Raw genomic sequence first — 224089 nt, forward strand, 5'->3', positions numbered from 1 at the left:
TCAGTGCGGAACCACGGACTACCGGCAGGTCATCACCCGGGAAGTCGTACTCGGACAGCAGTTCGCGAACTTCCATCTCGACCAGTTCCAGCAGCTCTTCGTCATCTACCATGTCACACTTGTTCATGAACACGATGATGTACGGAACGCCTACCTGACGACCCAGCAGGATGTGCTCACGAGTCTGCGGCATCGGGCCGTCAGTCGCGGCTACTACCAGGATCGCGCCGTCCATCTGGGCAGCACCGGTGATCATGTTTTTAACGTAGTCGGCGTGACCCGGGCAGTCTACGTGGGCGTAGTGGCGGGTAGCGGTGTCGTATTCTACGTGGGAGGTGTTGATGGTGATACCACGCTCACGCTCTTCCGGTGCCTTGTCGATCTGGTCGAAGGCGAAAGCCTTACCACCGAAGTGCTTGGCCAGCACGTTGGTGATAGCGGCAGTCAGGGTGGTTTTACCGTGGTCAACGTGGCCGATGGTGCCGACGTTTACGTGCGGTTTATTACGCTCAAATTTTTCTTTAGACACGACGTAGTCCTTCTAGGTTAAACCCGCCTACCGTCGTAGGCGGGGAATCTTAAATTACTTGGATTTGCGCTCTTCGATCACGGCCTGGGCGACGTTGGTCGGGGCATCGTGATACTTGGCGAATTCCATGGCGTAGGAAGCACGACCCTGGGTAGCAGAACGCAGGGCGGTAGCGTAACCGAACATCTCGGCCAGCGGCACCAGGGCACGAACGATCTTGCCGGACGGGCCATCTTCCATACCTTCGATCAGGCCACGACGACGGTTCAGGTCACCGATCACGTCGCCCATGTAGTCTTCCGGAGTCTCGACTTCTACTTTCATGATCGGTTCGAGCAGAACCGGGTTGGCCTTCATGAAGCCAGCCTTAAAGGCCATGGAAGCAGCGATCTTGAACGCCAGTTCGGAAGAGTCGACATCGTGGTAGGAACCGAAGTGCAGACGCACGCCCAGATCCATTACCGGATAACCTGCCAGCGGGCCGGACTTCAGCTGCTCGCGGATACCCTTGTCAACACCCGGGATGAACTCACCAGGAATGACGCCGCCCTTGATGTCGTTGACGAATTCGTAGGCTTTGCCTTCTTCCAGCGGGTACATGTCGATCACAACGTGACCGTACTGACCACGACCACCGGACTGCTTGGCGTGCTTACCTTCGATATCCTTGACGGTGTTACGAATGGTTTCACGGTAGGCAACCTGCGGCTTACCTACGTTCGCTTCTACCTTGAACTCGCGACGCATACGGTCAACGATGATGTCCAAGTGCAGCTCACCCATACCGGCGATGATGGTTTGGCCAGACTCTTCGTCGGTCCATACGCGGAAGGACGGGTCTTCCTGAGCCAAACGACCCAGAGCCAGGCCCATCTTCTCTTGGTCAGCCTTGGTTTTCGGCTCAACTGCGATGGAGATTACCGGTTCCGGGAATTCCATACGCTCGAGGATAATCGGCGCTTTTTCGTCACACAGGGTGTCACCAGTGGTCACGTCTTTCAGACCGATGGCGGCAGCGATATCGCCTGCGCGAACTTCTTTGATCTCTTCACGCTTGTTGGCGTGCATCTGAACGATACGGCCAAAACGCTCGCGCTTCTCTTTAACGGAGTTCAGCACGGAGTCACCGGAGTTAACCACACCGGAGTAAACGCGGAAGAAGGTCAGGTTGCCTACGAACGGGTCGGTAGCGATCTTGAATGCCAGAGCAGCAAACGGCTCGTCATCAGAAGCATGGCGCTCGTCTTTGGTCTCGCCATCCAGCTTCAGACCGTCGATGGCTGCTACGTCGGTCGGCGCCGGCAGATAGTCAACCACGGCATCCAGCATGGCCTGTACGCCCTTGTTCTTGAACGCGGAGCCACAGGTAACCAGGATGATTTCGTTGTTCAGAACGCGCTGACGAAGAGCTTTCTTGATCTCTTCCTCGGTCAGTTCTTCACCACCCAGGTATTTTTCCATCAGGTCTTCAGACGCTTCAGCAGCGGCTTCAACCAGGGTCATGCGCATTTCTTGCGCTTTTTCCAGCAGCTCAGCCGGGACGTCTTCGTAATCGAAGGATACGCCCTGGTCAGCTTCGCTCCAGTTGATGGCCTTCATCTTGACCAGGTCGATAACGCCCTTGAAGTTCTCTTCTGAACCGATGTTCAGTTGCAGCGGAACCGGGTTACCTTTCAGACGGGTCTTGATGTGCTCAACGCAGCGCAGGAAGTTGGCACCGGTACGGTCCATCTTGTTGACGAACGCGATACGGGGAACCTTGTACTTGTTAGCCTGACGCCATACGGTTTCAGACTGTGGCTGTACGCCACCTACGGCACAGTACACCATCACGGCGCCGTCCAGAACACGCATGGAACGCTCTACTTCGATAGTAAAGTCAACGTGGCCCGGGGTATCGATGATGTTGATACGGTGCGGTTGGAACTGTTTGCCCATACCGGACCAGAAAGCGGTGGTCGCGGCGGAGGTGATGGTGATACCACGCTCTTGTTCCTGTTCCATCCAGTCCATGGTGGCAGCGCCATCGTGAACTTCACCGATCTTGTGACTTACACCGGTGTAAAACAGAACGCGCTCGGTAGTAGTAGTCTTACCGGCGTCGATGTGAGCGGAGATACCGATATTACGATAACGCTCAATGGGGGTTGTACGAGCCATTGTCATCCTCTTACTAGGGCACTTGTCCCCAGATAATTAAAGGTGCGCAGAGCCAAAAGACCCTGCGCAAGCGGATTACCAGCGGAAGTGAGCGAAAGCCTTGTTCGCTTCAGCCATACGGTGTACGTCTTCACGTTTCTTGACAGACGAACCCTTATTGTCAGCGGCATCCAGCAGCTCGCCAGCCAAACGCTGAGCCATTGATTTTTCACCACGTTTACGAGCGGCATCAACCAACCAGCGCATTGCCAGGGCATTGCGGCGAACCGGACGAACTTCTACCGGTACCTGATAGGTTGCACCACCGACACGACGAGATTTAACCTCGACGGCCGGACGAATGTTGTCCAGGGCTTCTTCGAATACGGCCAGGTGCTCTTTGCCAGTCTTGGTGGCAATGATGTCCAGCGCGCCATATACGATGGCTTCGGAAACAGATTTCTTACCGTCAACCATTACTACGTTGACAAATTTAGCCAGCAGCTCTGATCCGAACTTGGGATCCGGCAGGATTTTACGCTGACCAACAACACGACGTCTTGGCATTTCAAATTCTCCGTAACTTCAGGGGTTACCCAAAACTAGAAAGTTATCTAACTAGAAACGAATTAACGTTTGGCCTTACTTAACGGAGAACCATTAAGCTTTCGGACGCTTCACGCCATACTTGGAGCGAGCCTGCTTACGGTCTTTAACACCGGCACAGTCCAACGCACCACGAACGGTGTGATAACGAACACCTGGCAAGTCTTTTACACGACCGCCACGGATCAGAACAACAGAGTGCTCTTGCAGGTTGTGACCTTCACCGCCGATGTAGGAGGTGACTTCGAAGCCGTTGGTCAGACGTACACGGCATACTTTACGCAGTGCAGAGTTAGGCTTCTTCGGGGTGGTGGTGTATACACGGGTGCACACGCCACGCTTCTGAGGGCACGCTTCCAGCGCCGGCACGTTGCTTTTCACAACGAGCTTGATGCGTGGCTTGCGAACCAACTGGTTAATAGTTGCCATCAAAAGGCTCCTGATAATGACTTCATAAACATGTGAAAAATCCTCCCCGCAGATACGGGGACGCGAAATTTTATGCCCTGTTGTCAAGGGAGTCAAGATTTATACAATCCGAGCCAGGAAAGGCAGTGAAGAGACCTTGGGAAATGTCGCTAACCGGCTGAAATAGTTATATAAAACTGGCGGTCAGCCAGCCCAGGTCTGCGGCGAGCCTTTTTCCGCGATCAGGGCCACCAGGCCGGCCATGTCCAGATCCAACCCGATCCGTTGTTGCAACCCCCTCGCCTGCAGGTCTTCCCGCATGACATAGAGCGGCACTCCAGCCAACCGCGCACACCACTGAGGGGCCGTGGCAGCGACGACGGCATCCTGCATCAGCACCAACACATCCTCCGGCTGGCGGTAGGTCAGCGCCTGTTCCAGGTCCTGGCTCTGGAAGGGAGAGGTCAATATCAGCTGTATCATGGTCACCTCAAAAGCAGATGTGGGTAGCACAGGCATCCCACTGGTGCCGGATGTCGGTGCGGGACAGACCGGTCACGGGGATCAGCAGATCCGCCACCGTCAGACCACGCTCTGCCAGCGAGTCGGTGCACACATAGACCTCCTCGATGTCGTAGAGCTCAAGCAGTTTGAAGGTCGGCGCATAGTGGCGCTGCAAGATGGCCTGCGGCTGCTGCTCCCTGAGCAGCTGCAGCACGCCATCCCCGATGAGGAACAGGGCCAGCGACTCGGTCATGGCCGAAGTGGCCAGCAGGGCATCCAGACCTTCCCGCCCGGCGGCGGTACCGTGCGGCCCGCGCCGGCAAATAAACGCTATCTTGTGCATGGCTGCCTCCTAAAACTGGACGAATCGATCGGCGGTCAGGCTGGCCTCCGCCAGCTGACCCAGGCCGCTCAGGCAAAATGGCGGCTCCAGGTTGAAGTGTGCCCTGCCCAGCCCCTTGGCTTCCTGCTCATCCAGCACACCGCGCCGCATGGCGGCAGCGACGCACACATCGATACGGATCCCTTGCTGGTTGGCCAGTTCACACCACAGGGCGACCAGGTTGATCTCATCGGAGGCGGGAGCATGCAGCCCGTTGCCGTTGCAGACCCCGTCCTGGTAGAAGAACAGGTGAGACAAGCGATGGCCCTGCTCGATGAGGCTCAAGGCAAAACGATAGGCGGTGCTGGCCGACTGGGTACCATAGGCGGGCCCCGTTACCAGCAGGGCAAAATTCAGACTCATATCCGGACTCCTGCTCATGTATTCGTCCATTCTACGCCAAACACAAAAAAGCCCCTCCTGGGAGGGGCTCTTCGTGCAGCCTTGGATCAGACGTAAGCGATGGCTTCGACTTCAACCAGCACATCCTTCGGCAGGCGCGCCACTTCCACGCAGGAGCGGGCAGGAGCAGCTTCACCGAAGTAACGGGCATAAACCTGGTTGAAGGCAACAAAGTTGTTCATGTCGCTGAGGAAGCAGGTAGTCTTCAGTACCTTGCCGGTATCGGCTCCCGCTTCCTTCAATACTGCAACCAGGTTCTTCATCACCTGCTCGGCCTGCACTTCGATACCGCCAGCCACTATCTCCATGGTGGCCGGATCGAGCGGGATCTGCCCGGAAGTGAAGACCAGCTCGCCCAGTTTGGTGGCCTGAACATACGGGCCGATTGCGGCAGGAGCCTTGTCGGTTGCAATAACTTCTTTAGCCATTCTTGTCTATCCCCTTCTATGGCGCTTACTCGTTTTCGTCTTCACCCTGCTTGCGCTGCCGGATGTACAGATAAACGGTATGTTTGGAAATGTTCAGCTTGTCGGCGACCAGGTTGATCGAGTCCTTGATATCAAATATGCCCTTCTCGAACAGCTGGGTCACGATAAACCTGTTTTTAGCATTGTTGGCAACGGTCGGATCGCGGTTGATCTCGTCGATGGTGTTGTCCACCGTCTGGGCAACCAGCTCTTCCACACTGTTGGCAAAGGTCTCCGGCGACTGACGCTCGACTTGTTGCGGCGTCGGGAAAAATTCGGCGACGAACTCGTGAAAAGGCGCGTTGATGTGCAGGTTGATACAGATGAGGCCGATCACCTGCTTGTCGCTGTTCCTGATGGCGATGGTACTCGACTTCATCAGGGCACCGGTACGGCTGCGAGCAAAATAGCTCTGGGTGTAATCCTGGCCGGTATTCTCGATGTCCTTGAGCATACGCAGCGCGAGATCGGTAATGGGGGCCCCCTCATTCCGTCCCGTATTGAACCCGTTGGCAATCTTGATCACGGACTCGTGCAGATTTTCCAGGGAGTGAAGCACCACTTCACAGTGCTTGCCGAACAACTCGGCCAAGCCATCGATCAGCCCATCGTATGAGCGCAACAATTCCCTGTCTTCGTCTGTAAAAGTGCGACCGATCAGTTGCTCTTCGGGAAGCATCACTTCCTCGATACCGACAGTCATGTTCTACCCCTGTAATACCCATTCAACTTTCCCGAGTTTTCAGTTGCGAGGGGTCAATGTCAACTTTTTTTGATTTTTTACTCTGCAACCTTGCTCTGGATCATCCGAATATCCGCGTGGCGTCTGGCTTTGACGAGAAAATCGACAATAAAAAAGGGCCCCATGAAGGGGCCCTTTTCATTCGCTACAGCGGAAGATTACTCTTCGTCAAAACTGCCGGCTGCATTGAGCAGATCCGCCAGGTTTTGCTGAGCTTCATCGGCAGTCACCTGCGGTACGCCAACAGCACGGGCTGCGGCGGCACGCTGGTTGATCCGGCCGTGGTGGTAGGCAAAGCCGGTACCAGCCGGGATCAGACGACCCACGATCACGTTCTCTTTCAGGCCACGCAGTTCGTCACGCTTGCCGCCAACGGCCGCTTCGGTCAGAACACGGGTGGTTTCCTGGAAGGAAGCCGCGGAGATGAAGGACTCGGTGCTCAGAGATGCCTTGGTAATACCCATCAGGATGTGACGGAAGGTGGCCGGGGTCTTGCCCTCAGCAACCAGCTTACGGTTGGCAATCTTCACGCGAGCCACTTCAACCTGTTCGCCTTCGATCAGGTCTGTGTCACCAGCGCTCAGGATCTCGCACTTGCGCAGCATCTGACGCACGATGACTTCGATGTGCTTGTCGTTGATCTTAACGCCTTGCAGACGGTAAACGTCCTGCACTTCGTTGGCGATGTAGTTGGCGACCGGGCTGATACCGCGCAGACGCAGAATGTCGTGAGCAGACTCAGGACCGTCCGCCAGCACTTCACCCTTCTCAACTTTTTCACCTTCGAACACGTTCAGGTTACGCCACTTCGGAATCATCTCCTCGTAGACATCGCCACCATCGGTCGGGGTGATGACCAGACGGCGTTTGCCCTTGGTCTCTTTCCCGAAGGAGATGGTACCGGAGATCTCGGCCAGAATTGCCGGTTCCTTCGGTTGACGTGCTTCGAACAGATCCGCAACGCGCGGCAGACCACCGGTGATGTCCTTGGTACCGCCGGACTCTTGCGGGATACGCGCTACCGCGTCACCCACGCCCACGTTGGCACCATCTTCCAGGTTCACGATCGCCTTGCCCGGCAGGAAGTACTGGGCGGCTACATCGGTACCCGGGATCATCACGTCCTTGCCGTTCAGGTCGACCAGTTTCACGGTCGGACGCATCTCTTTACCGGCGCTCGGACGCTCGTTGACATCCAGCACGACAATGGAGGAGAGACCGGTCAGCTCGTCGGTCTGACGAGTAATGGTCACGCCATCGATCATGTGTTCGAAGTGCAGGCGACCCGCCACTTCGGTGATGATCGGGTGAGTGTGCGGATCCCAGTTGGCGACGGTTTCACCGGCGTTCACGGCCTGGCCATCTTTCACTTCCAGCACGGAACCGTAAGGCAGCTTGTGGCTTTCCTTGGTACGGCCCATCTCGTCCATGATGGTCAGTTCGGTAGAACGGGAGGTGATAACCAGTTTGTCATCGCTGTTGTGAACGAACTTGGCGTTCTGCAGCTTGATGCTACCGGTGTTCTTGACCTGGATGCTGCTCTCGGCAGCGGCACGGGATGCGGCACCACCGATGTGGAAGGTACGCATCGTCAGCTGGGTACCCGGTTCACCGATGGACTGGGCGGCGATAACACCGACAGCCTCACCCTTGTTAACCAGGTGACCACGGGCCAGATCACGGCCGTAGCAGTGAGCACAGTTACCGAAGTCGGTCTCACAGGTGATGGCAGAACGTACCTTCACGCGGTCAACGGAGTTGCGCTCCAGCAGGTCACACAGCTGCTCGTCGAGCAGGGTGTTGCGTGCTACCAGCACTTCGTCTTCAGTACCCGGCTTGATCACGTCATCGGCAACCACACGGCCCAGCACGCGCTCACGCAGCGGTTCGACCACGTCGCCACCTTCGATCAGCGGAGTCATCCACAGACCTTCGGTAGTGCCGCAATCGTCCTCGGTGATCACCATGTCCTGTGCCACGTCAACCAGACGACGAGTCAGGTAACCGGAGTTCGCAGTCTTCAGTGCGGTATCCGCAAGACCCTTACGAGCACCGTGAGTGGAGATGAAGTACTGCAGTACGTTCAGACCTTCGCGGAAGTTCGCGACGATCGGGGTCTCGATGATGGAGCCATCCGGCTTGGCCATCAGGCCACGCATACCGGCCAGCTGACGGATCTGGGCTGCGGAACCCCGCGCACCAGAGTCGGCCATCATGAAGATGCTGTTGAACGAGGCTTGCTCTTCTTCTTCACCCAGCGAGTTGACGTTACGCTCTTTGGACAAGTTCTCCATCATGGCCTTGGAGACGCGCTCGTTGGCGCTGGCCCAGATATCGATAACCTTGTTGTAGCGTTCGCCCGCGGTCACCAGACCGGACAGGAACTGGTCCTGGATCTCGGCGACTTCGGCTTCTGCAGCGGCGATGATGTCTTTCTTGGCATCCGGGATGACCATGTCATCGATACCAACGGAAGCACCGGACAGGGCCGCATAGTGGAAACCGGTATACATCAGCTGGTCAGCGAAGATGACGGTGTCCTTCAGGCCCTGCTTGCGATAGCAGGTGTTCAGCAGACGGGAGATGAGCTTTTTGCCCAGCGCCTTGTTGGATACGGATTTGATCCAGTTCTGCGGGTTGGCGTCCAGGTCAGCCTGCTCTGCAGCAGTCAGCACCTTCGGCTCGTCGATCAGCGCGTATTCCATGCCTTTCGGCAGGATCAGGCTCAGGATCGCACGACCAACGGTGGTGTTCTTCATCTCGGTGTGAGCACGCAGCGAACCGTCTTCCTGACGCAGGTATTCGGTGATGCGAACTTTCACGCGAGCATGCAGATCGGCCAGACCGGCGCGGTATACCTTCTCGGCTTCTTTCGGGCCGGACAGCACCATACCTTCGCCCTTGGCGTTGATACGGGCACGGGTCATGTAGTACAGACCCAAGACCACGTCCTGAGACGGAACGATGATCGGCTCACCGGAGGCAGGCGACAGGATGTTGTTGGTGGACATCATCAGCGCGCGCGCTTCCAGCTGGGCTTCCAGGGTCAGCGGTACGTGGACCGCCATCTGGTCACCATCGAAGTCCGCGTTATAGGCGGCACAGACGAGCGGGTGCAGCTGGATGGCCTTGCCTTCGATCAGGGTCGGTTCAAACGCCTGGATACCCAGACGGTGCAGGGTCGGTGCACGGTTCAGCAGCACCGGGTGTTCGCGGATCACTTCGTCCAGGATGTCCCAAACGACAGCTTCTTCGCGCTCCACCATCTTCTTGGCGGCCTTGATGGTGGTCGCCAGACCGCGGGATTCCAGCTTGCCATAGATGAACGGCTTGAACAGCTCCAGCGCCATCTTCTTCGGCAGACCGCACTGATGCAGACGCAGAGTCGGACCTACGGTGATAACGGAACGACCGGAGTAGTCGACACGCTTACCGAGCAGGTTCTGACGGAAACGACCTTGCTTACCCTTGATCATGTCGGCCAAGGATTTCAGCGGGCGCTTGTTGGAGCCGGTGATGGCACGACCACGACGGCCGTTGTCCAGCAGGGCATCGACGGACTCTTGCAGCATGCGCTTTTCGTTGCGCACGATGATGTCCGGAGCAGCCAGGTCCAGCAGGCGCTTCAAGCGGTTGTTACGGTTGATCACGCGACGGTACAGATCGTTCAGATCGGAAGTCGCGAAACGGCCGCCGTCCAGCGGTACCAGCGGACGCAGGTCCGGCGGCAGCACAGGCAGCACTGTCATGATCATCCACTCCGGCTTGTTGCCGGACTGCAGGAAGGCTTCCATCAGCTTCAGGCGCTTGGTGGTCTTCTTGCGCTTGGTCTCGGAGTTGGTCTGATCCAGCTCTTCGCGCATGGTGCGCACTTCGCCTTCCAGATCGATGGCGCGCAGCAATGCCAGGATTGCTTCGGCCCCCATCTTGGCGTCGAATTCGTCGCCCCACTCTTCCAGTGCGTCCAGGTACTGCTCTTCGGACAGCATCTGGCTGCGCTCGAGGTTGGTCATGCCGGGTTCGATCACTACATAGGATTCGAAATACAGCACGCGCTCGATGTCACGCAGGGTCATGTCCAGCAGCAGACCGATACGGGACGGCAGGGACTTCAGGAACCAGATGTGGGCAGTCGGGCTGGCCAGCTCGATGTGGCCCATACGCTCACGACGGACCTTGGTCTGGGTCACTTCTACGCCGCACTTCTCACAGATCACACCACGGTGTTTCAGGCGCTTGTACTTGCCGCACAGACACTCGTAGTCCTTCACCGGTCCAAAGATACGGGCGCAGAACAGACCATCACGTTCCGGCTTGAAAGTCCGGTAGTTGATGGTCTCAGGCTTTTTGACCTCACCGAATGACCAGGAGCGGATCATGTCAGGAGAGGCCAGACCGATCTTGATACTGTCAAACTCTTCGGTCTTGGTCTGAGCCTTCAAAAACTTGAGTAAGTCTTTCACGTGTTTCCCCTGTCAGGAGTCTAACCTCGGCGCCCCTACTGCCGAAACAGCGGGGCGCCCACGTCAATTCTCGAACAATAAGAGCGAGCTCTTACTCTTCGTCCAGCTCGATGTTGATACCCAGAGAGCGGATTTCCTTCAGCAATACGTTGAAGGATTCGGGCATGCCCGGCTCCATACGGTGGTCGCCATCCACGATGTTCTTGTACATCTTGGTACGGCCGTTCACATCGTCAGACTTGACGGTCAGCATCTCCTGCAGGGTATATGCCGCACCGTAAGCCTCCAGGGCCCACACTTCCATCTCACCGAAACGCTGACCACCGAACTGTGCCTTACCACCCAGCGGCTGCTGGGTAACCAGGCTGTAAGAACCGGTAGAACGCGCGTGCATCTTGTCGTCTACCAGGTGGTTCAGCTTCAGCATGTACATGTAACCCACGGTGACCTTACGCTCGAAGGCGTTACCGGTACGACCGTCGAACAGGGCGATCTGACCGGATTCCGGCAGGTCGGCCAGCTTCAGCAGGGCCTTGATTTCACGCTCTTTGGCGCCATCAAAGACCGGCGTAGCGACCGGCAGACCCTTGCGCAGGTTACCGACCAGGGTACGTACGTCGTCGTCGGACAGCTCGGCCACGTTCACTTGCTGGGTGTCTTTCTCGCCCAGGTCATAGACCTGTTGCAGGAAGTCACGCATCTCGTGCAGTTCGCGCTGTTCCTTGACCATGCGGTCGATCTTCTCGCCGATACCCTTGGCCGCGAGGCCCAGGTGCACTTCGAGGATCTGACCGATGTTCATACGGGACGGTACACCCAACGGGTTCAGAACGATGTCGACCGGACGGCCGTACTCGTCATGGGGCATATCCTCGACCGGACAGATCTTGGAGATAACACCCTTGTTACCGTGACGACCCGCCATCTTGTCACCCGGCTGGATGCGACGCTTGACGGCCAGATAGACCTTGACGATCTTCAGTACGCCCGGCGCCAGGTCATCGCCCTGGATGATCTTGCGACGTTTGTTCTCGAATTTCTTGTCGAACTCGGCCTTCAGCTCAACGTGCTGTTCAGCGATCTGTTCCAGCTCGATTTGCTTGGCTTCATCTTCGATGGCCAGTTCAAACCACTTGGAGCGATCGAGCTTGTTCAGACGGTCTTCGCTGTAACCGGCGGCCAGCAGCAGGTTGCGGGAGCGGCCGAAAATGCCGTCTTCCAGGATCTTGAACTCTTCGGTCAAGTCCTTCTTCGCTTCCTTCAGCTGCATCTCTTCGATTTCTTTGGCGCGCTTGTCTTTTTCCACGCCATCGCGGGTAAAGACCTGCACGTCAACCACGGTACCGTACACACCGTTCGGCACTCGCAGGGAGGAGTCCTTCACATCGGACGCCTTCTCACCGAAGATGGCGCGCAGCAGCTTCTCTTCCGGCGTCAGCTGGGTTTCACCTTTCGGCGTTACCTTACCGACCAGAATGTCGCCGCCCTTCACTTCGGCACCCACGTAGACGATACCGGACTCGTCCAGCTTGGACAGAGCGGCTTCACCCACGTTCGGGATGTCAGCAGTGATCTCTTCCGGACCCAGCTTGGTGTCACGGGAGATACAGGCCAGTTCCTGGATGTGAATGGTGGTCAGGCGATCTTCCTGAACAACACGCTCGTTCACCAGGATCGAGTCTTCGAAGTTGTAACCGTTCCACGGCATGAACGCGACGCGCAGGTTCTGACCCAGCGCCAGTTCACCCAGGTCGGTGGACGGGCCGTCAGCCAGCACGTCGCCCGCCATCACCGGCTCACCCAACATCACGCACGGACGCTGGTTGATACAGGTGTTCTGGTTGGAACGGGTGTATTTGGTCAGGCTGTAGATGTCGATGCCGGCTTCGCCAGGCAGCAGCTCATCTTCGTTGACCTTGATAACGATACGGGAGGCATCGACGTAGTCGATCATGCCGCCACGCTTGGCCACTACGGTAACACCGGAGTCAACGGCCACAGCGCGTTCCATACCGGTACCAACCAGCGGCTTGTCGGCGCGCAGAGTCGGTACAGCCTGACGTTGCATGTTTGAACCCATCAATGCGCGGTTCGCGTCATCGTGTTCCAGGAACGGGATCAGGGCCGCTGCCACAGATACGATCTGCTGCGGGCTCACGTCCATATACTGGATCTGGTCGGCGTTCATAAAGGTGGATTCACCTTTGTGACGGCACGGGATCAATTCATCTTTCAGACGGCCATCTTCGGTGGTCGCGGCGTTAGCCTGTGCGATCACGTACTTGCCTTCTTCAATAGCAGACAGATAGTCCACTTCGTCGGTGATCACACCGTCAATGACCTTGCGGTACGGAGTCTCGAGGAAACCGTACTCGTTGGTACGAGAGTACACGGACAGAGAGTTGATCAGACCGATGTTCGGACCTTCAGGAGTTTCGATAGGGCACAGACGACCGTAGTGGGTCGGGTGTACGTCTCGAACTTCAAAACCGGCACGCTCACGAGTCAAACCGCCCGGGCCCAGCGCAGAGATACGGCGCTTGTGGGTCACTTCGGACAGCGGGTTGTTCTGGTCCATGAACTGGGACAGCTGGCTGGAACCAAAGAACTCTTTGACTGCGGCGGAGATCGGCTTGGCGTTGATCAGATCCTGCGGCATCAGGGTGTCCAGGTCGCCCAGGGAGAGACGCTCCTTGACCGCACGCTCGACACGCACCAGACCGACGCGGAACTGGTTTTCAGCCATTTCACCGACAGAACGGATACGACGGTTGCCCAGGTGGTCGATATCGTCCACCTCGTCATTGCCGTTACGGATGTCGATCAGGCGCTTCATCACATCGACGATGTCGTCTTTGGTCAGAGTACCCACGCCGGTCTCGTCTTCACGAGCCAGACGGCGGTTGAACTTCATCCGACCTACGGTAGACAGGTCGTAACGCTCGGAAGAGAAGAATAGGTTCTCGAACAGCTGTTCTGCAGCTTCGCGAGTCGGCGGCTCACCCGGACGCATCATGCGATAGATTTCGACCAGCGCTTCCAGGCGGCTGGAGCTGGAGTCGATACGCAGGGTCTCGGACATGTAGGCACCGTGATCCAGTTCATTGGTGAACAGAACCTCGAAGTGCTTGAAGCCGGCTTGGGAGAGGTTGGCTACCGCTTCCAGGCTCAGCGCCTGGTTGGCAGTCACTACCATCTCGCCAGTTTGCGGATGTGCGTAGTCCTTGGCAGCAACTTTGCCAACAACATACTCAACCGGTACCTCAATCTGGGTAACGGAATCTTTTTCCAACTGACGGATGTGACGCGCAGTCACTCGACGACCGGTCTCAACCACCACGGCGCCATTGGCCACGATGTCAAAGGTCGCAGTTTCACCACGCAGGCGCTCCGGCACCAGATCCATCATCAACTTGCCATCTTTGACTTCGAAACCGATGGTCTCGAAGAAGGTGGCCAGAATCTGTTCGGAACTGAAATCCAGGGCACGCAGAATAATGGACGCCGGCAGTTTACGACGACGGTCGATACGGACAAACAGGTTGTCTTTCGCATCGAACTCGAAGTCCAGCCAGGAGCCACGGTAGGGAATAACGCGCGCGTTATACAGCACCTTACCGGATGAATGTGTTTTGCCTTTATCGTGGTCGAAGAAGACGCCCGGGCTACGATGCAGCTGGGAGACGATTACCCGCTCGGTACCATTGATAACAAAGGTGCCGTTCTCGGTCATGAGCGGAATTTCGCCCATGTATACTTCTTGTTCCTTGATGTCTTTGACGGTGCCGGCAGCTGCTTCACGGTCGTACAGAACCATACGAAGCTTGACACGCAGCGGCGCGGAGTAGGTCACTCCACGGATCTGGCATTCTTTTACGTCAAATACCGGCTCACCCAGGCGATAGCTGACATACTGAAGCTCAGCACTACCGGAGTAACTGGTGATCGGGAAAACGCTACGGAAAGCGGCCTCTAGGCCATATTCACCTTCCGGGTCAGCCTCGATGAACTGCTTGAAGGAGTCCAGCTGAATGGACAACAGATAAGGCGTGTCCAGTACCTGGTCTCGCTTACCGAAGTCCTTACGAATGCGTTTTTTTTCGGTATAAGAGTAAACCATAGGGTTCCTCAGCTCGCTGATAAGTGACCCACTCTGTCCCACGGGACAGCTCTGTCTCAACACCGTTTTGTGTTGGCCCGGACGAATGAAAACAGTCCGGATTGCTGGTGCACCGAGAGTCGTAAACGGTGTGAAATGCTCTCAGTCTACAGCGCAAAAAGGCTGGTGAACAAAAATTCACCAGCCCTAGCCTGTTTTATCAGGCTAATCTACATAAATGCAGATTATTTGATCTCAACAGAAGCACCGGCAGCTTCCAGCTCTTTCTTCAGAGCTTCAGCTTCGTCTTTGGAGACGGCTTCTTTCAGGTTAGCCGGAGCAGCTTCTACCAGGTCTTTGGCTTCTTTCAGGCCCAGACCGGTGGCGCCACGAACGGCTTTGATGACGGCAACTTTGTTGGCACCGGCAGCAGTCAGAACTACGTCGAACTCGGTCTTCTCTTCTACTGCTTCAGCGGCCGGACCGGCAGCAACAGCAACAGCGGCAGAAACACCGAACTTCTCTTCCATAGCTTCGATCAGCTCAACAACTTCCATTACGGACATGGAAGCAACGGCTTCGATAATTTGGTCTTTAGTGATAGACATGACAAAAATTCCTGATGTTGAATAAACTCAAACAGCCTAAATAGGCGAGAATCAAGCAGCAGCTTGCTTCTGATCACGCACAGCAGCGATGGTACGAACCAGCTTGCCAGCAGAGGCTTCCTTCATGGTAGCCATCAACTTCGCAATTGCTTCGTCGTAGGTCGGCAGCGTGGCCAGACGATCAATTTGTGCTGCGGCGATAAACTCACCGTTAAAAGCGCCAGCCTTGATTTCGAACTTTTGGTTCGCTTTGGCAAACTCTTTGAACAGACGAGCGGCAGCGCCCGGGTGTTCGTTAGAGAAAGCAATCAAGGTAGGACCAGACAATACGTCGTTCAGGCAACCGAATTCGGTACCTTCAACTGCGCGACGCAGCAGGGTGTTACGCACAACGCGCATGTACACACCGGCTTCGCGAGCAGATTTACGCAGGCTGGTCATCTTCTCTACAGTCACACCGCGAGAATCGGCTACAACTGCAGAAAGAGCGCCTTTGGCAGCTTCGTTGACTTCAGCAACAATTGCCTTTTTGTCTTCGAGTCCCAATGCCATTGGCTTAACTCCTGGATTGAATCCGGGTCTAGTTTGACCCAGTACTGACACATCCCCCCTACCTTTACAACAGAGGGGAACGATGCGGTAGCAGGATTCCAGAAGAGAAAGAAATCTTTCTCGCTGGGTTTCCGGCACCGTCTACGCAGGAAGGATTAAGGCCTTGCAGCCACCTGCGGTCTTGGACGGAGGTCGAAACCCCCAACCAATCAAGGCGCAAAATTATAGATTAAATTTTGCACCTTGTAAAATCCATCAATTAGGCCTGAGCTTCCAGAGAAGCTTGGTCTACGGCAACACCGGCACCCATGGTGGTGGAGATGCTGACTTTCTTGATGAATACACCCTTGGCGGAAGACGGCTTGGCCTTTTTCAGGGCAACCAGCAGAGCTTCCAAGTTTTCTTTCAGCTGAACTTCGTTGAAAGAAACCTTGCCCAGGGTGGTGTGAATGATACCGTTCTTGTCATTACGGTAACGAACCTGACCAGCCTTGGCGTTCTTGACAGCTTCGGCAACGTTAGGAGTTACAGTACCAACTTTCGGGTTCGGCATCAGGCCGCGCGGGCCCAGGATTTGACCCAGCTGACCAACAACGCGCATGGCATCCGGGGATGCGATAACTACGTCGAAGTTCATCTCGCCTTTCTTGACCAGATCGGCCAGCTCGTCCATACCAACCAGTTCAGCACCGGCAGCTTTGGCAGCTTCGGCGTTGGCACCTTGGGTGAATACGGCTACGCGTACTTCACGACCGGTACCGTGCGGCAGTACAGTTGCACCACGTACGTTTTGGTCGGATTTACGAGCATCGATACCCAGGTTAACGGCAACGTCAACGCTTTCAACGAACTTGGCAGTAGCCAGTTCTTTCAGCAGGGCAATGGCTTCGTTGATGGAGTACTCTTTGGTACCGTCAACTTTTTCGCGAATAACGCGCATACGCTTGGAAAGTTTTGCCATTGTCTTAATCCTCCACTACCAGGCCCATGGAACGAGCGGAGCCGGCGATGCAACGTACTTTTGCATCCAGATCGGCACCGGTCATATCCGGCTCTTTGGTCTTGGCGATTTCTTGCAGCTGAGCCACAGTCACCTTACCAACCTTGTCTTTGTTCGGCTTGGCAGAACCAGACTGGATACCAGCAGCTTTCTTCAGCAGGAAGGAAGCGGGCGGAGTCTTGGTTTCGAAGGTGAAGGAACGGTCGCTGTAAACGGTGATCACGACCGGAGTCGGTGAGCCTTTTTCCAGCTTTTCTGTACGGGCGTTGAATGCCTTACAGAATTCCATGATGTTCACACCGTGCTGACCCAGAGCAGGACCAACGGGAGGGCTGGGGTTAGCACTGCCAGCCTTAACTTGCAGCTTGATATAAGCTGTGACTTTCTTAGCCATTACAAAAATACCTCAGAAATGGGTTCTAACGCCTCGGAGACATGCTCCTGCAAACGGCTCCCCAACTAATAAAGGGGCAGCGAATTATAATGACATTCGCTGCCCCTGACAACCGTTAACGAACAGAGTTTAATCAGCCCTTTTCGACCTGACCAAAATCCAGCTCTACCGGTGTAGAACGACCGAAGATCAAAACGGAGACCTTCACGCGGCTCTTTTCATAGTCAACCTCTTCAACGGTACCGTTGAAGTCGGCGAACGGACCATCAGCAACCCGCACCATTTCACCCGGTTCAAACAGGGTTTTCGGACGCGGCTTGTCGTGGGCATCTTGCAGACGATTGAGGATGGCATCCGCTTCTTTATCAGAGATAGGAGCAGGACGATCAGAGGTGCCACCAATGAAGCCCATGACGCGCGGTACGTTGCGTACCAGGTGCCATGTGGTCTCATCCATGATCATCTGAACCAGGACGTAGCCCGGGAAAAACTTGCGCTCACTCTTGCGCTTCTGGCCAGCGCGCATCTCGACCACTTCTTCGGTCGGGACCAGCACTTCACCGAACATGTCTTCCATGCCATGCATCTTGATATGTTCACGCAGGGATTTGGCAACACGGCCTTCATAGCCGGAAAACGCCTGCACCACATACCATCTCATACGTTGTTCACGTTGTTCAGTCATGGCTTATCCTTACACACCGGTAATCAGGTTGACCAACCAGACCAAGGCACCGTCCAGAATGAACAGCAACAGCCCCATCACGGCAGTCACCGCCAGCACAATCAGGGTTGTCTGAATGGCTTCCTGGCGGGTCGGCCATACGACCTTGCGGACTTCCAGGCGAGACTCACGGGCAAATGCCAGTGTCGCCTTTCCCTTGGTGGTTTGCAGGGCTACTGCACCGGCAGCAGCAATGACAACGACCACACCCAGGGCGCGGACGGCAGCGACGACATCGTTGAGCAGGTAATTACCCACTACAGCGGCCGCCAGGATAATGAAAACCAGGCCCCAAAGCAGGGTATCCTTGCTTCCGCCCTGGCTCTCAGAACTAACACTCATACAACCCACCTGTATCTGACGTAACCAAAGACACAAAAGCCCCGTACGAGACGAGGTATATGGCAGGGGCGGCAGGACTCGAACCCGCAACCATCGGTTTTGGAGACCGCTGTTCTACCAATTCGAACTACGCCCCTGCATAAGAAAGCCCCTATTATAGGGGCTTTGCTTTATTTATGTAAGCCAAAGATTAAGCGATAACTTTAGCTACAACACCAGCACCTACGGTACGGCCACCTTCACGGATGGCGAAACGCAGGCCGTCGTCCATCGCGATCGGCGCAATCAGGGTAACAACCATCTTGATGTTGTCGCCCGGCATTACCATCTCTACGCCTTCCGGCAGTTCGATGGTACCGGTCACGTCGGTAGTACGGAAGTAGAACTGCGGACGGTAGCCTTTGAAGAACGGGGTATGACGACCACCTTCTTCTTTGGACAGCACGTACACTTCAGATTCAAACTTGGTGTGCGGCTTGATGGTGCCCGGCTTGGCCAGTACCTGACCACGCTCTACGTCTTCACGCTTCACGCCACGCAGCAGTGCACCGATGTTCTCGCCTGCACGACCTTCGTCCAGCAGCTTACGGAACATTTCAACACCGGTACAGGTGGTCTTGGTGGTATCTTTGATACCCACGATTTCCACTTCTTCACCAACTTTGACGATACCGCGCTCTACACGACCGGTTACTACGGTACCACGGCCAGCGATGGAGAATACGTCTTCGATAGGCATCAGGAACGGCAGGTCGATGGCACGCTCCGGCTCCGGAATGTAGGTGTCCAGGTGGCCAGCCAGTTCCAGGATCTTCTCTTCCCACTGAGCTTCACCTTCCAGCGCTTTCAGTGCAGAACCACGGACTACCGGCAGGTCATCACCCGGGAAGTCGTACTCGGACAGCAGTTCGCGAACTTCCATCTCGACCAGTTCCAGCAGCTCTTCGTCATCTACCATGTCACACTTGTTCATGAACACGATGATGTACGGAACGCCTACCTGACGACCCAGCAGGATGTGCTCACGAGTCTGCGGCATCGGGCCGTCAGTCGCTGCTACTACCAGGATCGCGCCGTCCATCTGGGCAGCACCGGTGATCATGTTTTTAACGTAGTCGGCGTGACCCGGGCAGTCTACGTGGGCGTAGTGACGGGTAGCGGTGTCGTATTCTACGTGGGAGGTGTTGATGGTGATACCACGCTCACGCTCTTCCGGTGCCTTGTCGATCTGGTCGAAGGCGAAAGCCTTACCACCGAAGTGCTTGGCCAGCACGTTGGTGATAGCGGCAGTCAGGGTGGTTTTACCGTGGTCAACGTGGCCGATGGTACCCACGTTAACGTGCGGTTTATTACGCTCAAATTTTTCTTTAGACATGATCGTCCCTCTAAACTAACGCTGAGTACGCGGTGGCAAGCTAACCACAGAACAGTTTATATGATGGATTTGAATCTGGTGGGGAAGAGAGGCTGGTGCTGACAGGCAGGTTCGATTGCCGAACTCACCCTAAGGTGTGGCTCTGCTATCGCCTGAGCCGTATCAGCATCTTGGAGCGGGCAGCGGGAATCGAACCCGCATCATCAGCTTGGAAGGCTGAGGTAATAGCCATTATACGATGCCCGCATTTCTCTAACCCAAAGAACTCAAACCGCAGAGAAATATGGTGGAGGGAGAAGGATTCGAACCTTCGAAGGCAGAGCCGTCAGATTTACAGTCTGATCCCTTTGGCCGCTCGGGAACCCCTCCAGTTGCATAAATGCCACAACGGTAATTCTGCTTGCACCCGTTGTTTTATCGCTTTTGCCGAGCAAATAGACGACAGACATCTAAGCGTCGCGCATTTTATGGTAAGCATTTTGGGGATGCAACCATTGCGCCTTGCAAAATGTGCATTATTGCCGGGAACCAGGCAAAAAAGGACTCACTCTCCGCTCGAAACCGTCGCTTCTCTTGTCGCTCCCCACCCCTTGGTGTATGGTCGCCCTGCCCAAGAAACAGTGATGACACCATGACGACAGAGCATAACCCCTATCTGCAATTCACCCGCGAACAATGGGCGTTATTGCGCGACTCGGTCCCTTTGACCCTGACCGAGCACGATCTGCAGACCCTGCGCGGGATCAATGAAAAGGTGTCATTGCAGGAGGTGGAAGAGATCTACCTGCCCCTCTCCCGCCTGCTCAACCTCTACGTCAAGGCCAAGCAGCGCCGCAGCCGGGTACTGGAACAGTTTCTCGGCCAGTCCCGCGGCAAGGGTACCTACATCATCAGCATCGCCGGCAGCGTGGCGGGGGGCAAGAGCACCACGGCGCGCATCATGCAGGCGTTGCTGGAGCGCTGGCCGGAGCACCCGCGGGTGGAGCTGGTCACCACCGACGGCTTTCTCTATCCCAACAAGGTGCTGGAAGAGCGCGGCCTGATGCGCCGCAAGGGCTTCCCGGAATCCTACGACATCCGTCATCTGGTGGAATTTGTCGCCAACATCCGCGCCGGCCACGAAAAGGTCGAGGCGCCCGTCTACTCCCACCTTATCTACGACATCATCCCTGACGAGAAGAAGGTGGTGGAGCAGCCGGACATCCTGATCCTCGAAGGGCTCAATGTACTGCAGAGCGGCATGGATTATCCGCAGGAGCCTCACCGGGTCTTCGTCTCCGATTTCGTCGACTTCTCCATCTATGTGGATGCCGAGGCCGAGCTGCTGCGCACCTGGTATATCGAGCGCTTCCTCAAGTTTCGCAGCGGTGCCTTCTCGGATCCGGACTCCTACTTCCACCACTACGCCAAACTGGCGGAGAGCGAAGCGACCAAGATTGCCAACAACATCTGGCAAGATATCAACTATCTGAATTTGAAAGAGAACATACTGCCGACCCGGGAACGGGCCAACCTGATCCTGACCAAGGGCAACGAGCACGCCATCGAGCAAATCAAGCTGCGCAAATAGCGCCTACCAACACGAATCGACATGAAGAGGGGGCCCGCAGGCCCCTCTTCTATTCATGACGATCGCCACCGCCTTCAGTCGCCCCGGCGCAGGGAGATCTCGCCGCCTAGGTAGAACTTGATCCCCTCTGCGGTCTCCAGCCGCAGGGCGCCGCGATCATCGATGCCGCGCGCCACGCCGCGGATCTCCTGCTCGCCCATCAGCAGCCGCACCGGCCGGCCGGCGAAGTGATCAAGCCGATTCCAGTCCGCCACGAAGCTGGCGAGACCACTCTGTTCGAAGGTGAGCATGGCCTGCTGCAGGTGGTCGAGCACCCGGCCGGCCAGCAGATTGCGATCCACCAGTTCCGGCTGGATGTGGCGCAGTTCGGACCAGGCCTGATCGATCCGCTCCCCCTCCCGGCTCGGCATCGCCAGATTGAGGCCGACCCCGATCACCAGATGACAGCTGGCACCGGCACTGCCGCTCATCTCCACCAGAATGCCCGCCAGTTTGCGACCCTGATAATAGAGGTCATTGGGCCATTTCAGCTCCACCCCCGGATAACCGAGGGATTCCAGCGCCTGCACCACGGCCACGCCGACCGCCAGACTCAGTCCCATGGCGGCCGCCATGCCCTGCTCGAGCCGCCAGTACATGCTGAGGATCAGCTGGCAACCGAAGGGAGAGACCCAGGGCTTGCCGCGCCGGCCACGACCGGCGGTCTGGCACTCGGCCAGGCAGCTCTCGCCCGAGCTCAGCTGATTGACCCGCTCCAGCAGGTACTGGTTGGTGGAGTCGATGACCGGAAAGCAGTGTACCGGCGCCATGGGCGCCAACGCCTGCAGTTGCGCCTCGTCATAGAGCGCCATCGGCACCGCCAGCCGATAACCCTTGCCGGTCAGGCTGAACAAGTCCAGCCCCAGCTCCTTGAGCGCGGCCATGTGCTTGCTGACCGCAGCCCGACTGATGCCGAGCTGCTCACCCAGCTGTTCACCGGAGTGAAACTGGCCGTCGCTGAGCAGGGTGATCAGGGTCTGTCTGATGGGGGTCAGGGTCATGAGAGCACCTCGTCGAGCCAAGTTTCACCGCGGCGCCCCATGAAGCGCACCTCGTGCTCCAGCAGCACGCCGAACTTCTGCTCCACGCTGTCGCGTACGTGAGCCGCCAGGGCGATCAGCTCCATGGCGCTGGCACCGCCCAGGTTGACCAGCACCAAGGCCTGCTCCTGATGCACGGCGGCGCGGCCGATGGCAAACCCCTTGAGGCCGCACTGATCGATGAGCCAGCCCGCGGCCAGCTTGGCCTGCCCGTCAGCGGTCGGGTAACAGGGCATGTGCGGATATTGCTGCTTGAGCTGGTCGGCCTGCGCCGCCGTCACCACGGGGTTCTTGAAGAAGCTGCCGGCATTGCCGAGCACGGCCGGATCCGGCAGCTTGGCCATGCGGGTGGCACAGACGGTGTCGAAGATGGCCTGCGCCGTGGGCTGCTCACCGAGCGCGGCCAGTGGACCATAACCCGCCACCGGCTGCCAGGCCTTGGCGAGGCGCAGCCCGACGGCGGTGATGAAGTGGCTGTCCTGACAGCCGTGCTTGAAGATGCTGTCGCGATAGCCGAACCCGCAGGCGGCCGCCTCGATGCGCTCCAGCTGGCCGCTCTGCCAGTTGAACGCCTCCACATAGGCGCAGACGCTGGCCAGCTCGACCCCGTAGGCACCGATATTCTGCACCGGGGCGGCCCCGACCGTGCCCGGGATCAGTGCCAGGTTCTCGAGCCCGAACCAACCCTGCTGCAGGCTATGGCACACCAGCTCATGCCAGTTCTCGCCGGCCGCCACGTGCAGCAACCAGTGATCCCCCTCGTCGTGCAGCGTTATCCCCTTCAGACGGTTGAGCACTACGACACCGGCGAAGTCATCACAAAACAGCACGTTGCTGCCACCGCCCAGCACCAGCCGCGGCAAGTCGGCCAGCTCGGGGTTGGCTACCAGTTGCGGCAGATCGTCGATCCGTTCCACTTCGGCCAGCCAGCGGCAATGGGCATCAAGGGCGAGGGTGTTGAGCGTCAACAAGGAGGCGTAAGGGGTGAGTTTCATCTGCGTGTCCCGACAATGGCAAGCGGGCAGTCTACCTTATATTGCCGCCGGACGAAAAATCCGCCCCCCTTTTCGGACTCATGCCGCAGGAGTAGAGTATCCGGCTCCGACGCTTGAGGAAGTACTCATGAACAACCAATTTGCCGTCATCGGCCTGGGGCTGTTTGGCAGCGCCCTGTGTGAAGAGCTGCAACGGCAGGATGCCGAGGTGCTGGCGATAGACATCGACGAGAGCAAGACCCGCCAAATCGCTACCCTCTGCAACCACGTCATCGTCGCCGATGCGACCGACGAGGCCACGGTGGCCGAGCTGGGGCTGGCCGACTTCGACATCGTCTTCGTTGCCATCGGTGACAACCTCGAGACCAGCATCCTCACCACCCTCGTCCTCAAGGAAGCCGGCGTGAAGAAGGTGTGGGTCAAGGCGCGCGACAAGTTCCACGCCAAGATCCTGCAGAAGGTGGGGGCCGACAAGGTGATCAATCCGGAGTGGGACATGGGCCGCCGGGTCGCCCAGAGCATGCTGGACAACCGGCTGTTCGACTATCTGGAGCTGGGCCACGACATGGTGCTGACCGAATTCGTCATCGGTTTGCCGCAAAATGGCCGCACCCTCGCCGACCTGCATCTGCTGCAGCAGACCGAACTGCAACTGCTGGCCATCAAGCGCGGCCAGGTGCTGCACAACGTGCTGACCGGCAAGATGGAACTGCAACTGGGTGACATCCTGATCCTGGCGGGCAACAAGCACGCCATCGACCACTGGCTGGAAACCCTATGACCCGCTGGCGTAGCAACTACGCCTTCGCCCTGCACCGGGACGACGAGTCGCGCTGGAGCGAAGCCAAGCTGATCCTCGGCAGCTTCCTGATCATCCTGCTGATCGGCACCCTGTTTCTGGTGCAGCCCTCCAGCCATAACGGTGAAGTGAGCTTCATCAACGCCCTGTTCACTGCCACCTCGGCCATCAGCGTGACCGGGCTCGGGGTGGTGGATACCGGCACCGCCTTCACCCTGCAGGGGCAGATTTTTTTGCTGATGCTGATGGAGATTGGCGGCCTCGGCCAGATGACAATGACCCTGCTGCTGATTGCCATGTTCAGCAAGCGGGTCGGTCTGCGCCAGCAGGTGCTGGCCAAGGAGGCGCTGGGCCAGGAGGGGTCGGTCAACATAATCCAGCTGGTGAAACGGATCGTGCTGTTCGCCTTCATCGCCCAGCTCATCGGCACCGGTCTGATGGCCATCCGCTGGGTACCCGAGCTCGGCTGGGAGCGCGGTCTCTACGTCAGCTTCTTCCACGCGGTCTCGGCCTTCAACAACGCCGGCTTCTCGCTGTTCGCCAACAACTTGATGGACTACCGGGATGACCCCATCATCAGCCTGACCATAGCCGCGCTGATCATTCTGGGGGGGATCGGCTTCACCGTCATCGTCGACCTGGTGCGCAACCGCCGCTGGCGCAAGCTCAAGCTGCACAGCAAGCTGATGCTGATCATGACCCCGGGCCTGCTGCTGCTGGGTACCCTGATGTTCTGGCTGCTGGAGCACAACAACCCGGGCACCCTCGGCAAGGCCTCCTTCGGCGGTCAGTGGCTGGCGGCCTTCTTCCAGTCCACCAGCGCCCGTACCGCCGGCTTCAACTCCATCGACATCGGCCAGATGGTGCCCGCCTCCCTGCTGTTCATGATGATGCTGATGTTTGTCGGGGCCGGCGCCACCTCCACCGGTGGCGGTATCAAGGTGACCACCTTCGCGGTGGTGCTGCTGGCGACCAAGGCGTTTCTGACCAAGCGCCCCCATGTCACCGCCTTCGGCCGCACCCTGTCACCCCAGATCGTGACCCGATCGCTCGCCATCATCATCGTCAGCACCATGGTGCTGATGCTGGCCATGTTCCTGCTGATGCTCACCGAGCAGCAATCCTTCGACAAGATCATGTTCGAGACCATCTCGGCGTTTGCCACCGTGGGGCTCTCCACCGGCATCACCGCCGGTCTGAGCGAACCGGGCAAGCTGATCCTGGTGCTGGTGATGATCTGCGGCCGTCTCGGTCCGCTGACCCTGGCCTTCATGCTGGCCCGCCCAAGCGAGACCCGCATCAAGTATCCAGAAGAAGCCGTCTACACCGGCTGATGACACCGGGGCCCGCCGCGGCCCCGGTCATTCGCGCTGCCGCGTCTTGAGCCAGCGTCCCGGGCTCATGCCGAACTCCCGTTCAAACGCCCGCCCAAAGGCAGTTCCGCCGCTGTACCCCGCCCCCAGCGCAACCTGAGTGATGGACTCCCCTGCCAGCAGCTGCTGACTGGCCAGCATCATGCGCCAGCGCGTCAGATAACCCAGTGGCGTCTGCCCGGTCAGCGCCTGGAAATGGGCGGCGAAGCGGGCGCGCGACATGCCCGCCTCCCGTGCCAGCGTCTCGACCGTCCAGGGCTCGTCTCCCCGCTGATGCATGGCCGTGACGGCCCGCGCCAGACGCGGGTCGGAAAGCGCAGCCAGCATCCCCTGCCGGCAGTGCCCCTGTTCCACCAGATGGCGCAACAGCAGGATCAGCAGCACCTCCAGCAGGCGGGAGAGGATCGGTGGCTGGCCATAGCGGTCGGCGAAGGCCTCCTCGAACAGCAGGGTCAGCACCGGCGCCATGGCCGGAATCGTCTGCAGCGGCAGTACCAGGGTATCCGGCAGCGCCAGCTGCAATGGTGAGTCACCGGTCGGTCCGAACGACACGCTGGCGCACACCAGATCGCAGCCCGCCAGCTGACGCGGCTCGAGCCTGTGTCCCCGCCCACGGGGAAACAGGATCAGGGTCGGTTCGGTCAGCAGCAGGGGCTCGCCCCCCTCCTCGCGCAGCAGCAGTTCGCCACGGCGCAGCAAGTGCAGGTGGCCACCAGCCGGATAGTCATGGCTGTGGGAGTGCTGGCACAGGTTGCCGGCAAAGAAGAGATTGGCCCGGGGTGCGGCATGGGCCAGCAGTATCGAGAGTGGATCCATGTTTGAGATGATAAGTCGCCAATAGTGGACTATGGGTGATAAACCGTACCATTAAAACCGGCATAGTGTCTCCCGTACCCAACCCCTACAGGAGCACATCATGAGTCGCATTCACCCCGTGAGCCAGCCCAAACCGGCTGCCGCCCCCACCTTCGCCGCCCTCAAAAGCAGCCTTGGCAAGGTTCCCAACCTCTACGCCACCCTGGCCCATTCACCCGCGGTGCTCAACGGCCTGCTCGGTTTTGCCGATGCGCTGGGCAAAGGGCGGCTCAGTGCCCGCCAGCGGGAGCTGCTGGCACTGGCCATCGGCCAGGCCAACGCCTGCCAATACTGCCTGTCGGCCCACACCCTGCTGGCTGGCCGGGCCGGTTTCGATGACGACGCCATCCGGGCTGCCCGTCTGGCCCAGGCGGCGGATCCACTCGATCACGCCCTGCTGCAGCTGGCGGTCGCCCTGGTTACCCAGCGCGGAGTCATCAGCGATCAACAGCTGGCCGCAGCCCGTGCCGCAGGCGTGGATGATGAGCTGGCAGTGGAGGTACTGGGGCAGGTGGTCATCAATACCCTGACCAACTACGGCAATCATCTGGCGGCAACCGACATCGACTTCCCGCCGGTCACTCTCACCCCCTGACAAAGGAGCATGAATGGAACGCCATGACCGAGGTTTTCTGATCGCCCTCGCCGGGGTGGTACTAACCCTGCTCTGGATCGGCGTGTTCAAGTTCACGCCGACCGAGGCGGCGGCCATCCGGCCGCTGGTGACAAGCCATCCGCTGATGAGCTGGCTCTATGCCGTGCTCTCGGAGCAAGCCGTCTCCAATCTGATCGGACTGGTCGAGATCCTGATCGCCGGCGGTCTGATTGCCGGCCTGTGGCGACCACGGCTGGGCTACTGGAGCAGCCTGGGGGCCATCCTGACCTTCCTCGTGACCCTCAGCTTTCTACTGACCCTGCCGGGCGTCTGGAAGCTGGTCGACGGAGTGCCGGTCACCGAGTTCTTCATCTTCAAGGATCTGGTACTGCTCGGCGTTGCCTGGCACTACCTCAATTTGAGTCGCGCCAGACTGGCCGACGCCTGACGACAATGCCTTTTTGCGCCCCGACAGGGGCGCTTTTTTTGTCAGGTAGCCTTGGCCGGCCGCTTGCTCCCACGCTTGGCTGTCCCGCTCGTGCCACCAGCCGCCGTGCTGCGCTTGCGCTTGGTGAAGCGGCGCTTGTCGGCCCCGGGCGCCGCCTTGGGCAGGGCGCTGAAGCTGGCCCCCGAATCCTGTCTGGCGCCGTCGATCAGGCCGTTCAACTGCTCGGTCAGCGGCCCCATGAATTGCTGATAGCTCGTCTGCCGCTCGGCAATCCGGCCGAGATGCTGCTCCCACAGCGCCGTCATGTCAGGGGTGGTCGCCGTGGCAGGCAGCGCCTGAATGAGAGCCCGCCCGGTCGGGGTCGCCTTGATGCTCTTGCCCTGGCGCACCAGAAAGCGGCGCTTGAACAGCAGATCGATGATACCCGCCCGGGTCGCCTCGGTGCCGAGGCCGTCGGTTTCGCGCAGGGTCTTGCGGATCTCGGGATCCTGCACGTAGCGGGCGATGCCGGTCATGGCCGCCAGCAGGGTGGCATCGGTGAACGACTTGGGCGGCTGGGTCATCTTCTCCTGCAGCTCCCCCCGCTCGCACAACAGTTGCTCGCCCTTGCGCAGGGCCGGCAGGGTCCCCGCCTCCTCCTCATCATCCTCCTCCACCCCGAGCAGCGCCTTCCAGCCCGCCTTGAGGATCCGCCGCGCCTTGGCCTGGAACAGCCCGCCGGCGATGCGCAGCAGCACTTTGCTGTCGTTGTACTCGAACGGCGGGTAGAACTGCAGCAGGTACTGACGGGCAATCAGGCCGTAAAGCTTCGCCTCGTCAGCCCCCAGCGTGGCCGGGTTGCCCTGCTTCTCGGTGGGGATGATGGCGTGATGGGCATCCACCTTGCTGTCGTTCCACGCCTTGCTGCGGATCTTGCCGTCCGCCTCGCTCACCGCCTTGGCCAGCGCCGGCGCCGTGCTGGCGATGGCATCCCGCACCTGGCCGGCCCGGTTGAAGTGATCGCTCGGCAGATGACGGCTGTCGGATCTGGGGTAAGTGATGAGCTTGTGGCGCTCGTAGAGCCCCTGGCAGATATCCAGCACCCGCTTGGCGTCCATGCCGAACCGCTTGGCGGCATCGATCTGCAGGCTGGAGAGGTTGTAGGGCAGCGGCGCCGCCTGCTTGCGGGCCTGCTCCTCCACCTCTTCCACCAGTGCTGGCTGGCCCTGGATCCGCTCCACCACCTTGGCGGCCAGCGCCCGGTTGAGCACTCGCCCCTCCTCGTCCTGCCAGGGCAGACAGGCCTCGGAGGGCAACCACTTGGCGCTGAAACGCTCGTTGCCTTCGGTCTGTAGATGGGCCAGCACCTCGAAGAAGGGCTTGGGCACGAAGGCTTCTATCTCGAGATCCCGCCGTACCACCAGCCCCAGCAGCGGCGTCTGCACCCGGCCGACCGACAGCAGCTCGCTGCAACCCCCCTTGCGGCCAAGCAGGGTATAGGCGCGGGTCATGTTGATGCCGTAGAGCCAGTCGGCCCGGCTGCGGGCCAGCGCCGACACCGCCAGCGGCACGAACTCCTTGTTGTCTCTGAGCTTGTCGAGGGCACGCCGCACCGCCGGCGGGTTGAGATCGCTGATGAGACAGCGCAGCACCGGCCTGGTTTTGCCGTAGCCGAGGAAATCGATCACCTCGTCCACCAGCAGCTGCCCCTCCCGGTCCGGGTCACCGGCGTTGACCACGCAGTCGGCCTGCTTGATCAGCCGCTTGATAACGGTGAGCTGGGTCTTGGTCTTCGGCTTGGCCACCAGCTGCCACTGAGCCGGGACGATAGGCAGCGACTCCATGCGCCACTGCTTGTAGGCGGCGTCATAGGCATCGGGCTCGGCCTGCTCCAGCAGATGGCCGATGCACCAGGTCACCACATCCCCCTGCGCGGTTTCGATAAAACCGTCCCCCTTCTTGTGGGGCTTGGGCAGCACGTCGGCAATGGCACGTCCCAGACTGGGCTTCTCGGCGATGAAGAGTCGCATGGCAAACACCTGAACACTGTATATGTGAACAGTATATAACGGGCCCCGGGCAAAGCCCAAGCCCTCCCCGGGCGCGAGGCGACAGGCCCTTGCCGAGGCAGGAGCGATTGAGAGGGGGTGGCGGGCGGGTGCACAGCACCGCCGGGGCGTGGATGGCAGGCCCAGGCTGGCCATGCTTCAAACGAGGACGAAAGAGACGGTAAAATCGAGGAAGTTAAATTAAATTCAATTAAATGATAAATTACAAAATAATAAATGCATTTAAAATAACAATACAAAATATAAATCATGATAAAGGTCAATCAACTACCTCTCCATGGATACTACTATATTGGTAATATTTGATCGTAGGAAAACGCCGTCATGCTTGGAAAATTGTTGAGAAAAACCTGGTTCTGGCTACTGCTGCTCGGAGCCCTCTTGGGTGTTGCAGCGCTGGGGGTCACGGTGACCGTCATGCACAAGACCAGCTCCACCGAGTTCTGCGTCTCCTGTCACTCCATGCAGACCCCGCTGGCCGAGTATCAGGGCAGCGTCCACTTCCAGAACGTGAAGGGCATCCGCGCCGAGTGCGCAGACTGCCACATTCCGGGTGATCCCACCTCCTATCTGTGGACCAAGATCCGCGCCGTGAAGGACATCTATCACGAGGCGATCGGCACCCTCGACACCCCTGAGAAATACGAGGCTCACAAGCTGCGCATGGCGCAGTCGGTGTGGGACGAGCTGAAGGCCAACGACTCCGCCACCTGCCGCAGCTGCCACAGCTACGCGGCGATGGACATCCTGGCCCAGCGCCCCAACGCCCGTACCGAGCACCCGGTCGCCATCAAGGAGGGCCAGACCTGCATCGACTGCCATCGCGGCGTCGCCCACATCATGCCCGACATGAGCGGCCTGGCCGCCGCCGGTGCCAGCGAGCTGGCGCAAGCCGCCGCCCAGACCCCGGCCAGCGTCACCACCCGTTACGCCATCGCCACCACCCCGCTCTATCTGGATGCCGGCGCCAAGACCGACGAAGGTACCCTGATGCCCTCCACTCAGGTGGAAGTGCTGGCCAACGACAACGGCCGCGCCCAGGTGCGCATCGACGGCTGGCAGCAGGACGGGGTGAGCGAGGTGTTCTACGCCGCCCCCGGCAAGCGCATCCTGAGCACCCTGCTCGGCGACAAGGCCAAGGCGCAGCTCACCACCGGCAAGAGCGAAACCGACAGCGCCACCAACCTCACCTGGCATCAGGTCAGCCTGACCGCCTGGGTGGATCAGAGCCAGCTCATCGGCGATCAGGGCAAGCTGTGGCAGTACGCCTCCACCCTGATGTCCAACAACTGTACCGGCTGCCACGGCCTAACCGCACTGGATCACTTCAACGCCAACCAGTGGATCGGCGTCATCAAGGGGATGGAATCACGCACCTCCCTGACCCCGGAACAGGCACGCATGTTGACCCAATACGTCCAGAAACATGCCAGTGACATGAACGCGGCGCACTAAGGCTGGCACAGAGGAAATCGTCATGACTTTTTTTACCGATAAGCAAACCAATCTCTCCCGCCGCAACCTGCTCAAGGGGCTGGGCGCCTGCGCCGCCCTGCCGCTGCTGGCCGGCGTCTTCCCGAAGAGCGCGCTGGCCCAGGCCATCAGCACAGCGCTTGAACAGTTCCCGACCCTGGTGCCGGCCCAGAAAGGCATCCTGACTGGCGCCCACTGGGGAGCTTTCGAGGCCATCGTCGAAGATGGCCGCATGGTGCGGGTCCAGCCGGTGGCCGATGATCCGGCCCCCAACGATCTCATCGACATGGCGCCGTTCCAGGTCCACGCCAAGAACCGCATCAAGTACCCCATGGTGCGCAAGAGCTGGCTGGAACAGGGCCCGGGAGCCAAGCCCGAACTGCGTGGCGCCGACGAGTGGGTGCGGGTGAGCTGGGAGAAGGCCATCGCCCTGGTGGCCGGCGAGATAGGCCGGGTGCAGAGCGACTTCGGCCCGCAGGCGATCCACGCCGGTTCCTACGGCTGGAAGAGCGTCGGCATGTTCCACAACAGCCGTACCCTGCTGCACCGCCTGATGAACCTGGCGGGCGGCTTCACCGGCTATGCCGGCGACTACTCCGCCGGCGCCGCCCAGGTGATCATGTCCCACGTGATGGGTTCCATCGAGGTGTATGAGCAGCAGACCGCCTGGCCCAACGTCATCGAGCACGCCGAACTGGTGGTGCTGTGGGGGGTCAACGCCCAGGTCACCCTGAAGAACAGCTGGAACATGCCGGATCACGAAGGTCAGGCCGGTTTCAAGGCACTCAAGGAGAAGGGCACTCGCATCATCAGCATCGACCCGGTCTACAACGAAACCGCCAAGCTGGCGGGGGCCGAGTGGATTGCACCGAACGCCTACACCGACGTGGCCATGATGCTGGGGGTGGCCCACACCCTCTACAGCGAGCAGAAGCACGATCAGGCCTTCCTCGACCGCTACACCACCGGCTTCGACAAGTTCCTCGCCTATCTGCTCGGCCAGGAAGACGGCCAGCCGAAGAGCGCCGAGTGGGCGAGCACCATCTGCGGCGTCGATGCCAAGGTGATCCGCCAGCTGGCCCTCGACATGGCGTCCAAGCGCACCATGATCATGGCGGGCTGGGGCATGCAGCGGCAGCAGCACGGCGAACAGCCCAACTGGATGCTGGTCACCCTGGCCGCCATGCTGGGCCAGATCGGCCTGCCGGGCGGCGGTTACGGCTTCAGCTACCACTACTCTTCCGGTGGCAGCCCCACCGCCAAGGGCGGCATCCTGGCGGGCATCTCCGCCGGCAATGCACCGAAGAACGGGCCGGCGCCGATCCCGGTGGCCCGCATCGCCGACTGTCTGGCCAACCCCGGCAAGACCATCGACTTCAACGGCCGCAAGGTGACCTACCCGGACATCAAGCTGGTCTATGTGGCGGGCGGCAACCCCTTCCACCACCACCAGGACACCAACAACCTGGTCAAGGCCTGGCGCAAGCCGCAGACCGTGATCGTGCACGAGCCCTACTGGACCGCCACCGCCAAGCACGCCGACATCGTCCTGCCGGCCACCACCAGCTACGAGCGCAACGATCTGGAGATGGGCGGCGACTACTCCCAGCGCTACGTCTTCCCGATGCACCAGTGCGTGCAGCCCCAGTTCGAGGCGCGCAACGACTTCGACATCTTCCGCGACGTGGCCGCCAAGCTGGGCCTGCAGGAGCAGTACACCGAAGGCAAGGACGAGATGCTGTGGCTCAAGCAGATGTACGACGGCATGGCCGCCCAGGCCCGCGGTGCGCGGGTGGCGCTGCCGCCGTTCAACATGTTCTGGGAGTCCAACAACTACATCCGCTTCCCGGTGCCCGAGGCGAACCGCCAGTGGATCCGTCACGCCGATTTTCGCGAGAACCCGCTGCTCAACCCGCTCGGTACCCCGTCCGGCAAGATCGAGATCTTCTCCAGCACGGTGGCCGGCATGGGTTATGCCGACTGCGCCGGCCATCCCAAGTGGTATGAGCCCAAGGAGTGGATCAAGAGCAAGGAGGCGACCCGCTATCCGCTGTCGCTCAACACCTCCCACCCGACCCAGCGGCTGCACTCCCAGCTCGACAACACCCCGCTGCGGGACAAGTTCGCCGTTGCCGATCGCGAGGCGATCCTGATCCACCCGGACGACGCCAAGGTACGCGGCATCCAGGATGGCGATCTGGTGCGGGCCTTCAACGACCGCGGCCAGATCCTGGTGGGGGCCCTGCTCTCGACCGACATCCGCCCCGGGGTGGTGCGGGTGTGCGAAGGGGCCTGGTTCGATCCGGCCAAACCGGGCGAGGCGGGGAGCCTGTGCAAGAACGGCAACGTCAACTGCCTCACCTTCGACGAAGGCACCTCCAGCCTGGCGCAGGGCAACTGCGGTCACATGGCCCAGCTGCAGATCGAGAAGTACCAGGGCCCGGCCCCGGTCAACACCGCTCACGCGGTGCCGGCCAACGCCTGAGCAGAGGACTGAGCAACAAAAACGGCGCCATCAAGGCGCCGTTTTCTTATCTCGGTTTGTGGTGTGACTCAGAAGTCACCTTCAACCATCTACTCTTCCGGACACTCCACCCGCTTTGCAGCCAGAGCGCGGACAAGGTGGCTTAGAAGTCCCCTTCCACCCTGTACTCTTGTGCACACTCCACCCGCCTTGCAGCCAGAGCGCGGACAAGGGCTCAGAATCAGAAGTCCCCTTCCACCATGTACTCTTCCGCACACTCCACCAGCTGGGGCCAGAGTTCTTCCGGCACCCAGGCATCCGGGTCATCTTCATCCCCGTCGTACTGGCTCCAGAAATAGCGGCGCAGGCCGGAGGCGAAGTCATCACTCAGCTCGGCCAGCTCGGAGAGCGGCCCCAGCCAGGCGATGCGGCGCAGGCCGGAGGCGAGATCGTTGATGGCGTCCATCAGGCCGCGATCGTCGAAGCTCTGCTCCACCAGCAGGGTGAAGCGCTCGCGCGCCCGCTCGGTCTGCTCCTCATCCAGCTCGCCCACGTCGGCCAGCAGGTCGACGAAATCTTCCAGCAGGAAGGCAATCAGGCTGTCGCGATCCTCAAACCACTGGATCTGGGCCCCCTTGGTGCCCAGCACGGAGGCATCGAACGAATCGTCGAGGTGACACAGTGCCCATGGATCATCGGTCATGGTTCTCTTCCTCAGGCTAAAACAGGTGCCATATCTTATGCCTAGCTCTCTACTCTTGCCACCTTGGGCAACGAGAGAGAAGCCGCCAGCCCGCCCAGTTCGGCGCGCCCCATGATGAGGCTGCCGCGATAGGCTTCCGCCAGATCGGAGACGATGTTGAGGCCCAGACCCGAACCCGGCACCTTCTCATCGAGCCGCACCCCGCGCAGCACCGCCTTGGCGATCTGATCCTCGCTCATGCCGGGACCATCATCCTCGATGCGCAGGGTGATCCAACCCCCCAGCTCGGCGCTGGAGATGCGCAGCCGGCCGGCCGACCACTTGAAGGCGTTCTCCAGCAGGTTGCCCACCATCTCGTCGAAGTCCTGCTCCTCCACCCCGACCGCCAGGGTGGCCGGCACCTGCAGGTCCACTTCCCGGCCCGGATAGAGGCGGGAGAAAGCGCGGCAGATGTATTCCACCCGCGCCCGCACCGGGGTCGACACCCCGAGGATCTTGGCGGCGCCGGTCACCCGCGCCTTGCCGAGGTGGTAGTCGATGTGGCGCTGGATCTGATCGAGCTGCTCGCCGAGGGCGGCCTGATCTTCCGGCGGCAGCTGGGCCACCTGGTTGCGCATGATGCTGAGCGGCGTCTTGAGGGCGTGGGCCAGGTTGCCGGTGTGGGAACGGGCCCGCTGCAGCAGCTCACCGTAGTGGTGCAGCAGTCGGTTGATGTCCTCCACCAGCGGCTGGATCTCCAGCGGGTAGCGCAGCCGGAACCCCTCCTGATGGCCCTGATGAACCCGGCTCAGCTCGCGGCGCAACAGGTGCAGCGGCCGCAGGCCGTAGACGATCTGGAACATGAAGCCGAGCACCAGCCCGGTCGCGGCAAAGCCGAGGCCGAGGAACAGGCTGATGCGGGTCTTCTTCAGGGTCTGGGTCAGGGCGCTGCTATCTTTGGCCATCACCAGGGTGAACACCCGATCCGAACCGGGCAGCAGCACGGTACGGGTCATGATCAACAGCGGCTCCTTGTTGGGCCCCTTGCCGACGAACAGATCCGGATCGCCGAAAGCCGACTTCAGGCCGTGCACGTCGAGGTGCACATCCCACAGGGAGCGGGAGCGGCTGACCACGCTCTCCCCCAGCTCCAGCTGCCAGTAGTAACCGGAGTAGGGCTGGCGAAAGGGGGGATCGGCCATGGGCTCGGTGACCACCGGCAGGCCATCCGGCTGGATCTCGAGGCGGGAGAGCAGATCGTAGAGCTGCAGGCGCAGGCCATCGGCCTCCGCCTCCTGCCAGTAGTTGCGCATCATGGTCTGCAAGCTGAAGCCGGTGGCGAACAGGAACAGCCCGCACCAGACCATGGCGATGACCACCAACCGCCCCCGCAGGGTACGCACCAGCCTCATTCAGCCGCTCCGGCACAAGAGGGCATCAAGATCCGGCTCATTCGTTGATCCGGTAGCCAAGGCCGCGCACCGTCTCGATGAGATCGGAGTGGGTCTTCTTGCGGATCCGGCCGATGAACACTTCCACCGTGTTGGAGTCGCGGTCGAAATCCTGGGCGTAGATGTGGTCGATCAGCTCGCTGCGCGACACCACCTTGCCCCTGTGCTGCATCAGATAGCCAAGCACCCGGAATTCGTGGGCGGTCAGCTTGATGGGGGTGCCTTCGTACCACACCTGGGACGCCGCCATGTCGAGCCGCACCCCGCCGATCTCCAGGATCGAGCTGGCGTTGCCCGCGGCGCGGCGCACCAGGGCATGGACCCGGGCCACCAGCTCGGCCACCTGAAACGGCTTGGTGAGGTAGTCGTCGGCCCCGGCGTTGAGCCCCTCGATCTTCTCGTGCAGCTGGCCACGAGCGGTCAGCACCAGTACCGGGGTGTCGATCCCCTTGCTGCGCCACTCCTTCAGCACGCTCAGGCCGTCGCGGCCCGGCAGACCGAGATCCAGAATGATGGCGTCGTAGGGCTCGGTCTCGCCGAGAAAGCCGGCCTCGTTGCCGTCGTGGCAGAGGTCGGTCACGAAACCGGACAGGCGCAGCTGTTCCGCCAGCTGGCCCGCCAGGGTTTTCTCATCTTCAACTATCAGAATTCGCATAAATGGGTATCCAAAGCAGGGTTGTGCCGGTACCGGCGACGGTTGGGGAACGAACCGGATGGCGGCGCGTTCGCGGACTCACTCCATCACTCCTCTTCCGGGGGCGGACGCGGTTCGAACAGCCGCTCCAGATGATGGCCCTTGAGCCACACCATCTCCAGGTTGTCGGCCCGATAGCCCACCTTGATGACGCTGTTCTCGCTGTCGATCAGCTTGAGTTCGTACAGCCAGATGCCGTCCTCCTCCCCCAGATCGACCCGCAGCACCCGTACCGGCAGGCGGGAAGCCACCTCCATCACCTCATGAAAGGGGCGCACCCGTCCCTCGCTGACCGCCTGCTGCAGCAAGGCCTCGTTCGGCGTGGCCGCCTGTGCCAGTGCCGGCAGCAGCAACCCAAGCAGAGACAGGGCTCTATTCATGGATGATTCATCTCCCAAAACCTAACATAATGCCGTTTATAGTCTGCCAGCCATGAATCCGGAATGAATATGATCCGACGCAGTTTCCTGCTGATCCTTTGCCTCTTCTCCACCCTCGGCTGGGCGGCCGAGAGCCGTCTCGACATGGCCGGGCTGGTCAAACTGCTGGTGGCCCAAGGGTATCACGACATTCGGGAAGTGGAGCTGGAAGGGGACAAATTCGAGGTGGAAACCCTGGATGCCCAGGGGCAGCGGGTACGACTTCTGGTGGACGCCCATACGGGTGACATCAAAAAAGAGGCCGACTAGGCCTCTTTTTTATTTCGGGTTGTCGGGGCGGCACACTGCCTGCCTCATGCCTCCCTCAATTTCTGCGGTCGAAGTCGGCGCCAGGGGCGCAGCAGCTTGTCGCGGCGCGGCACCAGCAGAGCGCAGGCCAGCAGCAGGTAGATGAGCGGCTCCTGCCAGCCGCTTTTAAGCGACCACCAGTAGTGCACCGGCACCAGCAGGGCCACCGCGTAGATCCAGTTGTGCAGCTTCTGCCAGGCCGGCCCCATGCGCCGCAGCAGGGCCGGGATCGAGGTGAGGCTGAGCGCCAGCAGCAACAGCAGCGCCACCATCCCCACCACTATGTAGCTGCGCTTGACCAGCTCGCCGCCAATCAGCCCCCAGTCAAACTGCAGATCCAGCCCCAGCCAGACCATAAAGTGCAAACCGGCCCACGCGGCGCACCAGAGTCCGAGCGGGCGGCGCAGCTTGATGAGCTGCCCCTGCCGCCAGCGTTTGGCCAGCGGCGATACCAGCAGGGTGAGCAGCAGCAGGTTGAGCGCCCCCTTGCCCAGATAGTGGGTCAACCCCTGTACCGGATCCCCTCCCAGCAGGCCGCCGGGCACGGCCACCAGCAGCCAGAGCAGAAACCCCAGCGAGGCTAGGTGTACCAGCACCCGCAGCAGGGTGATGTGACGCGCCGTCAGTCGCAGAGTCATAGTGTCAGCTCCTCTCGTCTCAATACCACTTGCGCAGATCCATGCCCTGATAGAGGGACGCCACCTCGTCGGCATAGCCATTGAATGGCAGGGTCGGCTGGCGCTTGGCTCCGAAGATGCCCCCCTCGCCGATGAAACGCTCGCTGGCCTGACTCCAGCGCGGGTGATCCACCGCCGGATTGACGTTGGCGTAGAAGCCGTATTCGTTGGGGGCCAGCAGGTTCCAGGTGGTGGGCGGCATCTCCTCCACCAGCCGGATGGAGACAATGCTCTTGATGCTCTTGAAGCCGTACTTCCAGGGCACTACCAGCCGGATCGGCGCACCGTTCTGGGCCGGCAGCGCCTTGCCATAGAGCCCCATCGCCAGGAAGGAGAGCGGGTGCATCGCCTCGTCGAGGCGCAGCCCCTCGACATAGGGGTAGTCGATACCGCCACCGAGGGAGCGCGACGCCTGTCCCGGCAGTTGCTCCGGATCATACAGAGTCTCGAAGGCCACGAACTTGGCGCGGCTGGTGGGCTCCGCCCGGCGGATAAGATCCGCCAGCGCGATACCACTCCAGGGCAGCACCATGGACCAGGCCTCCACGCAGCGCAGCCGGTAGATGCGCTCCTCCAGCGTGCTCTTGTTGATCAGATCCCACACGTCCAGGGTAAACGGCTTGGCCACCTCCCCTTCCACCTTCAGGGTCCAGGGCTCGGGCTTGAGGTAGTGGCCGTTGCGGGCCGGATCCCCCTTGTCGGTGCCGAGCTCGTAGAAGTTGTTGTGGGTGGTGGCCTTCTCCTCCGGCGTGAGGATCAGCCCCTCCGGCCGGGTAGCGGCGTGGATGTTGAGCGCCCGGGTGGCGACCGGCGCCGCCTTGTCGCCAGAGAAGAGATCGAGCACCCCGGCCTGGGTCGGAAACGCCAGGGTGGCGGCGCCGAGCCCCAGCCCTTTCAGGATCAGGCGGCGATCCTGATAGACGGCTTCCGGCGTGACGTCCTGTTCGGTGAGGTGGTGGGCAGAGCGGCGCTTGAGCAACATGGAAAAACTCCCGGGGCGATGAGGGTAACAATCATAAGACCCGCCCCGGCCGAGTTTTATTTCACGGAAAATTACATGAATTGATAGAGGGGCAGTGCCTTGGCCATGGTTCCGACCATAAACAGCACTACGAACACCAGCAGGGGAACGATCACATTTGGCACCATCAGACTCACTCCATGAGCAGGACAGGGCCTCTAACTATGGAGCAGGGGCCAGCGCCTCACCATGAAATATTTTCGCGAGCGCAAGCGTATTCCTGAGTTGAAATGAGTGATGCAGATCACACACAATCCCGCCCCTGCTTGCCGCCCCTCTTGCGCGGGGTAGGCTCCCTTTTTTCCGAATTTCACTACTGAAGAGTCACGCCATGAGCCCATTGATCGCCATCGCCATCACGACCGGGATCCTCTCCGCCGTCTGGGGCTGGGTCGCCGTTACCCTCGGCCTCATCTCCTGGGTCGGCTTCCTCGGCTGCACCAGCTATTTTGCCTCCAGCGGCGGCTACAAGGCGCTGCTGCAGACCCTGCTGTGCAATGCCAGCGGCATGCTGTGGGCCCTGCTGCTGATCCATGGTGACGCCTGGTGGGGCGCCGGCGTGGCGGGCTACCTGATGACCGGGGTGGTGGCCACCCTGATGTGCGTGCAGGCCAAGCAGCAGTGGCTCGGCTACATTCCCGGCACCTTCGCCGGTTGCTGCGCCACCTTCGGCGCGGCGGGCGAGTGGCGGCTGATCCTGCCGTCGCTGGTGATTGGTGCGCTGTTTGGCTACCTGATGAAGGCGAGCGGCCTCTGGCTCTCCCACAAAACCCAGAAAACCCAGGCCACCGCTGGCGTCACCGATCCGGCCTGATCCCGACGATGTGACCGATCCGGTCTGAAACAAGAGGGGCGGCCCGTCATCGACGGGCCGCCCCTCTGTCATTTATCCCTTCGACTTGAAGTTCGCAGCTTCGATGCCGTGCCGATTCAACAGCTTGTAGAAATCGGTGCGGTTTCTGCCCGCCATGTTGGCCGCCAGGGTCACATTGCCTTCGGTGGTACGCAGCAGCCGGATCAGATACTCCTTCTCGAACTCGGCCCGTGCCTCGTTGAACGAAGGGATGCCACCACTGCCGCCGCTCAGCGCCGACTCCACCATGGCGGCGCCGATCACCGGGCTGCAGCAGAGGCTGGCCAGCTGCTCCACCACGCTGCAGAGCTGGCGCACGTTGCCGGGCCAACCCGCCGCCGCCAGCAGGGCCAGCGCCTCCGGCGAGAAGCCGAGGGCGGCGCAGTCGCCGTGGCGGCTGCGATAATCATCCAGCGCCTGCCTGGCCAGCAGCGGAATGTCTTCGCTGCGGGCGCTGAGGGGGGGCAAGGTGATGTTGGCCACGTTGAGCCGATAGAAGAGATCTTCCCGAAAGCGCCCCTCCTCCATCGCCGCCACCAGATCCTGATGGCTGGAGCTGATGACCCGCACCTCGGGCGTGCCCTGGCCGTACTCCTGCAGCACCTGCAGCAGCTTGGCCTGCAGCGATTCCGACAGGTCCCCTATCTCGTCGAGAAACAGGGTCGCTCCCTTGGCCTGTTCAAACAGGCCGGACTGGCCATCCTCGCCGAACAACTGCAGATCCAGCACCGCCCACGGCAGCGCGGCACAGTTGATGACGTGCAGCGGCTTGTCACGCCGGCTGCTGGCCTGGTGCAGCGCCTGGGTCATGACGCCCTTGCCGGAACCGGAAGGGCCCATGATCAGCACGGGCACCTCCATGGCGGCGATGCTGCCAGCCTGGATCAGCAACTGCTCCATCTGCGGGTTGCGGGTCAGGATCAGCGACTGCCAATCCTGTCGCTGCTTTGGGCGCGTCAGGCTCAACGCGTGCTCTATGGTGGCGAACAGCTCATCCTTGTCGATGGGCTTGGTGAGAAAGCTGAACACCCCGGAGCGGGTGGCCTGAATGGCATCGGGAATGGTGCCGTGGGCGGTCATGATGATGACCGGCAGCCCCAGCCACTGGGACTGGATCCGCTCGAACAGCGCCAGCCCGTCCATGCCGGCCATGCGCAGATCGCTCAGCACCAGATCGGCCCGTTGCTGGCGCAGCCGGTCCAGCGCCCCTTCGGCACTGTCGGCGGTATCCACCTCATAGCCCTGGCTGCGCAGGCGCATGCTCATCAGCTTGAGCAGGCTGGTATCGTCATCGACCAGCAGGATGCGACTCATTTCAGCGCCTCGCCATTGCCGTTCAGCTTGCGCTGATTGAGTTGATCATCGATGGCGGAGAGTTGCTCGATCTGGCGGCGCAGACGCTGCACCTCCTGACTCTGATCATCGCGCCGGCTGTCGCGGGCCAGCAGCTCCTCGCCGAGGGCTATCCAGCTGCGCAGGAAGGCCTGGGCATCCAGCCCGAGCTCCGGCAGCAGACTCTTGAGCTTGTCCAGCCCGGCCCGCCGGCTGGCCACCGACTCGGACGGGTGGGTGTTGACCATGGCCAGGCTGACCCGGCTCTCGATATCGGTCGCCCCCTTGAGGCGCTGGCGCTCCTGGGCCCGCTGCTGGGCATGGCTGGCCAGCAGCCAGTCCGAGTATTGCAGGCGCACCTGCATCTCCTTGTTGGCAAACTCCATCCGTTTGGCGAGGGCTAGATCCGGCGACGCCGCCGGGTCACGCGCTGGCAGCAGGGAACAGCCTGTGAGCAGGCTCATCATCAATACCGGAACAACACATTGTTTCATCTTGGGCTTCACTTCAACGTCAACCGGAAACAGACATCCGCCTGTTCATCTTCAACCAATACCAACTCGCCGCCAAGGCTCATCGCCGATTCCCGGGCGATGGAGAGCCCCATTCCGGAGCCTTTCAGCAACCCCTGGCGCACAATACTGCCCTGCTCGAAGGGCTCGAAGATCCGCTCCCGCTCGGCCAGCGGAATCGCGGGCCCTTCGTTGGCCACCTCCAGCCAGCTGCCGTTGCCATCCTGCCCGGCACGGATCCAGATCTGCCCGCCGCTGGCACCGTAGCTGACCGCATTGGAGAACAGATTATCGAGGATCAGCCGCAAGCGATATGGCTCGGCCTGCAGGGTGATCGGATCGGTCGGCAAGTGTACACTGATTTGTTTGGATTCCAGCGCCAGCCGGTACTCTGCAGACAATTCTGACAGCAGGGGCGCCAGCGCCACCGGGGTCAGGGTGAACACCTCCTGCTGACTGAGCCGGTTGAAGTCGAGCAGCCGTTCGATCAGGGTCTGCAGCCGGCGGCTGTTCTCCTCCAGCATCTGGCAGATCTCCTGCTGATCCGGGGTGAGCGGCCCTACAAGCTGCTCGGAGAGCAGATCCGCCCCTTCCCGCAGCACCGCCAGCGGGGTCTTCAGCTCGTGGGAGACGTGGCGCAGGAACTGGTATTTCTGTTGCTCCAGCTCCTTCAATTTATCGTGCAACCAGACGATCCGTTCCCCCAGCAATACCAGTTCGGCCGGCCCGTCCACCGGGCGTTTGTCCGGTTCCACACCGGCACCCAGACTCAAGATCCGCGACTCAATCTGACGCACCGGGTGGATGATCAGATAGGTAAACAGCAGCACCAGCAGCAGGCTGAGCACCGCCACGAAACCGCTGACCCACCAGATCTCCGTCATCAGGGCGGCAATGGTCGCCCGCACCCGGCTGACATGCTCGTCTACCTGGCTGCGGGTGATAATCTCAAGCTGCTGATTAACCTGATTAAATTCATCAAATTTGGGGCTGTTTGACTCGGCCTTGGCGCGGGCGAGATCCTGCAGGCTGTCGAGCCAGGCGAGTGCCTGCTCGAGACCCGTGTAAGCCTCGGCATCCGGGATGGAACTCTGGTGAGCGGCCAGCAGGCTGCGATAACTCGCCAGCTGCTGCTGATAACTGGCCAGGATGCGCTCATCCCCCAGCACCGCATAGCGACGAAGAGTACGTTCAAGATCAATAGCTTGGGTGGTAAGCAGTGTCGCTCGACGGGTGTCGCGCACCGCCCGTTCCAGCTCGTCGCTGGTCAACTGGCTGAGGTGTTCGAGGGACTGGCTGTCGTGCCAGATCATGCCGCCCAGAGGCATCAACACCAGAACGAACCCCATCAATACCACTTGCAGCAGGGAGCGTGGGCGTACCTTGGTCATCTTGGACTATCTCAATTCAGCAGGGGTGGGTCAGCATATCTGCACTCCCCCAAAAAGCAAAACCGGCCAGGGGGCCGGTTCATGCTGCAGCTTGGGCATCACGCCAGACCGACGGATGCCACACAGATAATCAGGATCATGGCCAACGCGCCAGATGCGGTCAGCAGTGCCCATTTCAGTTCCACGCTCATGCAAACCTCCTTTCTTGCCAAGATGATAGAGCCTGATCACAACAGACAAACCGATGTTAATGCATAGTTAACCCGATAACCGTGAGCTGTGTATGAATTTCAGATGAGCCCCATCCAAGGACCGGTGACATGTTCTATCTGTGTAGCATTGGATCGAATCTTGATCCCCATCAGCACGTCAGTCAGGCGGTCGGCGAGCTGCTCGTTCACTTTGGCCGCCTGCAACTGAGCTCGGTGATCCAGACCAAGCCGGTCGGGATGCACTCCAGCCATGATTTCCTCAACTGCCTGTTCGTCGCCGAGAGCGAGCTGGCACCGCACCAGCTCAAGGCACACTTCGTCGCCATGGAGCTGGCCCACGGCCGGGATCGCAGCGATCCGCGCTGCAAGGTGCTGGACCGGCCGCTGGACATCGACATCCTGGCCAGCAGCCAGAGCGATGACTTCTCCACCGCCCGGGTCGACGCCTATCTCGACGAGCTGCTGGCGGAGCTCTATGGCCGTGGCCAGGTGCATGATCGCAAGGTGACCCTGCCGCTGCACACCCGCTTGATGGCGGGCAAGGTGATCGAAGAGCGCCAGGTCGGCCTCGCACCCATCGCCCTGCAGCAGGAGATGGCGACCCCCGCCGCGCTCCTGCGCTGACCCTAGATGACGGCCAGACCGCGGCCGCCATCCACCCGGATGCTGGCCCCGGTCATGTAGTCGTTCTGCATCAACAGCTGAACCGCCTGCCAGATGGGCGCCAGCCCCCCTTCCCGCGCCAGCGGCGTCTTCGCCAGCACCTGCTGGCGCCATGCATCGCCATGCTCGTCGAGAAACAGGATGGGGCCCGGCTCTATGGTGTTGACCCGGACGGCCGGTGCCAGCTCGCGGGCAAAGCTCATGGCCAGCGAGTGGGCCCCCGCCTTGGTGGCCACATAGCTGGCGAACTGGGGTGCCGGCGCGTGGATGTAGATGTCGGTGATATGGATGATGCCGGCATTGGCGTTGCGCGCCAGCTGGGGCGCCAGCGCCCGGTTGAGCTGGAAGGGGGCCGCCATGTGCACCCGGTAGAACTGATCAAACTGGGCCAGCTGCGCCGCCGGATCCGCCGCCTGCGGCTCAAACGCCGAGGCGTTGTGGATCACCAGCGCCAGATCCTGATGGACCGCCAGCGCCTCGATCAGCGTGCCGACCTCCTCCTCGCGCGCGAAATCCGCCTGCACCAACTCGACCCCGATCGATCGCAGTCGCGCCAGCTCGGGCCGCTCGCTGCGATAGCTGCCCGTCACCTGCCAACCCGCCGCCACCAGCTGTTCGCACAGATAGAAACCAAGCCGGCGGCCACACCCCGTCACCAATGCACGCATACCCTCTCCTTGATTGTCCGGCCGGGGGATACCTATCGATCCCCACGGCACAAGCCATTGGCCGTTGCCGTCACCCGGCGGGCATAGTGGCGCCATTGCCACCTTAACGGAGCCACTTCCATGTTACAGATCCGCGATCACATGAGCCGTTCGACCCACTCCCTCACCCCGCAACTCGGCCTGGCCGAGGCGCTGGACCGGCTGCATGACTCAGGCCTGAGCGGCCTGCCGGTGCTGGACCCGCAGCAGCGGCTGATCGGTTTTCTCTCCGAGCAGGATTGCATTCCGAGCCTGCTCACCGGCAGCTATCACTGCGATACCCGCACCCGGGTCGAGGATCTGATGAGCCGGACACCGCTCTCGGTCAGCCCGGATGACAGCATACTTGACCTGGCTCGCCAGATGACCGAGGCCAGACCCAAGGTCTATCCGGTGCTGGAGGGGAACCGGGTAGTCGGCATCATCAGCCGCCGACAGGTCATGCAGGCTCTCAACGCCCAGATGAAGGGTTGCCTGCCCACCTAAATCTGGTAGCGCCCCTTGTCGCCGATATCGAAGTGCAGCGGCATGCGCCACTTGGCCAGGGAGAGCAGACAGAGCAGCAACCCGCACACCAGCGCCACCAGGGCGGCGGCCCAGCCGATACCGGCCAGCTCCAGCAGCCACAACAGGGGCAGCAACAGAGGGACCGCCCTGATCCCCGGAATGGCGAAGCAGAACTGCTCCTTGAAGGCCAGCCCCGCCAACGTGGCCAACGCCGCCCCCAGCACCAGCACATCCGGCGCCCCGCTCGCACTGAGCAGCAGGGCGCCCCAGCCCAGCCCCTGCAGCACAAAGCGAATGCGCTTGTCATAGACATGCAAGCATAACCCGCATACCCCGCTGGCCACGGCCAGCGCCACCAGCCAGCTCGCCGGCGCCAAAAAATCCTGCCCGAGCAGCAGACTTGCCCCTCGACACAGCAGCAGCAAGGCTGCCAGACTCAAGCCAAGGCGATAGAGGCAGACCGACACTCTGTCGATGCCGTCCAGCTCGCTTTCTATTTCAGGGTTTGCCATCGGCGGTCGCCTCTGTTGCAGGTAGGGGCCAATATACTTGAATTATGCCCGCGAGCGATTCCCTATTCCGTGCAGGAGATGTGGTTTGCGAAGATTCATTCTGCTCTGCCTGTTGTTCCCCCTCTGGCTGCAGGCCAAAGAGTTGATCATCGGTGGCACCCTGGAGCCGCCGCTGAAGTTTCTGGATGCACAGGGCGTTCCCCATGGTCTGGACGTGGACGTGGTCAGTACCATCTTCGGCAAGCTGCGCATTCCCATTCGCATCGAGCTGACCGACTCCGGCGCCCGGCTGACCCGCAACGCCGAAACAGGGGTCTACGACCTGGTGATGACCCACTCCTACAAGCCGGAGCGGGAGCGCTATCTGCTCTACCCCCAGCAGGCCCACCTGCGCCACAGCTGGCACTTCTTCGTGCGCAAGGCCGACCTGCTGAAGATCCGCTACGACACCCTGAGCGATCTGAAACCCTGGCGCATCGGCATCACCAAGGATTTCTCCTATACCCCGGAGCTGACCGCCGCCCTCGCCGACCCGGCCTATCACTTCCAGGAGATCCCCATCAACCAGCTGCAACTGCGCAAGCTGATCGCCGGGCGTATCGATGTGGTGCCCATGCCGCTGGTCACCGCCTTCGCCCAGATCAAGGAGGAGGGGCTGGAGGGCAAGCTCGATTACCTGCCCAAGCCGCTCAAGGCCAGCCCTTACTACACCGTCTGGACCAAGGCCAGGGCCGATGCCACTACCCCGGCCCTGATGGCGGCCTACGACGCCGAACTGCTGCGCATGAAGCGCGACGGCCGGCTCAAGGCCATCTACGACCACTACGGCATCCCCTATATCGAGCCCTGAGCCCGACCGTCAGGGCTGCACATCCCGCAAGATCGGGCACTGCAGTGAAATCAGGGTTTCGCCTGTGAAATGGATCTCCCGCGTCCCTCAGCCCTTAAGGCTTCACATCCCGCAAGATCGGGTTTTGCAGCGAGATTAACGTCTCGGTGGACTGGATCTCGTCGATGGTCTGAATCTTGTGGATCAGTACCGTCTGCAACTCGTCGATGGAACGGGTCATCACCTTCATGAAGATGCTGTAGTGGCCAGTGGTGTAGTAGGCCTCCACCACTTCGTCCAGCGCCTGCAGCTTGGCCAGCGCCGAGGGGTAATCCTTGGCGCTCTTCAGATTGATGCCGATGAAGCAGCAGACGTCGTAGCCCAGCTTCTTGGGGTTCACCTGTACCCGCGTACCCTCGATGATGCCCGCCTGCTTCATCTTCTCCACCCGCACATGGATGGTGCCCGGGCTGACCAGCAGTTGCTTGGCAAGCTCGGCATAGGGAATGCGCGCATTCTCCATCAGGGCGGTGAGGATGGCCTGATCGAGATTATCGATCCGATAATTTTCCGGCACTTTTTTGCACTTCCTTTGATGATTCATCATTAATTACCGGTGTATTTTGAATAAAAAAATACACAAAGCCTATTTCTATTATCGAATATTGAATTTAGTTGGCAATCTGTTGAAGAATCCTCACATCCAACGGGTTCAAGACAGGTATTCAGCATGAAACAGCACTACATTCGCAGCCAGCAACAGATCAGCTTCGTCAAAGAGATGTTCTCCCGCCAACTCGCCCAGCAACTGGGTCTGATGGAGGTGCAAGCCCCCATCCTGAGCCGGGTCGGTGATGGCACTCAAGACAACCTCTCTGGCCACGAGAATGCGGTGCAGGTCAAGGTGAAGACCCTGCCTGAGCACAGCTACGAAGTGGTGCACTCACTGGCCAAATGGAAGCGTCAGACTCTCGGTCGCTTCGGTTTCGGCCCGGGCGAAGGCATCTACACCCACATGAAGGCGCTGCGTCCGGACGAGGATCGCCTCACCCCCATCCACTCCGTCTACGTGGATCAGTGGGACTGGGAGAAGGTGATGCCGAGCGAGCGCCGTGACCTGGCCTACCTGCAGGAGACCGTGCGCGGCATCTGGGCTGCCATCAAGGCCACCGAGCGCGCGGTCTGTGCCGAGCACGAGCTGACTCCCTTCCTGCCGGCCGAGATCCAGTTTCTGCACAGCGAAGAGCTGCTGACCCGCTACCCGGACCTCGATGCCAAGGGGCGCGAGCGCGCCATCGCCAAGGAGCTGGGGGCCGTGTTCCTGATCGGCATCGGCGGTGCCCTTTCCCACGGCGAGCGCCACGACGTGCGTGCCCCGGACTACGACGACTGGAGCAGCCACAGCGAGCTGGGGCTGGCCGGTCTGAACGGTGACATCCTGGTGTGGAACCCGGTGCTGCAGGACAGCTTCGAGATCTCCTCCATGGGGATCCGGGTCGACGCCGAGGCGCTGCGCCGTCAGCTGGCCATCACCGGCGACGAGGATCGCCTGCAGTACGACTGGCACCAGGATCTGCTGGCCGCGCGCATGCCGCAAACCATCGGCGGCGGCATCGGCCAATCCCGTCTGGCCATGCTGCTGCTGCAAAAAGAGCACATCGGCCAGGTCCAGGTCGGCGTCTGGCCGGCCGAGATGAAAGCCGCCGTGCAAGGCATGCTGTAACGAATGAAAGCCATGCCGGCGCGATTGCCGCCGGCAGGATAACAGGCAGGTGGCCGTCGGGGTTGAGCGAGCGCATCCCCGGCAGGCTGTAAGAGGCGAGGCCAGCAGTGGTCGCGCTTCGCAATCGGGGGCTTGCCCCTGCGACCCGCTCAACCCACGTCAGGTCGCTTCACTACATTCCTCCCGGCAATCTTCGGATTGCCGTTTTTTTACGCCGAAAAACTGTGCTCAAAACCTGCCCCGATCTGGCGCTGGCGCGGCAACCCCGCCTTTCTGCTGCCGGTGCAGTGGCAGGCAAACAACTGCTCTACCGCCTCTTCACGCAGATAGGCAGCGAGCGCCACCGCCCGCTCTGGGCCGGAAAACTTCAGGTGCAGGCCGCCGATGACGGCGTGGATCCGCTCGTCGCCACACACCTCCTTGGCCCGCTCGACGATGTTCTCGACCCCGGCGTGACCGCAGCCGATAAAGACGATGAGCCCCTGCTCGCTCTTGTAGGCCAGCGCCGAATCGTCGCTGATGAGGTCTTTCTCCACCCGCCCGCCCCGCACTATGTAGCCGAGCAGCGAAGGCGCAGCCCGGTCGCGCCGCACAATGCTGCCGAGGAACACCAGACGATCCGAGAGCCACACCGGCTCGGCCGAGCAGTGGGGAAGCAAGCCTCTGGCCGGCAGCGACTCCCGAGCCAGCTCCCCCGACAGGCGATAGAGGTTGCGCCGCCAGAAGGGCAGCGACAGGAAGTAGCCCCGCTCGCAGAACACGTCCGGACAGGCGATGAGCGGGATGGGTCTTGGATAGACGGGCAGCGAGCCGACCCCGCCCACATGGTCGTAATGACCGTGGGAGAGCACCACATGGGTGAGCGAGGCGAGATCGATCCCCATCACGGCGGCGTTGTGGCGCAGCGCCCGGCCACGGCCGCTGTCGAACAGCACCCTGAGGCCGTCACACTCCAGCAGCAACGCCAACCCTCGCTCGGGCAGACAGCCAGGCAGATGAACCTCATCATCCACCAGCACGGAAAATTTCAGCATCTCGCTTCCCCTGAAAACAAAACGCAGGCACGAGGCCTGCGTTTTTCATCGACAATCCCGTTACTGGGTCATGGTGAGGCCATTGCTGTCGGCCCCCAGCACCAGCTTTTTGCCCGGCACGATGCGGCCGGAGAGCAGCGCCTGTGCCAGCGGGTTCTCCACCTTGTGCTGGATCGCCCGCTTGAGGGGACGCGCCCCGTAGACGGGATCGAACCCGGCGTGCACCAGCTTCTCGAGCAGCGCCTCGCTCACTTCCACCTCGTAACCCTGGGCCTCGAGACGACCCATCAGGCTCTTGAGCTGGATGCGGGCGATGGACTTGATGTGCTCCTCGCCGAGGGGGTGGAACACCACGGTCTCGTCGATCCGGTTGATGAACTCCGGCCGGAAGCTGCGGGTCAGCACCTCCATCAGCATGCCCTTCATCTCGTCGTAATCCTTCTCGGAGTGGTGCTCCTGAATGAGATCCGACCCGAGGTTGGAGGTCATGATCACCACCGAGTTGCGAAAATCGACGGTACGACCCTGACCATCGGTCAGGCGGCCATCGTCCAGCACCTGCAGCAGGATGTTGAACACATCCGGGTGTGCCTTCTCCACTTCATCCAGCAGGATCACCGAGTAGGGGCGACGGCGTACCGCCTCGGTCAGATAACCGCCCTCCTCGTAACCCACGTATCCCGGAGGCGCCCCCACCAGACGGGCCACGCTGTGTTTCTCCATGAACTCCGACATGTCGATCCGCACCATGGCGTCCTGGGTATCGAACAGGAACTCGGCCAGCGCCTTGCACAGCTCGGTCTTGCCCACCCCGGTGGGCCCCAGGAACAGGAAGGAGCCGATGGGGCGGTTCGGGTCGGAAAGCCCGGCGCGGGAGCGGCGAATGGCGTTGGAAACCGCCTCGACCGCCTCCTCCTGGCCGATCACCCGGCTGTGCAGCTGATCTTCCATCCGCAGCAGCTTGTCGCGCTCCCCTTCCAGCATGCGGGCCACCGGAATGCCGGTCCAGCGGGCCAAGACATCGGCGATCTCCACGTCGGTGACCCGGTTGCGCAGCAGGCTGGTCTCCTGCATCTCCGCCTGGGTGGCGAGATCCAGCTGTTTCTCCAGCTCCGGAATGCGGCCGTACTGCAGCTCGGACATGCGACCCAGGTCGCCTGCGCGGCGCGCCACGTCGAGATCCTGGCGGGCCTGCTCGAGGGCCGCCTTGATGTGCTGGGTGCCGGCGAGGGCGGCTTTCTCGGCCTTCCACACCTCATCCAGCTCGTTGTATTCACGATCTTTTTCGCTGATTTCCTGATTGATCAGCTCGAGCCGCTTGCGGCTGGCGTCATCGTCCTCCTTCATCAGCGCCTGCTGCTCCAGCTTGAGCTGGATGATGCGCCGCTCGAGCCGGTCGAGGGACTCGGGCTTGGAGTCGATCTGCAGCCGGATGCTGGCCGCCGCCTCGTCGATGAGGTCGATGGCCTTGTCCGGCAGCTGGCGATCCGCGATATAGCGGTGCGACAGCTGGGCCGCCGCCACGATGGCCGGGTCGGTGATCTGCACATGGTGGTGCAGCTCATAACGCTCCTTCAGGCCGCGCAGGATGGCGATGGTGTCCTCCACGCTCGGCTCCTCCACCAGCACCTTCTGGAAACGGCGCTCCAGCGCGGCATCCTTCTCGATGTACTGACGGTACTCGTCCAGGGTGGTGGCGCCGACGCAGTGCAGGTCGCCACGGGCCAGCGCCGGTTTGAGCATGTTGCCCGCATCCATGGCGCCTTCACCCTTGCCGGCGCCGACCATGGTGTGCAGCTCGTCGATGAAGAGGATGACGTTGCCCTCCTCCTTGGCCAGATCGTTGAGCACGGCCTTGAGCCGCTCCTCGAACTCACCGCGATACTTGGCACCGGCCACCAGCGCCCCCATGTCCAGCGACAGCACCCGCTTGTTCTTGAGCCCCTCCGGCACCTCGCCATTGATGATGCGCTGGGCCAGCCCTTCGACGATGGCGGTCTTGCCGACGCCGGGGGCACCGATCAGCACCGGGTTGTTCTTGGTACGGCGTTGCAGCACCTGAATGGTACGGCGGATCTCGTCATCCCGGCCGATCACCGGGTCGAGCTTGCCGATCTCGGCCCGCTCGGTCAGATCGATGGTGTATTTCTCCAGCGCCTGACGATTCTCCTCGGCGTTGGCATCCTCCACCTTCTTGCCGCCACGCACCTTGTCGATGGCCGCTTCGAGTTTTTCCTTGGTCAGCCCCTGAGCACGCAGCAGCTCGCCCAGCGTCCCCTTCTCGTCGAGGGCCGCCAGCACGAACAGTTCGGAGGAGATGAACTGATCCTTGCGCTGCTGAGCCAGCTTGTCGCAGACGTTGAGCAGCCGGCCGAGGCCGTTGGAGAGCTGCACGTCCCCTTCCACGCCGCTGACGCGCGGCAGGCGATCCAGCTCCTCGCCGAGGCGCGAGCGCAGAGAATTGATGTCCATCCCGGTCAGGGTGAGCAGCGGACGGATGGAGCCGCCATCCTGATTGACCAGGGCGGTCATCAGGTGAACGGGTTCGATGAATTGGTGGTCACGACCCAGCGCCAAAGACTGGGCATCGGAAATAGCAATCTGGAATTTGCTGGTCAGGCGATCGAGGCGCATTGCACTCCCCCTTTCAAGACAGACGCCGCTTGCGCGGCAAACAACATAACTTTCTGAGATGAAAGATGAGGCCCGTACGGACTATTTCAAGGGGCGGAGCTGGTTATTTTTTCTGCAAAGCGGGAAGCAGGCAGGATCCCCGCCCGGCAAGATGCAGGGCGGGGAGCGTCGTCAGGGCGCCAGCCAGATTATCGAAGCCATGCGGCCGGTCTGGCCGTTGCGACGATAAGAGTAGAACTGTTCGCTGTCGCTGAAGGTGCAATGTTCGCCGCCATAGACGGCGGTGACACCGGCGCGGGCGAGGCGTAGCCGGGCCAGCTGGTAGATATCCGCCAGCCATTTCCCTTCGTTAGGCGAAGAGGCGAACGCAGCCGCCGCCTCGGCCTGCTCGGCCATAAAGGCTTCGCGCACCTCGCCACCCACTTCAAACGCAGTGGGGCCGATGGCCGGACCCAGCCAGGCCAGGATCTCGCTCGGCTCGCAGCCCATGGCGGCGATGCTCGCCTCCAGCACGCCACCCTGTAGCCCGCGCCAGCCGGCGTGAGCGGCGGCCACCACGGTACCGGCCCGATCGCAGAACAGCACCGGCAGGCAGTCGGCGGTCATCACGATGCAGGCCTGACCCGCCTCACGGGCGCAGGCGGCATCCGCATCCGGCACACAGCCATAGTCGCGACTGACGGGATGCACCGCGGTACCGTGCACCTGATTGAGCCAGTTGAGAGTGCCGGGGATCCCCGCCGCCTGTTGCAACCGGGTCCGGTTGGTCTCGACCCTGGCCGGCTCGTCCCCCACGTGGGCCCCCAGATTGAGGCCGGCAAAGACCCCCTCGCTGATACCGCCGTCACGGGTGGTCGACAGGGCGCTGACCTTGGCCGGTGCCGGCCAGTCGGGTTCGATCCATTTCATCTGTGGCTCCTTTCCTTCATATAAAACGGGGCCCCTTGGCTGCAACCAGTCAAGGGGCCCCATATCAGGTCATGCAGGGCGGGTTACGGCAGGAATCGTCGCAGAGCCGCCCTCTTCATCAGTTCCAGACCAGATCATCTGTATTGGCCAGGGTGATCTTGGTGTGCAGCACTTCCATCAGTTCATCAATTCCAGACTAAATCGTCCGGATTGGCCAGGGTATCAGCTCGCAGCACTTCCATCAGGTCCAGCATGTCCTGCGGCGTAGGGGAGTGCCATTCCATCACTTCACCCGTGATGGGATGTGCCAGCTTCAGCATGGTGGCATGCAGTGCCTGACGATGGAAGCCACGCAGGGCCTCGGTCAGCTCGGGGGTGGCGTTGCGCAGCAGACGCAGACGGCCACCGTAGGCGGGATCCCCCACCAGCGGGTGCTTGATGTGGGCCATGTGGACACGGATCTGGTGGGTACGACCGGTTTCCAGTCGCAGTCGCAGACGGGTGTGGCCACGGAACTTCTCGTGCACCCGGTAGTGGGTGACGGACTCGCGTCCATTGGGCACCACGGCCATGTGGGTACGCTGGGTCGGGTGACGGCCGATGGGGGCATCGACGGTGCCGCCGGCGGTCATGTGACCGATGGCGATGGCTTCGTACTCACGGGTGATCTGGCGCGCCTGCAGCGCTTCCACCAGGTGGGTCTGGGCCGGAATGGTCTTGGCGACCACCATCAGACCCGTGGTGTCTTTATCCAGACGGTGCACGATACCGGCGCGGGGCACTTCGGCGATGGCGGGGTAGCGGTGCAGCAGGGCGTTGAGAATGGTGCCATCCGGCGTGCCGGCGCCCGGGTGAACCACCAGACCGGCCGGCTTGTCGATCACCAGAATGTGTTCATCTTCATAGACGATGTTGAGCTCGATGTTCTGGGCATCCCAACGGGTATCATCCGCCAGCTCGACATCCACATGTACCTTCTGCCCGGCCAGCACTTTCTCGCGCGGGGTATTGGCAACCTGACCATCCAGGGTCACTCTGTCCTGTAAAATCCACTCCTTGATGCGGGTACGGGAGTAGTCTGGAAACAATTCGGCCAGGGCCTGGTCGAGTCGCTGCCCGAATTGGTGATCCTGGAATTCGCCTGTCAGTTCAATATGCTGGCTCATGTATGGTCTCTTGAGCGGGGGGTATCAATTCGAAATAATCCGGGTATTCTAGCTTTTCTTTTAGCCAAGCATAACGGATACTTTGCCAATTTCGTGGAAATGGACCGGATGTTGTTGATGGGAAAGAAGTCTCACCTGCTGATGTCGCTCGCCTTGGTCGCTACCTTGATCACAGGCTGTTCCAGCACCAAACCCAAGGTACCGGACGAACCGCCGGAGACCCTGTACCAGAAAGCACGCCTCAAGCTGGATGCCGGTAACTACCTGAATGCTATCGAGTTACTGGAAGCTTTGGACTCGCGCTATCCTTTCGGCGCCTACTCCAACCAGGTTCAGCTCGACCTCATTTACGCCTACTACAAGCAGGATGATACTGCCCAGGCGATCGCCAATATCGACCGTTTTATCCGCCTCAATCCGGCGCATAAAAATATCGACTACGTCTTCTACATGCGCGGTCTGACCAACATGGCCGGCGATTACAACTTCTTCCAGGACTTCCTGGGCATCAATCGGGACGACAAAGACCCCTCCTATGCCCGTCAGGCCTTCCAGGACTTCAAGACCCTGTTGCAGAACTACCCCAACAGCGTCTATGCCGCCGACGCACGTGCCCGCATGATCGGTCTGAAGAACCGGCTTGCCCGTTACGACCTGAGCGTGGCCGAGTACTACGTGAAGCGCGATGCGCTGATCGCCGCCGCCAACCGCGCCAAGCTGATCGTCGAGACCTATCCCGACACGGCCGAAACCGAGAAAGCGCTGGAGATCATGGTTGAATCCTACGACAGCCTGAAGATGCCGACCCTGGCCCAGCATGCCCGCGAAGTGCTGGCCAAGAACTACCCGGACAATCGTCTCGGCCGCGGCTGACTCGCAGCAACGCAATGAAAAACCGGAGCCACTGGCTCCGGTTTTTTTATGGGCGCTGTTCATGGACGACATGCCCCTTCCCCTCGTGCCGGCGGCATGGGGAAAGACGGCGCACATCAGTCACGCCTTCATGCCGTGCGTTACTTGGCGACGTTGCCCGCCACGTTGAGCACATCCCAGGTGCGGGAGAAGGGCGGCGCATAGGCAAAGTCCAGCATGCCGAGCTGCTCGGTGGTCACCCCCATGGTGATGGCGACCGCCAGCGCATCGATGCGGTGTACCGCCCCCTTGCGACCGAGGATCTGCCCCCCCAGCAGCCACTTGCTGCCTGCCTCGTAGACCAGCTTGACGTGAATGTCGGACTGACCCGGGCAGTAGTTGGTGTGGCACTTGTCCTTGATCACCACGGTGCGGTAATCGATGCCCATCGCCTTGGCCTCCTGCTCGGAGAGACCGGTACGGCCTGCCTCCAGCCCCAGCACCTTGAGTGCGGCAGAACCCAGAGTGCCCGGGAACTCCTGCTCGGCCCCCGCCAGGTTCTCGCCCACCATGCGGCCCAGCTTGTTGGCGATGGTGGCGAGCGGCACATAGACCTGCTGCTGCTTCACGGCGTGCCAGACGCTGGCACAGTCACCGGCCGACCAGACGTTGGCCAGCGAACTGCGCCCCTGCCGGTCCACCTTGATGGCGCCGTTGCCGAGCCGCTCGATACCGGTATCGGCCAGGAACTCGGTATTGGGTTTGACCCCGGTGCAGACCACCACGATGTCGGCCTCGTACTCGCCATGGCTGGTACGCACACCGGTCACCCGGCCCTCCCCCAGCAGCACTTCAACTCGCTCGCCGAGATGAAGGGAGACCCCCTGCTCGCGCAGTTCGGTTTCGATGTGCTGGGTGATCTCGCCATCAAACGCGTCGGGGATGACCCGCTCCGCCAGCTCGATCAGACGCACCTCTTTGCCCTGATGCACCAGCGCCTCCACCACCTCCAGCCCGATAAAGCCGGAACCGATCACCAGGGCACGGGTGTTGGCCTTGTCCTGCACCGCGGCCTTCAGCGCCAGTCCGTCGGCCATCCGGCGCAGGCCGAATACCCCCTCCTGCTGCAGGCCGGGGATGGGGGGCATCACTTCGCGGGCGCCGGTGGCGATCATCAGCCGATCGTAGCGATCGGTGAAGGTGTCGCCCTTGTGCTCCACTGTCAGCGTCTGCGCGGCGGCATCCAGGCCCAGCACCCGGTGGCCGGTCTTGACCTCGATCCCCTTGGCGGCGAACTGCTCCGGGGTGAACTCGGCCATGTAGCCGGGCTCCTGAAACTCGTCGCCAACGAAGTAGGGCAGACCGCAGGCACCGAAGGAGATCACCTCGGATGCCTCATACACCACTATCTCAGCCTCTTTGGCCAGTCGGCGCGCCTTGGCGGCCGCACTCATGCCGGCGGCTTCGCCACCGATGATCACGATTCTCATACTCGCTCCTTTCCATGCAACGGGGAGGGCATGCCCTCCCCGCTCTCTTCATTGGTTGCTCGCCGGGGCAAGAGTCGACTCCCCCGGACTGGCGGATCAGATGGTGGACTCCTCGCCGTCCAGACACACCTCGTGCTCGCTGTTGAACACCGCCATGTCGGTCTCCCCCAGCAGACGGCTGGTAACGGTACCGGCGGTGATGGAGCCCGAGACGTTGAGGGCGGTACGGCCCATGTCGATCAGCGGCTCGATGGAGATGAGCAGACCGGCCAGCGCCACCGGGAAGTCCAGCGCGGAGAGCACGATCAAGGCGGCGAAGGTGGCACCGCCGCCAATGCCGGCCACCCCGAACGAGCTGACGGTGATGATGGCGATCAGGGTCATGATGAAGGCCGGATCCATGGGGTTGACCCCCACGGTCGGCGCAATCATCACCGCCAGCATGGCCGGATAGATGCCGGCGCAGCCGTTCTGGCCGATGGTCGAACCGAACGAGGCGGCGAAGTTGGCAATCCCCTCAGGAATGCCGAGCGCCTTGGTCTGGGTCTGCACGTTCATCGGGATGGAGCCCGCACTGGTGCGGGAGGTGAAGGCAAAGGCCAGCACCGGCATGATCTTCTTCAGATAGCGGGCCGGGTTGATGCCCACCAGGCTCACCAGCAGCAGGTGCACCGCAAACATGATGGCGATGGCGCCGTAGGAGGCCATGACGAAGCTGAGCAGATTGATGATATCGGCATAGTTGGAGCCGGACACCACCTTGGTCATCAGCGCCAGCACGCCGTAGGGGGTGAGGCGCAGCACCAGGGTCACCATCCGCATCACGATGACGTGGGCAACCTGCATGAAGTGACCGAAACTCGCGAAGATCTCCGGCTTCTTGCGGGCGATACCGGTGGCGGAGAGGCCGATGAAGATGGAGAAGATCACCACGGCGATGGTGGAAGTCTTGCGCGCGCCCGTCATGTCGAGGAAGGGGTTGGCCGGGATGAACTCCAGCACCATCTTGGCAAAGGACATGCTCTCGACGCTGCCGAGGGTGGTCTGCAGGGCCGCGCCGCGGGCGGTCTCGGCGGCGCCGGCGGTGAGCCCCTCGGCGGTCAGGCCGAACAGGTTGGACATCAGGATGCCCGCCCCGGCGGCAATCATGGTGGTGAAGATCAGCACGCCTATGGTCATGGCGCTGATCTTGCCGAGCGCGGTGCCGCCGTTGAGCTTGAGGATGGCCCCGATGATGGAGACCATGATGAGCGGCGTGATGATCATCTGCAGCAGCTTCACATAGCCGCTGCCGACGATGTCCAGGTAGTCGCCGGTCTGTACCAGCACGTCGGAACCGGCGCCGTAGAGCAGCTGCAGGGCGGCGCCGAACAGGATGCCCAACCCCAGCCCCGAGAAGACCCGGCGGGTGAAGCTGACGTGGGTTTGCTGCAACCGATAGAGAAACAGCAGCAACATGACCAGGATGGCCAGATTACCTATAACGCTAAGAGTCATGACGATATTCCCCAAATGATCGGGCCGGGCCCGAGGTGTACGGGCGAGTGCCCAGTGCGCACTCTCCCCTGAAACGCGCCGCATCGTGGCGGCCCGCCCCCCGGTGTGACCAGGGTGGCGTCAACAGGCAGAAAAACGGAGGGTGGCCTGCGCCACCCTCTTGCATCACTCGGCCTTGCCTTGTTGCTTGGCCCGCATGATGTTGATGATCTCGATATCGGTATCCAGCATCCCCTGTTTGGAGAGGCGACCCAGGTTGGCGATGGTCTGATCCACATCGTCGGAGACGATGCCTTCGCTCTGGGGCACGTGCAGGTTGTTGATGGCCATCAGCGACGATTTGACCGCCGCCGAGGTGGAGGTAGAGACCTTCATGGAACAGGCGCTGCCCGCGCCGTCGCAGATGATACCGGAAACGTCGCCGATCATGTTGTTGATACAGTGACTAATTTGCTCGAACTGGCCGCCCAGCAGCCAGGTGATGGCAGCCCCCGCCCCCATGGCGGCGGTACTGGCGGCACAGAGGGCCGACAGCTTGTTCTGGTAAGTCTTGATGTAGATGGCCACCAGGTGGCTCATCACCAGCGCCCGGGTCAGCTGCTCGTCGCTCGCCTGAAGGAAACGGGCGGCCGCCACCACCGGCATGGTGGCGGCAATGCCCTGGTTGCCGGAGCCCGAGTTGGACATGGCGGGCAGCATGGCGCCGTCCATCCGCGCATCGGAGGCGGCGGACGACAAACGCATGGCCAGGGTCATCAGATCATCGGAGAGCAGCTTGCGCTCCACCTGCTCGGTGAGGATCTTGCCGATACGCAGGCCATACCCCTGCAGCCCTTCATCTGCCAGCGCCTGGTTCATGGTGGCCGCCTCGCGGATGAAGTCGATCTCGGCCAGCGGCACCTGCAGGGCGAACTCGACAATCTCGCGCAGGGTCATGGCTGGTTTGCTGGAAGGGGCGGCCTGGATCTGCACGCCGGGGGCGCTGTCCTGCGCCATCAGCACCTCGCCGTCGCGCTCCATCAGGATGATGCGGGTATGATCGGTGCAGATCACCACCCGGGCACTGTGCCCCTCCACCTGTGCCAGCACCTCGGCGTAGAGCACGTCCGGCACGTCCTTCACATCCACCTTGATGGCAGGCAGTAGCGCCTTGGCGGCGTCGACCTGATCCGGCGTGAGAGTCTTGAGCACCTCCAGCCCGGCATCCGGGTTGCCACCGGTGATGCCGACGGCGGCCGCCACCGGCAGACCTATCATGCCGGTACCCGGCACACCGACCCCCATGCCGTTCTTGAACAGATTGCCGCTGACCCAGACGCTGACGCGAGTCGGCACCTGCCCCAGCAGCTTGCGGCAGTTGGCCGCCGCCAGCGCCACCGACATGGGTTCGGTGCAGCCAAGGGCCGGCACCACTTCACGCTTGAGCAGGGTAATAAAGTCGGTCCATTGTGCTTTCATTGCGATGTGTCTCATGTTCACGGTGCCCGATGCGGGCTTGTCATTGTGCTGTCCGCTCCACAATGGCGGAGCGACATATAACCAGTATGGCGGGAGATGCCGGGTCGGCTGCAGCCGGTCGAGGGCCGAGCCGATGATCGGGGCCGCCTGAGTCGTTGGGCAATCCGATCAACTTTTGTTAACTCTAAAGCAATAGGACTCAAATAAATTTGAGCCACTTCGCTTTTTGCGCAGGCATTATGCCCAACTGGCGGTGAAGTGCCACAAAATGTGAACAAGCGCACGGCAGGTCGCGGCCGACCTGGTTAAGCCGGCAGCGGGAGGCGTCAGAGCCCGTAACGGGTCAGCAGGGATTGATATTCGGGGGTCTGCTTGAAGGCCTTGAGGGCGAGGGAGAACTGATAGGCCAGCCGCTCGTTGCCGGGCCTGTGGGTAAAGGCGAGAAAATTGCGGTTGCTCTCGCTCACCAGTTTTTCGCTGTGGCCAACCTGATCCTGCAGCCCCTGTCCCTTGAGCAGGTAACGGCCCACCATCTGGTTCATCACGACCCCATCGAGCCGCCCCGCCATCATCAGGTGCAACTGCTTGATCATGTTGCTTTCCCCGGTCATGGCCACCCGGGTAAACAGGGCCGAGGTGAGGAACTCCTCACCGTAGGCGTAGTCGGTCTGGGTGCCGATACGCAGCCCCTTGAGGCTGGCCAGCCCCTGGAAGTCGACGGGTCTGGCGAGCGGGAAGAAGAGCACTTCCCCGCTCTGGGAGAGGGGTTCATCCGGATAGTGCAACCACTCCAGCCGGCGCTCCTCGAAGAAGGCATCGACGATGGCATCGCCGCGCTGGAGCCTGGCCTCCTGCAGCACCCGCTTCCAAGGCAGTACCTTGACCGTGGTCTGGTAACCCATCCGCTTGAGCACGGTGCGGGCCAGCTCCAGATCGGCACCGCCCAGGCTGCCGTCATCGAGCCGCATCACATAGGGCGGCCACAGCTCAGTCAGCAGGGTCAGGGTCGGTGGCTCGCTTGCCTGTGCCGCCCACCCCCACCAGAGGCAAAGCAGGATCCATCCTTTACGCCACACCATGCAGTGATCTCCTCTGTGTATTGGCTGAGGATATACCAAAAAGTGAGTAATAAAAAAGGAGGCCGGAGCCTCCTTTTTTGCTTTCCTCTCCGGCGCTTACAGCGCTTTCAGGATAGCCTCGACGCTGGCCTTGGCATCGCCAAACAGCATCTGGGTGTTCTCCTTGAAGAACAGCGGGTTCTGCACACCGGCATAGCCAGTGTTCATGGAGCGCTTGAAGCCGATGACGTTCTGCGCCTTCCACACTTCCAGCACCGGCATGCCGGCGATGGGGCTGCCCGGATCTTCCATGGCGGCCGGGTTGACGGTGTCGTTGGCACCGATCACCAATACGGTGTCGGTATCGCTGAAGTCTTCGTTGATCTCGTCCATTTCCAGAACTATGTCATACGGGACTTTCGCTTCCGCCAGCAGCACGTTCATGTGGCCTGGCAGACGACCGGCCACCGGGTGGATACCGAAGCGCACCTTGACGCCGCGATCACGCAGCTTCTGGGTGATCTCGGCCACCGGATACTGAGCCTGTGCCACCGCCATGCCGTAGCCCGGGGTGATGATGACGGAGCTGGAGTTCTTCAGCAGGTCAGCCACGTCTTCAGCGCTGGTTTCGCGGTATTCGCCCATCTCCTGGTCGGCCGTGGAGGCCACGCCGTCGGAGCCGAAGCCACCGGCGATCACCGAGATGAAGGAGCGGTTCATCGCCTTGCACATGATGTAGGAGAGGATCGCACCGGAGGAACCCACCAGCGCACCCACCACGATCAGCAGGTCATTGGAGAGCATGAAGCCCGCCGCCGCTGCCGCCCAACCGGAGTAGGAGTTCAGCATGGAAACCACCACCGGCATGTCGGCGCCACCGATGGAGGCCACCAGGTGCCAGCCGAAGGCGAAGGCGATCAGGGTCATCACCAGCAGGGCGAAGGTAGAACCGCCCGCGTTGACGAAATAGACCATCAGCGCCAGCGAGGCGACCACGGCCAACAGGTTCAGCTTGTGGCGATGCGGCAGCATCAGCGGCTTGGAGGAGATGAGACCACGCAGCTTGCCAAACGCCACCACGGAACCGGTGAAGGTCACCGCACCGATGAAGACGCCGAGGAAGATCTCGACCAGGTGGATGTTCAGCATGGCGCCGGAGAGGTGCTCGACCTGGGCTATGCTTGCCGCCTGCTCGAACGCCGCGCGGGCGGCTGCCAGGGTGGCATCCAGGTTCGAGCCAACAGACACGACCACTTCAGCGGGCGCGGAGGGGTGCAGATCGATGAAGCTGTTGAAGCCCACCAGCACGGCCGCCATACCCACGAAGCTGTGCAGCACGGCCACCAGCTCGGGCATCTCGGTCATCTCAACCTTGAGCGCCAGACGCACGCCGATGGCACCACCGATCACCATGGCCAGAATGATCCAGTGCACGCCACTGGTTTCCGGGTTGAACACGGTCGCGAGCAGGGCGATGGCCATCCCCGCGATACCGAACAGGTTGCCATGCTTGGCCGTCTCTTGCTTCGACAGTCCCGCGAGACTGAGGATGAAGAGCACGGCGGCAACGATATAGGATGCTGTTACCAGTCCTTGAGACACGTTAAACCCCCTTAATCCTTACGGAACATCTTCAGCATGCGCTGAGTGACGGTGAAGCCACCGAAGATGTTGATACTGGCAATCAGCACGGCGACGAAGGCCAATGCGGTGACCAGGGTCGACCCTTGCCCAATCTGCAGCAGGGCACCGACCACGATAATGCCGGAGATGGCATTGGTGACCGACATCAGCGGCGTGTGCAGGGCGTGAGAGACGTTCCACACCACGTAGTAACCGACCACGCAGGCCAGGATGAATACGGTGAAGTGGGAGAGGAACGCCGCAGGCGCCACGGCAGCAACCCAACCGAAGGCAGCGATGCCGAGGGCACCGAACACAAACTTCTTGTTGGAAGGCTTGGCCGCTTCCTTCTTGGCGGCCGGTTTGGCGGCAGCCGGTTTTTGCGGGGCGGCAGAGACCGAGATGGCGGGCGGCGGGAAGGTCACTTCACCGGCCTGGATCACCGTCATGTTGCGCTGCACCACGTCTTCGAAGTTGATGGCAACGTTGCCGTCCTTCTCCTTGCACATCAGCTTCATCAGGTTGACCAGGTTGGTACCGTAGAGCTGGGAGGATTGGGCAGGCAGGCGGCCCGGCAGGTCGGTGTAACCGATCACCTTGACGCCGTTGCCGGTGACATGCAGTTCACCCGGCACTGTGTATTCGCAGTTGCCGCCAGCCTGGGCAGCCATGTCCACGATCACCGAGCCTGGCTTCATGCTGTCCACCATCTCTTTGGTGATCAGCTTGGGGGCCGGCTTGCCCGGGATCAGGGCGGTAGTGATGATGATGTCCACTTCCTTGGCTTGCTGGGCAAACAGCGCCATCTCGGCCGCGATGAACTCTTCGCTCATCACCTTGGCGTAACCGTCGGAGGAGGAGCCATCCTCGCCACCGAAGTCCAGCTTGAGGAACTCGCCACCCATGGACTCGATCTGCTCGGCCACTTCCAGACGGGTATCGAATGCCCGCACGATGGCACCGAGGGAACCGGCAGTACCGATGGCGGCCAGACCGGCTACGCCGGCACCGATCACCAGTACCTTGGCGGGCGGCACCTTGCCGGCTGCGGTGATTTGGCCGGTGAAGAAGCGACCAAACTGGTGCGCGGCTTCCACCACGGCGCGATAGCCACCGATGTTGGCCATGGAGGAGAGGGCATCGAGGGACTGGGCACGGGAGATCCGCGGCACCATGTCCATCGCCATCACATTGATGTTGCGCGCGGACAGCTTCTTGACCAGCTCAGGGTTCTGGGCAGGCCAGATGAAGCTCACCAGGGTGGCACCATCTTTAATTTGTGCGATCTCGGCATCGGTCGGCGCATTGACCTTGAAGATGAGGTCGGCTTGCCAGACGCTCGGCACCACGCTGGCACCGGCAGCCTCGAAGGCGGCATCATCGAAGCTGGCCAGCAGGCCGGCACCGGCCTCGATGGCGACCTCGAAGCCGAGCTTTTTCAGCTGCTCAACGGTGGCCGGGGTCGCTGCGACCCGGGTCTCACCGGCGAGACTCTCTCTCGGTATTCCAATCTGCATGACTATTCCCTGATGGTTAATAAACAATCGCTGCCCAGTGTCGCATTTCTGGCGAAACAAGACATGACCAAAGTGCAGGTCACGGGCCCTTTGTTATGAAAATCAGTAGGCTTTACCTCAACCTCCTGTCATGGCCAGGCCCCCGCTTTTCAGGCGCGAAGGTGATTAGTATCAAATTTTGGAGTTTTATTACAACCGCAGTCCCGGCGGGGCGCGTACAGAATTCAGCCCGTCCCGGACCATGATTTAAAAAAACAAACCAAATTAGCGACTTATACCAGTAAAAAGCGCTGGAAAAAGTGATCCAACCAGTCAAAAAAAATGTTTTACCGGCCCTCTATCTTAGCGCTTTTTGTTCTTACGAAATCCGCACCGATCACAGATATCGGGCCGAAAACGAAAAAAGTAACTGTTTTGTAACAGACAAGGGGCCGGCTACCCGCCAAACGAGCGGATCCGGCCCCTGCTATTTAATCGTTTCGATGGTGGCGGGCCAGTGCGCCCCGCTTACCAGGCCGCCTCATAAATATGCTGGCTCTGCACCAGGTCAATATCGCCGTGCTCGCCGATGGCGGTCATGCCGTGTTCCGCCAGCTTGCCGAGCAGGGTATCAATTCCTGCGTCCGCCACACCGTAATCCCGCAACCGGGTCTTGACCCCCATCCGCTCGAAGAAGTCGCGGGTGGCGGCGATGGCGCCATCGATGCGCTCCGCTTCACTGCCGCTGCGCAGATCCCACACCCGCTCGGCGTATTGCAGCAGCTTGGCGTGTTTCTGCTGGCGCTTGGCCTGCAGCAGGGCCGGCAGCACCACCGCCAGGGTCTGGGCGTGGTCAAGGCCGTGCAGGGCGGTGATCTCGTGGCCCAGCATGTGGGTCGCCCAGTCCTGCGGTACGCCGGCCCCGATCAGGCCGTTCAGCGCCAGGGTGGCGCTCCACATGATGTTGGCGCGCACCTCGTAGTTTTCCGGTTCTACCAGCGCCTTGGGGCCCTCTTCCAGCAGGGTCAGCAGCAGACCTTCGGCGAAGCGATCCTGCACCTTGGCGTTGACCGGATAGGTGAGGTACTGCTCCAGGATGTGGATGAAGGCATCCACCACCCCGTTGGCCACCTGACGGGCCGGCAGGGTGTAGGTCAACACAGGATCGAGCACGGCGAAGCGCGGCATCACGAACGGCGAGAAGAAGTGCACCTTGTCGCCGCTGCTGCGACGGGTCACCACGGCGCCCATGTTCATCTCGGAGCCGGTGGCCGGCAGGGTCAGCACGGCACCGAGCGGGATGGCGGAGCGCACTTCGTTGCCCACGGTCTCGAGGATGTGCCAGGGATCCCGGGCTGGATCATAGTGGGCGGCCGCGGCGATGAACTTGGTGCCGTCGAGCACGGAGCCGCCGCCAACGGCCAGCAGGAAGTCGACCCGCTCGGCGCGGGCCAGCTCGACCGCTCCCATCAGGGTTTCATAGGTGGGGTTGGGCTCGATGCCACCGAATTCAAACAGGGTCATGCCGGCCAGCTCGCTGCGGATCTGGGCCAGCAGGCCGCTGCGCACCACACTGCCGCCGCCGTAGGTGATGAGGATGCGGGCATCGCGCGGCAGCTGTTCACGCAGCTGAGCGACCTGGCCCTTGCCGAACAGGATCTTGGTCGGGGTATGCAGGGTAAAGTTGTTCATCGACATTGCCTTTGTGAGTATCTGGCGGCTTGGCCGCAAAAATGTGATTGCATTTTTCTCCAGACAACCAATACCATCAAGGCAACATCCTGCTTTATTTTTGCCTATTCCTACAAAGCAACCAAAACAGAACCCAAGAGTATCCCATGCAGACCCGCTACACCGATCTCGCCGCCAAGCTGGCCCGCCACGTCACCGCCCCCGGCATCACCCCCTCGCCGGTGGGTCAGGTGAGCCTCATCTACACCACCGAATACCACGGCCGCACCCCGGTGCTCTATCAACCGCGGATGATAGTGATCCTGCAGGGGCACAAGGTGGGCTATCTGGCGGACCAGGTGTTTCGCTACGACCCCAATCACTACCTGCTGATGACCCTGCCGCTGCCCTGCGAGTGCGAGTGCTTCGCCTCCCCTGAGCAGCCCCTCATCGGCTTCTCCCTCGAGATCAACCTGGTGACCCTGCAGGAGTTGCTGTTGGAGCTGGGGGATGCCCTGCCCGCCCCCGCCCCGCAAAAAAGCGGTGTGCACTCGGTGCCGCTGTCGGAGGACATGTTCTGCGCCGCCGAGCGGCTGATCGATCTGATGGACAAACCCCATCACGCCCGTGTACTGGGGCCGCAGACGGTGCGGGTGAGGGGGTGATCTAGATATGAACCTATGAGATCAATATGGTGAACCTCTCTTGAAGCCCCGTTGAATAAGGGTTTAAGTGAGGTTTGAGAGGGGATGGATCCTTTTCTCGTGATCCATGAAATTCAGGTTGTGCATGGAGCAGCTATGAACCTGAATCAGATAAAGATAATGGGGCTGGGCCCCACTTCCGCTACACCATTCTATTCCTGCTGGCCTCGTTATCTCTCACCATCAGCTCTAGGCGCTCCAGAGCGCATCTTTACTGAATAGGCGGTGTTGGTTTGGCTGGCTGGCCGAATACACGCACGACTTCACCTATGACGTACAGGCGCTGGGTCAGCTCTGCTGCCGGAACGAACTCTGGCGGGTACAGTTCGTTATCACTTATGACTCTATAGCCGATTGGGGACAGCGTGAACTCCAGGCGCTTTACCCTCAGGTGGCCATCCAGATTGATGACGTATACGCCATTGAGGGCGAGCTCTCTATCAATGTTGGTTTTGACCAGCAGGCGATCGCCGTTGTTGATATGCGGGGCCATGCTGTCACCAACGGTGTTGATGATGCATAGCTCGGCGTGCTCCAGACGCTCCAGGCGCAGCCAGGTTCTTGGCACATACCAGTAATCACAGATGTTCTCTGCATTGATCCACGCTCCTGCCCCCGCTGATGCCTCTACGTTGAATGTTGGCACCTTGGCCAGGTGATCCATGTCGTTGGCGTTATATGGCTGCTCTGGCTCGCTTGCACACTGTGTTTGAGTCTGTGTAGTGCTTGCACCTTTCCCATAAGCGATCCATTCCAGGCTGACGCCCTCTTTTTTCGATATCTCAGCAATCGTGTCTAAGGCTGGCATTGCTCCCTTTAGCCAGTTGTTCACTGTTGCGAATGGCAGACCCCAGTCACTGGCCGCTTGTCTTATGCTTCTTTTTCCAATCACCTCTTTGATTCGATCACTCACATTCCATTCCTCACTCCCTGAATGCAATGTTTTTTGATCACTTTTGTGTTCGGGTTGCATTTTCTATATCTCGTTGATTTGAAAAGGAAAAAAATCAGTGAGTCTAAAAAGATGCACTTTTTCGAATGCAATGCTCTTTTTATGCTTTACGTGAGTCATAAACAGATCAATACTTAGCTCAAGAGTTAAAGGCGGTTAGTTAACTGCACGACTAAGTAAAAGTGTTATGCGCCGAGGGTACAACAAAATGAGCAGAAAAGGATCAGACCTAGATTGGTCGAGGCAGAAAATTTTAGCGGAAGTGAAGGCTAGAGGCATGAGCCTTGCGGAGTTGTCTGCCTATGTGGGACTCGGAAGAACAACTCTCAGGAATGCTCTTAATCAAGATTGCTACCCACGAGGTGAACGCATTATCGCTGAATTCATTGGCGTTAATCCGGAAATCATCTGGCCGACAAGGTATGAGCAAAGAGCAAAACGCTTAGAAGAAAAGCAGATGGCAATTGAGTTGGCTGAAAAAATAAAAACATCTTTGGTGGCTTAAATGTTTTTCAAAGTATCCGATTTAGTTGGCAAACCAGGAATGCCAAGTACAAGGCAGAACACTCGGTTAGTCCTGGAACGTTGCAGCTCGGCCAACCCTTCTTGGCGTCAGGACAGGGCCAAAGGCAAAGGCTTCGAGTACCACATCGATTGCCTGCCACCGGAGACCCGTGCCCACTTGCTCCACCAGCAGGTGAAGGATCTCAAGAAAGGTGAAGTGAAGACCCGTATCGAGATCGGCAGTGAGGAGTTGTGGCTCACCTATCAGGAATCGAGCGAGAAGAAGCGACAGGAGGCCAGTCGTCGGTTTGAGGTGTGCCTGATGGTGGCGGATCTGGTTGAACGTCACGGCATGGGCATCAAAAAGGCCATGGCTGAAGTGGCCGAAAAGACCGGCGTTGCGGCCTCTAACCTGACCCGCTGGTTCTATGTCAAACCGGGGCTGAAGCGGATTGATAAAAAGGATTGGCTGGCGGCCCTGGTCGATGAGAACGGCCTCAATACCAAACGGCGTGCCGAGTTAAGCCCGGAGGCATGGTCCTTCTTTCAAGGGGATTGGCTGCGCAGTGATGCTCCCAGCGTTCAGGCCTGTTATGAGCGACTGACTCGGGCGGCAGCCCTTAACGGTTGGGCAGTACCCAGTATCGACACCATCAAGAATCGCATTAAAACCCATATCCCGCTGGAGTTGAGGGTGGCGATGCGCGGCGGGGTGTTCAAGGCCAAGCAGACTCTGGTGCCTGCCCAGCGCCGGACCCGCGTGGGATTGCACGCCCTGGCTCACGTCAACGGCGACGGTTACACCCACAACCTGTGGGTGGCACTACCCAACGGTGAGATCGTGCGCCCCACCACCTGGTTCTTCCAGGACGTTTACAGCTCGATGCTGCTCTCTTACTGCGTCGATGTGAGTGAAAACACCGACATGCTGGGGCTCGCCCTGCACCAGATGGTCAGCCGTTACGGCGTGCCTGATGCCTGCACCCTTGACCGAGGCAGTGCGGCACTGAGTCAGGCGATGACTGGCCGGATGCACCGCCCCAGTGGTCGGGATCGCAAGCACAAGAAGTTCGACTCGGCAGAGGTCGAAGGGGCGATGAAGGCGCTGGGGGTAGAGGTGACCTGGACCCGCGTGGAGGCGGATACCGCTGGTAACAAGGGTAACGCGCGGGCCAAACCGATTGAACGGGCCTTTAACGGTAAGAGTGGCCTGGGTGAATACGTGGACAGGCATCCGGCATTCAGCCTGGCGACCGTTGGCGACTCGGTGGAGAAGAAACCCGCCCACTACGCGGACTCACAGAAGAATGCCATCCCGCTGGAAACCTTTTTAGCGGTGTTGGCGGAAGAAATTGAAGCCTGGAACAGTCGCACCGGACGGCGCAGTGAAATGGCCAAGGCTCGCGGACTCAGTTATCGCCAGGTGTTCGAAGAGAGTTACAGCCAGGTCAGCGTGCGCAAGGCCACCGAACAGCAACTGTTGCTCTGTCTGATGCGCACCGAGCAGTGCAGGGTTAACGAGGGCGGATTGATTGCGCTCAAAGCAGGCCAAACGCCCTTGGGCGATTGCAACCGCTATCACAGCGCTCTGCTCTACCCACACATCGGCACTCAGGTGTCCTTACGGTTCGACCCCTTCAACCTGCACTCGGGGGTGTATGCCTACGACGAGAAGGGATCGCTTATCGGCCTTATCCCCATTCTGGAGGACGTTGGCTACAACGACCAGCGCGGGGCCCGCCTGCAACGGCTGGCACAAGAAGAGGTGATGGGCAGAGTCGAGCTGATGCAAAGCACCGCCGAGATGATGACACCAGCAGAGGTTGCCGACCAACTGCGCAATGCCGCCTTGAAGCGGCAAGAGAATGAAGACGAGAGCGCCGCGCAAGGCGTGGCCCCTGGCTTGGTGCAGATGATGCCAGAGCTACCGAGGTTGCCCGAACAGATGGCCTTCAAGCGGGCGGCAGGGTGTGACACCACACCGATGAGCCCAGCAGACAGCATCGATTTTACCGACACATTGATTGACCTATTTGGAAAGAAGGACTGACGCCATGACCACTGTGATTGACCGAGTAAATGCCGCATTGGCAGCAGATAGCGAATTGACCCAGGTGCAGGTTTCCAAACAGGCCGGGATGAGCGAAGCGGTACTGAGCGCCCTGATGGCGGGCACCTACAAGGGCAATGTCGAGCGCAATCTAGCCAAGCTGGAGAAGTGGCTCAAGACCCGTGAAGAGAGCGCCAAAACCCAAGACCTGGTGCGTGGCCCCAAGGATGAATGGTTGCCGTTGCCGACATCGGTACGCATCCAGAACGTGATGAAGACCGCGCAGGCTCTGCGTGCCTGGGGGTTGGTCTACAAGGGTGCCGGTGTCGGCAAGACCACCACCGCCCGCCACTACCAGTCCGAGAACAGCAATGTGTGGATCTTCACGGCAGACCCGTTTCGCAACAACGAGATGGCCGTGCTGCAAGGGCTGTGTGACCAGCTGAAGATCGCCTGCCACGGCATGACCCGCGCCCGGATGAGTGAGGCCATTGCCCAGCGCATCAGCGGCACCAACGGCCTGCTGCTTATCGATGAAGCGCAATACCTGTCCGAACGCATCCTCAACGGCATTCGGGTACTGACGGATGACCGTATCGGGGTGGTGCTGCTGGGCAATGACGTGGTGAAAACCCGGATGAGTGCCCCCCGTACCGCAGTGGACATGAACCCAGTGTGGTCACGGGTCATCAGCTGCCTGGAACTGCCAACGGTGAGCCGTGAAGACATCGCCAGTTATCTGAGTGTCTGGGGGATCGAAGACAAGGAGGTCGTCCGCTTTGCCTACGACAAGATCCCGCAATCTGTAGGGGCTCTGCGCTCGCTCTATCGCTTGCTGCAAGTCGCTACCTCTATCGCCACCAGCGCCAGCCAAACGCTCTCTCTGGAGCACATCAAGGCAGCCTGGAACCACATAGGAGTTGTCGCGAGATGAAGATGGAACTGAGTGACAAGGTGCGCCTGGCCGAGCAGGTCAGCCGCCAGATGGCGAGCCGCCAATGCACGGTACTGAGCGCCAAGCTGGGGTTTGCCACCCCGATGCTTGAAGTCGATAAACCGCCGCTGGGCCTGCGGGACAAGGCCTTCGAAATCAAAGAGATCATCGGTGGCCAGGTGAACATGGCCTATGTAGCGAATGTGGATGGCTGCCGGGTTATCTGGCGCACCATCAGCCTGAACAAACAGTAACAACCAAGTAAGAGGACAACCCCATGACCGTACAACAAGAGATGACCATTCCCGCTGGCTACCTGAAAGACCGTAAGGGCCGTCTGGTGCCCCAAAGCATGGTCGATGCCTACGACCTGGAGATGGATGCCTTCGTGAAAGAGCAGTGCCAGGGAGCCCGCGAACTGCGCGACCTGATGAAGCGCTTCAAGAAGACCACCTTTGGCAACTGCCACGCCTGGCTGGATCTGGTGGCAGAGAAGTATGACCGCCAGCCTGGTGGCCAGAAGGGCAACGTGACGTTTGGCACCTTTGACGGGTCTGAGCAGATCCGTATTCAGATGGCTGACCAGCTGCGTTTTGGCCCGGAGCTGCAAGTGGCCAAGGACATCATCGATGAGTGCCTGAAGGAGTGGTCTGCCGGTGCCAACCAGAATCTGGTGGCCATCATTCAGGACGCCTTTGAGGTTGACCGGGAAGGCAAGGTCAACACAGGCCGCATCCTCTCCCTGCGCAAGCTCAAGATCGATGACGAACGGTGGACCCGTGCCATGCAGGCCATTGCTGACTCGATCATCGTTTCCGGCACCAAGGCTTACGTCCGGTTCCTGGTCAAGGACGAAGAAGGGCGGATGGTCTCTATCCCGCTGGATCTCGCAGCCCTGTAACCCATGCGAAACCGCGCCCCAGTCATGGGGCCGGTCTGCCCGATGTGGTGATCGGGTACTGATGAGCAGCCAGGAGGAGTGATGAGTGACCAAGGCGGTAGCGCCTCGTTAGTCACCTACGTGATGAAGTTCGCGACACGGGTGAGCAAGGGTAAGAAACCTGTCCCGCTCACGCGGGAAGAGGCAGAGGCGTGGCTGGATAAGCATTGCCCTCAGTGGCGGCGATCAGTGGTCAGGAATGGATGAGCAAGCCAATAGGAGAAGAGATGAGCAACAAACGCATTCTCGACAAGATCAAGAAACTGCTGGCCCTGGCGGCCAGCGGCAACCAGCACGAAGCGGCCAATGCCATGGCCAAGGTGCAGGCGCTGATGGCGGCGAACGGCCTCACAGAAACCGATATCGAACTGAGCTGCATCGGGCAGCAGTGGGCCAAGTGTGCTAACCAAAGCAGAACACAACCCCAGTGGAGCCACATGCTGATCTCCCTGGTTGGGGATGCCTTCGGGGTTGAGGTGATGTACCAGCGTGAGATCTTCGGTGCTGTCAGGGTGTCGTTCATTGGCCCGGCAGAACGTGCCGAGATCGCCGGGTGTGTCTATGAAGTGCTGGCTCGCCGGTTGGGCAAGGCCCGCCGTGAGTACCTGGCCGGTTTGAACAAGCGGATGAAGACAACCACCAAGACCACCAGAGCGGATCTGTTTTGTGAAGGGTGGTGCCGGGCAGTGTGGGCCAAGGTGCAGCAGCTCGTACCCAGCGAGAAAGAATCCGCCCTGGTCAAGCAGTTCATGGAGCAGAACCACCCCAAGCTCAAACAGGCAACTGCGCGTGAGGCTGGCGGTAATCGCCGGGATCACAACTCCATGTTTGATGGATACCGCGCTGGGCAGGATGTGGAGCTCAATGCCGGGGTGGCAGGTCAAGAGCAAGGGAAGCTGGAGGTGTTATGAGAGTTGGGCTAGGCAATGAGTTAGACGCTCTGGTTAAGCGATGGGAATGTTGGCGAATCGCCTCTTTTTGGATAGGTCTTAATCTTCTTGCCTTGGCAATTGGCATAAATCTGCTGGCTTGATGAAGGGGGAATGATGAAAAACACAAAGGCTTTTGTCACTGAAGTAGAGGCCGAATTACTGGCAAAAAAACATCTGGAAGCATTCGTGGCCGAATGCAGGTGCCAGAACAAACAGGACATATTACGTGCATTGAAAAAATGGTTGGGGTGGGGATGCACGCCCATGACGTGGTTGAAAATGGTTATTGCGTAACAGTGCAATAACAAGCGAAACCACCCCGCCACCTGGCGGGATGGTCTACCCGATGTGGTGATCGGGTACTGATGAGCAGCCTGGATCCCGGTTGTCATCTCCCACAACAAGGAGAGGACAATGACCTATCACAACCTGTCTATGCAGCTGACCAAGCTGTTTGAAGCCTACTGTATCGCCTTGTCCTTGCGGGACATGGTGCGGGTTCGCGTGCGCCTGGTGCGTTTTGCCCATCGGGCCCGCCGTCTCAACCAGCATCGGCTGGCCCGTGAAGCCTTTATGGCCGCTGGCCAACTGGGCCGCGACATTCAAAAGGTGTCGCCATGAGGGCCGAACTGCTGGCCTGGATGGCGCAGCGCCCCCCGATGACCGCCAGCCAGATGATCGAGGCGGGCGTGCTTGAGGAGCTGGCTATCTCGGGGCGCGAGAATCTGGTGACCTGCCTGTGCGAGATGTGCAAAAGCGACACCTGTCCGGTGAGTGCCGTCAAAGCCCCTGAAACCCATCTGTATCAAGGCCGCAGCCCGCGTCGTGGTTGGGTCAATATCTATCGTATTCGCGGAGTCCATCATGACTGAGCAAGAGAGAGAAGTAAGCGAGATCGTGACCTGGCTGGGCAAGCGGGAGTTTCCCGCCCTTGCTGGCTACACCACCCCGCTTGGGCAGCAGCTGTATGAGGTGATCACCGATGTGTTGTCGTTCGCCTCGATGGCGGCCCGCAAGGCCAGTATCGCCGAACGCAAGCTGGATGACCTGATGATGAGTCTGCCCAACAATGCCCACGCCTATCACGAGTTGAAGCGACTCCAGGAGGAGATCCATGCGCAAGGCACCCCAGCACAGAGCCCGCTTGTAGTTCTGGTTAAACAGGCGATCGAGCACTCTGGCCGCCATGACATCGAGCAATGCTGCGGCAGCAGTTGCAATAAGCAACGCAATCTCGAACACCTGACCGCGTTGGAGGTAGGCACCGAGCTGTTTTACCAGGAGATCGTCAATCTGGGGTCACAGGTGGTGACACTGGAGCAGGAGAATCGCCAGTTAACATCCCGTTTGAATGCCCTTAAAGGAGGCACCCAATGATGTTTTACCGCTGTGATGATGTGCCAGTTTGGCAAGCCTGGTGCCAGTACCATCAAGAGCTGAAGGCGATGCAGCAGGCCGCCCGCGCCTTTGCCGAGTCGCTGGATGCTGAACCGGTCTATGGTGCCTCTGTTTATGGTCAGATCCTGGTGGGGATAGCCCCCCGCCATTTTGATGACCGGAGTGATAAAGCGCTATGGAGTGAGCCCGGCTATGGTGGGGTCAGGGTGCCCAGGCAGTATGTGCCCAAGGGCCAGTTAAAAACAGGTGCCCAGCTGCGTGAGCGCTTCCCTGATGGTCGTCCAGCCGTGACGGTAGACCGTGCCAGGCTGGCCCCGCTGTGGGAGGCGTTGGGGGTTGATATGCCAGCGGTGGCCAAGGCCGGTTCAACCTTCTTTGGCTATGATGGCCAGTTTTACTTTACCACCCTGCTGCGTGCCCCGAACGCGACGGTGATTGATGAACATGAGTTCAAGCAAGCGCTGCAACTGAGTCAAGCCGCGCAGGCTACCCGATAGGCCACTTCCTGTTTTACCCCCTTTCATGAGGCACCGTTTGGTGCCTTTTTTGTTGGTGTTTTGTTCGCAAATTCGCCGCCACTTTCGTATAATTAATTTATGTGGCGGAGGAACGAAAATTGATTGAAACAAAACGCCGACCTGGCCGCCCCCGTAAAGAGAAGACCCTGGACGGTGCAACCCGTAGCAAGCGCCTGCGAGCCAAGCGAACGGAAGATGGCACCAAGGAACTGCGCCTGGTGGTCGATGCTGCGACGGCTGATTTGTTTCATGCCTTGCGTGAGCAGAGCGGGTTCGGCCAGCGAGAGCAGTCAGACTTCTTTGCAGCCATGCTGCTCAAGGTGGCCGGTCGTGACTGGCTTGGTCCCGCGTTTACGCTCCCTATCGAGAAGGAGGCATCATGACAGCACGCAAGACCCTGTATGGCCTGGTGCACAAAGGGGCCGAGGTGAAGTTCGGTTGCCTGCCTACCGACGAACGGGACGCGGCCTATCGCGATTGGCTGGCGATGCGCACCGGTCAACGCTCTTGCAAGGGGCTGACCGAGTTACAACTGGCCGCCCTGGTACGCGAGCTGAAACGGGATGGCAGCCTGGCGGACTATCGCCCTGGTGGAAAAGCACCGGACCGGCCAACCGATGCCCAATGGCGCAAGCTGGCCGCGCTGTGCAAGGAGTTGAACTGGCAAGGTGGACTGGATGACCCGGCATTAGACCGGTTCTGCCAGCGTACCGCACACGTCAGTAAAGCCAGGTTCCTGACCAAGGGCCTTATCAGCCAGGTCATCACCGGATTGGAAAAATGGATTGCAGGAGGGGCCCAGTGAGCCGTATTGACCCCCGTTATGAAGTGGTATCTCCCCGCACTCAAGAAGAGTTGCAGGCGCTACTTGAGGAGCAATGGCCGGATCGTCGCGTTCCGGCCCATGAGTTCCACCAGCTTATCCAGATGAACACCCTGGATATGAGTATTTTGAAAAGCCATCTGGGCTGTAATCGTGCCTGGTACAACACCCATGAGCTGGCCGAGTGGCTATGGAAGAGGAGCAATTATCATGATGACGACCAATGAGCCGCGTCTGTGCATCAAGCCGTGTCGGGATGTGCTGACCTTGAAAAAGCGGGCCACCCATGGGGCCATCAAGGGCACCGAGTTCTTTGCCTTTCGTCTGTCAGGCTGGTTTATGTTTGTGCGGGAGGTGCCAGATAATGGCCCTCGCACTGGTGAGCAGTTGAGTCTTTTCTAAGGCAGACGTATGGTAGTACATTTCCGAATGAATATGAGGGCAATATGATCCGAGTTGTATTGGGGTTTCTGGCGTTATGTGCGGTGGTTTGGTTTGGAATACCGTTCTTCATCAAAGAGGCTGTACGCCCCCAAGAGATGTTCACCAGAAACGTACTATGTATGACCGATAGCCAAATAGGGTCGATCACTTATCAGATGCAAGAGCCGTGTAAGGAGATATTCACCACGGATATCGTCTCTCGGGTCGAGCAAAGTGATTCGGCATATTTGGATTACTACCCCATGACCATGGAAAAATATGACCTAAATAAAATTTATACCGCGTTGCTTATTTCAGACCCCAGTTTCCGAAGCACGATCCCTGATTTTGAAGTGTGGTGGAATGCACGACCGATAAGACAAAAGCGCAATAAACAAGGCCCGCAATAGCGGGCCTTGTTGCATCTATCACGCTTACAACTTCGCGTGGATCTTGATAGCAAACTGCCTGGCAGCGGCAGGAATATCACTCGGGGTGCCGAGCATGGCAGGCAGAGCCTCCACTCGCCGGATGATCACCTGTTCCAGCTCTTCCACGCTCGGGCTCACCGAGAGCTGTTTGAGCTGTCTCATGGCTAGGCTGAACTGCTTCTGATCTGATGGGTGAGAGCTGAACCAGGTTGGCTTTGACAGCCACGGCTCCAGTGCTTCTTCAATCGACATATTCGTCTCCTGTTGGGGCAACGCAGTCTCAGTTGCGCAACCATACTACCCCCGCACTTGGCCAGTGGACAATCTTGGTTGGCAAATTCACTGTTTTTATATACAGTGAATAACTGTATGGATATACAGCAACAGGAGCGCCAAATCATGATCCTTCGCATCATCATCGACAAGAAGCAAAAGCTGCCCAACGGCACCACCGAAGCATTGCAAAAGGAGGCTGCCCGCCGTCTTCTCACTCGCTGGCCAGAGCTGGCCATCGACGTGATACGGGGTCAGCGCAATGACGTTGAGGTCAAACGCACCACCGCAGAGGAGCGGGATGCCATTCTGGAAGTTGTGCAAGAGGTCTGGGAAGACCCTGATTCCTGGATGCCCGCCACCTGACCCTAATCAAACAAAAGGCCCGCAACTGCGGGCCTTGTTCATTCTGTATGGGTGGCATCATGCAGCCATCATCCCCCGCTCGATTGCCTGCTGGCCCGTCATCCCGCGAAACAGCGCTTCTTCAGCGGCTCTGCGGCGTATCAAGCCACGCATCACCTTGCCGTCGTTCTTGTTCCATTTCTTGAACTCCTGAGCGGCCCCCTCGTAGTCACCGGCATTGAGTTTGCGCAGCAAGGTGGAATCTCCCAGTCCTTCGGCAATGGTATCCGCATCGATGTCGGAGCCGACGTTATAGGCAAACGACACCAGCGCATCGAACTGGCCCTGGGTCAGTGGCACCTTGACCAGTGACGCCACATCCCGCTCAAAGCGGCGTAGGTCTTCCAGGAAGGCGGCATCAGCCTGGGCCTGAGTCCAGACCAGACCGGGTTTTACTTCAGGACCAGTGTGCCCCCAGCCAATGGTCCAAGGCTCGCCGTTCTTGCTGCCAGGGTCTGGGTAAGCCTTGAGCTTGCAGTTCTCGAAATGGTGCATGACGGTGACACCGCCTTGTTGTGAAGTCTTCATCGTTTATTCCTTCTGGCTATCTGCCCACTGGCGCAGCGCGGTCATGCGAATATCGCAGGCTCGCAGTGCCGCTATCATGGCGGGCATGTCTTCTTCCACCACCGCACCCCAGGTTGTGAGGTTCAGCGGTGGTACTGGGCAAGGGGCGCTCAAGCTGGCCGGAGGGACCAGCCTGACCACCTCAGTTTTTATCAAGGGGGGTGGTGGCGAGCTGGCGCAGGCGCACAGCAGCAGCGCCAGGCAACTCAGTAGTGCGGCACGGTTCATGGATGATGGTTTCCTTGATGTCTTTCTGGGCCTGCCCCTGCTCGGTGAGCAACCGGCCTGCCTGGCTCTGTACCTGCAAGGTGAGCTGGTTATTGCGGGCCACCTCCTCCTGCAGGCGGTTGATACTGGTGGCCTGGACCTTCATGGTCTCGCTTTGCTGGGACAGGGTGAGGGACAGGCGCTGTGCGGCCTCTGCCTGCGTTACCCTCTGCTGGTGCCATAGCCAGACCATCAGCAGGCACCCCAGCCACGGCAGGACCCGCCATAGCAGCGCGTTCATGCCTCCCTCCGCTTGCCCATCTCAAACCAGATCGCCACCAGCATGGCCAGGTCATAGGCCAGCCAGAAAAAGAACTCCGGTTTGAACTCGGTTTGACCGACGGTGTAAGGGGCTTTGAGCAGGACGTAAGCCAGCATCAAGCCGGTCACCCCCCAGTTGCGATAGCGCACAGCCCGCCCCATCACGACCAACCCTGCCACCACATCGAGGGCGGCAAACAACAGGTTCAAGTGCTCCATCATGATGGTTTCCTCCAAAGCGACTTGAGTTTCATCAAGGTGCCCAGCGGGTCTTCCGAAAACCCGCGCAGCACCGTGTTCATGCCGCGCAGGATCCACTGCGCCCCGAACGCGGCAACACCCGACCAAAACACCCGCATCGGCTCTGACAAGTCCCAGTAACTGAGACCCAGCCAGGCCATCCAGATAACAAACCCGCTCATCGGTGCCCCAATCAGGAAGTCCCTGACCGACAGGCGATCCGAACTGGCCGCCTGTGCCAGTGCGGCAAACAGCGCCAGACCTGCCAGGGCAGCCGTCATGCCCATGCTGTCCACGGCATCCTTGAAGGCGATAAACCACTCCCGCATCACCGCCCCCCTTCCGAGTTCTCGGCGACCACCACCACGTTGATGGCCGTAACGCTCACCACCGGATTCTGGTTACGCGCCAGGGTGCGCATCGCAAGCGACGTGGTGCAGCGATAGACGCCCTGGATCTTCTGGCCAAGCCCGGTCAACGCTTCCGGCACGATGTCGCGCCCCAGTTGTTCTTTCCAGCGAGCCAGGGTGCTGACCAGGGCACTGGTAAACTGGGCCTCTATGGCACTGGCTTGTGCCTTGTAGTCATTGAAGATTTCAAGCGTGAAGGTGCCGTCGCTGTGTACCTGCTCGGCGTCTTCGACGGTGATGCGATCCCCCAGGGGACGCACCTTGTCATCGCGAAGGACGTCTTCGATCTCCTGCTTGATGGCGTCGGTCGATGACTCCCCCCCGGCCATCATGGCGCAAATGGCGATATCGTTGGGGGCTGGCGACCAGACCTTGACGTTCTTGATGGCCCCGTTGGCGGTCAGGGCGAAATACTCATAGGCGTCATAGGGCCCGGCCACCGAGAACTTGCTGGGGGCCAGGTAGATGCGCTGGCGATAGCGGTCATCATCCTCAATCTCACTGCCGCCCTGGCTTACCTCGGTATTGGTTGCGGCGCTCACCTCGGGGTGACCGGTCACCACCTCGGTGATCTCCCCTGGCAAGAACCCGTTGGCCTGGGTGCCGGGGGTCTGGCATTGGGCAATTACCGTGATGGTGATCGCCGTGGCGGCAACCGGGAACGGGTCGGTGGTGGCAAACAGGCTTTGCCCATCCACGGCTCGCACGCTGAAGCCGGGTTCCAGCACGAACGCCGGGTGGCCAGGCTTGAGGGTCAGTTGCAAGGAGGTCAATGCGTGGCTTGCGGGCAGCCGCTCGCAGTCCACACTGGCCCCCTGGTGATCGAGCATTGCCCCCTCACCAAACGCCAGCAGGTTCTGCTTGCCCTCCCGGTTGATGTCGTCCACCAGCAGCTCCCGCTCGTAGGCAACCTGCTCCAGGACAAAGGTCTCCGGGTCGGACACCAGCGGATAATGGCCGGTACTGGCCTCGTAGTTCTTTTTGAGCCGGGTCAGGGTGCCGTTGTAGTCGTTCGGGATCACCTGTGGCTCTGGCAGATCGGATAAAGGGATCTGGCTCATGATGCGCGCTCCAGTTTGGCATTGCAGATCCAGCGTCCGCCGAGGCTGGTGGTCTGGGTAACCACCTTCCACAAGGGGGGCAACTTGCCTGCATCGGTCAGTTCAATCAGCTGGCCAGCGGCCAGGGGGGTGTTAATCAGTTGCAGTTGGCCAAAGGCCGTTTGCTTGGTGCCGGTGGCCGATAGCTGGCTGTCGGCGTAGCGCTTGGCCTCTTCCAGGCTGCGCACCGGCACGTCATAGAGGCGCAAGGTGCGTCCCTCTGGCGCACCGGGATTGCCTGCCTGGTAGGTGATCTGCTTGCGTTGTTCGGCATCGTAGTAGTCGATGATGACGGCCCCGTAGGTGTCACGCTTGGTGATCGGGAAGTCGGCCTGACTCACGACATCGCGGCGTTTAAGGGACAGCTTGAGCCTGGGCAACTCAGGAGTGCCGACGTAGAGGGTCTGGTTCTTGTTCGATACCGGCAGGCCATAGCGCCCCGCCAGACGCGCCAAGAAATCCCGGCTGCTCTCGGCCCGTTGCTCGACTCTATCGAGCAACACGTCTTCGCCGTTGAACACCCCTTGCATGTCAGCCTCGGCGGCCAATTGGGCTACCAGGGCTGACAGCTTGATGTTGTTGAAAGCGCGGGTCTGCGCCTTTTCCATGGCATCGCGCTTGGCCGTTGCCGCCAACGCGCCGATCACCACTTCGTCCGGGCCAAAGCGAAACCGGATACTGTCAATTTCAAAGCGCCCCCAAGCCCAGCTCGATGCCTGGTTGCCCGGTGTGGCTTGGCGATGCTCCCAGACCACGCCGGGACTGAGGATGTCCCCCTCCTTGGGGAACCACTTTTCGGTAAAGATGCCGCCCCGGTTATCGAGCACCAGGCTGACCTGATCCCGCTCGCTCTTGCCCTGGCGCAGGCTGTCCACATAGCTCAGTGACTTGACGTAAGGGGCCAGGTCTTCACTCACCTTGCGATTGGCCCAGGTCAGCAAAGCGGCATACTTGATGAGGCCTAACGCTGCCATGGGGCCAACTCCACCGGGGTAATGGCCTGCGCCGCCATCGAGGGTACGGTGATGACCAAGCCTGCGGGCAGGACAAAGCCCTCCGTGCGACGTGCGGCATCCTGGTTGGCGCTGCGCAGGGCATTGATGGCCTGCTGGGTGACAGACCCGTAGGCCCGCACGCAGAGGCTATCCCAGCGTTCGCCCTGGATTGAAACGAGGGTGGTGGCCTGTGTACTCATTTGCCCGCCTCCTCATCGCGCACTTCCACCAGGGTCAGCTGATAGCTGACGGCGATGATGGTGCCGTTTGGCAGGGTCTCAATGATGGTGCGAGGCATCTCGCGGACGGTGAACATCCCCAGTGTCTCGGTGCCAACCACCAGCCCACGGGGGATCTGTTTCTCGGCGAGGTCCGTGAGATCGATATGGGCCTTGGTCAGGTCGCTAAACTCGTTGTGCAGCTCGATGGTCATGCGCACGGTGCGTTCGTCCTCCCCGGTCATCTGGTGCGAGGGATAGCCCTGCACCAGCTGCTGGGGTTGCACCCGCCAGCGGCGGCTGTCCTGGAAGTCCTTGGGGGAGAAAAAGGATTTGAACAGCACTTCGCCCAGCGCTCCCCATTGGGCATGACTCACCTGGCGGGCCGGAAACAAACTGTCCCCCATCAGACCCAGCAGGCTGCCTGCCACCTGATTTACATTCATTACGCCTCCTCGGGAGGCACGATGATGTCCTCCCCGGTCATGTCGTTGGTCAAGATGATTTGGCGCAAGGCCGGATTGGGGAAAACGCGATGAACGGTCATCACCAGACTGACCTGCCAGTCTTCACGCCAGGTGTAGAGATCCTCCTTGCGCTGCTCGAACTCTTCGCCCTCCTGGTCACCGGCAAAGCCACTGTTCAGGCGTTTGGCGTTGACCAGTTCTGCATCCCCGACCACCTTGAGCTCCCAGCCCGGTTCCGGGCTTATGCGCATATCGGTCAACACCTCATCGACGCCTTCCAGTACCACCAGCCGCTGGGTCAGCAGCTCATTGAGGGCGATGGCATGGAGCAAGGCATCGGTGGTGAGGGTCTTGTTGCTGTTGCCCCCTGACAGACGCACCGAGACCAGCAGATCGAGCACCAGCTCGTAAGGCACATAGGCCGTCATCTCGCTCATCCGGTCAGCTTCTGATAACCGCTGATTGGTCGGCATGATGCGGATCTCGCGCCGTGCCATCGCATTGGATGGCTCGGTGACCACGTGCATGGCATCAGGGCCCGCGAAATGGCTCTCCAGCAGTTGCTCCAGCTTGTCCAGCACAATCATCAGGCACGCTCCAGGGCCCGCTTGGCCTCTTTGAGTAACAGGGCTTGTTGCTCCTTGTGCAGCACCATGAATTCACGTTTGGGCACGTCAATCTTCTCCAGTCGGTAAAACAACAGGCACAGACGGCGGGCCTTCTTCTTGCCGTCCTGCTGCTTGGGTTTGAGGGGCAGCCCCTGCACGCTGCCGCCATCTGGCGGGACGCCCAGCACCGCTTTAGGCCGCCAGACGATGCGCCAGCCCGTGCTCTCCAGACTCCCGAGCAGCCCCTTGATGCCCATCGCCTTGGCCTTGCGCTTGAGCCCTCGGGTGGAGGGCACCATCAGGCTCTTGGCCTTCTTCGCCACCAGGGTGCCGCCGTTGTTGATAAGCGGGGTATGGGGCAAGGGGGAGCCGACAGTGAAGCGCCCAGGCTCAGTGGTGTAGGTGATGGAGGCGCGGGTCTCGCCGCTGTCAAACAGGGGTTTGGCCCCCCGGTTCTTGAGCGATTGAGTCAAGGCGGCATTGGCCTTGAACGGGCCATCCATGTTGAGTTGCACGCAGGTGACCGCCAGGGGAGCCAGCAGCTCGGGGAGCTTGGTCATCACCTGGCTCATCTGCTGCAAGCGGGCATTGAAACGGTCTGTACTGGATGCCATCTGCGCACCTCCTCCTGGAATGGCTCCAGTATCCCTATCCCCTGACTCGCTTGTTGCCCACGGGCATCGCGCACGCACGAGGATGGTCAAAATGCCTGTAAAGACAACGTGAAGAGGTAGACATGGCACGCCGGTCAAAGGTGGATTTATACGGGCTGCTGGAGCGCATCATCGAGATGTTCGAGCGTGAGAAGATGCCCATCCGTGACATCGAGCTGGTGCTGCGCGAAGAGGGTTTTGATATTTCTCGGGCGGCAATCCAACGGTCACTGAAAAAGAACGAAGACGTGGCCCTTAACTACAAACGGGCACTGGATGAGTCGCGGATGCTGTTGCAGGAGATCCAGGACAATCCGGGCACCGACATTCTGGAGCTGACCCAGCAGATGCTGGGCCAGAAGCTCTCGGAGTATGTCCGCTCGATTGATGAGCTGGAGTTCAAGAACGCGGGGGAGCTTATCGAGTCAGTCGCCAGTATCTCCCGTGCCCAGGTCAACGTGGGCCGCCTTAAAATGGAGTTCCAGGCCGGTGTGAAGGCGGCTAAAAAAGCGCTGGAGGCTGAACTCAAGCGGATTTTGATGGAAGAAGATCCCGCCACCTTGCTGGCGGTACTCGATGCCATCGAGCGCACCGAGGTCAAGGCCCCGAGGGGGCGTGCATGATTGGCACCGCCGCCGAACGGGAGACGCTGCGCCAGCAGGCCAAACAGCGGATTGCCGAGCAGGCCGCTGCGCCCGTCGTCGCCGAGAAGGCCAAGCTCGATGCCAAGGCGTTGGAGGCCCGTCGGCAGCGAGCCCGTAGCGATGATGGCTTTGCCTGGTTCTGTCAGACCTACATGCACCAGGCCTTCCCGGTGCCCTTCGCCGACTATCAGCTGGCGCTGACCCGCCTGGTCTCCCAGCGCACCCTGGCACGCCGCGACGAGCAGCTGTTCAAGTCCCTCATCAGTGAGGCAGACCATGCCTACATCAACGGGGAGAGTGAGTGCTATGAGGGGATCCTCGACATCGAGCCCCGCGACCATGGCAAGACCACCCGCAATACCCAGGCCCTGCCGTTGTGGCTGGCCCTCAACTTCCCCGGCAGTTTCATCGTGGTGTGCGCAGCGAGTAAAGAGAGCGCCATCGGCATGGTGGATGCCATCAAAACCACCCTGCAGGAGGATGAGCAGATCCTGGCTGACTATGGCCGCCAGCAGAAAAAGGGAGCTACCTGGTCAAAGACCAAGCTCCAGCTGGCTAATGGCAGTGCCATCGTGGCCGTGGGTGCCGGGCAGGCGCTGCGCGGGATCAAGAACAAGTTCCAGCGCCCGACCCACATCATCTGTGATGACCTGCTCAAGGACGATGAGGTGGAATCGGCCACCGTGCGCAAGAAGCTCTACACCTGGTTTAAACGGGTCATCCTGAACCTTGGCCAGGGGGCGCTCACCATCGTGGCCAACACCATCATGCACCCGGAAGACTTGCCCAGCCGCTTGCTCGGCGAGATCAAAGAGGGTCGCCTGACCAACTGGATTGGTTTGCGCTTCGGGGCCATCACCCCGGCAGGTGAGTCGCTGTGGCCCGCTCGCTGGCCACTGGCCTTGCTTCACACCAAGATGCGCCAGCTGGGGGCGCTCTGGTATACCGAGTGGATGAACCAACCCATCTCGGATGAAGAGCGGATCTTCAACGAGGCCTGGTTTGAATACTTCCAGCCTCGGGACGTGGCACTGCGCGATTGCACCATCGGGATGGCGGTGGATCCGGCGACTGGCAAGACCACGGGGGACTATTCAGCCATTGCGGTGGTGGCCAAGCACCGGCCCACCGGGCTCTATTACGTGCTCTATTGCCGGGGCTTCAAGGAGAGCGATCTGGCGCTGGCCAGGCGTATCTGTGAGGTCTACCGGCTGTTTCGCCCGGACTTCATCGACTTTGAAACCGTCCAGTTCCAGGCCATCTACAAACGGGAGGTGGCCCGTGAGGGCAGCCGTCAGGGCCTGCGTCTGCCGTTGCGCCCCTTCAAGGGGGGTAACAAGCATGTGCGGATCAAGTCCCTGGGGCCGATGTTCGAGAACGGCCTCATCTTGCTGCAAGAAGATCAGACCCTGCTCAAGGAGCACCTGATCAACTACCCCAGGGGGCATGATGACTGCCCGGATGCGCTGGAGATGTGCATCAGCGGGCTGGAGAGCACCTTCACTGCCGGGGTGGTGATCGGCAAGCGGCAGGTGGTCAGTGCGGCGCAGCGCCTGGCGGGCATTGCCCAGCGACTGGGAGGGCGGTTTCGATGATCGAGCAGTTGATGAAGGCCAAAGAGGCCGGAGCCGATCTGCTGTCACGGCTGATGCGCATCATCTGTGTGGGAGAAGTGACCGAGGTCGAGGGCGCGGGTCAGCGAGTCAAGGTGGTGCTGCCTTCCCATGACAGGATGGAAAGCGACTGGCTGCGGGTATTGGCCCGCCGTTCGCTTGGGGTGCGTACCAGTTGCAACCTGAAAGTGGGGGAACAGGTGCTGTGCCTGTTCCCCCCGCTTGGGGATATGCGCACGGGCTACGTGCTGGGAGCACTCTATAACGCCACCGATACGCCATTCCAGGATAACCCGGAGGTGTTCGGGGTCGAGTTCGATGATGGGGCCCGGTGTACCTATGACCAGGAGAGCCACACATTCCGGTTCTCGATGCCTGGTGGTAGCCAGCTCTTTGAGATGACCCCCGAGGGAGCCCGCCTGGTCTCGAAGCTCGATATCGATGGCGAAGTGACTATCAGCAAGAGCCTGACGGTCACCGAAACCGTCCAGGCGAAGGCGGTCAACGACGAGACCGGCAGCATGGCCACCATACGTTCGCAGTACAACCAACATGGCCACCCCGATAACGGGGCTGGCAAGCCTAATGTGCCCATGTCGTGAGGCGGCCTGTATCGCGTTTTGAGCGAGGCTAAGCGGATACGGTGCGACGGCACACAAATTTTTTCTTGAATGAATTTGAACGCGATTTGAAGCGTTTTGAAGGGGGTGGAGATGTACGGGTTACACCTGAAGAGTTGGGGGCGGCGCAACCTAACCCTCAAGGAGGATGTGGAGCAGTCCCTCGGGGTCTTGCTGCGCACCCGCAAGGGGGAGAAGATTTGGGATCCGAACTACGGCTGCGATCTGGTCAAGTACCTGGACCGCACCAACTGGCATTTGCAACTGGCCATCGTGGCGATCCTGGAGTCCGTCACCCGCTATGAGCCCAGAGTGAAGTTGCTGCGCGTAGACGTACACCGTGACGCCCAAACGGTAGACCAGTCTGCCGGGGGGCGGGTGACCTTGCAACTGGTCTACCGCCTGCAACCTACCGGCACCCTTGAGACGATGTTACTGGCAGCCTGAATTCCCCTCCCGCGATCCCTCTGTGTTGGCCGCTGCCCTTGGGCACCGGCCATTTTTTTAACGGCGTATTCTCCTCCTGACGCTATAAGGAGGAACCCATGGCGACATTTCTACATGGAGTCGAGACGGTTGAAACCGTCAGTGGCCCGGTCCCTGTTAACGAGATTGCCAGCTCGATTATCGCGGTGTTTGGCACAAGCGATTTGGCAGCCCCCAAGCAGATGGTCCTGACCCGTACCCTGGACGAGGCCAAGGCCGCCTATGGTGATGGCTCCATCCTGGAGACATTGCGCCGGGTACACACCTATTACACCCCGTACAACACGGTGATCGGCGTACCCCTTGGCAAAGACGCTGATTTCCAGACCCCTGACGGTAAAGGCCCGAGCGGGGTCACCCTTGGCTCCAATACGGCCAAGGCCTTCATTGATGATGGCGCAGGTCTGCCCGTGGTCATGCACAACCCCAACGACTTGGCGCTGGCCTGGTCGGTGGATGATGAGGCCGTGGCCACTATCGATGCCGCAACCGGTGTGCTGACCCCCATCAAGGCGGGTGAAGTGACCCTCACCCTGACGGTCACCGCAAACGAGTTCTTTGAAGGCGATACCCTGACCTGCACCGTCACGGTGGCACAGACCAACCCGAACGCAGGCAAGACTGCCACCGGTGCCGCCCTGACCGACGCCACACAGACCGCCTATCTGGGCAGTGTGCTGGCATTGATGGTGGTCGATAGCCAAGGCTTGCCGGTGGTCTGGCGTAGCAGCAACCCGGCCATAGCGACCGTGGATGCCACGGGCCTGGTGACCCCCATCAAGGAGGGCATTGCCCAAATCACGGCAGAGCTGGCCGGGGATGCGAACTGGTCCCCGGTGACACTGACCTGTGCCCTGACTGTGGCCAAGCCCTCGGATGCCCTGCTGGCGGCCTTTATCGAGGCGGTGCCGCTGCTGCTCAAGGCCCGTACCAAGTTCGGGTTTAACCCCAAGATTGGTTTGGCCCCAGGCATCATGCACAAGCCCGGTGCCAGCGGTGCGGTATTGCCGGTTGCTCGCAAGATCCGCATGACCTGGCTGGCAGATGTTCCCGCCAACGTCAGCACCCCGGAGGCGGCTCGCCTCGCCAAGCAAGCGATGAGTGATGAGCGGATCTTCTGCTTGTGGCCACGTCCCAAGGTGCTGGATGCCGATGCCGCCGCCACGGTCGCTTGGGCGGCCCCCTCCTGGGCGGGTCTGATTGCCCAGGTAGACAAAGATCTGGCCGGTATTCAAGGCGGCTCTGGCTACTGGTGCTCACCGTCCAACCTCAAACTCGGGGATGTGGTCGGCACTGAGCATGAGCTGGAGTTCATCATCAACGAGCGGGACACCCCGGTGAACTACCTCAACGCCAACGGCATTGCCACCCTCGTCAATTATGGCGGCTGGCTCGCGTTCGGTAACCGTTCAACCGCGTTCCCGGACAAGACCGACCCGATGACCTTCCTGTGCTGGCGGCGTACCGCTGACGTGATTGAGGAGTCCATTGAGTACTTCGTGATGCAGTTCCTGGACCGCCCGATGTTCACCCGCCCTGACCAGCTGCAAAGCACGCTGCTGGGACGGGTACAGGACAGCGTGAATGACTTCCTGCGCTCCAAAATTGGCAGTGCCCTTATCGATGGCAAGTGCTGGATTGAGGTGAGTGCCAACCCGCTGGTGAACCTGGCTCAGGGGATCATCCGCTTCAAATACCGCTTCACCCCGCCGATGGTGACCGAGCACATCATGATGGATGCCGAGATCTACGTGCAGGGGCTGGAAGAGGCCTTCAAGAAACTGGTAGGGGGTAACTGATGGCTACCGAAAAGTCCGTTGTCTGGCGTGACCAGTCGGTGTTCCTCAATAACACCATGTATATCGGGCGCGTCTCGCAGGCGTCCTGCGATGTCCGCCGCAAGACCACTAACGTGGGGGGGCTCGGGGGCGTTGGTAACGTCGAAGTGCCCACTGGCAAGGTGGAGCCTATCAAAGCCCAGCTCAACTTCAACAGCCTGTCGGTCGGCGATATCCGCCAGCTGACCCGCAACGACGGCTATGTGGAGCTGCGCATGACCGGCACGGTGCGGGTACTCGATACCGACACCGGCACCCGTACCGTGGGGGGCGCGGTAACCCGACTAAAGGGCTGGGTGCTCAACCCGCCCACCCCGACCTACAGCGATGATCCGCAGCCCTACAACATCGAGATCTCGGTGCTGTTTATCGAGGTGGCGGATCAGCAGGGCACGGCGCTGCTCATCGACATCCCGAACGGGATCATCGAGCCGAGCGGCGACAGCGGCAGCTATGGCATCACCATCACGATTTAAGGAGACCCCATGGCCCGAGTGAGAACGTTGAGCCTGGTCGGTGACGGGGTGCAGAAAAACGGCAAGACCGTCACCAAGGCCATGCTGGGGGACATCGTGAAGCGCTGGTCCGGTGATGGCCGTCCCCCGATCACCCTGGGGCACCCTGCCCAGGGGGCGGACAAGGTGGCGGCACTCGGGCGGGTAGACAACCCCCGCACCGAGCCCAGCCGCCGGGTGCCAGGGAAAACCGAACTGGTGGTGGAGCTGCATTACACCCCCGAACTCGAAAAGCTCGAAGACGAGGGCAAGTTCGAAGGGTTCAGTGCCGGGATTTATCCGACCGTGGATGGCAAGGGCTATTACCTGCACCACGTCGCCGCCCTGGGGCAATTGCCCCCGGCAGCAGAAACCGAAACGCGGGAGCTGGTGGAGCTTTCCAGCGATGGCATGGAACAGATGGTCGTGCTCTCGGGAGTGCTGACCTTTTCAGATAGTCAAACAGAGGACATTGAGATGACCAAAGAAGAGCTGGCCGCCGCCATGAAAGATGTGCTGGCCGAACAGATGAAGCCCCTCACCGAACGCCTGGAGAAGCTGGAGAAGGGCGGCAAGGACGATGGCAATAAAGATGACCAGACCGATGACCCGAACAAGGACAAAAAGCCGGGTGAGCAGGGCAAGGACAAGCCGCTGGTGGACACGCAAGCGCGTGACCAGCTCAAGACCATGCAGGAGACCGTGAAGTCGGATCGCATTGCCCAGGCCACCGAGCTGGCCAACGCCAAAGGCTGGGGTGAAGCCGAGTTCAAGCCGCTTTTGACCATGCTGCAAAAGGCCGAGCCGGTTGAGCTGTGCAACAACGCTGAAGACGGCCTGTTTGCCACGGTCAAGGCCACCATCAATGCCCGCACCGTAGCCCCGAGCAAGCCATCGCCGCTGGGACAGCCGCTGGAGTTCGCCGATGACAAAGGCAACAAGCAGCAACTGAACCTCAATGATGTGGTTCGCGTCTCCAAGTTCTAAGGCACGGCTAAGACCACGTAGTTATCGATTAAGGACATCATCATGACCCAGTTTTCTCGTAAGGCCGAGCTGCGCCTGAGCAGCATCGTGGCGGCAGGACACCCGCCGATCATTCACTCCATCGCCCTGAAGGCCGGATGGGCGGGCATTGAAGCGGGCGTACCGCTGCATGTCACCACCGATGGGGCCGACCTGTGGGACGGTGAAGCCAGTGTGCCGGTCACCCCTGGCGTAGACGCGGCCCCTGCCACCGTGGCGCTGCCGATGATGGGCATTGCGCTCAACACCCCGCAGGCCGGGGATGGCAGTGTGCTGGCGTTGCTGCATGGCTGCTACCGCGCCGATGCCGTCACCGTCGGCGGCCAGGGGCTTACCCAGGCGCAAGCGCTGACCCTGATGGCCGCAGGCCTGTATCCCGAGGACAGCTGGGGGGGTTAACCCCCGGCTTGCTCACTCAACGCTTCATTACCTCTTTTTGACAGGAACAGCATCATGGAAATTATCGACCTCATCCGCAGCTTTATGACCCCGCAAGCCATTGCCGGGCAGATGGCAAAGCGCCAATCGGTGCCCCAGCGCATCCGCAAACTGGTCTATGGCGAAGAGGGCAAGCAACATCCGTTTGCCGCCATTACCCTGGCCGACCTGCAACGTACCCTCACCAACGTGCCGGTGGTGCGCCGTGGTAGCCAGGCGTTTGCCCTGGACCAGGGGCGCGGCACCCTGACCTCCATTGATGTGCAGGGTTTCGAAGTCTCGGACTTTTTCACCGCCGCCGAAATCAATAACCTCAAGATGGTCAGCAACCAGTCGGTGCAGGCCTTTATTGAAGGGCGCATCAACCAGATGCTGGATGCTATTCAGCGCTCGACCGAGGCCCTGTGTGCCCAGGGGCTGACCGGGGAGATCAGCTACCCGATGAAGACTGACCAGGGCTTTGATGAATACGAAGTGGAGTTTGGTCAAACCCAGATCTACACCCCGGATGTCCTGTGGGATGCAGCCAGTGCCAAGATCGTGCATGTGTACGACACCCTGACCGAGATGCACTCCCAACTTCAGGCCAAGGGTTACGGTGACAGCACGGTGTCGTTGGCGGGCCGCAAGGCATTTAGCAAGCTGGTGGCCTTAGCCGATGAATCCAAGTCCAACATCGTCCAGGTCAAGATCGTATCGGAGAACGAAGTCTCGGTCGGCGGCTATTCGGTACAGCTGGAAAGCAGCGTCTATCGCGGCAAAGGGCGCACCATGACCCGCACGGTCGATGAGCACAAGCTGTGCATGGTGGACAAGAACGCGGGGCACAGCCTCTACTACCTGGCGCTGGATGATATGGAAAACGGCTTGCTGCCGATGCCCTTCTATCCCTCTCAGGAAGTGAAGAAGAACCCGTCCGGGATGGAGGTGGTCGGTCGTTCCAAACCGCTGCCCGCCCCGGTGGTGCAGGCCATCTGCTGGTCCTCGGTGCTGGCTCCGGCCAAATAAGGAGCCCCCATGCAACTGGCACAGCTGCAAGCACTGGTGACCCCGGTTCTTATTCGGGATGCGCTGGACGATCAGATTTATCGCTCCCTGACCGGGGAGAACGGCAACTACAGCGGCGGTATTCAACCCCGCCCAGCCGGTAATGATAGCCAGAAGGCGGCCCTGACCGCCTGCCAGTCTGCGGCCCGCTGGGCCTTCATCACTCTCTCCAAGGCCGATGCACTGGCACGGCCTTATTCCACGGATGAGCAAGCGGTGTTGTCCGAGGCGATGGTGCAGCGAGCTATCTACGAGCTGGGCCGTCAGTCTGAGTTCGACGCAAATTTCTTCAAAAACAAGGAGGATGCGCAGGCGCTTATCAATGCCCTGCTCGGCCTCAACGGCTCGGGTGATAGCGCGAGCGCCAGCATCACCAGTGCCAGGAGTACCAAAGATGCAAAAGCGAGTTACATCATCCCTGGTTACCCCTTTAACCGCTTCCGGTAACCTGTTCACCGATTACTATCCTGCCCCCCTGTCCATGGGGGCGCAGTCCTCCCACGCCTTCGACCCCTATTGGGGTGCCATTGATGCCATGCTCCTTGATGAGGAGGTGGATTCTGATGTCGAACTGCGCCACGCCGCCGCCATGACCCTGCCCTGGTATCTGGAAGGATTGCCTGACGATGTGGCCTTTGCCGAGCAGCTCCTGGAGCGCCTTGATATGGAGACCCTGCTGGAAGATGCCCTATGCGCTGCCGAGTGGGGTTTCAACCCGCTGGAGGTGGAGTGGGACCAGAGCACCGGCCCCTGGCGTCCGGTGCGCATCGAGCGCCGCCACTCCCGGCTATTTCGTATTGATGATCGGGGCCAGGTCTATTACGCCCCTCGGGGTGGCAGCGGCTTTGCCCTGGTGGCGGAAGGGAAAGTGATCCCAGTGCGCCGCAAGGCCACCAAGGAGCGCCCCTATGGCGTCTCTATCCTTGAGAGTGTCTGGCCAATCTGGCAGGTCAAGTGGACCCACGTCGCGCAGCTGGAGCGCCTGGGACAGAAATATTCGGTGCCCTCTGTCATTGCCTTGGCCAAGGCCAACAACGTTGCCGAGCTGGATACGGTCAGCGCCGCCCTGGCCGGGATTGAATCCGGCGAAGGGGTGGCCTTGTCCAACGTTGAGCAGGTGATCCAGCTGACGGCCAGCGGCAAGGCCCAGGAGCTGCTGGAGGTCATCCGTCACTATGACACCAAGATGAGCAAGCGGATCACCGGCCAGACCCTGACCTCGAACACTCAGCAATATGGCTCCCGCTCCCTTGGGGAGGTGCACGAACGGGCCGCGCTACGGATCGCCATCGGGGATCTCAAGATGGTGTTTGGCTGCCTCAATGCCACCCTGCTGCGCTGGATCTTCGCGCTTAACGGCAAGGATGGCCAAGTGCGCCTGGTGTTTGATGAAAAGGCCTTTGAAGAGCGGTTGAAGGCGCAACAAAGCGGCGGGAACGGGGCAGGAATGACCCTCTCCAACCCAGGTGCGGGGCCCTTGCTATGTCTTTAAGCCAGCAGGAACGCAAGGAGCAACAGGCGCTCACTCGCCTGGAGAAGATTGAGCAGCAACTGCTGACGGTGACGGCCACCGCGCTCAGTGAAGAGATCACCACTCGCCTGACCAAGCCGGAGGTAGTGACCGACAAGAGCCAGCAGCGCTATGCCATGGCCTACGCCGATGCGATGCGTTTTGCCTGGCTCTATGGCCATTGGCATGTGCAGCAGCTTATCAACGAGGCGGTGGAGCTGGCAGAGGCTCCCGCCCAGGTGCCGTTCAAAGAGGCGCTGGCCTATCTGGAGAGTCAGGTGCCACTGACCAGCAAGGCGTATCGGGATCTCGATGCCCAGATGCGCCTGCGGGCCTTTACCGTGGCCAGCGTCAGTTCGGAGCAGGCGGTGGCCGATGTGCAGGCCCGCTATGCCGCCGCCCTTGCCCAGGGGCAGTCGGCCAGCGAGACCATGCAGCAGGTCGGCCAGTACCTGGAGCAAGCCGGGGTGAATCCGGTCAATCCCTGGTATCTGGAGCTGCACTATCGCAACAACATGATGGCTGCCTATAGTGCCGGGCGCTGGTCTCAGGTTGAGAGCAACGATCTGGTGGAGTACCTGATTTACCTCTCGGTGATGGACAGCGGCACCACCAAGCTGTGTCGCCACCTGGACCGGACCGTGAAGCCAAAGGGCGATCCGTTCTGGCGCAAATACTGGCCACCCAACCATCACAAGTGCCGAGCCACGGTCAGCCCCCTGGGGCAAAGCCAATACCAGCGTCTGCCTGAGCAGGTGAAGCGCCGGTCAGCCCAGGTCACGGATGAGCGGGTATCATCCACCCCGACCATGGCCGCCGAGCATCAATTCACCAGCTCGCCGACCCAGACCCTGCGCCGCCTGCCAGGCAGCCTGATGAACCAGGCGCAAGCCTTTGACCTGGTGCCCGCCATCACCGCGTACTCGAAGGCGCAAAGCCTGGCCCTGCTGGTGGAGCGGCTGGGGACCTTGAGTGCCCAGAAGGTATCCGCCTCAGTGCTGACGGCGGCAGACCTTGGCAAGGCCGAACAGGCCGTGGCCACGACGCTCTCCCAGAGTAACGAGGTGGCGTTCGGCTTGGGGCAAGTGGGCGATGACTGGCAAGCGGAGGTGTGGTTTTTTGAAGCGGTGATGGAAGGGTGGCTCTGGGGCCGAGCGCTGGCCTATGACAGCGGGAACGTGTTTGCGGTGAGCCGGATCACCGATGCGCAGCGAGTCGCGTTACAGGCGGCCTCCCAAGCGTTGACGAGAGAATAAAAGAAAGCCCCGATAGTCGGGGCTTTCTTTATAGGTCATTACTGTCAACTTTCGATGATTCCAATTTGATCAAATCGTCATAGTTGGCAATCGTGTATATGAGACTTCCTGATGTTGGCTCACCAGATTTCGTATCTAATACTGTTCTTTGAATTATCGTGCCTTTATCAAAATAGGCATCCAGAGCCTTTTCATTTCCTGATATGGGAATCCATTTAGTCCCGCCATCTGCCCCATATTTTCTAGAAAGACCTCTGACAACTTCGCCACCTTGTTCTTCATTGGCTAGGTCTATAGAAAACCTAGCCAATTTGCCGCTAATGAAAAAACTGCGAGCAGTTGTAACGTGTCCAGAAAACGAAAGGTTACTGCATGCAACCATGCTGATTACTGGATTAAGTGCCGTCTCGCGCTCGAAATTGCATAGTTTGGTGTTTTTAACCTGCTCGACAGTCATTCCAAATTTTATAGACTTGTAGCCGTCTACAGCGAACGAAGGCAAAGAGATGCTACTTATCAGCAAGCCAGCAATCAGGTAACGCATATAACCCTCCATGTGAATATTTAAAATTTCGCCAATGGTAACACGTCATTAAGCTACTCAAAAATCCGTCACGATGATGGTTGGGCGTAATCCATGCTCTGCATCACTCGTTCCAGCGAGTCTTTCAACTCCTGCACCAGTTCCGGGGTGCTGTTGCGCAGCGCCTGGATGATGGCAGCCTCAATATCGGCGGCATTGGTAAAGTCGGGGGTCACCGAGATGGCCAGCTGGTGACTCAGAGCAATCTGCACCGGGGGCGGCGTGGCCGGGGTGCTGGTGGTCGTACTCTTGGCCATGGGCGGCAAGAGGCGCTCCATCTCCTTGTTCGCATCGTTTTTGGGGCCGTTCTTGTCGTCACTAAACCACCCCATCACTCCCTCGGTGATGGCCTTTACACCTTCTTCACCAAGAATTGAACCAAGGATCCCCCCGGCCACCCCACCGACAGCAGTCCCGATCCCAGGCAAAAGGGCTGTCCCCAGTGCTGCACCACCATAGGCCCCAGCCGCACCACCTGCTAATGAGCCGCCGACTCCAGCAGTGGTGGTGATCAGTTTGTCGTTGTCACCGTTCTGGGCCGCATCGTAGATTTGCGCCCCACCAAATAGCAACGCGGGCAACCAACCCAGCATTTTGCCCCCTTTACCACCCAAGGTCTTGCCAGCACCTTCCTTGAGTGATTGCAGCCAACCCCCGCTGGTGGCTGGTGGTGTCGCTGCTGGGGCTCCCGATAGGCGATGATCCATCCAACTCGGCACACCTTTGGGGGCAGATTTGGGGGCACCCATCTCTGGCGCTCCTTTGGCCAGCGCTTCCGCCGCCTCTTGTCCTGCACCACCACCTTTGAACCAGCGGTCTTTCAATGAGTTGTACGTGGCTCTGATTGCCTGCTGCTTTAGCACCAATGCACCCGCTGTCACGCCCAGTGCCGTCCCTGGATTATCAGCAATGAGCTGACCGCCTTTGTCCAACCCACCGGCCAACAATTCGATGATGGGACTTTGCGCCTGCGCAAAGTCACCAACGGCTTGGCTAAATCGATTTGTCGCCCCTTCCCAACTGGTTGATAGCCGCTCCATGGCGCTGAAGCTATCTTTAACGCCATCGGCCAGTTTGCCCTGGTAATCCCCCAACACCTTGATGGGGTCTGCCAGCGCTTCCACCATGGTCTTGACGGATGATGCCCCCAAATCCTCCGAGAACTGGGTCCCACCCACTCGTTCCATGATGTTCTTCGCAGCAGCAGGATCCTTTTGATAGAGGCTGCTGACCAGCGTCATGACCTTCATCCAGGGAGCGGCTAAGTCACCGCCGGTTTCATTGGTTTGACGAAACTCACCGATGGCGCTTTTCAGCGCCTCACGCATCGATTTGTCTTTGACAAGGGTGTCTATCTCACCTTTCTTGGTGCCACTCCCCATCAGAGACTCCACCTCACCGCTGTCAGTCAGACGGGCCTTGATGGACTCTTTCACCCCATCAGCCAGTTTGTCGTAGTTGAAAGCGCCACTCTTGGCCCCTGCCATCAACATGGCGCTGAACTGCTCGGCAGAGAGACCCGCATCTTTCATCAACAGCGAGTATTCGTTAAAGGTGTCAAGCAGGTCATTGGCTCGATCACCGGCCCCACTGGCAATCCGGTAAATCAGATCGGCGTTGGTATCGCTGTCGGTGCCAAACCCCTTGTTCATAGTCAGCATGGCCCGCATGATTTCCTGTATATCTGCGGCAGGCATGGCGCGATTGAGCATCACGGAGCGTTCGGCCATGCGGCGGGCAGACACCTCATCCACGCCTGTCTGGTTAGCTTTAACGCGGGCTTCCATCACTTGCTCGGCTGTTGCCCCGGTATCGCGCATGGTGGACGAGCGCCAATCACGCTCGATACTCGATGCGTAATAACCTGTTGCTTTACCTGTTTGCAGTGCGGCCTGCTTTTCCAGTTGAATGGTACTCATCCCACTGGTAAACATGCCGCCAGCAGCAACGCCTGCAACGGCACCACCGATGAGCCCCCCCATGCCATCACTCAGGGCTCTGACGCTTTTTGCTGACTGCTCTGTCTCTTTGAGTTGGGTATTGAGCCGCCGCTGTTCTTGGGTCAGGTTGCTGATGTTGATCTCGGCCCGTCGCAGGGCCGAGGCGTATTGTTGAAGCTGCTGCTCCTGTTGTTGAAATTCCCGGCTGGTGGTGCCTGACTCACGCCCCAGCTGCTCTAGCCCCTCCTGCATACGGCGGAACTCGGTCACGTCCCCTGCGGTCTTTTGAAGCCCCTTAAAATCCTGTTCGAGTTTCTTAGCCTCTTTCTCGATCCGCTTCTTGTGTTGGGTGAACAGGTCTTCAATGCCGACCGTAAGCGCAAGGGCAAAGTTATTTCCGTTCATCAAGCATTACCTCAAGGAGAAAGATGAGTTCAGGCCAAGTCATGTCGAGGACTTCGCGATAGGTGGCGCGACCTTGCCGCCCGTCCGTCAGGACTCGGATTGCGTTTTTGAGGTGTCGCTCGGTGATTCGGAGGAGGGGCGAGGCTTTCCCATCAGGACACTCAAGTGGATGAACTCGCCATATTCGAGCTGGTCGATGAGCACATCCACCGGCACGGGCAGTTCACCTTCCAGCGTGACCTGTTCCCCCTCTTCTGTGGTGGTCTCCACCAGGGTGCCGAACACCAGGACGCTGGCCGCGACCCCGGCAAGAACGGCATCGGATGCCTCAAACCCGAAGCTGTCTTTGGCAAAGCGGACTGCCTCGATGCGATCACGCACCTTGGGTACACGCAGGCGACGGGCGGCGTTGAGCTTTTTGCCCTGGTAGTTGATGTCGTAGGGCAACGGGCAGATGCCGTGCTTTTCAATCATGGTGGCAATGGTGGTTTGAGTCAGTGGTTGTTTCATGGTGCCTCCAGGCGTAGTTGTTGACTGGATGGTAATGCACTGCATCGATGGCCCATGCCCTTGGGCATTGCGCCCGCGAACGGATAGCCACAATATCCCCATGTTGTTTTGGAGGTGATTGCGGATGTTGATCCCGTCTGTTTTGCGCCAGTCGCTGGAACTGCGCAGCCTGAGCCAGCTGACCGCCGACGAACTGGGCACCCTGCGCCAAGCGCTGCCGGGGTTGCATGTTCGTGATATCGACAACTGTCATCCCAGCTTTTTGCCCTGGCTCGCCTGGCAGTGGCGAGTGGACGTATGGGATGACGCCTGGCCGGAGTCCCAGAAACGGGCCGTGGTGAAAGAGGCACTGTTGCTGTTTCGCTACAAAGGCACCCCCTGGGCAGTAAAAAGAGCATTGGCCCTGACGGGTTACCAGGGGGATGTCAAGGAGTGGCACCAGCAAACGCCAGAGGGGCCACGCGGCACGTTTGTTGTCGATGTGGCCACCGATACCGGACGAGCCATTGATGCCACGTTTTATAACCAGGTGTATGCGTTGGTTGAGAGTAACAAACGCGGCTCACAGCACTGGACCTTGCGCCCGAAGATAGCGATGAAAGCAGGCATTGGATTTGACCCCATAGGTCCAGACACTTTTTCCCGCTTAGGATTGTGATACCCGACTGCGCAGAAATTCCCGGGGTGAACGGTATCCCAAGGCGCTGTGCGGGTGGTGTTCGTTATAATGCTCAAACGCGATAGCCAAATTGCCTACCGCTGTTCGGCTATCCGGTTTTGGCATCATCTCGATATAGTCTCGCTTCATCGTCTTCACGAAGCTCTCCGCTATACCGTTACTCTGTGGGCTTCTCACCGCAGTAGTTCTGGGCTCCAACCCGATTTCTCGTGCAAACGCGCGGGTCTCATGGGCTCGATACGCCGAGCCATTATCAGTCAGCCACTCCACCGGTGATGCCGGCAACGAATCCCCAAAGCGACGTTCGACAGACCTCAGCATGACATCTTGCACAGTGTCACTGTCGTAACCCCCAGTACTGGCCGCCCAGTCCAACGCTTCCCTATCGCAGCAATCCATGGCGAACGTGACACGTAGTTTTTCACCGTTATCACAGCGAAACTCGAAGCCATCTGAGCACCACCGTCGATTGCTCTCCTTGACGGCAACACGCCCCTTATGTGCCTGCTGGGCCAATGGTGCAGCTGGTTTTCTTTCCAGCAGCAAGCCATGCTCGCGCATGACGCGATATACCCGCTTAGCGTTTACCACAGGTTGTTCTGTTGCCTCAGACTGACGCCGTAACAGCGCCCAGACCCGGCGATAGCCATAGGAGGGAAGCTCTGCCATCGCCTCCATGATACGGCCAAGTAAGGCTGCATCATCACGCTGGCGATGATGACGACCATCTTGCCAACCCGGTTTTCGATGAACACGAACGGATAGCTGCGCACGCGATACATTAAGAGCCTGGCTCACAGCACTTAATCGTCGTCCCCCGGCAACAAGGGCGCATGCGCAATCCATTTTTTTGCTCGACCATACTCCACGGCTTCTTTGAGGATCTCGTTCTCCATGGTCTTCTTCCCGAGCAGACGTTGTAGCTCTCGGATCTGCTTGATGGCAGCAGCCAACTCGGAAGCAGGAACAACATCCTCACCGGCGGTGATCGCCGTGAGAGACCCTTCTTGGAATTGCTTACGCCATTTGAAAAGCTGGTTTGCGTTGACGTCGTGCAAGCGAGCAACATGAGAGACGGTCATCCCGGGCTCAAAGGTCTGCTGCACGATGGCGATCTTTTCTTGTGGAGTCCGGCGTCGACGGCGCTCGGCCCCTGTTAACACTTCGACCATCTTCTCGTTGTGACTAGTACTGAACATAGCTCCAAGACTACCTCTTAAGTTAAGAGGGGCGAAGTGTCTGGATCTTCAAGGGGCCAATCTAGGCATGTATCTGCCTGTTGTAGTGAATGTTTGCATGAAAATGATGGTCTTGGGTGAGGATGTATGACAACTAATTTAGCGGGGGTGCTGACGGATGTTGGTGCTCAACTTATCGAAGAGGCGTACCAGGCAGGCAAGACCGTCGTGATCACCAAGATGGCCCTGGGCGATGGTGGCGGCAACCCCGTGGAGGTTAAGCCATCCGTGACCAAGCTGGTGCGGGAGTTCCACCGTCAACTGCTGGATAACGGGGTGGCCGAGGATGCCATTTTGGGCGGGAGTATCAACTACATCCCCCAAGCCGACCATCGTGGTAAATGGCTGCGCGAATTTGGTCTGCTGGATGCCAGCGGCAACCTGATCGTGTATGCGGCGTATAGCCCTTCTCAAATCCCCGAAAACCCGAACATGGCCGCCCAATTCATTATTGGCATGATGGTGCCAGTCATGAACATTGAGGCGATTGAGGTCCAGGTTAACCCCGAAGGCACCGTCACTCAGGAAGAGTTCCACAATCACACCCACAAGCTCACTCTGTCTGGGGATGCAACCGGCTCGGTTACGCTCGGTAAGGACGGCGCGACGCTTGAAGTAACGGTGAAAGACGACAGCCACTCTCATACCATCGACAATGTGGACGGATTGCAGCAAGCGCTTGATAGTAAGTCGCCTTCAAACCACACCCACCCAGGCACGTTGACCAACCCGTTCTCGCTGGTCAAGGAGGACCTGAATACGATTACCAAGCCGGGAGCATACCGCCAGGACAATGATGGCAATGCGACGTTGGCTCTCAACTACCCAGAGGCGAAATCCGGTTCCCTCATTGTGACAGCTGGGGCCGGGGTGCAGCATCGTTATCACGTCTACAACACCAGCCGGGTCTATACCCGAGCCCAGTTCGACACCGGAGCGTTCACCCCTTGGGCCAGGGACTACAACACACTGAACAAGCCCACCCCCGATGAGCTTGGGGCATATCCTAAAACAGGCGGCCCCCTAGGCGGTGGCGTCGATGCGCAAGGCGCCATCTACGGCCGAGTTTGGCTGATAGCGCGTTCACGCGCAGGCAGTAATGGCGGCACTTGGCTCGGTATGGAAGCGCCCGAGGATGTCGATCCGTATATCAGCGCCAAGGTGAGCGCCGAGAACGCCCCATCCAAGGTGATCAGCTTCGGCCGCCATGAGATCACCGCCCTCAAGCGCCTAGCTGCTGATTCTGTGCGAGTGGGGGCAAATGGCGGCCTGAAATTCAGCCCATATGAAGATTTCCGGGGCCGCACTTGGGGTGCTGGCATGGATCCTGCGAATGGGATGTGGGGCCTCCACCGCTATCAGGATGGGACTTGGGTAGGGCAAGATTTCGGGGTGAGCTCTGACGGCGTCGTCAAGATGAATAGCTTGGTGGTGGATGGCGGCAGTGAGAGTAAATACCACCAAGTGCGGAGCAGCACGAACCCGTCTCTTGAGCTGCACGAGCCCGGCAAACATGCGGTGATGATGTATAAACCCATGGGCACCGCAAACGTCCGTTTCTGCCAGAGTAATGGAGCTGGCGGTGAGGCTCAGGGTTACGCTGAGATTGGGGCGTTCGGCGTCAAGTCGCTGACCAAGTTTAAGGCGGAGCTGAACAATAACCGGACATGGCCCGCCAAGGGACATCTCTCGTATAACGCCCCCGGAATTGCCACGCATTCCGGCGCGCTGTTTGGTGTGCTGGGTCAGTCGTTCAACATGGCCGGGGCCTATGACATCGAGATGTTCTATGGCTACCAGACGCTTGGTAATGCATCTGATTGTGGTCACACCTTCGCGGCTATTGATGGCGGTAGCTACACCCAAGTGTGGACCCTGCGCAACGGCGGCCAGCTGGAGTCACCGGGCGGATGGCGGATCGCCCCCAATGGTGACCTGTTCAGCCCACGCCTTAGCGGCAAGAATGTGGTTGATTGGGCCATGGACAGCTTTGCCGTTAAGCAGGCCGCCAGCGGTAACGCTGATGTGGTGGCCGGCACATACCAAGCTATTGGCGCTTACGTGTTTGCCGCGCTGATCCATACCGCCGGAAAAACTAGCCACGGCCAGCGAGTGTCAGGCGCTAATCTACGACCTTGCTCCTGTTATGAGTATGGTTACGCCGGTTACAGCCTGCCGGGTACTTGGCAATGTATGGGCGACATCATGAATGCGAACGATGATGACCGCTATGATGACCGAGCGACCCTGTGGGTTCGGGTCGCCTGAGAAGATAGGAGAACCTGATGGAACGTATTGAAGTACTCAGCGCCGTGCATCCTCGCCATTATGCGGCGGATCCCGATAGCATTACCTTGGATGTGAGGTTTTCCCACCTACCTGAGCCAGTCCAGTTCACCGCCCGCAAGGATGACCCGATGGAGCACGGCCGAGAACTCTACAGCCGGGCAGCGTTCGGCGAGTTTGGCGACATAGAGGTGATCCCGTTGCCGCCGCCGACGGAGGCCGAGCAGCAGGCTCGCCTCAATACCCTTCTTAAGCAGGCCGCCACTGCCATGGCCCCGCTGGAAGATGCCGAGAAGCTTGGCATTCTCAGCGATGAGGAACGTGTTCAGCTGACCGCCTGGCAGCACTACCGGGTCACTCTCTATCGTTTGCCACAAAGCGACGGATGGCCAACCAAGGTGACTTGGCCTGATGTTCCATCAGCTTAGTCTGTCTCGTTACAGCACGATTAGGCACGGTTAGATTCGGTATTTTGGCGGGTTCAAATCAAATTCTCGATAGGTTCAAAACAGCCGCGCGCCGTCAGCGGGAGATGCTGTTTTACGCCCTGCACGAGGGGGGCGGCCCCGCGCTGCAGGCGCTCGCCAATCGCCACAACCATGTGGGCCAGATTGCCCGGGTGCTGCGTATGATAGAGTCGCGTTACGCCGACAACCTGACCATGGAGGAGCTGGCGCGGGAGGTGAACATGAGCGTCTCCGCCTTCCACCACCACTTCAAGGCGGTCACCGCCACCTCGCCGCTGCAGTACATCAAGTCGTTTCGCCTCCACAAGGCGCGGATGATGATGCTGCACGACGGTATCAAGGCGGGGACCGCGGCGACCAGGGTCGGCTACGAGAGCAACTCCCAGTTCAGCCGGGAGTACAAGCGCTTCTTCGGCAGCACGCCGACGGATCAGGCCTCCCGCTTTAGGGAAGGCCAGCTGCGCATCATAGAGGGATAACCAGAGAGGAATTGTTCATGCGTGCACTGCTTTACCTGCTCACCGCCTGCCTGCTGACGGCCTGTACCGGCATCGCTGACGGCATCCGCCCCGTTACCGGCTTCCAACTCGACCGCTACCTCGGCACCTGGTACGAGATCGCCCGCCTCGACCACAGTTTCGAGCGCGGACTGGAGCAGGTGAGCGCCACCTACAGCCTGCGCGACGACGGCGGGGTCAAGGTACTCAACCGCGGCAAGCAGGGTGACGGCAGCTGGCGCGAAGCCGAGGGCAAGGCCTACTTCATCGACAAACCGGACGAGGCACGGCTCAAGGTGAGCTTCTTCGGCCCCTTCTACGGCGGCTACAACGTCATCGAGCTGGACCCCGACTACCAGCTCTCGCTGGTGACCAGCTACAACCACGACTACCTCTGGATCCTCGCCCGCTCACCCAATCCACCCAAGGCCAACGTGGATGTGCTGGTCGCCAAGGCGGCATCGCTGGGCTTTGCCACCGATCAGCTGATCTGGGTCAAGCAGACCCATTGAGCCTGTCGTGAAATAAAAAGGGCAGCCCGCGGGCTGCCCTTTTTCATGGACGTTCGAGTGATGATCAGAGCCGGAAGCGGCCGATCTCCTGTTCCAGCCGCTCGGTCAGCCCCTTCAGCTCGGCCGCTTGTGCCGCCTCCTGATTGGCCTGCCCGGCCAGCTCCTGGGAGACATGGCGGATGTTCTCGGTGTTGCGGCTGATCTCACTGGTGACCGAGGTCTGCTCTTCGGCCGCCGCCGCAATCTGGGTAGCCATGTCGCTGATGGCGCCGATTGCCTCGTTGATCTGCCCCAGGCTCAGGTTGGCAGACTCAGCATCCTCCACGCTGGTGCCCGCCAGCTGGCGGCTGGTCTCCATGCCGCTCACCGCCCGACGGGTGGTCTGCTGCAGGGTCTCGATCATCTGCTGGATCTCGTCGGTGGAGTCGTGGGTACGGCGCGACAGCACCCGCACCTCGTCCGCCACCACCGCGAAGCCGCGCCCCTGCTCGCCGGCCCGGGCGGCCTCGATGGCGGCGTTGAGCGCCAGCAGGTTGGTCTGCTCGGCGATGCCGCTGATGGTGGCCAGAATGCCGCTGATCTTCTGGGCGTGGGCATCCAGCTCCACAATGATCTGGCTGGCATCCGCCACTTCATCCGCGAGCCCGGTGATGCTGCGCTGGCTCTGGCCGACCTGCGACTGGCCGGCGACCGCCAGCTTGACCGCATCGCCCGAGGTGGTGGCGGCAAACTCGGCGTTGCCGGCGATCTCCTGAGTGGCGGAGGCCATCTCGGTCACCGCGGTCGCCACCATCACGATCTCGTCCTGCTGCTGGCGTACCCGCTGGCTGCGGGACTGGGCCCCGGCCGCCTGGGCGCGGGACTGGGCCGCCAGCTCGACGGTGACGTCGCGCAGCCGGCTGACGATGCCATGCAGCCGCGCCACAAACTGGTTGAAGCTCTCCGCCAGCTGACCCACCTCATCCTTGCTGCGAGTGTTGATGTGCACCGTGAGGTCCCCCTCGCCGTGAGCGATGTCGTGCAGCGCACCGGCGACCCGGCCCAGATCGGCAAACAGATACTTGAACATGGCGGTGAGCAGGGCGCTGAACACCAGCATCAGCACCAGGGTCAGCCCCACCAGTTGCCACAGCAGGGAGGCGAGCGGCGCCTCCAGCACGTCGCGATACATCACCATGGCCAGCAGCCAGTCGGTGCCTGCCACCGGCTGTACCGCCAGCAGCACGTCACGCCCGTCCAGGATGGCGGCGTGCAGCTCGTTGTTCTCACGGCCCCACTGCTGGAAGGTGGCCGCCGACAGGTCGGGGGAGAGCTCACCAATCTGCTTGAGCGCCAGCTCCTTGTTGGGGTGGCCGACGATGAGGCCGCTGCTGTCGAGCAGCATGGCGTACCCCTCGCCCTGCACCTGCATCGCCAGCACCTCGTCGATCAGCTTGTCGAGCGCCAGGTTGGCCCCCACGGCGCCGACCAGTTCGCCCTGATGCAGCACCGGCTCGGAGAGAGTGACCACCAGCTTCTGCATGGTGACGCTGACATAGGGAGCGGTGACGATGAGCTGCCCCGCCTTCACCGCATCCTGATACCAGGGGCGCTCGCGCGGGTCATAGTTGCCGGTGTTGAGGGAGGGGTCCTGGCGGGTCATCACCCCCTGAGTCGAGCCAAAGTAGGTGAGCCCGAACCCGCCCGAGGTGTAGGCCTGCTTCAGGTGCGGCACCAGCTCGGCCTGCGGGTTGTCGGCGATCAGGTTCACCAGCGCGTGCACCGTGTTCTTGCGATCCGCCATCCAGTCGCCGATGGCGACCGAGTAGGCGTGACCATAGTTGACCGCCTCGCTCTGGATGGCGCTCATGGTGCGGGATTTGAGGGTGTGAAAGGCAACGATGCCGAGCAGTGAGGCCATCAGCAGCACCACCCCCAGACTGGTGGCCAGCAGTTTGCCGCGCAACGAAAGTGTCATGACTACGGATCCTTGTTGTTGTGACGGGCCAGGGAGAGACCCTTATTTAATCAAGGCTATCGGCCACATGCTGAACAGACTTTAGTGAATCCCAGTATTTTTACATCTATCAACAACAGAACCCGCTACTCGTCATTACTGGATCGCTATTCCATGCCGCTGACAACCCGCATGAAGGAGCCAAAAAGCAGCCTCACATGACAACAACAAGGCCGCCCGCGGGCGGCCTCCCATACTCTGCCCGGCAGGGCTACTTGACACGGGCGATGGCGGTATTGAGCCGCATATTGGTCGCATCCAGCCCTGGGGTCTGGCCATGGAAGTCGAACTCCAGCCTGACACCGGGGCGGAACAGCAGGCAGTGGGTGGAGCCGCCGAAGTGGAACATGCCGAGCGGATCTCCCTTCTGCACCCGATCCCCCGCCTGCACCGTGATCTCGCAGCTCGACACCTCGGCCATCCCCACCGGCACCACACACATCAGGCCTATTTTGGGGTTGTCGGCCTCGATGAAGATAAGTGCCCGGGTCGCCACCGAGGTGAGGAACGGCTGAGAATTGTTGGGGGCGCTGGGATCCGCCCCCTGCGGGTCGGCAAAGCCTTCGAACTGGTTTTCCAGATAGTAGGTGCCGTTGACGATGCGCACCTTGCGGATGGTGCCGCTCACCGGGCTGTGCCAGCGGTGGTAGCTGAGCGCGCTGAGGAAGGCCTGGTAGACGGTGCCGCCTTCGAAACGGGGCGCCAGATCGTCAAAATCGAGCATGTTGTCCAGCGAATAGGGCTGCCCCTTGAGCCAGAACTGATCGCGGCGGCTCACCTCCTTGCGTACCTGCAGTGGCGCCGACTCGCAGGCGTTGACGATGACACTGTCATCCGCCGGCGCAGATACCGGCCGCACCCCGGCCCGAAAACGCCGGGTGAAGAAGTCGTCCCAGCAGCTGAACCCGTGGTATTCGGCCGCCGGCTCGCACTCGAAGATCTGCTCGAAGCTGCCCGGCGTGGGGTTGGGCCCCTCCCCGACTGCCTCGTTCGCCACCTTGACCATCTCGGCCTTGGCCACCTTGCCAAGCCAGGGCACCACCAGGGTCTCCTGATCCAGCCGGCTGACCGGTTCATTCAACACATAGCGGGAAGCCGGGCTTTGCAGGAACTGGGCCCAGTAGTCGAGGATCTTCTTGAACTGCTGGTTGATCAGGGCGTTGGCAAAGAAGTGATAGCCAGACTGGGTGGCCATGGGCCAGTCGAGCAGAGCATTGATGGGAAAGCCGATGAGACCGGATGGCTCGTGGCTGGGGATGTCCTGATACGCCTCGGGCGCCGTGGTCATGATGCCGTTGAGCAGCCCCAGGAACTCCTCGAACGAGCGTACCTCCGGCTGACCAAGCGGGGTCAGGTGCTTGTGACGCCAGGCTTCCTTGAACATGGCTTCGGCCTGGGCATGCAGCGCAGGGTCGGCATGGACCAGATCCCGCAGCTCGGCGATGGGGAGCACCAGCGCCCGCGGCTGCTGGGTCACGTAGTGCTTGATCCGCCGGATCCAGCGCTCGATATGGGCGCCATCGCGGGGGATCCAGCCACCGGGACGGGACTTGTTCAATCGGGTTTCAACTGCCTTGTTCATGGTTCGCTCTCCTCAGCTGATGTTCACGCCCACAATCCACGGCTTGAGCATTGAGTGCCGACCTGCCAACGGCATGCCAGGGCACCGACCCTGTTATGTAGCACAGGGAGCGCGACGGGACGATTGCCAGAAACGACAGGGCAAACCGGCGCAACAACGACTAGCGATCGGGATGAACGAGTACAACGAGAGGGAACGCCCTGCTACAGCAGGCGGGGCAAGGGACGACGGGAAAAAACGGGAGGCCCGGAAAAGCGAAAAGCCAGCTCAATGAGCTGGCTTCTCTGAAAAATGGCAGGGGCGGCAGGACTCGAACCCGCAACCATCGGTTTTGGAGACCGCTGTTCTACCAATTGGAACTACGCCCCTGCAACAAACGAGGCGAATTATACAAAGCCGGGATCAAAGGTAAAGGCTTTTTTCTCACTTTCGGTGCGATTGCACAAAGGACGAGCAAATCTCGTTACTTTTTGCAGCCAAAGGGGGTAACTCGCTGTATTTACAGCCTTGTTTGGGTAGGAAAGCCGCGGCAATGGGGGTAGGGTGAAGAGGTGACCAGGCAATGAGGAGGCTGCTCATGCTCAATTATCGGTTACTTCAACAACTTGCACCGCTCAACTTCCGGGATGAGAGCAAAACTGAGGCTCTGCCGGACTATCTGGCACGGGTCGCCCCGCTGGTGCCCTTCATTCCCGACAATGTGCTCTCCCAGTGGATTTACCGCCATTGGCGCGGTTTTGAATCCAACTGGAGCTTTATCGATCTCGCCCGCCACCAGTTCGAGTGTGAAAGCTGGCCCACCGCCAGGATCATCGAGCAGACCGGCTCCCGCCATATGGAGGTGGTTGAACGCTGGGGCGAGATGCTGAGGCACAACCGTTACGTCCGTCGATCCTGGCTCGGGGAGTACATGCTGAGCCAGGGTACCTGGTCCGAACCCATCATAGTGCTGGCATCGGCGGCGGGCAGCAGCTACCCGGACGGTCACCCGCTGCCACAACCCTATTGTCTGCTGGAGGGGCACCACAGACTCGCCTATCTGCGCAGCATGGCCGAAGATGCGCAGCCCTTGCAGGCCGAACACCAGGTGTGGGTTTGCCGGCCAGTTCACGAAAGTTAAACGTTTTTCAGTTCAAATCTTGCCTTTGAAATAAATTTTTGACAATTCAAAATGCGACTCTATAATCTGTCCGGTTTGAAAAAAGGTCAGGACAGGACGATGCAGTTTTTGCTGAAAAAGACAGCCTTGCAGACGGGTGGAGCGCACCAGAGCGGCCCCGTTGTTTCCGGTTCCCGACCCACAGATCCCCAATTGTTTTTAAAAAAAGCCCCTGTTTCAGGGGCTTTTTTTTGTGCCCGAAAAACCTTCATTGATGTCAAAGGGAATGCAGACGATGACCAATCCACTCTATAAGAAACATGTCATCTCCATTTCGGACCTGACCCGGCCCGACATGGAACTGGTGGTCGCAACCGCACAGCGGTTGAAGGCCGAGCCCGACACCCGCTTGCTGAAAGACAAGCTGGTTGCCAGCTGCTTCTTCGAAGCCTCCACCCGTACCCGCCTGTCGTTCGAGACCGCGGTCCAGCGCCTGGGCGGCAACATCATCGGCTTCGCCGACGGTGGCAACACCAGCGCCAAGAAGGGCGAGACCCTGGCCGACTCCATCAAGATCATCGGCTCCTACACCGATGCGGTGGTGATGCGTCATCCGAAAGAGGGCGCCGCCCGCCTCGCCTCCGAGTTCTCCCGGGTACCGGTCATCAACGGCGGTGACGGTTCCAACCAGCATCCGACCCAGACCCTGCTCGACCTCTTCTCCATCCACGAGACGCAGGGCAAGCTGGACGGTCTCAACGTCGCCTTCGTCGGTGACCTCAAGTACGGCCGCACCGTGCACTCGCTGGCCCAGGCCCTCAGCCTGTTCAACTGCCGCTTCTTCTTCATCTCGCCGGAAGCGCTGGCGATGCCGGACTACATCTGCGAGGAGCTGGAAGAAAAAGGCATCCAGTTCAGCGTGCACGAGACCATGGAAGAGGTGATGCCGGAGCTCGACATCCTCTACATGACCCGGGTCCAGAAAGAGCGCTTCGACGAGACCGAATACAAACACATGGCCGCCAAGTTCGTGCTGGAAGTGGCCACCCTGGAAGGCGCCAAGCCCACCATGAAGATCCTGCACCCCCTGCCCCGCGTCGACGAGATCGACGTCGCGGTCGACAAGACTCCCCACGCCTACTACTTCCAGCAGGCGGAGAACGGGGTTTATGCACGCCAGGCGCTGCTGGCTCTGGTACTGAACGAAACCGTCTAAGGGAAAGGGGTATATCATGTCCGAGAAGAACCAACTGCAAGTCGAAGCCATCCGTCACGGCTCCGTCATCGACCACGTCCCCGCCGGCCAGGGCATCAAGATCCTCAAGCTGTTCCAGCTGATCGAAACCCAGGAGCGCATCACCGTCGGTTTCAACCTGAAATCCGGCGCGCTGGGCAAGAAGGATCTCATCAAGATCGAGAACACCCGCCTGACCGAACAGCAGGCCAACCAGCTGGCGCTGTTCGCCCCCAAGGCGACCGTCAACATCATCGAAGACTTCGCCGTGGTGAAGAAACACCAGCTGGAGCTGCCGGAGTTCATCGCCGGGGTGTTCCACTGCCCCAACTCCAACTGCATCTCCCACAACGAGCCGGTGGACAGCTACTTCCGGGTGCGCGAGGTGAAAGGTGTAGTGCGGATGAAGTGCAAGTACTGCGAGAAGTCCTTCACCCAGGACATCGTCAGCGAACGCTACTGATAGCCAGACTCAAGAGATATCCAGGTGGGCCCCAAGGGGCCCATTTTTGACCCCTGTCACATCACCAAATAACCAGTTGGTTATAATTTGCCATCCAAACAGAGCTATTCCCGCTCATTTCCTGCCAGTGCATTGATTGCCAGTATTTTTTGCTGATATTCAGCGAATGCGGCAGATATCGAGCGTTTACCGTCGGTCATCATCAAAGGAATTCGCCGTGGTCAAAACCCTCAGTCGTCCCGTGGAACAAGAGCCCGATCTGGCCCAGCTGGATGCCTGTCGCCAGATCATCGGCCAGCACTGCTACAGCACCCAGGAGGAGATCCGCCGCGAGCTGTCGGAGCGCGGTTTCGCCGACATCAGCCAGTCCACCATCTCCCGTCTGCTGCGCCGGCTCGGCGTGGCCAAGGCCCAGAACGCCAACGGCAAGAAGGTCTACACCCTGGTGGACGAGCAGCTGGAGCCCGCCGGCAGCACCCGCTCCATCCACGACATGGTGCGTGAAGTGGTGCACAACCAGCAGATGGTGCTAATCCACACCACCCCTGGCGCCGCCACCGTGGTGGCCCGCCTGCTGGATCGCAACGCCAATCCCGAGATCATGGGCGCCGTCGCCGGCAACGACGTGGTGCTGGTCGCCCCGCGCCACATCAGCCGCACCCGTCAGGCCCACGCTGCCGTGGTACGCACCCTGGCGCAAGCCCGCTAAGCCCTCTCCCCCGAAGAGTTCGAGGCGACCCGCAGGTCGCCTTTTTGTTGCCGCTGATCTTCGCCAAGGCGGTTCATCAGTATCCGTTCTCCCCTCCCCACGACTTGAGTCGTCATGAGTCAGCCATAAAAAACGGGAGCCAGTGGCTCCCGTTTTCAGCTTTCTCTTCGTTGTGGATCAGAGCACTGCCCCCAGGCTCAGGCAGACCACGATCAGCACAGTCAGGATACCGAGCAGCGGAGCCACCCATTTCAGCCAGCGTACATAAGGCACCTTGGCAATCGCCAGGCCACCCATGACCACGGCGGAGGTCGGGGTCACCAGGTTCACCAGGCCGGAAGCGGACTGATAGGCTGTGACCACCAGCTCGCGACCCACGTTGGCGAAGTCGGCCAGCGGCGCCATGATCGGCATGGTCAGCACGGCCAGGCCAGAGGAGGACGGCACCAGGAAGGAGAGCACCACTTCCAGCACGAACATCACGTTGATGAACACCACGGTGGAGAGGCCGGTCACGATCCCTTCTGCGCTGTGCAAGATGGTGTGAGTGATCATGCCGTTGTCCATCACCACCACGATACCGCGGGCGATACCGATGATCAGGGCGACGCCGAGCAGGTCGCGGGCACCGTCGATGAAGTTGGAGGTCAGCTCTTCTTCGCTCATGCGGGAGATGACACCGACTATGATGGCGGCAGCCAGGAACACACCGGAGATCTGCGCCATCCACCAGCCCAGCACGGCCACCCCGTAGATCATCACGGCGAAGGCGGCGACGAAGATACCCAGCACGATTTTACGGGTCAGGGTGAACTCCAGCATCTGATCGCTCTTGTTGCCAAGGAAGTGGGCACGGTTCTCTTCCCACTTGTCAGCCACCAGCGATTTGCTCGGGTCGTTGCGTACCATCTTGGCGTAACGCATCACATAGGCCACGCACAGCAGCCAGCCGGCAACTAGCATGGCGACGCGCAACCAGATGCCGTCGGTGAAGGAGATACCGGCCGCGTTGGCGGCAATCACGGTGGCGAACGGGTTGATGGTGGAACCCAGGGTACCGATACCGGCCCCCAGCAATACGGTTGCGGCAGCCACCACCGGGTCGAAGCGGGCGGCCATCATCACCGGCACCAGCAGGGTGTAGAACGGCAGCGACTCTTCGGCCATACCGTAGATGGTGCCGCCCGCGGCGAACAGCGCCATCAGGATCGGGATCATCCACTCTTCCCGGCCGCGCAGACGGTCGGTTACACGCTCGATGCCGGCATCGATGGCACCGGTCTTGGTCACAATGCCAAGAAAACCACCGATGATCAGGATGAACAGGGAGACGTCGATGGCGCCTGCCTGATAGGTGTCATGGTTATAAAGACCGTCGATAGGTGCCAGCAGCACGTCGACGATCCCCTGGGGATTGCCCTCCACCAGTTTGTAGGTACCAGCCACCGGCACTTCCTTGCCGAGGGCTTCGTTCATGGTCATTTCATATTTGCCGGCCGGCACTATCCAGCTCAGGGCGGCCACCAGGGCGATCAGCACGAACAGTATCGTGTAGGCTGACGGGAACTTGAATTTGGTCATGGTCCAGCTTCCTTCTGTGGGTGTGGTATCCATGCAGGCTGCGGGTCGTAGGGTTAGAGGTATTATGCCGCTGTCACATGGTCGAAAAGCCGGGGGTCACCCCCCGGCACCACTACTGCGACCTTAGTCGCCCAGCGTAGCAACCATCACTGCCTTGATGGTGTGCATCCGGTTTTCGGCCTCGTCGAACACGATGCTGTGCTCGGATTCGAACACGTCCTCGGTCACTTCCAGGCCTTTCATGCCATATTTGTCAGCCACTTCCTTGCCCATGGTGGTCTCATCGTTGTGGAACGCCGGCAGACAGTGCATGAACTTCACATCCGGGTTCTTGGTGGCGTTGATGACATCCATGTTGACCTGATACGGAGTCATCAGTTTCACGCGCTGATCCCAGGCCTCTTTCGCCTCACCCATGGAGACCCAGACGTCGGTGTAGAGGAAGTCGGCACCCAGCACACCCTCTTTGACATCTTCGGTCAGGGTGATGCGTGCGCCGGTCTCTTCGGCGATCAGGCGGCACTTGGCGACCAGCTCCTCTTCCGGCCAGAAGGCTTTCGGCGCCACCAGGCGGATGTCCATGCCCATCTTGGCGGCGCCGACCATCAGGGAGTTACCCATGTTGTTGCGGGCATCACCCAGGTAGGCGAACTTGATCTGATCCAGGCGCTTCCCCTTACCGTGCTCCAACATGGTCATGAAGTCGGCCAGGATCTGGGTCGGGTGGAATTCGTTGGTCAGGCCGTTCCAGACCGGGACACCGGCGTAGGCACCCAGCTCTTCCACGATCTCCTGGCCGTAGCCACGGTATTCGATGCCGTCATACATGCGACCGAGGACCCGGGCGGTGTCCTTCATGGACTCCTTGTGGCCGATCTGGGAACCGCTCGGGCCGAGGTAGGAGACTTGCGCGCCCTGGTCGAAGGCTGCCACTTCAAACGCACAGCGGGTGCGGGTGGAGGTCTTCTCGAAGATCAGGGCGATGTTCTTGCCGACCAGATGCTTGCGCTCATAGCCACCGTATTTGGCCTTCTTCAGGTCGATGGCCAGATCGATCATGTATTGGATTTCGCGCGGGGTGAAGTCCAGCAGTTTCAGGAAGTTACGGTTACGCAGATTAAAAGCCATGATGAGTTCTCTCTATATTTGTTCAGACCAATTTGGGCAGTGTTGTTAACTACGCAGTTGTTCAGGCCAGAGCATTGGCTCAGGCATTGACGGTATTAGTGGCAACGATATTGGTGCCGGCTTCGCCCCTGAGGATGGCCAGACCATCTTCCAGGGAACCGATCCCGACCATGCCGCCGGTCGCCTTGACGAATTCGCAGGAGGCCTCGACCTTGGGCCCCATGGAGCCTGCATCGAACTTGACCCCGGCCAGCTCGTCCGGGCTGGTGACCCGCAGCGGACGCTGGGTCGGCTTGCCCCAATCCAAGTAGACGGCATCGGCGTCGGTCAGGATCAGCAGGGCGTCGGCCTTGATCTGCTTGGCCAGGTAGGCGGCAGACATGTCCTTGTCGATGACGGCCTCGATGCCGGTCAGGCTCTGGCCATCCCAGGTCACCGGGATGCCGCCACCACCGGTACAGATGATGAGGTGGCCCTGGGCGATCAGGGTTTCGATGGCGTCGCCTTCGACGATGCGCTGAGGTAGCGGGGACGGCACCACGCGGCGGAAGAACTTGCCGTCAGCCTTGACCGACCAGTGCTTCTCTGCAGCTAGGGCGCGGGCCTCCACTTCTTCATAAACCGGGCCGATAAACTTGGTCGGGTTGACGAACGCCGGATCCTCGGGGTCGACCTGGACCTGGGTCAGCAGCGCGGTGACGTTGCGGCTCGGCATCAGGTTCTTCAGCTCCTGGATCAGCATGTAGCCGATCATGCCCTGGGACTCGGCACCCAGCACATCCAGGGGATAGGGAGTGACCTTGGTGTAGGCGCTGTTCTGCAGGGCCAGCAGGCCGACTTGCGGGCCGTTGCCGTGCACTAGCACCACGTTGTACTCCTGGGCGATCAGGGCGATGGTCTTGGCGGCGGTGGCGATGTTCTTGCGCTGGATGTCAGCTTCAAGCGGCTCGCCACGACGGAGCATGGCATTGCCACCCAGGGCGACGACGACAGTTGGTTTTTTCATGGTGTTACTCTCGAGTCTTGGTGAGTGTGGCGCCAGCCTCTGCCGGCGCCACGCCGTCTTGTCAGATGCCGTCACGTTCCATCGGGCAGCTCATGCAGCGGGCGCCGCCGCGACCACGTCCCAGCTCTTCACCCGGGATGGGCAGCACAGTGATGCCAGCCTTGTCGTACTTCTCGTTGGTGTAGGTGTTGCGCTCGTAACCCACCACCACGCCGGGGCGCACGGTCAGCACGTTGTTGGCGTCGTTCCACTGCTCGCGCTCGGCCTCGAAGCTGTCGCCGCCCGTGGTGATGAGCTTGAGCTGATCCACCCCCAGCGCCTTCTCGATGGCGGTGACGAAGTAACCCTCCTCCTTGATGTTCATGCCGGTGGCGCCACCCGGGGTCAGGCTCCAGCAGTTCACGTCCTTGCGGATGACTTCCGGATAGACGGAGAAGGTGTCGACATCCATGTGGGTCATGACGGTGTCGAGGTGCATGCAGCTACGGTGTTTCGGCAGCTCCATGGCGATGACCTGTTTCGCCTGACCGTGCTTGAACAGGCTGCGGGCCAGATGCTCCACCCCTTGCGGCGTGGTGCGCTCGGACATGCCGATGAGCACGGCGCCACGGCCGATGACCAGAACGTCGCCCCCTTCGATGGTGGAGTTGTCGTAGTCGCGCTCCTCGTCACCGAAGTACTTGATGAACTCCTGACCGGCAAACTGCGGGTGCCAGCGGTAGATGGCCTTCACGTGGTTGGTCTCGCGACGACGGGCAGCCTTGGCCATGGGGTTGATGGAGACGCCGCCATAGACCCAGCAGGAGGTGTCGCGGGTGAAGAGGTGGTTGGGCAGCGGTTCGATGATGAAATCGGTCGGGGCATGCATGCCGACCACCATGTTGACGCCGCTGTAGGGCATCTCGGAGTAGGTGAGGCCGCCGGAGAGGATGCGGGCCAGCTCGCGGTGAGGCATATCCGCCAGGAAGCAGCGCACGTCGTTGGCCAGGGCAGTGCCGAGGCGATAGTCAGAGACCTGGTGTTGCAGCAGCCAGGCTTTGGCTTCCGGCACGTCCAGGGTTTCCGCCAGCAGATTGGTCAGGAGGAAGACTTCGACATTCTGATCGCGCAGTACCTGAGCGAATTTGTCGTGCTCCTGACCGGCACGTTCCACGGACAGGACGTCGTCAAACAGCAGATCCTGGCAGTTGGAAGGGGTCAGACGCTTCAGACTGAGGTTGGGGCGGTGCAACATGACACGGCGCAACTGGCCAACTTCAGAACCTACATAAAATTTGCTCATGATGATATTCCGTCTAGCAGTGGTCCCTGCGAGTGATTGAATAGATTCCTTCTATTCAGGCTCGTGGCTAAGGCGGAATATTCTTTATGTAGGGTACTCGGCTTGTGTTCTATCCTGCCATTGCCTTTCGACGCAGAGATTAGGTCTGGCAGCTCCACCAAACTTGGACATTGATCACATTCACCCGAGACTGCATAAATTCAGAAGTTAATTTATGATGGAGTTTACATATCTGACATTTCCCTCACCCTCCATCCGGCATAAATACGCAATAAATCCCCAATATATTCCACAAAGAACGCAATTCCATTCATCCATGATATCCACAAATGGATAGTCACCAATAAAAAATATCAAATAAATCATTACATTAAAATCAAATCGCTCATTTTTTGAATAAACTTCACCCACCTTTGAATTTATCCTCGCTTATCATCCCGTTTGCTCTCACATAAATAATCACCTGCTCCTTTATCGCTGAATAATCCATCTATTGTCCCAGATCATGGCGGCCTGCACGGGCCAGATGGCGAGCCTCATTGCCAAGTCGTGTGCACTATCTCTTTTATATGGATATGCATTTTGCACGCATCCTGATGGCGACTTTTTCACCGACCGGAGTGCAACCGGGATTCAAAGTTTTTTCATTAGTTGAATTTTTTCAGTCACCTTGCGCCGATTTCGGGTTCGCCTTAACTCAAAAAGTGACCTGATTACCCATGATTAGCAGTCAGTTACCACGAACTATACTGATCTTACGTACAGTTATCGAGGTGCGAGATCATGGCCAAAAGCAAAATCCAATTCCAGAAAGGCTACAGTCTGTTTGAGTTTCTCAAGGACTATGGCACTGAGGCTCAGTGCGAAAATGCGCTGTTCACTTGGCGTTTTCCTAACGGCTTTGTCTGCCCTGAATGTGCCAACAAGACCTGTTGTCGCCTGAGAAGGCGGCCACGTGTGTGGCAATGCAATCACTGCCGTCACCAGATGTCATTGACTGGAAATACGATTTTCGCAAACACCAAGCTCCCACTGACCAAGTGGTTTCTGGCAATGCACCTGTTGTCACAAACCAAAACAGGCTTGTCAGCGATGGAGCTAAAGCGCCAGTTGGGCGTCAAATATGACACCGCCTGGATGCTCAAGCACAAGCTGCTGCAAGCCATGAAAGAGTCCGATGACAAGCAGCCCATCAGCGGCATCATTCAGCTCGATGATGTCTACTGGGGTGGCGAGCGCCGTGGTGGCAAACGGGGTCGGGGCGCGGCAGGCAAGACGCCGTTTATGGCAGCAGTGGCCCTGAACAAGGAAGGACATCCAATCAAGATGCGGATGACGGTGGTCGATGGTTTCAAAACCAAGTCCGTTGCTGATTGGGCAAAACGGCATATTGCCAGTGGTAGCGCGGTGATATCCGATGGATTGGCCTGTTTTAAAGCGGTCAAGGAGGCCAATTGTGAGCACCTGGGTGTTGTCACCGGGGGCAACCTGGACTGGCTGGATCATCCGGCATTCAACTGGGTAAACACGATGATAGGAAATGTGAAAAACTCGCTGCGGGGCAGTTGCCATACGCTCGGAGCGAAGCATTTACCAAGGCATCTTGCGGAATACTGCTTCCGGTTTAATCATCGTTTTGACCTCAAGAGCATGTTGGTTGAATTGGGGCATGCAGTCGTGGCAAGCCCTCCGATGCCATATCGGCTCTTGAAGCTGGCTGAGGGTCATGGGTAATCAGGAAAAGTGATGCTTGTCACATTCGTTCCCGTCACCAAGGAGATAACCATGAAGATCCCGTCGCTGTTTCTGCTCGTCGCCCTGGTCCTGCCCATGACACCTGCCCTGGTGCATGCCCAGGGAGCCCCCGCCATGCCGCTGGTGGTCTGTCACGTTGACCAGGCACCCCAGATGCTGGTACCCGCCTACCTATGCCAATGGTACGGTGGCAGCCAGCACCCCTGACCCTCTCGCCCAAGGGGAGGCGATCTCCTCTTGGGTCATCTCAGCTTTCCCTCCTTTACCTCCTTTATCTCCTGAATGGGATCCGGACCACGCCACCTGCATCATGCCCGTTGCCCTCCTCCACCCTCATCTGCGATCGACACTGACCGGTCTCCCCGGATTCTGAACCGCAGTTAAACGTCCTGTGAGACATTCGCCATCGATTGCGTAAGCAAAGTGCCAACAAAATTCTCGCCATAGTCGGAAGATACGCGTGAAAAAACAGCATAAGAGATCATTAAAGCCATGATTTTAAAAAAGATAACTTCATTATCCTTTCTCGGGAAACCAGTTTGAATAAAACGTTTTTCAGCATGTCATTGTCGCCCTGCGCGAAATCCTTATAGTTACTCCTGCACGGACGCAATGAAGTCGGTCAGGAAGACTGGCTGCCAGGGTTGGGCAAATGGACTCACCACAGGATGTGGTAAAGGACACCTCCCAGGACGGAGAAAGTGCGACGGGAACGGATGACTCGTCAGGCCATGATGGCTAAAGGACACCCCAAAGGATTGGGAAGGGGAAACCTAAAGGAAGAGGTATAGTCAGGGATTGCAGGGAGCAACTTCGTTCAAGGATATGAGCGATAAGACTATCGGGGGCGACGCAAGTCGCCCCCATCTTTTTTTGGGTTTTTTTCACGTCTGCCCGCTGATGGGTTACCCCGGCCACGGCATTGCTGGCCAAGGTAGCCGGGACTCGCCCAGCCGGCGCTATTCCAGCCGGAAGTGCCCCACTATCTCCCGCAGCCTGTCATAGGTGCGCTGCATGGCATTCGAGCTGTCCACGGTGCGCTCGCCATTCCCCTTGAGCTGGGTGATCACCTCGGCGATGGCACTCATGTTGCGATTGATCTCCTCGGCGACGGCACTCTGCTCCTCCGCGGCCGTGGCGATATGGCTGATGAGATCGTTGATCTCCACCACTTCTCCCGCCATCAGATCCAGTGACGCATTCACCTTGCTGGTGTTTTCCGCCGCATCCTGGCAGCTCTGCCGGGTGTTGCCCATGGCAGCCACCACGGTCTGGGTGCCCCGTTGCAGCCGGGTCAGCATGGTCTGGATCTCGGCAGTGCTCTTCTGGGTGCGTCCCGCCAGAGAGCGCACTTCGTCCGCCACCACCGCAAACCCCCGCCCCTGCTCACCAGCCCGGGCTGCCTCGATGGCAGCGTTGAGGGCCAGCAGGTTGGTCTGCTCTGCGATGCCACCGATGACCCCGAGAATCGAGCCTATCTGCTGCACATCCTGCTGCATGGCTTCGATGGAGTGTGCCGTGGCCTCCACCTCCGTCACCAGCGCAGTGACGCTGGCCATGGCCTGATCCACCACCTGACGCGACTGGTTGGCCAGTTGCTGGCTCTGGCCGGTCAGCTGGGCAGTATTGGCCGCGCTCTCCGATACCGAGACGGCAGTACGGCTCATCTCGTTGATAGCGGTGACCACCTGTTCGGTCTCCCGCACATGCTCGGCCAGCAGGCCCTGGGCTGACCCCGTCTGCCTCGCCAATGCCGATATCCCTTCATTGAGCTGGCCGCTCGCTTGTCTCACCTCCCCCATCATGCCCTGCAACTGCTCGATGAAACGGTTGATGCCCGCCGAGATCTGGCCGAGATCATCCTTGCTGGTCACCGTGAGCCGACGGGTCAGATCCCCATTGCCCTGGGAGAGCTCCTGTACCAGGTCGCGCAGGGAGAGGATGGGTCTATAGGCCAGATTGAGGGCCACCATGGAGAGGGCCAGTACCAGCGCCGCCACCCCGAGCAGGGCCAGGGTGATCTTGCCGTTGAGCGCCTGGGTCATGGCCCGGATATAGTCGAGATCCACATAACCGGTCAGGGTCCACTCGCTGCCGCGAATATCCAGCTTGTTGGGGCGGCTCTCGCTCTCTCCCTGGGGCTTGCTGCTGTAGAGCACCTGTCCCTGACTGTCGGTGAGGGAGAAGTAACGCCCTTCCCCGCTTACCTTGGTCAGCAGCGTCTTGAACTCGCTCATGTCGAGGTAGTAGAGGTAGGCGGAGTCTGCACCGCGCGGCACCAGAATGGAGATGACGGGTTTGCCGTCCAGCTGCTCCAGCGGGCTGACGGTGATCTGGTTGTTGGCGGCGGGGATCAGCTTGCGCAGGGCGTCAACCCTGGCCTTGTCGTCGATGACCCCGTTCGCGTCGAATGCCATGTCGCCAATGAGCTTGACGATGTTGTGAAAGCCGGTCTCCTGCAGCGCCTTCTTGACGCTGGTCACCCCGAGGTTGAGGTTGGCGGCCAGCAGCACCTTCTGGTTGATGTCACCCGCCAGCTTCTCCCTGACCAGGGTGATCTGCTCGTTGATGTTCTGGGTGGCCTGGGTGCGGATGTAGCCGCTGATGAAGTGGTTGACGCTGAACCAGGCGGTACCGATGGTGACTAGAATGGCGAGCAGCAGCAGCACGTTGATTTTGACTTTGAATGCCATGGTATGGGTCCCTCCAAAGAGAAAGGGCCGGAATGACCCGGCCCTCCCTGCCAATGCTTACTTCTTCTTGGCGTACTTCATGGAGTCCAGGGCTACCGCCAGGATGATGATGCCGCCCTTGATGATGAACTGCCAGTAAGGGCTGACACCGATGTAGGTCAAACCATAGTTGATCAGCGTGAAGATAAGTACGCCGGTGATCACACCCGCGACAGTTCCCACACCGCCGGCAAACGAAACGCCCCCCACCACGCAGGCCGCGATGGCATCCAGCTCGTACATGAAGCCGAGGTTGTTGGTGGCACTGCCGATCCGCCCCGCTTCCAGCATGCCGCCGAAGGCGTAGAAGACACCGGCCAGGGCATAGATGACCACCAGGTTGACGGCGACGTTGACACCGGACACCTTGGCCGCTTCCGGGTTGCCACCGATGGCGAAGATGTTCTTGCCAAAGCGGGTCTTGTTCCACAGCACCCAGACGAAGACGCTGGCGATGGCCGCATAGAAGGTCAGGTACGAGAGTTTGAACCCGCCAATCCGGATGAAGCCCTGCGCAAAGTTGGAGAAGCGAGGATCAAACCCGGCTACCGGAGAAGCCCCTACGGAGTCGAAATAGAGGGAGTTGATGCCGTAGACGATGATCATGGTGCCCAGCGTGGTAATGAAGGGCGTCACGTTCAGGTAGGCGACGATCAGGCCGTTGACCAGACCAATCAGGGCCCCCACCACGCACACCAGCAGGATCACCGCCGGAATGGGCACCTCCCCCAGGGTGGGGAAGACCTTGTTGACGTTGGTCAGGGCCTGCAGCATGGTGGCCGCGATCAGCGCTGCCAGGCCGACCTGGCGACCGGCCGACAGGTCAGTACCCTGGGTGATGATGATGCCCGCCACCCCGAGGGCGATGATGACCCGTACCGAGGACTGGGTCAGGATGTTGCTGAGGTTGGTGAGGCTGAGGAAGGAGGGCTCCTTGATCACGATGATCATGAGCAACACCAGCAACACCACATAGATGCCGTTCTCTTTGAGCGCCTGCATCAGATTGAAATTTTTAGCCGACTCCATAATGTCTTCCTGTCTTTATAGGTACAGAGATGCCAGGCGCAGGATCTCGCTCTGGTCAGTTTCTTTGGTGTTGACGATCCCCGCGACCCGGCCATTGCTCATGACCATGATGCGGTCCGTGATGCCGAGCAGTTCCGGCATTTCGGAGGAGATGATGACGATGCCCTTGTCCTTCTTCGCCAGCTCCAGGATGAGCTGGTAGATCTCGAACTTGGCGCCGACGTCGATACCCCGGGTCGGTTCATCCAGCATCAGGATCTCGGGCTGGGTCAGCAGCCAGCGACCGATGATCACCTTCTGCTGGTTGCCACCGGAGAGGGAGCCGATCTGGGTCTGCTGGGTCGGTGTCTTGACCCGCATGGAGTCGATGACCCACTGGGTATCGCTCTTCATCTTATTGTCGCTGAGCAGCCCCATGGATCCCTTGTAGTTGTCCATGTTGGCGATCAGGGAGTTGAAGGCGATGTCGAGGCGTGAATAGATCCCGGTGGAGCGGCGCTCCTCGGTCACCAGGGCGAAGCCGTTCTGGATCGCCTCGTGGGCGTTGTGGTTCGCCACCTCTTTGCCGTGCAGCTTGATGGTCCCTTCGCTGCGATCGCGGATGCCGAACAGGGTCTCCACGATGTCGGTGCGCTTGGCCCCCACCAGACCGGCGATGCCGAGGATCTCCCCCTTGTGCAGGTTGAAGGTCACGTCCTTGATGGAAGGCTGGTTCTTGGCCGTCAGGTGCTCGACCTCGAGGATCACCTCTTTGGGCTGGTTGGTTTTTTCCGGGAAGCGCTGGGTGAGCTCGCGGCCCACCATCATGCCGATGATCTGATCCATGGTCATGCCCTTGAGGGGCTGGGTCGCCACCCACTGGCCATCCCGCAATATGGTGATCTCGTCACAAAGCTGGAAGATCTCTTCCATCTTGTGGGAGATGTAGACGATGCCGCACCCCTTCTCCTTGAGCTTGTTGATGATCTTGAAGAGGTGGTTGACCTCTTTCTCGGTCAGGGAGGAGGTGGGTTCGTCCATGATGACGATCTTGGCGTCATAGGAGAATGCCTTGGCAATCTCGATCATCTGCATCTGGGAAACCGACAGGGTGCCGACCTTGACCCTGGGGTCGATGTCGATGTCCAGCTCCTCGAAGATATGCTTGGTGTCCTGATACATCTTGCCGTGGTCGACAAACAGTCCCTTGGTGGGATAGCGGCCGAGCCACATGTTGTCCATCACGGTGCGTTGCAGTACCAGGTTCAGCTCCTGGTGCACCATGGAAACGCCATTCTCCAGCGCCTCTTTGGACGAGGTGAAGTTGATCTCCTGTCCCTTGAAGAAGATCTTGCCCTGATCCTTCTCGTAGATGCCGAACAGGCACTTGAGCAGCGTGGACTTCCCTGCGCCATTCTCGCCCATCAACGCATGCACAGAATGAGGACGGACCCGTAAATTGACATTATCGAGTGCCTTGACGCCAGGAAAGCTCTTACTGACGTCAATCATCTCCAACAGCCATTCTGATTGTTGCCGTGTTGTCATATCAGCCATCACATCTGGTTGAAAAGAGGGCAAGGGGATCTCCCTTGCCCTGAGGGGAGGAATTACTCGAATTGGGACAGGTTGTCTTTGTCTACGCCCACGTAGGCAACGCGGACGACCTTGTTGTCGATCTTCCAGTTGGTGCCTTCACCGGCCGGCTTGCCTTCGGCCAGGTTCTTGGTCAGCTCGAAGGTGGCCTTGGCCTGGTTGGCCGCATCGTTCAGCACGGTACCGGCCATGGCACCGCTCTTGACCATGGCCAGGGCTTCCGGCAGGGCGTCAACACCGAACACCGGGATGGCGGTCTTGCCCTGGGCCTTCAGGGACTCCACGGCGCCCATCGCCATGCCGTCGTTGTTGGCGATGACTACTTCGATCTTGTTGGCGTTCGGACCGGAGATCCAGGCGTCCATCTTGTCCTTGGCCATGGCGGTATCCCACATACCGGTATCCATGTGCAGCTGCTCGGTCTTGATGCCGCCATCGTTCAGAGTCTTGACGACGTAGGTGGTGCGGGCTTCCGCATCCGGGTGGCCAGGCTCACCCTTGAGCAGCACGAACTGGATGACGCCATCCTTGTTCAGATCCCACTCGGGGTGCGCTTTCCAGTGCTTGGCGATCAGCTGGCCCTGGATGATGCCGGACTCCTTGGAGTCGGTGCCAACGTAGTAGGCCTTGTCATAGCTGGCCAGGTCGGCCGCGCTCGGTTCCTTGTTGTAGAAGACCACGGGGATCTCGTCCGCACGGGCTTTCTCAATCACGACAGGGGCCGCCGCCGGGTCAACCAGGTTGATGGCCAGAGCCTTCACGCCCTTGGCCAGCAGTACGTCGATCTGGTCGTTCTGCTTGGACTGGTCGTTCTGGGAGTCGTTCATCAGCAGTTCCACACCCGGGGTGGCCGCCGCTTCTTTCTCGATGGCCTTGCGCACCACGGCCATGAAGTTGTCGTCGTACTTGTAGACGGTGACCCCGATACGGGTATCGGCCTGGGCTTGGGCTCCCGCCATCAGTCCCATCAGCAAGGTGGCAACTGTCGTGAGTTTTTTCATTGTTATGCTCCGATCTCTATCTGTTTTTTGTAGGGAATGCTGTACACCGTTTGAGCTGGCGCCAGCCTAATGTAATCAGTTTGTTGTGAGGCGGTCTGTGATCCTGGCAACAAAATGAAAACGTTTACACTCTGTTACATAGCCGTAATATTGTTAAAAATTAAATAGTTATGCGAGAAACCGCCTTTGGGTCTCGCCATCTCCCGACGGCGGGTCCGGCTAGCCCAGACGGCAGTACCACTGATAACGCCCCGGCAACAGCCAGAACTCGGGCCGCACGCTCTGGCTCCAGGAGTCATCGCCTCCCACCCCCATGTGGAAGCCATCGAGGCACAGGTGCGTGCCCCCCAGAGCCACCAGATCGGTCTGGTGACGGGCTTCGGTCAGCTGCTGCTGACTGTAGCGGCTGACACTGAAGTGGAAGCGCCCCTCCACCACCAGATCCCCCAGTTGCAGTGCGCGGGTATCGCAGCGCAGCCCGTTGTCGGTCGGGAAGACATAAGGGGTGTGCAACGCCTCGATGGGCAATTGCCAGCGACCGAGATCAGCGGCGAGCCGGCGATCCGGGTAATTCTCGTGGGGGCCAAGCCCCAGCCAGCTTACCGGGGCACCTTCGGCCGGTTCATCGGCCAGCCAGAGCCGGGCACCGATGCGCGGCAGGGAGGGCATGTCGGCGGCCACCTCCACCTCGATGGCGAGGTGCATGGCGCCCTCCCCGTCCACCCTGTGATGCCAGCGAGTCAGGATCTTCGGCTCGTCACCCACGAAGTAGCCGTGGTGCGCCGTGATGAGACCCAGCTCCGGACTCGCCTCCAGGCCGAGACAGCGGTGCTGCAGATCATTGAGTCCGGCCTCCTGCCAGCGGGCAATCCAGGCGTTGGGATCGGCATGATCCGCCTCGCTGGTGCCGATATCGTTGTCGAGCGGCGCCCGATAGAAGTGATCGGCGATGGCGTCGTGCAGCCGCTCGCGGCCCTGCTTCTGCCAGCTGACGATGCGACCACTGGCCTTGTCGAGCTGCCACAGGGAATCTGCGGCGCCAAGCACCCAGTGATCGCGCTGCTCGGTCAGGCTGACCGCCGGGCAGGCCGATGGCAGCGCCAGGGGCGCGGGCAACAGGCATTGCTGGCGAGCCACCTCGTGACCCGCTCCGGCCCAGGCCGTGGCGGTGGGCTGCACGATGGCGAGATCCAGCCAGGCGAGCGCCCCCGGCGCAAAGGCCGGCAGTTGCTCCAGCAGGGTCAGCGTCACGCTCCCCCGGGGGGCCAGCGCGAGCGGGCATTCACCCTGGCTCACCACCACGCCGTCTTCACACAGACGCCACAGCAGGCGTTCGTTGTCCGTCTCGCGGAACAGGTATTCGCTGCGGATCTCCACCGTCAGCGGCTGGCGACCCTGCAGGGTCAGAACAAAGGGCTGCTGGGCACGCCGGGCTTCAAACAGGGAAGGATGGGGGGTGCGATCGGGGAACAGCAGGCCGTTGCAGCAGAACTGGCGATCGTTCGGAGTGTCGCCGAAATCGCCACCATAGGCCCAGAAATGACGGCCATCGTCGGTCTGCTTGTCCAGCCCCTGATCGACCCAATCCCAGACAAACCCACCCTGCAGCCGCGGATGATCGCGAAATGCCTGCCAGTAATGGGCATAGCCCCCCAGGCTGTTGCCCATGGCGTGGGCGTATTCGCACAGGATCAGCGGCCGGGTCTCTTCCGGCAGGCCGATCCACTTGGCCAGCGCCCACTTGGGCACCGCCGGGAAGGGTTGATCCTGGTGGGTACGGGCATACATGGGGCAGATGATGTCGGTGGCCGGGGTGTCGGCCCCGCCCCCTTCGTACTGCACCGGGCGGCTGGGATCCGCCCCCTTCACCCAGCGATACATGGCGTCGTGGGCCGGACCATAACCGGATTCGTTCCCCAGGGACCAGATGATGATGCAGGGGTGGTTGAAGTCCCGGGCCACCATGCGGGTGACACGCTCCAGGAAGGCGTTGCTCCAGGCGGGATCCCGCGCCAGCCGCCCCATGGGGGTCATGCCGTGGGTCTCCAGGTTCGCCTCGTCCACCACATAGAGGCCGAGCCGGTCGCACAAGCGATAGAGCTCGGGGTGATTGGGATAGTGGGAGCAGCGCACCGCGTTGAAGTTGTGCCGCTTCATCAGCAGCAGATCCTGCTCCATGTCGGCCGGGGTCACCACGTGACCCGTGGCGGGATGGTGTTCATGGCGATTGGCGCCACGAATGAGCAGTGGTTGGCCGTTGACCCGCAGCAGGCCGCCACGGATCTCCACCGCCCGAAAGCCCACGTCATGGGCCTCGCTTTCGAGGACGTTTCCCTGCTCGTCCAGCAGGGTCAGGGTCAGGCGATAGAGGTACGGGGTCTCGGCGCTCCACTTGTGTGGCGCCGTTACCGTCAGCCACAGCTCGGCGCGATCGTCATACACCCCTTTCTCGTCGATGGCCAGGGTGCCAATCTGCTGGCGCAGGGTCGCAACCCGCTCGTCGCCATCATAGAGGTTGGCCTCCACCGACAGACCGGCTCCGTTGGCCGCCTGCAATTCAACCTTGAGGCGGGCATCCCGGTAGCAGGCGTCGAGCTCGGGCGTCACCCGGATATCCATCAGATGACGGGCCGGTTTGTGCAGCAGGCTGACGGAGCGGAAGATGCCGCTCATGCGCCACATGTCCTGATCTTCCAGATAGGAGCCGTCAGACCAGCGCAGCACCAGGACGGCGAGCCGGTTGGCCCCGGCCTGAAGGAAGGGGGTCAGATCGAATTCCGCCGGCAGCCGGCTGTCTTGGGAGTAACCGACCCAGCGGCCGTTGCAGAAGAGGTGAAACGCGCTGTCCACCCCGTCGAAAATGATCCGGGTCTGCCCCTCGGCCAGCCAGTTCGCAGCAACGGTGAACTCGCGGGAGTAGCAACCGGTGGGGTTCTCGGCAGGCACCCGGGGCGGGTCGCAGGGAAAGGGGTACTTGATGTTGGTGTAGATGGGCACATCCGTGACGGGCCGCGCCCCCGGGTAGGCCGCAGCCAGTTGCCAGTTGCCCGGCACCTTGATGGGGCAGGCATCCGGCAGATCCTCCAGCAGCCACTGCTCCGGCACCCGCTCCGGGGCCTCGAACCAGGAGAACTGCCACTCGCCGTCCAGCAGCAGGCGGGAAGGTGACAACCCCCCCATCCTGGCTTCCCCTTCACTGCGCCAACTGGACAAGGGGGTATGGGCTGGCAACCGGTTCACGGCGGTGATCCCCTGGGTCTGCCAATCCTGACGGGCCACTATCTCCCTGAGCATGCTTCACTTCTCCCTGCATTCACGCTGAAAACCACTGCAGTGTAGGAGAGTTTTGCCCGGTGATCGGCGATCCCGCTCACACAGATGTAAACGATTACACTCATTTTGTTAAGTAAAACGGAGTAAAAATCGGATAAATCCGGGTAAATGACCCCATGGGGGAAAAAGCGGACCTTCGGAAGGGCAGAAGATGCCCGGGAGTGTGAAACCGGGAGGCAATGGCCGAGCCAGCGGAGCAAGCCATGGCAAAGACCCGACATCGCGCCCCCCTCGCTCCATCAGGCGCTGGAGCGCCTCAACCCGGTTCCGGGCACGCACGCAGCCCGGCCTCTCGAAGGAGTGTGCAGAGGCCACGAGAGCCCCTGCCCGGCGCAGAGAAAAGCCATGGCGGGCGTCTGGCAGGATCTGGCAAGAAGTGAGGCTCGGCAGACCGGGGGAGAGGGGCTCGTGACAGACGAGCGGGAAGAACTGGCGAGTTCGGCAGGCAGGGGGCGTGAGGGGACGGTTCTCACTCCTCAGACAGTCCTTTATGGTCTGCGCTAGCCATGCTCTGAGCTATCTATCGTCTGAGCTATGGGGCGCTTTATGTGCTGCAGTACAAGTTTGCCAGGTGCAGCGCTTGCGCCGACGGGCGCAAGCGCTGCGATCAGGACCTGACGGGAGCGACCGAATGGCGGTTGATCAGGGTGGGGGTATAGATGCGGCTCTGCACCGATTCGCTCTCCCCTGCGGCGAGTTGCAGCGCCAGCTTGGCCGCCTGGGCCGCCATCAGCTCGATGGGATAGCGCATGGTGGAAAGCTTGGGCCTCAGGTATCTGGCGTAGATGATGTCATCGAAGCCCACCACAGACACCTCTTCCGGCACCTTGAGGCCGTTGTCCGCCAGCACAGAGATGGCCCCTGCCGCCATGGCGTCGTTGTAGGCCACCACCGCCGTGATGGGCAACCCCTTGGCCAGCAGGTTGAGCATGGCGCGCTCGCCCCCCTCTTCATTGGGCATGCCGCTCTCCACCAGCTCGGGATCGGCGAAGACCTCCGCCTCCGCCAGGGCATCCTGATAGCCCTGGTGGCGCAACAGCGCATCCTCGATGGCGTGATCCGAACTCAGGAAGGCGATATGGCGGTGGCCGAGATCCAGCAGATGACGGGTGGCTGTCGCCGCACCCTGGCGGTTGTTGAGAGCGATGCAGCGCCCCCTCAGACTCGGAATGTCGCGGTTGATCAGCACCATGCCGGGGGCGCGCAGGGCGTAGTCGACCAGTTCCTCGTCGCCGAGCGCCTTGCTGTGCACCACCAGTGCCTCGCAGCGTTTGCCGATGAGCAGCTCGATGGCCTCCCGCTCCTGCTGGGCGCGGTGAAAACCATTACCCATCAACAGGTGCAAGCCCTGCTCCACCGCCACCGCCGCGACCCCTTTGACCAGGGCGCCGAAGAAAGGATCCGCCACGTCACCCACCACCACTCCCATGGTGTCACAGGTCTGGCTGACCAGGGCCCGCGCGTTGGCGTTGGGGGTATAGCCCAGCTCGGCCATGGCCTTCAGCACCACCTCGCGGGAGGCGGCACTGGCCTTGGGTGAGTTGTTCATCACCCGTGAAACCGTTGCCACTGACACATTGGCCAAACGGGCGACATCCTTGATGGTGCTCATGCTGTTTTCACTTATTTCACGCTGCAACTGGCCGCATTATACCGTTCAATGTCACTGATAACAGGGGGAAAAATCAGAACTTGCCACATTGGTCGATGAAAACAAGTGTAATCGTTTACATATATTTGTTAAGCAGCTCACAGTTTGCCCGTCAGCCCCTCGGCTAGACTCCTGCTCAGGCTTTCCTGATGCGAGGAGTTGAGGGTGGAACAACGGATGAAAGTACTGGTCACCGGCGGTTGCGGCTACATCGGCAGCCACACCTGTCTGGCCTTGCAGGCCGCAGGCATGGAGCCCGTGGTGGTGGACAACCTCTGCAACAGCAAGGCGGGCGTCCTGACCCGTGTCGCCGCCATCAGCGGGCGCGAGCCCCGCTTCTACGAAGGGGACATCCGTGACCCGGCCCTGCTGGATCGCATCTTCAGGGAGCAGCACATCGACGCCGTGATCCACTTCGCCGCCCTCAAGGCGGTCGGCGAGTCGACCCGCATCCCGCTGGACTACTACGAGAACAACCTGAGCGGCACCCTGGTATTGCTGCAGGCGATGAAACAGGCCGGGGTACGCAATCTGGTGTTCAGCTCGTCGGCCACCGTCTACGGCGATCCCGCCAGCACCCCGATCCGGGAGGATTTCCCCCGCAGCGCCACCAACCCCTATGGCCGATCCAAGCTGATCATCGAGGAGATCCTCGAGGATCTGCAGCGGGCCGAGCCCCACTGGAGCATGACCCTGCTGCGCTATTTCAACCCCGTCGGCGCCCACGAGTCCGGCACCCTGGGGGAGGATCCCCAGGGCATCCCCAACAATCTGATGCCGTTTTTGACCCAGGTCGCCATCGGCCGACGCGACTGCCTCTCGGTCTTTGGTAACGATTACCCAACCATCGACGGCACCGGGGTGCGCGACTACATCCATGTGATGGATCTCGCCGAAGGGCACGTCAAGGCTCTGGAACACTGCGCCGGACGGGGCGGTGTCCACGCCTACAACCTGGGCACGGGCCAGGGCCAGAGCGTGTTGCAGATGGTCGCGGCGTTCGAGGCCGCCTGCGGTCGGCCCCTTCCCTACCGGATCGAGCCACGGCGCCCCGGCGACATCGCCGAGTGCTGGGCCGATCCCGCCAAGGCCGCTCGGGAACTGAACTGGCACGCCAGCCGGGATCTCGCCGCCATGTGCGCCGACAGCTGGCACTGGCAGTCCGCCAACCCCAATGGTTACGAGGCGTAGGCCCTGGCCTGCGCCTTCGGATGTATTCAACTCACAGACTGGAGTGATGATGTTCAACCCCGTTGATCACCCCCACCGCCGCTTCAACCCGCTCACCGGCCAGTATGTGCTGGTCTCCCCTCACAGGGCCAAGCGCCCCTGGCAAGGCCAGGTCGAGAAGGTGAGCCTGGCGCCGAGCCAGGCCCATGATCCCGACTGCTTCCTCTGTGCGGGCAACACCCGGGTGACCGGCGATATCAACCCCGACTATCAGGGCACCTTCGTCTTTACCAACGACTTCGCCGCCCTGATGCAGGACACCCCGGCCGCCGACGCGGCGCCGGATCCCCTGCTGAAGCTGGAAGCCGCCCGGGGCACCAGCCGGGTCATCTGCTTCTCGCCGGATCACGGCAAAACCCTGCCCGAGCTGCCCCTGCCCGCCATCGAAGGGGTGATCACCACCTGGATGGACCAGGTGGCCGAGCTCTCTGACCAGTGGGAATGGGTGCAAGTCTTTGAAAACAAGGGCGCCGTCATGGGCTGCTCCAACCCGCACCCTCACGGTCAGCTCTGGGGCAGCGACTTCCTGCCCAACGAGATTGCCCGGGAAGAGGCGCACCAGCGCGCCTGGCTGGCCGAACACGGCCGCCCCCTGCTGCTGGACTATGTGGAGCGGGAGCTGGCGGATCGCTCCCGCATCGTGGTGGAGACCGCCCACTGGCTGGCGGTGGTGCCCTTCTGGGCGGCCTGGCCGTTCGAGACCCTGCTGCTGCCCAAGGCCCATGTCCCCTCCATGCTGGATCTCACCCGGGAACAGCAACAGGATCTGGCCATCGCGCTCAAGGAGCTCACCAGTCGCTACGACAACCTGTTCCAGTGCAGCTTCCCCTACTCCATGGGCTGGCACTTCGCCCCGCCCCGTTCTGACTGCCCCGAGGCGTGGCAACTGCACGCCCACTTCTATCCGCCCCTGCTGCGCTCCGCCACGGTGCGCAAATTCATGGTGGGCTTCGAGATGCTGGCCGAAACCCAGCGCGATCTCACCCCGGAACAGGCGGCGGAACGGCTGCGCGCCCTCAGTCCCATCCACTACAACGACCAGAACCAGTCCAACGAGGAGGCCCTATGACCCCGAGCCAGCGCGTCAGCGCCGTGTTTGCCGAGCAGTTTGAGCAACAACCCGACCTGCTGGTGCGGGCTCCAGGCCGCGTCAACCTCATTGGCGAGCACACCGACTACAACGACGGCTTCGTGCTGCCCTGCGCCATCGACTACGAGACCTGCGTCGCCATCGGCCTGCGCGGCGACAACCTGGTCGAAGTGATCGCCGCCGACTACGACAACCAGCGCGACCGGTTCAGTCTCGATCAACCCATCGAGCACCACCCCAGCCAGCGCTGGAGCGACTACATCCGCGGCGTGGTGAAACACCTGCAGGCACGGGGCCACGCCCTGCGCGGCCTCAATCTGGTGGTCTCCGGCAACGTGCCCCAGGGTACGGGTCTCTCCTCCTCCGCTTCCCTGGAGGTGGCCATCGGCCAGGCCTTCAAGGAGGCCCAGGGGCTGGCCATCAGCCAGGCGGAAATCGCCCTCAACGGCCAGCAGGCGGAGAACCAGTTCGTCGGCTGCAACTGCGGCATCATGGATCAGATGATCTCCGCGAGCGGCAAGCAGGATCACGCCCTGCTGCTCGATTGCCGCTCCCTGGAGACCCAGCTCATCCCCATGCCCACCGATCTGGCGGTGCTCATCGTCAACTCCAACGTGCGCCGCGGCCTGGTGGACAGCGAATACAACACCCGTCGCCAGCAGTGCGAAACCGCCGCCCGTCACTACGGGGTCAAGGCCCTGCGCGACCTGGATCTGGCCACTCTGGAAGCGGGCAAGGCCGGTCTGGACGAGGCCTGCTATCGCCGTGCCCGCCACGTGGTCGGCGAAAACGCCCGCACCCTGGCGGCGGCCGATGCGCTGGCACAGGGCGATCTGGTGCGCCTCGGCGAGCTGATGGGCCAGTCCCACGCCGCCATGCGCGATGACTTCGAGATCACCGTGCCCCCCATCGACGGCCTGGTGGAGATCATCAAGGCCCGGCTCGGCAGCGAAGGCGGTGTGCGCATGACCGGCGGCGGTTTTGGTGGCTGCGTGGTCGCCCTGCTGCGCCCCGAGAAGGTGGCCGAGGTGATCGCCGTGGTGGAGGCGGAGTACACGGCCCGTTTCGGCCTCAAGGCGGACTGCTACGTCTGCCGTGCCAGCGCAGGGGCCGGCAGACTGTAACGCACGCCTGACAACGGGTGACGCCCCCTGCCCGGCACTCGCGACGCCGGCAGGGGGCGACGGGATCACGACGGGGAACCGCAAACCATGATGAGATTCGAACTGGAAAACGAGGAGGGACTGCGGCTGTGCGGTCTCGCATACGGGGCCACCCTCACCTCCCTCACCCTGCCGGTGGCGGGAGAGCGGCGGGAGGTGCTGCTGGGTTGCGCCGACGAGGCCTACCTCACCCAGCAGGTATGGCTGGGGGCCGTGGCGGGGCGCTTTGCCAACCGTATCGGCGGCGCCCGCCTTGAGCGGGAAGGCCAGTGCTGGACGCTGGACGCCAACCAGGGGGCCAACTGCCTGCACGGCGGGCGCGACGGGTTCCATCGCCGCACCTGGCAGATCAAGGAGCAGGAGGCGGACAGGGTCAAGCTGGCGCTCCTCTCCCGGGCGGGGGATCAGGGCTTTCCCGGCAATCTGAGGGTGAGCCTGGAGTATCGGCTGGAGCAGTGCGATCTGGTGGTCGACTTCTGCGCCAGCACGGACGCCCCCAGTCCGGTCAGCCTCACCAGCCACGCCTACTTCAACCTGGATGGCGGTGGCGACATCCGCCACCACACCATCAGCCTAGACGCCGACCGCTACCTGCCCACGGATGACCAGAGCCTGCCGCTGGCCATCGCCCCGGTGGAAGGCCCCTTCGATCTGCGCGCCCCCCGCCCCATCGGCCAGGCGTGGCTGGACCACCCCCAGCAGCAGTTGGCCAAGGGGTACGATCACGCATTTCTGCTCAACAATAGCGATTTTGAGCCTGTTGATGAGCCGTTTGGTGGATCCAATCAGCCATGGGCCGCCCGGGTGATCTCGGGGGATGGCAAGCTGGCGATGGCGGTCTACACCAACCAGCCCTCCCTGCAGTTCTACAGCGGCAACTGGCTGACCGGCACACCGGATCGTCAGGGCCGACCCTACCGGGATTACGACGGCTTCTGCCTGGAGGCCCAGCAATTGCCCGACAGCCCGAACCGGCCCGCCCTCGGCGATCCCTGGTTGCTGCCGGGGCAGCGTTATCGCCACCAGACCCGCTATCGCTTTATTCCTGCCCCCTGACAGCCCCGCTCGAGCAGACGAAGGGGCCCGGGCGCGCCGCCACGTCATGGCGGCCCCGGCCCCGATGGCACCACCGAATCAGCCGGAGTGAGGCCCGCCGCAAGGTCCGTCGCTCCTCATTGCACATCAGCCAAGGAACCGCACCGTGATGGATGACAACTACCTCGCCGCCCCAGACCGCTACCAGCGCCAGCCCTACCGACCGGCGGGCCGCCACGGCCTGCGCCTGCCCGGCATCGGTCTGGGCCTTTGGCACAACTTCGGCGCCGGGAGCGATCCCGCCACCGCGAAGGCCATGGTGCATCAGGCGTTCGATCTGGGGATCACCCACTTCGATCTCGCCAACAACTACGGGCCGCCGCCGGGATCTGCCGAACTGACCTTCGGCACGCTGCTCAAGAGGAGCCTGGCTCCCTATCGGGATGAACTCATCATCGCCAGCAAGGCGGGCTACGTGATGTGGGACGGCCCCTACGGCGATGGCGGCAGCGCCAAGTACCTCTTCGCCAGCCTGCACCAGAGCCTGCGCCGTCTGGGCCTCGACTACGTGGACATCTTCTATCACCACAGGCCGGATCCCCGCACCCCACTCGAGGAGACCTGCCAGGCCCTGGCCCTGATGGTGCGCCAGGGCAAGGCGCTCTACATCGGCCTCTCCAACTACCCGGCCCCGCTCGCGGCCAAGGCTGCCGCCCGGCTGGCGGAGCTCGGCACCCCCTGCCTGGTCAACCAGCTCAAATACTCCCTGTTCCAGCGCGATGTTGAGCCCGACACCCTGCCGGCCTGCCGGGAGCACGGCATGGGGGTGGTCGCCTTCTCGCCTCTGGCGGGGGGGCTGCTGAGCGATCGCTACCTGGCGGGCATTCCCGCGGATTCCCGCGCCGCCAGTGCCAGCCCCTTCCTCACGGCGGACCAGATCACCGAGGAGAAGCTCGCCACCGTCCGCGCCCTGCATGCACTGGCCCTGCAACGGGGTCAGTCCCTGTCGCAACTCGCACTGCAATGGGTGCTGCGCGACCCCGTGGTGAGCTGCGCCCTGATCGGCGCCAGCCATCCCCAACAGATAACGAGCGCCGTCGACGCCCTGGGGCAGCCCCCCCTGGACGATGATCTTCAACAGAAAATCCTGTCCATACTGGCCTGACAGCACAAAGAGATCATAAAACAGAGGTCAACAGGCGTGACTGACCTGTCAGAACGTGACGGGGCAGTCATGGCTTCTGACAGCATGCTGCAAGCCGCGCCCTGCATGGTCCGCCAGCGCCCTTTCCCGGCCGGAACAGGGCGCTGAAATCCCCAATATTCACTGGCTGCCCGCGCGATTTTCCGCCATCATTGGCCGCCCCGACCCGTTCGGGGTTGATTTTATCCAGACCCCATAACCAAGAGATCTGCACCATGACCGAATCCTACGCCCTGTTCGTCGCCTTTGTGCTGGGCATAGTGGAAGGCCTGACCGAGTTCCTCCCCGTCTCCTCCACCGGCCACATGATCATCGTCGGCCACCTCCTCGGGTTTGAAGGACCCAAGGCCGCCACCTTCGAGGTGGTGATCCAGCTCGGCTCCATCCTGGCAGTGGTCGTCATGTTCTGGCGCCGCCTGTTCGGACTCATCGGCATTCACTTCGGTCAGAAACCGACCCCGGGCCACGCGACCCTCTCCCTGGCGCACGTCATCCTCGGCATGCTGCCCGCCGTGCTCGTCGGGCTGGCTATCCACAGCTGGATCAAGGCCAATCTGTTCGGGCCGGAAACCGTGATGTATGCCCTGGTGGCCGGCGGCATCCTGCTCATCATCGCCGAAAAGTTCCGCCCCGCCGTGACCGCGGAGACCCTGGACGACATCAGCTACAAGCAGGCCTTCGGCATCGGCCTGTTCCAGTGCCTGGCACTCTGGCCCGGTTTCTCCCGCTCCGGCGCCACCATCAGCGGCGGCATGCTGATGGGCATCAGCCGCCACGCGGCAGCGGAATTCTCCTTCATCATGGCGGTACCCATGATGATCGCGGCCAGCGGCCTGGATCTCTACAAGAGCCGCGATTTCCTCTCCATGACGGACTTCCCCATGTTTGCGGTGGGCTTCGTCACCGCCTTCGTGGTGGCCATGGTCGCCATCAAGACCTTCCTGGCGCTGATCCGTCGTCTCGACTTCATCCCGTTCGCCATCTACCGCTTCCTGCTGGCCTTCGTCGTCTACCTGGTCTTCGTGGCCTGATGGGCTTCGCCGCCAAGCAACACAAAAGGGACCCGAGGGTCCCTTTTTTCATGCCGTGATACCGCCTCAGTCGCGCAGCAGCCCGCGATCACCGGGCAGCCGTGACCCAACTCAATAGAGGTGCTGGCTGATGCCGTTGAGCAGCCGTGACAGCCCCTTGGTGAACTGCACGGAGGCATCCTGCACCGTGTAGCAGAGGCAGCCGTCCGGGGTACGGGGGCTGTGGGCGTGGCTGGCGTCACGCCAGATGAAATCCCCCGCCTGATAGCGGGTGTCGCCATCCTCGATGGTGCCCGCCAGTAGCAGGGTCAGCTCATATCCCTTGTGGGTGTGCTCCGGGATCCGCCCCCCCGCCTCGATGTGGAGCAGGTTGGCCCGCGCCCCCATCTCGTCCAGGGGCAGGCTGACCTGACGGATGGCCCCGAGATGACGCCACCTGGGGGCATGATGCCTTGCCAATGCCCGCGGCAGCCGGTAACTGTGACCCGCCACCCTGAGCTCTGGCCTCGGGCTCTCGGGAAGGGCGAGCGCCGCCTCCGTCGCCACCGGCTGTTGCAGTATGCCCGCCAGCATGGCATCGAATCCGGCGGGCAGCGCCTCGTCCGGCGCGTCAGGGGCGAGATGCAGGCTCGCCAGCGCCTCTTCAAATTGCTTCACCCGGGCGGCGCACTCGGGGCAGAACTCGCAATGGGCGGAGACACCGACGGCCAGCGGCAGGGGCAGCTCGTCGGCGGCGAAGGCGCGCAGCATGGGTTCAGTCGGATGGGTCTTAATCATGGCCTTGCTCCACTTGTTCCTTCAGTTTCTGTAGTGCCAGCCGCAGCCGGGACTTGATGGTGCCAAGGGGCACGCCGAGCCGGTCGGCCAGCTCCTGCTGGGAGAGCTCCTGCAGGTAGATGCCGCGCACTACCTGCTGCTGCGGCTCCGGCAGCGTGGCGACATAGTGGGCCATCTGGCGGGTCAGCACCGCGTCTTCACCGCCGCTCAGGTGCTCCTCTTCGGCCCGGAACTCCAGCAGCGGCCAGATCTCCTCGGCGCAGAGCTCCTCCTTGCTGGCGCGGCGGCGGCGCAGCATGTCAAAGCTCTGGTTGCGCATCACTGTGTAGATCCAGGTGGTGGCGGCGCCCTTGTCGGGGTGATAGAGCCGTGCCTTCTGCCAGACCAGCAGCATGGTCTCCTGCACCAGTTCCATGGCGTTGGCTTCGCTGCCGAGGTGGCGCAGCCCGTAGCTGCGGATGCGCGGCGCGAAGTGGTGGAACAGGGTGGCGAAGGCAGCCTTGTCGGCACGCTCGGCCACCCGGACCAGCAAAGATGTGAGGTCGCCGTCTGGGTTGTCCATGGGGGGCGATGTCCTGCGTGGAGCCGATTGTGGTTGGCCAGTATATGCCATTGCGCCATCCCTCGCGTGTGGTGTTCACCCCCAATACGGTGAGCGAGGAAAAAGGATCACCGGGAAGGGGAATTCAATGGCTCGCGACCAGCAGACCACTCAGCAGGGAGAGGGTGGGCTGGTTGTCCTTGGCCGCCACCAGCCACTGTTTTTGCTCCACCGGGATGGGCAGTACCTCCAGCCAGCGCTGGGCGACCCAGCTCGCATCTTCCCAGTCCGGCTCCGGATAGAGGGCCGCGTACTCCGGATAGTCGTTGAACACGTCCTGCAACGCCTTGGCCAGGGAGTGCTGATCCGCCTGGAGCCTGCCGCTCTGCCAGGGGGGCAGGGGCTCCACCTCGCCGACCCGCAGACCGTCCTCTTCCTGCCAGAGATCCGTGATACGCACCCGCTCCACCCCGAGTACCGTGATGCCGAGCAAACCATCGGGCAGCAGATCGAAATCGATGATGCGCACCCGAGTGGCGATGGGGTACATGTTGCGCAGCGCGTCGGGCTGGCGGGGGTCCAGCATGCAGAGCGCGAACTCCCGCTCCCGGGACTCGGCGATCATGCGCTGGTATCTGGGCTCGAAGATGCGCAGCGGCATGATGCCGCCCGGCAGCAGGTGAGCGGAGAGTGGAAACAGTACCAGTGTCATGGGAATCATCCTCCAACGGCGTCCTCAAAGGATACGACCGCCACGGGAAGCGGGATCATTCAGATCGAATCGGTATAAATAACCCTGCCATAATCAGGGGAAAATAGCCTGGACAAGCCGTTTCGTTATGCAGTAGAAATGGATAACCACCACTTATCCAAATCAATATCCTGCAATGTGGTGGAAAACGCAGTGAAATATCCGCCACACCTACGGGTGCGGGCCGTTCCTATAGTTTTCTCGGCCCGATGCGGGTAAAATTCACGCCCTTATCCAGTCAGTCACTTTTCGACGCGCAACCTCGGTGGTCAGTTATGAAAGAGCATATTCATCATCTACTTGAACAAACGGTAGCCAATCTCAAGTCCGCAGGCGTCTTGCCGGCCGACCTGGAAGCCCGGGTGCAAGTAGACCGATGCAAGGAGAAGGCTCACGGCGACCTGGCCACCAACCTGGCCATGCTGCTGGCCAAACCGGCCCGCAAGAATCCCCGCGAGCTGGCCGCTGCCATCATCGAGCACCTGCCCGCCTCCGATCTGATCGCCAAGGTCGAGATCGCCGGCCCCGGCTTCATCAACTTCTTCTTCGACCCGTGCTGGCTGGCCGGTCAGGTGGAAGCCATGGTGACCTCCGACAACGCCAACGTGAAGCTGCCGGCGCCGCAGACCGTGGTGGTGGACTACTCCGCCCCCAACGTGGCCAAGGAGATGGCGGTGCACCACATCCGCTCCACCGTGCTCGGTGACGTGGCCGCCCGCGCCCTCGAATTCCTGGGCCACAAGGTGGTGCGTGCCAACCACATCGGCGACTGGGGCACCCAGTTCGGCATGCTGATCGCCTATCTGGAGAAGATGGCCAACGAGCACGCCTCCGACATGGAGCTCAAGGACCTGGAAGCCTTCTACACCCAGGCCAAGCGTCACTATGACGAAGACGAAGCCTTCGCCGAGCGCGCCCGCAACTACGTGGTGAAACTGCAAGGTGGCGATGAGTACTGCCGCACCATGTGGAAGAAGCTGGTCGACATGACCATGGAGCAGAACCAGCGCAACTACGACCGTCTGAACATCTCCCTGTCCAACAAGGACATCATGGGCGAGTCCATGTACAACGACATGCTGCCGGAGATCGTTGCCGACCTGAAAGCCAAGGGGCTGGCGGTCGAGAGCGAAGGGGCTACCGTGGTCTTCCTGGACGAGTTCAAGAACAAGGATGGCGAGCCCATGGGCGTCATCATCCAGAAGAGCGACGGCGGTTTCCTCTACACCACCACCGACATCGCCTGCGCCAAATACCGTTACGAGAACCTGGGCGCCGACCGGGTCATGTACTTCATCGACTCCCGTCAGCACCAGCACCTGATGCAGGCCTGGACCATCACCCGCAAGGCGGGCTATGTACCGGAGTCCGTGCCCCTCGAGCACCACGCCTTCGGCATGATGCTGGGCAAGGACGGTCGTCCCTACAAGACCCGCTCCGGCGGCACCGTCAAGCTGGTCGACCTGCTGAACGAAGCGGAAGAGCGCGCCAGCGCCCTGCTGGAGAGCCGCAACAGCGACCTCTCTGCCGAAGAGAAGGCCCAGGTGGTGCACGCCATCGCCATGGGCGCGGTCAAGTATGCGGATCTCTCCAAGAACCGCACCACCGACTACATCTTCGACTGGGATCTGATGCTCTCCTTTGAAGGCAACACGGCGCCGTACCTGCAATACGCCTACACCCGTATCCAGTCCATCTTCCGCAAGGCCGGCGTCGATGCCGACACCCTGAGCGGCAAGGTGGTCCTGAGCGAAGACGCCGAAGAGACCCTGGCCCAGAAGCTGATCCAGTTCTCCGACGCGGTCAACGGCGTGGCGGACAAGGGGATGCCGCACCTGCTCTGTACCTATCTGTACGAGCTCTCCGGCAACTTCATGACCTTCTACGAAGCCTGCCCGATCAATAAGGACGGCGTGGACGAGGCGACCCGCCAGAGCCGTCTGCTGCTGTGCGCCGCCACCGCCAAGGTGCTCAAGCTGGGCCTGGGCGTGCTGGGCATCCACACCCTGGAGCGCATGTAATAGATGGCGACCCGGGATTACGTCGGCAACAGCCCGAGACGACGGGCGGGTGGCCGTAACATCAAGAAAGCGGCCCCTCGCCGCTTTCCTGTTATCCCGGCACTGCTGGCCGGGGCCCTGGTCGTCGGTTTTGGCGCCTTCCTCTACCTCATCAACGGCAAGGGCGCCGATGCCCCCACCATCGAAGAGCAGGTGAAGGCCAACAAACCCAAGGCACAGGGCAATACCCTGCCCCAGGAGAAGTGGAGCTACATCGAGCGGCTGGAGAACAAGCAGGTGGACATCATAGAGCCGCCGCCCCAGCCGGGCGTGCTGCCGCCCCCGCCTGCCGAGACCATGACCCTGCAACCGGAGAAGCTGCCCAAGCCGGTCGCGACCGACATCCCCCAGCCGGGAACCCCCATCGGTCAGGTGAAGCCCTATCAGCCGCAACCGGTGCAACCGGCCAAGCCGGCCACCGGCACCCCGGTCGCCAGCGCCCGGGAGCAGGTGATCGACCAGAAGGCCGAGCGTGAGCGGATGGAGCGAGAGATCCGCGCCGAACTGGAGCGGGAGCGTGCCGAGGCCGCCAGGGCCAAGGCGGCGACCCAGACTGCACAGACCGCAGCCGCCGACGGCGGTCGCTACATGATGCAGTGTGCCGCCCTGCGCTCCCAGGATTCCGCGGAATCCCTCAAGGCGCGCATCGCCTTCACCGCCGGGCTCTCCTCCAGCCTGCAGGTAGTGAACGGGGCCGGTGGCGCCGTCTACAAGGTGATGGTCGGTCCCTTCAACGGCAAGGCGGCGGCCGATGCGGCCAACCGCAAGCTGCAGGGCTCGGGCATCAGCGGCTGCATCCCCAAGAAGGGGTGATCGCCGCGTCCATGCACAGGGCCGGGTGGCAACACCCGGCCCTGTTTCTTTTGGCGCCATCCCGCGCCCACCCGATCCCTCCTCCGCGATCCGTGCTCGGCACAGGCTTGAAAAGCCGTTTTGCCATCCCCATCTTTTCCTCCATGCACAGTCAGGCCGTCATTCGGCTCAAGCGAGGTAAATGAAGTGACTACCATAGTTTCAGTTCGCCGCAACGGTCAGGTCGTCATCGGTGGCGATGGCCAGGTTTCTCTTGGCAACACCGTCATGAAGGGCAACGCCCGCAAGGTTCATCGCCTCTACAACGGCAAGGTACTGGCTGGTTTCGCCGGCGGCACCGCCGACGCCTTCACCCTGCTCGAGCGCTTCGAAGCCAAACTGCAGGCCCATCAGGGCAACCTGGAGCGCGCCGCTGTGGCGCTGGCCAAGGACTGGCGCACCGATCGCGCCCTGCGCCGCCTCGAAGCCCTGCTGGCCGTCGCCGACGAGCACAAATCCTTCATCATCACCGGCAACGGTGACGTGGTGCAGCCGGAGCACGATCTCATCGCCATCGGCAGCGGCGGCAACTTTGCCCAGTCCGCCGCCATCGCCCTGCTGGAGAACACCGAGCTGGATGCCAGGACCATCGTCGAGAAGTCCCTCAAGATTGCGGGCGACATCTGCGTCTTCACCAACGGCAACCACACCATCGAAGTACTGGACTACGCAGCCAAATAAGGCCGCCTTGCCAGACACCCCATTTTCCAAGGGGTGGGCCCTGCCCGCCCCGGATACAGGAACGCCACCATGTCCGAGATGACCCCGAGAGAAATCGTCCACGAGCTGGACAGACACATCATTGGTCAGGCCGACGCCAAGCGCGCGGTCGCCGTAGCCCTGCGCAACCGCTGGCGCCGGATGCAGCTCTCCGAGGAGATGCGCCACGAGGTGACCCCGAAGAACATCCTGATGATCGGCCCGACCGGCGTCGGCAAGACCGAGATCGCCCGTCGCCTGGCCAAGCTGGCCAACGCCCCCTTCATCAAGGTGGAAGCGACCAAGTTCACCGAAGTGGGCTATGTGGGCAAGGAAGTGGACAGCATCATCCGCGATCTGACCGATGTCGCCATCAAGCTGGTGCGCGAGACCGAGATGGAGAAGATGAAATACCGCGCCGAGGAAGCCGCCGAAGAGCGCATCCTCGACGCCCTGCTGCCCAACCCGCGCAACAGCTGGGGTGAGGAAGAGAAAGCCGACAACTCCAACACCCGCCAGATCTTCCGCAAGAAACTGCGGGAAGGTCAGCTGGATGACAAGGAGATCGAGCTGGATCTGGCCGCCTCCCCCATGGGTGTCGAAATCATGACCCCGCCGGGCATGGAAGAGATGGCCAACCAGCTGCAGGGGCTGTTCCAGAACCTGGGCCAGAACCAGAAGAAGAAGCGCAAGATCAAGGTCAAGGAGGCCATGAAGGCGCTGATCGAAGAGGAAGCGGCCCGCCTGGTCAACCCGGAAGAGCTGAAGCAGAAGGCCATCGCCTCCGTCGAGAACAATGGCATCGTCTTCCTCGACGAGATCGACAAGATCTGCAAGCGCGGCGAGAGCTCGGGCCCGGACGTTTCCCGTGAAGGGGTTCAGCGCGACCTGCTGCCGCTGGTCGAGGGCTGCACCGTCAACACCAAGCACGGCATGGTCAAGACCGATCACATCCTGTTTGTCGCCTCCGGTGCCTTCCAGATCGCCAAGCCATCCGACCTCATCCCCGAGCTGCAAGGCCGTCTGCCGATCCGGGTCGAGCTGACCGCCCTGACCACCGAAGACTTCGAGCGCATCTTGACCGAGCCGAACGCCTCCCTGACCGATCAGTACAAGGCGCTGATGGCCACCGAAGGGGTCAACATCGAGTTCACCCAGGATGGCATCCGCCGTCTGGCCGAAGCGGCCTGGCAGGTCAACGAGCGCACCGAGAATATCGGCGCCCGTCGTCTGCACACCGTGATGGAGCGGCTGATGGAAGACATCTCCTACGACGCCTCCGAGAAGTCAGGCGAGACCTTCGTCATCAACACCGACTACGTCAACGCCCACCTCGGCAAGCTGATTGAAGACGAGGATCTGAGCCGCTTCATTCTGTAACAGGTTGATCGATAACGAGGAGCTGAGCGGTTTACTATCCTGCTCAATCCCATAGCAAGACGCCTCCCCTGTGGAGGCGTCTTCGTTTTCAGCGTTCTCCCGACTCGCAGCCGTCCCGGGCCACATCACCCTGCACGGCACGCTCCTCCCTTCCCGCCAACCAGAGCGCACTCATCAGCAGCAAGGCCGTCAGGGCAAAGGTGACCCGGGTGGCAAACGCCAGCTCGTCCGCCGTCGCGAGGGCGAGATCGGGCCACCCCGCCAGGGCGGCGAACAGGCCCCCCAGCCCCGCCGCCCCCGTCAGCTGGCCCAGGTTGCGCGACAGGGTCAGCAGCCCGGCCACGGCGCCACGGCTCGCCCCCTCCGCCTCCCCCACCACGGCGCTGTTGTTGGCGGTCTGGAACAGGGCATAACCGGCGGTGAGCAGCAGGATGGGCAGCAGGTAGCCGAGGGGCCCGAGCGCCCTGTCCAGGAGGGCCAGCAAGACGGCGGCCACCACCATGAGTCCCAGGCCGAGGCGCACCACAGGGTTCGCCCCCACCCTGTCCACCAGCCAGCCGGCGGGCATGCCGGACAGCGCCGCCAGCAGGGGGCCCATGGAGATCATCAGCCCCACCGTCCCCATGTCGAGGGCAAAGGCGCCGTGAAGGTAGAAAGGACCGATCAGCAGCGTCGCCACCATGACGCTGGCCACCAGCGCACTGGCGATGATCCCGCCTCTGCGCCTGGACGCCCCCAACAGCGCCAGGGGCAGCAGGGGGCGACGGGCGCCCGAGTCGGCACGCACGAAGAGCACCATGGCGACGAGCGCCCCTATCCCCGGCCAGACCCCGAGTGGGCTGCCCCGGGTCAGTGCCAGCCCGTAGCAGAGCAGCGCCGTCACCAGCAGCAACAGACTGGTGAGCGGGAGGCCTCCCTCGGCAGAGCCCGCCTCATCCCGGGGCAGATCCCGCCAGGCACACCCCAGCGCAAGCAACGTCAGGGGGAGCAGCAGCAGGAAGGGAGCCTGCCAGCCAAATCCGCCGATCAACAGGCCGCCAAAGGAGGGGCCGAGCGCCGTGCCGCAGGCCGACAGGGTGCCGAGCAATCCCATGCTCCAGCCCCGTCGGGCTGGCGGCACCAGCTCTCCTGCCATGGCCAGCGAGAGCACCAGCATGCAGGCCGCACCCGCCCCTTGCAGGGTGCGAGCGGCAATGAGCCAGCCAATGGAAGGGGCCAGGGCGCACAGCAGGGAAGCCAGCGCAAAGACCCCGGTCCCCCAGAGCAGCAAGCGACGCCGCCCCAGACGATCCCCGAGCCGGCCCGCCACCACCGTCAGACTGGTGATCCCAAGCAGGTAGGCAACCAGCACCCATTGCAGGCTGGCGAAGGGCACGCCGAAGTCCTGCCCCAGGGCAGGCAGCACCAGGTTGGCCATGCTGCCCGCCAGCATGGGCAGCAGGGTGGCGAGCCCGAGCCCCGCGAGGCCAAGACGGCGCGTCACAGGAGGGGAAACAAGAAGTGGTGTGGACATGGCAGTCTCTCCGGCAAGTGATGATGCACTCAGGCTAGCGGGGGGGATGACAAGGCGGAAGACGCACGTATTGCAGCTTATAGTTGCATCAGGCGCCATATGAAGAGACGGCAACTCGGGTATCATGAAGGGGTCGGCCCGTCAGGCGCCGCCTGCGAGGAGACGATCATGACCCCGGATTTCAACCTGCTGATCACCCTGGATGCCCTGCTGGAAGAGGGCAGTGTGGCGGGCGCCGCCAGACGGCTAGGCCTGAGTGCTTCCGCCATGAGCCGGGCCCTGGCAAGGCTGCGGGAGACCACGGGGGATCCGCTGCTCGTGCGGGCGGGACGCGGCCTGATCCCCACCCCCCGGGCGCAGATCCTGCGGGATGAGGTTGCCCGCCTGGTTCAAGAGACCCGGGCCGTGCTGCGCCCCCAGCAGGAAGTAGACCCGGCGAGCCTGGAGCGCACCTTCCGCCTGCGATCCAGTGACGGCTTCGTGGAGGCGGTAGGCCCCGCCCTGCTGGCGCGCCTTGCCGTCGAGGCCCCAGGGGTGCGGCTCCACTTTCTGGCCAAACCCGACAAGGAGAGCGGCCCCCTGCGCCGTGGCGAGCTGGACTTCGAGACCGGAGTCATCGGCGCCACCACGGCCCCCGAGCTGCGCACCCAGGCCCTGTTCCAGGACCACTTCGTCGCCGTGGTGCACCCGGACCACCCCCTCTGCGACGGCACCCTGACCGTGGCGCGCTATGCCGCCGCACGCCACGTGCTGGTCTCCCGCCGGGGCCAGCCTCACAGCCCCATCGACGAGATCCTCGCAGGCCAGGGGAGGCGCGCACCATCACTACCCTGGTCCCCGGGTTTGCGACGGCGCTGGCCCTGGTCAGGGAGAGCAATCTGGTGGCGACGGTGCCGCACCTGCACTGCGCCAGCCTGCTCGGCGATCTGGTCACCCTGCCCCTGCCCTTCGCTCTGCCAGGGATCCGGGTCGCCCTGCTCTGGCACCCCAGTCAGGATGCCGATCCGGGCCACCGCTGGCTGCGCGCCCTGATACGGGACACCTGTGCCCGGCCCCCCTATCACACCGAGGCCACCGACACCCCCTGATCCGGGTCAGGCAGCTCCCGGCTTCATCACCAGCCTCTTGTGGCCCGGGCACCCGCACCCGGGACCAGAAGCGCCTTTCACCACCCCGTCACACCGACATGCCCGTGGCTTGGGCACAAGCGATGGATCCTTCCCCCTGCCGGACGGGGATCACGGCCCCTCAGAGCGGGGCGGATCACATTGCGGGCAAAAAGATCCTGCCACCCGCTTCCGCATTTTTTATACGGACGTATAATTGCGTACAAAATGCATACACCAGGAGCGCCAGCCAGATGCACCCCCCCCGTCAGAAACTGCTCGATACCGGCCTCGCCATCGCCACCGAGAAGGGGCTGCGCGGCCTGACGGTGCGCGAGCTGGCGGCAGCGGCCGAGGTGAACCTCGGCTCCTTCGTCTACCACTTCGGCAACCGCGACGCCTTTATCGACGAGTTGGTCGAGCTCTGGTACGCCCCCCTCTATGACGAGCTCAAGGCGGTGGCAGCCAAAGGCTCCTACTCCTCTGCCATCGCCATGTTCGAGGCGACCATGGAGGCGCTGATCGGGCTGGTGGCGCGCCAGCGCGGCTTCATCAACCACCTGTTTGGCGATGCCCTGGCGGGTGAAGGGGCGGCCCAGCGCTTTCTGCTCAGTCTGCCGCGCCGTCATCCCCTGCTGCTGATCGAGCAGGTACGGATGGCACAGGCGGAAGGGTCGCTGGTCGCGGGTCACCCGCTCCAGCTGATGATCTTCATCATGGGGTCGGTCGGCCTGCCGCTGGTGATCGCCGGCAGCGGTCGTCAGCTCGGCTGGCTGCCCGAACAGGCTGCCCCCTTTCTCAGCCAGATAGACAGCCCCGAGGCCGCCAGACAGCGGCTGGTATGGGCCCTGCGCGGCCTGCGCCCCACCGACATGAAAGAAGGAGAAACGGCATGAAACAACGCATCGCGATGCTAGCTCTGCTGCTGGCCGTTCTCGGTGGTGACCTCTGGCTGCAGAGCCATCCTCAAGGAGAAGCAGCATGAAACAACGCATTGCAATCGTAGCCCTGCTGCTAACTGTTATCGGTGGCTACCTCTGGTGGCAGGGGCGCCCGGCCGACGGATCCATCCTCTACGGCAACGTCGATATTCGCGACGTCAATCTGGCCTTTCGGGTCGGCGGCCGCGTCGATCAGGTGCTGGTCGATGAGGGGGATAGCGTGAAAGCGGGTCAACTGCTGGCCCGCCTCGATCCGGTTCCCCTCACCCACAGCCGCGACAGCGCCCGCGCCAATCTGGCTGCGCTCACTGCCGCCAACGCCTTGATCCACAAAGGCTATCGCAGCGAAGAGACCGACCGCGCCCGGGCCGCACTTGCCGCCGCCGAAGCCGCTGCACTGGAGGCCAACCAGCAGTGGCGCCGCCAGAGCGCATTGGCCGCCACCGGCGCCATCTCCCGCGGTCAGCTCGATACTGCCCGCTCCCAGCGGGATCAGACCCAGGCGCAGGTGCGCTCGGCCCGCGAACAGCTCGCCCAGCTCGAAACCGGCTACCGCCCGGAGGAAATCGCCCAGTCCGATGCCCAGCTGGAAGGGGCCAAAGCGGCGCTCGCCAGTGCCGAGCTGGCGCTGGCGGATGCCAGCCTGACCACCCCCAGCGACGGCATCATCATCAGCCGCGCCATCGAGAACGGCAGCATGGTGCAGAGCGGAGCGACCGCCTTCAACCTCTCCCTGACCGCGCCGGTCTGGGTGCGCGCCTATGTGGAGGAGCCCTGGCTCGGCCACTTCCCGAGCGGCGCCAGGGTGACCCTCACCACCGACTCGCGGCCGGATCAGCCCTATCACGGAGTAGTGGGATTTGTCTCGCCCACCGCCGAGTTCACTCCGAAATCGGTGGAAACGCCGGATCTTCGCACCCACCTCGTCTACCGGCTGCGCATCGTGGTACAGGATCCCGACCCGGCCCTGCGCCAAGGGATGCCGGTCACCGTCAGGCTGGCGCCATGAGCTGCGCCATCTCCCTCGAGGGGCTCACCAAACGCTTTGGCGAGCGGGTCGCCCTCAACGCCATCTCGGCCACCATTCCGGCTGGCGGCATCACCGGGCTGGTCGGCCCCGACGGCGCCGGCAAGAGCACTTTGCTACGCCTGCTGGCCGGTCTGCTGATCCCGGAAGCGGGCACCATCCGGGTGCTGGGGCTGGATCCGGTGAGCGAGGGGGATCTGCTGCGTCAGCGCCTCGGCTACATGCCCCAGCAGTTCGGCCTCTACGAAGATCTCAGCGTGCTGGAGAACCTCACCCTCTATGCCGACCTACGCGGTGTACTGGAGCCCGAACGCACGCCCACCTTCGCGCGGCTGCTCGCCTTCACCGATCTTGCCCGCTTCACCGCGCGGCCAGCCGGCAAGCTCTCTGGCGGGATGAAGCAGAAACTCGGGCTGGCCTGCGCCCTGCTCGGCACCCCGGATGTGCTGCTGCTCGACGAACCCGGGGTCGGGGTCGATCCCATCTCCCGCCGCGCCCTCTGGCAGATGGTGCGGGAGCTGGCAAAAGGGGGGATGACGGTGCTCTGGAGTACCGCCTATCTCGATGAGGCGGAGCTGTGCGACCACGTGCTGCTGATGGCAGATGGCGAGGTGCGCACCAGCGGCACCCCGGCCGATCTGATGGGGGCCATGGCCAGCCGCTGCTGGCTGCTGGAGGCGGGGCAGCTGGATGGCCGCGAGCGACGCGCCCTGCTGCGCCGGGCACTGGCTCACCCGTCGGTGATGGATGGCGCGGTGGCGGGGGAGCGGGTTCGCCTGCTGCTGCACCCGGGCATGACGCCCCCGCCGCTCCCGGAGCTGCATCTCGCCAACGGCGCCTTTCAACCGGCCCAGCCCCGGCTGGAGGATGCCTTTATCGACCTGCTCGGCGGCGGCCCCGGCGGGGAGTCGAGTCTGGCAGCCGGGATGCGGGAAGCCGAACTGCCGCAGGGGGTCTCCCCCGAGGCGGTGATCGAGGCGCGCCACCTCACCAAGCGGTTCGGCGATTTCGCCGCCACCGATGATGTCAGCTTTGCGGTGCGCCGCGGCGAGATCTTCGGCCTGCTCGGCCCCAACGGGGCGGGCAAGTCCACCACCTTCAAGATGGAGTGCGGCCTGCTGCGCCCGAGCGAGGGACAGGCGCTGGTAACCGGCATCGATCTGGCCCACAGCCCCTCGGCAGCGCGCCAGCGCCTCGGCTACATGGCGCAGAAGTTCTCCCTCTACAAGCAGCTCACCGTGGCCCAGAACCTCTCCTTCTTCGCCGGTATCTACGGCCTGTTCGGCCGCCACCAGCAGACGCGGATCGATGCCATGGTGGCTGCCTTTGCCCTCGCCCCCTGGCTCGATCAGAAGGCGGAATCCCTGCCGCTCGGCCTGCGCCAGCGCTTATCGCTCGCCTGCGCCCTGCTGCACGAGCCACCGCTGCTGTTTCTCGACGAGCCCACCTCCGGGGTCGATCCGGTGACCCGGCGCGAGTTCTGGTCGCACATCAACGCGCTGGCCGACCACGGCGTCACCGTGCTGGTCACCACCCACTTTATGGACGAGGCGGAGTATTGCGACCGCATCGCCCTCATCTATCGCGGCAAGCTGCTGGCGCTCGGCACCCCGGACGATCTCAAGGGGCTGGCTGCCAAAGAGGCGGCGACCCCTTTGCAAACCGGCTCCTTGCCGACCTGTTCTTTGCCAACAATGGAAGAGGCCTTTATCACCCTGGTCGAGCGGGCCAGCGAGGAGGACGCATGAGCATCAACCGTCGACGACTGCTGGCCCTCTGCCGCAAGGAGTCGCTGCAAATCGTCCGTGACCCGAGCAGCATCCTCATCGCCTTCATCATGCCGGTGGTGCTGCTGGTGGTGATGGGCTACGCCATCAATCTGGATGTGGACCATCTGCGCCTCGGCATCTGGCGCACCGACAGCGGCGCCCCGGCGGTGCGGCTGGAGCAGGCCCTGCGCGGCTCTACCGCGCTGGAGATCCACAGCGGCCCGAGCAAGGAGTCCCTGCTCGCCAGTCTGGCCCGTGGCGAGATCCGCGGCCTGCTGATGATCGATGACGGCTTCTCCCGCGCGCTGGCCGGTCAGGGTAATGGCACGCCGCAGGCGCTGCTGCTGACCGACGGCTCCGAGCCCAACACCGCCAACTTCGTCACCAACTATGTGCAGGGGATCTGGCAGGGATGGCTCGCTGGCGAGGGGGTCGCCATGCCGGTGTCGATAGAGAGCCGCGCCTGGTTCAACCCGGCGCTGGTGAGCCGCAACTTTCTGGTGCCGGGCTCCATTGCGGTGGTGATGACCATCATAGGGGCCCTGCTCACCTCGCTGGTGGTGGCGCGGGAGTGGGAGCGCGGCACCATGGAGGCGCTGCTCGCCACCCCGGTCACCAAGGGGGAGCTGCTGCTCTCCAAGCTGCTGCCCTACTATGGCCTTGGCATCATTGCCATGCTGCTCTGCCTGCTCTTCTCGGTGGCGGTGATGGCGGTGCCGTGGCGCGGCTCCCTGCTGCTGCTCTTTCTGGTCACCAGCGTCTTTCTCGGCAGCGCCCTCGGGCTCGGGCTGTTCCTCTCCACCGTGATGCGCAGCCAGTTCAATGCCGCACAGGCTGCGCTGATCGCTGCGTTTCTGCCCGCGGTGATGCTGTCGGGCTTCGTGTTCGAGATCGCCAGCATGCCACCGCTGCTTCGGGCCATCACCCACCTCATTCCGGCCCGCTACTTCGCGAGCTCCTTGCAGACCCTCTATCAGGCGGGCAGCGTCTTCTCGATCCTGCTGGTCAACGGTTTCTGTCTGCTGCTGCTGGCCGGTTTCTGGCTGGCCCTGACCGCCCGCAAGACGCGGCGCACTCTGGAGTAACCCATGCTGATCCGACTCTGGTGGCTGATCCGAAAAGAGCTGCAGGCCCTGATGGGCAATACTCAGGGGCGCTTTCTGCTCATCATGCCGGTGCTGCTGCAAACCGCCCTCTTCCCGTTCGCCGCCACTCTGGAGGTGACCGGCAACACGCTGGCCATCTACAACCAGGATGGCGGTGCCCAGAGCCGCGAGCTGCTGGAGCGCCTCACCCATATGCCCGCCTTCACCACCATCATCCCGGTGCAAGGCGAGGCGGGCATGACCGAGGCCATCACCGGGCAGCAGGCACTGCTCGGGCTGATTATTCCGGGGGATTTCTCGCGCCGGCTGGCTCGGGGCGAACCGGCCAAGGTGCAGCTGATTATCGATGGCCGTCGCTCCAACGGCGGTCAGGTGGCGGCTGGCTACATCAGTCAGGTGATCGCCCGCTGGCAGAATGAAGAAGGGAACGCAGGCAAGGCGCCGCCGACCCTCGCGGTGCGCAACCTCTACAACCCCAACGTCGAGTTCCACTGGCATATCCTGCCGGCCCTGGTGGCCATCATCACCACCACCGGCTGTCTGATTGTCACCGCCCTCTCGGTCGCGCGGGAGCGGGAGGAGGGCACCTTCGATCAGCTGCTGGTTTCCCCCCTCACCGCAGGCTGGATCATGGCGGGCAAGGCGGTGCCCGGCATCCTGGTGGCGGTGGGACAAGGGATCATCGTCGCGCTGGCCGCCCGTTTTGTCTTTCACCTCCCCTTTGCCGGCAGCCTCAGCCTGCTGATGGCGGGCATGGTCTGCTACGGCCTGGCACTGGCCGGGATCGGGCTCTTCATCTCGTCGTTCTGCTCGACCCAGCAACAGGCCTTTCTCGGGGTCTTCTCCTTCACCGTGCCGGCGGTGATCCTCTCGGGCTATATCTCGCCGGTGGAGAACATGCCGCAGGTGTTCCAGTGGCTGGCTGCCATCGACCCTCTCACCCACTTCATCGTGCTGCTCAAGGGGGTCTTTTTGAAGGGGTTCGACTGGTCGGCGGCCTGGCCCCTGCTCTGGCCGCTGCTCGCCATCGCCGGCGTCACCCTGTCGCTGGCGCTCGCCATGTTCCGCCGCCATATCGCCTGACGTGCCGCCTTGATCAGCTGATGCCGGTCTCGCCCAGTGCGAGACCGGCCTTTTTCCGACATAAGTTTTCACTCCCCGGCAGTGGGTAAACCAGGCTTTCCCTCCACCATTCCTCACCCCGAGCCAGCCCAGAAATCATTAACTGGTATACCTATTTTTGTATAGTGTTGAATTTTCTCGAATTACCCCTGAGGAGATATATAAATAGACACTTGATTTGCATCAATCGCCCACCCCTGCCGACTGGGTAGCCTAGCCTCAGAATGATGTTTTATTACTCCAAACTTGAGGCAACTATGAGCAAAGTCAGACTGGTCGTTGTGGGCAACGGCATGGTGGGGCACCGCTTCATCGAAGAGCTGATCGAGCGGGCCGACCCGGGCCGCTACGAGATCACCGTCTTCGGTGCAGAACCCCGTCCCGCCTACGATCGCGTCCATCTCTCCTCCTACTTCTCCCATCACACCAGCGAAGATCTCTCCCTCGTCAAACCCGGCTTCTACGACAAGCACGGCATCCGCCTGCTGCTCGGCGAAGCGGTGAAAAAAATCGACAGGGCCAACCGCGAAGTGCACTCCAACAAGGGCACTGTGGTCGAGTACGACAAGCTGGTGCTGGCCACCGGTTCCTACCCCTGGGTGCCGCCCATCCAGGGCAGCCAGCACCATGAGTGCTTCGTCTATCGCACCATCGAGGATCTGAAAGCCATCCGCAGCGCCGCCAAGAGCGGCAAGAGCGGGGTGGTGATCGGGGGCGGTCTGCTTGGCCTCGAAGCCGCCGGCGCCCTCAAGGCGCTGGGTCTCGAGACCCACGTGGTGGAATTTGCCCCTGTGCTGATGGCCGAGCAGCTCGACGGTCAGGGCGGCCAGCTGCTGCGCCGCAAGATTGAATCCATGGGGGTGCAGGTACACACCAGCAAGAGCACCAGCGAGATCCTGATGCATGGCGGCGAGCAGGCGAAACACCGCCTCGCCTTCGCTGACGGCAGCCAGCTGGAAGTGGACGTGGTGGTCTTCTCCACCGGCATTCGCCCGCAAGATACCCTCGGCCGTTACGGTGATCTCGCCATCGCCGAGCGCGGCGGCATCGTCATCGATGATCACTGCCTCACCTCAGACCCCGACATCTATGCCATCGGCGAGTGCGCCGCCTGGCAGGGCCGCTTCTTCGGGCTGGTGGCACCGGGCTACAAGATGGCCCAGATCACCGTCGACCATCTGCTCGGCGGCGACAGCCGTTTCGAAGGGGCGGACATGAGCGCCAAGCTCAAGCTGCTCGGCGTCTCCGTCGGCTCCATCGGTGATGCCCACGGCCGCACCCCGGGCAGCCACAGCTATGTGTTCCAGGACGACCAGGCCGGTGTCTACAAGAAGATCGTGGTGAGCGAAGACAACAGCCGATTGCTCGGCGCCGTGCTGGTGGGTGACGTGGAAGATTACGGCAACCTGCTGCAGATGATGCTCAACGCCCTGCCGCTGCCGAGCCACCCGGACACCCTGATCCTGCCCGCCTACGCCGGTGCCAAGCCGACGCTGGGGGTGGATGCCCTGCCGGAAAGCGCCCAGATCTGCTCCTGCTTCGACGTCTCCAAGGGCGACATCGCCAAGGCGGTGGCCGAGGGTCACACCACCCTTGCCGCCATCAAGCAGCACACCAAGGCCGGTACCGGCTGCGGCGGCTGCGTGCCGCTCATCAGTCAGGTGCTCAACGCCGAACTGGTGAAGCAGGGCATCGAGGTCAACAACCACCTCTGCGCCCACTTCCCCCACTCCCGTCAGGAGCTGTTCCATCTGGTCAAGGTGGAGGGGATCAAGAGCTTCGACGAACTGCTGGCCAAGCACGGTCAAGGCTATGGCTGCGAGGTGTGCAAACCGACCGTCGGCTCCATCCTCGCCTCCTGCTGGAACGAGCATGTGCTGAGCCCGCGCAACATCCCGCTGCAGGACACCAACGATATCTTCCTCGGCAACATGCAAAAGGACGGCAGCTACTCCGTCATCCCGCGCATGGCCGGTGGCGAGGTAACCCCGGAAGGGCTGCTGGCGGTGGCCGAAGTGGCCCGCGACTACAAGCTCTACACCAAGATCACCGGTGCCCAGCGTATCGGTCTGTTCGGGGCCCAGAAGGATGATCTGCCCGCCATCTGGCGCAAACTGCTGGCAGCCGGATTCGAGACCGGTCAGGCCTACGCCAAGGCGCTGCGCATGGCCAAGACCTGCGTCGGCAGCACCTGGTGCCGCTTCGGTGTGCAGGACAGCGTCGGCCTCGGGGTCTTCCTCGAGAACCGCTACAAGGGGATTCGCACCCCGCACAAGATGAAGTTCGGCGTCTCCGGCTGCACCCGCGAATGTGCGGAAGCGCAGGGCAAGGACGTTGGCATCATCGCCACCGATGCGGGCTGGAACCTCTATGTGGGCGGCAACGGTGGCATGAAGCCGCGCCACGCCGATCTGCTGGTGTCTGACCTCGACCGCGAGACCCTCATCAAGCTGATCGACCGTTTCATGATGTTCTACATCACCAGCGCCGACAAACTGCAGCGCACCTCGGTCTGGCTCGGCAACCTGGAAGGGGGTGTCGACTACCTGCGCGAAGTGATCGTCGACGACAAGCTGGGGCTGGCCGAGACACTGGAGCGCGATATCCAGACCCTCATCGACAGCTACGAGTGCGAATGGTCGCGCACCCTCAATGAAGAGGAAGCGCTCAAGCGTTTCAGCCACTTCATCAACAGCGACAAGCGCGACCCGGACGTGCAGTTCGTCAGCGAACGCGACCAGCACAGACCCGCCACTCCGGCCGAGCGCATCCCCGTCTACCAGATCGAGGTGGAGACCAAATGATGAAATTAGCCTGCCAACTCAACGACATCCTGCCGGGAACCGGTGTCTGCGCTCTGATCGAGGGTCGTCAGATCGCCCTGTTCCGCCCGAGCGCGGCCGCCGAGGTGTTCGCCATCGACAACCGGGATCCCTTCTTCGCCGCCAACGTGCTGTCGCGGGGCCTGATCTGCGAACACGACGGCGATCTCTGGGTGGCCAGCCCGCTCAAGAAGCAGCGTTTTCGCCTGAGCGATGGCCACTGTTTCGACAACCCTGCGATGTCGGTGCAGAGCTATCCAGTTGAAGTGCGTGATCAGCAGGTCTGGATCGCCGTCTAACACCAGACCCCACCCCGGCCCTCCCCTTCACAGGTGAGGGAGCAAAAAGCCCCTCCCCCTTGACAAGGGGGAGGCAGGGAGGGGGTTAAAAAACAGTCAGGGCTGCCTGCAGGCAGCCCTTTTAAGGACTCACAAGATGTACACGGAAACCATCAACAAGTGCGCAGCCAACGCGGCCCGCATCAACCGCTTCGAGCGCAGCGACAAGCTCGGCTTCTGGCTCAGCTCCGCCATGGCGGGGGCCTATGTGGGCCTCGGCATCATCCTTATCTTCACCCTCGGCAATCTGGTGGATCCCGCCATCCGTCCGCTGGTGATGGGGGCCACCTTTGGCATCGCCCTGACCCTCGTCATCATCGCCGGTTCCGAGCTGTTTACCGGCCACACCATGTTCCTCACCTTCGGGGTGAAAACGGGCAAGATCACCATGGCCGACCTGCTGCGCATCCTGCCGCAGACCTGGGCGGGCAATCTGATTGGCTCCATCCTGGTGGCGCTCATCTACTCCTACGGCGGCAGCCTGCTGCCGGACACGGGCAGTCTGGCCCACAAGGTGGCGCTGGCCAAGACCCAGGCCCCGGCGCTGACCCTGTTTATGAAGGGGATCCTCTGCAACTGGCTGGTCTGCCTCGCCATCTGGATGGCGCTGCGCACCGAAGGGGCCGCCCGCTTCATCGCCATCTGGTGGTGCCTGCTGGCCTTTATCGCTTCCGGCTACGAGCACTCCATCGCCAACATGACCCTGTTCGCCCTCTCCTGGTTCGGTGCCCACTCCGAGGCCTACACCCTGGGCGGCATCGGCCACAACCTGCTGTGGGTGACCCTGGGCAACACCGTCTCCGGCGCCCTCTTCATGGGCCTCGGCTACTGGTATGCCACCCCCAAGGCTGAGCGCCCGGTCGCGGTGAACGAGACCACCAGCACCGCCAGCCAGACCCAAACCGCCTGATCCGGAGGCCCCATGGACTACTTGCCCATCTTTTGCCGACTCGACAACAAACCCGTGCTGCTGGTCGGCGGCGGCGAGGTGGCAGAGCGCAAGGCGCGCCTGCTGCTGGATGCCGGTGCCCAGCTCACCGTGGTAGCGCCCGAGCTCGACCCCGAGCTGACGGAGCTGGCTGCCAACGGCAGCATCGAGTGGCTCGCCGGTGAATTTGCATCGGAACAACTGGCGGGCAAGTGGCTGGTGGTGGCCGCCACCGATCGGCGCGAGGTGAATGCGCTGGTCTACCAGAGCGCCAATCAGGCGCGGATCTTTGCCAACGTGGTGGATGACCCGAAACGCTCCAGCTTCATCATGCCGTCGATCATCGATCGCTCGCCGCTGATGGTGGCCATCTCATCCGGCGGCAAGGCCCCGGTGCTGGCCCGCTTGCTGTGGGAAAAACTCGAAGCCCTGCTGCCGCAACATCTGGGCGCCGTCGCGACCTTCGCCGGCAGCCTGCGGGAGCGGGTCAAGGGCCGCTTCGCCAGCATGGGCGAGCGGCGCCGCTTCTGGGAACGGCTGCTCGGGGCGGACCGGCTCGGGCAGGCACTGGCACGGGGCGATAGCGCCTCTGCCAATCAGCTGGCCGACAGCCTGTTTGCCGACGAAAGCCAGACCGGTGGCGAGGTGGTACTGGTGGGGGCAGGCCCCGGCGATCCGGGCCTGCTCACCCTGCACGCCCTGCGCCAGATGCAGCAGGCGGACGTGGTGGTCTATGACCGGCTGGTCTCCGACGAGGTGATGGCGCTGGTGCGCCGCGACGCCAAGCGCATCTTCGTCGGCAAGCAGGCGGGCAACCACTGCGTGCCGCAGGAGGAGATCAACCAGCTGTTGCTGGAGGAGGCGAAGAAGGGACAGCGGGTGGTGCGGCTGAAGGGGGGCGACCCCTTCATCTTCGGCCGTGGCGGCGAGGAGCTGGAGACGCTGGTGGGCAGCGGCATCGGCTTTCAGGTGGTGCCGGGGATCACGGCGGCCAGCGGCTGCGCCGCCTACGCCGGCATTCCGCTGACTCACCGCGACCACGCCCAGAGCGTGCGCTTCGTCACCGCCCACGGCAAGGGCGGCGCCCGGGATCTCGACTGGCCGCTGCTGGCCAAGGACAAACAGACGCTGGTGTTCTACATGGGGCTCTCATCCTGCGCCACCATCCGCGAGCAACTGCTGGCCCACGGCAAGGCGGGCCACACCCCGGTGGCGCTGATCGAGCGCGGCACCCAGCCAAGCCAGCGGGTCATTCGCGGTACCCTGGATCAGTTGCCCGCGCTGGCTGTGGGGGTCGAGAGCCCGGCCCTCATCATGGTGGGTTCGGTGGTGACCCTAGCGGACCAGCTCGCCTGGTTCGGGCAAGGAGGCGCCACAGACGCGGCCCTGGCTTCGGCCTGATCGCTGCATCCATTCCAACGCCACCCTCGGGTGGCGTTTCTTTTTCTGCATTTACTGTCATAACCTCTTGTTTTGAGTCTGGTATCCTATGGGGACTGTCCGCCGGATCACCGAATTCAGGAATTCTGCTTCATGTCCCTCCCCCCCAAGAACAGCGCCAAACAGCGTGAACACGACAGAGCCCGCATCCTCACGCTGCTGCTGGCTGATGATGCCCTCACCGAGAGCCTGCTCGACCCGCAAGGGGAGCAGGACGCAGCGCTTCGGGACCAGACCAGCGAGCTGACCCGGCTGGTCAACAGCCTGCCCGCCGCCGATATCGCCGATGCGCTGGAATCCCTGCCGCCGGACGAGCGCCACGTGCTGTGGCAGCAGGTGGATGCAGACAAGCACGGCCAGATCCTGGTGGAGGCGTCGGAGACGGTGTGGGACAGCCTCATCAGCGGCATGAGCGACAAGGAGCTGCTGCACGCCCTGAGCACCCTCGACATCGACGACCAGATCTACCTGGGCCAGCACCTGCCCCGCAACCTGATGGGGCGGCTGCTCACCTCCATGGCGCCGGTGGACAGGGACAAGGTGCGGGAGGTGATCCGCTACGGCAAGCACACGGTCGGCGCCATGATGGACTTCGAGCTCATCACGGTGCGGCCCGACGTGACCCTGGCCACCGTCCAGCGCTATCTGCGCCTGCGCGGCCAGATCCCCGAGAACACCGACAAGCTGTTCGTCACCGATCGGCGCAACCGGCTGCAGGGGGAGCTGCCCCTCACCGCCGTGCTGCTGCACAGGCCCGAAACCCTGGTGAGCGAAGCGATGGAGAAGGATCCGGTCACCTTCGATCCGGAAGACAACGACGAGGCCGCCGCCCGCACCTTCGAGCGGGACGACCTGGTCTCCGCCGCCGTGGTGGATGCCAGGGGCAAGCTGATGGGCCGGCTCACCGTCGCCGAGGTGGTGGATCTGGTCTATGAAGAGAGCGACACCGATCTGCGCCGCATGGGGGGGATCAGCGAGGAAGAAGACGTGTTCGCCCCCGTCTCCAAGGCGGTCAAGACCCGCTGGGCCTGGCTCGCCATCAACCTCTGCACCGCCTTCGTGGCATCGCGGGTAATCGGCCTGTTCGAGCACACCATCTCCCAGCTGGTGGCGCTGGCGGCCCTGATGCCCATCGTCGCCGGCATCGGCGGCAACACCGGCAACCAGACCATCACCATGATAGTGCGGGCGCTGGCGCTGCAGCATATCCAGACAGGCAACGTCTCCTTCCTGCTGTGGCGCGAGCTGGGGGTGGCCCTGATCAACGGTCTGGTGTGGGGCGGCATCATGGGCATCGCCACCTTCCTGCTCTATCAGGATGCGGCGCTGGGAGGCGTGATGACGCTCGCCATGATGCTCAACCTGCTGGTGGCGGCGCTGATGGGGGTCATCATCCCCATGACCATGAGTCGGCTGGGGCGCGACCCGGCGGTGGGGGCCAGCGTGATGATCACCGCCATCACCGACACCGGCGGCTTCTTCATCTTCCTGGGGCTGGCGACCCTGTTCTTGCTCTAGGGCCCGAGGCTGACCGTCTGCGGCGCCTGCCATGACGCGGGGCCGCTTTCACGCAAAAACGGCATTTCCCGCCACTGGGCAAGGAATAGTCGTTGAAATGCCAACCCCACTCCTTATACTGGATCCACCTGTTTCCAGCGGTGGATCTGACACAATGGAATACAACACTTCAGAACTGTGCGACATCTATCAGGACATGGTGGATGTACTCGAACCCATGCTCTGCTCCTTCGGCGGCCGCGCCTCTTTCGGCGGCGTCATTACCACGGTCAAGTGCTTTGAATCGAACGGTCTGATCCGTGAACTCGTCAAAGAGAACGGCGTTGGTCGCGTGCTGTTGATCGACGGTGGCGGCTCCATGCGTCGTGCCCTGATCGACAGCGAGATCGCCACCACGGCGGCGGAAAATGAGTGGGAAGGGATCGTCTGCTACGGTTGCGTCCGTGAGGTCGATATCCTGGAAGATCTCGACATCGGCATTCAGGCCCTGGCGGCCATTCCGGTGGGCGCCGACAGCAAGGATATCGGGGAAACCGATCTGCCGGTCAACTTCGGCGGCGTCACCTTCCTGCCGGATGACCACCTCTATGCCGATACCACAGGGGTGATCCTCTCCCCCGATGCCCTCGACATCGAGTAAGCGGAGCAGAGTGAAAATGGGAGCCCTGGCTCCCATTTTTTATGCCCGCTGATGGCGGAAAAGACGCAAAAAAAGAGGGCCAGTAAACTACTGGCCCCTTAACTGGAAGCAATGTGAGCAATGTCGTGCCTTCACAAGAAGTCCATCACGTTGGAACGAATGAAGTCTTTCCCGGAAAACAAGTTAACAATAATCATTATCATTTAGCTGTGCAAGCCTTATTTGTGAAGATCACAAAAAAATTGACCACCCATGGGGGTGGTCAATCTCATCAGGCTTGTCGCGTAGCAGCTTGCAGGCCAGCCAATCCGGCCTCCCCCACCAGCTTGCGGCTGAGATAGCGCAGTAGCACACCGTAAAGCGGCACAAACAACCCAAGACTTATCAGCAACTTGAATACGTAATCCACGGTCGCGATCTCGACCCAGTGCTCGGCCATGAAGGGATCTGTGCTGCGCCAGAAGGCGATGCTGAAGAAGGCGATGGTATCCACCAGATTGCCGAACAGGGTGGAGGCCGCCGGTGCCACCCACCAGGCTTTCAGCAGGCGCAGGCGGTTGAACACCACCACATCCATGAACTGGCCCACCAGATAGGCCATAAAGCTGGCTAACGCGATCCGGGCAACAAAGAGATTGAACTCTGCCAGATTGCCCACCCCCTGGAAGCTCCCTTCGAAGAAGAGCACCGAGAGCACGTAGGACACGGTCAATGCCGGCAGCATCACGGTCTGGATGATCTTGCGCGCCAGGCCTGCGCCGAAGATCCGCACCGTCAGATCGGTGGCCAGGAAAATGAACGGGAAGCTGAAGGCACCCCAGGTGGTGTGGAAGCCAAAGATGGTGATCGGCAGCTGCACCAGGTAGTTGCTGCTGGCAATGATCAGGATGTGGAACAACGAGAGACGCATCAGTGCCGTCTGGTACTGAGCCGGAGTCAGGTTCATATTGTGACCTTTTTGGTTAATGGGGTTAGGGAACCCATATCGCCACCATGGCGATAATCGAGGGGCGGGATTATACGCCCCCAAATTGATAGTTCAATCTTTATGCGGCTATTTCGAACAGTGGCGACTCACATTCGGAACCGGCCAGGGGTCAGTTCCCGTATTGCCGGGCGAGCCAGAGCAGCGCCTCGATGTCCGCCGGTTGCACCGCCGCCAGCCAGCAACCGCTGTGGTGTTCGAACTCGAGCCGAAGGCGGCTCCCCTCAAACTCCAGCAGCCAGCCGTGACGATCGGCCCCCCACTCCCGCTCGAGTGCCGCCAGCTCCCACTCCTGCAGCAGGGCTTCGGCCAGCACTGGAAAACTGTCCCAGTCGAGCGCCGGGCAGGTCAGCATCACCACCCCGGCTTCCCTGTCTGTCTGCGTGATATGCCAGTTCATCCGTTGCTCCTCAACTGCTGCACGAGAGCTCGCCCCCGCAATACCAGCCCGGATGCGGGGTGGCGAGACCCTCGTATTCGGGTTGGTCATCATAGGGGTGCTGCAGGGCCGCAAACAGCCGCTCGAACGGCGCCATGTCGCCCTGTTCTGCCGCCTCGATCACCTGCTGGGCCAGGGCGTTGCGCAGCACATACTTGGGATTGACAGCGTCCATCTGCCCCTTGCGCACGCCATCCACGCTCCCTTCCCGGGCGAGGCGCGCCCGATAGGCCTCAAGCCACCCCTGCCAGACGGCAGGATCGGGCAGCAGGGCCAGCAGGCGGGCGGGCCACGCTCCCTCTCGCGTCACCTCACCGAGACGTCGCAGGAAGAGGTGGTAATCCACCTTGTGCGCCGCCAGCAGCCGGAACAACTCGCGGAACAGCGCCGGATCCTCCTCTTCCCACACCGCCAGCCCCAGCTTGGCGCGCATCAGCTCGGAGTAGTGCAACATCAGCTGGTGCTCGTACTGGGCCAGGGCCGACGCGAGCGCGTCGCCATCCACATGGCCGGCCAGCGCCTGTGCCAGCTTCTGCAGGTTCCAGTATCCGACCGCAGGCTGCTGATCCAGCGCATAGCGACCATCCGGATCCGAGTGGTTGCAGACGAAGTCCGGCACATAGGCGTCGATGAAACCGTAGGGGCCGTAATCCAGGGTCAGCCCGAGCAGGGACATGTTGTCGGTGTTCATCACCCCGTGACAGAACCCCGCCGCCTGCCACTTGGCGATGAGCCGCGCGGTGCGGCGCACTACTTCGGCAAACAGCTCGGCGCCATCGGTCAGCTCGGGGAAGTGGTAACGCCGCGCATAGTCGATGAGGGCCGGGATCTTCTCCCCCTGTCCGCTCCATGCGAAATACTCGAAGTGACCGAAGCGCAGATGGCTCGGCGCGGTGCGCAGCACGGTCGCCCCGCTCTCCACCTGCTCCCGGTAGACAGGCTCGTCACTGCCCAGCAGCACCAGAGCCCGGGTGGTGGGAATGCCGAGGGCATGCAGCGCCTCGGAAGCCAGGTACTCGCGAATGCTGGATCGCAGCACGGCACGGCCGTCGCCGAAGCGGGAGAATGGCGTCTTGCCCGCCCCTTTGAGGTGCAGGTCCCAGCGGCTGCCATCAGGCGCCAGCTGCTCCCCCAGCAGCAGGGCGCGGCCATCCCCGAGACGCGGGCTGTAGCCGCCGAACTGGTGGCCCGCATAGACCTGAGCCACCGGCTGCATGCCCGGCAGGGGCTGCCCCTGGCCGCAACAAGCGAGCCACTGCGCCTCGCTCACCTCCCCGAGCCCCAGCTCCCCAAGCAGCGCACGGTTCAGATGCAGCAATCTGGGGCCATGCAGCGGCTGCGGGGCAACAGGCTCGCAAGCCCAGGGGAGTTCGGTGGCAAAAGTGTTGATCAACTTCATGGTGATGGGGGTTGTCCCTGCGTATGCTCGTGTCACTCTTTATACCGCCGTCGGCTCGTCGAGGCTAACAGGCGATCACGATTATTCATTTCAAGGAGAAGACGATGCAAAAGTGGATCTATACCCTGCCCCTGCTGGCGCTTGCCTGGGGCCATCAGGCCAAGGCGGCCGACATAGACGCAGGCAAGGCCAAATCCTTGGTCTGTGCCGCCTGTCATGGCGCGGATGGCAAGGCGAGCGTCCCGACCTACCCCCACCTCGCGGGCCAGAACCAGGCCTATTTGCTCAAGCAGATGAAGGCGTTCAAGGAGGGTTCCCGTACCGAGCCACTGATGGTTCCCTTCATGGCGATGCTGACCGAGGCGGACATGGAGAATCTGGCGGCCTATTACGCCAACCTCAAATAATGCATGGCACCGACCAACGGGCGCCTTTCCACTGTTTGTTGTGCCAGCCTACCGGCCTGGGCCTGCTGCGGTCGATGACAAGGTCTACCAGGGCCGACCCTACCGGCGGCAGTAGTCGATGATCAGGTCCATAAAGGCCTCACCGAAGCGCTCCAGCTTGCGGTGACCGACACCGTTGACCGCCAGCATTTCCTCCTCGGTCATCGGCATCAGCTGTGCCATCTCCACCAGGGTGGCGTCGTTGAACACCACGTAGGGCGGCACCTCTTCATCCTCGGCGATCTGCTTGCGCAGGGCGCGCAGCTCCTTGAACAGCCGCTTGTCGTAGTTGGCGTTGTCGAGCAGGCCGTTGCGCTTCTCCTTGCGGCTGGAGATGGGCTGCAGGCGGGGGACTGCCAGTTCCAGCTTCATCTCGCCACGCAGCACGGGTCGGGCCGCTTCGGTCAGCTGCAACACCAGATTGCGGGTGATGTTCTGGGTCAGCAACCCCTTGTGGATCAGCTGGCGGATGACGCTCATCCAGTATTCGTGGCTCTGATCCTTGCCGATGCCGTAGGTCGAGAGCTTGTCGTGACCGTGATCCTTGATGCGCTGATTGAGCGAACCGCGCAGCACCTCCACCACATAACCCACCCCGAAATTCTGTCCCACCCGCCAGACGCAGGAGAGCGCCTTCTGGGCATCTTCGGTGCCGTCATAGCTCTGGGGTGGATCGAGGCAGATGTCGCAGTTGCCGCACGGCTTGTCGTTGTACTCGCCGAAGTAGTTGAGCAGCACCTGACGGCGGCAGGTCTGCGCCTCGGCGAAGGCCGCCATCACGTTGAGTTTGTACTGCTCCACCTGCAACTGCTGGGGGTTTTCGATGTTGTCGAGCAGCCGGCGCACCCTACCGATGTCGGCGGGATCGTAGAGCAGCAGCGCCTCCGCGGGAGTGCCGTCACGCCCGGCGCGGCCGGTTTCCTGATAGTAGGATTCGATGTTCTTCGGGATGTCGTAGTGCACCACGAAGCGCACGTTGGGCTTGTCGATGCCCATGCCGAACGCCACCGTCGCCACCACGATCTCGATGTCATCCTTGAGGAAGGCTTCCTGGGTCTGCTGGCGCAGCTCCAGCGGCAGCCCTGCATGATAGGGTGCCGCCTTGCAGTCGTGGCGGGAGAGCCGCTCGGCCACCTCCTCCACCCGGTTGCGGCTGGAGCAGTAGACGATGCCGCAGTTGCCCTTCTGGCTCTGCACGTAGCGCAGCAGCTGCTCGGCCGCCTTGAACTTTTCCACCAGGCTGTAGCGGATATTGGGCCGATCGAAGCTGGCGGTGTGGATGAAGGGATCGTTCAGTTCCAGCCGGTGCAGCATGTCGCTGCGGGTCGCCTCGTCGGCGGTGGCGGTGAGCGCCACCACGGGCACCTGGGGGAACCACTGCTTGAGCCGTCCCAGCGCCGCATATTCCGGCCGAAAATCGTGCCCCCACTGGGAGACGCAGTGCGCCTCGTCGATGGCGAACAGGCCGAGGGGCAGCTCCGCCAACCGGTCCATGAACTCGTGCTGCAGCAAACGCTCGGGGGAAACATAAACCAGCTTGATCTCGCCTCGGCGCATGGCGGCAAAGTTCTGGATCATCTCCTCCCGGCTCAGGGCCGAGTTGATGTAGACCGCCGCCACGCCGTTGGCACGCAGGGTGTCGACCTGATCCTTCATCAGCGAGATGAGGGGGGAGACCACCACCCCGAGCCCGGGTCGCAGCAGCGCCGGGATCTGGTAGCAGAGCGACTTGCCGCCGCCGGTGGGTTTGAGCACCAGGGCATCGCGCCCCGCCACTATCTGCTCGATGATCTCGAGCTGGCCCGGCCGAAACTGCTGATAGCCAAACACCGCCTGCAACAGGGCAAGGGGATTCTCTGGCTGAGGGTCAGGCAGGGTTTCGGCAATGACGGTCATGGGCTCTCCTTTGGGGTCGCCATTCTAAAGCAGCCGCCGCCCACAATAAACCTGCCATTGCGACTGTTAAAGAAGTGCTGCAGACTGGCTGGAGTTTTTACTCGGCTTTGATGACAGGGCGGACTCAAGGAATGAAACAGATGCTCAAGAAGATGGCGCTCAGTGGCATAGCCAACCTGTTCGCCGAAAAGATGCCCTTCAACAAGCTGATCGGCATGCAAGTCACCCACTACGACTTCGATAAAGTGGAGCTGCGCATCAAGATGGAACAGAAGCTCATCGGCAACCCTTTCCACAACATACTGCACGGCGGCGTCACCGCCAGCCTGCTCGACGTGGCGGGCGGCATGATAGTCGCAGCCTCCTGCATCGACGAGCTGGAGGACTTCTCCCCCAGCTATCTCAAGGAGCGCTTCTCGCGGCTTGGCACCATCGATCTGCGGGTGGACTATCTTCGTCCCGGTCGCGGCAACGAGTTCATCGCCACCGCCCACATCATCCGGGCAGGCAGCAAGGTCGCGGTCGCCCGCATGGAGCTGCACAACGAAGAGGGCACCCACATCGCCTTCGGCACGGGCACCTACCTCGTCTGCTAATGGTTTTTATTGCATAAAAAGTGCGCTTCTAAGCTGATTTTAATCATTAGAATTCTTACCCCCTCTTCCGCTCAGGGTCCATACTGAAAATCGGGATTCTGTGCAGAGGGAGGATTGCAGACGATGAGCGCGATACTGGCTACCCAACCATCCAGAGCCTTGCTGACACGACTTGAGGCCATGCGCGAAGAAGTGCAGACCCCAGAGTGCCGTCACTGGTTGGAACAGGAGCTGGAGGGGTATTCTCTCTGTTCACCCCTGCCTTGGTATCGCATCATTGCCTGTCGGCAACGCGGTCACTTCCTGAATCTGAAGACGGGAAAATATCTGACTTGCCATATCGGCAGCCAAACGCTAAGCCAACGCGACCTGGCCCAAGTTCAGTTCATCTATGCCCGTGAACCCGCCGCCCACTATTTACTGCGTCACGATTCCCATATCGAGCCTTGGCCGGAATCGCTGCTGGAAGCGTATCGAGAGCAGCTGATCCCTGGTCATCTCTGCCTGCAAGCCTGGCATGAGCCCGTGTCTTCGCTGCGTTCACAACTGATGGAGGGAATAGCACATTTCATTAGTGAGTACCCCAAGCATGCGGCCCTGCAAACCCAACACGGTTTCAAGGCATTGCGGCATCAACACTGGCATATCTGAATGAGCGCCTGGGGCGCAAGGAGGGCACCATCGACAAGACCCATAACGAGATTGTCACAATCTAGAGTGCCGGAGTCAGGATCAGACTCCACCAGTGGGGCCACCGAGCGGTGGCCCTTTTAGTTGGGCAAATGAGGGAAATCGGAGCAGGAGAAGCAATCGACAATGGAAATGTCAGCTTTGCCTCAACAGACCAAATGCGAAAAGGCCGCTCATTGAGCGGCCTTTTCAAATGTGGTCGGTGTGAGAGGATTCGAACCTCCGACCCCTTCGTCCCGAACGAAGTGCGCTACCAAGCTGCGCTACACACCGATGTCTGCGGGGCGAGAATTTACCGAAAGCCCCGACCCGACACAAGCCTTTTTTTGCATTCACTCTAAAAAAATGGCTTTACGCTCAATAATTCAGCGAGTCGCAGAAAAAATCGCCCACAAGGTATCTTTCCGCCTGCCTTCAGCCCTGTCGAGGCAACCTGAACTCGGTCGGCCCCAGCAAACGCCGGCTCCAATCCGCCACCACTCCATGTTCCAGCCAATGAGCCGCATGCTGGCGCCAATTGGGAGAGAGCGCCGGGTTCTCCAGCAGCAGTTGCAGGTCTTCCTCGTTGCGAGCCTGGTTGAACAGGATGTCGGCGGTGCGCTTCACCGTCAGCTCAGGGTAGGGTCTGTCCACCAGTGTCAGCTCCCCCTGCGGATCCACCCTTCCCTCTTCCAGCACCCGCAGCAGCCAGCCACAGCGGCCACTCAACTGCATCACCTGGGAGAGCTGGCCATAGCCAAAGCGCTGGTTGAGCTTGAAACAGGGGGATCTGGGCTGGCTTATCTGGATCAGCGCCTCTCCAAGTCGATAGACATCGCCGATGCAGGCCTGCGCCTCGGTCAGCCCCAGACCAGAGAGATTCTCGCCAAAGGCAGCAGGCTGCCAGGGTGTGCGTGGTACAGGCAGTCCCAGCGCGGTTTGCCAGGTTTTCCACCAGGCGTAGTGCTCCGCAGGGTAATGGTGCAGGGCCCGATCCGGGCCGCCATGATGGCGTCTGTCGCTCTGCTCATCCCCGCGAAGGCCGAGGAAATCGCACCACAGAGGGGCGTCGGCAGGCTGCTTGTGGATGGCACTGATGAGGCCGGGGGCCTGCTCTGGGTTCAGTTCGGCGCTCTGGCCGATGAAGAGGGAGATCCGCATTCCATTCTCCTGACGGATGGGGGAATGCGGATCTTATCACGGGGCAGGTCAGGCAACTGCCTGCATCTGGGTGGTCATGGCGATTTCGGCACGGCGGCGTTTCTCCGCCCGGGCCATCAGATACCAGCTACCGAAGGTGAACAGGGATACCGACAGCAGGATCAGGCTCGCGATGGCGTTGATCTCGGGCTTCACGCCGAGGCGCACCGCCGAGAACACTTCCATCGGCAAGGTGGTCGAACCCGGGCCGGAGACGAAGCTCGCCAGCACCAGATCATCCAGCGACAGGGCGAACGACATCATGCCACCCGCCGCCAGCGACGGGGCTATCATCGGGATGGTGATCAGGAAGAACACCTTCCAGGGCTTGGCACCCAGGTCCATGGCCGCCTCCTCGATGGAGAGATCCAGCTCCCGCAGCCGCGCCGACACCACGATCGCCACATAGGCGGTACAGAAGGTGGTATGTGCTATCCAGATGGTCAGCATGCCCCGCTCCGCGGGCCAACCCACCAGCTGGGCCATGGCCACGAACAGCAGCAGCAGGGAGAGACCGGTGATCACCTCAGGCATCACCAGCGGCGCCGTCACCATGCCGCCGAACAGGGTCCGGCCACGGAAGTGAGGGATCCGGGTCAGCACGAAGGCCGCCACCGTCCCTAGCGCCACCGCCGCGATGGCGGTGTAGAAGGCGATCTCCAGGGAGCGGAACACGGACCCGATCAACTGTTTGTTGTCGAGCAGGCCGAAGTACCACTTGAGCGACCAGCCCCCCCACACCGTCACCAGCTTGGAGGCGTTGAAGGAGTAGATGACCATGATGATCATGGGCAGGTAGATGAACAGCAGCCCCAGCCACAGCATCAGCTTGGCAAAACCGAAACGTCTCATGCCTTGCCCTCCAGCTCTTTGGCCTGGTTGCGGTTGAACAGGATGATGGGAATGATCAGCACCGCCAGCATCACCACCGCCAGGGCGGAGGCCACCGGCCAGTCACGGTTGTTGAAGAACTCCTGCCACAACACCTTGCCGATCATCAGGGTCTCCGGACCACCCAGCATCTCGGGGATGACGAACTCGCCCACCACCGGGATGAAGACCAGCATGCAACCGGCGATGATGCCGTTCTTGGAGAGTGGCACCGTGATCTGCCAGAACCGGGTCAGGTTGCGGGCCCCCAGATCGGAGGCCGCCTCCAGCAGGCTCTGGTCGTGCTTGACCAGGTTGGCGTAGAGCGGCAGCACCATGAACGGCAGGTAGGAGTATACGATGCCGATATAGACCGCCAGGTTGGTATTGAGGATCTGCAGCGGTTCGTCGATCGCCCCGATGCCCAGCAGGACGCTGTTGAGCAGGCCGTTGTTGCTGAGGATCCCCATCCAGGCGTATACCCGGATCAGGATCGCCGTCCAGGTCGGCATCATGATGAGCAGCAGCAGAACGGTCTGGGTCTCCTTGTTGGCCCGCGAAATGGCGTAAGCCATGGGATAACCGATCAACAGGCAGAGCAGGGTACTGACCAGGGCTATCTTGAGGGACCCCAGATAAGCCGCGATGTAGAGCTCATCCTCCTGCAGCAGCAGGTAGTTGCCCAGGTTGAGCAGTATGGTGAGCTGATTGTCTGCCCAGCTCACCACGTCCGTATAGGGGGGGATGGCCACGTCCGCTTCGGCGAAGCTGATCTTCACGACGATGATGAAGGGCAGCAGGAAGAAGAGGAACAGCCAGAAGAAGGGGATGCCGATGACCAGCTGCCGCCCTCCCACCTGTTTGAGTCGTCTCAATGCCTTCATGATTGCAGCACCACGCCGCTGTCATCTTCCCAGTAGAGGAACACCTGGTCATCCCAGGTCGGCCGTTTGCCGTGGCGTTCGGCATTGGCGATGAAAGCCTGAACGATTTTGCCCGAGGGCAACTGGATGTGATACACGGAATGGCCGCCCAGATAGGCGATGTCATAAACCTCGCCCTTGGTCCAGTTGAAGTCCGGATGCTCGATCTCTTCCGGCTTTTGCAGGCTCATCAGCAGTTTTTCCGGACGCAGGGCATAGGTGACCTTCTTGTTCTCCGCCCGGGAGCTGATGCCGTGACCCACATAGATGGGCTGCTCCAGATCCGCACAGGCGATGATGGCGTGGTCCTGCTCATCCTCCACCAGCAGGCCGTCAAACAGGTTGACGTTGCCGATGAACTCGCACACCAGCCGGCTGGCCGGGGTCTCGTAGATATCCATCGGGCTGCCGATCTGCTCGATGCAACCGAGGTGCATGATGGCGATCCGCTCGGCCATGGTCATGGCTTCTTCCTGATCGTGGGTCACCATGACGCAGGTCACGCCGACCCGCTCGATGATCTCGACCAGCTCGAGCTGCATGGTGGAGCGCAGCTTCTTGTCGAGCGCCCCCATGGGCTCGTCCAGCAACAGCAGCTTGGGACGCTTGGCCAGGGAACGGGCCAGGGCCACCCGCTGACGCTGACCACCGGAGAGCTGGTGCGGCTTACGGCGGGCGTACTGGGTCATCTGCACCAGCTTGAGCATCTCTTCCACCCGGGCATCGATCTCCGCCTTGGGCAGGCCATCCTGCTTGAGGCCGAAGGCGATGTTCTGGGCCACCGTCATGTGGGGGAACAGGGCATAGGACTGGAACATCATGTTGATGGGGCGTTCATAGGGCGGCATGTCGGTAATGTCGACGCCGTCGAGGAACAGCCGTCCTTCCGTGGGTCGCTCGAACCCGGCCAGCATCCGCAGCAAGGTGGACTTGCCGGAGCCGGACCCACCCAGCAGGGCGAAGATCTCGCCCTTGTGGATGTTGAGAGACACGTTGTCGACCGCCAGCGTTTCGTCGAACTGCTTGCTTACCCTGTCTATTTTGACCAGCACTTCTTTACGCTGCTGGCTGCCCTCGAGGGCTTTCTTGTAGGCACTGGAGGCTATCGCCATTACCAAACTCCCAAAGGTGATTCCGGCCTGGGCCGATCCATCAATACAATCTGGCGCCCCGGGATGGGCGCCAAGGTTAGGTTCCGGATTTGATCTTGGTCCAACTCCGGGTGATCAGGCGCTGCACCGAGCGGGGATGTGCTTCCTGCACATACAGACGCCCAAGCACCGCCTGGGGGGGATAGACTGACTCGTCCTCGCGAACGGCCTTGTCCATGAACTCTCCCGCCTTGATGTTCGGGTTCGCGTAACCCACATAGTCGCTCACCTTGGCGATGACCTGCGGTTCGAGAATGTAGTTGATCAGGGCGTGAGCCTCTTTCACGTTGGTGGCATCGGCCGGGATCGCCATCATGTCGAACCAGAGATTGCCACCCTCCTTGGGGATGCTGTAGGCAATATTGATCCCCTTGCCCGCCTCCTCGGCCCGGGACGCCGCCTGCAGGATGTCGCCGGAGAAACCCGCCGCCACGCAGATGTTGCCGTTGGCGAGGTCACCGATGTACTTGGAGGAGTGGAAGTAGGCCACGTAGGGGCGCACCTTGAGCAGCTGCTCTTCGGCCCGCTTGATGTCCGCCGGCTCATGGCTGTTGGGGTTGAGCCCCAGGTAGTTGAGGGCAGCCGGGATCATCTCGTCCGCCGAATCGAGGAAGGCCACGCCGCACTGGGAGAGCTTCTTCATGTTTTCCGGCTCGAAGATGGTCGCCCAGGAGTCAATCTTGTCGACACCCAGCACTTCCTTGATCTTGTCGACGTTGTAGCCGATGCCGTTGGTGCCCCAGAGGTAGGGCACGGCGTACTGATGGCCCGGATCCACCTTCTCGAGCTGCTTGAGCAGCATGGGGTCCAGGTTGCTCAGGTTTGGCAGCAGGGTGAGGTCCAGCTTCTGGAAGGCCCCCGCCTTGATCTGCTTGGCCAGGAAATTGTTGGAGGGCACGACCAGATCGTAGCCGGTGCGTCCGGTCAGCAGCTTGCCTTCCAGCGTCTCGTTGGAGTCAAACACGTCGTAGATGGTCTTGATCCCGGTCTTCTGCTGAAAGTCACTGAGGGTGGTCTCGCCGATATAATCGGACCAGTTGTAAAAATGAACCACAGGGGCTGCCTGGGTCAGATTTGCAAACCCCAGGGTCAGGGCCAGCGTTGCCATCTTGGTCATGTGCACTTATCAGTCCTCATTTGTGTGATTTTGCCAGTCGCGCATCCATACGCGCCGTCCAACCTGTCGGGTGGTCACCACCCTCCCGGCCGAACTGCGGACCGGGAGGGGTACTCGTCACTCTTACTTGCCTGACTTGATCTTGGTCCAGCTGCGGGTCATCAGACGCTGCACCTTGGCCGGCAGATCCGGGAAGGTGTAGATCTTCTTGAGGGTATCCGGCGTCGGGTAGATACCCGGGTCGGTACGGATCGCCTCGTCCACCAGCGGCGTGGCCGCCTTGTTGCCGTTCGGGAACTGCACCACGTTGGTGATGTTCGCGATCACGTCCGGCTTCATCAGGTAATTGATGAAGGTGTGGGCCGCCTCGACGTTCTTGGCATCCGCCGGGATGGCGATCATGTCGAAGAAGCTGCCTGCCCCCTCTTTCGGAATGGTGTAAGTCAGGCTGACACCGTTCTTGGCCTCGGCGGCACGCGCCTTGGACTGCTGCAGGTCACCGGAGTAACCGACCGCCACGCACAGGTTGCCGTTGGCCAGATCCGAAATGTACTTGGAGGAGTGGAAGTAAGCGGTATAGGGACGGATGGAGAGGAACAACGCCTCTGCCTTCTTCAGCTCGTCCGGCTTCTGGCTGTCCGGCTTGAAGCCCAGGTATTGCAGGGCGGCCGGCAGCATTTCGGTCGGCGAGTCGAGGAAGGAGACACCGCACTCCTTCAACTTGGCCATGTTTTCCGGTTTGAACACCAGATCCCAGGAATCCACCGGCGCCTTGTCACCCAGCACGGCTTTCACCTTCTCCGGGTTGTAGGCATAACCGATGGTGCCCCACAGGTAAGGAATGGAGTACTGGTTACCCGGGTCGCTCGGTTCGAGCGCCTTGAGCAACGAGGTATCCAGGTTTTGCCAGTTGGAGAGCTTGGACTTGTCCAGCTTCTGGAACACGCCCGCCTTGATCTGCTTGGCCAGGAAGGGGTTGGACGGAACGACGATGTCATAGCCCGAACTGCCGGCCAGCAACTTGGCTTCCAGCACCTCGTTGCTGTCGAACACGTCGTAGACCACCTTGATGCCCGTCTCTTTCTGGAAGTCTTCCAGCGTGTTTGGCGCGATATAGTCGCTCCAGTTGTAGACGTGCAACACCTTGTCCTCGGCCATCGCCCCGGTACTCATCATGACCAGTGCCACAGAGGCTGCAATCATTCCCGTTTTGAAAGACATCGTCCTTGTCTCCTAAGCAAATTGTATGCGCAAGCCAACCTGCCCGGCGCCCGCCTATCCCCGCAGCTTTGCCGCCGTCAGATCGAGACTGAGCCTGGCCAGATTGACCAATTCATCCACCTGTTCCTCGGTGATCACCAAGGGGGGCGATATGATCATGGTATCGCCGACCGCCCTCATCACCAAGCCATTGTTAAAGCAGAACTCCCGACAGGTCATACCGGCCTGCAGCCCAGCCGGGAAGCGGCTGTTGGTCTGCTTGTCCTGCACTATTTCCAGCGCGGCCACCAGGCCTTTGCCACGGGTTTCGCCCACCAGCGGATGGTCCGCCAGCTCCGCCCAGCGGCGCTGCAAATAGGGGCCGATGGTATCATGAACTCGCTTAACTATGCTTTCGTTTTGCATAAGCGTAATGTTGGCAATCGCCACGGCGCAGGCCACCGGATGACCGGAGTAGGTGAAGCCGTGATTGAACTCGCCCCCCTCTTCCACCAGTACCTTGGCGACCCTGTCCCCCACCATCACGGCCCCCATCGGCAGATAGCCGGAGGTGATCCCCTTGGCCAGACACATGAGATCCGGCTTGATGCCGAAGCCTTCGCTGGCGAACCAGTGGCCGGTGCGACCAAAGCCGCAGATCACCTCGTCGGCGATCAGCAGGATGCCGTACTTGTCGCAAATGCGCTGGATCTCCGGCCAGTAGCTGTCGGGCGGGATGATGACGCCGCCGGCGCCCTGGATCGGCTCGCCGATAAAGGCAGCCACCTGGTCCACCCCCAGCGCCAGAATCTTCTCCTCCAGCTGACGGGCACGGGCCAGCCCGAATTCGTGGGCGCTCATCCCCTGCCCCTCGCCAAAGTGATAGGGCTGATCGATGTGCACGATACCGGGAATAGGCAGCCCGCCCTGGGCATGCATCCCCTTCATGCCACCCAGGCTCGCCCCCGCCACGGTGGAGCCGTGGTAGGCGTTGTGGCGGCTGATGATCACCTGCTTGTCCGGCTGCCCCTTGCTGGCCCAGTAGTGGCGCACCATGCGCAGCACGGTATCGTTGCACTCGGAGCCCGAACCGGTAAAGAAGACGTGGTTGAGGTGCGGCGGCGTGATCTCGGCCAGCAGGGTCGCCAGCTCGGCAGCGGGCGGGTGGCTGGTCTGGAAGAAGAGGTTGTAGTAGGGCAGTTGCTGCATCTGGCGGGTGGCGGCGTCCACCAGCTCCTGGCGGCCATAGCCCAGGTTGACGCACCACAGGCCGGCCATGCCATCCAGAATGCGCTTGCCTTCGGAGTCTTCCAGATAGACGCCCTCGGCCCGGGTGATGATGCGGCTGCCTTTCTTGTTCAGCGCCTGAAAGTCGGTAAACGGATGCAGGTGATGGCTGGCTTCCAGTTGCTGCCACTCACGGGTGGTATGCTGCATTGCTTGCTCCTCGGTTCCTTCGATTTAAGCGATGTTTGTTGGTCAGTTGATGAGGGGCAGACAACTCCCCCGGTCACGGTGACGCACCGGGTGTCGTGCAGTGCCTGCGCCCCAACTGTCTCGATTCATGCGGGAGGGGCCGGCGGCCCCTCCGGGCGGGGTGATGCGCGACCGGCGCGCATCCGGATCACACGTTCAGCAGCAGGAACTCCCGTTCCCAGCGGCTGATCACCCCGAAGTAGGTCTCATATTCCTTGCGTTTGACCGCCACGAAGGCCCGGGTAAAGCGCTCGCCCAGCATCTCCTTGATGGGGTCGCACTGCTCCAGGTGGCTCAATGCCTCCTCCAGCGAGCGGGGCAGGCTGTAGGGCAGCTCATAGGCGCTCGACTTCATCTCCGGCAGCGGCTCCAGCTTCTCCATCATGCCGAGGTAGCCGCAGGCCAGGGTGGCGGCCAGCGCCAGATAGGGGTTGGCGTCGGCGCCGGCGAAGCGGTTCTCCACCCGGCGGGCACTGGCCTCGGAGAAGGGCACCCGCAGCCCGCAGGTACGGTTCTCCACCCCCCACTGCACGTTGCGCGGCGCGCTCTCGCCAAAGGTGAGGCGGCGGTAGGAGTTGACGTTGGGGGCCAGCAGCGCGGTCACCGCCGGCGTGTATTTCTGCAGGCCGGCGATGAAGTGCATGAACAGCTCGGAGTGGCCGCCGTTCTCGGTGCCGAACAGGTTGCGACCGTTCACATCTTCCAGACTCTGGTGGATGTGCATGGCGGAGCCGGGCTCGTCGCTCATCGGCTTGGCCATGAAGGTGGCGTAAATCCCGTGGCGGTGGGCCGCTTCCCGCATGGTGCGCTTGAACAGGAACACCTGGTCGGCGAGATCGACGGCGTCGCCGTGCAGGAAGTTGATCTCCATCTGGGCGGCGCCGGACTCGTGGATCAGGGTGTCCACCTCCAGCTCCTGCGCCTCGCAGTAGTCGTACATGTCTTCAAAGATGGGGTCGAATTCGTTGACCGCGTCGATGCTGAACGATTGGCGGGCCGTCTCGGGGCGGCCGTTGCGCCCTACCGGCGGCACCAGCGGATAGTCAGGGTCTTCGTTGCGCTTGACCAGATAGAATTCCAGCTCGGGGGCCACCACCGGCTTCCAGCCCTGCTTCTCGTAAAATGACAGGACCCGACGCAGCACGGAGCGCGGCGCGATGTCGATCAGCTTGCCATTGATGTCGAAACAGTCGTGGATCACCTGGGCGGTCGGCTCCAGCGCCCAGGGTACGAAACGAATGGTGTTGGGATCGGGATAGAGCTGCATGTCCCGCTCCAGCGGGTCGATCATGCTGTCGTCATCCGGATACTCGCCGGTCACCGTCTGGGTGAAGATGACCTCGGGCAGCCGCATGCCCCCCTCGCGCAGAAACTTGTTGGCTGGAATTATCTTGCCTCGGGCATTGCCGGTGAAATCCGGAAACAGGCACTCCACTTCCGTGATGCGATTGCTCTCCATCCAGCCCTTGATACTGTCCATGTTAAACCCCGACTCTACGGTTGCCATTGGCAAGGGTGTCTAATATATGGAACACCCTTGTTATCAAATTGTAATCAACACCACCATAAAAGCCCGCCATCAGGGGCAATGTCAAGCGGTGGTGTTTAAAAAACTATAAATAACGGCGCATATAATGACCATCGCGGGGACAAATACTAAACACCCTGGCGTGATAACGACTCACTGCAAGCCCGGTGCCAACAAGCTTGCAGGATCCCCCATGTTCTCAGTCAGCCCCTGTCTGAATCGGGTCATTTTTTTGCAAGGGCGCACAATACTTGTCCTCTTTGCTTTGCATGCCTGCATTTTTTTGGTACAAGGCCCGCCCTGATTTGCACTCTCCTGCTTGGATTTGGTGCAAATTCAGGACACAGGGCTTGGTCTGCAGGCAGACAGCCCCCATAAACAGGGATAATTGGGTTAGTAAACTGACTGGTAGTAAATCGTATGTGTGATTTCATGACTGAAGACCAACTGGCCTTTTACAAGGGACAGATCGAGCGCCAGATCCTCGAACTCGAAGATCGCCTCAACTCCCAGGCCAGCCAGGCCATCGCCACCGATACCAACGAGATGGCTGATGAAATTGACCGTGCCAGCATCGAGGAAGCCCGTCGTCTGGAGCTGAACCGCATCGAGCATGACAAGCTGCATCTGCGCAAGCTGCGTGGTGCCCTCAAGCGCATCAGCGAAGGGGATTTCGGTTACTGCGAATCCTGCGGTGACGAGATCTCCCTCAAGCGGCTACAGGCTCGTCCCGAGTCCCGCTTCTGCGTTGAATGCCAGAGCACCAAGGAGTTCAACGATACCCACGTGTATCGTCGCGTCGCCTGACGCCTCGCTGCCTGCTCACATTCGTGCGGCGAGCGTCGCCAGCGGGGTGGGCCATGCAGGTGACAATGAGGACACCAGGCTGCTCACCCTGGCGGATCACGGCTACGCAGCAAGAGAGTGATAAGTTCTGTTAGACTCCGGGCAAGCCCGGAATCTACAGGAGAGCAGAGAGTGAAATGGTTCCTCAAACTGTGCTTGTGTCTGCCGTTGCTGGCACAAGCACAGACCCTCACGGTCAAGGTTCCCAGCCGGCCGATCAATGACCTCGACAAAGAGTACCAGCTCAAACTGCTGGAACTGGCGCTGACCCATGCCGGCCAGCCGTTTCGCATCAAGCAGGTCGAACTCAATCTCAACCAGTACAGCCTGCAGCAGCAGCTGAGCAAGGGCCAGACCATCAATGTGTTCTGGATGGGCACCTCCAGCGCCCTCGAATCCTCGCTCATTGCCGTGCCGATCCCGCTGTTTCGCGGTCTGGAAGGACTGCGGCTCTCCTTCATCCACGCCGATGCCCAGGAGAAGTTCAACCAGATCAACTCGCTGGCCGATCTCAAGAAGCTGAAGGCGGCGCAAGGGGTGGGCTGGGCCGACAACAAGATCCTCGAAAACGCCGGCATCCCCACCTATTCGGGGCGCTACAGCAACCTGTTTCGGCTGATCAACGACGGTGACAAGCTGGACTTCTTCCCGCGCAACCTGGTGGAGATCTTCGCCGAGCGCAGCGAGCTGGTGGCGCAATATCCCAACCTAGTCATCGATCAGCACCTGCTGATCCGCTACCCCTTCGCCGAGTTCTTCTTCGTCAGCCCGGAATCCCCAAAGCTGGCCAAGGCGATCCAGACCGGGCTTGAGCGGGCCTATGCCGACGGCAGCTTCATGAAGTTCTTCCGGGAGAATCCCAAGATCCGCGAGGCTCTGGCCAGCGCCAATCTCGAGCGGCGGGTCACCATCTCCCTGCCCAATCCCGACATGACACCGTTGCTAAAATCCATTCCGGCCCAATATTGGGAGTATCCCCCGCAGGGATGACGAATCTGCCACCTTAAGGCGAGGTGGTACCAGCAGCGCGCCAGGGAGGTGCCATGAAGGGAATCGAGGAGTGGTTTGAACTGTACGGCCAGAGCCACCGGCACCCGGTCAATGTGGCGATCCACAAGCTGGCAGTGCCCGGTATCTATCTCTGTGCCCTGGCCCTGCTCTGGTGCCTGCCAGCCGGGCCGCTGCCGCCGTCGCTCAACTGGGCCGCTCTGGTCGCCATCCCGGTGCTGGCCTTCTACCTGCGGCTGTCGTTTGCGCTGTTTGTGGGCATGACGGTGCTGACCGCACTGGGGCTGGTCATTTGCCACAGCTGGCAAGGCCCCCTGCTGTGGCCGGCGCTGGCCGGGTTTGTGCTGCTCTGGATCGCCCAGTTCGTCGGCCACAAGATCGAGGGCAAACGCCCCTCCTTCCTCGCCGACCTGCAGTTTTTGCTGATCGGCCCCGCCTGGGTGCTGGCCAGCCTCTATCGTCGTTTGGGCATTCCCTACTGAGGGAAGCCAACAGGAGAGACCATGAGACATCCTCAGATCCTTGCTCGCGCCCTGCCGCTGCTGCTGGGCGCACTGATTGCCGGCCCGGCGCTGGCCGACAATGCCGACCCGGTCGGCGAGGTGAGCACCGCCTTCAAGCTGTTTGGCCCCAACCACAAGATCCTGGTGGAGGCATTCGACGATCCCCGCATCGACGGCGTCGCCTGCTACCTGGCGCGCCCCAAGACCGGCGGCGTCAAGGGCGGACTCGGGCTGGCGGAAGATCCCTCCCACGCCTCCCTCTCGTGTCACCAGATTGGCCCCATCACCCTGCCCGCCAAGCTGAAGGCGGGGGAAGAGGTGTTCGACGTCAGCACCTCGCTGGTGTTCAAGGAGCAGAAAGTGGTGCGCTTTTACGATCAGAAGCGCAACGCGCTGGTCTATCTGACTTACAGCACCAAGCTGGTGGATGGCTCTTACAAGAGCGCGGTCAGCGCCGTGCCCATCATGCCGTGGGGCTGAATCCCCACCATTTATCCCGTGATGACGCCCCATATTTGTTGTAATTTAACTACATCATTATCTGCGGAGAGCACACCATGAGAGTCGCCGTTTTCAGTACCAAGAGCTACGACAAAGAGCACTTCAATCAGGCCAACAGCCAGTACGGTTATGAACTGGAGTTCTTCGACGTGCGGCTGGAGGCCAAGACTGCCCGGCTGGCCCACGGCTTCCCCGTGGTGTGCCTGTTCGTCAACGACGATGCCGACCGCGAGGTGCTGACCGAGCTGGCCACCCACGGTACCAAGGTGATCGCCCTGCGCTGCGCCGGCTACAACAACGTGGATCTGGTCGCTGCCAAGGAGCTGGGGCTGAAGGTGGTGCGAGTTCCCGCCTACTCCCCGGAAGCGGTCGCCGAGCATGCGGTGGGCCTGATGATGACTCTCAACCGTCGCATCCACAAAGCCTATCAGCGCACCCGTGACGCCAACTTCTCGCTGGAGGGGCTGGTCGGCTTCAACATGCACGGTCGCACCGCCGGCATCATCGGCACCGGCAAGATCGGCATCGCCACCCTGCGCATCCTCAAGGGCTTCGGCATGCGCCTGCTGGTGAGCGATCCCTATCCGAACCAGGCGGCCATCGATCTCGGTGCCGAGTACGTGGATCTCGATACCCTGTTCCGCCAGTCTGACGTCATCAGCCTGCACTGCCCGCTGTTCAAGGAGAACTACCATCTGCTGAACAAGGAGGCGTTCGCCAAGATGAAGGACGGGGTGATGATCATCAACACCAGCCGGGGCGGCCTGCTCGACTCCAACGCCGCCATCGAGGCGCTCAAGACCGCTCGTATCGGCGCGCTGGGGCTGGACGTCTACGAGGAAGAAGAAGATCTCTTCTTCGCCGACAAGTCCAACGAGGTGATCACCGATGACGTGTTCCGCCGCCTGTCGGCCTGCCACAACGTGCTGTTCACCGGTCACCAGGCCTTCCTGACCCGCGAGGCGCTGCACGCCATCGCCGACACCACCCTCAGCAACATCCGCGCCATCGACAGTCAGGGTCGCTGCGACAACGAGGTGGAGTAAACCACCGCGCAATAAGCGAGGCGCCGGGTTGTGAGACCCGGCGCCTTCGGGTAGGCTACCAGCCCTTTTTTGCTCAGGAGTCTGGCTGCCCATGTTTATCGGATTTGATTACGGTACCTCCAACTGTGCCGTCGCCGTGATGGAACAAGGCAGCCCCAGGCTGCTGAACCTGAGCGGTGCCCACTACCTTCCCTCCACCCTGCACGCTCCCCACCGGGATGCCATCGCCGGCCTGCTGGCCGAAGGGCTGGCACCCGCCCAGCAGAGCGAGTATCTCAAGCTGCGCGGCCCCGTGGTCACCCGGGCCCAGGCGGTACGCCGCCAGATGCGCGAAGAGGGGCTGATCGACGAGCTCAGCTTTGGCGCCGCGGCGCTGGAGCGCTATCTGGAAGAGCCGGACGACGGCTACTACCTCAAGTCGCCGAAATCCTTCCTCGGCGCCTACGGCCTCAAGGCACCACAGATCGCCCTGTTCGAAGACATCGTCTGCGCCATGATGCTGCACGTGCGGCGCGAGGCGGAGCAGCAGCTCGGCGCACCGATCCGCCGGGCCGTGGTCGGCCGCCCGGTCAACTTCCAGGGGCTGGCGGGGGAAGAGAGCAACCGTCAGGCCATCGCCATCCTGAGCGAAGCGGCCCGCCTCGCCGGGTTCGAGCAGGTGGAGTTTCTCTATGAGCCGGTGGCGGCCGGCTTCGAATTCGAGGCCCGCCTGACCGAGGATGCGGTGGTGCTGGTGGTGGACATCGGCGGCGGCACCACCGACTGCTCGGTGCTGCGGATGGGCCCGAGCCACCGCGACAGGCTCGATCGCGACGGCGATCTGCTCGGCCACAGCGGCCAGCGCATCGGCGGCAACGACTTCGACATCCGGCTGACGGTGGAGGGCATGATGCCCCTGCTCGGCATGCACGAGACCCTCAAGACCGGCAAGCCGCTCCCCCACCCGCTGTTTTGGGATGCCGCCGCCATCAACGACGTCAGCGCCCAAAGCCGCTTCTACAGCCTGGAGACCGCCCGCCAGCTGCAGGATCTGCAACTCGACAGCCAGCCCGGCAGCAAGCTGGGCCGTCTCGCCAGCCTGCGCGCCCACAAGCTGAGCCATCAACTGGTGTGGCGTGCCGAGCAGGGCAAGATCGCCCTCTCGACGCAGGAGTCCAATCACCAATCGCTGAGCGAGCTGGAAAAAGGGCTGGCGGCGGAGCTGACCCGCGAACAGCTGGCCAATGCCTCTGCCCTGCTGCTGGAGAAAATTGGCGAGCTGATGGATGAAGCCATCGCCGCCGCCGGCGTGCAACCGGATCGGGTCTTCATCACCGGCGGCAGCGCCCGCTCCCCGCTGATCCAGGCCTTCATCCGCCAGAAGCTGCCCCAGGTGCCGCTGGAAGGGGGTGATGACTTCGGCTCGGTCGCCTCCGGTCTGGCCCGTTACGCCGAGCGGCTGTTTGGCAGCGGTCAATCCACCCCGATCTGACCCAAATGCAGCCAGGCATGGGGGCTGTGTTGCCATTTAACGACACAGGCCCCACCCACAGGGCGACAGAAGCAGTCGGGGGCACTCCCCCTCGCCCTGCCTGAGGGCACGCACAGAGGGTATGCTTGTCACTCCCACTACCGGAGCCCTTTCATGCCCAGATTCTTGCTACTGCTGCTCGCCCTGCTTCTGCTCAGCGCCTGCAGCAGTACTCCCCGCTTCGCCTCGCAAGACCTGCAGCACCACCACTGGGTGCTCGACAAGCTGGATGGCCAGCCCGTTGCCGCGCCGCGAGACAACCCGCCCGATTTCGAGATAGGTGAGCACTTCACCGTCAACGGCATCGCCGGTTGCAACCGCTACTTCGGTCAGGGCCACCTCGAGGGGAACAAGTTCTGGGTGACCAGTCTGGGCAGCACCGAGATGGCCTGTCTGGCCCCGCTCGATGCGGTGGAGCAGGCGGTGCTGACCACCCTCACCGAAGGGGCCACCCTGGATGGCACTACCCAGACCCTGATCCTGCAGGGCAAACGGCATCGTTTGGAATACACCCTGCGCGACTGGGTGCTCTAGGGCTCACAAACCGGCATCACAAACAGGAACATGTGCCCCGCCTGTGGCACAATATGAGGCAGTGCTCGCAATGGAGGCTGCCTCAGCCATGTCGATGGACCGTCTGTTTGACAAGATCAAACAACTCCCCACTATTCCGCAACTGCTGCATGAGTTGATGCAGAGCTTCAGCGATGAAAATGCCCGCATCGACGAGATTGCGGCCAAGATCGCCATGGACCAGGTGATCAGCGTCAAGGTGCTGCGAATGGCCAACTCGGCCGCCCTGCGCCGTGGCAACGAAGTCACCTCCATCGAACAGGCGGTGATCCGCCTCGGTTTCAACCGGCTGCGCTCTGTGGTGGTCGCCTCCGGTATCATCGGCAGCTTCAAGGCGCCTCCCAGCTTCGACAAGAACAAGTTCTGGACCGAGACCTTCCAGGTCGCCACCATCGCCAAGACCCTGGCCCAGGAGGCCAAGGTGCTCGACCCCGAGACCGCCTTTACCTGCGCCCTCATTCACAACATCGGCGAGCTGCTGATCCAGAGCACCCTGCCGGAAGAGGCGGAGCTCATCAGTCTGGCGATCCAGAAGGGGAGCAGCCGGGTCGAGGCCCAGCGCGAGATGCTGGGTTACGACTACGCCCAGCTCGGCGCCGAGCTGGCACGGCGCTGGAACCTCTCCGAGGCCTTCGTCGATGCCATCTCCCAGCAGCTAGATCCCCTCTCCCATGACCCGGTCAGCAAGGAGGCAGTGCTGATCCGCCTGGCGGTCTTCATCTCCTTCGCCTGGAACGCGGGAGTGCCGGCCCAGGCCATCATTGCCCGCTTCCCCAAGCCACTGGCCGACCAGCTGGGGCTGGATCCCAAGTCGCTCGCCGGCCAGCTCGAAACCTTGCATGAACAGGGCAATGCCCTCGCCGATCTTCTGACTCAATAAGCATCATGACCCATCCATTTCTGTTTCATCCCCAGGTGGCGCCCTGGTTCAAAGAGAGCGCCGATGCCCTGCAACTGACCCTGTTCAGCGAGCTGGATGCCCCGATCCGCGAGGTGTGGCTGCGCCACGAGCCGGACAACGAGGAGTACCTGATCCCGATGACGGCGGTCTCCACCCGCGACCGGCTGCAGGTATGGCAGGCGACCCTGCCGCTCATCAAGGGGCAGGACATTCACCTCTACTGCTTCAAGTGCCTCACCGACGAGGAACAGTGGTGGCTGCACGGGGCCGGCGTCAGCGCCGCCATGCCGCCGCGCGAGCAGCATTTTCGCTTCAACAGCCTGCACCAGCCACCGGCCTGGGTACAGGACCAGGTGTTCTACCAGATCTTCCCCGATCGCTTCTGCAACGGCGACCCGTCGCTCAGCGTCAAGCATCACGAGTACGAGTACCGCGGCAAGGCGGTGATCAGCAAGGTGTGGGGCGAGCCGGTCAGCCGCCACGAAGAAGGCCACGGCGCCTGCGAATTCTACGGTGGCGACCTGGCGGGCATCGATGCCAAGCTGCACTATCTGCAATCTCTCGGGGTGACGGCGCTCTATCTCAACCCCATCTTCGATTCGCCGAGCAACCACAAGTACGACACCCAGGACTACTTCAAGGTGGATGCGCACCTCGGCACCAACGCCCAGTTTGCCGAGCTGACCCGCAACCTGCACCAGCGCGGCATGAAGATCATCCTGGATGCAGTGGTCAACCACACCTCGACCGAGCACCCCTGGTTCTGCCCGCCGCTCGGCGCCCAAAGCAACCCGGACTCACCGTGGCGCAGCTTCTACACCTTTGACAGCGAAGGGGATTACGTCAGCTGGAAAGGCATCCGCAGCCTGCCCAAGCTCGACTTCTCCAGCGAACAGGTGCAGGACGCCGTCTACCGCGCCGACGACGCCATCCTGCGCTACTGGATGCGTGCCCCCTACCAGATCGATGGCTGGCGCTTCGACGTCATCCACATGCTGGGGGAGCGTGGCACCGCCGAGGGCAACCGCGGCCACGTACGTGCCATTCGCGGCGCGGTGAAGCAGGAGAACCCGGACGCCTACGTGCTGGGCGAGCACTTCTTCGAGGCGAGCCAGTGGCTGCAGGGGGAGCAGGAAGACGGCGCCATGAACTACTACGGCTTCGCCCACCCGATCCGCGCTTTCCTGGCGGGTCAGGACATCGCCTACCACCCCATCAAGATCAGCGCCGAAGAGCTGGATCGCTGGCTCAAGCTGGCGCGGGCCCATATCCCGTTCAAGAACCAGCTGGCCCAGTTCAACCTGCTGGACAGCCACGACACCGCGCGCTTCCTCCACCTGCTGGGGGAGGACAAGCAACGGATGCGGCTCGCGGCCACCCTGCTGCTCACCTACATCGGGGTGCCGTCCATCTACTACGGCGATGAAGTGGGGCTCTCTGGCGGCAACGATCCGGACTGCCGTCGCTGCTTCCCGTGGGAGACCACCGCCTGGGATCACGTGCTGCACGACCATTACCGTCGGTTGATCCAGATCCGCCGGCAGCGTCCAGCCCTACGTCGCGGCGACATCCAGACCCTCTATGCCGGCCCGCACAGCTATGTGTTTGCCCGCACCCTGCAAAGCGATCAGGTGGTGGTGGCCTGCAACCGTCACCCCAACGAGCTGCGCACCATCAGCCTGCCCCTGTGGCAGACCGCGAGCCCGGCCAGCCGCTTCACCGACGCCTTCAACGGCGACAAATTCGAAGTGGTGCTGGGCGAGGTGCAGCTCACCATCCCCGCCAACTCGGCCAGAGTGCTGCTCTCCAGCTAGGCGTCAAGAAAGCGGAACCCTGTGTTCCGCTTTTTGTTAAAGCCCCCGAGATCGCATAAAGTTGTTTGAGCTGGGTTGGATTTCTCTATGAATCATCTAGTTAGTTCACTCAGAGTGGAATAAAACTGGCATCATACAAGACCACTTCCGACCCTTTTCGGCTAAACTGGCCCAAGGCACATTAATTGCTTGTCACTTGGCATCACTAGCGAGAATCCGTCATGTTCGACAATAAAACCCTATTGATTACCGGCGGCACTGGCTCGTTTGGCAAGATGTTGGTCAAGACAGTGCTGGAACGCTACAAGCCGAAACGGCTGATCATCTACTCCCGCGACGAGCTGAAACAGTTCGAGATGCAACAGGTCTTCAACGCCCCCTGCATGCGCTATTTCATCGGCGACGTGCGGGACGCCAACCGGCTCACCATGGCGATGCGCGGGGTGGACTATGTGGTGCACGCGGCGGCCCTCAAGCAGGTGCCGGCTGCCGAATACAACCCCATGGAGTGCATCAAGACCAATATCCACGGGGCCGAGAACGTCATCCAGGCCGCCCTGGTCAATCAGGTCAAGAAGGTAATCGCCCTCTCCACCGACAAGGCCGCCAACCCCATCAACCTGTACGGCGCTACCAAGCTGGCCTCCGACAAACTGTTCGTCGCCGCCAACAACATCGCCGGCCAGGATCCAACCCGTTTTGCGGTGGTGCGCTACGGCAACGTGGTGGGATCGCGCGGTTCTGTGGTGCCTTTCTTCCAGAAACGGATCGATCAGGGCGCCACTACACTGCCCATCACCCACGCCGAGATGACCCGTTTCTGGATCACCCTGCAGCAGGGGGTGGACTTCGTGATGAACAACTTCCCGCGCATGAAGGGGGGTGAGATTTTTGTGCCCAAGCTGCCCTCGGTGCGGATCACCGACCTGGCTACCGCCATGGCCCCTCAGCTGGACCAGGAGATCATCGGCATCCGCCCGGGTGAGAAACTGCATGAAGTGATGTGCCCGTGTGACGACTCCTACCACACCTTCGAGTTCGATGACTTCTTCATCATCGGACCGACCATCAACTTCAACAATCGCAACAATGACTTTTCCGTCACCGCCTCAGGTGAAAAGGGAACCATGGTGGCCCAGGGATTCGAGTACAACTCCCGCGACAACGATGATTTCCTGACGGTTGAACAGCTGAAAGCATTGAACAGCAAGGTGGTAATGGAATGATCCCGTACGGCAGACAGTCGATCAGCGAAGCGGATATCGAAGCCGTGGTCGAAGTATTGAGGTCCGATTTTCTGACCCAGGGGCCCGTAGTGCCGCGCTTCGAGCAGGCAGTGGCGGATTACTGCGGTGCCCGCTTCGGGGTCGCAGTCAACTCAGGTACGGCCGCTCTGCATATCGCCTGTCTGGCACTGGGTGTCGGCCCGGGTGACTGGGTCTGGACCTCCCCCATCAGCTTTGTCGCCTCGGCCAACTGCGCTCTCTATTGCGGAGCCCAGGTCGACTTCGTCGACATCGAACCCGATACCGGCAACATGTGCGCCATGGAGCTGGAGCGCAAGCTGGTAGCCGCCAAGGCGCAAGGATGTCTGCCCAAGGTGGTCATCCCGGTACACTTCGCAGGCCTGCCCTGCGACATGCAGGAGATCCATCGCCTGGGACAAAAGTACGGCTTTCGGATCATCGAGGATGCCTGTCATGCTCTCGGCGCTCGCTATCAGGGTGAACCAACCGGCAACGGCCGCTACAGTGACATCACCGTCTTCAGCTTCCACCCGGTGAAGATCATCACCACCGGCGAAGGCGGCATGGCGATGACCAACGACCCTGCGCTCGCCAAAACCATGAGTATGTTGCGCAGTCACGGCATCACCCGGGATCCGGAAGACTTCATCAATGAGCCGGACGGCCCCTGGTACTACGAGCAACAAATGCTGGGCTTCAACTACCGCATGACAGATATTCAGGCAGCACTGGGATTGAGCCAGATGGCTCGGCTCGAGGAGTTCTTGGTTAAACGACGGAAAATTGCAGCGCGTTATCAGGCCGAATTACCACGTCTTGGCTTGGAAGTTCTATCAGACCGTAATAATCGACTCTCAGCTTGGCATCTGTTTGTTATCAAAGTTCCAGCGAAATATCGTAAAACACAGTTCGAAAAGCTCAGAGCACATGGTATAGGCGTAAATGTGCACTACATCCCGATAGGGAATCATCCTTATCATACAGGTGATTATGGGGAGGCTGCATGCTTCTACGAGCAACTGATTACTTTACCGCTGTACCCTACCTTATTGGAACAAGAAGAAGCTCTGATAGAGGTCATCCATCAGACAAAAAATTTCTGATAATCATGAGTTACCCGATGGTAACTCATGATTGTTCATAACACGCTAAGTCCTCTGGCGAATCAAATTCCCCCCACTCGCCTTCATAAGGAATAGCTTTAATCTTTATATCATTTTTTTGAATAATTGAATTTAAAGTTCCAGTCATATGCATATTATCTTGCATTACAACAGGTAGCTGTTCACGATATTCCTCTACACGCCTCCAACCTACTGGGGAAAACTTCAATAGCCCCATATACTGCCCCTGAATCAAAGCAGTATCTGTAGTTTTATTTCCTATTTCGAGGAGATAGCTCTCCTCATCTAGTTTAAAGCTCTCGGCATCAGATAAGGGGTCAGAAAAACGCTGGCGCCATAAATTCAACCAGTTTGGATCATAAGTAATAGCAATATCATCATTAGTATTAAGCAAGCTAGTTACAGCCTCTGGGCTATAAAATATATCGGAGTATGAAACAATACACTCTTCATCCATAAGCCACTCTCGAGCGCAGCATAGCGAGACAACCATGTTGGTTTCAGCCCATCTTGAATTATGAAACTCTACTAAATCATAGGATGTGAGAGTCTCTCTCATATAACCTGTTACAACTGCGATATTTGTAATGCCGGCCGCTCTTAAGGCTGAAAGTTGATGTTCTAGAAGAGGTCTGCCATACAACATGGTAAGGCATTTTGGTTTCTCTGCTGTTATTTCTTTCATTCGGCTGCCTCGCCCTGCTGCCAAAATAATCGCTCTTGTCATATTATCCTCTCGTCACCATTTTATAAAATCTATCAAGCCATAATGGACTAAAAGGTAAATCTCTCTCTGGATGCCACATCCACCCTTCACACGGCCAATCTCTATGTGCAATCGCCTCAATACAGCCTTCTGCAGATCTTGCTATAACAGTGAACTCTTCGGGAACAGATAATGCACCGTAACGATGGAAACTATTAACGCTGGCAGAGATATCACCATGTATATTATGTCTTTGCCCTACATGCCCGGCCACCTCATTCAATGTACCCCCAGACCAAGTGATCAGCATTTGCATTCCACGACAAATACCCAAGGTAGGTACTTTATGTGAGTGAGCCCAGTTCAGTATCTGGGCCTCCGTATTATCCCTACACTGAAAATCACCAATATCATTCCCGCCAGAGAGAATGACCGCATCAGGATCTATATGATGAAGATATTCAAACAGCAATACATCATCCAATACATTAGACACTGGAAAAGGTAGACCGCCAGCAGCTATAACCCATCGACAAAGATTCTCATCCAAGGCGTCACGACTCTCATTCCGTTCCTTGAGATGGTCCACGCGCTGAGTAACTATCACTTTGAACATATCTGGTTCAACTCAATATATCGACTTTCTTAGCAGCACAATTGATTTTTATTCTGCTGAATGATGACCATTTTTTGAAAAGAACCTCACCTGCACCAATCACTGCAGGAATACCCAGTTCACCAGCACGAATAGCCATATGAGAGTTTGCCCCCCCCCAGGCGGTCACCAAGCCTGCTATTGGATATGAAAATATCCAGTCATAGCCAGGGTCTGCACTCTGAATAAATATAATCGCTCCACTGAAGTTATCTTTATTGGAGTCAGTTACCACATGTCCAGTCGTAATCCCTTGGGTGATAAAATTTGGATTTGCTTCGGACAATTCAAATCCCCAAACATCATCCGGTGATGTAATTACGGGAGGCAGAATTATTTTCAAACTATCTTTATATCTACTCATTCCTACATCAATCGAGCGTCGAATAGAATCGACTGGATTGATAGCTCCGACTTGTAACTCCTTGAAGACAGCAATATCACAATATGACATTTCATCTTGACTAAAGCCTAAAGACTCACCGTAAGAACCGACTAATGCAATTATATCTGACAAATTCCGTGTGAACTCAAACTTAGACCATTCTCTTAGCTCAATCCCTGACTCCAAAAATTCAAACAAGCCCACCACATCCGACTTTAATCCATGCTCTTTAAGCAACGCAGAGATTGACTTCATTTGATTAATGGTCAGCGAAAAAGGAGGATTTATTGCTGTCGAACTTGATGAGGAAGTGCTCCAATCAAAATACAAATCTGGGGCCTCATCATAACGGGGGGATTCTATATCATATGTTCCAGGGCGTAAGTGCCCATATTTATTTAAAAAAAGCTCCTTGCTTAAAATGGCTCTATCATGGGATAACTGACCACTAACTGTAGTCAAGCTATTCATGAAAGCATCATAATCATGTTGAGTAAACACGCCGACTCTAACCAGAGACTTTAGAAATTGTACAGCAATAAAACCGGCACGTGCCAATCCCGCAAAAGGTAGAGTTCCATAACGCTTGGTATCTTCAATCAACCAGTAAATGGTATCTAATGTACCAATGCTTGATTGCAGAAGTATTTCTCTTCTCTCTTTAAGAATATCAAGCTTGCTTGCATCCTCTTTCCAAAGCCCCAACTCCGGATCAATAATCTTGTTGGTCAGTTCTTTGAGATGCTCAGTAATGCTTGCTATCTCACGCTCAGAGAAACCTTCATTTTTCAATGACTGCAGTCGCTCATGAAGGTCAAGTGTATAGCATGAGTAGACTATCTCAAATTCTACCTTATCATGTAAATAAGGTTTCTCAAGTAGTCTGTCTATATATGCATCGACCAATTTTCCGGCAACATTATCTGGCAAGTTGGCAGGAATGAATGAGTTGAATGATATGCGAACATCAATATATGGCATGCCATAAAAATGTAGCATCAAAGGAAAACTTCTAAGGTTACGATAGCCGTAGTTATTTCGTTGATAGGCCCATGTGCTATCTGTTATAAGTTCACGATATAGTGATAAAGCCAGTGGCTTTGGTCTTAACCCAATTATTTCGGCAGGATTCCAATCAGGCATCACACCGTAAACCGTCCTCTTTCCCATCAGAAATGGGTGTTCACACATGCCCAATTCCACTTTATCTACAATCTGTCTTAATTTATTATGATGCTCTTTATCCGAGTCAGGCTGAGCTTTCAATATGAGGGGTCTGGCTTGTAATAACCACAGAGTCAAACGGTCGCCTGATTTTGTAAAAGCAAACTCACAATCGACAGGCATCCCTCCAAAATATATCAAAAGCTCATCAATCAATTTTATAACTTGTGATATATAAGGATTTTCAATTTTATTTGCAGAAACATGGCTGGATGAGACCCATATTCTCCCTCCACATCCTGATGTGATAAAAGCAGTATCATTACCTTCATGCCAATTAATCACTCTATAAGGAGAGCAAGTACTTGGATCGTGGCTAAACGCGACGCCGGACAAGACAACATGCTCCAGCATTGGCTGTATTAACACCTGTTCATTATCGTCAGGGTGATCGCCATACGATGAAAAGACTTGAGAGACAGCTGATGCCAAACAGTCAATTTCGACATTCGCAACAGAGAGAAATGCCCCCGCATTAGAATGAAAATGGTTATCTTCTGCCAAACAACTAGATCTTACAATTAATCGACCAGGAATATTATCGTGTACTGACCTTATGATAGCATGGTGATCCTCAATCCATTCTCCATAAGAAAAATATATAGAAAATGGAATGCTCGCACTTAGCCTGACCCCATTTAAGGCAGCCAGTGTTTCCGCTTTAGTACCAAATTTAAGCATCATTAGTCACCATATATAATAAAAAGCCACCGCATCTAAACAGTGGCCACTGATTTTATTTTAATTAAGCCATGTAAGTTTTTATTAATGATAATGATTTAGATGGCTTTTCTGGCAGACCAGGCTCTTGTTAAGTACTCAGCTTCAATAAAATTCAGTCCTTTAATCTTGGACTCAACAAAATTAATAAAGTCATCAAACAGCTTGCGACCAAGTTGAGCCTGAAGATCATTAACTGAATGCCATGCCCCCAAATAACGCTCTGGTGTCATGTATACAGAGTGACGACCTTCTATGTATATCACATCATCAAAGTATGGGCTGTCGTTTAATTTTTCCGTTAAAACATCAGTAATACCTGATCGTCCAGATGATACTCTATTTATATCACTTTTTAAGAAAGTTAAATGGTTCTCTATTTCCACTAAAAGTGGGTTGGTTTCTATCAGGCGAGGATTCCATAATGCAACAAATCGACCATTGTCTTTTAAGATTCGATGAAATTCTTGCGTCGCCTGATCAAAATCAGCCCAATGAAATGATGAGGCCATAGAAATCAAGTCACAACTTTCGGATAATAACCCCGTATTTTCACCAGAGCCAGGCCTCCATATCACATCAGGAAATTTAGTATTATTGGATGTATCTGAGATACCAAATCTTCTCATGTCGTCATTAGGCTCAACAGCAATAACACTCTTAACGCCAGCCTCCCTGACCATTCGAGTCCAAATTCCAGTGCCAGCACCAACATCAACAAAATCGATCTCATGCACAGGCTTATCAACAAGAGACAGCAGGGCCCTTAATACAGAAGCACTATAATCCGGTCGATTTTTTGAATATCGTTCAGCCAGACCAGTAAAATCACCTTTATTTACATTCATTTATCACTCCCTTTAATTTATTGTATATATATTCAGCATTTTCTTCTGCATCAATTTCTTCTGAGTAATTTATTTTTAAATCTGGATGCTTTGGATATTCACTTTGGATATCAAGTCCACATATATTATCTATATGACCAGCAGCATAGTCTTTGTAGAGGCCTTTTTGATTCCTAGATGAAAGAACATTCAAAGGAACATCTAAATATACTTCATAGTACCCCAGTATATTATCTCTATTCCATTTATGTATTTCGTGAAATAGTGATATCGTAGATATTACAACTATTAAACCTTGCTTAGACAGCATGTCACAAAGAGCAGAGTACTTATAAGCTATTCTCAATCTATTAATTGGTGAGTGGGGATCGTCAGTAATATCTGAAAAAAGAGCGCACCTTAGTTCATCACCATCCAAGTGGACAATACATTTCCCTTCTGCTCTCAATTTCTTTACCAGATACTTTCCCACAGTTGTTTTTCCAGCACCAGATAATCCAGTAATCCATATTACCATGCTATAGTCACCAAATATTAAATACTAATCTATATTTTAGAATGTAAAAACTATCGTTCTGTACTGAACCATGTATGCAGGACATATAATGGATATGCATAGAATGACATCTATACTGGCATATTCTCCAATGCCTTTTTGTAAGCAGAATATAGAGCCATTATATTGATAGTATTTGATACTCCAATTTTTGATAGCTGTAACTCTATTTCATGAGACCATTCACTAATAACAAAAACTATCGATTCAGGATGTTCTATCAGAATATCTGGAGGTAAAATTAAAATACCATTTATTTCCTTACCCCACTTCCTAGCGTCATTATCAATGATGCCGGACAACAAACCGTTAAATATCCCTGATGTTATTAGTGAATACCCTCCTCGCCCCATACCAAACATATAAATAGGAGCACCATTTGATGAATGGATTTTATTAAGAATTTCGTTAAACATTTTTATTATGGTAGAGAATATTTCATCATTATGTTCTTGGTTATAACAACTATTAAAAACAGCCAAGAAGTCATTATTTACGATCACCTCCATTCATCACCCCATATGGTTTCTATTTCAGGGTATTTTTTAATAACATTCTGATAATCAGATCGACAAATTATATTTAAACTTTGTATGATCGAATCGGGTAGGTAATGAAGCTTATTTTCGTTATAAACATCAAATTTAAGTAAAACTAGTAATGACCATTCATCAATCTTACTTTCAATTATACCTTTGATTTTTTCAATTCCTATTATTTTTACAACACCTCTTTTTGAATACATTTCTTCAACTGTAATATAAACATGTAGATCACCAAATTTACAACCGATAACCTCTCCTAAAAGATATGCACCTTGTGGTATAGGGTTATTTTTCCTCACCAAATATAGGGAAAGTCCATCGACTCCTTCCTTTATAACCAGTGGCATATTCTCGATAAAAAAGTCTATATCCCTATAATCATGCTCAAACTCTACTTTTGTTTTTATTTTCTCTACACCGATCCAAGACAAAACATCATTCATTGTTTCCATAAAAAAATTTTTTGATAACCTAGAGAATTCAACAATCTTAACGTCATTAAATAAATCATAGTACCTAGAATATTTTAATGAATGATTAAAATCAAAAGTTCCTGCATTAGACATATAGGACTCAATACAAGGATGGCTTATATCTTTGATAATAGATTGTCGTAGTGATGTGTTGTAACATGCCTTAGCTTGATCATATGGATGCCTTACTGGATGCAGAAGCCTATCGTACCTTATAGGCCTCCTACCATTTAATAATTGGCTGACATCATGATCATGCCAGATAAATACATTATGTGTACACTTAAGATAATCTATATATTTTTTATCATTATACTTATCGACACAAAATGACGTCCCATAATAACCAGGACAATATAAATCAGGATGTTTACTTATAAATTTACATATAGAGTCAGTACCAACCCTATATCCGCTTAAGATAGTCGTGTCGAATATCATACAATACTCATCAAGGATTTCTTAACAGAATTTTCTACAATGACAATGAAGAGTCGCACTAATTAATATACGCTAAAATAGTTATTATGCCATACGTATACCCCCCCCTTAAAATTACATTCCTTTCGCAAATGAATATATATATCCAGCATGGAGTAATATGAACATATAATTATGCTATCAATACTACTATTTAAATCGATAGCATTGGTAGACATGATCTGATGATTGTCAATATGCTTCCCGATTCTTTCTGGCGATGAATCAAAAACATGATCAATCAAAAAATTATTATTATGTTCACGATTCCATTTTATGAATTTTTTACTAATTTCTCCAGACCCAAACAAGCATACACGCCCTCTTTTCAGACTGTGGCCATCGTCAACGTTTTCAATAGAGTAGTCGCAATGTATTATTGGATTAAACTGCTTCATCCTACTCGTCATTAAGGAAAATACAGTCTCCACTTGTTCTGAAGTTTCGCCACCCTTTCCCAAAAAAGCAGCTATGCTTCTTGAAAAAAATTCCTCGCCAGCATCATTCCACCACATATCAAGCAGATATGTTAACTTATCACAGTCAATAGAGTCATTAATCTTATAAAGAAAGTCACAAACAGCAGATAGCCCAAGTTGCCAATACTCTTCAGCAAATTCAGGCGCTCTGCGGCAGGCCTCTGCAAGGAAAATGAGATATCTATGATCATCATCATTTTTATCTATGAGAAGCAGCATTAATTTATGAAATGGTATTTTATTATTCAGTGAGAAATATCTTAGGAGTATTTTATGTGATATCAGATCAATATTTTCTAAAGGGTAATTATCAATGATATTCACACTTTTACCTGACAAAATCTCTGCCAAAGTAGATATAGAGCGCCCTACATTATAATATCCATGACTTTCAGAAAATAATATCCGTTCACTCTTTGTTAAACTCATTGAGTTTGCAATTGCATACTCAATGCCTGATTTTAATTCACATGTAGTAGATGCAATAATAGTTCTTTTTTTATCCCTTGTGTCTGTATGAGTGTTTTTTATCCGACTGAAAGGAGAGTAAATTATATTTACACCACCTGACGCCATAAATATATGCTCTCGATACTCATAATGAGTTATCATCACCGCAGCATTTATATAATCATCAACATAATCAGGTGCCACACTATATATAAAGTTTTTATTGTTCGAATGAAGTTTCGATATTTTTTGCAGTGCCGGATGATATATATCATCAGGATAGGGTCTGAAGACCAGTCTATTATTTGGGAAAGTATCAAGGATATAAAGAATAGTGCTTTCGATAGAGGATAATACCCATTCCTCCTCTACAGACAAGTGAGATATATGATATATGATATCTTTTGGATTATTGGTAGCTTTATTTATAAATCGATCTAACTTTGGAACTCCAAAAGGGATTAATTTTACCGAATCAGAAGTATGCTTCATAACCTCTTTAGTGTATACATTTAAATATTTCTTTCTTTCAAATTCACTCTGCCTCTTGGAGCCAATAAGTAGGGTGTCAAACTCATAAGCACCGCCAAACTCATATAAAGAAACATTAACATCAACGTCAACACCATGTGAAATTCCAATTTTCCTTATACTTTTAGGTAAGAAAAATGAATAACACATATAATGCTCTTGTATCACAACAGAAGATAAAAAATCTAGTTTCGAGAAGTCTCTCCCATGGCACAGAAAGACGTTACAGTCATATAAGTTATCAATATACCATGTTGGATTACTCAGAAACTCTTCTTTCGCTATAATCACAAATGCAATAACACCATGTGTCGACGAATATTCTTTTAATTCACGGACTAGTTCAATTAGTTTGTGTGTATAAGATGCAGGATATAATCTGAAACCGACTAATTTACTTTCTTTTGACAGAGTAATTAATTTATTTAGTTGATTATCGAAGATACTATCTATATTTTGTTTAAAACTATCACTCCCTATTTCACAATAATTAATTAAGGAGGATAGTGTTATGAATCCTTCATTGAAGTTATTACTATCACTTTTTATTTCTTGAACTTTAATATTTATCATGGTGAGGAATAAAAATCCATAATTATATATTATATTGGCAGGAAGAATACGTGAAATTATAGTTCTTTTTTTTCACATATTATCATTTGTGTGGACTGGTTATAGTTTGAAAGTCTATGGTCTATAATATTAAAATGACTGCCTATATAATGACTAAATTCATTCATGGTCCACTCACGCTGGTGTGCTGGATTTCGAGGGGGACCATAAAAGAATGGATCATTATTCCCATATAGAAAATCTTTCGCTGGTGTAGATAGAACTAGATACTTAAAGTTTTGTTGCTTTATATACTCTAGAGCATCATCAGGATCAGGAAGGTGTTCAATAACGTCAGAAAAAATAATAATATCACAGCTAAACTGATTTCTGGGGATGAAGTCAGTCTCCAACCAAGTTCTATCGGGATACTTATTGCGAAGGGCGGCAACATTCTCCGGCAGTTCTATACCTATCGTGTTATAGTTTTTGAAATAAGTTATAAGTTTATAAGCAGAGCCGCATCCAATGTCAGCTATACTCGAAAAATTATTTTTCACCATTAGTCCTAAAGCAAAAAGATATACTTCTAATTGCCAGGTATCTGTCTCCTCAAGATCATTATAATGGTAATATTTGTTTGGATATAAATACTTATATGGTATACCGTATTTTGATGAGTCGATCAAATCTATATATTTAATGTAAGGACCACTAGTTAATATTGAAATATCTTTATCTATCAATTCTGCGGCTACCGGTACATCCACGGTTGAATGCCCAATATATATATCTTCATTTTCGGTTAACGTATGTCTAAAAGGATAAGCACCATCGAAATATACTATATTAGTATAGGATACATTATCATCGATAGATAAAGTGAGCGGTATTCCATTTATTTCTTCAGAAAAAAATACCGTCAGGTTACATAATGACCTCTCATGAACCATGCAATTTAAAGATAGAGATAAAAAACACTCCCTATAATTGATGCTATGGTTTTCCCATCGAATGAAATTCCCTTCTGGGAGGGGCATATCGTTAGATATAACTGCGATTGAATAGAATTTATTTTTTAATAGCCTTAATATTTCATTTGAAAATGGCACTGAACTTTTATCGATAAACCTGATGCATAATTCACTATATTTTTTACTTTCAATTGCCTGTATATATTTTTGATACTCTACAAAGCCATGCTTAGTATTAACATACACACTTGCATTCGAAATACTTCTCGCTATATCGTCCCAATATGCCGGACTACTTATAATAACAACATCATCCTTCCTGACAACTGATGAACGATAAACATTATAACCTTCTTTCTTTGTATCAATATAACCAGAAAATATACAATTATACTGCTCTGCTATCCTCTCCTTTAAACTTAATGAAAGATCATTATATGGAGATAGATACACTTCCCTGCCTTCTATGAAAGAAAAAAAATCGCAGTTATTAATAAACATACCTTATCCTTACCATGATCAATAAAATACTTTACTTACATTTCAAAAGCCATTTTTCAACATCATCTGAGTACATTCGAACACCATACTTAGAGAAAGCAACATCAGCTGAACTTTTTATGGTTTTTAAATCGTACCTCACGTTATTGTATTCCTCATCTGATGGTCTGGCATGATCATGGACCATATAAAAATCAGATATGTTTGCAACCTTAACGCCTTTTTTTAATAGAGATATTGAAAATATCACATCTTCAAATCCAATGAACATGTCTTCATCAAACATCCCATGAGAAATAAAAGAATTAACATGGTAAATTGCAGAACCACCAAATAGAAATGAACCAAAAACTATCTCAGAGCCATTGGTATTCTCCACGATTAATCTATGGCACCCTCCAGGAATGAATGGTGTAACACTGACATTGTCTCCTTTAATCACGACATTTCCACCAAATGAATATATTGTATCTCCATCACCATTTAATAATGGTAAATTTATATATGGTGTTTGAAAGTCAATAATAGTCTGGCAAATAGAGTGGAGCGGATTATCGATAAAGAAAATATCGTTATCTACGAAAAAAACCCATTCTTTCGTAACATATTGCAGAGCATAGTTTCTACCTTTTGCAACACCATAATTCTCATTGTTTAATATCATTCTGTGATTTATGGTGAAATCATCCAAGTAGCTCTGCAATTTAATTATTTCATCTTTTTTAGAACCATTATCAAATAAGATTATTTCTCCAGCAAAGTCTGAAATTCTATCTTTGATCGATGTCAATAACCTAACAGTCATATCAACTCGCCCGTAGGATAGAATTACAATGGCAAGATTGTCACCATTGATACCTGTTGGTTTATAGAACAGTCCTCTACTATCGGAATGTGATATTATTTTAGATTGGTTACTCTTAACTATTGATCTGAGCAAAACAATTTTTTGAGTTGGCACATGTAAGTTCAACAACTGTTCATATATTTCATTTTCAAAGGAGCTAGCGATTATTATTAGATCATAACTAAGATATATAATCTCTTCCGGTCTTCTGATAAGAAGACCATCCAACTCATTTGAATCAGAACGAAGATTGTTATCAATGAAGGATATAATATTAAATTTATCTGCCAGTTCTTCCTTATTCAGCTTGTAGAGACTTCCTGTACCAAATACAAGGACATCTTTTTTATTTACCATATTCATACGCTCACCGATATCATTGATTTAGTAGACGAATTATATATCTCTCTAACATACTGATTTATTGATAATCTCATTCCATTTTTTGACTTCGTTTTTACCCGATAAAATAATTTGTCCACAAGCAGATTTAAACTGCAATACAGCTCGATACATTGGGGAATCAAGAAAATATGTTAATGCACTCACCAATCCACTTTCACTGTTATCACACAAACAAGCATAACTGCCATGTGCCACCATGCCAGAGTTGCCTTCACAATTAGTGGCAATAATAGGTATGCCAAGAATTATTGCCTCGCCAATGGCAAGTGGATGCCCCTCACTAATAGAGGACGATACTAAACATTGAGCTGACTTAATATATGGATAAGGATTATCTAACTTCCCTAATAAAATTATATACTCTTTCATATCTAATGAATATATCAGGTCATCCAGAGCTGACTTTAGGGGGCCATCCCCTATAATAACCAGCTTGAGGTCTTCCAGGCCATTTTTTTTAATCTTGGTGAAGGCACGAATCAACCTATCGAACCCTTTAACTTCAACTAGTCTCCCAACAGCAACGATATATGGATATAATATTTGAGAGTCATCCTCAATGTTGGCGTTACTATTGATAACCTCAATATCAAAGATATTTCCTATTACGTTTGACTCATAGCCCCTCAATCCTATTCTCTCATTAAACCCATTCTTGACAGAATTAGATACAAAGATAAGCCGGTCCATATTAGCATAAGCATCATACTCTGCTTTCAATGATGCGTAATAAGGAGCACTAATATGATGAGAAAATAAGTTCGCATGTACACAAGCGACTTTATCGTTGCTATTTATTCCTGAGACAAGATAAGTAGAGAGTCCTTCAATATATGCAATAGCAATATCGTATTCATTTTGGCAGAATAATCGAGCACATATGTCCTTGGCGGAAAAATGCATAAAAAAACAACGAGATAGCAGCCTGTTTTCGATAGATGAAAAGATCTCTACTACGGGAAGAATATGGCTAAGCGCATCAAAATACTCTCCGCCTCCTTCAATGACAATCAGAAATATTTTTTCTTTCTCTTCAATTCTGCGGCATAAATTTAATAATGCTCTTTCAGCCCCACCATTCCCTAAAGAGTTCATCACTATCAATCTCTTCTTTGTTAATGAAAGAGATGCTATCTTATTTACGGCTATAAGGAGCTCATCATGCTCATTCAAATAATTAGCAACACTTTCACGAATCAAAAGATCATCATATATATTTACAATAGCATTATTATTTATACCAAGAGAAATGAGATTTTCCTTTATCTCTTCAAAATACATGCTCGCGACAATGACAAGTTCAAAATCCAAACATATAATATCCGAAGGTGATACAATCCTAACCCCATCAAAAAATTGTCCATGTCGCGTTGTATCGTTGTCTGAAATAGCCGCCAGTTGATACCTAGATTTTATAAATGGAAGGAATACTCTAAACAACCCACCAGCACCAAAGACAATTACTTTCTTCATTTTTATGTCCATCAAGCTAGTTGTGACTCAGCCAAGAATACAAAATCATCTCGACATGGCCCATGGCTTTTATAAAGGTGGTGTGATACCTTGTTTGCCAAGCAAATTTTTAACCATCGCTCTTCAATTACAAAAAATTCATCAGGTAGTTTTAACTCTGCCCTGATATCAGTCAAAATCAAGCCAGCAGCTACCACTTCCGACGTATCCATTGAGGATAATTCAATTATTTTACGCCATAGAGCAAGAGAGCCAATATTTCCACCAAGCTGATTAACATATAGCTCCGTAATTTTGGTGAAGCCTGTTGACTGTACTTCTCTATATATCTCGCTTACCTGTTGGTGATGTGTCCTGTAGTAAACAAGAATACATCTCAGGTTGTGAAACTTCCATTTCTCATTGGCCGCTATTTTGCACCAAAGGGCTGCATCCTCAATATGAGGCCACTGAGACTCATATTCATATTTATCAAACACAGACTTTCTAATTAACACCGACGAATGCTGAAAACCAGATGTTCTAAAAATAAGCAAATTTTTTATAAAATTGTCATCTTGTCTGTGGTGCCATACTTCATTTATCTCACCGAAAAGCTTAGCCCACCCTCCTAATATATATACATCAGGATGACTCTTCATAAATTCAACTTGCCGTTCGAATCTATCTTTTATAGAGATATCATCAGCATCCATTCGAGCGATGAAAGTCCCTCGTGCAAGTTTAATGGCTTTATTCAAACTATATACCAGACCTTTGTTGCCCTGACGATATAGTCTTATTCGCTGGTCTTGTTTGGAAAGAGCTTGTAGGATGTGGTGTGTATTATCTGTTGACCCATCATCTATGATGATGAATTCGAAATCTCTAAAGGTTTGAGAAAGAATACTATTGACAGCCTCTCCAACAAACTCTTCGCAATTGTAGACGGGCATAACCACTGATATTAATGGCAACCGAATATCCCGCATTTTATCAAAATACAATAAAGCATTTATAACCGCATCATCCATATCAAAATAGCGATATTCGGCAAGGCGGCCCAAAGCAATCAATTGCGGGAACTGGACCAACTCATCACGACACGCTTGGTAATGCTGTTTGGCTGCATTGGTAAATAGCGGGTAGTAAGGCTCTAGCCCCTGGTCCGGCTGATAGTCACAGGGATATTCGTAAACGATGCTGGTACCGGGATGTACCTGCCTGCTGAAATGCTTGAACTCGGTGATCCGCGTGAAGGCTTCTTCATTTGGATAATTGACGGTGGTAACCGGTTGAAATTGTTCCTGCGCCAGATGGCGATGCTCAAAACGCAGTGAACGGTATGGCAGGTAATTCCCCTCTGCCGACAGCAGATGATCCAGCATCCCAGTATAGACCAAGGGGCCATCAAATTGCTCGCCATCCAGCAGCACCCGCTTCTGCTGCCAATCCAGCCTGACGTGTAGTGCCATTGGGGTCGACAGCTTCACGTCAATCAGCGGATGCGCAAGCATGCGCTCAAACATGGCGGTATAGCCTGCGGCCGGCACCGCCTGCCAGGGGTCGGTGAAGTAGCGATCATCCCGACTGACCACCACGGGTACCCGCGCCGTCACCTCGGGGGAGATCTGCTCGGGCGGTACTCCCCACTGTTTGCTCGTGTAGTTGACGAACGCCTTCTGATAAATGAAATCCGCCAGTTCACCCAGCAGGGGAGACTGCTCCTTGCGCAGTTCGAGAATCGGCACTCTGGCGCCATCCCCGAACCGGGTGCGCAGGGCCTCAATCATGGCGCTGGCCTTGTCGGCGGGGAAGCAGAGCTCGATGCTGGTCAGGTTGAACGGGATAGGCACCAGTTGCCCGTCGATGCGCGATAGCACGCGATGCTCGTAAGGCAACCACTCGGTAAACTGCGACAGGTAATCCCACACTTCCTTGCTGTCGGTATGGAAGAGGTGCGGCCCATAGCGATGGATCAGCACGCCATGCTTGTCATACTCGTCGAAACAGTTGCCCCCGATGTGGTCGCGCTGTTCCAGCACCAGCACCTTCCAGCCAAGCTGGCTGGCCATTCGTTCAGCCATGACGGCGCCCGACAGCCCGGCACCAATGACGATTGCCTGATAACTCACGCCGCTTCTCCAAACAGTTGTTGCATGACCCGGGCAGGATGGGCTCGCTGCGCCCACGCCAGCTGATGGCGCTCGTCGAAAAACCAACCGGGTGCCAACTCCGCAACCTCTACAGCCGACTGCTCGATGAGCTGTGTGAAGCGGGTGACATCATCCTGCCGCAAAAAATAGAGCGCGGCAGAGTAGTAGTGATGGGCACGCCCCTGGGCAATGATCACCGGGTCCGCGCCAAACGCAGCCGCATTGTCACAGGCGCGCAGCAGGTCGCGCAGCGACTGTTCACGGCGTTCTGCCGACTGGCGGGTCTGCCCGCCGAAGCTCTGGGTATGGAAGCGATAACGCCCCAACAGCTCGGGGACGAAATCCAGGGTGCCCGGATTGAAGGAGAGATTCAGGATGTGCCAGGGGTAATCGAGAATGATCTTGCACCCCTCATCGATGGCATCAGCCATGCCGTCATAACGACGGAACATGATGGAGCTGGCATTGACGAAGACCCCGAAGCGGATCAGCGCCTCCCGCGTCATCACGGGTTCGAGGTAACGGGCATTGTAGTAATCACGGGTGAAGAGCTTGATGCGCGCATCGGTCTCATCATCAAACATCTCCGCCTCGTGATAGCAAAGCGTGCAGCCGGGGTGCGCGTCCAGATAGTCGGCCTGACGCTGCAGCTTGCCCGGCAAGGCCAGGTCGTCGCCATCCACATAGGCAAGGTAGGCCCCTTGTGCTTCACCAAGCAGCCGCTTCTGGGTTCTGGCCAGCCCCATGTTCTGTTCGTTTTGCAGGGCCCTCAGGGCCGGCCACTGCCGTGCCAGCCGTTGCATGATGGACCAGGAGTCATCACTAGAGCCGTCATCGATGGCGATCACTTCGAACTCGAAATCCGTCTGCTGCTCGAGCAGGCTGAGCAGGCAGGGTTCGATGAAGCGCGCCAGATTGTAGACGGGCACCAATACGCTGACTTTCATAGGGAAATCCAAGGGAAAATGAATAGAAAAGAAGCAGATGGGAGAAAATGGGCAAGGCTACCGCACGGTCCCTGTCAACCCTTCTCCCTCTCTGTCAGGTTTTACTGCAAGAGGTATGCCTGACCAAGCTAATCCATTGAAGCTGCTGGATTTATGTGAGCTACACCCGATTATTCACGTCGGCTGAGGCCACGACTGCACAGTTGCAGCATGTCGATGCCATCCCAGTGCCATTCGAATGCGAGCGCCTGTCCCGGCGCCACCACCCGGTCAATCCGGCAGGTGGGGGCAGTCGGCAGCGCCGCTTCGACCCCGCCCCTGTCACCGCCGACCCAGACGCAGGTCTGCATGTCCCAGGGCTGTGCCAACAGCTCATTCAGGGTATCGGCCACAAATTCGGCAACTGTACCTCCTCCGACGTGTGCGAGCCGCAGCGTGCGGGTCGGAGTCAATAAGGTGACGCCGGGCAAGCTGGTCACCTTCATTGCCCCCTGCTCGGCGGCATTTTGTTGACTGTGGATGAGTCGTTCCATCGCCAGGGCGGGATCGGCGGCAAAGGGAGCAAACAGGGTTTCCAGCAAGCGGCGGCGCAGTCCCTCGTCGGGTTCACCCAGCCAGCAGAGGGTGGTCGGCGAGGCGCAGGCCTGCTGATTGAAACGGGTGCAGTCCTGCTGCAAGGCATCCAGCGTCCGTTGCCACTCTTGCGGATCTAGTCCGGCCAGCCAGCGGCTGTCGAGCACCGCCATCGAGCGGCGATCCGGAAACACCACTTCCTGTGCCATGGGGGCCAGGGGAATGGCCCGCACCTGGCGAATAGTCTCGTCGCCGCCCCAGATGATGCGCAGCCGGCAGCGCGCCGACAGCCTGGTTGTGATGCCCTCGTCGTGGTCATAGCGAATGAAACGGGTACGGGCTGCGATCTCTTGCCATTCACCGAGGTTGAACAATTCGTTGAGGATCGCCAGCATGGCCTCCTGCTGCGGATCGCGGCGTGACGACAGCCGCACCACGCAGGGGTTGCCCATCAGCAGAGCCACCAGCCAGGAGTAGAAGGCCACCGTCGGCACGTTGGAGGGCACCAGGTGAAAAGTGACCCCCAGCGGCCCTCGTCCCTGCAAACGCTGCTGTTCTCTGGCCAGCTGGCGCGGCCGCAGCCAGAAACCGAACGCGGCCAGATCGGGGTGACGACGCCCCTCCTGTTGCAGGCGGGTCGACAGCGCCGCCACGAAGTCGCAGATGACGGGGGCAAAGCAGGGCAAGGGCTGCGGGCAGAAAGTCTGCCAGCTCGCCGCCGGTGCCACGAAGCCGACCGCCGGCCCCTCCTGCCAGAGCCCGGTGGTCACCCCGGGCGGGGTCATTGGAAGGTGTCGCTGCATCCCCTCACCTCGGCGCCGTGCTGGCGTCCCGCTACGTGAAAATAACGGCCATGGCGGCCACAAGGGCAGTCATCCTCTCCCAGCAGCACGCCAAGATCCTCGCTCAGCAGGCTGTGGCCGGGATAACTGCCGGGAATGGCGGAAAGCACCTGCAGCAGGCCTGGGCTGCCAATCCCGAGCGGCTGATGGGTGAGCGGATCACGCACCTGTACATCGGCAAACACGGGAGCATGCAGGTGACCCTGCTCGCACTCGACGAAGATGGAACCCACCTGCTCCACCATGCCGTAGAAGTTGTGCACCCGGCCCAGCCCCAGCAGTTCGCGGCAACGGGCCTTGAAGGCAGGATTGTCCACCGCCAGGTGCTGCAGCTTCTTCCAGCCGCCGCTGTGAAACAAAATGCCCTGTGTCAGCGGCAATTGCAGGCCGCGCGCGCGCAGCGGCTCCAGCAGGCATTGCCAGACCATGAAGGTGAAGCCGAACAGCAGCACCGGCTGGCCGGCATATTTGTCACAAAAAGCCTCTATCACCGGCCAATTGGGCCTCATCTGCTCGTCGAGGGCATAGGTGTGGTCACGACCGAGGAAGGAGAGCCCCAGCGCGCCCGCACCGCGCGCCGAAAAGCCGCTGCGGTTCTGGATGAGGGCGGGCTGCTCCACCAGCAGCATGGGCAGGCGCTGCTTGCCGACAAACTCCTGCAGGATCTTCACCAGCACCTTGCTCTGCAGGGCGGCGGTCTCCCTGTCCAACACGATCCGTGATGGCGAGCCCGTGGTGCCCGACGAGGTGAGCACCTTGAACACCTCGCTCTGCGGCACGCTCTGCCATTGGGCCAGTTTGAACAGCCGGGCCGCCAGATAGGGCAGCGCACAGTAGTCGGTCGCCGCGGCCGTCCAGCCGAAGGCTTGCAGCACATTGTCATAGGCCGTGCAGTGCGCCCGATGATGCGCTGTCAGCGCGTTGAGCCGCGCCAGCAGCAGCGCCTGTTTGGCGGCCTGGGGCAGGGCGAAGACCGGCGCGCTCAGCAAGTGCTCCATCACGCTTCCCCCGCCAGTCTGGCCAGAGCGGCGTAGTCAATCTTGTGATTGGCGGTGCGCGGCAGTTGTGTCACCTGCACCACCTGCACCGCCCGCGGCGGGGCCTGCAGCCACTGCGCCAGCTCGCGCTGCAAGCCGTCGGCCGTCTGGTCACTACAGGGTTCGACGGCCACCAGCAGGCAGTCGTCACGCCCGCCGCAGGCCCCCGTCCAGCCCCAACGATGGAGCTGGCTCTCGACCTCCGCCAGGCTGACCCGCTTGCCGAACAGCTTGAGAAAACGGCTGAGCCGGCCGCAGATGTAGTAGCGGCCCGCCCCGTCACAACGGGCCAGATCGCCGGTGGCCAGCTCCTGCAGCTGGGCACCCAGCGCCAGATCCTCGGCCGTGCCGGCGTAGCCCAGCATGACGTTGTCGCCGCGATAGACCAGCTCCCCCTCCCCGGGCTTGCCCCCCTCCAGCGCGCGCAAAGCGAACTGGCCGCCGGGAATGGCGCGGCCGATGGCATCCGGATGGGCGGCCACCTCTGGCGCCGCCAGCCAGGCCATGCGAGCGGTGGCCTCGGTCTGGCCGTACATGACGAAGAAGCGCCGCTCCAGCCGCAGGGCCTGCTCGGCAAACTGCTGCGCCAGCGCGGGTTCGAGACGCCCGCCCGCCTGGGTCAGGGTCTGCAAAGAGGGGTAGCGGGCCCAGTCAAAGCGCAGCCGAGCCAGCATCTGATAGGTAAAGGGCACCCCGGCAAAGCTGCTCACGCCGTGCAGATCGACCTGCTGCCAGAAGTCGCGCTCCAGCACGCTCCCCTCGTGCTGCACCAGAGAGGCGCCCACCAGCAGATGGCTGTTGAGCACCGACAAGCCGTAGGAGTAGTACAGCGGCAGGCTGGTGATGGCCCGCTCGGCCGCCGTCAGCGCCAGATAGTCGGCGATGGAGGCGGCGTTGGCTGCCAGATTGCGCCCCGACAGCCGCACCCACTTGGCGCTGCCGGTGCTGCCCGAAGTCGGCAGCAATACTGACAGTTCCGGGTGCAGGGTGGGCGTCGTCGCGGCGAGCCGCTCCAGCTGGCCAGCGTCATTGACCCGCCAGCTCACGCCAAACTGCCGGCAGCTGGCATCGTGCTGACTCGCTGGGAGGGCGGGATCTGCCAGCATCACGACATGCCCCAGCTTGAGCGCAGCCAGATAGTGCAGCAGGTGGGTGGTGCGGGTGAAAAAGGGCAGATAGACCAGGCTGCGCTCGTCCGGATAGCCGGCAGCCAGCCGCGCCAGCCGCCGTGCCAGCTCGCCGTAGGAGAGCCAGCCCTCTTGCGGGTCACGCCAGGCCGGTAACGGGTTGTCTTCCCGCAGGTGGCTGAGCAGTGCGTGCGCGTGATCCATCAGACCGTCATGCCTCCATCCACGCCGATGACCTGGCCGGTCACATAGCTTGCCAGGTCGGAAGCGAGGAACAGCGCCACCCCGGCCACTTCGTCCGGCGTGCCGATGCGCCCCATGGCGATGCTGGCGAGCCGCTCGGCAAACTTGTCGTCCGGGATTGCGTGGGCCATCTCGGTGTCGATGAAGCCGGGGGCGATGGCATTGACGCGGATCCGGCTGGCGGCCAGCTCCTTGGCCAGCGACTGGGTGATGCCGATCACCGCCGCCTTGCTGCCGGCATAGCTGCAAAGCCCGGCCGCACCCACCCGCCCCATCAGGGAGGCCAAATTGATGATGCTGCCGCCACCGCTGCGCTGCATCAGGCGGGCGGCATACTGGCTGCAATAGACCACGCTGAAGGTGTTGTGACTGAAGGTCTGCTCCAGCTGGGCCTGATTGACCATGCCGAGCAGCCCCTCTTCCAGCATGCCGGCATTGTTGACCAGCACGTCCAGCTGGCGCGTCTGGGCAAACAGCTGCTGAAAGGCCTGCTTGACCGCCTGCGGCTGCGCCACGTCGACACAGAGCGGCTGACAAGGCACGCCGAACTCGGCGCCGAGTTCATCGGCCAGCCGGCTCAGGGCCGCCTCGTCGCGCCCCGCCAGCCACAGCTCGGCCCCCTGCGCGGCAAACAGCCGGGCAATGGCGAGCCCGATGCCGCGCCCGGCGCCGGTGATCAACACCCGCTTGCCTTGCAGCAGCCCCTGCATCAGAGGGCGACCCCGTACTTGACGAGGATCTCCCGCGCCTTGGCGACCGAGCTCATGTCGATGATGTCATCGGTATCGAGCAGCACGCCGTAGCAGTCCTCCAGCTGGGCGATCAGGCCCATGTGGGCGACAGAGTCCCACTGGGGAATGCTGTTGTAGGCCAGCTGGTCGCTGACGCTGCCGACGTCGATGCCGAGGGCATCGGCAAAAACCTGTTCCAACGCTGTAGTCATCTGAAAAATCTCCGTAGCCGTTCTCGGGCGGCATAATAGTCGGCGGGCTGCAGTTCGAGGGCGATGAAGTCGCCCTGTTGCCCCTGTTGGCGATAGCCGAGCTGCGCGTTGAGGCGCAGGGCGGCGTCATTGCCGGTGCGCACCAGGGTGCGGATGCAGCCGAGCCCGAAGGTATCGAAGCCCTGATCAAGCTGTGACAGGGCGGCGGCGACGGCCAGCATGGGGTGGCGCACGCTGGAGTGGCCCAGATAGAGGCCGGCATCGGCCACCGGCTGCCCTTGCAGCGATTGCCGCGCCTCCCCTTTCAAGTTGACGTAGCCGGCCCGCAGGCCACGACACCAGAGCACCCAGTGCTGCTGGTCAGGCCGTTCCAGGCTGCTGACGAACCACTGCCGTTGCTGGCGGGGGGAGATGAGCGCCTGCTCCACCATCTGCAACCGCACCTCGTCCTGGTTGCGCCAGCGTCGCAGGGTGGGCAGATCCCAGGGCTGGAGCGGGCGCAATTCGACACCATAACTCATGTTCAATACCAATGACGTCCCATCACTTGCCCATGTTATCGACCATCGCCGGGCAATTCCGTAGCAAAGCTCAATAATATAAGATGAAAACTCGGTATAATCTCAAAAATAATCAACGAGTTGTCATCAATTATCCGGCCCGGCGACCACGTCGGGCTCCTCAGGGAGAGAGCATCATGGCCATCGCCATCATCCCGGCACGGGGCGGCAGCAAGCGTATTCCCCGCAAGAACATCCGTCCCTTCTGCGGCTTGCCCATGATTGCCTACGCCATTGAGGCGGCCAGAGACTCGGGCTGTTTCAGTCGGGTGGTGGTCTCAACCGATGACCCGGAGATCGCCGAGGTGGCCCGTCGCCTCGGGGCTGACGTGCCCTTCCTGCGGGGCGCCGCGCTGGCCGATGACCATACCGGCACCACCCCTGTGGTGATCGACACCATCCAGCGGCTCGACCAGCTCGGCATCCAGGCGGAGCACTACTGCTGCATCTATGCCACCGTGCCGCTGATCCAGGCCGATGACCTGAAGGCCGCCTATCAGCGGCTGATCACAAGCAAGGCTCCCTTCGTCTACACGGTGGCCGAATTCGGCTTCCCGATCCAGCGGGCGGTGCGCATGGACGCGCAAGGCAGGGTCACGCCGTTCTGGCCGGAGCAGATGGCGAAACGCTCTCAGGATCTGGAGCCCGCCTATCAGGATGCCGGCCAGTTCTACTGGGGTAGCCGCGCGGCCTGGCTGGGGGGGATCAGCCCGGTGGGGGGAGAAGGAATTGGCCACATACTGCCAAGGCACAGGGTGGTCGACATCGACACGCCGGAAGATTGGAACCTGGCCGAACTGCTCTATCAAGTGCTGGCCCAAGATGACGTTTAAGGTTGCCTTCCGGCTCGACGCCGGCGCCGAAATAGGGCTGGGCCACCTGATGCGTTGCCTGGCCATCGCCGATCGGCTGCACGCCGCCGGGGCCGAGTGCCACTTCCTCTGCCACGAGCTGCCGGCGCACCTGCTGTCGTTGCTGCGGCCCCATCACCATCATCCCCTGAGCGCGCTCGATGACGCCGGCCCGTTGCCTGGCTTGCAGCCCGATTGGCTGATCGTCGATCACTACCAGATTGACCAGCGGCTCGAAACACAGCTGGCCGCCCACTGCGGCCGCGTGCTGGTGATCGATGATCTGGCCGACCGACCGCACCACTGCCAGCTGCTGCTGGATCAGGGCCCCTTGCGCTGCGCCGCCGATTACCAGCCGCTCACCCCCGCCGGCTGCCAACTGCTGCTGGGTACCGACTATGCCTTGCTGCGCCCCGCCTATCGCCAGTTGGCACGTCAACATACAGACCGGTGGCAAAGGGGGCTTATCTGCTTTGGCGGTGCCGACCCGGCCGGCGCCTGCCTCATTACCCTCAACAGCCTGGCACGGCTGCCCTGGGCCTGCACTATCCAGTGGACCCTGGTGGCGGGCGGCGCCAATCCCTTCTGGCCCGAGCTGGAACAGAGAGTGGCCGAACTGGCCGACCTCGACCTGGTGCTGCTGCGCCAGACCGACCAGATGGCCGACCTGATGAGCCGGCACGACTTCGCCATCGGCGCCGCCGGCGGCATGACCTGGGAGCGGGCCTGTCTCGGCCTGCCGACCCTGGCAGTGCCCATCGTCGACAACCAGCAGTTCAACGACCAGGTGATCGCCCGCTTTCGGCTGGCCGAGCGGCTGACCCTGAGCGAGCTGGCCGAGTCTGAGCGGCTGCTGCAGGCTCTGCAACGGTTGGAACAACAGTCAGACGACTACCGCCGCCGCGGCCAGCAGCAGGTGGACGGGCTGGGGCTGGATCGGCTCACCGCCCGGTTGCTGCAACAATCGGATTATCAGCTGTTACCAGATGGCCAGCAGTGGCAACTACGCCATGATGGCAAACTGCTGCTCACCCTGACCCTGAACGGCCAGCGGCTGACATGGCAGGCCGCCCGGCCACTTCAACCAGCGGAGTGGCAAGAGCTGGCACATCGCTTGCAGACAATTTTCTCCCAATTTCCCCTCTATCTTGCCGAGCCACCGCAGATAGCGCCCCCTGCCCCCTGGCAGCCGGCGCCGCAAGGCTGGCAACTTGGCACAGGAGTCTGAACACAGATGCAGATCGCCCATCAATCCATCGGCCCAGCGCAGGCTCCCTATGTGATCGCCGAGCTGTCGGCCAACCACAACGGCAACCTGGATCGCGCACTAGCCATCATGACCGCCGCCAAGGAGGCCGGGGCCAGTGCGGTCAAGCTGCAGACCTACCGGCCCGACACCATCACCCTCAACAGTGACCGGCCCGAGTTCCAGATCCATGGCGGCTTGTGGGATGGTCACAACCTGTACGATCTCTACCAGTGGGCGCACACCCCCTGGGAGTGGCATCAGGCCCTGTTTGCCAAAGGGCGCGAGCTGGGCCTGACGGTCTTCAGCAGTCCGTTCGACTTCAGCGCGGTGGATCTGCTGGAATCCCTCGACTGCCCGGCCTACAAGATCGCCTCCTTCGAGCTGGTGGATCTGCCTCTCATCCGCTACGCAGCCCAGACCGGCAAGCCACTCATCATGTCCACCGGCATGGCGAACGAGGCCGAGATCGCCGCCGCGGTCGAGATGGCGTTCAAGCACGGCAACGGCCAGCTGGCCCTGCTGCACTGCGTCAGCGGCTATCCGGCGCCGGCGGCCGAATACAACCTGCGTACCATCCCCATGTTGCGCCAGCGCTTCGGGGTCGAGGTGGGGCTCTCCGATCACACCTTGGGATCGGCCACGGCCATCGCCGCCACCGCGCTCGGGGCCACCCTCATCGAGAAACACTTCACCCTGGCCCGCGCCGACGGCGGGCCGGATTGCGCCTTCTCCATGGAACCGGCCGAACTCACCGAGCTGGTGGCCTCGGTCAATACCGCTCATGCCGCCCTCGGGGTGGCCGATTACCAGCTCACCGCCAGTGAACAGGGCAACCGTGCGTTTCGCCGCTCCCTCTATCTGGTCAAGGAGATGGCCGCCGGCGAGGTGCTCACCGCAGAGCACATCAAGTCGGTGCGCCCCGCCCTCGGCCTGCCCCCCGCCGATTACGATCGGCTCATCGGCAAGCGGGTCAACCGCAGCCTGAGCGCCAATCAACCGCTGAGCTGGGAGTGGATAGACAACGATGAATGATGATCTCTTCAACCAGCACGGCAGGCTCATCAGCCAGCGCTGGCCCGCCCTCTGGCCCCGCCTGCTGGCACAGGACGTGGAAAGCCTGCCGGCCGAGCTGACCGAAGGGCTCGGCTCCACCCTCAGCCTCCACGGCATCCAGCTCACCAGCCGGCACGACCGGGTGAAGGAAGCCGAGCTGCAGGCCGCCAGCCTGCCCGAACAGCCGGTGCTGCACCTCTACGGCACCGGGCTCGGCGATTTGCCGCGCGCCCTGCTGGGGCGCAGCAGCCTCAAGCGGCTGGAAGTGAAGATCATGAATGGCGCCCTGTTTGCCCTGGTGCTGCGGCTGCTGGATCAGCAGGACTGGCTGACGGACCCCAGGGTCGAGCTGATGATGGCCGGCGACGAGGGGGAGGTACGGCTGCCCTTCTTCGCCCTGCCGCCCGAGCTGCTGCTGGTGGAAGATGCCGCCGCCCGCATCCGCGACCGGCTGGTGGGTGAAATAGACTTGCCGTTCGCCCGGGCCAGGTTCGACGCCGAGCACCCCGACGTCACTAGGCGGCTGGCCGAAAATCGCGATCTGCTGGCCGGGGACGGCGATGTGGCATCCCTGTTTGGTCTGGCTCAGGGCAAGCAGGCCCTGATCGTGGCAAGCGGCCCGACCCTGCAGCACAACCTGGCCACCCTGCAGGCCCAGTTGCAGCGCCGTCGGCAGGACTACCTGCTGATCAGCGTCGATACCGCGCTGGCGTTTTTGCTTGGCCACGGCATCCGGCCCGACATCGTCGTCACCATCGATGACGCCATCGACGGCAACCGACTGCCCGCCGCCCAGTCGGCCCAGACCACCCTGGTCTATTACCCCACGGTTCCCACGGCAGCCCTGCTGGCCTGGCAGGGGCCGCGCAAGACCGCCTACTCCCGCAGCCCCATGTATCAGCAGCTGCGGCAGACGCTCCCCAAGGGCGTGCTGCACTCGGGCGGCAGCGTCATTCATCCCACCGTGGATCTTGCCGTGCAGATGGGTTGCCACCAGGTCATCCTGCTGGGTACCGACTTCGCCTTTCCCGGTGAGCTCACCCACTCGGGCTGGGCCGACGGTGCGCTCGGCCCCAGCGCCGCGCTGGCACTCAGCTGGGCCCTCGACGGCCATGGCCGGCGGGTCAAGACCAATCCGAACTTTTCCGCCTACCGCACCGAGCTCGAGCGCTACATAGCACGCCACCCAGAGGTGCAGTTCTGGAACTGCAGCCGGGAAGGGGCGGAGATCGCCGGCTGCCGCTATCACCCGGAGTACGTACAATGAAAAACGGCCAGATCACCCGCCTCACCGCCCTGGCGCACCAGTTTCGGCTGGGGCAGTCGGTTGCCGCCAGTCAGGCATTACCGGAACTGCTGCAAGCGGTACTCACCGAGCAGGGCAACCTGCCGCCCGGACTGGTAGCCGCCCTGCTGCAGTGCCAGGAGCGCCAGGACTGGCTGGGACTGGCCGACTACCTCGAATATGAAGTGGTGCACTGCCTGTCGACCCCGGCCGGCGACACCACAGGAGACCACTGATGATCAAGGCCATGTCCAACGCCTCCGAGCAGGAGCTGTCACGCCGCCAGACCTTCAGCGAGTTGCTGCACGCCAGCCCGCTGCCCGCGGCCGAGCTGCAGAACAACCTGGGCCTCTACCTCAAGCGCCAGTCGCTCTCCCGCATCCTGTTCATGCACGAGCTATATCAGAAGATCGTGCCGGTCCACGGCGTCATCATGGATTTCGGCACCCGCTGGGGCCAGAACCTGGCGCTCTTCTCCTCGTTTCGCGGCATGTATGAACCCTACAACTACAACCGCAAGCTGGTGGGATTCGATACCTTCAGCGGCTTCCCTTCCCACGCCCCGCAGGATGGCAGCGACGCCGCCATCCAGCCCGGCGCCTACGGGGTGACGCCGGGCTATGAGCAGCATCTGGCCCAACTGCTCGCCGCCCATGAGGCGGAAAGCCCGCTGGACCATATCGTCAAGCATGAGCTGGTGAAGGGGGATGTGACCGAGACGCTGCCGGCCTATCTGGCTCGTCAGCCGGAGACCATGGTTGCGCTGGCCTATTTTGACTTTGATCTCTATGAGCCGACCCGCCGCTGCCTCGAGCTCATCAAGCCGCACCTGACCAAGGGATCGGTGCTGGCATTCGATGAGCTCAACTGGCCCGCCTTCCCGGGGGAGACCCTGGCCCTCAAGGAGGTGTTGGGGCTGGATCGCTACGCCATCCGCCGCACCCCGCACAACCCGGGACCGGCCTATCTGGTGATCGAGTAGTCCGGTTGCGGGCTGAGGCGACGCAGCAGCCCGGCATCCAGCAGCATCCGCGCCAGCGGCTCTACCCGCCAGAACGGCGCCCCTATGGTCTCGGCGATCTCGAACAGGGTCAGCTTGCCGTCGCTGTAGGCCAGCAGATTCATCATCTCCCTCACCTGCCAGCCCGAATAGCGGGTCGACAAATCCGGGTAGAGCCCCCGCTTGCCGAGCTGGGGCTCGCCCAGCACGGTGACCTCGCAGCGCTCGTCCAGCTCCAGACACTCGATGGCCCGGCGCAGCGCCATGAAGCCGCCCGCCAGACCGGCCGGCGTCACCAGCGAGAGGTCATCAAGCGAGGTGTGGTACTCGGCATAACAGCCGTATCGACTGCGCATCACCGAGGTGACCGGCAGATCGATGCCGGGCGCGCACAGCTGCCGCTCGTTGGAGCCCCGCTCCAGGAAGCTGTAGGCTTTGTAGCCCGGCGCAAGATGGCCGAGCACATGGCGACCGATGCGATCCGCCAGCGTGTTGCCTTGGCGGGAAGGCAGGAAGGAGTAGCCGCGATCATCGCCAAGGCAGGTCAGATTGAACCCGGCCAGAGTGCGCTGCTTGAGCTGGTCCAGATGGCGGGAGAGATAGACGATGGCCCCCAGGGTTTCAGGCACCAGCATCAGTCGGTAGCTGTAGCGGCGTGTTGGCAGTGACGCCAGCCAGGCCATCAGGAAGACCCCGACACAGGGGCCGGAGAGCTCGTTGTTGGCCATGGAGGGGTGGCAGGTGTAGCTCGACAGCAGGATCTCCTGCTCGCTCTCCCCCGGCAGCACCCAGTCGCCATAGGTGAGCGAACCTGGGGCCAGGGTGGCATCGATCACCACCTGATATTCCCCCTCCGGCAGCGCCTCACGCAGCCGATGGGGCAGACAGAAGCCCCAGCGGCGCTTGTAGTAGGAGGTCACATAGGGAATGGCGTCCGGCTGCTCGGGCAGAGAGTGAAGATGGGGCTGCAGTTCGGCCAGCGAGAGGGTGCAGCGCACCGGCTCCGAGTAGCCGACCAGATGCAGGTTGTGAGCCTGGAAGTCCACCACCCTGCGTCCATCCGGCCCCACTATGTAGGCCTCCCGCACGTTCCACTCGTCAGGCACGGTCCAGTCGAAGCACTCGGTGCCGCTGGCCACTTCATGGATCTGCAGCTCGGGCAGGCAGTGCTCGCGCCACAGGGCCAGCGACTGCCGCACCCCGTCCCCGGTCAGGCTGCGGTTGAGCGGAAACAGCAGGGTGAGCAGTCGATGCAGTTGCTCACCGACTTGTGCCTGGTCGTCCCAGTCAGTGGGCAGATAACCACTCTTGGGTGAAAAACTCATGGGGTGGATGCCTCGATCAATTCGACAATGTGGCCAAGGGGGCTCAGGAAAAACTGGACGTGGGCGCCGCCAAAGGCGATGGCAGGCTGGCTGGGCCCGAGGGGCAGGTGGCGCCGTGCGCGCAGCCGTTCAGCGCTCTCCTGCAGGTTGTTCACCCGATAGGCAAGGTGGTTGATGACGTTGCGCCGGGTCTTGAGCACCTGAGCAACCGGGCTCTCTTCGCCGGCCGGGGCGACCAGCTCGTAGCAGAGGCCATGCTCGTCGTGCACGAACTGCACCCAAACCCGTTGCAGCGGATCTTCCACCGCCGCCGAGAAGCGGCTCAGCCCCAGCACGTCGCGGCAATAGGCCACACCGCTCGCCAAGTCCGGCACCACCAGTCCGATGTGATCAAACTGCATGGGACTCTCCTCCCGCCCGGATCAGGGCGTATGGCGCCGCCGCCAGCAACTCGCTAGCAGCCAGAATGAAGTCGCGGCACGACACCGCCCAGACCGGCACCCGCTGGCACAGCGTCTGGCGCCAGGCGCCCCGCTCCTGCAGCAGGGCCACCAGCCGGGAGAGGTCGATTTCGCTGGCCAGCGACAGGTCGCGCACATAGTAATCCGCCTGCCACTCCCGCACGCGGCCATCGACGCGCACCCGGCCAGCAAACATCTTGTGATAGCGATAAGAGACGGCCAGCCGCTGCTCCACGTAGTGGGTGAAGGTGATGCGGTCGGGGTGGCAACCCAGCCCCAGCAGCCAGCCATCCTGCTCCGCCAGCCAGCCGAACGGGCTCTCCTGACCGAAACAGTCGTGACACTCCCGCGCCACCAGCGCAGGCCCCTGCGGGCCGCTGATCGCCATGCTGAAGACGGGATCCCACGTGCGCACCACCCCTTCACGCTGGCGGAACAGCTCTGTCATCAAGCCCACCTTACTCGGGGTCTGCGCCGGATCGAAGCTCTCGTCCGCCATCGGGCTGTAGCTGAAGGTCGGCACCAGCAGGTGCCCGCCCAGCCACTGCTCGAGGCATGTCCAGAAGGCCGCGATACCCGCGGCGTTGCCCATGCCGGCAAACTGGGCCACCACCATGGCATCCGAGTGCACCATCAGGGCGCCGCCTCTGGGGATCCCCAGCTCGGTCAGCGCCTGCTCGAGCGCCTGTTTCACACGGCAACCCCTTTGCTCAGCAGAGCTTGCTGGATGTCGGCCAGACTCTTCAACTCGGCCAGCTCGTGCGGCTCGAACCGCACGGCATAGTGCTGCTCGACCAGCAACAGCAGGTTGAAGTGACCCAGAGAATCCCACTCGGGAAAGCTGCCGAGGGCAGACTGTGCATTGACGCTGGCCTGGGGGAACTGCTGGTGTGCCAGCGCGATAAGGTCATTCATTGGCGTAGAACTCCAAAAACGGGAGAGAAAGAGAGCAGAGATCCAGACTGAGGAACAGCTCGTCCGCCAGCGGCAGCAACCCCGCTGGAGTGGTTATCGGCCGGGTTGGCAGGCTCGCCAGAAAATCCCGCGCCGGCTGGTTGCGGGTGGTGGCAATAAGGCTGATGACCAGCTCGGTCACGCCTTGCGCCCGCAGATGGCTTGCCAGTTGCGCCAGCAGCCAGTATTCAAAGCCGCGACCCAGCACCCGGCAGCTGATGGCCAGGGTATCCAGCAGCGCCCTGCCCTCGTCGAGCGGGCGCACCACCAGCAGCGCCGTCATGCCGTGATCGGCGAATCGGTCTCGCAGGCCGGCCAGCCAGACGTCGCCTCCCTCGGCGGCCAGCCGGGCCAGCTCCGCCGCCTGATAACGGCGGCCGGAGAGGTTGAACTGATTGGTCTTCTGGCTGAGCTGCTCGGCTCGCAACTGGTTGCCCGGGGAGAGCGGCTGCCAGTCGGCCTGCAGCGCCAATTGCCGCAGGAAGGCGTGCTCGTCGCCCAGTTGCCGGCGCACCGCCTCGGCCTCGGCCTGGGCCTGATAGGAGTGCTGCCGCAGGCCGTCATCCCGGCTCTGGTGGCGAGTACACAGGGCCGGCAGCGTCAGCAGGGCATCCGGCCAGCTCCAGAGATCAGCCGGCGGGGTCATCACCATCACCTCGGGGCAGTTGGCTTGCACCTCGGCCCGCTCCAGCTCGCTGTCATCCCAGAAGACCAGGCTGTCCAGCCCGACATTGAGGCGGGCTGCCAGCCGCCGCAACCCCTGGGACTTGGGCTCCCAGCCAATTTCGGCAGCGGCGATCTGCGCCCGTGTCAGCACCATGCCCGGATGCTCGTCAAACAGCCGCCACACATCGTCCGCCAGATTCTTGGAGCAGAGCGCCAGCACTATGCCCTGTCCGTGCCAGTGGCTGGCCGCCTGCTGGAAGGCCTGGTAGAGCCGGCCCATCCCGTCCTGTCCCAGCAGGACGCCGCCGACACCGTCTTCACCGACCACGCCGCCCCACAGGGTATTGTCGCAGTCGAGCACCAGCACCTTGTGGGCGGGTTGCTGCAACCGCTGCAGCAAGGGGAGCATCCACTGCGCCAGGCTGGCCAGACCGGCCATGGAGAAGGGGCAGGACATCAGATAGAGGTTGCGCCGATCGAAGCAGTGCTGGCGGCCATGCTGTTGCAGCCAGAGCGGCAGGTGCAGGTCGTCCAGGCCGGGTTGCTGCAGGCGCAGGCGGGCCATCTGCTGCTCGAACGCACTGGCCAGCGCGGCGAGCACGGCAGGAGCCGGGCCATAGACGGAAAGCGGGGCATGGCTGCAGGCCCCCACCAGCAGATGATCCTGCGGGCGGCACTGCAGATGCTGCAACAGAGGCTGGCAGAGCGCGTCGACAAAGGCGGCAACCGCCAGCAGCTGCTCATCCTGCGCCAGACGGCCCCACTCCTGCAGGCTCCGGGCGGGCACCAGATCTTCCCACAGCCAGATGATGATGTGGGTCTCGGCCGCGGCATCGGCGCTCTGGTGCATCAGGGTCTGCAACCACTGGCCATGGGGGGCCACCTGCACTTCGCCGTATTCAGCCAGGGGGCGCCAGGCGAGGTTGCCCGGCATCAAGAACGAACTGCCACTGAGATGAAGCATGGTCATGACCTTCCCCGCTGCGCTACCGGAACCATCCCGGTGACCGAAAAATGGGATGATCGTGTTCGATCTTCATGAAAAACAAAAGCTTTTTTGGCCGTATTCAGTAGTTGATGCTGACGTAGGGTACCTCGTCCACCTGCCACAGCTGCTTGAGGTAGACGGTCAGCACGAAGAAGAAGTTGGCCAGCAGATTGGCGAACCGATAGAGAATGAGGTCGAAGCGCACCCCGCTCTCTTCCAGCCGCACCAGCAGCCGCACCACCTTCTTGCTGCCGCAGCGGCACAAATGCAGGGTCGGGATCGGCTGCGGCCCTTGCGGCAGCACGAAACCGGTGACCCGGCCGCGGCTTGCCTCGTTGTAGTGATCGTAACGCCCCTTCAGCCACGCCAGATCCTCCTCGAAGATGCCGAGCCTGCCGCGCACCGAGCCGTTGAGGTTGTAGATAAGCCGCTGCAGCGCCGCGAGATCCGCCTGCATGGGCGCAATCTCGGCATCCGGAGTCAGGTGTGACAACACGGCGCCCACCTGGCAGCAGAGCTCGTCGGTGGCGATCTCGTAGTCACACTGGAACTGGGTTTCGAAGATGAAGGGGTAGCAAAGCTCGCGCTTGTCTCTGGGCTTTTTCGGGTTCATGGGCTGGCCGGATCGGGAAAAAGGCCAGTTTGCCAGCCCCCGCAGGAGCTGGCAAACGGCCGGTCATGGTCCTCGATTCGAAACCGTTCAGACGCTCTTGCTGCTGGCATCCGTCGCCGGCTGGAACTGGCCGATCATCCGCAGCGCATCCAGCATCCGCTGGTTGAAGCTGGTGAAGCTGCCCACCTGGGCCGGATCGCTCTGGCCACGGGCCGCCAGCACCGCCGGCGTCAGCGCCTGCTGCTGGGATGCCGGCAGTAGAGAATCCGCCTGCTGCTGCACCTGATCCAGCTTGGGCAGGTAGTCGGCCAGCGGCTTGAGCATCTCCTGCAGGGAGTGCGCCCCCTGATAGGTCTGGCTCAGCTTGAGACTCTGCTTGAGCTTGAGCGAATAGGAGGCCAGCTGGCTGTCATCCAGCTTCAGTTCGCCCGCCTTCTTCAACAGGTCGTCGAAATTGCCGGAGAAGAAGTTGCCGGCCAGATCGTCGATCCCCTTGACCAGCTTGCCGATGGAGTCCATCTCCTCGCTGCTCAGGTTGCCCTCCAGCGAGAAGCTGAAGCTCTGGCTCGACTTGAGGCTGAACTGGCTGCCGCTGTCATCCTTCTGGGACTTGGTCTGCCAGCTGTCGTTGAAGCGCAGCACCACCTTGTCGCCATCCTTGGTCTGGATCTCCAGCGAGCCCTGCTGGCGGCTGGCCATCTCGGCCTGCCCCATGTCGGTGGTGGAGACCTTGCCGAAGAACTCCTTCTCGAACTGATCGAGCCCCTCCTGGATCAGCTTGTAGCTCTGATCCATGCCGGTCTTGATGTCGGAGTTGTCCGCCCAGTCGCCGAGCTGCTTCCTGGCGTCGCCAAAGCCCTTGTCCACCCCCTTGCGGGCCTGCTCCATCATGCCGGTCAGGCTGTCGTCCGACTTGCCGTCAGCCCGGGCAGCCCCCAGCCGGCCGGTGACGAACTGCAGCACGTTGTCGGCCACCGACTGAAAGTCGAACAGGGTATCCGGGGTCACCGCCTCCGGCTGATCCTGCGCCTTGGGCGCCTTGTAACCCTGACCATTGATCTCCAGCGCGAACTGCAGCGCCTGCTGCACCAGCACCTGCGCCCATTTCGGCGCCTTGTGCAACGAGACTTCGTCCTCGTTGTTTACCGGTTTCGAGTCCGCCTGCTGGGGCGATTTGGGAGCAACACCCACTCCCTTGGGTTGGGCCGCGCCCACTCCGTCGATCTGCATAATGTGTCCTCCCACCATGCCTGTAGATCAGCTATCGGCCTGACTGCACACTTCTTGACCACAAAATACTGGACAATCTGCGGCGGCCTTTTAAAATCGGGCCCCTTTGGGTGGCTGCAGGCTTCCCCCGATTTCGACCCGGCCAGACCGGTGTGCATGTGAGGTAAATCATGACCCAATCCCAGCAGGTTTCCGCCGACCCGGCGCCCCTTCGAACCCCGGCCGATTACCAGGCCCAGCTCGACGAGAAGCGCGAGCGCCTCTGCGGGTTGTTTGCCAACTTCACCCTGCCTGCGCTGGAAGTGCACGCCTCCCCCGCCGAACACTACCGGATGCGCGCCGAGTTTCGCATCTGGCACGACGGTGACGACCTGTATCACTGCATGTATGCGCCGGCTACCAAGGAGATCATCCGGGTCGATCAGTTCCCCACCGCCAGCCGCCTCATCAACCAGCTGATGCCGGTGCTGCTGGAAGGGCTGCGCCCGCACCCCGTGCTGCGCCGCAAGCTGTTCCAGATCGACTACCTCTCCACCCAGTCCGGCCAGATCTGCGTCAGCCTGCTCTACCACCGCAAGCTGGAGAGCGAGTGGCAGCAGGCCGCCGAAGCGCTGCAGGCCGACCTGCGGGCCAAGGGGTTCGATCTGCAGCTGATTGGCCGCGCCCACAAGCAGAAGATCTGCCTGGGGGAGGAGTTCGTCATCGAGCGGTTGAATGTGCAGGGCCGCGAGCTGGTCTACAAGCAGGTGGAAAACAGCTTCACCCAGCCCAACGCCGCCATCAACGAACAGATGCTGGGCTGGGCGCTGGACGTGACCAAGGGCAGCGAGGGCGACCTGCTGGAGCTCTACTGCGGCAACGGCAACTTCTCCATCGCCCTGGCGCAGAACTTCCGCAAGGTGCTGGCCACCGAGATCGCCAAGCCGAGCGTGGACTCTGCCCAGTTCAACATCGCCGCCAACGGCGTCGACAACCTGATCATCCTGCGCATGTCGGCCGAGGAGTTCACCATGGCGATGCGCGGCGAGCGGGAGTTCAACCGCCTCAAGGGGGTCGATCTGGGCGCCTACCAGTGCAACACCATCTTCGTCGATCCGCCCCGGGCCGGCCTCGACGACGCCACCGTCAAACTGGTGCAGGATTACGACAACATCCTCTATATCTCCTGCAACCCAGAGACCCTGCAGGCCAACATGGCGGTACTCGGCGACACCCACGAGATCGCCCGCTTCGCCCTGTTCGACCAGTTCCCCTGGACTCACCACATGGAAGCCGGCGTCTATCTCAAGCGCAAAGTGAGCTGATGTCACAGGGGAGATCGCTCGACCAGCAAAACAAGACAGGGCCCGCGGGCCCTGTTTGATTATTTAACCCTGTGCATGGGACGGCCGGAGCCGCTATGCTGGCGGCACGCGCATCCGCGCCACAGTCTGGGTGTCATGCCACCATGCAACGCATTCTTTTTGTTGAAGATGATCCCGAGATAGGCCAGCTCATCAGCAGCTGGCTGGCCCGCCACGACATGGAAGTGCTGTTGGAGCCCAGGGGCGACCTGGCACTGGCCAGGGTCGAGGCCGAGCAGCCGGACCTGGTGCTGCTCGACATCATGCTGCCGGGTCAGGATGGTCTCTCCCTGTGCCGGGATCTGCGCCCGCGCTTTGCCGGCCCCATCGTCATGCTCACTTCGCTGGACAGCGACATGAACCAGATCCTGAGCCTGGAGCTGGGTGCCAACGACTACATCCTCAAGACCACGCCGCCCCCCGTGCTGCTGGCCCGACTGCGGGTCCAGTTTCGCCAGCAGGGACAACAGGCCCCGCAACCCGTGGTCGCCAGCACGCCGCCCCAGCGCCTGCAGTTCGGCCGGTTGCAGATCGACGGGCCGGGCCGGGACGTGCGCCTCGACGGCGACAGCATTCCGCTCTCCACCGCCGATTTCGATCTCCTGTGGGAGCTGGCCTGCCACGCCGGCCAGATCCTGGGGCGGGAGGCGCTGTTTCGCAGCCTGCGCGGTCGTGACTACGACGGCCAGGATCGCAGCATGGACGTGGCCATCTCCCGCCTGCGCCGCAAGCTGGGGGACGACACCAGCAACCCGACCCGCATCAAGACGGTACGCCAGAAGGGCTACCTGCTGGTGCCCCACGCCTGGGAATAATAGGGCCGTCCGCCACTGACCTCGGGAGAGCACACCCATGCGCCGCCTGTTTATCCAGTTCTATCTGCTGCTGATCGGCTGTTTCACCCTGGCCATCCTGCTGGTCGGCATGGTCTATCAGGTCACCGCCGAGCGGGCGGGAGATCGCTATCTGGAGCGGATGATGCAGGGCTCCCTCGGCCTGCTCACCGGCGAGCTGGCCCGCTTGCCGCCGGAGCACTGGCCCGCCCGCATGGCCGAGCAGAGCCGCCAGCTCACCCTGCCGCTGCAGATCGGCGCCCTCGCCAACCAGCCGCTGGCCAACGAGGATCAGGCCTTCCTGGAGGCCGGCAACATCGTCATCGTCGAGGAGGATGACACCTTCCTGCAGCGCATTCCGGGCACCGATCAGGTGCTGATCGTCGGCCCCGTGCCCTATCTCTCCTACCTGCACGAGCTGCACTGGGTCGACGTGGGGCTGCTGCTGGTCATCGGTCTCTCGCTGGGGCTGCCGATCCTGCTCTGGCTGCGCCCGCACTGGCGCGGCCTGCAACAGCTTGAACAGACCGCCCGCCGGGTCGGTGACGGCGATCTCTCCTGTCGCACCCGTTTGCCGCCCGGTAGCAGCCTGGGCCGGGTCGGCCGCACCTTCGACCAGATGACCGAGCAGCTGCAGGCCATGCTGGCCAGCCGCAAGCAGCTGACCGACGCCATCGCCCACGAGCTGCGCACCCCGCTGGTGCGGCTGCGCTACCGGCTCGCCATGCTGGACCCGGCGCCCTCGGCCGAGGAGCAGCAGGGGCTGGAGCGGGATCTCGGCGCGCTGGACGCCCTCATCGAGGAGATGCTCACCTACGCCAGGCTCGATCGCCCCGAGCTGCCGCTGCAATGCAGCGAGTTGGAGCTCGGCAGCTGGGCCGGCAGCCGCCTCGCCGACTGGCAGGCGCTGCGGCCGGACAAGCGGCTCGACTTCGTGCGCCCGGCCATGGCCCTGCCCTGGCGCGGCGATACTCGCCTGCTGGATCGGGCGCTGGAGAACCTCATAGGCAACGCCCTGCGCCACGCCGCTGGCCGGGTCACCCTCAGCATGGTGCGTCAGCAGGATCACTATCTGCTGGAGGTGGCCGACGACGGCGCCGGTATCGATCCGGCGCTGGCACCGCAGATCTTCGAGCCCTTCGTGCGGCTGGATCAGAGCCGCGACCGACGCACCGGCGGCGCCGGGCTGGGGCTGGCCATCGTACGCAGCATCGCCCGCCACCACGGCGGCGAGGTGCAGCTGCTGCCGAGCAGCTGCGGTGCCCGTTTCTGCCTGATGCTGCCTGTACATTTGGATACAAACCGTCACCAGTCACTCACTGAACCGCAGGTCGAACAGCCCTAGGATGAAGTCATGGAGAAACGCTCCATGTCATCAACCCGAATGAGGAACTGGAATATGAACAAGCTGATCCCCCTGAGCCTGGCTGCTGTCTTCGCCCTGACCTCCGGCTTCACCATGGCTGCCACCCCGACCAAGGCTGCCGCTCCCCAGGCTACCCAGACCAAGGTCGTGAAAAAACACCACAAGGCTGCCCACGCCAAGGCACCGGCCGTCAAGGTTGCTCCCAAGACCAAGTAATCGACCAACAAGCTTCCCGTAATGAAAAGGGGCCCCGACATGGGGCCCCTTCTGTTTTCTGCGCGCTTGCCTTGGCTCAGCCCAGCATGTAGTCCGCCGGCAGGGCGATGCGGGCCACCCCGGACTCCACCGCTGCCAGCGCCACGGCACGGGCGACGCGCGGCAGCAGACGGGCATCCATCGGCTTGGGAATGACGTAGTCCTTGCCGAAGGCGAGTTCACTCACGCCAGCGGCGGTCAGTACCTCGGCCGGCACCGGCTCCTTGGCCAGACCACGGATCGCCTCGACCGCCGCGATCTTCATGGCATCGTTGATGCGGCTGGCACGGGCGTCGAGGGCACCGCGGAAGATGAAGGGGAAGCAGAGTACGTTGTTGATCTGGTTCGGATAGTCGGAACGACCGGTACCCATGATGAGGTCACCGCGCACTGCGTGAGCCAGCGCCGGCTTGATCTCGGGGTCCGGGTTGGAGCAGGCGAAGATCACCGGGTTGGGGGCCATCAGTGCCACCGCCTCGGCGGGCAGCACATCCGGGCCGGAGACGCCGACGAACACGTCCGCCCCGTCGATCACCTCCATCAGGGTGCGCAGGGGGGTGTCGTTGGCGAAGCGCTGCTTGTACTGGTTGAGATCGGTGCGACCGCTGTGGATGACGCCCTGACGATCCAGCATGAAGATGTTGTGGGGCTTGGCGCCACACTTGATCAGCAGCTCCATGCAGGCGGTGGCGGCAGCCCCGGCGCCCATGCAGACGATGCGGCTGTCGCCAATCTGCTTGCCCTGCACTTCCAGCGCGTTGAGCAGGCCGGCGGCGGTGACGATGGCGGTACCGTGCTGATCATCGTGGAACACCGGAATGTCGCAGCGCTCGATCAGCGCCTGCTCGATCTCGAAGCACTCGGGGGCCTTGATGTCTTCTAGGTTGATGCCGCCGAAGGTATCGGCGATGGCAGCAACGGTGTCGATGAACTGCGCGCTGGTGTCGTGCTTCACTTCGATGTCGATGGCGTCGATGCCGGCAAAGCGCTTGAACAGCAGGGCCTTGCCCTCCATCACCGGCTTGGAGGCCAGCGGCCCCAGATTGCCCAGCCCCAGAATGGCGGTGCCGTTGGAGATGACGGCCACCAGGTTGCCCTTGCCGGTGTAGCGGTAGGCATCGGCCGGGTTGGCAGCGATCTCGCGCACCGGCTCGGCAACGCCCGGGCTGTAGGCCAGCGCCAGATCGCGGGCGGTCTCGGCGGGCTTGGTGAGGGCGATGGCGATTTTGCCCGGCACGGGCTGGGCGTGGTAATCGAGTGCTTGTTGACGAAGATCGTGACGCTGATCGGACATGGGGGACCCCGATACGGTAGTGAATTGAGTGGTGCATTGGCTCGCCCACGGGCGAGGGCTGGGGATCATAAAGAAAACCATCGGGCTTTCACAGAGGAAAGTATCGTTACCCAGCCACTGACAAGCCAGTAATTAGCATGTCATGCCAACCACGAATACCCATTTAGTTATAGATATGGTTTCACCCCATCACCGGAATGCCGGCTTTCGCCTCCGCCTGTCTGGCGATCGCCTCCGTCATGCCCTGGAAGATGAAGAGGTGGAACGGCAGCATGGCGAGCCAGTAGGCCAGCCCCCAGGCCCCCTGTGGATGCCAGTGGGCCGTCACCTTGAGCCGGGTCAACCCCGACTCTTCCGGCAGTATGTTGAACTCCAGCCGGCCCACGCCGGGGGCCCGCATGTTGAACAGCAGATCCAGCCTGCGCCCCTCGTCCACCCCGAGGATCTGCCAGGAGTCCAGCATGTCGCCCTTCACGAAGCGATCCGGATTGGTGCGGCCGCGGGTCAGCGCCGGGCCGCCGATCAGGTGATCCATCCATTCGCGCACCACCCACAGCTGGTTCATGTAGAAGTAGCGCTGCTCGCCCCCCAGCTGCTGCAGCACCTGCCACACCACCTCGGGCGAGGCGAGGCAGATGGCATCGCCGCTGGCAGTGCGGTCATAGAAGCCGTACTCGGGATGGCGCCAGCGCAGTCCGAGCGGGGTCTCCTCCCCCTGCTGCTCGGCGCCCAGCCGCTGCTCCAGAGAGAGGCTCTCGGCCAGCGCCTCGTCGAAGCTGAGCAGGGTTTGTGGCAGCAGGGCCCGCAGTGGGCCGTCGTCGGCCGGGATGTCGTGCTTGAGGCCACCCACCAACGCCTTGGCCACCGGCTGCGGCACCGAGGTGACAAACTGCAGCCACCAGGCGGAGAGGCGCGGGCTGAGAAACGGCAGCGGGATGATGGGGCAGCGCTTGCCGATGTGGGCGGCGAACTTCTGCAACTGCTGTTGATAGCTGAGCAGCTCGGGACCGGCGGCATTGAAGATCTGGCCGTCCACCCCTTCGGCCTCCACCAGCCCACCCAGATAGTGCAGCAGGTTGGAGAGCGCAATGGGCGGTGTGCGCGAACGCACCCACTTGGGCGTCACCATCATCGGCAGGTTGAACACCAGATCCCGCATCACCTCGAAGGCCGCTGAGCCGGGCCCCACTATGATGCCGGCGCGCAGCTCGACCGTCGGTACGCCAGATTCGCGAAACAGCTCACCGCAATAACGGCGGGAGTTGAGGTGACGGCTGTTGCACTGCGCCGGCTGGATGGCGCCCAGATAGATGATGCGGCGCACCCCGGCGGCGCGGGCGGCGGCGGCGAAGTTCTTCACCCCCTGCTGCTCCAGCCGGTGGAAGTCGGCCCCCGCCCCCATGGCGTGCACCAGATAGAAGACGGTGTCGATGCCGGCCAGGGCGGGCAGCAATGTGATCGGCTTGAGGCTGTCGGCAAGGCGAAACTCCACCCCGGGCGGCAGACGGCAGGGGCGCCGCGCACCGGCAATCACCCGATAACCCAGTTCTTGCAGATGGGGCACCAGGTAAGAACCTATGTAGCCCGCCGCCCCCATCACCAGACAATCACGCATCTGCACACTCCCTGTCTTGCCCATGTTACCGCCCCTCATCTTCGCCCCTGTTCCCGCAAAGGGAGAAAGGAGAGTCCCACCATAGGGCAAAGCGGGCCGTTACAGAACGCCGACCAATAAAAAAGGCGCCCATCGGGCGCCTTTTTCAGAATTCTTCAGAAGTAGAATTACTTCTTGGTGGTCATCGCACCGAAACGCTTGTTGAACTTGTCTACGCGGCCGCCGCTAGAAACTTCTTTCTGCTTGCCGGTATAGAACGGGTGGCACTCGGAGCACACGTCCAGGTTCAGATCTTTACCCAGGGTAGAGAA

At 60.0% G+C, this 224089-nt stretch carries 218 protein-coding genes, 5 tRNA genes, 2 other RNA genes and 5 pseudogenes (2 of these 230 running past the window's edge); 104 read left to right on the forward strand and 126 right to left on the reverse strand.

Annotation, left to right across the window (positions count from 1 at the left end; translation table 11 throughout):
- The 21 genes from tuf (C2U40_RS20835) to C2U40_RS20935 form a co-directional block, all read right to left on the reverse strand.
- A protein-coding gene (gene tuf / locus C2U40_RS20835; RefSeq protein WP_011707694.1) for an elongation factor Tu crosses the window boundary here: on the reverse strand, positions 1–529 show its start. It extends 656 nt beyond the left edge of the window; the window shows 529 of its 1185 coding nt (coding positions 1–529); it begins with the start codon at positions 527–529; its stop codon lies off the left edge, out of view.
- A 54-nt stretch (positions 530–583) separates the two neighbouring features.
- On the reverse strand, positions 584–2689 hold the full coding sequence (gene fusA, locus C2U40_RS20840) for an elongation factor G (RefSeq protein WP_011707695.1): 2106 nt from the start codon (positions 2687–2689) through the stop codon (positions 584–586).
- Between the two features lie 75 nt (positions 2690–2764).
- Positions 2765–3235: a 30S ribosomal protein S7 gene (rpsG, locus tag C2U40_RS20845; protein WP_005306266.1), complete on the reverse strand. Its 471-nt coding sequence runs from the start codon at positions 3233–3235 to the stop codon at positions 2765–2767.
- Between the two features lie 93 nt (positions 3236–3328).
- Positions 3329–3703, reverse strand: coding sequence for a 30S ribosomal protein S12 (gene rpsL, locus C2U40_RS20850; RefSeq protein ID WP_005306278.1), 375 nt, complete (start codon positions 3701–3703; stop codon positions 3329–3331).
- A 183-nt stretch (positions 3704–3886) separates the two neighbouring features.
- Positions 3887–4165: a sulfurtransferase complex subunit TusB gene (gene tusB, locus C2U40_RS20855; RefSeq protein WP_024945207.1), complete on the reverse strand. Its 279-nt coding sequence runs from the start codon at positions 4163–4165 to the stop codon at positions 3887–3889.
- Positions 4166–4172: 7 nt separating this feature from the next.
- Entirely contained in the window at positions 4173–4529 is a 357-nt protein-coding gene (tusC, locus tag C2U40_RS20860) for a sulfurtransferase complex subunit TusC (RefSeq protein WP_016352262.1), read from the reverse strand.
- Between the two features lie 9 nt (positions 4530–4538).
- Complete coding sequence (gene tusD / locus C2U40_RS20865; protein ID WP_103827790.1) at positions 4539–4931, reverse strand: sulfurtransferase complex subunit TusD; 393 nt, start codon at positions 4929–4931, stop codon at positions 4539–4541.
- 86 nt (positions 4932–5017) lie between these two features.
- Positions 5018–5398, reverse strand: a complete 381-nt coding sequence (locus C2U40_RS20870) for a RidA family protein (RefSeq protein ID WP_103827789.1) — start codon at positions 5396–5398, stop codon at positions 5018–5020.
- 25 nt (positions 5399–5423) lie between these two features.
- Positions 5424–6140, reverse strand: coding sequence for a helix-turn-helix transcriptional regulator (locus tag C2U40_RS20875; protein WP_005306294.1), 717 nt, complete (start codon positions 6138–6140; stop codon positions 5424–5426).
- 197 nt (positions 6141–6337) lie between these two features.
- Positions 6338–10642 carry a DNA-directed RNA polymerase subunit beta' gene (gene rpoC, locus C2U40_RS20880; RefSeq protein WP_011707700.1) on the reverse strand — a complete coding sequence of 1435 codons (4305 nt, stop codon included), beginning with the start codon at positions 10640–10642 and terminating at the stop codon, positions 6338–6340.
- 91 nt (positions 10643–10733) lie between these two features.
- Positions 10734–14762, reverse strand: a complete 4029-nt coding sequence (gene rpoB / locus C2U40_RS20885; protein WP_010635847.1) for a DNA-directed RNA polymerase subunit beta — start codon at positions 14760–14762, stop codon at positions 10734–10736.
- Positions 14763–14986: 224 nt separating this feature from the next.
- Positions 14987–15349: a 50S ribosomal protein L7/L12 gene (gene rplL / locus C2U40_RS20890; protein WP_005341840.1), complete on the reverse strand. Its 363-nt coding sequence runs from the start codon at positions 15347–15349 to the stop codon at positions 14987–14989.
- Between the two features lie 51 nt (positions 15350–15400).
- Positions 15401–15901, reverse strand: a complete 501-nt coding sequence (gene rplJ / locus C2U40_RS20895; protein WP_016352265.1) for a 50S ribosomal protein L10 — start codon at positions 15899–15901, stop codon at positions 15401–15403.
- 259 nt (positions 15902–16160) lie between these two features.
- A complete protein-coding gene (gene rplA / locus C2U40_RS20900; protein ID WP_016352266.1) occupies positions 16161–16862 on the reverse strand; it encodes a 50S ribosomal protein L1 in 702 nt (233 codons plus the stop codon).
- Positions 16863–16866: 4 nt separating this feature from the next.
- Complete coding sequence (gene rplK / locus C2U40_RS20905) at positions 16867–17295, reverse strand: 50S ribosomal protein L11 (protein ID WP_016352267.1); 429 nt, start codon at positions 17293–17295, stop codon at positions 16867–16869.
- Between the two features lie 133 nt (positions 17296–17428).
- Positions 17429–17980, reverse strand: a complete 552-nt coding sequence (gene nusG / locus C2U40_RS20910; RefSeq protein WP_005306318.1) for a transcription termination/antitermination protein NusG — start codon at positions 17978–17980, stop codon at positions 17429–17431.
- 9 nt (positions 17981–17989) lie between these two features.
- The gene (gene secE, locus C2U40_RS20915; RefSeq protein ID WP_011707705.1) at positions 17990–18361 is read right to left on the reverse strand and encodes a preprotein translocase subunit SecE; all 372 of its coding nucleotides are present in this window, start codon (positions 18359–18361) and stop codon (positions 17990–17992) included.
- Between the two features lie 60 nt (positions 18362–18421).
- Positions 18422–18498, reverse strand: a tRNA-Trp gene (locus tag C2U40_RS20920).
- 53 nt (positions 18499–18551) lie between these two features.
- The gene (tuf, locus tag C2U40_RS20925) at positions 18552–19736 is read right to left on the reverse strand and encodes an elongation factor Tu (RefSeq protein WP_011707694.1); all 1185 of its coding nucleotides are present in this window, start codon (positions 19734–19736) and stop codon (positions 18552–18554) included.
- A 171-nt stretch (positions 19737–19907) separates the two neighbouring features.
- A tRNA-Gly gene (locus tag C2U40_RS20930) sits at positions 19908–19982 on the reverse strand.
- 38 nt (positions 19983–20020) lie between these two features.
- Positions 20021–20105 (reverse strand) — tRNA-Tyr (locus C2U40_RS20935).
- Between the two features lie 262 nt (positions 20106–20367).
- On the opposite strand from C2U40_RS20935, the gene coaA reads away from it, so the two are divergent.
- Entirely contained in the window at positions 20368–21306 is a 939-nt protein-coding gene (gene coaA, locus C2U40_RS20940; protein WP_011707706.1) for a type I pantothenate kinase, read from the forward strand.
- A 74-nt stretch (positions 21307–21380) separates the two neighbouring features.
- Here the strand turns inward: coaA and birA are convergent, their stop codons facing one another.
- Together birA and murB are read right to left on the reverse strand one after the other, a co-directional pair.
- Complete coding sequence (birA, locus tag C2U40_RS20945; protein WP_024945204.1) at positions 21381–22346, reverse strand: bifunctional biotin--[acetyl-CoA-carboxylase] ligase/biotin operon repressor BirA; 966 nt, start codon at positions 22344–22346, stop codon at positions 21381–21383.
- On the reverse strand, positions 22343–23380 hold the full coding sequence (gene murB / locus C2U40_RS20950; RefSeq protein ID WP_103827788.1) for a UDP-N-acetylmuramate dehydrogenase: 1038 nt from the start codon (positions 23378–23380) through the stop codon (positions 22343–22345). The genes birA and murB overlap by 4 nt, the downstream gene beginning before the upstream one ends.
- Positions 23381–23507: 127 nt before the next feature.
- On the opposite strand from murB, the gene C2U40_RS20955 reads away from it, so the two are divergent.
- Together C2U40_RS20955 and C2U40_RS20960 are read left to right on the forward strand one after the other, a co-directional pair.
- Positions 23508–24161, forward strand: coding sequence for a potassium channel family protein (locus C2U40_RS20955; protein ID WP_011707709.1), 654 nt, complete (start codon positions 23508–23510; stop codon positions 24159–24161).
- A complete protein-coding gene (locus tag C2U40_RS20960) occupies positions 24158–25513 on the forward strand; it encodes a TrkH family potassium uptake protein (protein WP_103827787.1) in 1356 nt (451 codons plus the stop codon). Before C2U40_RS20955 ends, C2U40_RS20960 begins: the two co-directional genes overlap by 4 nt.
- Before the next feature lie 27 nt (positions 25514–25540).
- On the opposite strand, the gene C2U40_RS20965 is transcribed toward C2U40_RS20960, so the two are convergent.
- Entirely contained in the window at positions 25541–26368 is an 828-nt protein-coding gene (locus C2U40_RS20965; RefSeq protein ID WP_103827786.1) for an AraC family transcriptional regulator, read from the reverse strand.
- A 100-nt stretch (positions 26369–26468) separates the two neighbouring features.
- Here C2U40_RS20965 and C2U40_RS20970 point away from each other — a divergent pair, with 100 nt between their 5' ends.
- Both C2U40_RS20970 and C2U40_RS20975 read left to right on the forward strand, forming a co-directional pair.
- Positions 26469–27002 (forward strand): carboxymuconolactone decarboxylase family protein, encoded by a 534-nt coding sequence (locus tag C2U40_RS20970; RefSeq protein ID WP_039212969.1) that lies wholly within the window; start codon positions 26469–26471, stop codon positions 27000–27002.
- Between the two features lie 13 nt (positions 27003–27015).
- Complete coding sequence (locus tag C2U40_RS20975; protein ID WP_103827785.1) at positions 27016–27450, forward strand: DUF417 family protein; 435 nt, start codon at positions 27016–27018, stop codon at positions 27448–27450.
- A 41-nt stretch (positions 27451–27491) separates the two neighbouring features.
- On the opposite strand, the gene C2U40_RS20980 is transcribed toward C2U40_RS20975, so the two are convergent.
- A complete protein-coding gene (locus C2U40_RS20980) occupies positions 27492–29459 on the reverse strand; it encodes a DNA topoisomerase III (protein WP_103827784.1) in 1968 nt (655 codons plus the stop codon).
- Between the two features lie 363 nt (positions 29460–29822).
- On the opposite strand from C2U40_RS20980, the gene C2U40_RS20985 reads away from it, so the two are divergent.
- On the forward strand, positions 29823–30953 hold the full coding sequence (locus C2U40_RS20985) for a NapC/NirT family cytochrome c (protein WP_103827783.1): 1131 nt from the start codon (positions 29823–29825) through the stop codon (positions 30951–30953).
- A 22-nt stretch (positions 30954–30975) separates the two neighbouring features.
- On the forward strand, positions 30976–33456 hold the full coding sequence (gene torA, locus C2U40_RS20990; RefSeq protein ID WP_103827782.1) for a trimethylamine-N-oxide reductase TorA: 2481 nt from the start codon (positions 30976–30978) through the stop codon (positions 33454–33456).
- A 220-nt stretch (positions 33457–33676) separates the two neighbouring features.
- Here torA and C2U40_RS20995 read toward each other — a convergent pair whose 3' ends face one another.
- The 4 genes from C2U40_RS20995 to C2U40_RS21010 form a co-directional block, all read right to left on the reverse strand.
- Positions 33677–34138 (reverse strand): hypothetical protein, encoded by a 462-nt coding sequence (locus C2U40_RS20995; protein ID WP_103827781.1) that lies wholly within the window; start codon positions 34136–34138, stop codon positions 33677–33679.
- Between the two features lie 41 nt (positions 34139–34179).
- A complete protein-coding gene (locus C2U40_RS21000; protein WP_103827780.1) occupies positions 34180–35529 on the reverse strand; it encodes a sensor histidine kinase in 1350 nt (449 codons plus the stop codon).
- A 37-nt stretch (positions 35530–35566) separates the two neighbouring features.
- Complete coding sequence (locus tag C2U40_RS21005) at positions 35567–36223, reverse strand: response regulator transcription factor (protein WP_011707717.1); 657 nt, start codon at positions 36221–36223, stop codon at positions 35567–35569.
- 86 nt (positions 36224–36309) lie between these two features.
- Positions 36310–36642 carry a PepSY domain-containing protein gene (locus C2U40_RS21010; RefSeq protein ID WP_011707718.1) on the reverse strand — a complete coding sequence of 111 codons (333 nt, stop codon included), beginning with the start codon at positions 36640–36642 and terminating at the stop codon, positions 36310–36312.
- Positions 36643–36705: 63 nt separating this feature from the next.
- Here C2U40_RS21010 and C2U40_RS21015 point away from each other — a divergent pair, with 63 nt between their 5' ends.
- Positions 36706–36951 (forward strand): PepSY domain-containing protein, encoded by a 246-nt coding sequence (locus C2U40_RS21015; RefSeq protein ID WP_010635834.1) that lies wholly within the window; start codon positions 36706–36708, stop codon positions 36949–36951.
- Between the two features lie 44 nt (positions 36952–36995).
- Here the strand turns inward: C2U40_RS21015 and msrQ are convergent, their stop codons facing one another.
- Positions 36996–37628, reverse strand: coding sequence for a protein-methionine-sulfoxide reductase heme-binding subunit MsrQ (gene msrQ / locus C2U40_RS21020; RefSeq protein WP_103827779.1), 633 nt, complete (start codon positions 37626–37628; stop codon positions 36996–36998).
- Between the two features lie 19 nt (positions 37629–37647).
- Entirely contained in the window at positions 37648–38649 is a 1002-nt protein-coding gene (gene msrP / locus C2U40_RS21025) for a protein-methionine-sulfoxide reductase catalytic subunit MsrP (RefSeq protein WP_103827778.1), read from the reverse strand.
- 370 nt (positions 38650–39019) lie between these two features.
- Between msrP and C2U40_RS21035 the strand changes: the two genes are divergently transcribed.
- Positions 39020–39502, forward strand: coding sequence for a DUF1097 domain-containing protein (locus C2U40_RS21035; protein ID WP_011707721.1), 483 nt, complete (start codon positions 39020–39022; stop codon positions 39500–39502).
- A 72-nt stretch (positions 39503–39574) separates the two neighbouring features.
- On the opposite strand, the gene C2U40_RS21040 is transcribed toward C2U40_RS21035, so the two are convergent.
- The 4 genes from C2U40_RS21040 to cydH form a co-directional block, all read right to left on the reverse strand.
- Positions 39575–40855: a sigma 54-interacting transcriptional regulator gene (locus C2U40_RS21040; protein WP_103827776.1), complete on the reverse strand. Its 1281-nt coding sequence runs from the start codon at positions 40853–40855 to the stop codon at positions 39575–39577.
- Entirely contained in the window at positions 40852–41367 is a 516-nt protein-coding gene (locus C2U40_RS21045; RefSeq protein WP_011707723.1) for a hypothetical protein, read from the reverse strand. The genes C2U40_RS21040 and C2U40_RS21045 overlap by 4 nt, the downstream gene beginning before the upstream one ends.
- Before the next feature lie 8 nt (positions 41368–41375).
- On the reverse strand, positions 41376–42776 hold the full coding sequence (locus tag C2U40_RS21050; RefSeq protein WP_011707724.1) for a sensor histidine kinase: 1401 nt from the start codon (positions 42774–42776) through the stop codon (positions 41376–41378).
- Between the two features lie 98 nt (positions 42777–42874).
- Complete coding sequence (cydH, locus tag C2U40_RS21055) at positions 42875–42967, reverse strand: cytochrome bd-I oxidase subunit CydH (RefSeq protein ID WP_017409791.1); 93 nt, start codon at positions 42965–42967, stop codon at positions 42875–42877.
- A gap of 129 nt (positions 42968–43096) precedes the next feature.
- Here cydH and C2U40_RS21060 point away from each other — a divergent pair, with 129 nt between their 5' ends.
- Positions 43097–43612 carry a 2-amino-4-hydroxy-6-hydroxymethyldihydropteridine diphosphokinase gene (locus C2U40_RS21060; protein ID WP_011707725.1) on the forward strand — a complete coding sequence of 172 codons (516 nt, stop codon included), beginning with the start codon at positions 43097–43099 and terminating at the stop codon, positions 43610–43612.
- 2 nt (positions 43613–43614) lie between these two features.
- On the opposite strand, the gene C2U40_RS21065 is transcribed toward C2U40_RS21060, so the two are convergent.
- Positions 43615–44319: an SDR family oxidoreductase gene (locus C2U40_RS21065; RefSeq protein ID WP_103827775.1), complete on the reverse strand. Its 705-nt coding sequence runs from the start codon at positions 44317–44319 to the stop codon at positions 43615–43617.
- Positions 44320–44439: 120 nt separating this feature from the next.
- On the opposite strand from C2U40_RS21065, the gene C2U40_RS21070 reads away from it, so the two are divergent.
- Positions 44440–44844: a CBS domain-containing protein gene (locus C2U40_RS21070; RefSeq protein ID WP_016352284.1), complete on the forward strand. Its 405-nt coding sequence runs from the start codon at positions 44440–44442 to the stop codon at positions 44842–44844.
- Here the strand turns inward: C2U40_RS21070 and C2U40_RS21075 are convergent.
- Positions 44841–45377 (reverse strand): DUF2301 domain-containing membrane protein, encoded by a 537-nt coding sequence (locus C2U40_RS21075; protein ID WP_041216795.1) that lies wholly within the window; start codon positions 45375–45377, stop codon positions 44841–44843. The two genes, C2U40_RS21070 and C2U40_RS21075, sit on opposite strands and share 4 nt — an antisense overlap.
- Before the next feature lie 85 nt (positions 45378–45462).
- Between C2U40_RS21075 and C2U40_RS21080 the strand changes: the two genes are divergently transcribed.
- Positions 45463–46227, forward strand: coding sequence for a substrate-binding periplasmic protein (locus tag C2U40_RS21080; RefSeq protein ID WP_011707729.1), 765 nt, complete (start codon positions 45463–45465; stop codon positions 46225–46227).
- A gap of 94 nt (positions 46228–46321) precedes the next feature.
- Here the strand turns inward: C2U40_RS21080 and asnC are convergent, their stop codons facing one another.
- Positions 46322–46783, reverse strand: a complete 462-nt coding sequence (gene asnC / locus C2U40_RS21085) for a transcriptional regulator AsnC (RefSeq protein ID WP_011707730.1) — start codon at positions 46781–46783, stop codon at positions 46322–46324.
- A gap of 153 nt (positions 46784–46936) precedes the next feature.
- Between asnC and asnA the strand changes: the two genes are divergently transcribed.
- Positions 46937–47929 carry an aspartate--ammonia ligase gene (asnA, locus tag C2U40_RS21090; protein WP_016352287.1) on the forward strand — a complete coding sequence of 331 codons (993 nt, stop codon included), beginning with the start codon at positions 46937–46939 and terminating at the stop codon, positions 47927–47929.
- 209 nt (positions 47930–48138) lie between these two features.
- On the opposite strand, the gene C2U40_RS21100 is transcribed toward asnA, so the two are convergent.
- The 4 genes from C2U40_RS21100 to rluD all read right to left on the reverse strand — a co-directional run bounded on the left by C2U40_RS21100 (position 48139) and on the right by rluD (position 53672).
- Entirely contained in the window at positions 48139–48963 is an 825-nt protein-coding gene (locus tag C2U40_RS21100; protein WP_103827774.1) for an MBL fold metallo-hydrolase, read from the reverse strand.
- Positions 48964–49023: 60 nt separating this feature from the next.
- Positions 49024–51597 carry an ATP-dependent chaperone ClpB gene (gene clpB, locus C2U40_RS21105; protein ID WP_024945187.1) on the reverse strand — a complete coding sequence of 858 codons (2574 nt, stop codon included), beginning with the start codon at positions 51595–51597 and terminating at the stop codon, positions 49024–49026.
- 171 nt (positions 51598–51768) lie between these two features.
- Entirely contained in the window at positions 51769–52506 is a 738-nt protein-coding gene (pgeF, locus tag C2U40_RS21110; RefSeq protein WP_103827773.1) for a peptidoglycan editing factor PgeF, read from the reverse strand.
- 185 nt (positions 52507–52691) lie between these two features.
- Positions 52692–53672 (reverse strand): 23S rRNA pseudouridine(1911/1915/1917) synthase RluD, encoded by a 981-nt coding sequence (gene rluD, locus C2U40_RS21115; RefSeq protein WP_011707736.1) that lies wholly within the window; start codon positions 53670–53672, stop codon positions 52692–52694.
- 117 nt (positions 53673–53789) lie between these two features.
- Between rluD and C2U40_RS21120 the strand changes: the two genes are divergently transcribed.
- A complete protein-coding gene (locus tag C2U40_RS21120; RefSeq protein ID WP_029302292.1) occupies positions 53790–54545 on the forward strand; it encodes an outer membrane protein assembly factor BamD in 756 nt (251 codons plus the stop codon).
- Positions 54546–54685: 140 nt separating this feature from the next.
- On the opposite strand, the gene C2U40_RS21125 is transcribed toward C2U40_RS21120, so the two are convergent.
- The 7 genes from C2U40_RS21125 to yqhD form a co-directional block, all read right to left on the reverse strand.
- The gene (locus tag C2U40_RS21125) at positions 54686–56014 is read right to left on the reverse strand and encodes a CoA-disulfide reductase (RefSeq protein WP_103827772.1); all 1329 of its coding nucleotides are present in this window, start codon (positions 56012–56014) and stop codon (positions 54686–54688) included.
- Positions 56015–56110: 96 nt separating this feature from the next.
- Positions 56111–57511 carry an L-cystine transporter gene (locus C2U40_RS21130; RefSeq protein ID WP_103827771.1) on the reverse strand — a complete coding sequence of 467 codons (1401 nt, stop codon included), beginning with the start codon at positions 57509–57511 and terminating at the stop codon, positions 56111–56113.
- A gap of 165 nt (positions 57512–57676) precedes the next feature.
- A complete protein-coding gene (locus C2U40_RS21135; RefSeq protein ID WP_162517019.1) occupies positions 57677–58984 on the reverse strand; it encodes an L-cysteine desulfidase family protein in 1308 nt (435 codons plus the stop codon).
- Positions 58985–59295: 311 nt separating this feature from the next.
- Positions 59296–60048, reverse strand: a complete 753-nt coding sequence (locus tag C2U40_RS21140; protein ID WP_029302296.1) for a substrate-binding periplasmic protein — start codon at positions 60046–60048, stop codon at positions 59296–59298.
- Positions 60049–60144: 96 nt separating this feature from the next.
- Positions 60145–61629 carry a Re/Si-specific NAD(P)(+) transhydrogenase subunit beta gene (gene pntB, locus C2U40_RS21145; RefSeq protein WP_041216802.1) on the reverse strand — a complete coding sequence of 495 codons (1485 nt, stop codon included), beginning with the start codon at positions 61627–61629 and terminating at the stop codon, positions 60145–60147.
- 11 nt (positions 61630–61640) lie between these two features.
- Positions 61641–63167: a Re/Si-specific NAD(P)(+) transhydrogenase subunit alpha gene (gene pntA / locus C2U40_RS21150; protein WP_011707743.1), complete on the reverse strand. Its 1527-nt coding sequence runs from the start codon at positions 63165–63167 to the stop codon at positions 61641–61643.
- A 507-nt stretch (positions 63168–63674) separates the two neighbouring features.
- Entirely contained in the window at positions 63675–64838 is a 1164-nt protein-coding gene (gene yqhD, locus C2U40_RS21155) for an alcohol dehydrogenase (RefSeq protein WP_026080327.1), read from the reverse strand.
- 146 nt (positions 64839–64984) lie between these two features.
- Between yqhD and C2U40_RS21160 the strand changes: the two are divergent.
- Positions 64985–65470 (forward strand): annotated as a pseudogene (locus C2U40_RS21160) (AraC family transcriptional regulator); the annotation flags it as partial.
- 262 nt (positions 65471–65732) lie between these two features.
- Here the strand turns inward: C2U40_RS21160 and C2U40_RS21165 are convergent.
- Positions 65733–66494, reverse strand: a complete 762-nt coding sequence (locus C2U40_RS21165) for a LexA family transcriptional regulator (protein ID WP_103827769.1) — start codon at positions 66492–66494, stop codon at positions 65733–65735.
- Between the two features lie 187 nt (positions 66495–66681).
- Here C2U40_RS21165 and C2U40_RS21170 point away from each other — a divergent pair, with 187 nt between their 5' ends.
- The 18 genes from C2U40_RS21170 (at position 66682) to C2U40_RS21255 (ending at position 75405) form a co-directional block, all read left to right on the forward strand.
- The gene (locus C2U40_RS21170; RefSeq protein WP_103827791.1) at positions 66682–66978 is read left to right on the forward strand and encodes a helix-turn-helix domain-containing protein; all 297 of its coding nucleotides are present in this window, start codon (positions 66682–66684) and stop codon (positions 66976–66978) included.
- 39 nt (positions 66979–67017) lie between these two features.
- Entirely contained in the window at positions 67018–69027 is a 2010-nt protein-coding gene (locus tag C2U40_RS21175) for a transposase domain-containing protein (RefSeq protein ID WP_158656456.1), read from the forward strand.
- Between the two features lie 4 nt (positions 69028–69031).
- Positions 69032–69961, forward strand: coding sequence for an AAA family ATPase (locus C2U40_RS21180; protein WP_103827767.1), 930 nt, complete (start codon positions 69032–69034; stop codon positions 69959–69961).
- Entirely contained in the window at positions 69958–70215 is a 258-nt protein-coding gene (locus tag C2U40_RS21185; RefSeq protein ID WP_103827766.1) for a hypothetical protein, read from the forward strand. Before C2U40_RS21180 ends, C2U40_RS21185 begins: the two co-directional genes overlap by 4 nt.
- Positions 70216–70238: 23 nt before the next feature.
- The gene (locus C2U40_RS21190) at positions 70239–70862 is read left to right on the forward strand and encodes a DUF3164 family protein (RefSeq protein ID WP_103827765.1); all 624 of its coding nucleotides are present in this window, start codon (positions 70239–70241) and stop codon (positions 70860–70862) included.
- 3 nt (positions 70863–70865) lie between these two features.
- Positions 70866–70937, forward strand: an RNA gene (locus tag C2U40_RS21195) — hammerhead ribozyme type II.
- A gap of 191 nt (positions 70938–71128) precedes the next feature.
- The gene (locus C2U40_RS21200; RefSeq protein WP_103827764.1) at positions 71129–71812 is read left to right on the forward strand and encodes a DUF2786 domain-containing protein; all 684 of its coding nucleotides are present in this window, start codon (positions 71129–71131) and stop codon (positions 71810–71812) included.
- 132 nt (positions 71813–71944) lie between these two features.
- Complete coding sequence (locus C2U40_RS21205; RefSeq protein WP_103827763.1) at positions 71945–72127, forward strand: hypothetical protein; 183 nt, start codon at positions 71945–71947, stop codon at positions 72125–72127.
- A 12-nt stretch (positions 72128–72139) separates the two neighbouring features.
- Positions 72140–72212, forward strand: an RNA gene (locus tag C2U40_RS21210) — hammerhead ribozyme type II.
- A 35-nt stretch (positions 72213–72247) separates the two neighbouring features.
- Complete coding sequence (locus C2U40_RS21215; protein ID WP_094697715.1) at positions 72248–72454, forward strand: hypothetical protein; 207 nt, start codon at positions 72248–72250, stop codon at positions 72452–72454.
- Positions 72451–72705: a hypothetical protein gene (locus C2U40_RS21220; protein WP_103827762.1), complete on the forward strand. Its 255-nt coding sequence runs from the start codon at positions 72451–72453 to the stop codon at positions 72703–72705. The genes C2U40_RS21215 and C2U40_RS21220 overlap by 4 nt, the downstream gene beginning before the upstream one ends.
- Positions 72698–73210: a hypothetical protein gene (locus tag C2U40_RS21225; protein WP_103827761.1), complete on the forward strand. Its 513-nt coding sequence runs from the start codon at positions 72698–72700 to the stop codon at positions 73208–73210. Before C2U40_RS21220 ends, C2U40_RS21225 begins: the two co-directional genes overlap by 8 nt.
- The gene (locus C2U40_RS21230) at positions 73207–73728 is read left to right on the forward strand and encodes a hypothetical protein (RefSeq protein WP_103827760.1); all 522 of its coding nucleotides are present in this window, start codon (positions 73207–73209) and stop codon (positions 73726–73728) included. Before C2U40_RS21225 ends, C2U40_RS21230 begins: the two co-directional genes overlap by 4 nt.
- A 119-nt stretch (positions 73729–73847) precedes the next feature.
- The gene (locus tag C2U40_RS21235) at positions 73848–74132 is read left to right on the forward strand and encodes a hypothetical protein (RefSeq protein WP_094697719.1); all 285 of its coding nucleotides are present in this window, start codon (positions 73848–73850) and stop codon (positions 74130–74132) included.
- Positions 74129–74554, forward strand: a complete 426-nt coding sequence (locus tag C2U40_RS21240) for a regulatory protein GemA (RefSeq protein WP_103827759.1) — start codon at positions 74129–74131, stop codon at positions 74552–74554. Before C2U40_RS21235 ends, C2U40_RS21240 begins: the two co-directional genes overlap by 4 nt.
- Entirely contained in the window at positions 74551–74799 is a 249-nt protein-coding gene (locus C2U40_RS21245) for a hypothetical protein (RefSeq protein WP_103827758.1), read from the forward strand. Before C2U40_RS21240 ends, C2U40_RS21245 begins: the two co-directional genes overlap by 4 nt.
- Positions 74783–74974, forward strand: a complete 192-nt coding sequence (locus tag C2U40_RS21250; protein ID WP_094697722.1) for a hypothetical protein — start codon at positions 74783–74785, stop codon at positions 74972–74974. The genes C2U40_RS21245 and C2U40_RS21250 overlap by 17 nt, the downstream gene beginning before the upstream one ends.
- Positions 74975–75018: 44 nt before the next feature.
- Positions 75019–75405: a hypothetical protein gene (locus C2U40_RS21255; RefSeq protein ID WP_103827757.1), complete on the forward strand. Its 387-nt coding sequence runs from the start codon at positions 75019–75021 to the stop codon at positions 75403–75405.
- Positions 75406–75429: 24 nt separating this feature from the next.
- On the opposite strand, the gene C2U40_RS21260 is transcribed toward C2U40_RS21255, so the two are convergent.
- A complete protein-coding gene (locus C2U40_RS21260; protein ID WP_094696872.1) occupies positions 75430–75678 on the reverse strand; it encodes a hypothetical protein in 249 nt (82 codons plus the stop codon).
- A 147-nt stretch (positions 75679–75825) separates the two neighbouring features.
- On the opposite strand from C2U40_RS21260, the gene C2U40_RS21265 reads away from it, so the two are divergent.
- Positions 75826–76065: a DinI-like family protein gene (locus C2U40_RS21265; protein ID WP_158656457.1), complete on the forward strand. Its 240-nt coding sequence runs from the start codon at positions 75826–75828 to the stop codon at positions 76063–76065.
- 57 nt (positions 76066–76122) lie between these two features.
- Here C2U40_RS21265 and C2U40_RS21270 read toward each other — a convergent pair whose 3' ends face one another.
- The 11 genes from C2U40_RS21270 to C2U40_RS21315 are packed head-to-tail and all read right to left on the reverse strand — an operon-like array spanning position 76123 to position 81851.
- Entirely contained in the window at positions 76123–76632 is a 510-nt protein-coding gene (locus C2U40_RS21270; RefSeq protein ID WP_103827755.1) for a lysozyme, read from the reverse strand.
- A gap of 3 nt (positions 76633–76635) precedes the next feature.
- Positions 76636–76899, reverse strand: a complete 264-nt coding sequence (gene lysC, locus C2U40_RS27065) for an Rz1-like lysis system protein LysC (RefSeq protein WP_441296581.1) — start codon at positions 76897–76899, stop codon at positions 76636–76638.
- Positions 76814–77179 carry a DUF2570 family protein gene (locus C2U40_RS21275; RefSeq protein WP_103827754.1) on the reverse strand — a complete coding sequence of 122 codons (366 nt, stop codon included), beginning with the start codon at positions 77177–77179 and terminating at the stop codon, positions 76814–76816. The genes lysC and C2U40_RS21275 overlap by 86 nt, the downstream gene beginning before the upstream one ends.
- Entirely contained in the window at positions 77176–77421 is a 246-nt protein-coding gene (locus C2U40_RS21280) for a hypothetical protein (RefSeq protein ID WP_094696879.1), read from the reverse strand. The genes C2U40_RS21275 and C2U40_RS21280 overlap by 4 nt, the downstream gene beginning before the upstream one ends.
- Positions 77418–77768, reverse strand: coding sequence for a hypothetical protein (locus C2U40_RS21285; RefSeq protein ID WP_094696878.1), 351 nt, complete (start codon positions 77766–77768; stop codon positions 77418–77420). The genes C2U40_RS21280 and C2U40_RS21285 overlap by 4 nt, the downstream gene beginning before the upstream one ends.
- Complete coding sequence (locus C2U40_RS21290; RefSeq protein ID WP_103827753.1) at positions 77768–78910, reverse strand: baseplate J/gp47 family protein; 1143 nt, start codon at positions 78908–78910, stop codon at positions 77768–77770. Before C2U40_RS21290 ends, C2U40_RS21285 begins: the two co-directional genes overlap by 1 nt.
- Positions 78907–79923, reverse strand: a complete 1017-nt coding sequence (locus C2U40_RS21295; RefSeq protein WP_103827752.1) for a phage late control D family protein — start codon at positions 79921–79923, stop codon at positions 78907–78909. The genes C2U40_RS21290 and C2U40_RS21295 overlap by 4 nt, the downstream gene beginning before the upstream one ends.
- On the reverse strand, positions 79911–80144 hold the full coding sequence (locus C2U40_RS21300) for a tail protein X (RefSeq protein ID WP_103827751.1): 234 nt from the start codon (positions 80142–80144) through the stop codon (positions 79911–79913). The genes C2U40_RS21295 and C2U40_RS21300 overlap by 13 nt, the downstream gene beginning before the upstream one ends.
- Positions 80141–80608 carry a phage tail protein gene (locus C2U40_RS21305; protein WP_103827750.1) on the reverse strand — a complete coding sequence of 156 codons (468 nt, stop codon included), beginning with the start codon at positions 80606–80608 and terminating at the stop codon, positions 80141–80143. Before C2U40_RS21305 ends, C2U40_RS21300 begins: the two co-directional genes overlap by 4 nt.
- Complete coding sequence (locus tag C2U40_RS21310; RefSeq protein WP_103827749.1) at positions 80608–81216, reverse strand: hypothetical protein; 609 nt, start codon at positions 81214–81216, stop codon at positions 80608–80610. Before C2U40_RS21310 ends, C2U40_RS21305 begins: the two co-directional genes overlap by 1 nt.
- Positions 81216–81851, reverse strand: a complete 636-nt coding sequence (locus C2U40_RS21315) for a hypothetical protein (protein ID WP_103827748.1) — start codon at positions 81849–81851, stop codon at positions 81216–81218. The genes C2U40_RS21310 and C2U40_RS21315 overlap by 1 nt, the downstream gene beginning before the upstream one ends.
- Before the next feature lie 122 nt (positions 81852–81973).
- Between C2U40_RS21315 and C2U40_RS21320 the strand changes: the two genes are divergently transcribed.
- From C2U40_RS21320 to C2U40_RS21370, 12 genes are all read left to right on the forward strand, one after another.
- Positions 81974–82513, forward strand: coding sequence for a phage protein Gp27 family protein (locus C2U40_RS21320; RefSeq protein WP_103827747.1), 540 nt, complete (start codon positions 81974–81976; stop codon positions 82511–82513).
- Entirely contained in the window at positions 82510–84129 is a 1620-nt protein-coding gene (terL, locus tag C2U40_RS21325) for a phage terminase large subunit (RefSeq protein ID WP_103827746.1), read from the forward strand. The genes C2U40_RS21320 and terL overlap by 4 nt, the downstream gene beginning before the upstream one ends.
- Positions 84126–84749: a phage baseplate assembly protein V gene (locus C2U40_RS21330; RefSeq protein WP_103827745.1), complete on the forward strand. Its 624-nt coding sequence runs from the start codon at positions 84126–84128 to the stop codon at positions 84747–84749. Before terL ends, C2U40_RS21330 begins: the two co-directional genes overlap by 4 nt.
- A 111-nt stretch (positions 84750–84860) precedes the next feature.
- Positions 84861–85214 carry a GPW/gp25 family protein gene (locus tag C2U40_RS21335; protein WP_104016197.1) on the forward strand — a complete coding sequence of 118 codons (354 nt, stop codon included), beginning with the start codon at positions 84861–84863 and terminating at the stop codon, positions 85212–85214.
- Between the two features lie 98 nt (positions 85215–85312).
- Positions 85313–87052, forward strand: coding sequence for an Ig-like domain-containing protein (locus C2U40_RS21340; RefSeq protein ID WP_103827743.1), 1740 nt, complete (start codon positions 85313–85315; stop codon positions 87050–87052).
- Positions 87052–87567, forward strand: a complete 516-nt coding sequence (locus C2U40_RS21345; protein ID WP_103827742.1) for a phage major tail tube protein — start codon at positions 87052–87054, stop codon at positions 87565–87567. Before C2U40_RS21340 ends, C2U40_RS21345 begins: the two co-directional genes overlap by 1 nt.
- Positions 87568–87576: 9 nt before the next feature.
- Positions 87577–88572, forward strand: coding sequence for a hypothetical protein (locus C2U40_RS21350; RefSeq protein WP_146054371.1), 996 nt, complete (start codon positions 87577–87579; stop codon positions 88570–88572).
- A gap of 42 nt (positions 88573–88614) precedes the next feature.
- Complete coding sequence (locus C2U40_RS21355; protein ID WP_103827740.1) at positions 88615–89010, forward strand: hypothetical protein; 396 nt, start codon at positions 88615–88617, stop codon at positions 89008–89010.
- Between the two features lie 54 nt (positions 89011–89064).
- The gene (locus tag C2U40_RS21360; RefSeq protein WP_103827739.1) at positions 89065–90057 is read left to right on the forward strand and encodes a major capsid protein; all 993 of its coding nucleotides are present in this window, start codon (positions 89065–89067) and stop codon (positions 90055–90057) included.
- Positions 90058–90066: 9 nt separating this feature from the next.
- Entirely contained in the window at positions 90067–90543 is a 477-nt protein-coding gene (locus C2U40_RS26270; RefSeq protein WP_158109101.1) for a hypothetical protein, read from the forward strand.
- Positions 90491–91588, forward strand: a complete 1098-nt coding sequence (locus C2U40_RS21365; protein ID WP_158656458.1) for a phage portal protein family protein — start codon at positions 90491–90493, stop codon at positions 91586–91588. The genes C2U40_RS26270 and C2U40_RS21365 overlap by 53 nt, the downstream gene beginning before the upstream one ends.
- Complete coding sequence (locus C2U40_RS21370) at positions 91579–92862, forward strand: phage head morphogenesis protein (RefSeq protein ID WP_103827737.1); 1284 nt, start codon at positions 91579–91581, stop codon at positions 92860–92862. The genes C2U40_RS21365 and C2U40_RS21370 overlap by 10 nt, the downstream gene beginning before the upstream one ends.
- A gap of 28 nt (positions 92863–92890) precedes the next feature.
- On the opposite strand, the gene C2U40_RS26275 is transcribed toward C2U40_RS21370, so the two are convergent.
- From C2U40_RS26275 to C2U40_RS21380, 3 genes are all read right to left on the reverse strand, one after another.
- On the reverse strand, positions 92891–93406 hold the full coding sequence (locus C2U40_RS26275) for a hypothetical protein (protein WP_146054370.1): 516 nt from the start codon (positions 93404–93406) through the stop codon (positions 92891–92893).
- Between the two features lie 68 nt (positions 93407–93474).
- Entirely contained in the window at positions 93475–95790 is a 2316-nt protein-coding gene (locus C2U40_RS21375) for a phage tail tape measure protein (protein ID WP_103827736.1), read from the reverse strand.
- Between the two features lie 87 nt (positions 95791–95877).
- Complete coding sequence (locus C2U40_RS21380; RefSeq protein ID WP_103827735.1) at positions 95878–96300, reverse strand: hypothetical protein; 423 nt, start codon at positions 96298–96300, stop codon at positions 95878–95880.
- Between the two features lie 124 nt (positions 96301–96424).
- On the opposite strand from C2U40_RS21380, the gene C2U40_RS21385 reads away from it, so the two are divergent.
- On the forward strand, positions 96425–96958 hold the full coding sequence (locus tag C2U40_RS21385; RefSeq protein WP_103827734.1) for a phage tail protein I: 534 nt from the start codon (positions 96425–96427) through the stop codon (positions 96956–96958).
- On the opposite strand, the pseudogene C2U40_RS21390 reads toward C2U40_RS21385, so the two are convergent.
- Positions 96953–98151 (reverse strand): annotated as a pseudogene (locus C2U40_RS21390) (IS3 family transposase); the annotation flags it as partial. The gene C2U40_RS21385 and the pseudogene C2U40_RS21390 sit on opposite strands and share 6 nt — an antisense overlap.
- A 153-nt stretch (positions 98152–98304) precedes the next feature.
- On the opposite strand from C2U40_RS21390, the gene C2U40_RS21395 reads away from it, so the two are divergent.
- From C2U40_RS21395 to C2U40_RS21410, 4 genes and pseudogenes are all read left to right on the forward strand, one after another.
- Positions 98305–100485, forward strand: coding sequence for a phage tail-collar fiber domain-containing protein (locus C2U40_RS21395; protein ID WP_104467498.1), 2181 nt, complete (start codon positions 98305–98307; stop codon positions 100483–100485).
- 17 nt (positions 100486–100502) lie between these two features.
- A complete protein-coding gene (locus tag C2U40_RS21400; RefSeq protein WP_103829339.1) occupies positions 100503–100931 on the forward strand; it encodes a tail fiber assembly protein in 429 nt (142 codons plus the stop codon).
- 98 nt (positions 100932–101029) lie between these two features.
- Positions 101030–101449: pseudogene (locus C2U40_RS21405) on the forward strand (helix-turn-helix domain-containing protein); the annotation flags it as partial.
- A gap of 17 nt (positions 101450–101466) precedes the next feature.
- Positions 101467–101979 (forward strand): lipocalin family protein, encoded by a 513-nt coding sequence (locus tag C2U40_RS21410; protein WP_103828824.1) that lies wholly within the window; start codon positions 101467–101469, stop codon positions 101977–101979.
- A gap of 64 nt (positions 101980–102043) precedes the next feature.
- Here C2U40_RS21410 and C2U40_RS21415 read toward each other — a convergent pair whose 3' ends face one another.
- From C2U40_RS21415 to C2U40_RS21425, 3 genes are all read right to left on the reverse strand, one after another.
- On the reverse strand, positions 102044–103936 hold the full coding sequence (locus tag C2U40_RS21415) for a methyl-accepting chemotaxis protein (protein ID WP_103828823.1): 1893 nt from the start codon (positions 103934–103936) through the stop codon (positions 102044–102046).
- A 250-nt stretch (positions 103937–104186) separates the two neighbouring features.
- The gene (locus C2U40_RS21420; RefSeq protein WP_103828822.1) at positions 104187–105557 is read right to left on the reverse strand and encodes a phosphatidylserine decarboxylase family protein; all 1371 of its coding nucleotides are present in this window, start codon (positions 105555–105557) and stop codon (positions 104187–104189) included.
- 292 nt (positions 105558–105849) lie between these two features.
- A tRNA-Trp gene (locus C2U40_RS21425) sits at positions 105850–105926 on the reverse strand.
- A 208-nt stretch (positions 105927–106134) separates the two neighbouring features.
- On the opposite strand from C2U40_RS21425, the gene C2U40_RS21430 reads away from it, so the two are divergent.
- The 5 genes from C2U40_RS21430 (at position 106135) to C2U40_RS21445 (ending at position 109062) form a co-directional block, all read left to right on the forward strand.
- Positions 106135–106677 (forward strand): hypothetical protein, encoded by a 543-nt coding sequence (locus C2U40_RS21430; RefSeq protein WP_103828821.1) that lies wholly within the window; start codon positions 106135–106137, stop codon positions 106675–106677.
- A gap of 99 nt (positions 106678–106776) precedes the next feature.
- The gene (locus C2U40_RS26280) at positions 106777–106971 is read left to right on the forward strand and encodes a hypothetical protein (protein WP_123785055.1); all 195 of its coding nucleotides are present in this window, start codon (positions 106777–106779) and stop codon (positions 106969–106971) included.
- Positions 106952–107872, forward strand: coding sequence for an aspartate carbamoyltransferase (gene pyrB / locus C2U40_RS21435; RefSeq protein ID WP_016352301.1), 921 nt, complete (start codon positions 106952–106954; stop codon positions 107870–107872). Before C2U40_RS26280 ends, pyrB begins: the two co-directional genes overlap by 20 nt.
- Before the next feature lie 16 nt (positions 107873–107888).
- Positions 107889–108353: an aspartate carbamoyltransferase regulatory subunit gene (gene pyrI / locus C2U40_RS21440; protein WP_011707750.1), complete on the forward strand. Its 465-nt coding sequence runs from the start codon at positions 107889–107891 to the stop codon at positions 108351–108353.
- Positions 108354–108570: 217 nt separating this feature from the next.
- Positions 108571–109062, forward strand: coding sequence for an arginine repressor (locus C2U40_RS21445; RefSeq protein WP_016352302.1), 492 nt, complete (start codon positions 108571–108573; stop codon positions 109060–109062).
- Between the two features lie 177 nt (positions 109063–109239).
- Here the strand turns inward: C2U40_RS21445 and C2U40_RS21450 are convergent, their stop codons facing one another.
- The 4 genes from C2U40_RS21450 to arcA all read right to left on the reverse strand — a co-directional run bounded on the left by C2U40_RS21450 (position 109240) and on the right by arcA (position 114059).
- Positions 109240–110643, reverse strand: a complete 1404-nt coding sequence (locus C2U40_RS21450) for a YfcC family protein (protein WP_017409771.1) — start codon at positions 110641–110643, stop codon at positions 109240–109242.
- A gap of 123 nt (positions 110644–110766) precedes the next feature.
- Positions 110767–111771, reverse strand: coding sequence for an ornithine carbamoyltransferase (argF, locus tag C2U40_RS21455; RefSeq protein ID WP_005339721.1), 1005 nt, complete (start codon positions 111769–111771; stop codon positions 110767–110769).
- Positions 111772–111850: 79 nt separating this feature from the next.
- Positions 111851–112777, reverse strand: a complete 927-nt coding sequence (gene arcC / locus C2U40_RS21460; RefSeq protein ID WP_103828820.1) for a carbamate kinase — start codon at positions 112775–112777, stop codon at positions 111851–111853.
- Between the two features lie 61 nt (positions 112778–112838).
- Positions 112839–114059: an arginine deiminase gene (gene arcA / locus C2U40_RS21465; protein ID WP_103828819.1), complete on the reverse strand. Its 1221-nt coding sequence runs from the start codon at positions 114057–114059 to the stop codon at positions 112839–112841.
- A gap of 783 nt (positions 114060–114842) precedes the next feature.
- Here arcA and C2U40_RS21470 point away from each other — a divergent pair.
- Both C2U40_RS21470 and C2U40_RS21475 read left to right on the forward strand, forming a co-directional pair.
- Positions 114843–115793, forward strand: a complete 951-nt coding sequence (locus tag C2U40_RS21470) for an IS1595-like element ISKpn3 family transposase (RefSeq protein WP_017781102.1) — start codon at positions 114843–114845, stop codon at positions 115791–115793.
- A 12-nt stretch (positions 115794–115805) separates the two neighbouring features.
- Entirely contained in the window at positions 115806–116021 is a 216-nt protein-coding gene (locus C2U40_RS21475; protein WP_103828818.1) for a hypothetical protein, read from the forward strand.
- Between the two features lie 752 nt (positions 116022–116773).
- Here the strand turns inward: C2U40_RS21475 and C2U40_RS21480 are convergent.
- The 6 genes from C2U40_RS21480 to C2U40_RS21505 form a co-directional block, all read right to left on the reverse strand.
- The gene (locus C2U40_RS21480; RefSeq protein ID WP_039039635.1) at positions 116774–118507 is read right to left on the reverse strand and encodes a methyl-accepting chemotaxis protein; all 1734 of its coding nucleotides are present in this window, start codon (positions 118505–118507) and stop codon (positions 116774–116776) included.
- Positions 118508–118564: 57 nt separating this feature from the next.
- Positions 118565–119575: a galactose/methyl galactoside ABC transporter permease MglC gene (mglC, locus tag C2U40_RS21485; protein ID WP_010676014.1), complete on the reverse strand. Its 1011-nt coding sequence runs from the start codon at positions 119573–119575 to the stop codon at positions 118565–118567.
- Positions 119576–119590: 15 nt separating this feature from the next.
- Positions 119591–121111, reverse strand: coding sequence for a galactose/methyl galactoside ABC transporter ATP-binding protein MglA (gene mglA / locus C2U40_RS21490; protein WP_010676015.1), 1521 nt, complete (start codon positions 121109–121111; stop codon positions 119591–119593).
- A gap of 53 nt (positions 121112–121164) precedes the next feature.
- On the reverse strand, positions 121165–122151 hold the full coding sequence (gene mglB / locus C2U40_RS21495; RefSeq protein ID WP_010676016.1) for a galactose/glucose ABC transporter substrate-binding protein MglB: 987 nt from the start codon (positions 122149–122151) through the stop codon (positions 121165–121167).
- 219 nt (positions 122152–122370) lie between these two features.
- A complete protein-coding gene (locus C2U40_RS21500) occupies positions 122371–125445 on the reverse strand; it encodes a beta-galactosidase (RefSeq protein WP_103828817.1) in 3075 nt (1024 codons plus the stop codon).
- Between the two features lie 646 nt (positions 125446–126091).
- Positions 126092–127096 carry a substrate-binding domain-containing protein gene (locus tag C2U40_RS21505; protein WP_010676018.1) on the reverse strand — a complete coding sequence of 335 codons (1005 nt, stop codon included), beginning with the start codon at positions 127094–127096 and terminating at the stop codon, positions 126092–126094.
- A 216-nt stretch (positions 127097–127312) separates the two neighbouring features.
- Between C2U40_RS21505 and galE the strand changes: the two genes are divergently transcribed.
- The 6 genes from galE to bacA all read left to right on the forward strand — a co-directional run bounded on the left by galE (position 127313) and on the right by bacA (position 133888).
- On the forward strand, positions 127313–128326 hold the full coding sequence (gene galE / locus C2U40_RS21510; RefSeq protein WP_103828816.1) for a UDP-glucose 4-epimerase GalE: 1014 nt from the start codon (positions 127313–127315) through the stop codon (positions 128324–128326).
- Positions 128327–128375: 49 nt separating this feature from the next.
- Positions 128376–129434 (forward strand): UDP-glucose--hexose-1-phosphate uridylyltransferase, encoded by a 1059-nt coding sequence (locus C2U40_RS21515; RefSeq protein WP_039039638.1) that lies wholly within the window; start codon positions 128376–128378, stop codon positions 129432–129434.
- Positions 129431–130579 carry a galactokinase gene (gene galK, locus C2U40_RS21520; protein ID WP_103828815.1) on the forward strand — a complete coding sequence of 383 codons (1149 nt, stop codon included), beginning with the start codon at positions 129431–129433 and terminating at the stop codon, positions 130577–130579. Before C2U40_RS21515 ends, galK begins: the two co-directional genes overlap by 4 nt.
- Before the next feature lie 87 nt (positions 130580–130666).
- Positions 130667–131674, forward strand: coding sequence for a galactose-1-epimerase (locus tag C2U40_RS21525; RefSeq protein WP_103828814.1), 1008 nt, complete (start codon positions 130667–130669; stop codon positions 131672–131674).
- A 148-nt stretch (positions 131675–131822) separates the two neighbouring features.
- Complete coding sequence (locus C2U40_RS21530; RefSeq protein WP_103828813.1) at positions 131823–132818, forward strand: aldo/keto reductase; 996 nt, start codon at positions 131823–131825, stop codon at positions 132816–132818.
- A 254-nt stretch (positions 132819–133072) separates the two neighbouring features.
- Positions 133073–133888, forward strand: coding sequence for an undecaprenyl-diphosphate phosphatase (bacA, locus tag C2U40_RS21535; protein ID WP_103828812.1), 816 nt, complete (start codon positions 133073–133075; stop codon positions 133886–133888).
- Positions 133889–133999: 111 nt separating this feature from the next.
- Here the strand turns inward: bacA and C2U40_RS21540 are convergent, their stop codons facing one another.
- The 3 genes from C2U40_RS21540 to C2U40_RS21550 all read right to left on the reverse strand — a co-directional run bounded on the left by C2U40_RS21540 (position 134000) and on the right by C2U40_RS21550 (position 135918).
- Positions 134000–134665, reverse strand: coding sequence for a ChrR family anti-sigma-E factor (locus tag C2U40_RS21540; RefSeq protein ID WP_103828811.1), 666 nt, complete (start codon positions 134663–134665; stop codon positions 134000–134002).
- Positions 134658–135227 (reverse strand): sigma-70 family RNA polymerase sigma factor, encoded by a 570-nt coding sequence (locus tag C2U40_RS21545; RefSeq protein ID WP_010676026.1) that lies wholly within the window; start codon positions 135225–135227, stop codon positions 134658–134660. Before C2U40_RS21545 ends, C2U40_RS21540 begins: the two co-directional genes overlap by 8 nt.
- A gap of 124 nt (positions 135228–135351) precedes the next feature.
- A complete protein-coding gene (locus C2U40_RS21550) occupies positions 135352–135918 on the reverse strand; it encodes an LON peptidase substrate-binding domain-containing protein (RefSeq protein WP_010676027.1) in 567 nt (188 codons plus the stop codon).
- A 314-nt stretch (positions 135919–136232) separates the two neighbouring features.
- Between C2U40_RS21550 and argS the strand changes: the two genes are divergently transcribed.
- From argS to hslU, 4 genes are all read left to right on the forward strand, one after another.
- Positions 136233–137978 carry an arginine--tRNA ligase gene (argS, locus tag C2U40_RS21555; RefSeq protein ID WP_103828810.1) on the forward strand — a complete coding sequence of 582 codons (1746 nt, stop codon included), beginning with the start codon at positions 136233–136235 and terminating at the stop codon, positions 137976–137978.
- Between the two features lie 3 nt (positions 137979–137981).
- On the forward strand, positions 137982–138830 hold the full coding sequence (locus tag C2U40_RS21560; RefSeq protein ID WP_103828809.1) for an SPOR domain-containing protein: 849 nt from the start codon (positions 137982–137984) through the stop codon (positions 138828–138830).
- A gap of 186 nt (positions 138831–139016) precedes the next feature.
- Positions 139017–139550 (forward strand): ATP-dependent protease subunit HslV, encoded by a 534-nt coding sequence (hslV, locus tag C2U40_RS21565; protein ID WP_005342555.1) that lies wholly within the window; start codon positions 139017–139019, stop codon positions 139548–139550.
- Positions 139551–139619: 69 nt separating this feature from the next.
- The gene (gene hslU, locus C2U40_RS21570; protein ID WP_010676031.1) at positions 139620–140948 is read left to right on the forward strand and encodes an HslU--HslV peptidase ATPase subunit; all 1329 of its coding nucleotides are present in this window, start codon (positions 139620–139622) and stop codon (positions 140946–140948) included.
- An 88-nt stretch (positions 140949–141036) separates the two neighbouring features.
- On the opposite strand, the gene C2U40_RS21575 is transcribed toward hslU, so the two are convergent.
- Positions 141037–142461 (reverse strand): MFS transporter, encoded by a 1425-nt coding sequence (locus C2U40_RS21575; protein ID WP_103850991.1) that lies wholly within the window; start codon positions 142459–142461, stop codon positions 141037–141039.
- A 165-nt stretch (positions 142462–142626) separates the two neighbouring features.
- On the opposite strand from C2U40_RS21575, the pseudogene C2U40_RS26925 reads away from it, so the two are divergent.
- The 12 genes and pseudogenes from C2U40_RS26925 (at position 142627) to rraA (ending at position 157218) form a co-directional block, all read left to right on the forward strand.
- Positions 142627–143549: pseudogene (locus tag C2U40_RS26925) on the forward strand (LysR family transcriptional regulator).
- 272 nt (positions 143550–143821) lie between these two features.
- Complete coding sequence (locus tag C2U40_RS21585; protein ID WP_103829269.1) at positions 143822–144463, forward strand: TetR/AcrR family transcriptional regulator; 642 nt, start codon at positions 143822–143824, stop codon at positions 144461–144463.
- Between the two features lie 85 nt (positions 144464–144548).
- On the forward strand, positions 144549–145517 hold the full coding sequence (hlyD, locus tag C2U40_RS21590; RefSeq protein WP_103829268.1) for a secretion protein HlyD: 969 nt from the start codon (positions 144549–144551) through the stop codon (positions 145515–145517).
- Positions 145514–147283 carry an ATP-binding cassette domain-containing protein gene (locus C2U40_RS21595; RefSeq protein WP_103829267.1) on the forward strand — a complete coding sequence of 590 codons (1770 nt, stop codon included), beginning with the start codon at positions 145514–145516 and terminating at the stop codon, positions 147281–147283. Before hlyD ends, C2U40_RS21595 begins: the two co-directional genes overlap by 4 nt.
- Complete coding sequence (locus tag C2U40_RS21600; protein WP_042864763.1) at positions 147280–148389, forward strand: ABC transporter permease; 1110 nt, start codon at positions 147280–147282, stop codon at positions 148387–148389. The genes C2U40_RS21595 and C2U40_RS21600 overlap by 4 nt, the downstream gene beginning before the upstream one ends.
- 3 nt (positions 148390–148392) lie before the next feature.
- Positions 148393–149493 (forward strand): ABC transporter permease, encoded by a 1101-nt coding sequence (locus C2U40_RS21605; protein WP_041211958.1) that lies wholly within the window; start codon positions 148393–148395, stop codon positions 149491–149493.
- Between the two features lie 296 nt (positions 149494–149789).
- A complete protein-coding gene (gene nirB / locus C2U40_RS21610) occupies positions 149790–152336 on the forward strand; it encodes a nitrite reductase large subunit NirB (protein WP_181014973.1) in 2547 nt (848 codons plus the stop codon).
- The gene (gene nirD / locus C2U40_RS21615; protein ID WP_103829265.1) at positions 152336–152653 is read left to right on the forward strand and encodes a nitrite reductase small subunit NirD; all 318 of its coding nucleotides are present in this window, start codon (positions 152336–152338) and stop codon (positions 152651–152653) included. Before nirB ends, nirD begins: the two co-directional genes overlap by 1 nt.
- Before the next feature lie 136 nt (positions 152654–152789).
- Positions 152790–153602: a nitrite transporter NirC gene (gene nirC / locus C2U40_RS21620; protein ID WP_103827609.1), complete on the forward strand. Its 813-nt coding sequence runs from the start codon at positions 152790–152792 to the stop codon at positions 153600–153602.
- 12 nt (positions 153603–153614) lie between these two features.
- Entirely contained in the window at positions 153615–155021 is a 1407-nt protein-coding gene (gene cysG / locus C2U40_RS21625) for a siroheme synthase CysG (protein ID WP_103827610.1), read from the forward strand.
- 132 nt (positions 155022–155153) lie between these two features.
- Positions 155154–156578 carry a magnesium transporter gene (gene mgtE, locus C2U40_RS21630; protein ID WP_181014783.1) on the forward strand — a complete coding sequence of 475 codons (1425 nt, stop codon included), beginning with the start codon at positions 155154–155156 and terminating at the stop codon, positions 156576–156578.
- Positions 156579–156732: 154 nt separating this feature from the next.
- On the forward strand, positions 156733–157218 hold the full coding sequence (gene rraA, locus C2U40_RS21635) for a ribonuclease E activity regulator RraA (protein WP_010676045.1): 486 nt from the start codon (positions 156733–156735) through the stop codon (positions 157216–157218).
- Between the two features lie 271 nt (positions 157219–157489).
- Here the strand turns inward: rraA and C2U40_RS21640 are convergent, their stop codons facing one another.
- From C2U40_RS21640 to C2U40_RS21650, 3 genes are all read right to left on the reverse strand, one after another.
- Positions 157490–158164: a 7-cyano-7-deazaguanine/7-aminomethyl-7-deazaguanine transporter gene (locus tag C2U40_RS21640; protein WP_010676046.1), complete on the reverse strand. Its 675-nt coding sequence runs from the start codon at positions 158162–158164 to the stop codon at positions 157490–157492.
- 151 nt (positions 158165–158315) lie between these two features.
- Positions 158316–158603, reverse strand: a complete 288-nt coding sequence (locus tag C2U40_RS21645; RefSeq protein WP_103827612.1) for a DUF3630 family protein — start codon at positions 158601–158603, stop codon at positions 158316–158318.
- A 10-nt stretch (positions 158604–158613) separates the two neighbouring features.
- Positions 158614–160041, reverse strand: a complete 1428-nt coding sequence (locus C2U40_RS21650) for a protein adenylyltransferase SelO (RefSeq protein WP_103827613.1) — start codon at positions 160039–160041, stop codon at positions 158614–158616.
- A 104-nt stretch (positions 160042–160145) separates the two neighbouring features.
- Here C2U40_RS21650 and C2U40_RS21655 point away from each other — a divergent pair, with 104 nt between their 5' ends.
- Complete coding sequence (locus tag C2U40_RS21655) at positions 160146–160448, forward strand: c-type cytochrome (protein WP_103827614.1); 303 nt, start codon at positions 160146–160148, stop codon at positions 160446–160448.
- Between the two features lie 99 nt (positions 160449–160547).
- Here the strand turns inward: C2U40_RS21655 and recQ are convergent, their stop codons facing one another.
- Positions 160548–162383 carry an ATP-dependent DNA helicase RecQ gene (gene recQ / locus C2U40_RS21660; RefSeq protein ID WP_103827615.1) on the reverse strand — a complete coding sequence of 612 codons (1836 nt, stop codon included), beginning with the start codon at positions 162381–162383 and terminating at the stop codon, positions 160548–160550.
- A 131-nt stretch (positions 162384–162514) separates the two neighbouring features.
- On the opposite strand from recQ, the gene C2U40_RS21665 reads away from it, so the two are divergent.
- Entirely contained in the window at positions 162515–162979 is a 465-nt protein-coding gene (locus C2U40_RS21665; protein ID WP_181014784.1) for a thioesterase family protein, read from the forward strand.
- Between the two features lie 123 nt (positions 162980–163102).
- Positions 163103–163630 (forward strand): AbiTii domain-containing protein, encoded by a 528-nt coding sequence (locus C2U40_RS21670; RefSeq protein WP_010676052.1) that lies wholly within the window; start codon positions 163103–163105, stop codon positions 163628–163630.
- A 235-nt stretch (positions 163631–163865) separates the two neighbouring features.
- Here C2U40_RS21670 and C2U40_RS21675 read toward each other — a convergent pair.
- The 9 genes from C2U40_RS21675 to C2U40_RS21715 form a co-directional block, all read right to left on the reverse strand.
- Positions 163866–163942: transfer RNA gene (locus C2U40_RS21675), tRNA-Pro, on the reverse strand.
- Positions 163943–164083: 141 nt separating this feature from the next.
- Entirely contained in the window at positions 164084–164809 is a 726-nt protein-coding gene (locus C2U40_RS21680) for an MOSC domain-containing protein (RefSeq protein WP_010676053.1), read from the reverse strand.
- A gap of 48 nt (positions 164810–164857) precedes the next feature.
- Positions 164858–165700, reverse strand: coding sequence for an ABC transporter permease subunit (locus tag C2U40_RS21685; protein WP_010676054.1), 843 nt, complete (start codon positions 165698–165700; stop codon positions 164858–164860).
- Positions 165697–166602 carry an ABC transporter permease subunit gene (locus tag C2U40_RS21690; RefSeq protein WP_103827617.1) on the reverse strand — a complete coding sequence of 302 codons (906 nt, stop codon included), beginning with the start codon at positions 166600–166602 and terminating at the stop codon, positions 165697–165699. The genes C2U40_RS21685 and C2U40_RS21690 overlap by 4 nt, the downstream gene beginning before the upstream one ends.
- Positions 166599–167753: a polyamine ABC transporter ATP-binding protein gene (gene potA, locus C2U40_RS21695; RefSeq protein WP_010676056.1), complete on the reverse strand. Its 1155-nt coding sequence runs from the start codon at positions 167751–167753 to the stop codon at positions 166599–166601. The genes C2U40_RS21690 and potA overlap by 4 nt, the downstream gene beginning before the upstream one ends.
- Before the next feature lie 76 nt (positions 167754–167829).
- A complete protein-coding gene (locus C2U40_RS21700; protein ID WP_219812538.1) occupies positions 167830–168909 on the reverse strand; it encodes a polyamine ABC transporter substrate-binding protein in 1080 nt (359 codons plus the stop codon).
- Positions 168910–169032: 123 nt separating this feature from the next.
- Positions 169033–170130 (reverse strand): polyamine ABC transporter substrate-binding protein, encoded by a 1098-nt coding sequence (locus C2U40_RS21705; protein ID WP_103827619.1) that lies wholly within the window; start codon positions 170128–170130, stop codon positions 169033–169035.
- Between the two features lie 54 nt (positions 170131–170184).
- On the reverse strand, positions 170185–171546 hold the full coding sequence (locus C2U40_RS21710) for an aspartate aminotransferase family protein (protein ID WP_011707798.1): 1362 nt from the start codon (positions 171544–171546) through the stop codon (positions 170185–170187).
- Between the two features lie 187 nt (positions 171547–171733).
- Positions 171734–173065 carry a glutamine synthetase family protein gene (locus tag C2U40_RS21715; protein ID WP_011707799.1) on the reverse strand — a complete coding sequence of 444 codons (1332 nt, stop codon included), beginning with the start codon at positions 173063–173065 and terminating at the stop codon, positions 171734–171736.
- A gap of 468 nt (positions 173066–173533) precedes the next feature.
- Between C2U40_RS21715 and C2U40_RS21720 the strand changes: the two genes are divergently transcribed.
- The 11 genes from C2U40_RS21720 to pseC all read left to right on the forward strand — a co-directional run bounded on the left by C2U40_RS21720 (position 173534) and on the right by pseC (position 184165).
- The gene (locus tag C2U40_RS21720; RefSeq protein ID WP_010635769.1) at positions 173534–173920 is read left to right on the forward strand and encodes a TraR/DksA family transcriptional regulator; all 387 of its coding nucleotides are present in this window, start codon (positions 173534–173536) and stop codon (positions 173918–173920) included.
- A 171-nt stretch (positions 173921–174091) separates the two neighbouring features.
- Entirely contained in the window at positions 174092–174949 is an 858-nt protein-coding gene (locus tag C2U40_RS21725) for a hypothetical protein (RefSeq protein ID WP_011707800.1), read from the forward strand.
- A 53-nt stretch (positions 174950–175002) separates the two neighbouring features.
- Complete coding sequence (locus C2U40_RS21730) at positions 175003–175449, forward strand: Mpo1 family 2-hydroxy fatty acid dioxygenase (RefSeq protein ID WP_102989823.1); 447 nt, start codon at positions 175003–175005, stop codon at positions 175447–175449.
- Positions 175450–175470: 21 nt separating this feature from the next.
- Positions 175471–175950 (forward strand): CreA family protein, encoded by a 480-nt coding sequence (locus C2U40_RS21735; protein ID WP_103827620.1) that lies wholly within the window; start codon positions 175471–175473, stop codon positions 175948–175950.
- A 77-nt stretch (positions 175951–176027) separates the two neighbouring features.
- Positions 176028–177017, forward strand: coding sequence for a 2-hydroxyacid dehydrogenase (locus tag C2U40_RS21740; protein ID WP_045525885.1), 990 nt, complete (start codon positions 176028–176030; stop codon positions 177015–177017).
- Between the two features lie 91 nt (positions 177018–177108).
- Positions 177109–178488 (forward strand): molecular chaperone, encoded by a 1380-nt coding sequence (gene yegD / locus C2U40_RS21745; RefSeq protein ID WP_103827621.1) that lies wholly within the window; start codon positions 177109–177111, stop codon positions 178486–178488.
- Positions 178489–178641: 153 nt separating this feature from the next.
- Positions 178642–179061, forward strand: a complete 420-nt coding sequence (locus C2U40_RS21750; RefSeq protein WP_016352339.1) for an META domain-containing protein — start codon at positions 178642–178644, stop codon at positions 179059–179061.
- A 70-nt stretch (positions 179062–179131) separates the two neighbouring features.
- Positions 179132–179980 (forward strand): HDOD domain-containing protein, encoded by an 849-nt coding sequence (locus C2U40_RS21755; protein ID WP_017409738.1) that lies wholly within the window; start codon positions 179132–179134, stop codon positions 179978–179980.
- Positions 179981–179985: 5 nt separating this feature from the next.
- The gene (gene malZ, locus C2U40_RS21760; RefSeq protein ID WP_103827622.1) at positions 179986–181815 is read left to right on the forward strand and encodes a maltodextrin glucosidase; all 1830 of its coding nucleotides are present in this window, start codon (positions 179986–179988) and stop codon (positions 181813–181815) included.
- Positions 181816–182036: 221 nt separating this feature from the next.
- The gene (pseB, locus tag C2U40_RS21765; protein WP_039213020.1) at positions 182037–183041 is read left to right on the forward strand and encodes a UDP-N-acetylglucosamine 4,6-dehydratase (inverting); all 1005 of its coding nucleotides are present in this window, start codon (positions 182037–182039) and stop codon (positions 183039–183041) included.
- Positions 183038–184165, forward strand: coding sequence for a UDP-4-amino-4,6-dideoxy-N-acetyl-beta-L-altrosamine transaminase (gene pseC / locus C2U40_RS21770; RefSeq protein ID WP_103827623.1), 1128 nt, complete (start codon positions 183038–183040; stop codon positions 184163–184165). Before pseB ends, pseC begins: the two co-directional genes overlap by 4 nt.
- 25 nt (positions 184166–184190) lie before the next feature.
- Here the strand turns inward: pseC and C2U40_RS21775 are convergent, their stop codons facing one another.
- From C2U40_RS21775 to C2U40_RS21850, 20 genes and pseudogenes are all read right to left on the reverse strand, one after another.
- Positions 184191–184913: a phosphocholine cytidylyltransferase family protein gene (locus tag C2U40_RS21775; protein ID WP_103827624.1), complete on the reverse strand. Its 723-nt coding sequence runs from the start codon at positions 184911–184913 to the stop codon at positions 184191–184193.
- Between the two features lies 1 nt (position 184914).
- Positions 184915–185508, reverse strand: coding sequence for a gamma-glutamyl-gamma-aminobutyrate hydrolase family protein (locus C2U40_RS21780; protein ID WP_103827625.1), 594 nt, complete (start codon positions 185506–185508; stop codon positions 184915–184917).
- A 7-nt stretch (positions 185509–185515) separates the two neighbouring features.
- Positions 185516–187840, reverse strand: a complete 2325-nt coding sequence (locus tag C2U40_RS21785) for a PEP-utilizing enzyme (RefSeq protein WP_103827626.1) — start codon at positions 187838–187840, stop codon at positions 185516–185518.
- 95 nt (positions 187841–187935) lie between these two features.
- Positions 187936–188724 carry a class I SAM-dependent methyltransferase gene (locus C2U40_RS21790; protein WP_103827627.1) on the reverse strand — a complete coding sequence of 263 codons (789 nt, stop codon included), beginning with the start codon at positions 188722–188724 and terminating at the stop codon, positions 187936–187938.
- Positions 188711–189241: an adenylyl-sulfate kinase gene (locus C2U40_RS21795; RefSeq protein ID WP_103827628.1), complete on the reverse strand. Its 531-nt coding sequence runs from the start codon at positions 189239–189241 to the stop codon at positions 188711–188713. The genes C2U40_RS21790 and C2U40_RS21795 overlap by 14 nt, the downstream gene beginning before the upstream one ends.
- A 110-nt stretch (positions 189242–189351) precedes the next feature.
- Positions 189352–189789, reverse strand: coding sequence for a hypothetical protein (locus C2U40_RS26285; RefSeq protein ID WP_146054389.1), 438 nt, complete (start codon positions 189787–189789; stop codon positions 189352–189354).
- Complete coding sequence (locus C2U40_RS26290) at positions 189780–190391, reverse strand: hypothetical protein (RefSeq protein ID WP_146054390.1); 612 nt, start codon at positions 190389–190391, stop codon at positions 189780–189782. Before C2U40_RS26290 ends, C2U40_RS26285 begins: the two co-directional genes overlap by 10 nt.
- 410 nt (positions 190392–190801) lie before the next feature.
- Positions 190802–192811, reverse strand: coding sequence for a hypothetical protein (locus C2U40_RS26295; protein ID WP_146054391.1), 2010 nt, complete (start codon positions 192809–192811; stop codon positions 190802–190804).
- Positions 192812–192867: 56 nt separating this feature from the next.
- Complete coding sequence (locus tag C2U40_RS21800) at positions 192868–194265, reverse strand: class I SAM-dependent methyltransferase (protein WP_103827629.1); 1398 nt, start codon at positions 194263–194265, stop codon at positions 192868–192870.
- A gap of 31 nt (positions 194266–194296) precedes the next feature.
- On the reverse strand, positions 194297–195475 hold the full coding sequence (locus C2U40_RS21805; protein WP_103827630.1) for a glycosyltransferase family 2 protein: 1179 nt from the start codon (positions 195473–195475) through the stop codon (positions 194297–194299).
- A 45-nt stretch (positions 195476–195520) separates the two neighbouring features.
- Positions 195521–196990: a glycosyltransferase gene (locus C2U40_RS21810; RefSeq protein ID WP_158656459.1), complete on the reverse strand. Its 1470-nt coding sequence runs from the start codon at positions 196988–196990 to the stop codon at positions 195521–195523.
- An 11-nt stretch (positions 196991–197001) separates the two neighbouring features.
- Entirely contained in the window at positions 197002–197961 is a 960-nt protein-coding gene (locus tag C2U40_RS26930) for a glycosyltransferase family 2 protein (RefSeq protein ID WP_307772647.1), read from the reverse strand.
- Positions 197962–199056 (reverse strand): annotated as a pseudogene (gene glf / locus C2U40_RS26935) (UDP-galactopyranose mutase); the annotation flags it as partial. It abuts the gene before it with no gap.
- Between the two features lie 44 nt (positions 199057–199100).
- Positions 199101–200084 carry a glycosyltransferase family 2 protein gene (locus C2U40_RS21820; protein WP_103827633.1) on the reverse strand — a complete coding sequence of 328 codons (984 nt, stop codon included), beginning with the start codon at positions 200082–200084 and terminating at the stop codon, positions 199101–199103.
- A 158-nt stretch (positions 200085–200242) separates the two neighbouring features.
- The gene (locus C2U40_RS21825) at positions 200243–201430 is read right to left on the reverse strand and encodes an acyl-CoA reductase (RefSeq protein WP_103827634.1); all 1188 of its coding nucleotides are present in this window, start codon (positions 201428–201430) and stop codon (positions 200243–200245) included.
- Entirely contained in the window at positions 201427–202485 is a 1059-nt protein-coding gene (locus C2U40_RS21830) for a LuxE/PaaK family acyltransferase (protein WP_103827635.1), read from the reverse strand. Before C2U40_RS21830 ends, C2U40_RS21825 begins: the two co-directional genes overlap by 4 nt.
- On the reverse strand, positions 202485–203855 hold the full coding sequence (locus C2U40_RS21835; RefSeq protein ID WP_103827636.1) for an AMP-binding protein: 1371 nt from the start codon (positions 203853–203855) through the stop codon (positions 202485–202487). The genes C2U40_RS21830 and C2U40_RS21835 overlap by 1 nt, the downstream gene beginning before the upstream one ends.
- Positions 203855–204604, reverse strand: a complete 750-nt coding sequence (locus C2U40_RS21840; protein WP_103827637.1) for an SDR family NAD(P)-dependent oxidoreductase — start codon at positions 204602–204604, stop codon at positions 203855–203857. Before C2U40_RS21840 ends, C2U40_RS21835 begins: the two co-directional genes overlap by 1 nt.
- Positions 204604–204837, reverse strand: coding sequence for an acyl carrier protein (locus C2U40_RS21845; RefSeq protein WP_103827638.1), 234 nt, complete (start codon positions 204835–204837; stop codon positions 204604–204606). The genes C2U40_RS21840 and C2U40_RS21845 overlap by 1 nt, the downstream gene beginning before the upstream one ends.
- The gene (locus tag C2U40_RS21850; protein ID WP_103827639.1) at positions 204834–205370 is read right to left on the reverse strand and encodes a GNAT family N-acetyltransferase; all 537 of its coding nucleotides are present in this window, start codon (positions 205368–205370) and stop codon (positions 204834–204836) included. Before C2U40_RS21850 ends, C2U40_RS21845 begins: the two co-directional genes overlap by 4 nt.
- 164 nt (positions 205371–205534) lie before the next feature.
- Here C2U40_RS21850 and pseF point away from each other — a divergent pair, with 164 nt between their 5' ends.
- The 6 genes from pseF to C2U40_RS21880 are packed head-to-tail and all read left to right on the forward strand — an operon-like array spanning position 205535 to position 210817.
- Complete coding sequence (gene pseF, locus C2U40_RS21855) at positions 205535–206230, forward strand: pseudaminic acid cytidylyltransferase (RefSeq protein WP_103827640.1); 696 nt, start codon at positions 205535–205537, stop codon at positions 206228–206230.
- Positions 206220–207476, forward strand: a complete 1257-nt coding sequence (gene pseG, locus C2U40_RS21860) for a UDP-2,4-diacetamido-2,4,6-trideoxy-beta-L-altropyranose hydrolase (RefSeq protein ID WP_103827641.1) — start codon at positions 206220–206222, stop codon at positions 207474–207476. The genes pseF and pseG overlap by 11 nt, the downstream gene beginning before the upstream one ends.
- Before the next feature lie 6 nt (positions 207477–207482).
- A complete protein-coding gene (gene pseI, locus C2U40_RS21865) occupies positions 207483–208529 on the forward strand; it encodes a pseudaminic acid synthase (RefSeq protein ID WP_103827642.1) in 1047 nt (348 codons plus the stop codon).
- Positions 208522–209817, forward strand: coding sequence for a motility associated factor glycosyltransferase family protein (locus C2U40_RS21870; protein ID WP_103827643.1), 1296 nt, complete (start codon positions 208522–208524; stop codon positions 209815–209817). Before pseI ends, C2U40_RS21870 begins: the two co-directional genes overlap by 8 nt.
- The gene (locus C2U40_RS21875) at positions 209814–210071 is read left to right on the forward strand and encodes a hypothetical protein (RefSeq protein ID WP_103827644.1); all 258 of its coding nucleotides are present in this window, start codon (positions 209814–209816) and stop codon (positions 210069–210071) included. The genes C2U40_RS21870 and C2U40_RS21875 overlap by 4 nt, the downstream gene beginning before the upstream one ends.
- A complete protein-coding gene (locus tag C2U40_RS21880; RefSeq protein ID WP_017779498.1) occupies positions 210071–210817 on the forward strand; it encodes a crotonobetainyl-CoA--carnitine CoA-transferase in 747 nt (248 codons plus the stop codon). The genes C2U40_RS21875 and C2U40_RS21880 overlap by 1 nt, the downstream gene beginning before the upstream one ends.
- Here C2U40_RS21880 and C2U40_RS21885 read toward each other — a convergent pair.
- From C2U40_RS21885 to C2U40_RS21915, 7 genes are all read right to left on the reverse strand, one after another.
- Positions 210799–212160 carry a DUF4910 domain-containing protein gene (locus C2U40_RS21885; protein WP_103827645.1) on the reverse strand — a complete coding sequence of 454 codons (1362 nt, stop codon included), beginning with the start codon at positions 212158–212160 and terminating at the stop codon, positions 210799–210801. The genes C2U40_RS21880 and C2U40_RS21885 overlap by 19 nt on opposite strands.
- Complete coding sequence (locus tag C2U40_RS21890; protein ID WP_103827646.1) at positions 212157–212561, reverse strand: VOC family protein; 405 nt, start codon at positions 212559–212561, stop codon at positions 212157–212159. The genes C2U40_RS21885 and C2U40_RS21890 overlap by 4 nt, the downstream gene beginning before the upstream one ends.
- Positions 212551–213315: an AAC(3) family N-acetyltransferase gene (locus C2U40_RS21895; RefSeq protein WP_103827647.1), complete on the reverse strand. Its 765-nt coding sequence runs from the start codon at positions 213313–213315 to the stop codon at positions 212551–212553. The genes C2U40_RS21890 and C2U40_RS21895 overlap by 11 nt, the downstream gene beginning before the upstream one ends.
- On the reverse strand, positions 213312–213536 hold the full coding sequence (locus C2U40_RS21900; protein WP_103827648.1) for an acyl carrier protein: 225 nt from the start codon (positions 213534–213536) through the stop codon (positions 213312–213314). The genes C2U40_RS21895 and C2U40_RS21900 overlap by 4 nt, the downstream gene beginning before the upstream one ends.
- Positions 213529–215211 carry an HAD-IIIC family phosphatase gene (locus tag C2U40_RS21905; RefSeq protein ID WP_181014785.1) on the reverse strand — a complete coding sequence of 561 codons (1683 nt, stop codon included), beginning with the start codon at positions 215209–215211 and terminating at the stop codon, positions 213529–213531. Before C2U40_RS21905 ends, C2U40_RS21900 begins: the two co-directional genes overlap by 8 nt.
- A gap of 97 nt (positions 215212–215308) precedes the next feature.
- Entirely contained in the window at positions 215309–215842 is a 534-nt protein-coding gene (locus C2U40_RS21910) for an ATP--cob(I)alamin adenosyltransferase (RefSeq protein ID WP_103827649.1), read from the reverse strand.
- A gap of 87 nt (positions 215843–215929) precedes the next feature.
- Positions 215930–217072, reverse strand: a complete 1143-nt coding sequence (locus tag C2U40_RS21915; RefSeq protein ID WP_011707847.1) for a DUF5610 domain-containing protein — start codon at positions 217070–217072, stop codon at positions 215930–215932.
- A 170-nt stretch (positions 217073–217242) separates the two neighbouring features.
- Between C2U40_RS21915 and trmA the strand changes: the two genes are divergently transcribed.
- The 4 genes from trmA to C2U40_RS21935 all read left to right on the forward strand — a co-directional run bounded on the left by trmA (position 217243) and on the right by C2U40_RS21935 (position 220830).
- A complete protein-coding gene (gene trmA / locus C2U40_RS21920) occupies positions 217243–218376 on the forward strand; it encodes a tRNA (uridine(54)-C5)-methyltransferase TrmA (protein WP_103827650.1) in 1134 nt (377 codons plus the stop codon).
- 143 nt (positions 218377–218519) lie between these two features.
- Complete coding sequence (gene rstA, locus C2U40_RS21925; RefSeq protein ID WP_016352344.1) at positions 218520–219230, forward strand: two-component system response regulator RstA; 711 nt, start codon at positions 218520–218522, stop codon at positions 219228–219230.
- Positions 219231–219267: 37 nt separating this feature from the next.
- Complete coding sequence (rstB, locus tag C2U40_RS21930) at positions 219268–220593, forward strand: two-component system sensor histidine kinase RstB (RefSeq protein WP_103827651.1); 1326 nt, start codon at positions 219268–219270, stop codon at positions 220591–220593.
- A gap of 54 nt (positions 220594–220647) precedes the next feature.
- Positions 220648–220830: a hypothetical protein gene (locus C2U40_RS21935; protein ID WP_010635722.1), complete on the forward strand. Its 183-nt coding sequence runs from the start codon at positions 220648–220650 to the stop codon at positions 220828–220830.
- Positions 220831–220906: 76 nt separating this feature from the next.
- Here the strand turns inward: C2U40_RS21935 and C2U40_RS21940 are convergent, their stop codons facing one another.
- The 3 genes from C2U40_RS21940 to rpmE form a co-directional block, all read right to left on the reverse strand.
- The gene (locus tag C2U40_RS21940; protein ID WP_103827652.1) at positions 220907–222163 is read right to left on the reverse strand and encodes a malic enzyme-like NAD(P)-binding protein; all 1257 of its coding nucleotides are present in this window, start codon (positions 222161–222163) and stop codon (positions 220907–220909) included.
- Between the two features lie 181 nt (positions 222164–222344).
- Positions 222345–223778 (reverse strand): DUF2867 domain-containing protein, encoded by a 1434-nt coding sequence (locus tag C2U40_RS21945; protein ID WP_181014786.1) that lies wholly within the window; start codon positions 223776–223778, stop codon positions 222345–222347.
- A gap of 167 nt (positions 223779–223945) precedes the next feature.
- On the reverse strand, positions 223946–224089 hold the 3' portion of the coding sequence (gene rpmE, locus C2U40_RS21950; protein ID WP_016352348.1) for a 50S ribosomal protein L31. 72 nt of this gene lie beyond the right edge of the window; the window shows 144 of its 216 coding nt (coding positions 73–216); its start codon lies off the right edge, out of view — the gene reads right to left on this strand; it ends in the stop codon at positions 223946–223948.

The sequence above is a fragment of the Aeromonas sp. ASNIH4 genome (assembly GCF_002934425.1).
Taxonomy (GTDB): Bacteria; Pseudomonadota; Gammaproteobacteria; order Enterobacterales; family Aeromonadaceae; genus Aeromonas; species Aeromonas hydrophila.

What these genes read in the sequence shown, in the direction of transcription:
- C2U40_RS21940 (WP_103827652.1), bottom strand. Translation starts at nt 222,163, where the DNA reads ATGTCCGATCAGCGTCACGATCTTCGTCAACAAGCACTCGATTACCAC.
- C2U40_RS21810 (WP_158656459.1), bottom strand. Translation starts at nt 196,990, where the DNA reads ATGAAGAAAGTAATTGTCTTTGGTGCTGGTGGGTTGTTTAGAGTATTC.
- C2U40_RS21350 (WP_146054371.1), top strand. Translation starts at nt 87,577, where the DNA reads ATGGCCCGAGTGAGAACGTTGAGCCTGGTCGGTGACGGGGTGCAGAAA.
- coaA (WP_011707706.1), top strand. Translation starts at nt 20,368, where the DNA reads ATGACGACAGAGCATAACCCCTATCTGCAATTCACCCGCGAACAATGG.
- C2U40_RS21890 (WP_103827646.1), bottom strand. Translation starts at nt 212,561, where the DNA reads ATGCAGTTTGATCACATCGGACTGGTGGTGCCGGACTTGGCGAGCGGT.
- C2U40_RS20870 (WP_103827789.1), bottom strand. Translation starts at nt 5,398, where the DNA reads ATGGCTAAAGAAGTTATTGCAACCGACAAGGCTCCTGCCGCAATCGGC.
- C2U40_RS21545 (WP_010676026.1), bottom strand. Translation starts at nt 135,227, where the DNA reads ATGGACAACCCAGACGGCGACCTCACATCTTTGCTGGTCCGGGTGGCC.
- C2U40_RS21260 (WP_094696872.1), bottom strand. Translation starts at nt 75,678, where the DNA reads ATGTCGATTGAAGAAGCACTGGAGCCGTGGCTGTCAAAGCCAACCTGG.
- C2U40_RS21500 (WP_103828817.1), bottom strand. Translation starts at nt 125,445, where the DNA reads ATGCTCAGGGAGATAGTGGCCCGTCAGGATTGGCAGACCCAGGGGATC.
- C2U40_RS21600 (WP_042864763.1), top strand. Translation starts at nt 147,280, where the DNA reads ATGAGCATCAACCGTCGACGACTGCTGGCCCTCTGCCGCAAGGAGTCG.
- lysC (WP_441296581.1), bottom strand. Translation starts at nt 76,899, where the DNA reads ATGAACCGTGCCGCACTACTGAGTTGCCTGGCGCTGCTGCTGTGCGCC.
- nusG (WP_005306318.1), bottom strand. Translation starts at nt 17,980, where the DNA reads ATGACTGAACAACGTGAACAACGTATGAGATGGTATGTGGTGCAGGCG.
- C2U40_RS21265 (WP_158656457.1), top strand. Translation starts at nt 75,826, where the DNA reads ATGATCCTTCGCATCATCATCGACAAGAAGCAAAAGCTGCCCAACGGC.
- C2U40_RS21190 (WP_103827765.1), top strand. Translation starts at nt 70,239, where the DNA reads ATGACCGTACAACAAGAGATGACCATTCCCGCTGGCTACCTGAAAGAC.
- C2U40_RS26930 (WP_307772647.1), bottom strand. Translation starts at nt 197,961, where the DNA reads ATGCGGGATATTCGGTTGCCATTAATATCAGTGGTTATGCCCGTCTAC.
- C2U40_RS20960 (WP_103827787.1), top strand. Translation starts at nt 24,158, where the DNA reads ATGACCCGCTGGCGTAGCAACTACGCCTTCGCCCTGCACCGGGACGAC.
- rstA (WP_016352344.1), top strand. Translation starts at nt 218,520, where the DNA reads ATGCAACGCATTCTTTTTGTTGAAGATGATCCCGAGATAGGCCAGCTC.
- clpB (WP_024945187.1), bottom strand. Translation starts at nt 51,597, where the DNA reads ATGCGCCTCGATCGCCTGACCAGCAAATTCCAGATTGCTATTTCCGAT.
- C2U40_RS20980 (WP_103827784.1), bottom strand. Translation starts at nt 29,459, where the DNA reads ATGCGACTCTTCATCGCCGAGAAGCCCAGTCTGGGACGTGCCATTGCC.
- asnA (WP_016352287.1), top strand. Translation starts at nt 46,937, where the DNA reads ATGAAACAGCACTACATTCGCAGCCAGCAACAGATCAGCTTCGTCAAA.
- C2U40_RS21230 (WP_103827760.1), top strand. Translation starts at nt 73,207, where the DNA reads ATGATGTTTTACCGCTGTGATGATGTGCCAGTTTGGCAAGCCTGGTGC.
- C2U40_RS21075 (WP_041216795.1), bottom strand. Translation starts at nt 45,377, where the DNA reads ATGGCAAACCCTGAAATAGAAAGCGAGCTGGACGGCATCGACAGAGTG.
- hlyD (WP_103829268.1), top strand. Translation starts at nt 144,549, where the DNA reads ATGAAACAACGCATTGCAATCGTAGCCCTGCTGCTAACTGTTATCGGT.
- pntA (WP_011707743.1), bottom strand. Translation starts at nt 63,167, where the DNA reads ATGCAGATTGGAATACCGAGAGAGAGTCTCGCCGGTGAGACCCGGGTC.
- msrP (WP_103827778.1), bottom strand. Translation starts at nt 38,649, where the DNA reads ATGTTGCTCAAGCGCCGCTCTGCCCACCACCTCACCGAACAGGACGTC.
- terL (WP_103827746.1), top strand. Translation starts at nt 82,510, where the DNA reads ATGATTGGCACCGCCGCCGAACGGGAGACGCTGCGCCAGCAGGCCAAA.
- C2U40_RS21140 (WP_029302296.1), bottom strand. Translation starts at nt 60,048, where the DNA reads ATGGTGTGGCGTAAAGGATGGATCCTGCTTTGCCTCTGGTGGGGGTGG.
- C2U40_RS21270 (WP_103827755.1), bottom strand. Translation starts at nt 76,632, where the DNA reads ATGAAGACTTCACAACAAGGCGGTGTCACCGTCATGCACCATTTCGAG.
- C2U40_RS21295 (WP_103827752.1), bottom strand. Translation starts at nt 79,923, where the DNA reads ATGGCAGCGTTAGGCCTCATCAAGTATGCCGCTTTGCTGACCTGGGCC.
- rplK (WP_016352267.1), bottom strand. Translation starts at nt 17,295, where the DNA reads ATGGCTAAGAAAGTCACAGCTTATATCAAGCTGCAAGTTAAGGCTGGC.
- C2U40_RS26270 (WP_158109101.1), top strand. Translation starts at nt 90,067, where the DNA reads ATGCAACTGGCACAGCTGCAAGCACTGGTGACCCCGGTTCTTATTCGG.
- C2U40_RS21880 (WP_017779498.1), top strand. Translation starts at nt 210,071, where the DNA reads ATGATCAAGGCCATGTCCAACGCCTCCGAGCAGGAGCTGTCACGCCGC.
- C2U40_RS21315 (WP_103827748.1), bottom strand. Translation starts at nt 81,851, where the DNA reads ATGGCATCCAGTACAGACCGTTTCAATGCCCGCTTGCAGCAGATGAGC.
- C2U40_RS21220 (WP_103827762.1), top strand. Translation starts at nt 72,451, where the DNA reads ATGAGGGCCGAACTGCTGGCCTGGATGGCGCAGCGCCCCCCGATGACC.
- C2U40_RS21355 (WP_103827740.1), top strand. Translation starts at nt 88,615, where the DNA reads ATGACCCAGTTTTCTCGTAAGGCCGAGCTGCGCCTGAGCAGCATCGTG.
- C2U40_RS21285 (WP_094696878.1), bottom strand. Translation starts at nt 77,768, where the DNA reads ATGCGGGAGTGGTTTATCGCCTTCAAGGATGCCGTGGACAGCATGGGC.
- C2U40_RS21550 (WP_010676027.1), bottom strand. Translation starts at nt 135,918, where the DNA reads ATGACACTGGTACTGTTTCCACTCTCCGCTCACCTGCTGCCGGGCGGC.
- C2U40_RS20975 (WP_103827785.1), top strand. Translation starts at nt 27,016, where the DNA reads ATGGAACGCCATGACCGAGGTTTTCTGATCGCCCTCGCCGGGGTGGTA.
- C2U40_RS21505 (WP_010676018.1), bottom strand. Translation starts at nt 127,096, where the DNA reads ATGAGCACCATCAAGGATGTCGCCCGTTTGGCCAATGTGTCAGTGGCA.
- C2U40_RS21395 (WP_104467498.1), top strand. Translation starts at nt 98,305, where the DNA reads ATGACAACTAATTTAGCGGGGGTGCTGACGGATGTTGGTGCTCAACTT.
- C2U40_RS21830 (WP_103827635.1), bottom strand. Translation starts at nt 202,485, where the DNA reads ATGGAGCACTTGCTGAGCGCGCCGGTCTTCGCCCTGCCCCAGGCCGCC.
- C2U40_RS21345 (WP_103827742.1), top strand. Translation starts at nt 87,052, where the DNA reads ATGGCTACCGAAAAGTCCGTTGTCTGGCGTGACCAGTCGGTGTTCCTC.
- C2U40_RS21225 (WP_103827761.1), top strand. Translation starts at nt 72,698, where the DNA reads ATGACTGAGCAAGAGAGAGAAGTAAGCGAGATCGTGACCTGGCTGGGC.
- C2U40_RS21680 (WP_010676053.1), bottom strand. Translation starts at nt 164,809, where the DNA reads ATGCGGATCTCCCTCTTCATCGGCCAGAGCGCCGAACTGAACCCAGAG.
- C2U40_RS21795 (WP_103827628.1), bottom strand. Translation starts at nt 189,241, where the DNA reads ATGGTAATATGGATTACTGGATTATCTGGTGCTGGAAAAACAACTGTG.
- C2U40_RS21060 (WP_011707725.1), top strand. Translation starts at nt 43,097, where the DNA reads ATGTTCTATCTGTGTAGCATTGGATCGAATCTTGATCCCCATCAGCAC.
- pyrI (WP_011707750.1), top strand. Translation starts at nt 107,889, where the DNA reads ATGTCCGAGAAGAACCAACTGCAAGTCGAAGCCATCCGTCACGGCTCC.
- C2U40_RS21645 (WP_103827612.1), bottom strand. Translation starts at nt 158,603, where the DNA reads ATGAACTGGCATATCACGCAGACAGACAGGGAAGCCGGGGTGGTGATG.
- rraA (WP_010676045.1), top strand. Translation starts at nt 156,733, where the DNA reads ATGGAATACAACACTTCAGAACTGTGCGACATCTATCAGGACATGGTG.
- C2U40_RS21525 (WP_103828814.1), top strand. Translation starts at nt 130,667, where the DNA reads ATGATGAGATTCGAACTGGAAAACGAGGAGGGACTGCGGCTGTGCGGT.
- C2U40_RS21805 (WP_103827630.1), bottom strand. Translation starts at nt 195,475, where the DNA reads ATGAATATGGTAAATAAAAAAGATGTCCTTGTATTTGGTACAGGAAGT.
- C2U40_RS21170 (WP_103827791.1), top strand. Translation starts at nt 66,682, where the DNA reads ATGAGCAGAAAAGGATCAGACCTAGATTGGTCGAGGCAGAAAATTTTA.
- C2U40_RS21740 (WP_045525885.1), top strand. Translation starts at nt 176,028, where the DNA reads ATGAGAGTCGCCGTTTTCAGTACCAAGAGCTACGACAAAGAGCACTTC.
- C2U40_RS21365 (WP_158656458.1), top strand. Translation starts at nt 90,491, where the DNA reads ATGCAAAAGCGAGTTACATCATCCCTGGTTACCCCTTTAACCGCTTCC.
- C2U40_RS21670 (WP_010676052.1), top strand. Translation starts at nt 163,103, where the DNA reads ATGAGCGCGATACTGGCTACCCAACCATCCAGAGCCTTGCTGACACGA.
- nirD (WP_103829265.1), top strand. Translation starts at nt 152,336, where the DNA reads ATGAAATTAGCCTGCCAACTCAACGACATCCTGCCGGGAACCGGTGTC.
- pseC (WP_103827623.1), top strand. Translation starts at nt 183,038, where the DNA reads ATGATCCCGTACGGCAGACAGTCGATCAGCGAAGCGGATATCGAAGCC.
- C2U40_RS21125 (WP_103827772.1), bottom strand. Translation starts at nt 56,014, where the DNA reads ATGAGAATCGTGATCATCGGTGGCGAAGCCGCCGGCATGAGTGCGGCC.
- C2U40_RS21685 (WP_010676054.1), bottom strand. Translation starts at nt 165,700, where the DNA reads ATGAGACGTTTCGGTTTTGCCAAGCTGATGCTGTGGCTGGGGCTGCTG.
- C2U40_RS21705 (WP_103827619.1), bottom strand. Translation starts at nt 170,130, where the DNA reads ATGTCTTTCAAAACGGGAATGATTGCAGCCTCTGTGGCACTGGTCATG.
- C2U40_RS21375 (WP_103827736.1), bottom strand. Translation starts at nt 95,790, where the DNA reads ATGAACGGAAATAACTTTGCCCTTGCGCTTACGGTCGGCATTGAAGAC.
- rplL (WP_005341840.1), bottom strand. Translation starts at nt 15,349, where the DNA reads ATGTCTATCACTAAAGACCAAATTATCGAAGCCGTTGCTTCCATGTCC.
- C2U40_RS21300 (WP_103827751.1), bottom strand. Translation starts at nt 80,144, where the DNA reads ATGAGTACACAGGCCACCACCCTCGTTTCAATCCAGGGCGAACGCTGG.
- rstB (WP_103827651.1), top strand. Translation starts at nt 219,268, where the DNA reads ATGCGCCGCCTGTTTATCCAGTTCTATCTGCTGCTGATCGGCTGTTTC.
- C2U40_RS21700 (WP_219812538.1), bottom strand. Translation starts at nt 168,909, where the DNA reads ATGACCAAGATGGCAACGCTGGCCCTGACCCTGGGGTTTGCAAATCTG.
- argF (WP_005339721.1), bottom strand. Translation starts at nt 111,771, where the DNA reads ATGGCTTTTAATCTGCGTAACCGTAACTTCCTGAAACTGCTGGACTTC.
- rplJ (WP_016352265.1), bottom strand. Translation starts at nt 15,901, where the DNA reads ATGGCATTGGGACTCGAAGACAAAAAGGCAATTGTTGCTGAAGTCAAC.
- C2U40_RS21165 (WP_103827769.1), bottom strand. Translation starts at nt 66,494, where the DNA reads ATGCAACCCGAACACAAAAGTGATCAAAAAACATTGCATTCAGGGAGT.
- C2U40_RS21015 (WP_010635834.1), top strand. Translation starts at nt 36,706, where the DNA reads ATGAATATGATCCGACGCAGTTTCCTGCTGATCCTTTGCCTCTTCTCC.
- C2U40_RS26285 (WP_146054389.1), bottom strand. Translation starts at nt 189,789, where the DNA reads ATGGAGGTGATCGTAAATAATGACTTCTTGGCTGTTTTTAATAGTTGT.
- C2U40_RS21200 (WP_103827764.1), top strand. Translation starts at nt 71,129, where the DNA reads ATGAGCAACAAACGCATTCTCGACAAGATCAAGAAACTGCTGGCCCTG.
- C2U40_RS21290 (WP_103827753.1), bottom strand. Translation starts at nt 78,910, where the DNA reads ATGAGCCAGATCCCTTTATCCGATCTGCCAGAGCCACAGGTGATCCCG.
- tusD (WP_103827790.1), bottom strand. Translation starts at nt 4,931, where the DNA reads ATGAGTCTGAATTTTGCCCTGCTGGTAACGGGGCCCGCCTATGGTACC.
- C2U40_RS21665 (WP_181014784.1), top strand. Translation starts at nt 162,515, where the DNA reads ATGAAACAGATGCTCAAGAAGATGGCGCTCAGTGGCATAGCCAACCTG.
- C2U40_RS21900 (WP_103827648.1), bottom strand. Translation starts at nt 213,536, where the DNA reads ATGAATGACCTTATCGCGCTGGCACACCAGCAGTTCCCCCAGGCCAGC.
- C2U40_RS21420 (WP_103828822.1), bottom strand. Translation starts at nt 105,557, where the DNA reads ATGAACAAGGCAGTTGAAACCCGATTGAACAAGTCCCGTCCCGGTGGC.
- galK (WP_103828815.1), top strand. Translation starts at nt 129,431, where the DNA reads ATGACCCCGAGCCAGCGCGTCAGCGCCGTGTTTGCCGAGCAGTTTGAG.
- C2U40_RS21410 (WP_103828824.1), top strand. Translation starts at nt 101,467, where the DNA reads ATGCGTGCACTGCTTTACCTGCTCACCGCCTGCCTGCTGACGGCCTGT.
- mgtE (WP_181014783.1), top strand. Translation starts at nt 155,154, where the DNA reads ATGTCCCTCCCCCCCAAGAACAGCGCCAAACAGCGTGAACACGACAGA.
- C2U40_RS21255 (WP_103827757.1), top strand. Translation starts at nt 75,019, where the DNA reads ATGATCCGAGTTGTATTGGGGTTTCTGGCGTTATGTGCGGTGGTTTGG.
- bacA (WP_103828812.1), top strand. Translation starts at nt 133,073, where the DNA reads ATGACCGAATCCTACGCCCTGTTCGTCGCCTTTGTGCTGGGCATAGTG.
- fusA (WP_011707695.1), bottom strand. Translation starts at nt 2,689, where the DNA reads ATGGCTCGTACAACCCCCATTGAGCGTTATCGTAATATCGGTATCTCC.
- C2U40_RS21010 (WP_011707718.1), bottom strand. Translation starts at nt 36,642, where the DNA reads ATGAATAGAGCCCTGTCTCTGCTTGGGTTGCTGCTGCCGGCACTGGCA.
- C2U40_RS21475 (WP_103828818.1), top strand. Translation starts at nt 115,806, where the DNA reads ATGCTTGTCACATTCGTTCCCGTCACCAAGGAGATAACCATGAAGATC.
- malZ (WP_103827622.1), top strand. Translation starts at nt 179,986, where the DNA reads ATGACCCATCCATTTCTGTTTCATCCCCAGGTGGCGCCCTGGTTCAAA.
- C2U40_RS21035 (WP_011707721.1), top strand. Translation starts at nt 39,020, where the DNA reads ATGAGCCCATTGATCGCCATCGCCATCACGACCGGGATCCTCTCCGCC.
- msrQ (WP_103827779.1), bottom strand. Translation starts at nt 37,628, where the DNA reads ATGACTCTGCGACTGACGGCGCGTCACATCACCCTGCTGCGGGTGCTG.
- secE (WP_011707705.1), bottom strand. Translation starts at nt 18,361, where the DNA reads ATGAGTGTTAGTTCTGAGAGCCAGGGCGGAAGCAAGGATACCCTGCTT.
- C2U40_RS26280 (WP_123785055.1), top strand. Translation starts at nt 106,777, where the DNA reads ATGCAGTTTTTGCTGAAAAAGACAGCCTTGCAGACGGGTGGAGCGCAC.
- nirB (WP_181014973.1), top strand. Translation starts at nt 149,790, where the DNA reads ATGAGCAAAGTCAGACTGGTCGTTGTGGGCAACGGCATGGTGGGGCAC.
- C2U40_RS21710 (WP_011707798.1), bottom strand. Translation starts at nt 171,546, where the DNA reads ATGCAGCATACCACCCGTGAGTGGCAGCAACTGGAAGCCAGCCATCAC.
- pseF (WP_103827640.1), top strand. Translation starts at nt 205,535, where the DNA reads ATGGCCATCGCCATCATCCCGGCACGGGGCGGCAGCAAGCGTATTCCC.
- C2U40_RS21240 (WP_103827759.1), top strand. Translation starts at nt 74,129, where the DNA reads ATGACAGCACGCAAGACCCTGTATGGCCTGGTGCACAAAGGGGCCGAG.
- argS (WP_103828810.1), top strand. Translation starts at nt 136,233, where the DNA reads ATGAAAGAGCATATTCATCATCTACTTGAACAAACGGTAGCCAATCTC.
- mglC (WP_010676014.1), bottom strand. Translation starts at nt 119,575, where the DNA reads ATGGAGTCGGCTAAAAATTTCAATCTGATGCAGGCGCTCAAAGAGAAC.
- pseI (WP_103827642.1), top strand. Translation starts at nt 207,483, where the DNA reads ATGCAGATCGCCCATCAATCCATCGGCCCAGCGCAGGCTCCCTATGTG.
- rpsL (WP_005306278.1), bottom strand. Translation starts at nt 3,703, where the DNA reads ATGGCAACTATTAACCAGTTGGTTCGCAAGCCACGCATCAAGCTCGTT.
- pseG (WP_103827641.1), top strand. Translation starts at nt 206,220, where the DNA reads ATGACGTTTAAGGTTGCCTTCCGGCTCGACGCCGGCGCCGAAATAGGG.
- C2U40_RS21720 (WP_010635769.1), top strand. Translation starts at nt 173,534, where the DNA reads ATGTGTGATTTCATGACTGAAGACCAACTGGCCTTTTACAAGGGACAG.
- C2U40_RS26295 (WP_146054391.1), bottom strand. Translation starts at nt 192,811, where the DNA reads ATGATAAATATTAAAGTTCAAGAAATAAAAAGTGATAGTAATAACTTC.
- C2U40_RS20970 (WP_039212969.1), top strand. Translation starts at nt 26,469, where the DNA reads ATGAGTCGCATTCACCCCGTGAGCCAGCCCAAACCGGCTGCCGCCCCC.
- C2U40_RS21215 (WP_094697715.1), top strand. Translation starts at nt 72,248, where the DNA reads ATGACCTATCACAACCTGTCTATGCAGCTGACCAAGCTGTTTGAAGCC.
- C2U40_RS20955 (WP_011707709.1), top strand. Translation starts at nt 23,508, where the DNA reads ATGAACAACCAATTTGCCGTCATCGGCCTGGGGCTGTTTGGCAGCGCC.
- C2U40_RS21800 (WP_103827629.1), bottom strand. Translation starts at nt 194,265, where the DNA reads ATGTTTATTAATAACTGCGATTTTTTTTCTTTCATAGAAGGCAGGGAA.
- C2U40_RS21575 (WP_103850991.1), bottom strand. Translation starts at nt 142,461, where the DNA reads ATGTCCACACCACTTCTTGTTTCCCCTCCTGTGACGCGCCGTCTTGGC.
- tuf (WP_011707694.1), bottom strand. Translation starts at nt 19,736, where the DNA reads ATGTCTAAAGAAAAATTTGAGCGTAATAAACCGCACGTTAACGTGGGT.
- C2U40_RS21180 (WP_103827767.1), top strand. Translation starts at nt 69,032, where the DNA reads ATGACCACTGTGATTGACCGAGTAAATGCCGCATTGGCAGCAGATAGC.
- C2U40_RS21715 (WP_011707799.1), bottom strand. Translation starts at nt 173,065, where the DNA reads ATGGACAGTATCAAGGGCTGGATGGAGAGCAATCGCATCACGGAAGTG.
- cydH (WP_017409791.1), bottom strand. Translation starts at nt 42,967, where the DNA reads ATGAGCGTGGAACTGAAATGGGCACTGCTGACCGCATCTGGCGCGTTG.
- C2U40_RS21305 (WP_103827750.1), bottom strand. Translation starts at nt 80,608, where the DNA reads ATGAATGTAAATCAGGTGGCAGGCAGCCTGCTGGGTCTGATGGGGGAC.
- mglB (WP_010676016.1), bottom strand. Translation starts at nt 122,151, where the DNA reads ATGAAAAAACTCACGACAGTTGCCACCTTGCTGATGGGACTGATGGCG.
- C2U40_RS21130 (WP_103827771.1), bottom strand. Translation starts at nt 57,511, where the DNA reads ATGACTCTTAGCGTTATAGGTAATCTGGCCATCCTGGTCATGTTGCTG.
- C2U40_RS21780 (WP_103827625.1), bottom strand. Translation starts at nt 185,508, where the DNA reads ATGTTCAAAGTGATAGTTACTCAGCGCGTGGACCATCTCAAGGAACGG.
- C2U40_RS21275 (WP_103827754.1), bottom strand. Translation starts at nt 77,179, where the DNA reads ATGAACGCGCTGCTATGGCGGGTCCTGCCGTGGCTGGGGTGCCTGCTG.
- C2U40_RS21775 (WP_103827624.1), bottom strand. Translation starts at nt 184,913, where the DNA reads ATGACAAGAGCGATTATTTTGGCAGCAGGGCGAGGCAGCCGAATGAAA.
- C2U40_RS21135 (WP_162517019.1), bottom strand. Translation starts at nt 58,984, where the DNA reads ATGAGACACATCGCAATGAAAGCACAATGGACCGACTTTATTACCCTG.
- C2U40_RS21050 (WP_011707724.1), bottom strand. Translation starts at nt 42,776, where the DNA reads ATGACCAAGGTACGCCCACGCTCCCTGCTGCAAGTGGTATTGATGGGG.
- C2U40_RS21605 (WP_041211958.1), top strand. Translation starts at nt 148,393, where the DNA reads ATGCTGATCCGACTCTGGTGGCTGATCCGAAAAGAGCTGCAGGCCCTG.
- C2U40_RS21360 (WP_103827739.1), top strand. Translation starts at nt 89,065, where the DNA reads ATGGAAATTATCGACCTCATCCGCAGCTTTATGACCCCGCAAGCCATT.
- C2U40_RS21040 (WP_103827776.1), bottom strand. Translation starts at nt 40,855, where the DNA reads ATGAGTCGCATCCTGCTGGTCGATGACGATACCAGCCTGCTCAAGCTG.
- C2U40_RS21735 (WP_103827620.1), top strand. Translation starts at nt 175,471, where the DNA reads ATGAGACATCCTCAGATCCTTGCTCGCGCCCTGCCGCTGCTGCTGGGC.
- C2U40_RS21870 (WP_103827643.1), top strand. Translation starts at nt 208,522, where the DNA reads ATGAATGATGATCTCTTCAACCAGCACGGCAGGCTCATCAGCCAGCGC.
- hslU (WP_010676031.1), top strand. Translation starts at nt 139,620, where the DNA reads ATGTCCGAGATGACCCCGAGAGAAATCGTCCACGAGCTGGACAGACAC.
- C2U40_RS21730 (WP_102989823.1), top strand. Translation starts at nt 175,003, where the DNA reads ATGAAGGGAATCGAGGAGTGGTTTGAACTGTACGGCCAGAGCCACCGG.
- C2U40_RS21205 (WP_103827763.1), top strand. Translation starts at nt 71,945, where the DNA reads ATGATGAAAAACACAAAGGCTTTTGTCACTGAAGTAGAGGCCGAATTA.
- C2U40_RS20985 (WP_103827783.1), top strand. Translation starts at nt 29,823, where the DNA reads ATGCTTGGAAAATTGTTGAGAAAAACCTGGTTCTGGCTACTGCTGCTC.
- cysG (WP_103827610.1), top strand. Translation starts at nt 153,615, where the DNA reads ATGGACTACTTGCCCATCTTTTGCCGACTCGACAACAAACCCGTGCTG.
- C2U40_RS21755 (WP_017409738.1), top strand. Translation starts at nt 179,132, where the DNA reads ATGGAGGCTGCCTCAGCCATGTCGATGGACCGTCTGTTTGACAAGATC.
- C2U40_RS21655 (WP_103827614.1), top strand. Translation starts at nt 160,146, where the DNA reads ATGCAAAAGTGGATCTATACCCTGCCCCTGCTGGCGCTTGCCTGGGGC.
- C2U40_RS21330 (WP_103827745.1), top strand. Translation starts at nt 84,126, where the DNA reads ATGATCGAGCAGTTGATGAAGGCCAAAGAGGCCGGAGCCGATCTGCTG.
- C2U40_RS21945 (WP_181014786.1), bottom strand. Translation starts at nt 223,778, where the DNA reads ATGCGTGATTGTCTGGTGATGGGGGCGGCGGGCTACATAGGTTCTTAC.
- C2U40_RS21480 (WP_039039635.1), bottom strand. Translation starts at nt 118,507, where the DNA reads ATGGCATTCAAAGTCAAAATCAACGTGCTGCTGCTGCTCGCCATTCTA.
- C2U40_RS21000 (WP_103827780.1), bottom strand. Translation starts at nt 35,529, where the DNA reads ATGAGGCTGGTGCGTACCCTGCGGGGGCGGTTGGTGGTCATCGCCATG.
- C2U40_RS21175 (WP_158656456.1), top strand. Translation starts at nt 67,018, where the DNA reads ATGCCAAGTACAAGGCAGAACACTCGGTTAGTCCTGGAACGTTGCAGC.
- C2U40_RS21540 (WP_103828811.1), bottom strand. Translation starts at nt 134,665, where the DNA reads ATGATTAAGACCCATCCGACTGAACCCATGCTGCGCGCCTTCGCCGCC.
- tusB (WP_024945207.1), bottom strand. Translation starts at nt 4,165, where the DNA reads ATGATACAGCTGATATTGACCTCTCCCTTCCAGAGCCAGGACCTGGAA.
- C2U40_RS21470 (WP_017781102.1), top strand. Translation starts at nt 114,843, where the DNA reads ATGGCCAAAAGCAAAATCCAATTCCAGAAAGGCTACAGTCTGTTTGAG.
- rluD (WP_011707736.1), bottom strand. Translation starts at nt 53,672, where the DNA reads ATGAGCCAGCATATTGAACTGACAGGCGAATTCCAGGATCACCAATTC.
- C2U40_RS21825 (WP_103827634.1), bottom strand. Translation starts at nt 201,430, where the DNA reads ATGACCCCGCCCGGGGTGACCACCGGGCTCTGGCAGGAGGGGCCGGCG.
- C2U40_RS21100 (WP_103827774.1), bottom strand. Translation starts at nt 48,963, where the DNA reads ATGCTGAAATTTTCCGTGCTGGTGGATGATGAGGTTCATCTGCCTGGC.
- tusC (WP_016352262.1), bottom strand. Translation starts at nt 4,529, where the DNA reads ATGCACAAGATAGCGTTTATTTGCCGGCGCGGGCCGCACGGTACCGCC.
- C2U40_RS21280 (WP_094696879.1), bottom strand. Translation starts at nt 77,421, where the DNA reads ATGATGGAGCACTTGAACCTGTTGTTTGCCGCCCTCGATGTGGTGGCA.
- nirC (WP_103827609.1), top strand. Translation starts at nt 152,790, where the DNA reads ATGTACACGGAAACCATCAACAAGTGCGCAGCCAACGCGGCCCGCATC.
- pseB (WP_039213020.1), top strand. Translation starts at nt 182,037, where the DNA reads ATGTTCGACAATAAAACCCTATTGATTACCGGCGGCACTGGCTCGTTT.
- recQ (WP_103827615.1), bottom strand. Translation starts at nt 162,383, where the DNA reads ATGACCGTCATTGCCGAAACCCTGCCTGACCCTCAGCCAGAGAATCCC.
- C2U40_RS21640 (WP_010676046.1), bottom strand. Translation starts at nt 158,164, where the DNA reads ATGAACCTGACTCCGGCTCAGTACCAGACGGCACTGATGCGTCTCTCG.
- C2U40_RS21835 (WP_103827636.1), bottom strand. Translation starts at nt 203,855, where the DNA reads ATGGATCACGCGCACGCACTGCTCAGCCACCTGCGGGAAGACAACCCG.
- C2U40_RS21515 (WP_039039638.1), top strand. Translation starts at nt 128,376, where the DNA reads ATGTTCAACCCCGTTGATCACCCCCACCGCCGCTTCAACCCGCTCACC.
- trmA (WP_103827650.1), top strand. Translation starts at nt 217,243, where the DNA reads ATGACCCAATCCCAGCAGGTTTCCGCCGACCCGGCGCCCCTTCGAACC.
- torA (WP_103827782.1), top strand. Translation starts at nt 30,976, where the DNA reads ATGACTTTTTTTACCGATAAGCAAACCAATCTCTCCCGCCGCAACCTG.
- C2U40_RS21785 (WP_103827626.1), bottom strand. Translation starts at nt 187,840, where the DNA reads ATGATGCTTAAATTTGGTACTAAAGCGGAAACACTGGCTGCCTTAAAT.
- pgeF (WP_103827773.1), bottom strand. Translation starts at nt 52,506, where the DNA reads ATGAAATGGATCGAACCCGACTGGCCGGCACCGGCCAAGGTCAGCGCC.
- C2U40_RS21065 (WP_103827775.1), bottom strand. Translation starts at nt 44,319, where the DNA reads ATGCGTGCATTGGTGACGGGGTGTGGCCGCCGGCTTGGTTTCTATCTG.
- C2U40_RS21875 (WP_103827644.1), top strand. Translation starts at nt 209,814, where the DNA reads ATGAAAAACGGCCAGATCACCCGCCTCACCGCCCTGGCGCACCAGTTT.
- mglA (WP_010676015.1), bottom strand. Translation starts at nt 121,111, where the DNA reads ATGGCTGATATGACAACACGGCAACAATCAGAATGGCTGTTGGAGATG.
- C2U40_RS21335 (WP_104016197.1), top strand. Translation starts at nt 84,861, where the DNA reads ATGTACGGGTTACACCTGAAGAGTTGGGGGCGGCGCAACCTAACCCTC.
- C2U40_RS21415 (WP_103828823.1), bottom strand. Translation starts at nt 103,936, where the DNA reads ATGACACTTTCGTTGCGCGGCAAACTGCTGGCCACCAGTCTGGGGGTG.
- C2U40_RS21185 (WP_103827766.1), top strand. Translation starts at nt 69,958, where the DNA reads ATGAAGATGGAACTGAGTGACAAGGTGCGCCTGGCCGAGCAGGTCAGC.
- rpoB (WP_010635847.1), bottom strand. Translation starts at nt 14,762, where the DNA reads ATGGTTTACTCTTATACCGAAAAAAAACGCATTCGTAAGGACTTCGGT.
- C2U40_RS20965 (WP_103827786.1), bottom strand. Translation starts at nt 26,368, where the DNA reads ATGGATCCACTCTCGATACTGCTGGCCCATGCCGCACCCCGGGCCAAT.
- C2U40_RS21380 (WP_103827735.1), bottom strand. Translation starts at nt 96,300, where the DNA reads ATGAAACAACCACTGACTCAAACCACCATTGCCACCATGATTGAAAAG.
- yegD (WP_103827621.1), top strand. Translation starts at nt 177,109, where the DNA reads ATGTTTATCGGATTTGATTACGGTACCTCCAACTGTGCCGTCGCCGTG.
- rpsG (WP_005306266.1), bottom strand. Translation starts at nt 3,235, where the DNA reads ATGCCAAGACGTCGTGTTGTTGGTCAGCGTAAAATCCTGCCGGATCCC.
- C2U40_RS21400 (WP_103829339.1), top strand. Translation starts at nt 100,503, where the DNA reads ATGGAACGTATTGAAGTACTCAGCGCCGTGCATCCTCGCCATTATGCG.
- C2U40_RS21310 (WP_103827749.1), bottom strand. Translation starts at nt 81,216, where the DNA reads ATGATTGTGCTGGACAAGCTGGAGCAACTGCTGGAGAGCCATTTCGCG.
- C2U40_RS21045 (WP_011707723.1), bottom strand. Translation starts at nt 41,367, where the DNA reads ATGAAACAATGTGTTGTTCCGGTATTGATGATGAGCCTGCTCACAGGC.
- C2U40_RS21585 (WP_103829269.1), top strand. Translation starts at nt 143,822, where the DNA reads ATGCACCCCCCCCGTCAGAAACTGCTCGATACCGGCCTCGCCATCGCC.
- C2U40_RS21320 (WP_103827747.1), top strand. Translation starts at nt 81,974, where the DNA reads ATGGCACGCCGGTCAAAGGTGGATTTATACGGGCTGCTGGAGCGCATC.
- C2U40_RS21560 (WP_103828809.1), top strand. Translation starts at nt 137,982, where the DNA reads ATGGCGACCCGGGATTACGTCGGCAACAGCCCGAGACGACGGGCGGGT.
- potA (WP_010676056.1), bottom strand. Translation starts at nt 167,753, where the DNA reads ATGGCGATAGCCTCCAGTGCCTACAAGAAAGCCCTCGAGGGCAGCCAG.
- rplA (WP_016352266.1), bottom strand. Translation starts at nt 16,862, where the DNA reads ATGGCAAAACTTTCCAAGCGTATGCGCGTTATTCGCGAAAAAGTTGAC.
- C2U40_RS21430 (WP_103828821.1), top strand. Translation starts at nt 106,135, where the DNA reads ATGCTCAATTATCGGTTACTTCAACAACTTGCACCGCTCAACTTCCGG.
- C2U40_RS21840 (WP_103827637.1), bottom strand. Translation starts at nt 204,604, where the DNA reads ATGCAGGGGCTGCTGCAAGGCAAGCGGGTGTTGATCACCGGCGCCGGG.
- yqhD (WP_026080327.1), bottom strand. Translation starts at nt 64,838, where the DNA reads ATGAACAACTTTACCCTGCATACCCCGACCAAGATCCTGTTCGGCAAG.
- C2U40_RS21845 (WP_103827638.1), bottom strand. Translation starts at nt 204,837, where the DNA reads ATGACTACAGCGTTGGAACAGGTTTTTGCCGATGCCCTCGGCATCGAC.
- C2U40_RS21250 (WP_094697722.1), top strand. Translation starts at nt 74,783, where the DNA reads ATGATGACGACCAATGAGCCGCGTCTGTGCATCAAGCCGTGTCGGGAT.
- C2U40_RS21005 (WP_011707717.1), bottom strand. Translation starts at nt 36,223, where the DNA reads ATGCGAATTCTGATAGTTGAAGATGAGAAAACCCTGGCGGGCCAGCTG.
- C2U40_RS21595 (WP_103829267.1), top strand. Translation starts at nt 145,514, where the DNA reads ATGAGCTGCGCCATCTCCCTCGAGGGGCTCACCAAACGCTTTGGCGAG.
- C2U40_RS21690 (WP_103827617.1), bottom strand. Translation starts at nt 166,602, where the DNA reads ATGAAGGCATTGAGACGACTCAAACAGGTGGGAGGGCGGCAGCTGGTC.
- C2U40_RS21935 (WP_010635722.1), top strand. Translation starts at nt 220,648, where the DNA reads ATGAACAAGCTGATCCCCCTGAGCCTGGCTGCTGTCTTCGCCCTGACC.
- arcC (WP_103828820.1), bottom strand. Translation starts at nt 112,777, where the DNA reads ATGAAAAAACCAACTGTCGTCGTCGCCCTGGGTGGCAATGCCATGCTC.
- C2U40_RS21070 (WP_016352284.1), top strand. Translation starts at nt 44,440, where the DNA reads ATGTTACAGATCCGCGATCACATGAGCCGTTCGACCCACTCCCTCACC.
- C2U40_RS21120 (WP_029302292.1), top strand. Translation starts at nt 53,790, where the DNA reads ATGGGAAAGAAGTCTCACCTGCTGATGTCGCTCGCCTTGGTCGCTACC.
- C2U40_RS21385 (WP_103827734.1), top strand. Translation starts at nt 96,425, where the DNA reads ATGTTGATCCCGTCTGTTTTGCGCCAGTCGCTGGAACTGCGCAGCCTG.
- arcA (WP_103828819.1), bottom strand. Translation starts at nt 114,059, where the DNA reads ATGAGCAAATTTTATGTAGGTTCTGAAGTTGGCCAGTTGCGCCGTGTC.
- C2U40_RS21910 (WP_103827649.1), bottom strand. Translation starts at nt 215,842, where the DNA reads ATGAACCCGAAAAAGCCCAGAGACAAGCGCGAGCTTTGCTACCCCTTC.
- galE (WP_103828816.1), top strand. Translation starts at nt 127,313, where the DNA reads ATGAAAGTACTGGTCACCGGCGGTTGCGGCTACATCGGCAGCCACACC.
- pyrB (WP_016352301.1), top strand. Translation starts at nt 106,952, where the DNA reads ATGACCAATCCACTCTATAAGAAACATGTCATCTCCATTTCGGACCTG.
- C2U40_RS20875 (WP_005306294.1), bottom strand. Translation starts at nt 6,140, where the DNA reads ATGACTGTCGGTATCGAGGAAGTGATGCTTCCCGAAGAGCAACTGATC.
- birA (WP_024945204.1), bottom strand. Translation starts at nt 22,346, where the DNA reads ATGACCCTGACCCCCATCAGACAGACCCTGATCACCCTGCTCAGCGAC.
- C2U40_RS26275 (WP_146054370.1), bottom strand. Translation starts at nt 93,406, where the DNA reads ATGCGTTACCTGATTGCTGGCTTGCTGATAAGTAGCATCTCTTTGCCT.
- C2U40_RS21530 (WP_103828813.1), top strand. Translation starts at nt 131,823, where the DNA reads ATGGATGACAACTACCTCGCCGCCCCAGACCGCTACCAGCGCCAGCCC.
- C2U40_RS21340 (WP_103827743.1), top strand. Translation starts at nt 85,313, where the DNA reads ATGGCGACATTTCTACATGGAGTCGAGACGGTTGAAACCGTCAGTGGC.
- C2U40_RS21885 (WP_103827645.1), bottom strand. Translation starts at nt 212,160, where the DNA reads ATGAGTTTTTCACCCAAGAGTGGTTATCTGCCCACTGACTGGGACGAC.
- C2U40_RS21790 (WP_103827627.1), bottom strand. Translation starts at nt 188,724, where the DNA reads ATGAATGTAAATAAAGGTGATTTTACTGGTCTGGCTGAACGATATTCA.
- C2U40_RS21750 (WP_016352339.1), top strand. Translation starts at nt 178,642, where the DNA reads ATGCCCAGATTCTTGCTACTGCTGCTCGCCCTGCTTCTGCTCAGCGCC.
- C2U40_RS26290 (WP_146054390.1), bottom strand. Translation starts at nt 190,391, where the DNA reads ATGTCTAATGCAGGAACTTTTGATTTTAATCATTCATTAAAATATTCT.
- C2U40_RS21370 (WP_103827737.1), top strand. Translation starts at nt 91,579, where the DNA reads ATGTCTTTAAGCCAGCAGGAACGCAAGGAGCAACAGGCGCTCACTCGC.
- C2U40_RS21915 (WP_011707847.1), bottom strand. Translation starts at nt 217,072, where the DNA reads ATGCAGATCGACGGAGTGGGCGCGGCCCAACCCAAGGGAGTGGGTGTT.
- C2U40_RS21905 (WP_181014785.1), bottom strand. Translation starts at nt 215,211, where the DNA reads ATGACCATGCTTCATCTCAGTGGCAGTTCGTTCTTGATGCCGGGCAAC.
- C2U40_RS21650 (WP_103827613.1), bottom strand. Translation starts at nt 160,041, where the DNA reads ATGAAGTTGATCAACACTTTTGCCACCGAACTCCCCTGGGCTTGCGAG.
- murB (WP_103827788.1), bottom strand. Translation starts at nt 23,380, where the DNA reads ATGAAACTCACCCCTTACGCCTCCTTGTTGACGCTCAACACCCTCGCC.
- C2U40_RS20995 (WP_103827781.1), bottom strand. Translation starts at nt 34,138, where the DNA reads ATGACCGATGATCCATGGGCACTGTGTCACCTCGACGATTCGTTCGAT.
- C2U40_RS21450 (WP_017409771.1), bottom strand. Translation starts at nt 110,643, where the DNA reads ATGACCAAATTCAAGTTCCCGTCAGCCTACACGATACTGTTCGTGCTG.